The 230,686-nt window shown below is 63.1% G+C and carries 200 protein-coding genes (1 of these 200 cut by a window edge); 89 read left to right on the top strand and 111 right to left on the bottom strand.

Annotation, left to right across the window (positions count from 1 at the left end; genetic code table 11):
* A protein-coding gene (locus NCG91_RS16575; protein WP_099667023.1) for a porin crosses the window boundary here: on the bottom strand, window positions 1–204 show its beginning. The gene continues 858 nt to the left of window position 1, outside the view; 204 of the gene's 1,062 nt are visible here — the first part of the coding sequence; its start codon is at window positions 202–204; its stop codon lies beyond the left edge, outside the window.
* A gap of 214 nt (window positions 205–418) precedes the next feature.
* On the opposite strand from NCG91_RS16575, the gene NCG91_RS16570 reads away from it, so the two are divergent.
* The 4 genes from NCG91_RS16570 (at window position 419) to NCG91_RS16555 (ending at window position 3,874) form a co-directional block, all read left to right on the top strand.
* On the top strand, window positions 419–1,141 hold the full coding sequence (locus NCG91_RS16570; protein ID WP_251350454.1) for a response regulator: 723 nt from the start codon (window positions 419–421) through the stop codon (window positions 1,139–1,141).
* Between the two features lie 23 nt (window positions 1,142–1,164).
* Window positions 1,165–2,643 carry a sensor histidine kinase gene (locus NCG91_RS16565; RefSeq protein ID WP_251350528.1) on the top strand — a complete coding sequence of 493 codons (1,479 nt, stop codon included), beginning with the start codon at window positions 1,165–1,167 and terminating at the stop codon, window positions 2,641–2,643.
* Between the two features lie 168 nt (window positions 2,644–2,811).
* Window positions 2,812–3,366 (top strand): outer membrane beta-barrel protein, encoded by a 555-nt coding sequence (locus tag NCG91_RS16560; RefSeq protein WP_251350453.1) that lies wholly within the window; start codon window positions 2,812–2,814, stop codon window positions 3,364–3,366.
* A 142-nt stretch (window positions 3,367–3,508) separates the two neighbouring features.
* Window positions 3,509–3,874, top strand: a complete 366-nt coding sequence (locus NCG91_RS16555) for a ribonuclease E inhibitor RraB (protein ID WP_077407485.1) — start codon at window positions 3,509–3,511, stop codon at window positions 3,872–3,874.
* A gap of 63 nt (window positions 3,875–3,937) precedes the next feature.
* Here NCG91_RS16555 and NCG91_RS16550 read toward each other — a convergent pair whose 3' ends face one another.
* Both NCG91_RS16550 and NCG91_RS16545 read right to left on the bottom strand, forming a co-directional pair.
* Window positions 3,938–5,260, bottom strand: coding sequence for a homoserine dehydrogenase (locus NCG91_RS16550; protein WP_251350452.1), 1,323 nt, complete (start codon window positions 5,258–5,260; stop codon window positions 3,938–3,940).
* A 72-nt stretch (window positions 5,261–5,332) separates the two neighbouring features.
* Window positions 5,333–6,562 carry a pyridoxal phosphate-dependent aminotransferase gene (locus NCG91_RS16545; RefSeq protein WP_152256881.1) on the bottom strand — a complete coding sequence of 410 codons (1,230 nt, stop codon included), beginning with the start codon at window positions 6,560–6,562 and terminating at the stop codon, window positions 5,333–5,335.
* 423 nt (window positions 6,563–6,985) lie between these two features.
* Between NCG91_RS16545 and NCG91_RS16540 the strand changes: the two genes are divergently transcribed.
* The 13 genes from NCG91_RS16540 (at window position 6,986) to NCG91_RS16480 (ending at window position 19,884) form a co-directional block, all read left to right on the top strand.
* Window positions 6,986–7,378 (top strand): Mth938-like domain-containing protein, encoded by a 393-nt coding sequence (locus NCG91_RS16540; protein ID WP_099667017.1) that lies wholly within the window; start codon window positions 6,986–6,988, stop codon window positions 7,376–7,378.
* Window positions 7,375–9,048, top strand: a complete 1,674-nt coding sequence (locus NCG91_RS16535) for a glycosyltransferase family 39 protein (protein WP_251350451.1) — start codon at window positions 7,375–7,377, stop codon at window positions 9,046–9,048. Before NCG91_RS16540 ends, NCG91_RS16535 begins: the two co-directional genes overlap by 4 nt.
* Window positions 9,049–9,256: 208 nt before the next feature.
* Entirely contained in the window at window positions 9,257–10,393 is a 1,137-nt protein-coding gene (locus NCG91_RS16530) for a DegT/DnrJ/EryC1/StrS family aminotransferase (protein WP_251350450.1), read from the top strand.
* Between the two features lie 11 nt (window positions 10,394–10,404).
* The gene (locus tag NCG91_RS16525) at window positions 10,405–11,400 is read left to right on the top strand and encodes a glycosyltransferase (RefSeq protein WP_251350449.1); all 996 of its coding nucleotides are present in this window, start codon (window positions 10,405–10,407) and stop codon (window positions 11,398–11,400) included.
* On the top strand, window positions 11,400–12,317 hold the full coding sequence (locus tag NCG91_RS16520; RefSeq protein ID WP_251350448.1) for a formyltransferase: 918 nt from the start codon (window positions 11,400–11,402) through the stop codon (window positions 12,315–12,317). The genes NCG91_RS16525 and NCG91_RS16520 overlap by 1 nt, the downstream gene beginning before the upstream one ends.
* A gap of 21 nt (window positions 12,318–12,338) precedes the next feature.
* Window positions 12,339–13,391 (top strand): bifunctional UDP-4-keto-pentose/UDP-xylose synthase, encoded by a 1,053-nt coding sequence (locus NCG91_RS16515; protein WP_070290550.1) that lies wholly within the window; start codon window positions 12,339–12,341, stop codon window positions 13,389–13,391.
* Window positions 13,391–14,350, top strand: coding sequence for a polysaccharide deacetylase family protein (locus tag NCG91_RS16510; RefSeq protein ID WP_251350447.1), 960 nt, complete (start codon window positions 13,391–13,393; stop codon window positions 14,348–14,350). The genes NCG91_RS16515 and NCG91_RS16510 overlap by 1 nt, the downstream gene beginning before the upstream one ends.
* A 74-nt stretch (window positions 14,351–14,424) precedes the next feature.
* On the top strand, window positions 14,425–14,895 hold the full coding sequence (locus NCG91_RS16505; RefSeq protein ID WP_034785468.1) for a peroxiredoxin: 471 nt from the start codon (window positions 14,425–14,427) through the stop codon (window positions 14,893–14,895).
* A 289-nt stretch (window positions 14,896–15,184) separates the two neighbouring features.
* On the top strand, window positions 15,185–16,990 hold the full coding sequence (locus NCG91_RS16500; protein WP_099667012.1) for a PhoH family protein: 1,806 nt from the start codon (window positions 15,185–15,187) through the stop codon (window positions 16,988–16,990).
* Between the two features lie 138 nt (window positions 16,991–17,128).
* Window positions 17,129–17,812, top strand: coding sequence for a site-2 protease family protein (locus NCG91_RS16495; protein ID WP_354004620.1), 684 nt, complete (start codon window positions 17,129–17,131; stop codon window positions 17,810–17,812).
* 35 nt (window positions 17,813–17,847) lie between these two features.
* Window positions 17,848–18,390 carry a membrane protein insertion efficiency factor YidD gene (gene yidD / locus NCG91_RS16490; RefSeq protein ID WP_251350445.1) on the top strand — a complete coding sequence of 181 codons (543 nt, stop codon included), beginning with the start codon at window positions 17,848–17,850 and terminating at the stop codon, window positions 18,388–18,390.
* Between the two features lie 268 nt (window positions 18,391–18,658).
* The gene (locus NCG91_RS16485; protein ID WP_251350444.1) at window positions 18,659–19,600 is read left to right on the top strand and encodes a bestrophin family protein; all 942 of its coding nucleotides are present in this window, start codon (window positions 18,659–18,661) and stop codon (window positions 19,598–19,600) included.
* Window positions 19,601–19,683: 83 nt separating this feature from the next.
* Window positions 19,684–19,884, top strand: coding sequence for a heavy-metal-associated domain-containing protein (locus NCG91_RS16480; RefSeq protein WP_077407505.1), 201 nt, complete (start codon window positions 19,684–19,686; stop codon window positions 19,882–19,884).
* 44 nt (window positions 19,885–19,928) lie between these two features.
* Here the strand turns inward: NCG91_RS16480 and NCG91_RS16475 are convergent, their stop codons facing one another.
* From NCG91_RS16475 to NCG91_RS16440, 8 genes are all read right to left on the bottom strand, one after another.
* The gene (locus NCG91_RS16475; protein ID WP_251350443.1) at window positions 19,929–20,657 is read right to left on the bottom strand and encodes a glutathione S-transferase; all 729 of its coding nucleotides are present in this window, start codon (window positions 20,655–20,657) and stop codon (window positions 19,929–19,931) included.
* A gap of 21 nt (window positions 20,658–20,678) precedes the next feature.
* Entirely contained in the window at window positions 20,679–21,098 is a 420-nt protein-coding gene (gene cueR, locus NCG91_RS16470; protein ID WP_099667007.1) for a Cu(I)-responsive transcriptional regulator, read from the bottom strand.
* Window positions 21,099–21,100: 2 nt separating this feature from the next.
* On the bottom strand, window positions 21,101–23,545 hold the full coding sequence (locus NCG91_RS16465; RefSeq protein ID WP_285817153.1) for a heavy metal translocating P-type ATPase: 2,445 nt from the start codon (window positions 23,543–23,545) through the stop codon (window positions 21,101–21,103).
* A gap of 105 nt (window positions 23,546–23,650) precedes the next feature.
* Window positions 23,651–24,406, bottom strand: a complete 756-nt coding sequence (locus NCG91_RS16460) for a FecR family protein (RefSeq protein ID WP_251350442.1) — start codon at window positions 24,404–24,406, stop codon at window positions 23,651–23,653.
* A complete protein-coding gene (locus NCG91_RS16455) occupies window positions 24,375–30,275 on the bottom strand; it encodes a YDG domain-containing protein (protein WP_251350441.1) in 5,901 nt (1,966 codons plus the stop codon). Before NCG91_RS16455 ends, NCG91_RS16460 begins: the two co-directional genes overlap by 32 nt.
* A 16-nt stretch (window positions 30,276–30,291) precedes the next feature.
* Window positions 30,292–31,902 (bottom strand): ShlB/FhaC/HecB family hemolysin secretion/activation protein, encoded by a 1,611-nt coding sequence (locus tag NCG91_RS16450; protein WP_251350440.1) that lies wholly within the window; start codon window positions 31,900–31,902, stop codon window positions 30,292–30,294.
* A 210-nt stretch (window positions 31,903–32,112) separates the two neighbouring features.
* Complete coding sequence (locus NCG91_RS16445) at window positions 32,113–34,317, bottom strand: CHASE2 domain-containing protein (RefSeq protein WP_251350524.1); 2,205 nt, start codon at window positions 34,315–34,317, stop codon at window positions 32,113–32,115.
* A gap of 47 nt (window positions 34,318–34,364) precedes the next feature.
* Window positions 34,365–35,987 carry a GAF and HD-GYP domain-containing protein gene (locus tag NCG91_RS16440; RefSeq protein ID WP_251350439.1) on the bottom strand — a complete coding sequence of 541 codons (1,623 nt, stop codon included), beginning with the start codon at window positions 35,985–35,987 and terminating at the stop codon, window positions 34,365–34,367.
* Between the two features lie 199 nt (window positions 35,988–36,186).
* Here NCG91_RS16440 and NCG91_RS16435 point away from each other — a divergent pair, with 199 nt between their 5' ends.
* Window positions 36,187–37,083 carry an MBL fold metallo-hydrolase gene (locus NCG91_RS16435; RefSeq protein WP_251350438.1) on the top strand — a complete coding sequence of 299 codons (897 nt, stop codon included), beginning with the start codon at window positions 36,187–36,189 and terminating at the stop codon, window positions 37,081–37,083.
* Window positions 37,084–37,129: 46 nt separating this feature from the next.
* Here the strand turns inward: NCG91_RS16435 and NCG91_RS16430 are convergent, their stop codons facing one another.
* The 7 genes from NCG91_RS16430 to rpsF form a co-directional block, all read right to left on the bottom strand.
* A complete protein-coding gene (locus tag NCG91_RS16430; RefSeq protein WP_034783457.1) occupies window positions 37,130–38,140 on the bottom strand; it encodes an inorganic phosphate transporter in 1,011 nt (336 codons plus the stop codon).
* Between the two features lie 42 nt (window positions 38,141–38,182).
* Window positions 38,183–38,809 (bottom strand): DUF47 domain-containing protein, encoded by a 627-nt coding sequence (locus tag NCG91_RS16425; RefSeq protein WP_010400015.1) that lies wholly within the window; start codon window positions 38,807–38,809, stop codon window positions 38,183–38,185.
* A gap of 94 nt (window positions 38,810–38,903) precedes the next feature.
* Window positions 38,904–40,289, bottom strand: a complete 1,386-nt coding sequence (locus NCG91_RS16420; RefSeq protein WP_034750488.1) for a replicative DNA helicase — start codon at window positions 40,287–40,289, stop codon at window positions 38,904–38,906.
* Window positions 40,290–40,424: 135 nt separating this feature from the next.
* Window positions 40,425–40,880 (bottom strand): 50S ribosomal protein L9, encoded by a 456-nt coding sequence (rplI, locus tag NCG91_RS16415; protein ID WP_034783456.1) that lies wholly within the window; start codon window positions 40,878–40,880, stop codon window positions 40,425–40,427.
* Between the two features lie 27 nt (window positions 40,881–40,907).
* Window positions 40,908–41,198 (bottom strand): 30S ribosomal protein S18, encoded by a 291-nt coding sequence (gene rpsR / locus NCG91_RS16410; protein WP_010400024.1) that lies wholly within the window; start codon window positions 41,196–41,198, stop codon window positions 40,908–40,910.
* A 25-nt stretch (window positions 41,199–41,223) separates the two neighbouring features.
* Window positions 41,224–41,523 carry a primosomal replication protein N gene (priB, locus tag NCG91_RS16405; protein ID WP_034783455.1) on the bottom strand — a complete coding sequence of 100 codons (300 nt, stop codon included), beginning with the start codon at window positions 41,521–41,523 and terminating at the stop codon, window positions 41,224–41,226.
* A gap of 20 nt (window positions 41,524–41,543) precedes the next feature.
* Window positions 41,544–41,933, bottom strand: a complete 390-nt coding sequence (rpsF, locus tag NCG91_RS16400; RefSeq protein WP_034750499.1) for a 30S ribosomal protein S6 — start codon at window positions 41,931–41,933, stop codon at window positions 41,544–41,546.
* Between the two features lie 275 nt (window positions 41,934–42,208).
* Here rpsF and lexA point away from each other — a divergent pair, with 275 nt between their 5' ends.
* Window positions 42,209–42,844 carry a transcriptional repressor LexA gene (gene lexA, locus NCG91_RS16395; RefSeq protein ID WP_034783454.1) on the top strand — a complete coding sequence of 212 codons (636 nt, stop codon included), beginning with the start codon at window positions 42,209–42,211 and terminating at the stop codon, window positions 42,842–42,844.
* 71 nt (window positions 42,845–42,915) lie between these two features.
* Here lexA and NCG91_RS16390 read toward each other — a convergent pair whose 3' ends face one another.
* From NCG91_RS16390 to NCG91_RS16300, 19 genes are all read right to left on the bottom strand, one after another.
* Window positions 42,916–43,689: a tetratricopeptide repeat protein gene (locus NCG91_RS16390; RefSeq protein WP_251350437.1), complete on the bottom strand. Its 774-nt coding sequence runs from the start codon at window positions 43,687–43,689 to the stop codon at window positions 42,916–42,918.
* Window positions 43,690–43,768: 79 nt separating this feature from the next.
* Complete coding sequence (locus NCG91_RS16385; protein WP_251350436.1) at window positions 43,769–45,013, bottom strand: cystathionine gamma-synthase family protein; 1,245 nt, start codon at window positions 45,011–45,013, stop codon at window positions 43,769–43,771.
* Window positions 45,014–45,056: 43 nt separating this feature from the next.
* Entirely contained in the window at window positions 45,057–46,580 is a 1,524-nt protein-coding gene (purF, locus tag NCG91_RS16380) for an amidophosphoribosyltransferase (RefSeq protein WP_034783451.1), read from the bottom strand.
* Window positions 46,581–46,619: 39 nt separating this feature from the next.
* The gene (locus NCG91_RS16375; RefSeq protein WP_251350435.1) at window positions 46,620–47,108 is read right to left on the bottom strand and encodes a CvpA family protein; all 489 of its coding nucleotides are present in this window, start codon (window positions 47,106–47,108) and stop codon (window positions 46,620–46,622) included.
* Window positions 47,109–47,128: 20 nt separating this feature from the next.
* A complete protein-coding gene (locus NCG91_RS16370; protein ID WP_251350434.1) occupies window positions 47,129–48,112 on the bottom strand; it encodes an SPOR domain-containing protein in 984 nt (327 codons plus the stop codon).
* 24 nt (window positions 48,113–48,136) lie between these two features.
* Entirely contained in the window at window positions 48,137–49,435 is a 1,299-nt protein-coding gene (gene folC, locus NCG91_RS16365; protein ID WP_251350433.1) for a bifunctional tetrahydrofolate synthase/dihydrofolate synthase, read from the bottom strand.
* 101 nt (window positions 49,436–49,536) lie between these two features.
* The gene (gene accD / locus NCG91_RS16360) at window positions 49,537–50,409 is read right to left on the bottom strand and encodes an acetyl-CoA carboxylase, carboxyltransferase subunit beta (RefSeq protein WP_010400390.1); all 873 of its coding nucleotides are present in this window, start codon (window positions 50,407–50,409) and stop codon (window positions 49,537–49,539) included.
* 197 nt (window positions 50,410–50,606) lie between these two features.
* Window positions 50,607–51,404: a tryptophan synthase subunit alpha gene (gene trpA / locus NCG91_RS16355; protein WP_251350432.1), complete on the bottom strand. Its 798-nt coding sequence runs from the start codon at window positions 51,402–51,404 to the stop codon at window positions 50,607–50,609.
* 94 nt (window positions 51,405–51,498) lie between these two features.
* A complete protein-coding gene (gene trpB / locus NCG91_RS16350; RefSeq protein ID WP_251350431.1) occupies window positions 51,499–52,749 on the bottom strand; it encodes a tryptophan synthase subunit beta in 1,251 nt (416 codons plus the stop codon).
* Window positions 52,742–53,425, bottom strand: coding sequence for a phosphoribosylanthranilate isomerase (locus tag NCG91_RS16345; protein ID WP_099666996.1), 684 nt, complete (start codon window positions 53,423–53,425; stop codon window positions 52,742–52,744). Before NCG91_RS16345 ends, trpB begins: the two co-directional genes overlap by 8 nt.
* A 22-nt stretch (window positions 53,426–53,447) precedes the next feature.
* The gene (truA, locus tag NCG91_RS16340) at window positions 53,448–54,278 is read right to left on the bottom strand and encodes a tRNA pseudouridine(38-40) synthase TruA (RefSeq protein WP_180278715.1); all 831 of its coding nucleotides are present in this window, start codon (window positions 54,276–54,278) and stop codon (window positions 53,448–53,450) included.
* Between the two features lie 146 nt (window positions 54,279–54,424).
* Window positions 54,425–56,932: a motility hub landmark protein FimV gene (locus NCG91_RS16335; RefSeq protein ID WP_285817152.1), complete on the bottom strand. Its 2,508-nt coding sequence runs from the start codon at window positions 56,930–56,932 to the stop codon at window positions 54,425–54,427.
* A 250-nt stretch (window positions 56,933–57,182) separates the two neighbouring features.
* On the bottom strand, window positions 57,183–58,310 hold the full coding sequence (asd, locus tag NCG91_RS16330) for an aspartate-semialdehyde dehydrogenase (RefSeq protein ID WP_251350429.1): 1,128 nt from the start codon (window positions 58,308–58,310) through the stop codon (window positions 57,183–57,185).
* A 45-nt stretch (window positions 58,311–58,355) separates the two neighbouring features.
* On the bottom strand, window positions 58,356–59,426 hold the full coding sequence (gene leuB, locus NCG91_RS16325) for a 3-isopropylmalate dehydrogenase (RefSeq protein WP_251350428.1): 1,071 nt from the start codon (window positions 59,424–59,426) through the stop codon (window positions 58,356–58,358).
* 11 nt (window positions 59,427–59,437) lie between these two features.
* The gene (leuD, locus tag NCG91_RS16320; RefSeq protein WP_251350427.1) at window positions 59,438–60,085 is read right to left on the bottom strand and encodes a 3-isopropylmalate dehydratase small subunit; all 648 of its coding nucleotides are present in this window, start codon (window positions 60,083–60,085) and stop codon (window positions 59,438–59,440) included.
* A gap of 51 nt (window positions 60,086–60,136) precedes the next feature.
* The gene (locus NCG91_RS16315) at window positions 60,137–60,259 is read right to left on the bottom strand and encodes an entericidin A/B family lipoprotein (RefSeq protein WP_010400408.1); all 123 of its coding nucleotides are present in this window, start codon (window positions 60,257–60,259) and stop codon (window positions 60,137–60,139) included.
* 122 nt (window positions 60,260–60,381) lie between these two features.
* A complete protein-coding gene (gene leuC, locus NCG91_RS16310) occupies window positions 60,382–61,785 on the bottom strand; it encodes a 3-isopropylmalate dehydratase large subunit (protein WP_251350426.1) in 1,404 nt (467 codons plus the stop codon).
* A 279-nt stretch (window positions 61,786–62,064) separates the two neighbouring features.
* Window positions 62,065–63,954: a chemotaxis protein CheA gene (locus NCG91_RS16305; protein WP_251350425.1), complete on the bottom strand. Its 1,890-nt coding sequence runs from the start codon at window positions 63,952–63,954 to the stop codon at window positions 62,065–62,067.
* Window positions 63,954–64,820 (bottom strand): protein phosphatase CheZ, encoded by an 867-nt coding sequence (locus NCG91_RS16300; RefSeq protein ID WP_251350424.1) that lies wholly within the window; start codon window positions 64,818–64,820, stop codon window positions 63,954–63,956. The genes NCG91_RS16305 and NCG91_RS16300 overlap by 1 nt, the downstream gene beginning before the upstream one ends.
* A 466-nt stretch (window positions 64,821–65,286) precedes the next feature.
* Here NCG91_RS16300 and NCG91_RS16295 point away from each other — a divergent pair, with 466 nt between their 5' ends.
* The 6 genes from NCG91_RS16295 (at window position 65,287) to NCG91_RS16270 (ending at window position 69,822) form a co-directional block, all read left to right on the top strand.
* Entirely contained in the window at window positions 65,287–65,754 is a 468-nt protein-coding gene (locus tag NCG91_RS16295; RefSeq protein ID WP_099666987.1) for a universal stress protein, read from the top strand.
* A gap of 154 nt (window positions 65,755–65,908) precedes the next feature.
* A complete protein-coding gene (locus NCG91_RS16290; protein WP_034783426.1) occupies window positions 65,909–66,553 on the top strand; it encodes a response regulator in 645 nt (214 codons plus the stop codon).
* A gap of 339 nt (window positions 66,554–66,892) precedes the next feature.
* A complete protein-coding gene (locus tag NCG91_RS16285; RefSeq protein WP_035821063.1) occupies window positions 66,893–67,699 on the top strand; it encodes a Crp/Fnr family transcriptional regulator in 807 nt (268 codons plus the stop codon).
* A 248-nt stretch (window positions 67,700–67,947) separates the two neighbouring features.
* A complete protein-coding gene (hemP, locus tag NCG91_RS16280) occupies window positions 67,948–68,145 on the top strand; it encodes a hemin uptake protein HemP (protein ID WP_034750559.1) in 198 nt (65 codons plus the stop codon).
* Window positions 68,146–68,230: 85 nt separating this feature from the next.
* Complete coding sequence (locus NCG91_RS16275) at window positions 68,231–68,557, top strand: hypothetical protein (protein ID WP_251350423.1); 327 nt, start codon at window positions 68,231–68,233, stop codon at window positions 68,555–68,557.
* A gap of 38 nt (window positions 68,558–68,595) precedes the next feature.
* The gene (locus tag NCG91_RS16270; protein WP_251350422.1) at window positions 68,596–69,822 is read left to right on the top strand and encodes a DUF2325 domain-containing protein; all 1,227 of its coding nucleotides are present in this window, start codon (window positions 68,596–68,598) and stop codon (window positions 69,820–69,822) included.
* Between the two features lie 13 nt (window positions 69,823–69,835).
* On the opposite strand, the gene NCG91_RS16265 is transcribed toward NCG91_RS16270, so the two are convergent.
* From NCG91_RS16265 to NCG91_RS16240, 6 genes are all read right to left on the bottom strand, one after another.
* Window positions 69,836–70,387: a glutathione peroxidase gene (locus NCG91_RS16265; protein ID WP_251350421.1), complete on the bottom strand. Its 552-nt coding sequence runs from the start codon at window positions 70,385–70,387 to the stop codon at window positions 69,836–69,838.
* Window positions 70,388–70,459: 72 nt separating this feature from the next.
* Window positions 70,460–71,824 (bottom strand): sulfite reductase subunit alpha, encoded by a 1,365-nt coding sequence (locus tag NCG91_RS16260; RefSeq protein WP_251350420.1) that lies wholly within the window; start codon window positions 71,822–71,824, stop codon window positions 70,460–70,462.
* Between the two features lie 12 nt (window positions 71,825–71,836).
* Window positions 71,837–72,868: an FAD:protein FMN transferase gene (locus NCG91_RS16255; protein ID WP_251350419.1), complete on the bottom strand. Its 1,032-nt coding sequence runs from the start codon at window positions 72,866–72,868 to the stop codon at window positions 71,837–71,839.
* Window positions 72,869–72,898: 30 nt separating this feature from the next.
* Window positions 72,899–73,723, bottom strand: coding sequence for a DUF4198 domain-containing protein (locus tag NCG91_RS16250; RefSeq protein WP_099666981.1), 825 nt, complete (start codon window positions 73,721–73,723; stop codon window positions 72,899–72,901).
* 10 nt (window positions 73,724–73,733) lie between these two features.
* Window positions 73,734–74,249: a DUF2271 domain-containing protein gene (locus NCG91_RS16245; RefSeq protein WP_077407565.1), complete on the bottom strand. Its 516-nt coding sequence runs from the start codon at window positions 74,247–74,249 to the stop codon at window positions 73,734–73,736.
* A 33-nt stretch (window positions 74,250–74,282) separates the two neighbouring features.
* A complete protein-coding gene (locus NCG91_RS16240; RefSeq protein WP_251350418.1) occupies window positions 74,283–74,936 on the bottom strand; it encodes a PepSY-associated TM helix domain-containing protein in 654 nt (217 codons plus the stop codon).
* A gap of 273 nt (window positions 74,937–75,209) precedes the next feature.
* Here NCG91_RS16240 and NCG91_RS16235 point away from each other — a divergent pair, with 273 nt between their 5' ends.
* The gene (locus NCG91_RS16235) at window positions 75,210–75,707 is read left to right on the top strand and encodes a pyridoxamine 5'-phosphate oxidase family protein (RefSeq protein ID WP_251350417.1); all 498 of its coding nucleotides are present in this window, start codon (window positions 75,210–75,212) and stop codon (window positions 75,705–75,707) included.
* A 134-nt stretch (window positions 75,708–75,841) separates the two neighbouring features.
* Here the strand turns inward: NCG91_RS16235 and NCG91_RS16230 are convergent, their stop codons facing one another.
* From NCG91_RS16230 to NCG91_RS16195, 8 genes are all read right to left on the bottom strand, one after another.
* Entirely contained in the window at window positions 75,842–76,105 is a 264-nt protein-coding gene (locus tag NCG91_RS16230) for a hypothetical protein (RefSeq protein ID WP_077407571.1), read from the bottom strand.
* A 200-nt stretch (window positions 76,106–76,305) separates the two neighbouring features.
* Window positions 76,306–76,680, bottom strand: a complete 375-nt coding sequence (locus tag NCG91_RS16225; RefSeq protein WP_251350416.1) for a KGG domain-containing protein — start codon at window positions 76,678–76,680, stop codon at window positions 76,306–76,308.
* Between the two features lie 313 nt (window positions 76,681–76,993).
* Entirely contained in the window at window positions 76,994–77,392 is a 399-nt protein-coding gene (locus NCG91_RS16220; RefSeq protein ID WP_251350415.1) for an MAPEG family protein, read from the bottom strand.
* Window positions 77,393–77,441: 49 nt separating this feature from the next.
* Window positions 77,442–80,846 carry a hybrid sensor histidine kinase/response regulator gene (locus NCG91_RS16215; protein ID WP_251350414.1) on the bottom strand — a complete coding sequence of 1,135 codons (3,405 nt, stop codon included), beginning with the start codon at window positions 80,844–80,846 and terminating at the stop codon, window positions 77,442–77,444.
* Window positions 80,843–81,967, bottom strand: a complete 1,125-nt coding sequence (locus tag NCG91_RS16210; RefSeq protein WP_251350413.1) for a hybrid sensor histidine kinase/response regulator — start codon at window positions 81,965–81,967, stop codon at window positions 80,843–80,845. The genes NCG91_RS16215 and NCG91_RS16210 overlap by 4 nt, the downstream gene beginning before the upstream one ends.
* A 106-nt stretch (window positions 81,968–82,073) precedes the next feature.
* Window positions 82,074–82,682, bottom strand: coding sequence for a chemotaxis protein CheB (locus tag NCG91_RS16205; RefSeq protein WP_099666975.1), 609 nt, complete (start codon window positions 82,680–82,682; stop codon window positions 82,074–82,076).
* A 1-nt stretch (window position 82,683) separates the two neighbouring features.
* Window positions 82,684–83,517, bottom strand: a complete 834-nt coding sequence (locus NCG91_RS16200) for a CheR family methyltransferase (RefSeq protein WP_034783398.1) — start codon at window positions 83,515–83,517, stop codon at window positions 82,684–82,686.
* 130 nt (window positions 83,518–83,647) lie between these two features.
* Window positions 83,648–84,634, bottom strand: coding sequence for an aldo/keto reductase (locus NCG91_RS16195; RefSeq protein WP_251350412.1), 987 nt, complete (start codon window positions 84,632–84,634; stop codon window positions 83,648–83,650).
* Window positions 84,635–84,723: 89 nt separating this feature from the next.
* On the opposite strand from NCG91_RS16195, the gene NCG91_RS16190 reads away from it, so the two are divergent.
* Window positions 84,724–85,614 carry a LysR family transcriptional regulator gene (locus NCG91_RS16190; RefSeq protein ID WP_251350411.1) on the top strand — a complete coding sequence of 297 codons (891 nt, stop codon included), beginning with the start codon at window positions 84,724–84,726 and terminating at the stop codon, window positions 85,612–85,614.
* A 68-nt stretch (window positions 85,615–85,682) separates the two neighbouring features.
* Complete coding sequence (locus NCG91_RS16185) at window positions 85,683–86,192, top strand: GAF domain-containing protein (protein WP_435526494.1); 510 nt, start codon at window positions 85,683–85,685, stop codon at window positions 86,190–86,192.
* Here NCG91_RS16185 and NCG91_RS16180 read toward each other — a convergent pair whose 3' ends face one another.
* Complete coding sequence (locus tag NCG91_RS16180; protein WP_251350410.1) at window positions 86,193–86,789, bottom strand: O-methyltransferase; 597 nt, start codon at window positions 86,787–86,789, stop codon at window positions 86,193–86,195.
* A gap of 38 nt (window positions 86,790–86,827) precedes the next feature.
* Window positions 86,828–87,718, bottom strand: coding sequence for a DMT family transporter (locus NCG91_RS16175; protein ID WP_251350409.1), 891 nt, complete (start codon window positions 87,716–87,718; stop codon window positions 86,828–86,830).
* Between the two features lie 107 nt (window positions 87,719–87,825).
* On the opposite strand from NCG91_RS16175, the gene NCG91_RS16170 reads away from it, so the two are divergent.
* Together NCG91_RS16170 and NCG91_RS16165 are read left to right on the top strand one after the other, a co-directional pair.
* Complete coding sequence (locus tag NCG91_RS16170; protein WP_251350408.1) at window positions 87,826–88,605, top strand: AraC family transcriptional regulator; 780 nt, start codon at window positions 87,826–87,828, stop codon at window positions 88,603–88,605.
* 79 nt (window positions 88,606–88,684) lie between these two features.
* On the top strand, window positions 88,685–91,147 hold the full coding sequence (locus NCG91_RS16165) for a hypothetical protein (protein ID WP_251350407.1): 2,463 nt from the start codon (window positions 88,685–88,687) through the stop codon (window positions 91,145–91,147).
* On the opposite strand, the gene NCG91_RS16160 is transcribed toward NCG91_RS16165, so the two are convergent.
* The 4 genes from NCG91_RS16160 to NCG91_RS16145 all read right to left on the bottom strand — a co-directional run bounded on the left by NCG91_RS16160 (window position 91,144) and on the right by NCG91_RS16145 (window position 93,811).
* Entirely contained in the window at window positions 91,144–91,791 is a 648-nt protein-coding gene (locus NCG91_RS16160) for an FABP family protein (RefSeq protein ID WP_251350406.1), read from the bottom strand. The two genes, NCG91_RS16165 and NCG91_RS16160, sit on opposite strands and share 4 nt — an antisense overlap.
* A 78-nt stretch (window positions 91,792–91,869) precedes the next feature.
* On the bottom strand, window positions 91,870–92,394 hold the full coding sequence (locus NCG91_RS16155; RefSeq protein ID WP_251350405.1) for a hypothetical protein: 525 nt from the start codon (window positions 92,392–92,394) through the stop codon (window positions 91,870–91,872).
* 2 nt (window positions 92,395–92,396) lie between these two features.
* Complete coding sequence (gene map / locus NCG91_RS16150; protein ID WP_251350404.1) at window positions 92,397–93,200, bottom strand: type I methionyl aminopeptidase; 804 nt, start codon at window positions 93,198–93,200, stop codon at window positions 92,397–92,399.
* A 14-nt stretch (window positions 93,201–93,214) separates the two neighbouring features.
* Window positions 93,215–93,811 carry a TetR/AcrR family transcriptional regulator gene (locus NCG91_RS16145; protein ID WP_034783384.1) on the bottom strand — a complete coding sequence of 199 codons (597 nt, stop codon included), beginning with the start codon at window positions 93,809–93,811 and terminating at the stop codon, window positions 93,215–93,217.
* 123 nt (window positions 93,812–93,934) lie between these two features.
* Between NCG91_RS16145 and NCG91_RS16140 the strand changes: the two genes are divergently transcribed.
* Complete coding sequence (locus NCG91_RS16140; protein WP_251350403.1) at window positions 93,935–95,449, top strand: AMP nucleosidase; 1,515 nt, start codon at window positions 93,935–93,937, stop codon at window positions 95,447–95,449.
* Window positions 95,450–95,493: 44 nt separating this feature from the next.
* Here NCG91_RS16140 and NCG91_RS16135 read toward each other — a convergent pair whose 3' ends face one another.
* Window positions 95,494–95,964: a cyanophycin metabolism-associated DUF1854 family protein gene (locus NCG91_RS16135; RefSeq protein WP_099666965.1), complete on the bottom strand. Its 471-nt coding sequence runs from the start codon at window positions 95,962–95,964 to the stop codon at window positions 95,494–95,496.
* Window positions 95,965–95,966: 2 nt separating this feature from the next.
* Complete coding sequence (locus NCG91_RS16130; protein WP_251350402.1) at window positions 95,967–98,237, bottom strand: cyanophycin metabolism-associated ABC transporter; 2,271 nt, start codon at window positions 98,235–98,237, stop codon at window positions 95,967–95,969.
* Between the two features lie 512 nt (window positions 98,238–98,749).
* Between NCG91_RS16130 and NCG91_RS16125 the strand changes: the two genes are divergently transcribed.
* The 7 genes from NCG91_RS16125 to NCG91_RS16095 all read left to right on the top strand — a co-directional run bounded on the left by NCG91_RS16125 (window position 98,750) and on the right by NCG91_RS16095 (window position 112,769).
* Window positions 98,750–100,927, top strand: coding sequence for a cyanophycin synthetase (locus tag NCG91_RS16125; protein WP_251350401.1), 2,178 nt, complete (start codon window positions 98,750–98,752; stop codon window positions 100,925–100,927).
* Window positions 100,928–101,004: 77 nt separating this feature from the next.
* Window positions 101,005–103,575 (top strand): cyanophycin synthetase, encoded by a 2,571-nt coding sequence (gene cphA / locus NCG91_RS16120; protein WP_251350400.1) that lies wholly within the window; start codon window positions 101,005–101,007, stop codon window positions 103,573–103,575.
* A 192-nt stretch (window positions 103,576–103,767) separates the two neighbouring features.
* Window positions 103,768–106,914, top strand: a complete 3,147-nt coding sequence (locus NCG91_RS16115; RefSeq protein WP_251350399.1) for an EAL domain-containing protein — start codon at window positions 103,768–103,770, stop codon at window positions 106,912–106,914.
* A gap of 227 nt (window positions 106,915–107,141) precedes the next feature.
* Window positions 107,142–109,802: a TonB-dependent receptor gene (locus NCG91_RS16110; RefSeq protein WP_251350398.1), complete on the top strand. Its 2,661-nt coding sequence runs from the start codon at window positions 107,142–107,144 to the stop codon at window positions 109,800–109,802.
* A gap of 335 nt (window positions 109,803–110,137) precedes the next feature.
* Window positions 110,138–110,422 carry a hypothetical protein gene (locus NCG91_RS16105; protein ID WP_077407612.1) on the top strand — a complete coding sequence of 95 codons (285 nt, stop codon included), beginning with the start codon at window positions 110,138–110,140 and terminating at the stop codon, window positions 110,420–110,422.
* A gap of 44 nt (window positions 110,423–110,466) precedes the next feature.
* Window positions 110,467–111,363 carry a MurR/RpiR family transcriptional regulator gene (locus NCG91_RS16100; protein WP_251350397.1) on the top strand — a complete coding sequence of 299 codons (897 nt, stop codon included), beginning with the start codon at window positions 110,467–110,469 and terminating at the stop codon, window positions 111,361–111,363.
* An 83-nt stretch (window positions 111,364–111,446) separates the two neighbouring features.
* Window positions 111,447–112,769, top strand: a complete 1,323-nt coding sequence (locus tag NCG91_RS16095) for an aspartate aminotransferase family protein (RefSeq protein ID WP_251350396.1) — start codon at window positions 111,447–111,449, stop codon at window positions 112,767–112,769.
* On the opposite strand, the gene NCG91_RS16090 is transcribed toward NCG91_RS16095, so the two are convergent.
* The 6 genes from NCG91_RS16090 to tssF form a co-directional block, all read right to left on the bottom strand.
* Window positions 112,766–113,029: a PAAR domain-containing protein gene (locus tag NCG91_RS16090; protein ID WP_251350395.1), complete on the bottom strand. Its 264-nt coding sequence runs from the start codon at window positions 113,027–113,029 to the stop codon at window positions 112,766–112,768. The genes NCG91_RS16095 and NCG91_RS16090 overlap by 4 nt on opposite strands.
* Before the next feature lie 28 nt (window positions 113,030–113,057).
* Window positions 113,058–114,401, bottom strand: a complete 1,344-nt coding sequence (locus NCG91_RS16085; RefSeq protein ID WP_251350394.1) for a hypothetical protein — start codon at window positions 114,399–114,401, stop codon at window positions 113,058–113,060.
* Window positions 114,402–114,473: 72 nt separating this feature from the next.
* Entirely contained in the window at window positions 114,474–116,720 is a 2,247-nt protein-coding gene (locus NCG91_RS16080) for a T6SS effector phospholipase Tle3 domain-containing protein (RefSeq protein WP_251350393.1), read from the bottom strand.
* A 22-nt stretch (window positions 116,721–116,742) separates the two neighbouring features.
* Window positions 116,743–119,487, bottom strand: a complete 2,745-nt coding sequence (locus NCG91_RS16075) for a type VI secretion system Vgr family protein (protein ID WP_251350392.1) — start codon at window positions 119,485–119,487, stop codon at window positions 116,743–116,745.
* A 48-nt stretch (window positions 119,488–119,535) separates the two neighbouring features.
* Entirely contained in the window at window positions 119,536–120,564 is a 1,029-nt protein-coding gene (gene tssG, locus NCG91_RS16070; protein ID WP_251350391.1) for a type VI secretion system baseplate subunit TssG, read from the bottom strand.
* On the bottom strand, window positions 120,525–122,357 hold the full coding sequence (tssF, locus tag NCG91_RS16065) for a type VI secretion system baseplate subunit TssF (RefSeq protein ID WP_251350390.1): 1,833 nt from the start codon (window positions 122,355–122,357) through the stop codon (window positions 120,525–120,527). Before tssF ends, tssG begins: the two co-directional genes overlap by 40 nt.
* Window positions 122,358–122,653: 296 nt before the next feature.
* Between tssF and NCG91_RS16060 the strand changes: the two genes are divergently transcribed.
* The 4 genes from NCG91_RS16060 (at window position 122,654) to NCG91_RS16045 (ending at window position 129,421) form a co-directional block, all read left to right on the top strand.
* Complete coding sequence (locus NCG91_RS16060) at window positions 122,654–124,894, top strand: serine/threonine-protein kinase (protein WP_285817151.1); 2,241 nt, start codon at window positions 122,654–122,656, stop codon at window positions 124,892–124,894.
* Window positions 124,891–125,448 (top strand): hypothetical protein, encoded by a 558-nt coding sequence (locus NCG91_RS16055; protein WP_251350388.1) that lies wholly within the window; start codon window positions 124,891–124,893, stop codon window positions 125,446–125,448. The genes NCG91_RS16060 and NCG91_RS16055 overlap by 4 nt, the downstream gene beginning before the upstream one ends.
* A 245-nt stretch (window positions 125,449–125,693) precedes the next feature.
* Window positions 125,694–128,387: a DNA mismatch repair protein MutS gene (mutS, locus tag NCG91_RS16050; protein ID WP_251350387.1), complete on the top strand. Its 2,694-nt coding sequence runs from the start codon at window positions 125,694–125,696 to the stop codon at window positions 128,385–128,387.
* Window positions 128,384–129,421 carry a hypothetical protein gene (locus NCG91_RS16045; RefSeq protein ID WP_251350386.1) on the top strand — a complete coding sequence of 346 codons (1,038 nt, stop codon included), beginning with the start codon at window positions 128,384–128,386 and terminating at the stop codon, window positions 129,419–129,421. The genes mutS and NCG91_RS16045 overlap by 4 nt, the downstream gene beginning before the upstream one ends.
* Window positions 129,422–129,606: 185 nt before the next feature.
* Here the strand turns inward: NCG91_RS16045 and NCG91_RS16040 are convergent, their stop codons facing one another.
* Window positions 129,607–130,152: an FKBP-type peptidyl-prolyl cis-trans isomerase gene (locus tag NCG91_RS16040; protein WP_152250192.1), complete on the bottom strand. Its 546-nt coding sequence runs from the start codon at window positions 130,150–130,152 to the stop codon at window positions 129,607–129,609.
* Between the two features lie 93 nt (window positions 130,153–130,245).
* Between NCG91_RS16040 and NCG91_RS16035 the strand changes: the two genes are divergently transcribed.
* Window positions 130,246–131,367 (top strand): ribosomal protein uL16 3-hydroxylase, encoded by a 1,122-nt coding sequence (locus NCG91_RS16035; protein ID WP_251350385.1) that lies wholly within the window; start codon window positions 130,246–130,248, stop codon window positions 131,365–131,367.
* 353 nt (window positions 131,368–131,720) lie between these two features.
* Window positions 131,721–131,975 (top strand): hypothetical protein, encoded by a 255-nt coding sequence (locus tag NCG91_RS16030; RefSeq protein ID WP_034783358.1) that lies wholly within the window; start codon window positions 131,721–131,723, stop codon window positions 131,973–131,975.
* A 171-nt stretch (window positions 131,976–132,146) separates the two neighbouring features.
* On the opposite strand, the gene bamC is transcribed toward NCG91_RS16030, so the two are convergent.
* From bamC to NCG91_RS15990, 8 genes are all read right to left on the bottom strand, one after another.
* Window positions 132,147–133,340, bottom strand: coding sequence for an NlpB/DapX family lipoprotein (bamC, locus tag NCG91_RS16025; protein WP_251350384.1), 1,194 nt, complete (start codon window positions 133,338–133,340; stop codon window positions 132,147–132,149).
* Between the two features lie 80 nt (window positions 133,341–133,420).
* Window positions 133,421–134,299 carry a 4-hydroxy-tetrahydrodipicolinate synthase gene (dapA, locus tag NCG91_RS16020; RefSeq protein WP_099666950.1) on the bottom strand — a complete coding sequence of 293 codons (879 nt, stop codon included), beginning with the start codon at window positions 134,297–134,299 and terminating at the stop codon, window positions 133,421–133,423.
* A gap of 84 nt (window positions 134,300–134,383) precedes the next feature.
* Window positions 134,384–134,956, bottom strand: coding sequence for a class I SAM-dependent methyltransferase (locus NCG91_RS16015; protein WP_099666949.1), 573 nt, complete (start codon window positions 134,954–134,956; stop codon window positions 134,384–134,386).
* A 42-nt stretch (window positions 134,957–134,998) separates the two neighbouring features.
* Window positions 134,999–135,676 (bottom strand): site-2 protease family protein, encoded by a 678-nt coding sequence (locus NCG91_RS16010; RefSeq protein WP_251350383.1) that lies wholly within the window; start codon window positions 135,674–135,676, stop codon window positions 134,999–135,001.
* Between the two features lie 94 nt (window positions 135,677–135,770).
* Window positions 135,771–136,394, bottom strand: a complete 624-nt coding sequence (locus NCG91_RS16005) for an L-threonylcarbamoyladenylate synthase (protein ID WP_077407642.1) — start codon at window positions 136,392–136,394, stop codon at window positions 135,771–135,773.
* Window positions 136,395–136,432: 38 nt separating this feature from the next.
* Window positions 136,433–137,317, bottom strand: coding sequence for a protease HtpX (gene htpX, locus NCG91_RS16000; RefSeq protein ID WP_035821167.1), 885 nt, complete (start codon window positions 137,315–137,317; stop codon window positions 136,433–136,435).
* A 92-nt stretch (window positions 137,318–137,409) separates the two neighbouring features.
* Window positions 137,410–138,243, bottom strand: a complete 834-nt coding sequence (locus NCG91_RS15995; RefSeq protein WP_077407646.1) for a 3',5'-nucleoside bisphosphate phosphatase — start codon at window positions 138,241–138,243, stop codon at window positions 137,410–137,412.
* A 90-nt stretch (window positions 138,244–138,333) separates the two neighbouring features.
* Entirely contained in the window at window positions 138,334–139,209 is an 876-nt protein-coding gene (locus NCG91_RS15990; RefSeq protein ID WP_251350382.1) for an alpha/beta fold hydrolase, read from the bottom strand.
* Between the two features lie 206 nt (window positions 139,210–139,415).
* Between NCG91_RS15990 and NCG91_RS15985 the strand changes: the two genes are divergently transcribed.
* The 5 genes from NCG91_RS15985 to NCG91_RS15965 all read left to right on the top strand — a co-directional run bounded on the left by NCG91_RS15985 (window position 139,416) and on the right by NCG91_RS15965 (window position 145,035).
* A complete protein-coding gene (locus tag NCG91_RS15985) occupies window positions 139,416–139,940 on the top strand; it encodes a gamma carbonic anhydrase family protein (RefSeq protein WP_070260363.1) in 525 nt (174 codons plus the stop codon).
* A 4-nt stretch (window positions 139,941–139,944) separates the two neighbouring features.
* On the top strand, window positions 139,945–140,925 hold the full coding sequence (gene hslO / locus NCG91_RS15980; protein WP_099666943.1) for an Hsp33 family molecular chaperone HslO: 981 nt from the start codon (window positions 139,945–139,947) through the stop codon (window positions 140,923–140,925).
* 143 nt (window positions 140,926–141,068) lie between these two features.
* On the top strand, window positions 141,069–143,474 hold the full coding sequence (locus tag NCG91_RS15975) for a TonB-dependent receptor (RefSeq protein ID WP_251350381.1): 2,406 nt from the start codon (window positions 141,069–141,071) through the stop codon (window positions 143,472–143,474).
* Complete coding sequence (locus NCG91_RS15970) at window positions 143,474–144,604, top strand: glycerophosphodiester phosphodiesterase (protein WP_251350380.1); 1,131 nt, start codon at window positions 143,474–143,476, stop codon at window positions 144,602–144,604. The genes NCG91_RS15975 and NCG91_RS15970 overlap by 1 nt, the downstream gene beginning before the upstream one ends.
* A gap of 152 nt (window positions 144,605–144,756) precedes the next feature.
* Window positions 144,757–145,035, top strand: a complete 279-nt coding sequence (locus NCG91_RS15965) for a hypothetical protein (RefSeq protein WP_099666941.1) — start codon at window positions 144,757–144,759, stop codon at window positions 145,033–145,035.
* Window positions 145,036–145,359: 324 nt separating this feature from the next.
* On the opposite strand, the gene ftsB is transcribed toward NCG91_RS15965, so the two are convergent.
* The 3 genes from ftsB to pyrG form a co-directional block, all read right to left on the bottom strand.
* The gene (gene ftsB, locus NCG91_RS15960; RefSeq protein ID WP_035821182.1) at window positions 145,360–145,683 is read right to left on the bottom strand and encodes a cell division protein FtsB; all 324 of its coding nucleotides are present in this window, start codon (window positions 145,681–145,683) and stop codon (window positions 145,360–145,362) included.
* A gap of 62 nt (window positions 145,684–145,745) precedes the next feature.
* Window positions 145,746–147,029: a phosphopyruvate hydratase gene (gene eno / locus NCG91_RS15955; protein WP_034750709.1), complete on the bottom strand. Its 1,284-nt coding sequence runs from the start codon at window positions 147,027–147,029 to the stop codon at window positions 145,746–145,748.
* A gap of 141 nt (window positions 147,030–147,170) precedes the next feature.
* Complete coding sequence (gene pyrG, locus NCG91_RS15950) at window positions 147,171–148,823, bottom strand: CTP synthase (protein ID WP_099666940.1); 1,653 nt, start codon at window positions 148,821–148,823, stop codon at window positions 147,171–147,173.
* Window positions 148,824–149,070: 247 nt separating this feature from the next.
* Between pyrG and NCG91_RS15945 the strand changes: the two genes are divergently transcribed.
* Window positions 149,071–149,478 carry a PRC-barrel domain-containing protein gene (locus NCG91_RS15945; RefSeq protein WP_251350379.1) on the top strand — a complete coding sequence of 136 codons (408 nt, stop codon included), beginning with the start codon at window positions 149,071–149,073 and terminating at the stop codon, window positions 149,476–149,478.
* A gap of 31 nt (window positions 149,479–149,509) precedes the next feature.
* Here the strand turns inward: NCG91_RS15945 and NCG91_RS15940 are convergent, their stop codons facing one another.
* The 5 genes from NCG91_RS15940 to NCG91_RS15920 all read right to left on the bottom strand — a co-directional run bounded on the left by NCG91_RS15940 (window position 149,510) and on the right by NCG91_RS15920 (window position 154,833).
* Complete coding sequence (locus NCG91_RS15940) at window positions 149,510–151,768, bottom strand: TonB-dependent receptor domain-containing protein (RefSeq protein WP_251350378.1); 2,259 nt, start codon at window positions 151,766–151,768, stop codon at window positions 149,510–149,512.
* Window positions 151,769–151,806: 38 nt separating this feature from the next.
* Complete coding sequence (locus NCG91_RS15935; RefSeq protein WP_251350377.1) at window positions 151,807–152,586, bottom strand: TonB family protein; 780 nt, start codon at window positions 152,584–152,586, stop codon at window positions 151,807–151,809.
* Entirely contained in the window at window positions 152,583–153,008 is a 426-nt protein-coding gene (gene exbD, locus NCG91_RS15930; protein ID WP_251350376.1) for a TonB system transport protein ExbD, read from the bottom strand. Before exbD ends, NCG91_RS15935 begins: the two co-directional genes overlap by 4 nt.
* A 3-nt stretch (window positions 153,009–153,011) precedes the next feature.
* Window positions 153,012–153,773, bottom strand: a complete 762-nt coding sequence (gene exbB / locus NCG91_RS15925; RefSeq protein WP_251350375.1) for a tonB-system energizer ExbB — start codon at window positions 153,771–153,773, stop codon at window positions 153,012–153,014.
* A gap of 142 nt (window positions 153,774–153,915) precedes the next feature.
* Window positions 153,916–154,833 carry a ChaN family lipoprotein gene (locus tag NCG91_RS15920; RefSeq protein ID WP_251350374.1) on the bottom strand — a complete coding sequence of 306 codons (918 nt, stop codon included), beginning with the start codon at window positions 154,831–154,833 and terminating at the stop codon, window positions 153,916–153,918.
* Between the two features lie 199 nt (window positions 154,834–155,032).
* Between NCG91_RS15920 and NCG91_RS15915 the strand changes: the two genes are divergently transcribed.
* Complete coding sequence (locus NCG91_RS15915) at window positions 155,033–156,442, top strand: FAD-binding oxidoreductase (RefSeq protein WP_435526493.1); 1,410 nt, start codon at window positions 155,033–155,035, stop codon at window positions 156,440–156,442.
* Window positions 156,443–156,521: 79 nt separating this feature from the next.
* On the opposite strand, the gene NCG91_RS15910 is transcribed toward NCG91_RS15915, so the two are convergent.
* Window positions 156,522–156,995 carry a GNAT family N-acetyltransferase gene (locus tag NCG91_RS15910; RefSeq protein WP_251350373.1) on the bottom strand — a complete coding sequence of 158 codons (474 nt, stop codon included), beginning with the start codon at window positions 156,993–156,995 and terminating at the stop codon, window positions 156,522–156,524.
* 39 nt (window positions 156,996–157,034) lie between these two features.
* Complete coding sequence (locus NCG91_RS15905) at window positions 157,035–160,175, bottom strand: error-prone DNA polymerase (RefSeq protein ID WP_251350372.1); 3,141 nt, start codon at window positions 160,173–160,175, stop codon at window positions 157,035–157,037.
* Between the two features lie 97 nt (window positions 160,176–160,272).
* Between NCG91_RS15905 and NCG91_RS15900 the strand changes: the two genes are divergently transcribed.
* Together NCG91_RS15900 and NCG91_RS15895 are read left to right on the top strand one after the other, a co-directional pair.
* Window positions 160,273–161,067 carry a PhzF family phenazine biosynthesis protein gene (locus tag NCG91_RS15900; RefSeq protein WP_251350371.1) on the top strand — a complete coding sequence of 265 codons (795 nt, stop codon included), beginning with the start codon at window positions 160,273–160,275 and terminating at the stop codon, window positions 161,065–161,067.
* A 177-nt stretch (window positions 161,068–161,244) separates the two neighbouring features.
* On the top strand, window positions 161,245–163,647 hold the full coding sequence (locus tag NCG91_RS15895) for a TonB-dependent receptor plug domain-containing protein (RefSeq protein WP_251350370.1): 2,403 nt from the start codon (window positions 161,245–161,247) through the stop codon (window positions 163,645–163,647).
* A 58-nt stretch (window positions 163,648–163,705) separates the two neighbouring features.
* On the opposite strand, the gene NCG91_RS15890 is transcribed toward NCG91_RS15895, so the two are convergent.
* Both NCG91_RS15890 and NCG91_RS15885 read right to left on the bottom strand, forming a co-directional pair.
* On the bottom strand, window positions 163,706–164,101 hold the full coding sequence (locus tag NCG91_RS15890; protein ID WP_251350369.1) for a VOC family protein: 396 nt from the start codon (window positions 164,099–164,101) through the stop codon (window positions 163,706–163,708).
* 398 nt (window positions 164,102–164,499) lie between these two features.
* Complete coding sequence (locus NCG91_RS15885) at window positions 164,500–165,033, bottom strand: histidine phosphatase family protein (protein WP_251350368.1); 534 nt, start codon at window positions 165,031–165,033, stop codon at window positions 164,500–164,502.
* Between the two features lie 196 nt (window positions 165,034–165,229).
* Here NCG91_RS15885 and NCG91_RS15880 point away from each other — a divergent pair, with 196 nt between their 5' ends.
* The gene (locus tag NCG91_RS15880) at window positions 165,230–167,431 is read left to right on the top strand and encodes an OsmC domain/YcaO domain-containing protein (protein WP_251350367.1); all 2,202 of its coding nucleotides are present in this window, start codon (window positions 165,230–165,232) and stop codon (window positions 167,429–167,431) included.
* Window positions 167,432–167,832: 401 nt separating this feature from the next.
* Window positions 167,833–168,816 (top strand): eCIS core domain-containing protein, encoded by a 984-nt coding sequence (locus tag NCG91_RS15875; protein WP_251350366.1) that lies wholly within the window; start codon window positions 167,833–167,835, stop codon window positions 168,814–168,816.
* 51 nt (window positions 168,817–168,867) lie between these two features.
* On the opposite strand, the gene coaD is transcribed toward NCG91_RS15875, so the two are convergent.
* The 5 genes from coaD to NCG91_RS15850 all read right to left on the bottom strand — a co-directional run bounded on the left by coaD (window position 168,868) and on the right by NCG91_RS15850 (window position 174,404).
* Window positions 168,868–170,013, bottom strand: a complete 1,146-nt coding sequence (gene coaD / locus NCG91_RS15870; RefSeq protein ID WP_251350365.1) for a pantetheine-phosphate adenylyltransferase — start codon at window positions 170,011–170,013, stop codon at window positions 168,868–168,870.
* A gap of 96 nt (window positions 170,014–170,109) precedes the next feature.
* Window positions 170,110–171,441: an ATP-binding protein gene (locus NCG91_RS15865; protein WP_070291769.1), complete on the bottom strand. Its 1,332-nt coding sequence runs from the start codon at window positions 171,439–171,441 to the stop codon at window positions 170,110–170,112.
* A gap of 2 nt (window positions 171,442–171,443) precedes the next feature.
* Window positions 171,444–172,103, bottom strand: coding sequence for a response regulator (locus NCG91_RS15860; protein ID WP_034783312.1), 660 nt, complete (start codon window positions 172,101–172,103; stop codon window positions 171,444–171,446).
* 51 nt (window positions 172,104–172,154) lie between these two features.
* The gene (locus NCG91_RS15855) at window positions 172,155–173,669 is read right to left on the bottom strand and encodes a Do family serine endopeptidase (RefSeq protein ID WP_251350364.1); all 1,515 of its coding nucleotides are present in this window, start codon (window positions 173,667–173,669) and stop codon (window positions 172,155–172,157) included.
* Window positions 173,670–173,942: 273 nt separating this feature from the next.
* On the bottom strand, window positions 173,943–174,404 hold the full coding sequence (locus NCG91_RS15850; RefSeq protein ID WP_099666924.1) for an Hsp20 family protein: 462 nt from the start codon (window positions 174,402–174,404) through the stop codon (window positions 173,943–173,945).
* A gap of 221 nt (window positions 174,405–174,625) precedes the next feature.
* On the opposite strand from NCG91_RS15850, the gene NCG91_RS15845 reads away from it, so the two are divergent.
* Window positions 174,626–174,976, top strand: coding sequence for a hypothetical protein (locus NCG91_RS15845; protein ID WP_099668403.1), 351 nt, complete (start codon window positions 174,626–174,628; stop codon window positions 174,974–174,976).
* Window positions 174,977–175,174: 198 nt separating this feature from the next.
* Here the strand turns inward: NCG91_RS15845 and NCG91_RS15840 are convergent, their stop codons facing one another.
* The 4 genes from NCG91_RS15840 to imuA all read right to left on the bottom strand — a co-directional run bounded on the left by NCG91_RS15840 (window position 175,175) and on the right by imuA (window position 178,929).
* The gene (locus NCG91_RS15840) at window positions 175,175–175,933 is read right to left on the bottom strand and encodes an alpha/beta hydrolase family protein (protein ID WP_251350363.1); all 759 of its coding nucleotides are present in this window, start codon (window positions 175,931–175,933) and stop codon (window positions 175,175–175,177) included.
* A gap of 84 nt (window positions 175,934–176,017) precedes the next feature.
* On the bottom strand, window positions 176,018–176,722 hold the full coding sequence (locus NCG91_RS15835; RefSeq protein WP_251350362.1) for a glutathione S-transferase N-terminal domain-containing protein: 705 nt from the start codon (window positions 176,720–176,722) through the stop codon (window positions 176,018–176,020).
* A 79-nt stretch (window positions 176,723–176,801) separates the two neighbouring features.
* Window positions 176,802–178,289: a Y-family DNA polymerase gene (locus NCG91_RS15830; RefSeq protein WP_251350361.1), complete on the bottom strand. Its 1,488-nt coding sequence runs from the start codon at window positions 178,287–178,289 to the stop codon at window positions 176,802–176,804.
* On the bottom strand, window positions 178,219–178,929 hold the full coding sequence (gene imuA, locus NCG91_RS15825; protein WP_251350360.1) for a translesion DNA synthesis-associated protein ImuA: 711 nt from the start codon (window positions 178,927–178,929) through the stop codon (window positions 178,219–178,221). Before imuA ends, NCG91_RS15830 begins: the two co-directional genes overlap by 71 nt.
* Before the next feature lie 205 nt (window positions 178,930–179,134).
* On the opposite strand from imuA, the gene NCG91_RS15820 reads away from it, so the two are divergent.
* Window positions 179,135–180,400, top strand: a complete 1,266-nt coding sequence (locus NCG91_RS15820; RefSeq protein WP_251350359.1) for a putative Na+/H+ antiporter — start codon at window positions 179,135–179,137, stop codon at window positions 180,398–180,400.
* Window positions 180,401–180,466: 66 nt separating this feature from the next.
* On the opposite strand, the gene NCG91_RS15815 is transcribed toward NCG91_RS15820, so the two are convergent.
* The 3 genes from NCG91_RS15815 to NCG91_RS15805 form a co-directional block, all read right to left on the bottom strand.
* The gene (locus NCG91_RS15815; protein WP_251350358.1) at window positions 180,467–182,506 is read right to left on the bottom strand and encodes a GNAT family N-acetyltransferase; all 2,040 of its coding nucleotides are present in this window, start codon (window positions 182,504–182,506) and stop codon (window positions 180,467–180,469) included.
* Window positions 182,507–182,589: 83 nt separating this feature from the next.
* Entirely contained in the window at window positions 182,590–183,804 is a 1,215-nt protein-coding gene (locus NCG91_RS15810) for an MFS transporter (protein ID WP_251350357.1), read from the bottom strand.
* Between the two features lie 305 nt (window positions 183,805–184,109).
* Window positions 184,110–185,306, bottom strand: a complete 1,197-nt coding sequence (locus NCG91_RS15805) for an extracellular catalytic domain type 1 short-chain-length polyhydroxyalkanoate depolymerase (protein ID WP_251350356.1) — start codon at window positions 185,304–185,306, stop codon at window positions 184,110–184,112.
* Between the two features lie 239 nt (window positions 185,307–185,545).
* Here NCG91_RS15805 and NCG91_RS15800 point away from each other — a divergent pair, with 239 nt between their 5' ends.
* On the top strand, window positions 185,546–186,136 hold the full coding sequence (locus NCG91_RS15800; protein WP_099666915.1) for a PRC-barrel domain-containing protein: 591 nt from the start codon (window positions 185,546–185,548) through the stop codon (window positions 186,134–186,136).
* A gap of 243 nt (window positions 186,137–186,379) precedes the next feature.
* On the opposite strand, the gene hrpA is transcribed toward NCG91_RS15800, so the two are convergent.
* A complete protein-coding gene (gene hrpA / locus NCG91_RS15795; RefSeq protein WP_435526492.1) occupies window positions 186,380–190,492 on the bottom strand; it encodes an ATP-dependent RNA helicase HrpA in 4,113 nt (1,370 codons plus the stop codon).
* 170 nt (window positions 190,493–190,662) lie between these two features.
* Between hrpA and argA the strand changes: the two genes are divergently transcribed.
* Window positions 190,663–191,973, top strand: a complete 1,311-nt coding sequence (argA, locus tag NCG91_RS15790; RefSeq protein WP_046685875.1) for an amino-acid N-acetyltransferase — start codon at window positions 190,663–190,665, stop codon at window positions 191,971–191,973.
* A 61-nt stretch (window positions 191,974–192,034) separates the two neighbouring features.
* Here the strand turns inward: argA and kdsA are convergent, their stop codons facing one another.
* Entirely contained in the window at window positions 192,035–192,880 is an 846-nt protein-coding gene (gene kdsA, locus NCG91_RS15785) for a 3-deoxy-8-phosphooctulonate synthase (protein ID WP_034750794.1), read from the bottom strand.
* Window positions 192,881–193,099: 219 nt separating this feature from the next.
* Between kdsA and NCG91_RS15780 the strand changes: the two genes are divergently transcribed.
* Window positions 193,100–193,372, top strand: a complete 273-nt coding sequence (locus NCG91_RS15780) for an oxidative damage protection protein (protein WP_251350354.1) — start codon at window positions 193,100–193,102, stop codon at window positions 193,370–193,372.
* A 122-nt stretch (window positions 193,373–193,494) separates the two neighbouring features.
* Entirely contained in the window at window positions 193,495–194,064 is a 570-nt protein-coding gene (locus NCG91_RS15775; protein ID WP_354004624.1) for a DUF6622 family protein, read from the top strand.
* Between the two features lie 32 nt (window positions 194,065–194,096).
* Here NCG91_RS15775 and rpiA read toward each other — a convergent pair whose 3' ends face one another.
* Complete coding sequence (rpiA, locus tag NCG91_RS15770; RefSeq protein WP_077407708.1) at window positions 194,097–194,774, bottom strand: ribose-5-phosphate isomerase RpiA; 678 nt, start codon at window positions 194,772–194,774, stop codon at window positions 194,097–194,099.
* Window positions 194,775–194,980: 206 nt separating this feature from the next.
* On the opposite strand from rpiA, the gene NCG91_RS15765 reads away from it, so the two are divergent.
* From NCG91_RS15765 to NCG91_RS15655, 23 genes are all read left to right on the top strand, one after another.
* Window positions 194,981–195,349, top strand: coding sequence for a response regulator (locus NCG91_RS15765; RefSeq protein ID WP_077407710.1), 369 nt, complete (start codon window positions 194,981–194,983; stop codon window positions 195,347–195,349).
* A 2-nt stretch (window positions 195,350–195,351) separates the two neighbouring features.
* Complete coding sequence (locus NCG91_RS15760) at window positions 195,352–195,978, top strand: chemotaxis protein CheC (protein ID WP_034786994.1); 627 nt, start codon at window positions 195,352–195,354, stop codon at window positions 195,976–195,978.
* A 5-nt stretch (window positions 195,979–195,983) separates the two neighbouring features.
* Complete coding sequence (locus NCG91_RS15755) at window positions 195,984–196,955, top strand: sensor domain-containing diguanylate cyclase (RefSeq protein WP_251350352.1); 972 nt, start codon at window positions 195,984–195,986, stop codon at window positions 196,953–196,955.
* A 150-nt stretch (window positions 196,956–197,105) separates the two neighbouring features.
* Complete coding sequence (locus NCG91_RS28105) at window positions 197,106–198,773, top strand: sensor histidine kinase (protein WP_180278712.1); 1,668 nt, start codon at window positions 197,106–197,108, stop codon at window positions 198,771–198,773.
* Window positions 198,770–199,471, top strand: a complete 702-nt coding sequence (locus tag NCG91_RS15745; protein ID WP_251350351.1) for a response regulator — start codon at window positions 198,770–198,772, stop codon at window positions 199,469–199,471. Before NCG91_RS28105 ends, NCG91_RS15745 begins: the two co-directional genes overlap by 4 nt.
* A gap of 251 nt (window positions 199,472–199,722) precedes the next feature.
* Window positions 199,723–199,869 carry a hypothetical protein gene (locus tag NCG91_RS15740; protein WP_158300249.1) on the top strand — a complete coding sequence of 49 codons (147 nt, stop codon included), beginning with the start codon at window positions 199,723–199,725 and terminating at the stop codon, window positions 199,867–199,869.
* A gap of 70 nt (window positions 199,870–199,939) precedes the next feature.
* Window positions 199,940–200,122 carry a Flp family type IVb pilin gene (locus tag NCG91_RS15735; RefSeq protein ID WP_035821247.1) on the top strand — a complete coding sequence of 61 codons (183 nt, stop codon included), beginning with the start codon at window positions 199,940–199,942 and terminating at the stop codon, window positions 200,120–200,122.
* Window positions 200,123–200,216: 94 nt separating this feature from the next.
* Window positions 200,217–200,390, top strand: coding sequence for a Flp family type IVb pilin (locus tag NCG91_RS15730; RefSeq protein WP_077407717.1), 174 nt, complete (start codon window positions 200,217–200,219; stop codon window positions 200,388–200,390).
* Entirely contained in the window at window positions 200,387–201,457 is a 1,071-nt protein-coding gene (locus NCG91_RS15725) for a phosphatase PAP2 family protein (protein WP_251350350.1), read from the top strand. The genes NCG91_RS15730 and NCG91_RS15725 overlap by 4 nt, the downstream gene beginning before the upstream one ends.
* Window positions 201,454–202,041, top strand: a complete 588-nt coding sequence (locus NCG91_RS15720) for a prepilin peptidase (RefSeq protein WP_251350349.1) — start codon at window positions 201,454–201,456, stop codon at window positions 202,039–202,041. The genes NCG91_RS15725 and NCG91_RS15720 overlap by 4 nt, the downstream gene beginning before the upstream one ends.
* Before the next feature lie 40 nt (window positions 202,042–202,081).
* Window positions 202,082–202,702 carry a methyltransferase family protein gene (locus tag NCG91_RS15715; RefSeq protein ID WP_251350348.1) on the top strand — a complete coding sequence of 207 codons (621 nt, stop codon included), beginning with the start codon at window positions 202,082–202,084 and terminating at the stop codon, window positions 202,700–202,702.
* A 33-nt stretch (window positions 202,703–202,735) separates the two neighbouring features.
* Window positions 202,736–204,082 (top strand): DUF8689 domain-containing protein, encoded by a 1,347-nt coding sequence (locus tag NCG91_RS15710; RefSeq protein WP_180278711.1) that lies wholly within the window; start codon window positions 202,736–202,738, stop codon window positions 204,080–204,082.
* Window positions 204,079–204,927, top strand: a complete 849-nt coding sequence (cpaB, locus tag NCG91_RS15705) for a Flp pilus assembly protein CpaB (protein ID WP_099666909.1) — start codon at window positions 204,079–204,081, stop codon at window positions 204,925–204,927. Before NCG91_RS15710 ends, cpaB begins: the two co-directional genes overlap by 4 nt.
* 22 nt (window positions 204,928–204,949) lie before the next feature.
* Entirely contained in the window at window positions 204,950–206,536 is a 1,587-nt protein-coding gene (locus NCG91_RS15700; protein WP_251350347.1) for a type II and III secretion system protein family protein, read from the top strand.
* 9 nt (window positions 206,537–206,545) lie between these two features.
* Entirely contained in the window at window positions 206,546–206,824 is a 279-nt protein-coding gene (locus tag NCG91_RS15695) for a pilus assembly protein (protein ID WP_099666907.1), read from the top strand.
* A gap of 46 nt (window positions 206,825–206,870) precedes the next feature.
* Complete coding sequence (locus NCG91_RS15690) at window positions 206,871–208,418, top strand: pilus assembly protein TadG-related protein (RefSeq protein ID WP_251350346.1); 1,548 nt, start codon at window positions 206,871–206,873, stop codon at window positions 208,416–208,418.
* Between the two features lie 7 nt (window positions 208,419–208,425).
* Complete coding sequence (locus NCG91_RS15685; RefSeq protein WP_099666905.1) at window positions 208,426–208,893, top strand: TadE/TadG family type IV pilus assembly protein; 468 nt, start codon at window positions 208,426–208,428, stop codon at window positions 208,891–208,893.
* Between the two features lie 10 nt (window positions 208,894–208,903).
* Window positions 208,904–209,422: a TadE/TadG family type IV pilus assembly protein gene (locus NCG91_RS15680; RefSeq protein ID WP_099666904.1), complete on the top strand. Its 519-nt coding sequence runs from the start codon at window positions 208,904–208,906 to the stop codon at window positions 209,420–209,422.
* A 22-nt stretch (window positions 209,423–209,444) separates the two neighbouring features.
* The gene (locus NCG91_RS15675; RefSeq protein WP_251350345.1) at window positions 209,445–210,596 is read left to right on the top strand and encodes a CpaE/TadZ family protein; all 1,152 of its coding nucleotides are present in this window, start codon (window positions 209,445–209,447) and stop codon (window positions 210,594–210,596) included.
* 45 nt (window positions 210,597–210,641) lie between these two features.
* Window positions 210,642–212,009, top strand: coding sequence for a TadA family conjugal transfer-associated ATPase (locus NCG91_RS15670; protein ID WP_099379045.1), 1,368 nt, complete (start codon window positions 210,642–210,644; stop codon window positions 212,007–212,009).
* Window positions 212,010–212,019: 10 nt separating this feature from the next.
* Window positions 212,020–212,994, top strand: a complete 975-nt coding sequence (locus NCG91_RS15665) for a type II secretion system F family protein (RefSeq protein WP_099666902.1) — start codon at window positions 212,020–212,022, stop codon at window positions 212,992–212,994.
* A gap of 19 nt (window positions 212,995–213,013) precedes the next feature.
* Window positions 213,014–213,964, top strand: coding sequence for a type II secretion system F family protein (locus NCG91_RS15660; protein WP_099666901.1), 951 nt, complete (start codon window positions 213,014–213,016; stop codon window positions 213,962–213,964).
* 13 nt (window positions 213,965–213,977) lie between these two features.
* Window positions 213,978–215,000 carry a LytR C-terminal domain-containing protein gene (locus tag NCG91_RS15655; protein ID WP_099666900.1) on the top strand — a complete coding sequence of 341 codons (1,023 nt, stop codon included), beginning with the start codon at window positions 213,978–213,980 and terminating at the stop codon, window positions 214,998–215,000.
* Between the two features lie 8 nt (window positions 215,001–215,008).
* Here NCG91_RS15655 and NCG91_RS15650 read toward each other — a convergent pair whose 3' ends face one another.
* The 3 genes from NCG91_RS15650 to edd form a co-directional block, all read right to left on the bottom strand.
* Complete coding sequence (locus NCG91_RS15650; RefSeq protein ID WP_251350344.1) at window positions 215,009–215,521, bottom strand: Rhs element Vgr protein; 513 nt, start codon at window positions 215,519–215,521, stop codon at window positions 215,009–215,011.
* 187 nt (window positions 215,522–215,708) lie between these two features.
* Window positions 215,709–216,338 (bottom strand): bifunctional 4-hydroxy-2-oxoglutarate aldolase/2-dehydro-3-deoxy-phosphogluconate aldolase, encoded by a 630-nt coding sequence (eda, locus tag NCG91_RS15645; RefSeq protein ID WP_035821279.1) that lies wholly within the window; start codon window positions 216,336–216,338, stop codon window positions 215,709–215,711.
* A 3-nt stretch (window positions 216,339–216,341) separates the two neighbouring features.
* Entirely contained in the window at window positions 216,342–218,255 is a 1,914-nt protein-coding gene (gene edd, locus NCG91_RS15640; protein WP_251350343.1) for a phosphogluconate dehydratase, read from the bottom strand.
* 336 nt (window positions 218,256–218,591) lie between these two features.
* On the opposite strand from edd, the gene pgi reads away from it, so the two are divergent.
* On the top strand, window positions 218,592–220,256 hold the full coding sequence (gene pgi, locus NCG91_RS15635) for a glucose-6-phosphate isomerase (RefSeq protein ID WP_251350342.1): 1,665 nt from the start codon (window positions 218,592–218,594) through the stop codon (window positions 220,254–220,256).
* 14 nt (window positions 220,257–220,270) lie between these two features.
* Window positions 220,271–221,167: an SMP-30/gluconolactonase/LRE family protein gene (locus NCG91_RS15630; protein WP_251350341.1), complete on the top strand. Its 897-nt coding sequence runs from the start codon at window positions 220,271–220,273 to the stop codon at window positions 221,165–221,167.
* Window positions 221,168–221,238: 71 nt separating this feature from the next.
* On the opposite strand, the gene NCG91_RS15625 is transcribed toward NCG91_RS15630, so the two are convergent.
* A complete protein-coding gene (locus NCG91_RS15625) occupies window positions 221,239–222,192 on the bottom strand; it encodes a chemotaxis protein (RefSeq protein WP_070281275.1) in 954 nt (317 codons plus the stop codon).
* A 171-nt stretch (window positions 222,193–222,363) separates the two neighbouring features.
* Here NCG91_RS15625 and NCG91_RS15620 point away from each other — a divergent pair, with 171 nt between their 5' ends.
* The 3 genes from NCG91_RS15620 (at window position 222,364) to NCG91_RS15610 (ending at window position 225,212) form a co-directional block, all read left to right on the top strand.
* Window positions 222,364–222,657, top strand: a complete 294-nt coding sequence (locus tag NCG91_RS15620; protein ID WP_251350340.1) for a hypothetical protein — start codon at window positions 222,364–222,366, stop codon at window positions 222,655–222,657.
* A 96-nt stretch (window positions 222,658–222,753) separates the two neighbouring features.
* Window positions 222,754–224,226: a glucose-6-phosphate dehydrogenase gene (gene zwf, locus NCG91_RS15615; RefSeq protein ID WP_034750861.1), complete on the top strand. Its 1,473-nt coding sequence runs from the start codon at window positions 222,754–222,756 to the stop codon at window positions 224,224–224,226.
* A gap of 131 nt (window positions 224,227–224,357) precedes the next feature.
* Window positions 224,358–225,212: an SIS domain-containing protein gene (locus NCG91_RS15610; RefSeq protein ID WP_034750862.1), complete on the top strand. Its 855-nt coding sequence runs from the start codon at window positions 224,358–224,360 to the stop codon at window positions 225,210–225,212.
* 51 nt (window positions 225,213–225,263) lie between these two features.
* Here NCG91_RS15610 and NCG91_RS15605 read toward each other — a convergent pair whose 3' ends face one another.
* The 6 genes from NCG91_RS15605 to NCG91_RS15580 form a co-directional block, all read right to left on the bottom strand.
* Window positions 225,264–225,716: a DUF3304 domain-containing protein gene (locus tag NCG91_RS15605; RefSeq protein ID WP_099666894.1), complete on the bottom strand. Its 453-nt coding sequence runs from the start codon at window positions 225,714–225,716 to the stop codon at window positions 225,264–225,266.
* Window positions 225,717–225,862: 146 nt separating this feature from the next.
* The gene (locus NCG91_RS15600; RefSeq protein WP_251350339.1) at window positions 225,863–226,315 is read right to left on the bottom strand and encodes a DUF3304 domain-containing protein; all 453 of its coding nucleotides are present in this window, start codon (window positions 226,313–226,315) and stop codon (window positions 225,863–225,865) included.
* 38 nt (window positions 226,316–226,353) lie between these two features.
* Window positions 226,354–228,606, bottom strand: a complete 2,253-nt coding sequence (locus tag NCG91_RS15595) for a phospholipase effector Tle1 domain-containing protein (protein ID WP_251350338.1) — start codon at window positions 228,604–228,606, stop codon at window positions 226,354–226,356.
* Window positions 228,530–228,985 (bottom strand): DUF3304 domain-containing protein, encoded by a 456-nt coding sequence (locus NCG91_RS15590; protein WP_251350337.1) that lies wholly within the window; start codon window positions 228,983–228,985, stop codon window positions 228,530–228,532. Before NCG91_RS15590 ends, NCG91_RS15595 begins: the two co-directional genes overlap by 77 nt.
* A 146-nt stretch (window positions 228,986–229,131) precedes the next feature.
* Window positions 229,132–229,587, bottom strand: a complete 456-nt coding sequence (locus NCG91_RS15585; protein WP_180278710.1) for a DUF3304 domain-containing protein — start codon at window positions 229,585–229,587, stop codon at window positions 229,132–229,134.
* 40 nt (window positions 229,588–229,627) lie between these two features.
* A complete protein-coding gene (locus tag NCG91_RS15580; RefSeq protein ID WP_251350336.1) occupies window positions 229,628–230,557 on the bottom strand; it encodes a DUF4123 domain-containing protein in 930 nt (309 codons plus the stop codon).
* Window positions 230,558–230,686 lie beyond the last annotated feature (129 nt).

Genomic DNA, 230,686 nt, shown 5'->3' with positions numbered 1-230,686 from the left:
TTCGCTGCCCAGGATGCCCCAGCGCGAGGTGTTCATGCCACCCGAGCTCACTTGCGTCATCGAGCTCTTGTTCGGACCGGCGTTGCTGGTGGTGCTGACGCCGGCGTCCAGGCGGCCGTACAGCGTGACGTTCGATTGTGCCTGGGCGCTGCCAGCGGCGGCCAGGACAGCCAGTGCGGCCAGCGAATATGCGGTCTTCTTCATGTAGAGTATCTCCCTTAGATATAGTTATTAGTGATATGCCTGATCAATTTCATGAATCAGGATCACACTATATGAGCGCGATCCTTTCAATTCGCTTTCAGACTGACAGGTGTCGCCAGCCAGCCACAAAGGGGACAAACATATTCATTGCCGCCCCTGTCGGCGCGGCGCCGGCAGGCTTACACTGCATCCATTTCAACGAATGGCGGAGACCATGCGCATATTATTAGTGGAAGACCATCTGGAGCTGTCGCACTGGCTGGCAAAGGCCCTGCGCGACGCGCACCTGACGGTGGAGACCGCCCACAACGGCGCCGATGCCGACGCCCTGCTGCACACGCAGGAATACTCGCTGGTGCTGCTCGACCTGACCCTGCCGAAGATGGACGGCCTGGACGTGCTGCGCCGCCTGCGCGCGCGCGGCGGCACGCGCGGCAAGACTCCCGTCATGATACTCACGGCGCGTGGAGGCCTGGATGAAAAAGTGCAGGGCCTGAACCTGGGCGCCGACGACTACATGGCCAAGCCGTTCGAGCTGGCCGAACTGGAAGCGCGCGTGAAAGCCCTGCTGCGCCGCAGCCAGGGCAACGAAGCCCTCGTGCATGCGTGCGGTGCCCTCAGTTTCGACACCGTCACGCGCATGTTCAGCTATGCCGGCGCCCCGTTTCCCCTGACGCCGCGCGAACACGCGGTGCTCGAAGCGCTGATCACGCGCTCGGGACGCGCCGTGTCGAAGGAAAAACTGTTCGACGAAGTCTTTGCGCTGGCCGACGACGCCAACCTGGACGCCATCGAACTGTATATCCACCGCGTGCGCAAGAAGCTGGAAAGCGGCGTGGAAAGCGGCTCGCCCGACGGCGCCGTCATCACCACCCTGCGCGGCATCGGCTACCTGCTGCAGCCGCGCAGCGCCATGGCGCCGGCCGCGCCGAAATGACCGTGCGCGCCCCACGCCCACCCATGCTCGAACGCTTGCGCCGGCGCTGGGCGCAGGGCCGGCCGCTGGGCAGCCTGCGCAGCCAGCTGCTGCGCTGGCTGCTCATCCCCCTGGTGATGCTGGTGCTGCTCGATGCCGTCTTTGTCTACCGCAACGCGCTCGACGCGGCCGACATGGCCTACGACCGCTCCTTGCTGGCGTCGACGCGGGCGCTGGCCGAGCGCGTCTCCATCGTGGGCGGCAAGGTGGTGGCCGAAGTGCCCTACGTGGCGCTCGACAGCTTCGAAACCGACACCCTGGGCCGCATCTACTACAAGGTGACGGGCATCAATGGCGAACTGGTGTCGGGCTATGGCGACTTGCCGCCCGTGCCGAAAAACGTGCCGCGCTCACAGAATTATCCCGCCCTGGTGCGCTTCTACCACGCCGACTACCACGGCAAGCCGATCCGCATTGCCGCCCTGCTGCAACCCGTGTACGACGACTCGATGCGCGGCATCGCCCTGATCCAGGTGGCCGAAACGCTGGACGCGCGGCGCGGCCTGTCGAACCAGATCCTGTTCGATACCCTGAGCTGGCAGGCGGCGATGATACTGGTGATGGGCGCCCTCGTGTGGTTTGCCGTGCGCCTGGTGCTACGCCCGCTGATGCGCTTGAAAACGGAGGTCGAGACGCGCACCCTGTCCGACCTGTCCGACGTCGACCCCACACTGGTGCACAAGGAAATGCGCCCTCTGGTGAGCGCCATGAACGGCTCCATGTCGCGCCTGCAGCAGCTGATCGCCAGCCAGCGCCGCTTCATCGCCGACGCCTCGCACCAGTTGCGCACGCCGCTGACGGTGCTGAAAACCCAGGCCGAACTGGCCATGCGCGAATGCGACCGCCAGGCGGGCGGGCCGCCGGACATCGCCGCCCTGCGCGACATCGTGCGCTCGATCGCCGCCACCACCGATTCGACCGTGCTGCTGGCCAACCGGCTCCTGACCCTGGCGCGCATCGAGCATGGCGGCGACAGCCTGGCGATGGACACCGTCCCCTTGCGCGACGTGGCGCAGCAGGTGGGACTGGAAATGGCCATGGCCGCCGTCGGCAGGCAAATCGACCTGTCTCTGGAAGCGCCCGACGAAGCGCCCGTGCATGGCCAGGCCCTGCTGCTGCATGAACTGGTGGCCAACCTGGTCGACAACGCCCTGCGCTACACGCCGCAGGGCGGCAGCGTGATCCTGCGCGTGCGCGCGGCGCAAACGGGGAACGGCCACGAACACGGCGCCGTGCTGGAGGTGGAAGACAGCGGCAAGGGCATCCCGCCGGCCGAGCGCGAACGCGTATTCACGCCGTTCTACCGCGTCGGCACGGCGCTCGAGAGCAATCCTGGCGGCGCGGGGCTAGGTTTGGCCATCGTGCGCGACATCGCCGCCCTGCACGGCGCGCGCCTGGAACTGGCGACGGCGGAAAATGGCCACGGATTGAAAGTCAGCGTGCATTTCGGCGTGGCCGCATGATAGCCTGCATAGATAGTCATTCGACACGAAGCGTTGCCCAAAAACAACACGTAGCTTATTTCTAATATTTTTTAAATAATTGCCTTACATAAACATATTCATCCCTATACAATTCGGCTCCCATTAAGCGGCGAGACAGTCTCTCCGCATTAATTACCTAGGATCAATATGAAAAAGCAATTGTTTGCAGCAGTCGTAGGCGCCGCCCTGGCATTCCCATTGTTCGCTCAAGCTGAAGGTTTCTATGCTGGCGCCAACGTCGGCCGTTCGGAATTGAAACTGTCGGGTGACACCCCTTCGGTCAAGAAAAGCAATACCGGCTACAAAGCCTACGCAGGCTACGACCTCACGCAAAACTTCGGCGCGGAAGCCGGCTACGTCGACTTTGGCAAACTGACGACAACCTTCGACGGCGATAAACTGGACGTGAAAAGCCACGCATTCTACGTTGCCGCCACCGGCACCCTGCCACTGAACGAACAGTTCTCGCTGTTCGCCAAGGCTGGCGTATCGCAAAACCGCACCAAAGTCAGTGTCGTTGGTGAGAACGTTAACGACTCGACCAACAAGACCTCCGCCATCTTTGGCATCGGTGCCGCTTACCACTTCGACAAAAAACTGTCGCTGGTTGCGGAATACGAAAACTTCGGCAAGGTAGCAAACGGCGATGGTGCCAAGCTGAAAGCCGACCTGCTGTCGATCGGCCTGCGCTACAAGTTCTGATTCGCGCTCGCGCGCATCAGCATCCAGCCGTTGTAACGGCTGATAAGAAACCGGCTGCACAGCCGGTTTTTTTATGGGCGCATGGCGCGCCACGGGCGCCGATGTTAAGATCTCGCCCTGAAATTGACTGAAAGATTCCGCCATGATGACCAAAGAAGACGTAAGCGAACTGTTCGCCAACATCGCCGAGAACGCGCCCTGGGACCTGTCCCAGCCGCTGCTGTGGGGCTATTACTTCACCAACCCCACTTCCGAACCGCTGGAGCAGGCCGCCACCGTGCTGGCGCTGCAGGGCTACCGCCCGGTGGAACTGTACCAGCCGGAACTCGACGATCCGGCGGCGCCACCCGTGTGGGTGCTGCACGTGGAAAAGGCCGAAGTGCATGGCGTCGACAGCCTGCACGCGCGCAATGGCGAACTGATGGCGTTTGCCCAGGAAAACCAGCTGGCCAGCTATGACGGCATGGACGTGGGACCCGTCGGCGCTCCCGACGTACCGCAGCATTAAGACAGTCATCGGATGAAAAAACGGCGCCCGCGGGCGCCGTTTTGCATGGATCGCTAAAAACGCTCAGCTGAGGTTTTCCAGGCGGATCTTGGTGACCGTGCCCACCACGCTATTTAATGCTTCCATCTTCTCGATGGCGGCCGTGACATTCTTTTCCTGCGTCTGGTGCGTCAGCATGATGATGTCCGTATGCGTCTCGCCTTCGGCCGGCTCTTTTTGCAGCATGGCGTCGATCGAGATGCTGCGTTCGGCCAGGATGCGCGTCAGGTCGGCCAGCACGCCCGGCTGGTCGGCCACGTGCATGCGCAGGTAGTAGCTGGTGGTGATTTCCGACATCGGCAAGATGGCGATATCGGTCATCGCGTTCGGCTGGAACGCCAGGTGCGGCACGCGGTGTTCCGGGTCGGCCGTGGCCAGGCGGGTGATGTCAACCAGGTCGGCGATCACCGACGACGCGGTCGGCTCGGCGCCCGCGCCGCGGCCCGAGTACAGGCTGGCGCCGACGGCGTCGCCATGCACCAGCACCGCGTTCATGGCGCCTTCCACGTTGGCGATCAGGCGCTTGGCCGGGATCAGGGTCGGATGCACGCGCAGCTCGATGCCCTCCACGCCGTTGACGGTGGCGCGCTTGGTGATGCCCAGCAGCTTGATGCGGTAGCCCAGCTGCTCGGCGTAGCGGATGTCGACGGCATTGAGGTTGCTGATGCCTTCCACGTAGGCCTTGTCGAACTGCACCGGGATGCCGAAGGCGATGGCCGACATGATGGTGGCCTTGTGCGCGGCGTCGACGCCTTCAATGTCGAAGGTGGGGTCGGCTTCCGCGTAGCCCAGTTCCTGCGCCTGTTTCAGCACGGTGGCGAAATCGAGGCCCTTGTCGCGCATCTCGGACAGGATGAAATTGGTGGTGCCGTTGATGATGCCGGCGATCCATTCGATGCGGTTGGCCGTCAAGCCTTCGCGCAGCGCCTTGATGATGGGGATGCCGCCGGCGACGGCCGCTTCGAAGGCCACCATCACGCCCTTGTCCTGGGCGGCGGCGAAGATTTCATTGCCGTGCACGGCCAGCAGGGCCTTGTTGGCCGTGACCACGTGCTTGCCGTTGGCAATCGCCTGCATCACCAGGGTCTTCGACAGGTCGTAGCCGCCGATCAGTTCGACGACGATGTCGATCTCGGGATCGTTAACGATCAGGTAAGGGTCATTGACGACCTTGCAGCCGCCGGCGACGAGCGCTTCGGCGCGCGCCACGTCGCGCACGGCGACGGCGACGACTTCAATGCCGCGGCCCGCGCGGCGCTTGATTTCTTCCTGGTTGCGTTTCAGGACGCTGAACGTGCCGTAACCGACATTGCCCAGGCCCAGCAGGCCGATCTTGATGGATTTCATAGTGTGCTTGACTGCTCATAAGTGGCGCCCCCTTGGGCGGCGCCAGGTTGATCGGTATTGCTACTGTCTGGCTCAGCCCCGGCTATGGCGCTTGCGGTAACCTTCGAGGAAGCGCGCAATGCGACCCATGGCCTCGGTCAGGTCATCGGAGTTGGGCAGGAAGACGACGCGGAAATGGTCGGGCGCGATCCAGTTGAAGCCCGTGCCCTGCACGATCAGGACCTTCGCTTCGGCCAGTAATTCATAGGCAAACTGCTGGTCGTCGGCGATCGGGTAGATCTCCGGGTCCAGGCGCGGGAACATGTACAGCGCGGCCTTTGGCTTGACACAGGTGACGCCCGGAATATCGGTCAGCAGCTTGTGCGCCAGGTCGCGCTGTTTCAACAGGCGCCCGCCGGGCCCCACCAGGTCTTGTATGCTCTGGTAGCCGCCTAACGCCGTCTGGATGGCAAACTGCCCCGGCGCGTTGGCGCATAGCCGCATCGAGGCCAGCATGTTGAGGCCCTCGATATAATCTTTTGCGTGGCGCTTTTCGCCCGAGACCACCATCCAGCCGGAACGGTAGCCGCAGGAGCGGTAATTCTTCGACAAGCCGTTCATGGTGATGAACAGCACGTCGTCGGCCAGCGAGGCGATCGACACGTGCTCGGCTTCGTCGTACAGCACCTTGTCGTAGATCTCGTCGGCGAAAATGATCAGTTGGTGCTGGCGCGCCAGTTCGACGATCTGCAGCAGCACGGAAACCGGGTACAGCGCGCCCGTGGGATTGTTCGGGTTGATGACGACGATAGCCTTGGTGTGCGGCGTGATCTTGCGGCGCATGTCCTCGATGTCGGGATACCACTCGTTCTGCTCGTCGCACACATAATGCACGGGATTGCCGCCCGACAGGCTGACGGCGGCCGTCCACAGCGGGTAATCGGGCGCCGGCACCAGCACTTCGTCGCCGCTGTTGAGCAGGGCGTTCATCGACATGACGATCAGTTCGGAAGCGCCATTGCCCAAATAAATGTCATCGATGGTCACGCCGGCGATGTTCTTGCCCTGCGTATAGTGCATGACGGCTTTGCGCGGCGCGAACATGCCCTTCGAATCCGTATAGCCGGCGGCATTTTGCAGGTTGAGCATCATGTCGCGCACGATCTCGTCCGGCGGATCGAAGCCGAATACGGCCAGGTTGCCGATATTGAGCTTGGTGATCTTGTGGCCTTCTTCTTCCATTTGCCTGGATTTTTCCAGGACCGGGCCGCGGATGTCATAGCAGACATCCGCCAATTTATTCGATTTCTGAATCGGTCGCAAAATAAATCCCTGTCGTGATGCGGCGCGGTAAGCAGAACTTGCAGCATGATAGCCGCGCCAGAACTATGAACCCGTGAAACTGCGATGCGAAAGACTGCAAGGCGAAAACAACCATTCTCGCCGAAAACAGGCCATTTTATCAAATTAAACATGGCCAACCCGGCATTTGACGCCGATTCTGCCACGCCGGCGCCTCCGGACGGCAATCGGGCACGCGCCATCTTCATCTTCCCTTAATCTGGCAGCATTACCATGGCGCAAGCAGGCAGTCCCTCTGTGGCGCCGAAGATTGCAATTTGGAAAGGATATTGCTTTTCAGTCGCTCTTTTCTGTCATTTATGGCATGCTTACGCCCTTGGCCGCGGCACGCAGTTTGGCCGCGCGCGCACCGATCAACCGACACGACCAGCCCCCGATATCGCCATGAAACTCCATGCCAGCAGCACCCAACAATACCAGACTGTCACCGGCTATGACGAAAACGGCGTGGAGATCAATGCCCAGCCCTACAACTACAGCCTGATCGTCATGCCGGAAATGCCTCCGCGGGCGTGGGAAGTGGACAGTTTCGAGCAACTGAACGAGGCGCATTTCGCGCAGATCCTGGCCGATGCGCCCGACGTGGTCATCCTCGGCACGGGCGAACGCCAGCGTTTCGTGCATCCGAAGCTGACGGCCGCGCTGACCATGCGCCGCATCGGCGTCGAATGCATGGATAGCCAGGCTGCCTGCCGCACCTACAATATCCTCATGGGCGAAGGCCGCAAGGTCACGCTGGCCCTGATCCTGGCCCCGGCCGCAGGCACGCCCGCATGAAAATCAATGTCAACGAACTGCACTCGTCGCGGGTGCTGATGTGGTCCCTGCTGGGCATCTTCATCGTCGTCACCCTGTATGCGCTGGGCGTGCGCACCCTGGTACCGCCCGACGAGGGCCGCTACGCCGAGATGGCGCGCGAAATGTTCGTCACGGGCGACTGGATCACCACGCGCCTGAACGGCATCAAGTACTTTGAAAAGCCGCCGCTGCAAACCTGGATGAATGCGCTGACCTTCGCCGCCTTCGGCCTGGGCGAATGGCAGGCGCGCCTGTGGACTGGCCTGTGCGGCATCATCGGCGTATGCATGACGGCTTACGCGGGCAAGAAAGTGTTCGGCCCGCGCGTGGGCCTGTATGCGGGCCTGGTGCTGGCGTCGAGCCTGTTCTGGCTCGCTTCCGGCCAGATCAATTCGCTGGACATGGGCCTGTCGGGCATGATGACCCTCACCCTGGGCAGCCTGCTGATCGCCCAGCGCGACGACGCCACGGAAATCGAGCGGCGCAACTGGATGCTGGCCTGCTGGGCCGCCATGGCGCTGGCCGTGCTGGCCAAGGGCTTGATCGGCATCGTGCTGCCGGGCGCCGTGCTGGTGCTGTATTCGCTGTGCGCGCGCGACTGGCGCATCTGGACGCGGCTGCACCTGGTCAAGGGCTTGCTGCTGTTCTTTGCCATCGCCACGCCGTGGTTCGTGCTGGTCGCCCTGCGCAATCCGGAACAACCGCATTTCTTCTTCATCCACGAGCATTTCCAGCGCTTCCTGATGAAGGGCCACAAGCGCGAAGGCGCCTGGTATTACTTCCTGGTGCTGCTCATTCCCGGCATCCTGCCATGGATAGGCGTGCTGCCGCAAAGCCTGGCCGCCGCCTTCAAGCGCCAGGAAGGCGCCTTCCAGCCCCGCTTGATGCTGCTCGTCTGGGCCGTCTTCATTTTCTTCTTCTTCAGCTATTCGACTTCGAAGCTGCCTGGCTACATCGTGCCCATCTTCCCGGCGCTGGCCCTGCTGGTGGCGCTGTACCTGGAATCGGCCTCGCGCCGCCAGCGCCTGTTCGCCGCCGGCCTGCTGTGCGTGCTGGGCGCGGCCATCCTGATCGGCGGACCGATCGCCTTCAGCAAGGCCAGCGCGCGCGACGCGGAAGCCCTGGTCGCGCTGAAGGGCTACCAGCCATGGCTGATGGCGGCCGGCTTCTTCGCCCTGGCCGGCGGCGCCCTGGCCTTGCTGCATGCGCGCCAGTTGCGCCGCGACATGACGGTGCTGACCATCGCCGGCGCCGGCTTCCTGGCCACGCACTGCATCCTGGCCGGCTCCGAACTGTATGGCCAGAACCGCGCAGGCACCGACATGCTGCCGCAGATCCAGGCCGAACTGACAGCCGATACCAAGCTCTATTCGGTCGGCATCTACGAACAATCGCTGACGTATTACCTGCAGCGGCCCGTGATCCTCGTCGATTACTGGGATGAGTTTACGTTTGGCCTGAAACAGCAGCCCGAACTGTCCATCCCGAACATCGAGCCTTTCATCACGCAATGGACGAACGATGCCAATGCCGGCGTGCACGACATGGCGATTATCAGCCTGTACCGTTACAAGGAATTGCAGGGCCGTGGCGTGCCCATGCGTGTGATTGCCGAAGATGCGCGCCGCATGGTCGTTGCTAACAAGTAAATATTTAAAGGGGCGCGAGGCAGCACGGATCGCGCCCCCCCCGGCCAGCTTGCCCCGCCCCCGCATCAGCAGGATTTTTCACCGCTGAAGGGCTGCGCCGCCATACTGACGATATAAAATAGCCATGCCTGCCGGCGCCTTTTGACGGCACTGGCAGCCTCGGCGATGCCGATACCCTGACACAATACAGATCCAAGAACTGCGCCCCATGACCTCTACCCTGCCCTTTTTGCCCTTTTCCAAACCCACCATCGATGAAGCGACCATCGCCGCCGTCGGCGAAGTGCTGCGCTCGGGCTGGATCACCAGCGGCCCGAAAGTGCAGGCTTTCGAAGCCCAGCTGTCCGAGTATTTCGGCGGGCGCCCCGTGCGCACCTTCAATTCGGGCACGTGCACCATGGAAATCGCGCTGCGCATCGCTGGCATCGGCCCCGGCGACGAAGTCATCACCACGCCCGTGTCGTGGGTCGCGACGGCCAACGTCATCATCGAAGTGGGCGCCACGCCAGTGTTCGCCGACATCGATCCCGTTACGCGGAATATCGACCTCGACAAACTGGAAGCGGTCATCACCCCGCGTACCAAGGCCATCATCCCCGTCTACCTGTCCGGCCTGCCCGTCGATATGGACCGCCTATACGCGATTGCTGAAAAGTACAACTTAAGGGTCGTGGAAGACGCGGCGCAAGCGTTCGGTTCCACCTGGAAAGGCAAGCGCATCGGCGCGTTTGGCGACTTCGTCTCGTTCAGCTTCCAGGCCAACAAGAACATCACCACGGGCGAAGGCGGCTGCCTCGTCCTCAACAACCTGGAAGAAGCGAAACTGGCCGAGAAATACCGGCTGCAGGGCGTGACGCGCAGCGGCGTCGACGGCATCGACGTCGATGTGCTGGGCGGCAAGTACAACATGAGCGACATCATGGCCGCCATCGGCCTGGGCCAGTTTGCCAATATCGAGGCGATCACGGCCCACCGCCGCGCGCTGGCACGCCACTATTTCGCGCAGTTCGGCAGCGATTTCGAAGCGCTGAGCGGCGCCCAGCTGCCCGTGCAGGACTTTGAAAACAGCAACTGGCATTTGTTCCAGATCATCCTGCCCGACAATGGCCCCGGCACGCGCGCCGCCTTCATGCAGCAAATGGCGCAGCAAAACGTGGGAACGGGCTATCATTACGCACCGATCCACCTGTTTACCATGTACCGCGAACGCGGCTTTACCGAGGGCATGTTCCCCGTCTCGGAAAAGATCGGCCGCCTGACCGTGACCTTGCCGATGTTCTACGCCATGACGACACAGGACGTGGAACGCGCCGTCGCCACCGTCAAATCCATTCTCATCAAATGAGCAGCGCGCCGATGAAACCTGAACTGTCCATTATCATTCCGATCTACAACGAACAGGATGGCCTGGCCAGCCTGTTCGCCCGCCTGTATCCGGCCCTCGATGCCCTCCAGACGAGCTACGAGATCATCTTCATCAACGATGGCAGCCGCGACAATTCGGTACCCATCCTGGCGGAACAATTCCGTCAGCGCCCGGACGTCACGCGCGTAATCTTGTTCAACGGCAATTATGGCCAGCACATGGCCATCCTGGCTGGTTTTGAAGCCTCGCGCGGACAGATCATGATCACGCTCGACGCCGACCTGCAGAATCCGCCCGAGGAAATCGGCAACCTGGTGGCGAAGATGCGCGAAGGCTACGATTATGTGGGCTCAATCCGGCGCAAGCGGCAAGATTCCGCCTGGCGCACGCTGGCCTCGAAGATGATGAACCGCCTGCGCGAAAAAATCACGAATATCAAGATCACAGACCAGGGCAACATGCTGCGCGCGTATGGCCGCAACGTGATCGACCTCGTCAACCAATGCGCCGAAGTCAATACCTTCGTGCCGGCACTGGCCTACACCTTTGCCCGCAAGCCGACGGAAATCATCGTCGAACACGAGGAGCGGGCGGCCGGCGAATCGAAATACTCGCTGTACAGCCTGATCCGCCTCAATTTCGACCTGGTCACGGGCTTTTCGCTGATTCCCCTGCAAATCTTTTCCATGCTGGGCATGGCGCTGTCGCTGGGCTCGGCATTGCTGGTGGTCTTCCTGCTGGTACGCCGCTTCCTGCTGGGCGCGGAAGCCGAGGGCGTATTCACCCTGTTCGCCATCGCCTTCTTCTTCATGGGCGTGATCCTGTTCGGCATCGGCCTGGTGGGCGAATACGTGGGACGCATCTTCCAGCAAGTGCGCGCCCGTCCCCGCTACGTGGTGCAAACCATCTTGCAGGACGGCATGACACAGGCGGAAGCCGAGGCGCCATCGTACGTGCGCCTGGAAAAGCGCCAGGTGGGCCGCTGATGGGCGCCCCGCGCGCCGTCGTCTTCGGCTACCACAATGTGGGCGTGCGCTGCATCAAGGTGCTGCTGGCCGGCGGCGTCGACATCGCCCTCGTCGTCACGCACGAAGACAGCCCCACGGAAAACCTGTGGTTCGAATCCGTCGCCAGCCTGTGCCAGGCGGAAGGCATCCCGTACATCACGCCATCGGACGCCCGCGCGCCCGAGTTGCTGGCGCAGGTGCAGGCGGCAACACCGGACATGCTGTTCAGTTTTTACTACCGCCACATGTTGCCGGCTAGCATCTTGGAAGTCGCGCCCGCCTACAATATGCACGGCTCGCTGCTGCCGGCGTTCCGCGGCCGCGCGCCCGTCAACTGGGCCGTGCTGCATGGCGCCCCGCAAACGGGTGCCACCCTGCATGAAATGACGGTCAAGCCCGATGCCGGCGCCATCGTCGCGCAAACGGCCGTGCCCATCCTGCCCGACGATACGGCCTTCGAAGTCTTCGGCAAGGTCACCGTGGCGGCGGAACAAACCCTATGGAACGTGCTGCCGGCCTTGCTGGACGGCACGGCGCCGCGCCAGCTCAACGATTTGCGCCAGGGCGGCTACTTTGGCGGCCGCAAGCCCGAAGATGGCAGGATAGACTGGAAGTTACCCGCGCAGCAGGTTTACAACCTGCACCGTGCCGTCGCGCCCCCCTATCCCGGCGCCTTCACCGAAGTCAATGATGTCATTTACATTATCGAAAAAGCCCGTTTGAGCAAGCTTTCCGCAGGAAGTTTGCCACCGGGCTTGGCGGTAGTGGATAATTGCATCTTTGGCGTCTGCGGAGACGGCCGCATGCTGGCCATTTCCGCGCTGAGGGCTGCCGGGGAGCCGATTTCGGCTCAACAATTGCAAGCAAGTCTGACCACCCGCGTCAGCACACACTGATTTAACTCAAGAGAATCTCACATGAAAAAAGTCCTCATCTTAGGCGTCAACGGCTTCATCGGCCACCACCTGTCCAAGCGCATCCTGGAAACCACCGACTGGCATGTCTACGGCATGGACATGAACACGGACCGCATCACGGAATTGCTGGAAGATGACAACTACAAGTCGCGCATGCACTTCTTCGAAGGCGACATCACGATCAACAAGGAATGGGTCGAATACCACGTCAAGAAATGCGACGTCATCCTGCCCCTGGTCGCCATCGCCACGCCATCAACCTACGTCAAGCAGCCGCTGCGCGTCTTCGAACTGGACTTCGAAGCCAACCTGCCGATCGTGCGCTCGGCCGCCAAGTACGGCAAGCACCTGGTCTTCCCGTCGACCTCGGAAGTGTATGGCATGTGCCATGACGAGGAATTCGACCCGGAAAACTCGGAACTGATCTGCGGCCCGATCAACAAGCCGCGCTGGATCTATTCGAACGCCAAGCAGCTGATGGACCGCGTAATCTGGGGCTACGGCATGGAAGGCTTGAACTTCACCCTGTTCCGTCCGTTCAACTGGATCGGCGCCGGCCTGGACTCGATCCACACGCCAAAAGAAGGTTCCTCGCGCGTGGTGACGCAATTCTTCGGCCACATCGTGCGCGGCGAGAACATCTCGCTGGTCGATGGCGGCGCGCAGAAACGCGCGTTCACCTACATCGACGACGGCATCGATGCGCTGATCCGCATCATCGCCAACAAGAACGGCATCGCCAGCGGCAAGATCTACAACATTGGCAATCCGACCAATAACTATTCGATCCGCGACCTGGCCGGCATGATGCTGACCCTGGCCGCCGAATACCCGGAATACGCCGAAGGCGCGAAACACGTGAAAATCGTGGAAACGACCTCGGGTGCCTACTACGGCGCCGGCTACCAGGACGTGCAAAACCGCGTGCCGAAAATCACGAATACCTGCGAAGAGCTGGGCTGGGCGCCGACCACCACCATGGCCGATTCCCTGCGCAACATTTTCGACGCCTACCGCAGCCAGGTAGCCCAAGCCAAAGCACTGATGGATTAATGTTGAGCAAGCCGTTCCTGACCCTGAAAATCGACGTCGATACCTATCGCGGCACCCGTGAAGGCATGGGCAATCTGGTGCGCATGCTGGCCGCGCACCAGGCCAAGGCCACCTTTCTGTTCTCGCTGGGCCCCGACCACACGGGCTGGGCCCTGCGGCGCGCCTTGAAACCCGGCTTTTTCAGCAAGGTATCGCGCACCTCGGTGGTCGAGCACTACGGCTTGAAAACATTGATGTACGGCACTTTGCTGCCGGGACCCGATATCGGCAAGCAATGCGCGGCGCAATTGCGCGCCGTGCGCGATGCCGGTTTCGAGTGCGGCATCCACACCTGGGATCACACCCTGTGGCAAGACAACGTGGCCAAGCGCAACGCCGCCTGGACCATCAACATGATGCGCAAGGCCGCCAACCGCTACGAACAAGTGTTTGGAACAAAGCCGCACACGCACGGCGCGGCCGGCTGGCAAATGAATGTCAGCGCCTTTGTCGAACACGACACGGCCGGCTACCGCTTTGCCTCCGATGGCCGCGCCATGCTCGACGCGCGCGGCGCCATGGTGCATCCAAGCAATGGCCCGCACCGCGTGCGCAACGGCAACACGATCCTGCAATGCGTGCAATTGCCCACCACCCTGCCCACCCTGGATGAATTGCTGGGCTGCGAAATCGATGGCAAACTGATCACGACCGGCAATGTTGCGGCGCATATCCTGTCATTGACGGCCGACAATCCGCGCGATCACGTATATACCTTGCATGCGGAACTTGAAGGACAGAAACTCGCCCCCATTTTCGAACAACTGCTGGCTGGCTGGAAAGCCCAGGGCTACCAGTTCGCCTCGATGGGCGATTATTATGAAAAGATAAAAAATACGGACTTGCCCGTTTGTCCCGTCACCTGGGATGAGTTGCCAGGCCGTTCGGGACGCCTGATTGTGCAGGGCAAAGCGGCCTGAATGCTGTATTGTTGCACCTGGATGCGTTGCCAGATTAAAAACAGCGCTGATGATCACCGTTCAGGAGAGAACCTGTGGCTGATAGCCAATCCCTCGTTAGCATACCCGACTTTAGCGCCGCGATGACCAGCGGCAAGACCTTTCAATTGCTGGGCCGCCCGGCCAAGGCCACGGTGCTGTTTTTCTATCCGAAGGACAACACCCCTGGTTGCACCACGGAAAACATCGCCTTTCGCGATGCGTATTCGCAATTCGTCGCCGCCGGCGTGGAAATCTACGGCATCAGCCGCGATTCCCTGCGTTCGCACGAAAGCTTCAAAGCCAAGCTGGAGCTGCCATTCGAGCTCATTTCCGACCCGGACGAAGCCGTTTGCCTGCTGTTTAACGTCATGAAGATGAAACAGATGTACGGCAAGACGGTCCGTGGCGTCGAGCGCAGTACGTTTGTGATTGACGCCCAGGGCCGATTGGTGAAAGAATGGAGAGGCGTGAAGGTCGCAACTCACGTGGAAGAAGTGCTGGAATTCGTAGCGCATCTGAATTGATCGTCCATTTTGATCCAATGCGCGTTGCCGGCTTCCAGCGAGCTTAGTTCAACCGCAGTTCAGTTCACGGTACCTATCGCCATTTTGAGTCAACGAAGCGCCTCCATCCACTCCGCCAGGCGGGCCTGCAGCCCGCCGATGGCGTCCATGACCGGCCATGCTGCCGGCCTTCCGGCAGTTACTCGTCCTGTAGCATTGTTGTTCCCCCCGCATCCACCCATGAGAAGTGCCGCCAGAAGCTGGCTGCCCATGGGCGATTCATTCCAGAAATTTTTTGATTGAGATCCTGATGCCACTGCCAAAATTACCGAGCAAGCCAGCCACCATCCTGGCCACCCAAGATTATCCAACCGCAGGCGCAGCGCGCCCGGCCACCAAAACCCCGGCAGCCAAGAAAGTGGCTGCACCGATCATTGAAGCGGCGATCGCCGAAGTTGCCAAGCCAGTCCGCAATGCGGCCACGAAGATCAAGCAAGTGGCGGCCCTGATGGTCGCCAAGCCAGTACAGGCGCCCGCACCGGCGCCAGTGGCCGCAGCCCCTGCTCCTGCCGCGAAAACCAAGCCGGCAGCCAAGGGCAAGGTCACGCCGCTGAAATCCGTCAAGCAAGTCGAGCAGCCACATCCGGCCAAGCACAAGGCGGTCGAAGTCCAGCTCAAGTCGTCCGCCAGCCGCGCCGCCGACCAGCGCGGCATCAGCAAGCTGTTCGTGCTCGACACGAACGTGCTGATGCACGATCCATCGTCGCTGTTCCGCTTCGAGGAACACGATGTGTACCTGCCGATGATGACCCTGGAAGAGCTGGACAACCATAAAAAGGGCATGACGGAAGTGGCGCGCAATGCGCGCCAGGTCTCCCGCACCCTGGACGCCCTGATCAGCAACACGGATGACGACGCCATCGAGCACGGCATCCTGCTGTCCAAGCTGGGCAACAAGGATGCCAAGGGCCGTCTGTTCTTCCAGACGCGCCTGCAAAGCGCCGACTTGCCGGCTGGCTTGCCAGTAGGCAAGGCCGACAACCAGATCCTGGCCGTCGTGCGCTCGCTCGAGTCGGAACAGGATGGCCGCCCCGTCGTGCTGGTGTCGAAGGACATCAACATGCGCATCAAGGCGCGCGCCCTGGGCTTGCCAGCCGAAGATTACTTCAACGACCATGTGCTGGAAGACACGGACTTGCTGTACTCGGGCATCGTGCAATTGCCGGACGACTTCTGGAACAAGCACGGCAAGGACATGGAATCGTGGCAGGAAAGCAAGAACGGCTACAGCTCCACCTTCTACCGCGTGACGGGCCCGTTCATTCCATCGTTGCTGGTCAACCAGTTCATCTACCTGGAACCGAAAAACGGCGAAACGCCGTTCTATGGCCAGGTGAAACAGATCAACGGCAAGACGGCCGTGCTGCAAACCCTGCGCGACTTCAGCCACACGAAGAACAATGTATGGGGCGTGACGGCGCGCAACCGCGAGCAGAATTTCGCGCTGAACTTGCTGATGAATCCAGAATGCGACTTCGTCACCCTGCTGGGCCAGGCCGGCACCGGCAAGACCCTGCTGGCCCTGGCCGCCGGCCTGGCGCAGGTGCTGGAAACCAAACTCTACAATGAAATCATCGTGACCCGCGTGACGGTGCCGGTGGGCGAAGACATCGGTTTTCTGCCAGGCACGGAAGAGGAAAAGATGTCGCCATGGATGGGCGCCTTCGACGACAACCTGGAAGTGCTGAACAAGTCCGACTCCGATGGCGGCGAATGGGGCCGTGCGGCAACGCAAGACCTGATCCGCTCGCGCATCAAGATCAAGTCGCTCAACTTCATGCGCGGCCGCACCTTCGTCAACAAGTTCCTCATCATTGATGAAGCGCAAAACTTGACGCCGAAACAAGTCAAGACCCTCGTCACGCGCGCCGGTCCCGGCACGAAGATCCTGTGCCTGGGCAACATCGCGCAGATCGACACGCCGTACCTGACGGAAGGCTCGAGCGGCCTGACCTACGTGGTCGACCGCTTCAAGGGCTGGACCCACAGCGGCCACGTCACCCTGGCGCGCGGCGAGCGTTCGCGCCTGGCCGACCACGCCAGCGAAGTGCTGTAAGTTCCAGCGGGCGGCGCAAGCTGCCCGGTCATTCGAAAGCCCCGGCTGCAGCGATGCAGGCGGGGCTTTTTTCATGTGCGCGACTTTTCCCTGCGACATGTTCTAATACCGCTCCATTCCACCAGGACACCTCACCCGATGCATCCCGCCCTGCAGTTGCTGCTCTGCTTCATCTTTTTCATGTTCCTCCACATTTCCATCATGGCCCTGTGCGCTCGCGCCTTGGGCATCAGCATGCGCCAAATCAGTTATGGCGTGGGACCGACCCTGCTGGCCTGGGGAAAAGTCCACATCAAGCTGCTGCCCCTGGCCGGCAACGTGGTGCTGAAAGATACGCGCGAGGAAACGCTGTACGACGACGATCCCTGCCGCGATGCCTACAACTTCCAGCCGCTGTGGAAACAGGTGCTGCTGCCCCTGAGCGGCGTGGCGGTGCTGCTGGCCGTGGCGCTCTGGCTCATGGGGCCACAAGGCTGGGAGCGCTTTGTCGCGGCCTTCGGACAAATCGTCCATGGCGCGCTGGCGCCGTTGTCAACGGCGCAGGAATTGCTGGGTGATGGCGAAACCTTTGCTCGCACGCACGGCTTTGCGCTGGTGTTCGCCCTGTTCTCGTTGAAACTGTGCGCCTTCAACCTGCTGCCGTTTGCCGGCTTGAACGGGGGACAGGCGCTGCTGGCCATCGCCCGAGGTGGACGACCTTTTGTGGCGTGGGAAGAGACGGCGGCAAAATGGCTGTTGCTGCCGGGTCTGGCGATCTTGCTGGCGTGGCTGGTGGCGTTCGGCTGGCATGGCTGGCATGGCTGGAAAAGCATGGGGATGTAGTGCGCTGGCGCTATTCTTTTTTGCAGACCTGTCGTATGCTCGCACCACTATCCCATCCAATAAACGCGACTGGCCAAGGAGAGCGCATTTTCTCATTCGACACCTGCGGCACGCAGCTGGCCCTGTGGGCGATCGGTGCCTACCAGCGCTATCTGTCGCCCTATAAAGGGTTTTCCTGCGCCTACCGCGTGCTCACGGGGCGCGACAGCTGTTCCGCGTATGGCCACAGGGTCATCGCCCGCCATGGCTTGCGGCCGGGACTTTCCCTGCTGCGGCGCCGCTTGCACAGCTGCAGCGCACACCACCGCCTGCACCAGGCCCAGTCCCAGACCCAGCACGCCAGGGGCCGCAGTGCGCGCCATCGGGCGCAGGCAGGGTATTGCGATCTGCCTGTCCCCGATTGCGGCGACTGTGCCTGCGACTGCGCCGATATCGCCAACCTGGCCGATTGCACATGGCCAGGCCGCAGCAAGAACCCGAAGTGGTTCCGCAACGACTATGCAGCCAGTGCAGCATTGAAACGACAGCAAGAGGAACACCGCAAGAAGCTGCGGCAAGGGCGGGATGCGGGCAACTGAGATTCACACATTCACTTACAAATGAAATATTCATTCATGAAATGAATAATATCCATTATCACTGTGAATTGGCAGGAAGCGGGACGGCGGCCTATACTCATGCCGTCTCCCCTACACTGCGTCCCATGCACACCCAGCTCAGCCCGCACACACTGCGGGCTTTTTGTTCCCGGCATTTGCCACTCTGCCATTCCACACAATGGTTTTTCAATAACAAGAACAGGGCACGGCTTTCACCGCCAGCCCAGCGCCCGACAGGGAGCCCATCATGATCGTGCGCGAGCGTCCTTCGGCGCTGCGGTTGTTCCTCGTGGTGCGCGGCTCCGTCCTGCCGCGCATCCGCACCACGCTCATCGTCAATACCCTGATCGCCACCCTCGTCACGTGGTGCCACGGCACCTTGTTCGACCACAAGGTCATCCTTACCACCATCCCGTTTACCCTGATCGGCTTGCCGCTGGCCATCTTCCTGGGCTTTCGCAACACGGCCGCCTATGACCGCTACTGGGAAGCACGCAAGCTTTGGGGCGAACTGGTCTTGCGCAGCCGGAATTTCTCGCGCCAGTGTCAGACGATGATACGCGGCGACATCCCGGCCCACGCCAGGCTGGGCCTGGAGGACGTGCGCGTGCGCATGATTTACCGCACCATCGCCTTTTGCCACGCGCTGCGCCACCAGCTGCGCGACACGCGCGGACCGGCCGACTTGCAGCCGCTGCTGCGCCCGGCAGAATGGGAAGCGGCTTGCCAGGCCACGAACCCGTCCGACTACCTGATGCTGCAGATGGGTCACGACCTGGCCGATTGCATCGCGCAGGGCCGCATCGACAGCATCCTCGCCACGCAGATCGATAACACGGTCTCGGCCATGGTAGCGGCCGGCGCCTCGTGCGAGCGCATCCGCAGCACGCCGATTCCCTTCTCGTATTCGCTGCTGCTGCACCGCACGGCCTACCTGTACTGTTTCCTGCTGCCCTTCGGCCTCGTCGATTCGCTCGGTTTCATGACGCCGTTCGTCGTCGCCATCGTCGCCTACACCTTCTTTGGCCTCGATGCCCTGGGCGACGAGATCGAGGAACCGTTCGGCGAAGATGCCAACGATTTACCGCTGTCTGCCATGTGCCGCGCCATCGAAATCAGCTTGCGCGAATCCGTGCAGGATGAGAACGTGCCGCAGCCCATGCAAGCTGTCGATTTCCTGCTGAATTGATCCACATGCCAGCTTTCCCCTTGACCTTACCATCGGGGGAAGGATTACAGTGGCAGCACTTAATCATTCAAGGAGTGCTTGCCATGTATCAGTTACAAGTTGAAAACATGAGCTGCGGCCATTGCGTCGGCTCGGTCACGAAAGCGGTGCAAGGCGTCGATCCGCAAGCCCAGGTGCAGATCGACCTGGCCAGCAAGCGCGTCACGGTGGAGTCACCGGCCGAACTGGGCGCCATCAGCGCGGCCATCGTGGAGGCGGGCTACCCCGTTACCAGCGCGCAATAAACAGCAAGGACACGACAGCCGGCCAATGCGCCGGCTGTTTTTGTTTACCCGTCCAGTTCAGGGTAATGGCGGAAGATGCCTTCTTCATTGAACGGGATCCTGCGCTTCGACTTCAGGTAACGGGCGATATTCGGCCTCGCCGCCACGGTGTCATGCAACTCAGACAAGGCAGGATATCCGGGCGCCAGGCGCGCCATGGCTTGCGGAAACGCATAGTGCAAGCCGGCCAGCATCTGGAACAGCGACAGGTCGCCATACGTGAGTCTTGCACCCACCAGATACTGGCCGCGGCTGCGATTATTCAGCAGGACCTGGGTGAAATAATCGAGGAATTTGGGCAAGCGTGTTGCGCGGAAATCCGCACTGCGCAGCATGGCCGCCTGCTTTTGCTCTTCGTAATATTGATTCATCGACAGCGGATGGTGCGTGTCGTGCACTTCCGTCAGCCAGTCGGCCATCGTCAGTTGCAACTGGTTCAGCCACAAACGGCCGCTTTCCGCGCGCGGCGCCAGACCCAGGCGCCGGCCCAGGTAGAACAGGATATTCGGCGTCTGGCCGATCAGCAAGTCGCCGTCGCGCAGCACGGGCGGCGCGTAGGCGGCCTGGGGCGTGCTGTCGCCATCGAGGCAGGCCAGCATCGCGGGCACGCCCTGCCCCTTGTGTTCGGGCAAGCGGGCGATGTCGCGGTACTCGGCGCCCGCCTCTTCCAGCGCCAGGCGGATGAATTCTCCGCGTCCCTGTATCGTGGACCAGTAGTACAGTTCATAGACCATACACACCTCCGTTGATTTACATCAATGGCAACATGGTTTCGCTTCCGGGTCGCCGGCCAGTCCCAGGCTTTGCAGGATGGGACAATCGGGCTTGTCGTCGCCATGGCACGATTGCGCCAGGTGGGCCAGGGTATCGCGCATTTCCGTCAGTTCGGCGATGCGCTGATTCAAGTCCGCCACGTGGGCCAGGGCGATGCCTTTCACGTCCGCGCTGGCGCGCTGGTCGTTTTGCCACAGCGACAGCAGTTCGCGGATCTGTTCCAGCGAAAAACCCAGGCCCCGCGCGCGTTTGATGAAACGCAAGGCGTGCAAATCATTCGGCGTGTAGATGCGGTAACCGGCGTCACTGCGCGCGCTGGGTTTTAGTAAGGTAATGCTTTCGTAATAGCGTATCATTTTTGCCGATACGCCCGTCTCGCTTGCCGCCTGGCCGATATTCATCCTTATTGCTCCTTGGTATGCACGCTACCTGTATGACTGCGGGCTTTCCAGCGGCGCAGCAACAGGGCATTGCTGATCACGCTGACGGAACTGAAGGCCATCGCCGCGCCCGCCACCATGGGGTTGAGCAAGCCGAAGGCGGCCAGCGGAATGCCGATCAGGTTATAAATGAAGGCCCAGAACAGATTTTGCCGTATCTTGCTGTAGGTGCGGCGCGAGATATCGATGGCGTCCGCCACCAGGGCCGGATCGCCGCGCATCAGCGTGATGCCAGCCGCATGCATGGCCACGTCCGTGCCTGTCGACATGGCGATGCCCACGTCGGCGGCCGCCAGTGCGGGCGCATCGTTGATGCCGTCGCCTACCATGGCCACCTTCGCCCCTTCGCCTTTCAGCGCGACAATTTTAGCGGTTTTATCGGCCGGCAGCATTTTTGCCGCCACCGTATCGATGCCCAGCAGCTTGCCGACGGCGTCCGCGCTGCCCTGGTTATCTCCCGTCAACATCACCGTGCGGATGCCCAGGCTGTGCAGATGGGCAATGGCCGCCTGCGCGTTCGGCTTGACCTGGTCGGAAAAGGCGAACAGGCCCAGCAATTGCGTGCCCGCAGCCAGCCACGAAATTGTGTTGCCCGTGGCTTCCAGGGACAATGCCTGTTCCGCCAGCGGCGTCATGTCTACATGCAACTCCTGCATCAGCCGCGTGCTGCCCAGTTTCAGTTCCAGGCCATCGACCTGGGCCGCCAGGCCGCGCCCCGGCAAGGCCGACAGGCCCGTGGCTGGCAAGGGTTCGAGGTGGCGCGCGGCCGCCGCATCCAGCACGGCCGTCGCCAGGCTGTGCTCGCTGCCGCGCTGGATGCTGGCCGCCAGTTGCAGCAGCCGGGCATCGTCGATGCCATGCGCATGCAGGGCCGCCAGCGCAGGTTTACCCACCGTCAGGGTGCCCGTCTTGTCGAACACGACGGTATTGACGGCGTGCGCCACTTCCAGCGCTTCCGCATCCTTGATCAGGATGCCGTAACGGGCAGCGACGCCCGTGCCGGCCATGATGGCCGTCGGCGTGGCCAGGCCCAGCGCGCACGGGCAGGCGATCACCAGCACGGCCACGGCATTGATGATGGCGTTTTCCAGCTCGCCCGTGGCGAACCACCAGCCCAGCATGGTCAGCAGCGCCAGCACCAGCACCACGGGAACAAAGATGGCGCTGACCTTGTCCACCAGGTGCTGGATCGGCGCCTTGGCCGCCTGCGCATCTTCCACCAGGCGGATGATGCGCGACAAAGTCGTCTCGCCGCCCACGGCTTGCGTGCGCACCAGCAACAAGCCATCGGCATTGATGGCGCCGCCCGTGACCTTGTCGCCCGGATGCTTATCGACCGGCAAGCTTTCGCCCGTGATCAGGGATTCGTTGATCTGGCTGGCGCCTTCCACCACCACGCCATCGACGGCTACCCGCTCGCCGGGACGGATGACCACCAGGTCGCCCACTTTGACTTGTTCCACGGGCAAGTCGATTTCCACGCCGTCGCGGCGCACGCGCGCCGATTCCGGACGCAGGACTTGCAGCGCGCGAATGGCCGAGGCCGTCTGGCGCTTGGCGCGGCTTTCCAGCCATTTGCCCAGCAGCACCAGGGTGATGACGACGGCCGACGCTTCGAAATACAGGTGCGGCAGCATCTCGCCCGCCGTCAGCCACTGGTAGACGGATAAGCCATACGCGGCGCTCGTGCCCAGCGCCACCAGCAGATCCATATTGCCGCTGCCGGCGCGGGCAGCCTTCCAGCCCGCCCTGTAGAAGCGCGCGCCAAAATAGAATTGCACAGGTGTCGCCAGCGCGAATTGCAGAGCGCCGGGCAGCATCAGATGGATGCCGGCCCATTCGAGCAGCATGGGCAGCATCAGGGGGAAAGCCAGCACGGCCGCGAACGCCACTTTCAAGCCGTCACGGTTCGGCGCGGCAAGGGGCGCGCTGGCCTGGCTGGCGGCGGGCACGGTGGCTTCATAGCCGGCCTTGTCGATGGCGGCGATCAGGGTGGCCGCATCGGCCTCGCCCGTCACCTTGATGCGCGCGCTTTCCGTGGCCAGGTTGACGCTGGCGGCCAGCACGCCCGACACCTTCAGCAAGGCTTTTTCCACCCTGCCCACGCAAGAGGCGCACGTCATGCCGGCGACGTTCAGGTCGATTTCGCGCTGCGCCACGCTGTAGCCAGCCTTTTCCACGGCCGCCTGCAAGGTGACCAGGGGAATCGGCGTGTCAGACGTGACCTTGGCCACTTCGGTGGCCAGGTTGACGCTGGCCTGGGTCACGCCGGGCACGGCGGCCAGGGCCTTTTCCACGCGGCCCACGCACGAGGCGCAGCTCATGCCTTCGATGGCCAGCGCCTGCGCATGCGCGGCGGAGGGAGGAGGAGTACTGGAATTGGCGGGAGCGAGTGCGGCCTGGTGCATGGCAGATCCTGTACGAAAGAGTAACGAATACGGACAGGATCTGCTATCCCATGATGGGAAGGTCAAGCCCTATTTGCACGGTGTGCCGGGCTTGTTTGACGACGCTTAGCGCACGACGCAGTCGATTGCGGCCGGCTTGCTGCCGCCTGCCGCGCTGCCCGGGCCCGATGACGACGATGAAAAGACCGGCGGCGGCGTGAACGGGATGCCGGGATTGACAGGCAGCATCACGGGCGGCTGCTTGAAGCTGGGCGTAAAACCAAATTGCCCGGCGGCAAAATTCTGCGTCCCGGCAGGATTGGTCACGTGAATCAAGCCATCGAGCACCTGGACATACAGGCCCGGCGCCCTCGCCCCCCCGCCTGGTGTCGGCACCGTTGGCACCGCCTGCGCCGAGGCCGGCACATAGGTGGCGACAAACGTCGTGCCGCGGATGCCGATGGTGGCGGCCGGCGTCTTCATCTCGAAGCGCTCCTTGTTGCGCTTGCCCAGCAAGCCCGTGACGGAACGCAAGCCGCCCTTGAGCAGGCTGAAGATGGCGTGGTCGCCGTCAGGCTGCTCGGCCGTGTAGCTGAATTGCTCGATCACGAAACTGGTATTCGGTTTCAGGGTGATTTCGCTATTGTCGATCAGCTTGATCAAGGCATAGGTTTCCTTTTCCGTCAGCAAGGTGTCCCCCTGCTCGACTTCGGACTTGATGGCCAGGATTTTCATCTTGCCATCCGCCTTCTTGGCCATCAGCGGACCGCTCAACTGCATCACCGTACCCGCCACCTGGCCAGCCCAGGCGTGCGCGCCCACGCACATCAGGGCCAGCCACAGCAAGGCCTTAATTGCAGTACATTTTTTTTGCGGCATCATCGTATTTGTATCCTGTGGGTTTATCTGTGGCATCGGCAACATCCTTGCTGTCTTTCTTCTTGTCATCATCCTTGGCTGGCGATGCAGAAGCGAGCGGGGCGTTGGCACGGTCGGCCTGCTTGATGATACGCAAGGCTTCATCGATGGCGGCGCTGGCGCTGGCATCGATGGCGGGCTTGTCGACGGTCGTGGCAGGCAAGAAGATGGCGTCCGCCATGTTCACCGCGCCATTCGGCGCCAGCAAGCTGACGTTGGCGCGCTGGCGGTTGATGCGCACGCCCGAGTCGCCCGTGATGCTGCCCGCTTTCGCCAGCACGCTCATGCTGGCCGCAGCCGGTAAGGCGAAGCTTGCCGTGTCCGCAAAGCGCACATTGCCCCCCGCGCTGGCGCTGAAATTGCCGCCGCCGAGAACCTGGGCATTGCCCTCGATACGAATGTCGCCGCCAGCCGCCAGGCTGATGTCGCGCGCCGCTGCCAGCTGCGCGCCATTGCCCAGCAGCACATCCGTGCTGGCATTGAGCGCAATGTCCTTGCCCTCGATCTTGCCGTTGACGGTGACGGGGCTGTGCGCCGTCACGCTGACGTTGCCGCCATTCGCATTGATGTTGCCGGCCATGACGCCGCCCGTGTTATCGATGGCAATGTTGCCCGCGCCCGTGACCAAGGTTCCCAGGACCAGGGTGCCCGGCGCCGAGGTATTGTTCAGCGCAATGCCGCCCCCTGCGCTATTGCTGGCGGCAAAACTGCCTACCTGGTTGCCCGCATGGCCCAGCACGATGCCATCGCGCGCCTGCGCAGCCAGGCTGCCGGCAAGCAAGGCACCATCCTGGCCGATGGCGCCGTTCAGGGCGCTCAGTTTCACCTCGTTGGCCGCCAGGCTGGCGAAGCGCACATCTCCCGCCGCTTGCGTGATGGCCAGCTGGCCCGCCAGCCGGATGGCGCCGGCCGTCTGATTAAAACTGTTGGCGACGAGCAAGTTACCGTTGCCGCTAAGCATGCCGCCGCCTTGCGCATAACGGTCCGCCGACAGGCTGCCGTTCAGCAGCAAGCTGCCGCCGTTGATTTCCAGGCCGGCCAGGCCGCCCAGCACGGAGAGGTCCAGCGCGCTGTCACCGAGCGTCAGGCTGCCGCCCGTCAACAGCAAGCCCGTCGCCGAATGCAGTTTTTTCAAGATGGTGCTGCCGGCCGCCGCGCTGTAGGTGACGATGCCCTTGCTGTTGCTGAAGTCGACAGCCAGCACGTTCGCGCCTTCCGGCACCACGCCACCGTCCCAGTTGGCGGCGTCGCTCCACAAGCCGCTGCCGCTGCCGACCCAGGTTGACAATTGTTTTTGCGCAATCGTTGCCTGCGCCGTGCCGCCCGTCGTTTCCAGTGTGTAATTGCCCGCATCGGCGCCCGCCAGGCGGAAGCCGCTGGCTGTCACCAGCTTGCCCGCACCCGCGTTCTTGTCGGCAAAGCTGCCGCTGCCGCCCACCACGCTGACCACATCCTGGCCCAGCACGCCGTTCGCCGACGCGCTGACGGCCGCATTCGTGGTGCCGTCATACACCTTGCCGGCCGCGCTCAGGCTGGCCAGGGTCAGGCTGGCGGGCGTAATGCTGGCCAGCAAGCCTGTCGGCAAGACGATAAAATAATTGCCCGCATCGGCGCCCGTCAGCGCCGCGCCACTGAGCTCCACCGCCTTGGCCGCGCCCACGTTCTTGTCCGCAAAGTTGGCCAATGCCGAGGCCGTCAAACTGTCGCCGGCGAGACGGTCATCGCCCAGGACCAGGCTGGCGCCCGTCGTGCCATCGTAGACCTTGTTACCCACCACGCCGGACAGGTTCAGCGCACGTGCGCCGATGTCGGCCGTCGTGCTGCCCGCATTTCCATTGAGCACATAGTTGCCCGCATCGGCGCCCGTCAGGTGACCCGTCGCCACCTGGTAATCGACCACCTTGCCTGTACCGGCATTCTTGTCGCGGAAGCTGCCCAGCAAGCCGGCCATGCCGACCTGGTCGCCCGCCACCAGGCCTTCGAAATAGCCATTCAGTGCCGCTTGCAGCGTGCCATCGTAGACGCGGCTTTGCGCGCCCGAGACGCCATAATTCAGGATGCGCGCCGTGATGGCCGCCGTGCCGTCCGCCGTTGTCGCGGCCAGGCTGTAGTTGCCCAGCTCATTGCCGTCCAGGGTCAGGCCGCTGGCGTGCACGGCCTTGCTGCCGCCCGCGTTCTTGTCGAGGAAGGCGGCGCTGCCGCTGATGCTGATATTGTCGCCCGTTACCACATTGCCCAGCACGAAGGTGGCGCCGTCATAGCCAAGGTTGCCGTCATACACCTTGCCATTGCCGCCGATGCCGACCGTCAGGATGCGCGGCGTGATGGCATAGGTGGTCGTGCCGCCCAGGGTGATGTCGTACTTGGTCGACCACAGCCCCGTCAAGCCGTAGTTACCCACATTGCGCGCGTTGCTGCCGTAACCGAGGCTGCCATTCACGCCGGCATCGCCGTCGAGCAGTCCCACGTAACCTATCGTGCCCAGGAAGGCGGCCAGCTGGCCATCGTAGACCTTGCCACTGGCATTGTCCGTGACATTCACTTGCAGCGGTTTCAGGAGCGCCTTCAGCATCGGCGTCGTATAGCCATCGTAGATGCGCCAGACGCTGCTGAAATTGAAATCGTTGAAGCTGCCCTGCTGCTGCATCTGCGCCGTGGTGCGGCCACTGGCGCCGCCCTGGTCCATCAGGATGCCGGCCGTCTCATAGTTCCAGAAACCGAACGCGATGCCCGCGCCCACATCGGCGCGACCCACCAGCCCGCCCACCGTACCGCCCGCAAAGCCGCTGCCGGCCACGGCGCCGCTGCTGTAGACGTGGCTGGCGCTGCTGCCCGCCACGCTCCAGCCGATCAGCCCGCCCAAGTTTGCGCGGGGCACCGCCTGGTCGCCATCGGCCGACACGCCGACGGCGCCGGTGGCGTAGGCGTCGCTGATGCTGCCGCCATTGCGTCCCGCCAGGCCACCGATATTGGCCGCGCCGCGGGCCGCGCCCGTGGCGTAGGACTGCGAAATGGCGCCGTCATTGTTCCCCACCAGGCCGCCGACCTTGTCGCGCGCTCCCGTCACGTCGCCCGTGGCGTAGGCGGCATCGATACTGGCGCCGGCCAGGTTTGCCCCCACCAGCCCGCCAATGCTGCCGCCATTGGCCGCATTGATGCCCGCGACGTTGCCGCTGGCGCTGGCATTGCGCAGCGTGCCGCCGTTGCTGCCGACCAGACCGCCGACGGCGCTGGCGCCGCTGACCGCGGTGCTGCTGCGCACGCTGTCCAGCGTCCCGCCGATATTCAGGCCGACCAGCGCGCCGACATTGTTCACCCCCGCCACGCTGCCATTTTGCAGGGCCAGGTTGCGTACCGTCCCCCCCTGCACCTTGCCGAACAGGCCCACGCCGGAGCTGACGGTCGGGTTCAGGGCATTGATGTACAGGCCATTGATGGCAAGACCGCCGCCGTCGAACATGCCCGCATACCCTGCGCCATCGCCGCCGGCGATGGGTGCAAAACCGGCGCCCTGGTTCCAGCTGGTCGTGCCGCTGGCGTCGATATTGCCCATCAACCGATAGTTGTTGCCCAGCCCCAGGCTGCCGATGCCTTGCAAGCCGTAGATATCGACGATCTGGTAAGGCGCGGCCGTGCTGCCGTCGCCGCCGCTCACGCGCAGGAAGCTGGCGCCCGGCGCGATGGCGAAGCGGCTGGCGGAGAAAGCGGCCAGGCCGGACGCATTTTGCGTCCACGCGCCGCCGTCGAGGGCAAACAGGCCGCCGACCGTGACGGCGCCCGTGGCCGTGATGGGGGAAGCTGAATTGAGGCGCAGGTCGCCCGCCAGATTGATCGCATTCGAGATGCGCATGCCGCCCGTGTTGCTGCCGTCGCCGATGGTCAGCGAGGATGCCGAGATGCCGGCCAGTTCGGCCGCATCCAGGCCCAGGGCGCCGCCGGACTTGCTGCCCAGGTCGATGAGGCGCGAGCTGCTCAGGGGCTTGATCGCCACGCTGGCGCGCCCGCCGGTGCCGCCGAAATCCAGAGTGCCGCCGATGCTGATGCTGTCGGCCTGCAAGGTCACCGTCTGGCCGCCGATGCCGCTGCCGGCCAGACGCGCGCCGCCGCCCGTCAGGTTGATTTCGCCGCCCGCGAAATTGGCGCGCAGGGACAGGTTGCCGTTGCCGACGCTGACCACGCCGCTGCCCGCCACGCTGGCGCCGGACAGCGACACGCTGCCGCCGTTCGTCGTGATCGGCGCGTTCAGGTGGATATTCGCGCTGGAACCATACGCGGCGCCGCTGCTGGCGTCGTTGGCCGACAAGGTCACATTGCCGCCGTTGGTGCTGATGGCCGCATACACATTGATCGTCTCGCCCGCCGTGGCGCTCAGGCCGATGCCGGGATGGAGCATATTGACGGCGCTGCTGAAATTGATGCGGTGCTGGGCCTGCAAGGTCACGTTGCTGTTGGCGTTGGAAATCACGTCGGCGCCGATGCTGGTGCTGCTGGAGGGCGGACCTTCGGCAAACTCGTCCACGTCACCGAGGCTGCCGCCGCCGCCCTGCACCACATCGATATCGTAGGGGTCGAGCAGCCAGGTACCGCGCTTGCCGCGGCGTGCGCTCGTATCGACGCGGATGCCGCCCACGGCCAGGGAATGGCCCGAGGTTTCCACGAAGCCGCCGTCGCCGCCTTGCGCGCCGCCGCGCGCGGAAATGCTGCCGTGCACCTGCGCCGATTCATTGCCCCAGGCGATGACCTTGCCGCCGTTGCCGCTGTCGATGGCATCGGCCTTGACGCTGGCGTCCTTGCCGACGAGCACCTGCCGCGCATTCTGCACGGCCGCGTTCTTGCCCTGGTAGTCGCCGCCCAGCAGGACCGTGCCGCCGCCCGTGGCGCCGCTGGCGTCGATTGCCGCATTGCCCAGCAAACCCACTTGCTCGCCCAGCACCTGGATGTCGCCGCCTTTACCTGCCGCGCCCGTGGCGCTGGTGACGCTGCCCCCTTCGAGCAGCACCTTGCCGCTGGCCTTGAGCACGATCCTGCCGTTGTCGCCGACGACGGCGCTGTTCGCGCTAAGCACGCCGCGCTGGCTGACCAGCGCGCCGGCCATGCCGATGCTGCCGCCCTGGGCGATGATCTGGCCCAGGTTCAGCGCCTGGTCGGTGGGCGCCGACACCAGCACGCGCAATTGCGGATTGCCGGGGTCGGCCAGCTGCACGCTGCGCCCGGCCGCCAGGATCACTTCGCCGTTCGGCGCCGTGATGAGACCCGTGTTTTCCACGTTCGGCGCGATCAGCAGCACTTGTCCGCCCTTGCCCGCGTTGATGGTGCCCGCATTGCCGACGGCACCGGCCACGCCGCCCGCCGTGAACTGGCGCTTGCCGGCCAGGAAATCCTCGTTCGTCATGCCCAGGCTGGACGCCACCAGTCCATTCACGTCCACTTTCGCGCCCTGACCGAAGACGATGCCGTTCGGATTGATCAGGAACACCTTGCCGTTCGATTCGAGCGCGCCCAGGATCTTGCTGGGGTCTTGTCCCGTGATGCGGTTGAGTACTGCGCTATTGCCGTTTTGCTGGATGAAGCGCGTGATTTCACCGGCATGGATGGAAAAACTCTGCCAGTTGATGATGGTGTTGGGCGTGTTCGTGATCGAGAACACATTGCCCTGCTGGTTGAACGTCGCCTGTCCATGGACCACCTGCGGCAAGGCGGGGTTGGCCTGCGCCGCGCCGAAGCAGCCGGCCAGCAGCAGCGCCAGCGCCGTGCGGCGCAGGGGTAGCGCACAAGGTGGAGCAAATGATGGCGTCAGGATGAAAACGGAGGCGTGCTGGGCGTGGTTTTGCATGGTGTTCATCCTGATACTAGTAGGCCAAGGCGAGGCGGAAATGCAGGCGGTTGGCGCCCCGCTGTCCCGTGTCGCCGCCATTGACGACATGGGCGTAATCGAGTTGCAGATTGGCATAGCGGCTCAGCAGCAAACGCAGGCCGAGTCCGCCGCTGGCTATGCCTTGCGAAGCGCTTTCGCCGGGCAGCGCATGGTTGCGGCGCAGCCAGGCCGTGTCATAGAAGGCCAGCGCGCGGCATTGGTAACCGAGCGCCTGGCCGCACCAGTTCGGCGTGTACAGTTCCAGGTTCAGGCTGGCGCCCGAGTCATTCGACACCTCGCGCTCGGCAAAGCCGCGCACGGACGCGGCGCCGCCGGCGCCGAACTGCTCGCCCGGCACCAGCGCGTCCGGCGTGACTTGCGCATTGACGAGCGCGCGCCATTGCCAGTCGCCGGCCAGCACGCGTCCCGAGCTGGCGCTCAGGCGCACCGTGTTGTAGGCGGCCTTGGCATGCGCGCGCACCCGGTCGAAATCGGCTTGCGCGCCATGCTTGCCGCCAGGAATGTTATGCGCGAACGTGACGGCCACGCTGGTCTCGCCCGTGGGCAAGGTCCAGGCGCCGATGTAGCTGACGCTGAGCGGGTGCACGGTGACGTCGGCGCCCAGCTCCATGCCGAACAGTTGCACGCTGTTGCGATACGCCTTGTAATCGATGCCGTACACGAGCTTGGGTTCGAAATCGCCGCTGCGGGCAAAATTCTGGTTATAGCGGATGCCGGCCATGCTGCCCTGGCCGCTGACGGCCAGGTCGAAGATGCCGGCCGAGACGCTGCCCGAATCGACGTTCGAATAGCTGGCGAAAAAATCCATCGAGTCGCCCAGCGCGTACAGCGGCAAGTGGTAGCCGGCGCCATACACGCCCACCTTGTCCGGCTTTTCCAGGCTGCTCGTGTATTGCAGGCTGGCCACATGGTCGCGGCCGAACAGGTTGGCATGCTGCAGCACCACGCCCACGTGCGTCTTGCCCGTTTGCGCATTGCCCGTATTGTCCACGTTGAGCATGGCTTTCCAGGGCTGCTCATCGGCCACCGTGACGATGGCGTCGATGGCGCCCGCCGGCTCGTCGGCCTGCAGGCGCACTTCGATCTTGCGCGCCGGATTTTCGTTGGCCAGCTTCAGGCTTTGCGACAAGGCCGGCAAGTTCGGCGTCTCGCCTTCGCGCAGGGACGGCAAGGCGCGCCGCACGTTGGTCTCGTCGACATGCGTGTTGCCGCTGATGGCGAGCTTGCCCAGCGGCGTTTGCAGCACACTCAGGCGCACCACGCCCCGTTCCAGTTCCTGTTCCGGCAGTTGCACCTGGACGGCGCTGTAACCGCGCTCGCGGTAAGCCGCCTCCAGCGCCTCGACGGCGCGCGCGATGTCGGAAAAATCGCGCTGCACTCCCGTAAAGGGCGCCAGCAAGGCTTGCACCTGCGCCGACGTGAGCAGGGTATTGCCCTGGACGTCGAAGCGGCGGATCTCGAAGCGCGGCACGCCATCTTCCTGCAGGGCAGGAGCAGCGTCATCCATGGAAACGGCAGCGCCGGCGGCGCCGACGGCGAACAGCAGCGCGGAACCCGCAAGCAGGTGCACCAAACGATATGTCATGTGAAGGATTTCTTGTGTAACCGGACAAGCGCGCGGCCCGCAGGCGCCAGCGTGTCCGGCAATGGATTGAAGACAAATTTTAGACGGCTTTTTGTTTCCAGTCAGAAATTTCTAACATTTCTCCCTGATTTTTATCGCAACGCAACAAACAGTGCGCGCACAGTGATAAAAATGCCGCAATAACGGGCATTTTCCGGCGCGCCGGCAGCCTTATTTACTGTGCAATTCTGTCACGCCATCCCAGTCGGCTGGCGGCGGCAGGCTGCGATAGCGCTCCAGGCGCGCCGCGTACAGCCGGTACAAGCCGTCATCGGGAAAGTCCGCCTGCAAGCGGGCCAGCTGCGCTCCAGCCGCCGCCCAGTCGCGCGCGCGCAACAAGGCCAGCACCGCGTGCCAGCGTTCCAGCTGCGCCAGTTCCGCGGCCGTAGCATCAGCCAGCAGGCCGCGCGGCTCGAAGATGACCACCGCTTCCTGCTTGCCCTGCACTCTGACCCGATCCAGCTCGCGGTACAGGAATGCGGCGGCGGCCGCGCGCGTGGCCTCGCCCACCACGATGCCCACGCCATACAGCTTGCTGGCGCCTTCCAGGCGCGCGGCCAGGTTGACGCTGTCGCCCATGACGGTATAGGCGCGGCGGATGCGCGAACCCATGTCGCCCACATGCATGGGCCCCGTATTGAGGCCGATGCCGATGCGCAGCGCCGGCCAGCCGTGTGCGCAAAACTGCTGGTTCAGCCGCGCCGCGCTGCCCTGCATCAGCAGGGCGCTGGCCACGGCCCGGCTGGCGTGATCGGCAAAGGCGACGGGCGCGCCCCAGAACGCCATCACGGCGTCGCCGATGTATTTGTCGAGGGTGCCGCCATGGCTGTCGCGGATATCTTCCGACATGGCCGTCAGGTATTCGTTGATGTATTCGCGCAGCGCGGCCGGCGCCAGCTGCTCGGAAATGGCCGTGAAACCGCGCACGTCGGCAAACAGCACCGTCAATTCGCGGTTCTCGCCCTCCATGGTGTAGCGCTGCGGATCGTCGGCCATTTCGGCGACCAGTTCGGGCGCCACATATTCGCCGAAACGGGCCACCAGCGCTCGTCCCTTGCGCACCTCGAAAAAATAGCCCCACGCCAGGTTGGCGATGAACAGCGCGACGATCAGCAACAGCAGCACGGCGCCGCCCAGCACCAGGTCGTGCACGGCGTACAGGTACAGATTGATGGCGATGACGGCCGCCAGCGCGCCCACGGTCGCCAGCATCACGCCGGCCGGCGGCAGCACGGCCAAGGCGCCCGCCAGCAGCAGGCCAAACAGCACGATCTGCACCAGTTCGAATGCCAGCGCATAGTCGGGCCGTGCCTTGAAGCGCCCGTCGAGCATGGACTTGATCAGGTTGGCGTGCACTTCCACCCCCGGATACTCGGCATTCACGGGCGTGGCACGGATATCGTTCAAGCCGGGCGCCGTGGTCCCCACCAGCACGAGGGCGCCCTTGAGCAGCGCGGGCGGCACCGTGCCGGCCAGCACGTCGGACGCCGACACGTAACGGAAGGCGCCGCCATCGGGGCCGCCCGCGCCGCGGTACTGCACCGTAGTGGTCAAGGCTTCGCCCACGGGGATCGCCAGCGCGCCGCGCGGCGTAAACAACATGATGTGTTCGAGTCCGCCGCTGGCCAGTTCGCGCGCCGACAGGGTATCGGCCGTGCCCGTGAAACGGGGGGCGATGGCGCGCGCCTGCAGGTAGACGGCCACCGTGGCCAGCGACAGCGACGGATAGTAGCCGTCGCCGATGCGCTGCAACAGGGTCGAGGAGCGCACCACGCCATCGGCATCGGTCAGCGCCGTGAAGATGCCGGCGCCCTGCGCGGCCGCCTGCAGGGGCGCGATATTGGCTTCGTAGCCGCGCGCCACGTAGGCCGTGACGCTGCGCCCGTTCAAATCGGCAACGGTAAAAGCCGGCTTGGGCAGCACGCCCTTTCTTTGCTGCTCCGACACGCTGTAGCCCAGCACCACGGGCTGGCCGCGCATGGCCTCGGCGAACAGGCCATCGTAATCCATCGCCAGGCGCAGTTTTTCCAGCTGCGCCGGCAAGCCGGCCACGCCCGCCAGTTCGCCCCGCGCCAGGCCCTGCAGCACGGCGTAGCCGGAACTGGTGTCCGCTTCGGGAAACGAGATATCGAAGCCCAGCGCGGCCACGCCGTAATGGCCGGTGAGCTGGCGCACCAGGCGCGCCTGGATGTCGCGGCTCCAGGGGAAACGGCCCACCCGGGCCAGGCTTTGCTCGTCGATGTCGACGATGACGATGCGGAGGTCCAGCTGCGGCGCATCAAGACGCATGCGCCAGTCGCCCAGCATGGCGTCCAGCCGCGCGACAGTGTCGTTGCCGGCCACGCACAGGACGGCTGCCGCCAAGGTCAGCAGCATGCCCAGCAGCGACCGCGCCCCATGCTTGCGCAAGGCCAGCGACAGCTTCAAGGGGTATAGCCCGGAATGGCCGCCTCGTCGACGGCATCGATCTGGCTCGGATGCATGTGCTTTTCAGCGAAGGTCAGATAGACCTTGCTGCGGATGAAAACGTCGAACAGCTCCGGGTCGATATGGCCGTTCAGGCTGAAGTTGCCAAGGATGCGCAGGGATTCGGACAGCGGCTTGCCCTTTTTATAGGGCCGGTCGCGCGCAGTCAGCGCCTCGAAAATGTCGGCAATCGCCATCAGCCGCGCCGGCACCGACATCTGCTCTTTCGTCAGCCCGCGCGGATAGCCCTTGCCATCCATGCGCTCGTGGTGGCCGCCCGCGTATTCCGGCACCTTCTGCAGGTGCTTGGGCCACGGCAGCGCTTCGAGCATGCGGATCGACACGCTGATATGGTTGTTGACGATGGCCCGCTCGGTCGCCGTCAGGGTGCCGGCGCGGATGGTCAGGTTTTCCGTTTCGTCGGCGTCGAGGAAATCGCGCAGTTCGCCGTCGGCCGCGCGCCAGCGGCGCCGGGCGATCTGCCGCACTCTTTCCTGGTCGGCCTGCGCCATGCTTTCGCCGCCGATGTTGACGCGCCGGATGAAGTCGCGCTCGTCGCGCAGCGCCGCCTGCTCCTGTGCCAGCGCGCGGGCGATGACCTCCTTTTGCTGCGGCAGTGCCGCCTGCTGGCGCAGGGCCGCGATCTCGGCGTCGCGCAGCAGCACTTCGTAGCGCGTGTCGATCAGGGCGATGCGATCAAAAATGGTTTCCAGCTTGGTGGCCTTGTCGACCACGTGCACGGGTGTGGTGATCTTGCCGCAGTCATGCAGCAGCCCGGCCAGCCACAGCTGCTTGCGCTCGTTGTCGCTGAGCCGGAAATCAGCCAGCGGCCCCGTTTGCGTGGCGTGCGCGGCGTCGGCCAGCAGCATCGTCAGCTCGGGCACGAACTGGCAGTGGCGGCCCGTGTACGGCGACTTTTCATCGATGCCGATATTGATCAGGGTAACGAGCGATTCGAGCAGCTCTTCCAGCTGCGAAATGAGCAGCTGATTCGTCAGCGCCACGCCCGCCTGCGCGGCCAGCGCCTCGATGAAGCGCTGGTCGGTGGAGGAAAAGGCGCGCACCTGGCCCGTCTCGCCATCCTTGGCATTGACCAGCTGCAGTACGCCGATCAGGTCGCCCTCGTGGTCGCTCATGGGCACCGTCAGGATCGATTGCGTGTGGTAGCCGTGGTGGCGGTCGAAGTCGCGCATGCCGGAAAAATTGAAGCCCTCGTCGCGGTACACGTCGGCGATGTTCACGCTGCGGCGCAGGTTCGCCGCATACGCGGCCACCGACGCCAGGTTCGGCTGGCCGGCAGTGTCGAACAGGGGCACGCCAGGCAAGCCCATGTCGGCGCCCTGCGCGATGCCCAGGCTGTCGTTGACGCTGATATCGAACGCCAATTGGCGCCCCCCGGCCATGGGCCGGTACAGGGTGGCGCCGTCGGCGCCGCTCATGCTTTTTGCCAGCAGCACGATGCGCTGCAACAGCGCGCCGATATCGTGCCCTTCGCCGCCCAGGCCATGGCCAAGCGCGACACTGAGTTCGGTCAATTGCTCCAGTCTGTGGGCGATTTTCTCAGGGTGCAACTGAGGCATGTTGGTGGCAATCAGGTAATGGGCAAGCAAAAAAAGGGGAAGTCGGCAAGCGCCAGTGTAACGGCCACCCTGCGCACTGTACATTACTTAGTTGCAACAAAATGAAATAACTTGCCGTATTGCAACACACATAAATGTTGCCGCCAATCTCATTAATTAGAATAGAATCAACAATAATTACACCGTAACAAGGTACTGAATGAAATTCACGTTCAGGGGCGTGCGCGGCTCCATCCCCTCCCCCGGCCCGCGCACGGCGCGCTATGGCGGCAACACCACGTGCATCGAAGTACGCACCGACAACGATAGCCTGATCATCCTCGATGCGGGCAGTGGCATCTTTGCGCTGGCGCAGCAACTGCCGCCGGGCGAGCCCGTCGACGCGCACGTCTTCATCACGCACAGCCACTGGGACCACATCCACGGCCTGCCCATGTTTTCGCCCCTGTTCGTGGCAGGCAACCGCATGCGCCTGCATGGCGCCTTTGACGCCATCAGCGGGCGCGGCATCGAGCACGTGATGGCGGTGCAGCTGCAAGGCAGCTATTTTCCTGTCAGCGAAGCGGCCATGGCGGCCAGCATCGAGTACCGCACCCTGGCGCCCGGCGAAGCCGTCGAGGTGGGGGGCGCGCGCGTGCGCGGCGCGGAAATGAACCACCCAGTCGTCAATCTCGGCTACCGCATCGACTGCGGCGGCGCCGCGCTGTTTTTCAGCGGCGACCATGAACCGTTCTACAACCTGCATCCGCCCGGCCATGCCGAGCACGCGGCCTGCGCGGCGCGCAATGCGCAGCGCCAGGCCGGCATCGATGCGCTGGTCGCCGGCGTCGATGCGCTGATCATGGATTGCTCGTACACGCGCGAGGAATACCCGGGCAAGCAGGGCTGGGGCCACGGCACCTTCGACGCCGCCTTCGACCTCGCCCTGCGCTGCGGCGCGCGGCGCCTGTACTGCACCCACCACGAACCGACGCGCAGCGACGAGCAGCTCGAAGCCGTGTTTGCCGACGTGATGGGGCGCTACAGCAGCCGCCTCAATGGCCTGCAAGTGTTCCTCGCCTACGAAGGGCTGACGGTGGAACTGGCCGGCGCATAAAAAAAGGGAGCCGCGAGGCTCCCTTTTTACTGGCGTTGGCTATCCATTACATGATGTGGTGGCCAATCCACCACGCGACTGCTGCGACGAAGGCCGACGCGGGAATCGTGAAGATCCAGGCCCAGACGATATTGCCCGCCACGCCCCAGCGTACGGCCGACATTTTTTGCGACGAGCCGACGCCGACGATGGCGCCCGTGATGGTGTGCGTGGTCGACACGGGAATGCCCAGCGCCGTCGAGACGAACAGGGTGATCGCGCCGCCCGTTTCGGCGCAGAAGCCGCCGACCGGTTTCAACTTGGTGATCTTCTGACCCATGGTCTTGACGATGCGCCAGCCACCGAACAGGGTGCCGAAGCTGATGGCCGTGTAGCACGAGATGATGACCCACATCGGCGGCATGGCATCGGCCGCGCTCGAGTAACCGGCGGCGATCAGCAGCATCCAGATGATGCCGATGGTTTTTTGCGCATCGTTGCCGCCGTGGCCCAGGCTGTAGGCGGCCGCCGATACCAGTTGCAGGCGGCGGAACCACTTGTCGACCTTGCGCGGCGTCGAACGCACGAAGATCCACGACACGAGCAGCATCATGATGGAACCGAACACAAAGCCCAGCACCGGTGCGATCACGATGAAGGCCACCGTTTTCCACAGGCCGGCCGCGACCAGCGCGCCCGTGCCGGACTTGGCGACGGCGGCGCCCACCAGGCCGCCGATCAGCGCGTGCGAGGACGACGAAGGAATCCCGTAGTACCAGGTAAACAAATTCCAGAAGATGGCGCCCATCAGCGCGCCGAAGATCACGTACTGGTCGATCACCGCCGGGTCGATGGTTCCCTTTCCCACCGTGGCGGCCACGGTCAGCTGGTGGAACACGAAGATGGCGACGAAGTTGAACGTGGCGGCCATGGCAACCGCGGTCTGCGGTTTCAATACGCCCGTCGAGACCACCGTGGCGATCGCGTTGGCGGCATCGTGGAAGCCGTTCATGAAGTCAAACAGCAGTGCGAGGACGATCAACAGGCCTAGCACGTAGATGCTGATTTGTATGGTCATTGTAGTTTCTTTTCTGATTCTGGTTCAGGACAGGCCCAACGCTTACGCGTTTTCGACGATGATGCCTTCGATAATATTGGACACATCTTCGCAACGGTCGGTCACGGTTTCCAGAATTTCGTAGATCGCTTTCAGCTTGATCAGGTTGCGCACGTCCGGCTCGTCGCGGAACAGCTTGGACATGGCGGCGCGCATCACGTGGTCGGCGTCCGATTCCAGGCGGTCGATCTCTTCGCAGATGGCGACGATCTTGCGCGAGTTATCCATGTTGTGCAGCATGGCGACGGCGTCGCGCACTTTTTCGGTACAGGCCAGTACCAGTTCGGCCAGGCGCTTGGCTTCCGGCGTGACGGCCTTCAGGTCGTACAGCGAGACGGTTTGCGCCGCATCTTCCAGCAGGTCGAGGATGTCGTCCTGGCGCGTGATCAGCTGATGGATGTCATCGCGGTCGATCGGCGTGATGAAGGTCTTGTGCAGCATTTCCACGGTGGCGTAGGTGACTTTGTCCGCCTGTTTCTCGATGCTTTCGATCGCATGCACGCGGTTTTCCAGGTCATCGAAATTGGTCATCAGGCCGAGCATCTCTTTGGCGCCCTTGACGCACAATTCCGCGTGCTGGTTAAACAATTCAAAAAACTTGCCCTCAGTGGGCATCAAGCGTCCAAACATGTCATTCTCCGTTAAGCATTGAGTCGTGTTATTTACTACAGAAAGCCGCCCCTTTTGATGAAGGGGCGGCCAATGGAATATCAGTGCTGCTGTGTTAGTCGCCTTGGTAAAGCGCCAGGCCACCACTGTAATTGCCAAATTTGGTGTACTGCCCCATGAAGGTGAGGCGGATGCTGCCGATTGGACCGTTACGTTGTTTACCGATGATGATTTCGGCCGTTCCCTTGTCCGGCGAGTCGGGGTTATACACCTCGTCGCGGTAAATGAACAGGATCACGTCGGCATCCTGCTCAATAGCACCCGATTCGCGCAAGTCGGACATGACAGGACGTTTGTTCGGGCGTTGCTCCAGCGAGCGGTTCAGCTGGGACAGCGCAATCACGGGGCAACCGAGTTCTTTCGCCAGGCCTTTCAAGCCCCGTGAAATCTCGGAAATCTCCGTGGCCCGGTTGTCGCCCGGCGTATTGGCCGACATCAGCTGCAAGTAATCGACGATGATCAGGCCCAGCTTGCCGCATTGACGCGACAGGCGGCGCGAGCGGGCGCGCAACTCGATGGAATTCAAGGCCGGCGTTTCATCGATGTACAACTGCGCGTCGTTCATCTTCTGGATCGCATTCGTCAGGCGCGGCCAGTCTTCGTCGTTCAGGCGGCCCGTGCGCAGGCGGTGCTGGTCGAGCTGTCCGACGGAGCCCAGCATACGCATGGCCAGCTGGGCGCCGCCCATCTCCATCGAGAACACGGCCACGGGCAAGCCGCTGTCGATGGCCACGTTTTCGCCGATGTTGACGGAAAACGCCGTCTTGCCCATCGATGGACGGCCCGCCACGATCACCAGGTCGCCCGGCTGCAGACCCGAGGTCATGCGGTCGAGGTCGATGAAACCGGTGGGCACGCCCGTGATTTCACTCTGGTTGTCGCGGCTGTACAGTTCGTCGATGCGTTCGACCACCTGCGTCAGCAGGGGCTGGATGGCGGTCCAGCCCTGGGCGCCGCGCGCGCCTTCTTCGGCGATGGCGAAAATCTTCGATTCGGCCTCGTCAAGCATCTGCTTGACTTCCTTGCCCTGCGGGCTGAAGGCCGTGCCGGAGATGTCGTCGGCGACGGTAATGAGTTTACGCAGCACGCCGCGGTCGCGCACGATCTCGGCGTAGCGCCGGATGTTCGCGGCCGATGGCGTGTTTTGCGCCATGGCGTTCAGGTAAGCGAGTCCGCCCACATCATCGGCCTTGCCGAGCTGGGTCAGGGTTTCAAAAACAGTAATGACATCGGCTGGCTTGGAAGCGTTAACCATCTTGACGATTTGCTCGAAGATGATGCGATGGTCATAGCGATAGAAATCCTCCGCATGCATGAAGTCGGCGATGCGGTCATATGCGGCATTGTCGCGCAGCAGACCACCGATAACGGATTGTTCTGCTTCGATCGAATGCGGCGGAATACGGAGGGAATCCAGTTGCGGATCAGAGGGGGCGTTCATGGCGCGAATTATACCCGCTTCGGCGTGCTGGCAAAAATAAAGGGCTGAAATTGAGCGAAAAAAAGGCCACAAAAAAGCCGGGCGAACCCGGCTTTTCATAGTGCGGCAACGCTTGCGGGCCAGGCCCGCAGACGATTACGCGTTCGCGTCTGGAACGACAGCGATAACAACTTCCACAACCACGTCGGTATGCAGAGCAACCGAAACGTTGTGCTCGCCAACGATCTTCAGCGGGCCGGTAGGCATACGGATTTGTGCTTTTTCAACAGCAAAACCTTGCTTGGTCAGCGCTTCAGCGATGTCGAAGTTGGTGACGGAACCGAACAGACGGCCATCAACACCAGCTTTTTGAGCAACTTGAACGGTCAGGCCGCTCAGTTTTTCGCCCTGGGCTTGCGATGCGGCCAGTTTAGCGGCAGCAGCTTTTTCCAGTTCGGCGCGCTTGACTTCGAATTCAGCCACAGCGGTTGCCGTAGCACGACGTGCCAGGCGTTGCGGGATCAGGAAGTTACGTGCGTAACCGTCTTTGACTTTGACGACTTCGCCGAGGTTACCGACGTTAACAACTTTTTCTAACAGAATGATTTGCATAGTTCTTCTCCAGGAATATCTGACCGATTAAGCGTGGTGCAGATCGGTGTATGGCAGCAGCGCGAGGAAGCGAGCGCGCTTGATTGCGGTGTCAACTTGGCGCTGGTAGTGCGCTTTGGTACCGGTCAGGCGTGCTGGCATGATCTTGCCGTTTTCTTGGACGAAGTCTTTCAGCGTGTCGACGTCTTTGTAGTCGACTTGCTCAACGTGAGCTGCGGTGAAGCGGCAGAACTTCTTGCGTTTGAACAACGGGTTTTGCTGTTTGCGTTTTTCTTTAAGCTTGAGCTTATTTTTGTCGAACTTTTTACCGAATGCCATGTCAGGCTCCTGTATCTAAAATGCGCTAGTCAGAATTGACTGCACTAAAATCAATGATGTGAAACACCAAACTCTTGCTGTTGCGGCTCTTTCTGGCCAGGAAACCCGTGAACTGATACACCCCGCCCAAGCTTGCCTGGCTGAACCGGCCGGAGATTTCGCCAGCGGCTAGCGCGGCAACATCAAACTCGGTCAAACGGGCAATTCCTGCTTCCATCTGCTGCGAACTGTGTTGCAATACTGCATTCACAATCGGCAACCCTGCCGGGGTATAGCGCAATATTTCGCGCTCGGCAATGATGGCGGTTACTTGTAGCTGGTTCAGCGCACGATCCTGGTCAAAAATTAAGCTGCTGCTGCGGCTGGAGCGGCTGCTGGTGCTTCGGTGCGGTGGCTTTTGGCCGCGTCTTCGCGTTGTACCGATTTCATCATCGGCGAAGGAGCTGTTTCAGCTTTCTTCATTTTAACGGTCAGGTGACGCAACACGGCATCATTGAATTTGAATGCTGTTTCCAACTCGACCAGGGTCTCGTTGTCGCATTCGATGTTCAGGCAGATGTAGTGTGCTTTAGGCAGCTTTTGGATCGAGTAAGCCATTTGACGGCGGCCCCAATCTTCCACGCGGTGAACCGAACCGCCGCGGGTGGTTACGCTGGCTTTGTAGCGTTCGATCATCGCGGGCACTTGCTCGCTTTGGTCCGGATGGACGATAAAGACTATTTCATAATGACGCATGCAAACTCCTTCAGGTCGGATTGATAATCGCCCACCCCGGCGTCAAGACGGGTGTGGGAAGGTCAGCCGAAGATTATAACCGCCTTTTGCAAACGTTTCAATCATTCCTTCCACATGGGCCCGAAAAGCCCGCGCGCCACCGTGCTTTCCGTCCATGGACAAGTATTTCTTGCGAAATTCGCCCAAAACACGGAAATCCCCTTGCATAGTGAACGATACTGTACAAAAATACAGACTGTTCATATAGACAGCATTTTAGTATGCACCCACCGCTCATGATCAAGCTGACAGCACGACAAGAACAAATCCTGAACCTGATCAAGGACGCGATTGAAAACACGGGCTTTCCTCCCACCCGTGCCGAAATCGCCAATGAACTGGGTTTCAAATCGGCCAACGCGGCCGAAGAGCATTTGCAGGCCCTGGCCCGCAAGGGCGCGATCGAGATTTCTCCCGGCACCTCGCGCGGCATCCGCCTGATCGGCGCCGCCGCCGAAGCGCTGCCATCGAAGGTGCCGGCAGCGCTGCTGATGTCGCTGCCGCTGATCGGCCGGGTAGCGGCCGGTTCGCCCATCCTGGCGCAGGAAAACCTGGAAGCGAGCTACAACGTCGATCCGGCCCTGTTTTCGGCCAAGCCTGACTTCCTGCTGAAGGTGCGCGGCTGGTCCATGCGCGACGCCGGCATCATGGATGGCGATTTATTGGCCGTCAAGAAAGTCGACAGCGCCAAGAATGGCCAGATCGTCGTGGCCCGCATCGGCGACGAAGTCACCGTCAAGCGCTACAAGAAGACGGGTTCCGTCATCGAATTGCTGCCGGAAAATCCGGACTTCAAGGTGATTACCGTGTCGCCGGAAGATGAGTTTGCATTGGAAGGTTTGGCCGTCGGACTCATGCGCAGTTGGCATTAAGAGGGAAAGCGCTTGCAGCATACCTGCGAGCGCTTAATTCCCATCCAATTGAGCACATCGGCAAGACTGACTTATTTGCTTGGCAAAGGACTGGTCACCCATTGCGGCGTGTTCGCGGTACGTGAGCGATTCAATTCACTCATTTCATTTTCTGTCTGAATTTTTTTATTCTCCGCCAAGAGATACGCCTCTGTTTTGGAGTGCCACTCATCGCGCTGCGCCAAGATATTTTTTGCCAGCTCACGCCCTTCGGCACTCACCCGCGCATAGGCTGCATCCATGCGCAGCTTGGCCTTTTCAAATTCCTGCTCATTCATCAACGATTCAATATCAGAAGGAATGGCTTTGCCAGGCGGCAAAGAAGCATTCAAATTACTGACAAAGCTGTTATAGCACGCCATCCAGGCATCAACACTATCGGCCACATCTCTGATTTGACGCTTGGTTTGGGAGAATGCAGGAATCACCGGGGTAACGCACTTGACCTTACTCAAGGCAACATCCTCGCCAGCATATGAGTTGACATAGTAATCAATGTCACCTTTTCGCGCGACACGGTTAGCCATAAGGGCAAGCGCGGCTTCGGCATTCTTGTTGCCCGCCTTGGATGCCTGCCCAAACCATTGTCCGGCTTGCGCGGCATCGACAGCCACTCCTTCACCATACAAATACATCTCGCCCAAATGAAATTGAGCCTCGGCATTCCCAGCCTGAGCCAGTTTCTTGTACAAATCCAAGGCTTGCGGGTAAGCCTTGGATTGCAGGAATTTATTCGCATCCGTCAGGTCATCAGCATAGACAGCGCAAGAAAACAATAAAAAAACACTAAATACAATTTTTTTCATTCCCACTCTCCGATTGAGAAAAAGACACATATGCTTTAATTACACTTAAATGTAATCTTTTTCTCAAAAAAGTGAAACCTTATTCTTCTTCCAATGCGTGCTTGAAGTCTTCCAGCAGATCCACCTCATCCTCGATACCCACCGACACACGGATCAGCGACTCGGCGATGCCCATGCTGGCGCGCCGCTCGGCACCCATCTCATAGAAAATCGTGTGGGCGACGGGAATGACGAGGGTGCGCGTGTCGCCAAGGTTACTGGCGGGAATGGCAAGATTGAGACGATTAAGGAAATCGAAGCAGTCGATGCCATCTTTCAATTCAAAGCTGAACAGCGAGCCATAGCTGCGGAACAAGTCCGTCGCCAGCGCGTGCTGCGGGTGCGACGCCAGGCCCGGGTAATGCACGGCCGCCACTCTCGGGTCCGCCTCCAGCATGGTGGCCAGCGCCAGCGCGTTCGAACAGGTGCGGTCCATGCGCAAGGCCATGGTTTCCGCGCCGACAGCGATATGGTGCGCCGCTTCCGGTCCCAGGGACGCGCCGAAATCGCGCAAGGCCTTGGCGCGGATTTGCGCGATGCCCCACTGCGCGGGCGCCGCCTTCTTGTAATTCTCGAAAATGTTCGGATACTGCGTCCAGTCGAACACGCCCGTATCCGTCAAGCTGCCGCCCAGCGCATTGCCGTGGCCGCCGATGGATTTCGTCAAGGCATTGACCACCAGGCCCGCGCCCACGGCTTTCGGACGGAACAGGTATGGCGTCGTCATCGTATTGTCGACGATGTACAGGATGCCCTTCTCGCGGCACAAGTCACCGATCTTCTTCAGGTCGGCGATCTGCGTGCGCGGATTGGCAATAGTTTCCACGAAAACAATCCGCGTGGCCGGCGTGATGGCGGCCGCCACATTGGCCACGTCGGTGGCGTCGACGAACGACACGGCGATGCCCTGCCCCGTCACCGTTTGCCACAGGCTGTTGGTGTTGCCAAACAAAAAGGCCGACGACACGACATGGTCGCCCGCGCGCAGCAAGGATTGCACCACGGCGCCGATGGCGCCCATGCCGGTGGCGAAGCACAGGGTCGCCACGCCGTCTTCCATCTTGTTGACCTTGTCTTCCAGCGCGGAAACGGTCGGGTTGCCCTGGCGGCCATAGCGGAAACCCGGCTCCTTGCCCTGGAACACGGAAGCGAGCTGGCGCGCATCGGCGTAACCAAAGGCAACGGAAGTGTGCACGGGCTTGTGCAGGGAGCCATGTTCGATGCCCTTGCGGCGGTCGTTATGCAGGATGGTGGTGGTAAAGCCGTAGTTTTTTTTATCGTTCATGATCGCGGAGAAAAAAATGCCCGGCATCGGCCGGGCAGCTTACTTATGCTTCTGTTGTCGCCAGGTTCAGGTTCAGCTGGGAACGCGGCGTATCTTCGGGCGCTGCCGCCTTCGGATGGTGGCGCGCATATTCCAGGCGGTCCAGGTATTCCTGCGACACGTCGCCCGTCACGTACACGCCATCGAAGCACGAAGCCTCGAAGTTGGTCAGGGCCGGGTTGACGTCGGCGATGGCCTGTTTCAGCGCGCCGATATCCTGGTACACGAGGTAGTCGGCCGTGATTTCGCGGCACACTTCTTCCGTCGTGCGGCCGTAGGCGATCAGTTCGTCGCGCGTCGGCATGTCGATGCCGTACACGTTCGGGTAGATCACCGGTGGTGCGGCCGAAGCGAAGATGACCTTCGTCGCGCCCGCTTCGCGCGCCATCTGCACGATTTCACGGCTGGTGGTGCCGCGCACGATGGAATCGTCGACCAGCAGCACCACTTTATCCTTGAATTCGGACGGGATCGCGTTGAGCTTCTGGCGCACGGATTTCTTGCGCGCCGCCTGGCCCGGCATGATGAAGGTGCGGCCGATGTAGCGGTTCTTGATGAAGCCTTCGCGGTACTCGATGTTCAGCGCCATGGCCAGCTGGATGGCGGCCGGACGCGAGGAATCGGGAATCGGCATGACCACGTCGATATGTACGCCAGGCAATTCAGCGCGGATCTTTTCGGCCAGGTACTCGCCCATTTTCAGGCGCGTGGCGTACACGGAGGCGCCGTCGATGACGGAATCGGGACGGGCCAGGTAGACGAACTCGAATACGCACGGGTTCAGGCTGGCATTGTCGGCGCACTGGGCGCTGTGCAATTGCTTGTCAGCATCGATGAAGACGGCTTCGCCGGGACCGATATCGCGCACGAAGCGGAAGCCCATGCCTTCCAGGGCCACGGATTCGGAAGCGATCAGGTATTCGGGACCTTGCTCCGTTTCATTGATGCCCAGGCACAGCGGACGGATGCCGTGCGGGTCGCGGAAGGCCAGCAAGCCCACGCCGGCGATTTGCGCCACGGCGGCGTAGCCGCCCTTGACGCGGCGGTTCAGCACGGTGACAGCCTTGAAGATGGCTTCCGGGTCCAGGTTCAGGCCCGTCGTCGCTTCCTGGATTTCATGCGCCAGCACGTTGAGCAGCACTTCCGAATCGGAATCGGTATTGATGTGGCGGCGGTCGTTCTTGAACATTTCCAGCTTCAACTGTTCCCAGTTGGTCAGGTTGCCATTGTGCGCCAAGGTGATGCCGAACGGCGCATTCACATAGAACGGTTGTGCTTCCTCTTCGCTCGACGAACCGGCCGTCGGGTAGCGGCAATGGCCGATGCCCGTCGTGCCTTGCAGCGAACGCATGTTGCGCGTACGGAAGACGTCACGCACGAGGCCATTGGCCTTGTGCATGGAAAACATACTGCTGTGATTGGTCGCAATCCCTGCCGCGTCCTGACCGCGATGTTGCAGGAGCAACAATGCATCATAGAGCAATTGATTGACAGGTTGATGGGAAACGACGCCGACGATGCCACACATGGTGTGCTCCTAAACTGTGCTACTGATTTTAAAAAAAATTCAAAATTTCACATGCTGCGCGTAAGCGGCAGGCAGATAAGGCTTGATGGCGCGCGCGCCCTGTTCCGCGAGCGGGCTGAGCTGCGCGTTTTTCCAGAATGGCTGCTGCGGTATGGACGTCATGCCACACAAGATGACGGCGGTCAGCACGATCACAAGGCCCCGCGCCACGCCGAACAGGCTGCCCAGAGTGCGGTCGGCCAGGCTCAGTCCCGTCACCTTGACCAGCGCGTCGACCGTCATGGACAGCAATCCCATCAAAATGCGCACACCGATGAACAGCACCACGAAGGCCAGCAACAATCGGATGGCTTCGCCCGGCACGGCTTCCGGCAGGAATTTCGCCAACGTGGCGCCATAGGCATTGGCAATGACAAAAGCCACGACCCAGCTGACCAATGACAGTATTTCCTTGACCAGGCCGCGCATCATGCTGATCAGCACGGACGTCACCAGCACGAACAGCACCAGGTAATCGAAGATCGTCACGCCCGTTCAGCCTTGCAACATCACGCCGGTACCAGGCTGCCGCCCAGGCCCAGCTTTTGCAGCTTGGCGCGGGTCTTTTCGGCGTCTTCGCGGCTGCCGAACGGTCCCACGCGCACGCGGATGCGTTCGCCCGCCGGGCTGGAGACTTTCTGCGTGTACGACTTGATGCCCGCTTCGCGCAGCTTGTCCTGCAATTCGTCAACCTTGTCCTGCGTCGCCAGCGCCGCCACCTGCACCACGAACTTGCCGCTGCCGGCGTCGTGCGCCTTGTCCTGCACCTTCTCTTGCGGCTTGTCCTGCGGCTTGCCTTCCAGGATGGCCAGCGCGCGCGCGGCATCGTCGGCCGATTGCGCCGGCTTGGCAGGCTTAGTCTCAGGCTTGGCTTCCGGTTTTACTTCATGCTTGGGCTCAGGCTTGGACTCGTGTTTCGGCTCGGCCTTGGGTTCCGGCTTGGTTTCGTGCTTCGGTTCCGGTTTTGGCTCCACCTTGACCGGCTTGGGCTCGGGTTTCGGTTCCACGTAGGCTGGCTTGACCGGCGCAGGCTGGACGGCGGCCAGCACGGGTGCCGGTGCAGGCGTCGGCTTGGCCGCAGGCGGCAGCGGCGCGTCGACGATCTCCTCGGACTGGTCCAGGCCATTCGATGCGGCCCGGACCGGAACGGCCGGCACGGGCGCCGGTGCAGGCGCTACGGCCTTTTCCTTCGACGGAATATCGATGGCGATATCGTTGAACGGCGCCTTCGGCTCGGAGTCGAGCAGCATCGGCAAGCCGACAGCTACGCCCAGGGCCAGGGCAATGGCCCCGACCAGGCGGCGGCGTGCGCGCTTTTTTTCAGGCAAGACCGGATCCGGCGCTTCCTTGCCGCCACGGCGCGATCCGCCGCCACCGGAGGTGTTGGCGGCGCGTTTGCGGGTCGGCGACTGTGCTTCGCCAGGGACATAAAAGCCGCTGTCTTCGCCAGAGGATTCTTGCTTGTTTTTAAACAGTTTCGAGAACAAGCCCATGCGTGATTTTCAGTCGAGTGCGTTTCAGTGAAGTGAGGATTTTCGGGCCTTCATCACGCCGGCAACGGTGAGGAAAGAACCAAAGACCACAATTCTATCATTCTCACCGGCCCGGCTCATTGCATTTGCAAAAGCTTGTGCCGGATCATCGAAAATAGATACAGTATGCTCGCTGCTGTCGGGCTTATCTTCCAACATGATTTGCACCTTGGCGGCCAGCTCGGACGCCGTGGCCGCGCGCGGCGAAGGCAAGCCCGTCAGGCACCAGTGGTCGACGTGTTCGCTCATCGCGGCCAATACGCCATCGATATCCTTGTCCAGCATGGAGCCGAACACGGCATAGGTGTACGGGTGGAAACCCATATTGCCCAGGTTCTGGTTCAGCGCCGACGCCGCATGGGGGTTATGCGCTACATCAAGGATCACGCTGGGGCGGCCAGGCAAGACCTGGAAGCGGCCCGGCAGCTCCACCGTCACGAGGCCCGTGCGCACTTCCTGCGCGCCCACGGGCAGTTTCAGCTTCAGCACTTCCAGCGCGGCCAGCACGGCCGTCGCGTTGAGGATCTGGTTGGCGCCACGCAAGCTCGGATACGCGAGCGAATTGCGGCGCTGCTCGCGCCCGCCGTAGTTCCACTGCTGCTTGTCGCCCGAATAGTTGAAATCGCGGCCCATCAGCCACAGGTCGGCGCCGATGGCCTCGGCATGGTCGATCAGCGACTGGGGCGGTACGGGGTCGCTGCAGATGGCTGCCTTGCCTGGGCGGAAGATGCCCGCCTTTTCAAAGCCGATCGCTTCGCGCGTATCGCCCAGGTAATCCGTGTGGTCGATATCGACGCTGGTGACGATGGCCACGTCCGCATCGATCACGTTGACGGCGTCGAGGCGCCCGCCCAGACCCACTTCCAGGATGGCCACGTCCAGCTTGGCCTGCGACAGCAGGTGCAGGATGGCCAGGGTGGTGAATTCGAAATACGTGAGCGGCGTGTCGCCCCGCACGGCCTCGACGGCATTGAAGCTGGCGACGATCTGTTCGTCGCTGGCCATCTCGCCCAGCACGCGGGCGCGCTCGTTAAAATCGAGAAAGTGCGGCTTGATGTACAGCCCCACTTTGTAGCCGGCACGCAACAGCACGGATTCCAGCATGGCGCAGGTGGAGCCCTTGCCATTCGTGCCCGCCACCATGATCACGGGGCAAGTAAACGCCAGCTGCATGCGCGCCTTGACGGCTTGCACGCGGTCCAGGCCCATATTGATCTGGGTTTCCGAATGGCGGGTTTCCAGCATGGCGAGCCAGTCCGGCAAGGTGGTGGGGAGCTTGTGCATGGGAGACTTCTTGATGAGGAGACAGTGCGCGAGGCGCGGAGATGGTGTGGCGTGGCAACCGGGCGTGTCCTGCGGACGCCGCCCGGCCTGTTACGTTGGCGTTACGCCAAGACTTCGACGGCCTGGTTTTGCAACAAGGCCAGCAGACGGGCGATTTCTTCGCGCATCTTGCGGCGGTCGACGATCATGTCGACGGCGCCCTTGGTGACGAGGAACTCGGCGCGCTGGAAGCCTTCCGGCAGTTTTTCGCGCACGGTGTTTTCAATCACGCGGGGGCCGGCAAAGCCGATCAGCGCTTTCGGTTCAGCAATGACCACGTCGCCCATGAAGGCGAACGAGGCGGACACGCCGCCCATGGTCGGGTCGGTCAGCACGCTGATGAATGGCAATTTCTTTTCCGACAGCTTGGTCAGCATGGCCGTGGTTTTCGCCATCTGCATCAGGGACAGCAAGCCTTCCTGCATGCGCGCGCCACCGGTGGCGGTGATGCAAATGAACGGCACTTTCTGTTCCAGCGCGATTTGCGCGCCGCGCACGAAGCGCTCGCCCACGACGGAGCCCATGGAGCCGCCCATGAATTCGAATTCGAAGCACGCCACGACAACCGGCAGGCTCATGATGGCGCCGCCCATGACGACCATCGCATCCGTCTCGCCCGTCGCTTCCATGGCGGATTTCAGGCGGTCCGGGTATTTCTTGCTATCCTTGAACTTCAAGGTATCGACAGGCAGGATTTCCTGGCCGATTTCATAGCGGCCGCCAGCGTCGAGCAGGCTGTCGAGGCGCTCACGCGCCCGGATGCGCATGTGGTGATCGCATTTCGGGCACACGTGCAAATTCGATTCCAGGTCCGTACGGTACAGCACGGCTTCGCACGACGGGCATTTGACCCACAGGCCTTCCGGCATGGTCTTGCGCGCGGCAGCATCAGAACGCTGTATGCGCGGTGGCAGCAGTTTTTCCAACCAACTCATATTTTCTCCTTGGGCCCTTGTAGGGGTAGCGTCGGTGGACGCCCCCGGCAGACGGTAAACGGCGACGTCCCGCAGGGCGCCACCAAAAATTTTATCTATTGCACAATAACAGGCAAATCAGTGGCCGAAGTGTAGCCGTTTATCGCCGGGCTGTCGAACTTTGCCGCCAACGCATATTGCGTAAACGGCAAGCTTGCTCAGGCGTCCAGTGCGGCGCGGATGCCTGCCGTAAAGCTGCGCACGGCGTCGACGGCGCCGCCTTCCGGGGCATTTTCAATCTCCTGGATGATGCGGCTGCCGATCACGACGGCATCGGCCACCTTGGCAACGGCCTTGGCCGTGGCCCCATCGCGGATGCCGAAGCCCACGCCGATAGGCAATTTTACATGCTGGCGGATGGCCGCGAGGCGCTCTGCCACCTGTTCCGTATCAATGTTGCCGGCACCCGTGACGCCCTTCAGCGACACATAATAGCTGAAGCCGCCGCCAACCTTGGCCACTTGCGCGATGCGCTCTTCGGTCGAGGTAGGCGCCAGCAGGAAGATCAGGTCCAGGCCCGCCGCGCGCATGGCGGCCGCGAATTCCTCGCACTCTTCCGGCGGATAGTCGACGACGATGGCGCCGTCCGCGCCGGCCGCTTGCGCTGCATCAATAAATGCGGCGCTGCCGATGCGCTCGATGGGATTCGCATAGCCCATCAGCACCACGGGCGTCGTCTGGTTCGTTTCGCGGAACTGGCGCACATAGCCGAACACGTCGTGGATGCCGACATTGAATTTCAAGGCCCGTTCGCAGGCACGCTGGATGACGGGGCCTTCGGCCATGGGGTCGGAAAACGGCACGCCCAGTTCCAGCACGTCGGCGCCGCCCTCGACGAGCGCGTGCATCAGGGGCACGGTGGCGTCGGGGCCGGGGTCGCCGGCGGTAATGAAGGTGACCAGGGCGGTCTTGTTGTTGGATTTTAAGTTGGCAAAGGTGGCGGAGATACGGGACATGATGAGCTTTCTTAATGATGGATAGATGGAATGATTTCAACCCAAAGCAAAGGCTGGGGTCAGACCCGGCGGGTCTGACCCCGTTGACACGCTGTTAGTTGAAATTGAGTCCCATGCGTTCCGCCACGGTATGCATGTCCTTGTCGCCGCGGCCCGACAGGTTGGCCAGTACAATTTTATCTTTCGGCAAGGTGGCCGCCAGTTTGGCCGCGTAGGCCAGCGCATGCGACGATTCCAGGGCCGGGATGATGCCTTCGATATGGCAACAATCGTGGAACGCCTGCAGCGCTTCCTCATCCGTGATCGACACATACTGCGCGCGGCCCGAATCTTTCAGCCACGCATGTTCCGGGCCTACGCCGGGATAGTCGAGGCCGGCCGAGACGGAATGCGTCTCGATGATCTGGCCGTTTTCATCCTGCAGCAGGTAGGTGCGGTTGCCGTGCAGCACGCCCGGGAAACCGGCCGTCAGCGAGGCCGAGTGCTTGCCCGTGTCCAGGCCTTCGCCGGCCGCTTCCACGCCGATCAGTTTCACGTCTTTCTGGTCGATATACGGGTAAAAGATGCCCATGGCGTTCGAGCCGCCGCCGATGCAGGCCAGCACGTAGTCGGGCTGACGGCCCGTCATTTCCGGCATCTGCACCAGGCATTCCTCGCCGATCACGGACTGGAAGTCGCGCACCATCATCGGATACGGATGGGGGCCGGCCACGGTGCCGATGATATAAAAGGTGTTTTCGATATTCGTGACCCAGTCGCGCATGGCTTCGTTCAGCGCATCCTTGAGGGTCTTGGAGCCGGATTCGACGGGCACGACGGTGGCGCCCAGCAATTTCATGCGGTACACATTCTGCGCCTGGCGCTTGACGTCTTCGCTGCCCATGTAGACCACGCATTCGAGGCCGAAGCGGGCGCAGATGGTGGCCGTGGCCACGCCATGCTGGCCCGCGCCCGTCTCGGCGATGATGCGCGGCTTGCCCATGCGCTTGGCCAGCAGGGCCTGGCCGATGACGTTATTGATCTTGTGCGCGCCCGTGTGGTTCAAGTCTTCGCGCTTGAAGTAGATTTGCGCGCCGCCGGCCATCTCGGACCAGCGCTTGGCGTGGTAGATCGGCGACGGACGGCCGACGAAATGCTTCAGCTCGTAGCGGAATTCTTCGAGGAATTCGGGATCGACGCTGTAGCGGGCGTAGGCTTCCTTCAGCTCGGCCAGCGCATGCGTGAGCGTTTCGGCAACGAAGGAACCGCCGTACGGGCCGAAGTGGCCGCGCGGGTCGGGAAACGGGTAATCGGCGGCGTGGAACAATGCGGCGGCTGCGCCGGGCGCGGTGGTGTGGTCATTCATGGTTGTTTCCTCTGGCAATGATGGCATCGGCATCCTGCACCGCGGCGATAAACGCGCGGACACGGGACGCGTCCTTGATGCCCTTGGACGCTTCGACACCACTGCTGATGTCGACGGCGTAAGGGCGCACGCGCACCACTGCGTCAGTCGCGTTTTGTACGCTCAAGCCACCACTTAAAACGACCCGAGGCGCGAGTTCTTTTGGAATGAGGGACCAATCAAATACCTTTCCTGCACCACCGTAGGCATCCACATAGGTATCGAGCAAGAGACTCGAAAACAAGGGACTGGCGGCGCGATAGCGCTGTTCGTATTCTAGCAAATCTTCAAAGGAGGTGTCGGGTTTGACGCGGAACACTTGCGTAAACGGCGTATTCACGGCGCCAGCCAGCGCCGCGCTGTGTTCGGGCGTCTCATCGCCATGAAATTGCAGCAGGGACAATGGCGCCACGGCCTTTGTCGCCTGCACTTCTTCCAGCGTGGCATTGACGAACAGGCCCACTGTCGTCACGTACGGCGGCATGGCGGCGATCAGGCTGGCTGCCTGCTGCGGCGTGACGTAACGGGGGCTTTTCGGATAAAACACGAAGCCGATGGCGTCGGCGCCCGCCGCCACGACGGCCTGGATGTCTTCGGCGCGGGTCAGGCCGCAGATCTTGATGCGTGTGCGAGGCATGGCTATCCTTTATTGATGCAGATCAAAACCAGGGCAAGGCGCTGCTGCTGTCTTGCGGCAAGGCCCATTTCGGATCGTAATCGATCTGCGCCAGGTACAGGCCGTCCGGCATGAAGGTGGGCGCAGCCGCATGACGGTCACGGCTTTCAAGCAAGTGCCCGAGCCAGTCCGGTTTTTCGCGTCCCGTGCCGATGTAGACGAGCGAACCGACCAGGTTGCGCACCATGTGGTGCAGGAAGGCATTGGCCGTAATCGTAAAAATCACGCAATCGCCGCGCCGCTCGATGCGGATGTCATGCATCAGCTTGACAGGCGACTTGGCCTGGCATTGCGCGGCACGGAAGGCCGTGAAATCGTGCCAGCCCAGCAGCGGCTGCACGGCCTGGCGCATCAGTTCCACGTCCAGCGGACGGAAAAAGAAACCGGCACGGCCTTCCACCAGCGGCGAACGGGTAGCGTTGTTGTACAACACATAATGATAGGTGCGTGCGCGCGCGCTGAAACGGGCGTGGAAGAAGTCATTGACCGTCGGATCGCCTTCGAGTTCCTTGGCCCAGCGCACGGCGATGGATTTCGGCAGGAAGGCGTTGACGCCGCGCACCCACGAGTGCACGTCGCGGTTCAATTCCGTATCGAAATGCACGACTTGCTCGAGCGCATGCACGCCCGTATCCGTGCGGCCGGCGCAGGTGGTGGCCAGGCGCACGCGGGCAAACTGTTCCAGCGCGTTTTCCAGCTGGTCCTGCACCGTCTGCCCGTCTTCCTGCTTCTGGTATCCGTGCCAGGCCGTGCCGTCGTATTGCAGGCCGAGGACGATACGCTTCAATGGCGTTGCTGTCGTAATATTTTGCATCGAAGCATTATACCGGCGCAAAGGCGGCCCCGCCTTCCGGCCACACAAGCGCCTGAGACGGCGTTCAGGGCAAGGCGCGCGGTCGAAGACAGTACGAATAGTACGGCGAGACCGTGCAACGCAGCCATGGACGTCGTATCAGGTGCTTAGCTCAGCAAAGCTCTCATGGTATTCGCTTTCTTCACCTGCTCTTCGCTGCCGCCCTTGATGACTTCATCGATCAGCTCGCGCGCGCCTTCCTTGTCGCCGATTTCCTGGTAAGCGATCGCCAGGTCCAGCTTGGTATCCATTTCCATGTGGATGGCCGACAGCGGGTCGTCGACGCCCACGCTGGCCGTCTTGCCATCGTTGAGGTCCAGGTCGATGCCGGACAGGTCGAATTCCTGCGCCGGCGGTATGGCTTCCGGCAAGGTGGCGGGCGTTTGCGCATCGTCAAACAGGCTATCGATGGAAGGCTCGGCCGCCGCCACCGGCGCGGCAGCGGGCGCGACAGGCTCGTCAAGGTCGAAATGGGCCAGGTCGACATCCTTCAGCGGATCAGGCAACGGCGTCAAGCCGGCACCCACGCCGTTCACGGGACCGGCTGGCGGCTCCAGGTCCAGGCCGAAATCCATGCTGGCGTCATAGTGCACATCGTGCGCATCCTGCGCGGCAGAAACAGGCTTGCTGTCCGGCCCCGGCATGACGATCGGGTCGCTGGTGGAAACGGGTTCGAAATCGAGGCTGTCGAGGTCGAAATCGAGCGGATCGCGCGCATCGCGGGCCGCCACGGAAGACACCGGTTCGGCCGGAGCCAGGTCGGCCAGCGGCGCAGGAGTAGACAAATCGTCAGGCAAGTCCATGCTCTGGCCATGCAAGTCGTCGCCGGCAGCCTTGCTCAGGCTGACGACGGCGTCGTCTTCCGTATCGCCATACAGGGGATTAGCAGGGTCGAGCGCCAGGCCCAGCGCGGCCGCCTGCGGCCACTCTTCGCCCTGGCCGCGCGTCAGGCTGTACAGCTCGCTGGCCTGGTCTTCAAACGCGCGCACGTCGTTGCGGGCCGAATAGATTTCCAGCAACTTCAAGCGGGCGGCATGGCGCTCGGGGTGGATGCGCAAGGCTTCCTTGAGGATATCTTCCGCCTGGCCATCGCGGCCGTAGGCGATATACACGTCCGCTTCGGCGACGGGGTCCGTTTCATTCGCGTCGAGCATGCTGGCGCCCGCTGCAGCGGCCACGCCGGCAGCGGCGGCGCCCGTGCCGAACAGGTGGTTGCTCGCTTCGGATTGCTGATCTTCCGGCGCCAGGCCGGCCGGCGGCGCCACTGGCGCTTCCGGCTCGAACACGGGGGCGATATCTTCGGCGGGCGGCGGCGTCTCCTTGCGGCGGCGCGCGATCACCAGCGCGGCCACGGCGGCCAGCAACGCGGCCAGACCGATGCCGATGGCGCCCAGGTGGTCGCTGATCTTGTCGGCGAAGGTCGGTTCCAGCGGCGATGGCTTTTTCACCAGCGGCACCGGTTTTGCCTTCGGCACGGGCGGCTGGGCTTCGGCAGGTGCGCTGGCGACGGCGCTGGCAACGGCGCTGGCCGATACGCTTGCCGCTGCGCTGGCAGCGGCCTCGGCCGGCTTGGCGGGCGCCGGGGCGCTCTTGTCGACCATGGCCTTGCTCTTGACCGCCATCAACTTTTCCAGGTCGCTGACGTTCTTTTCCAGTTCCTTGACGCGGGCGGCCGCTTCATCGACCTGCTTCGCCTTGGCGATCTTGTCTTCTTCGCTGGCGACGGCGCTCTTGCCGGCCGACTTGGCCGCCGGCTCCGCTTTCGACAGCTTCAGCTTGTCTTGCGACTCGCTCACGGCCGTCGGTTTTTCCTGCACCTTGGTCGGGCCGATCTTGCCGGCCGTGCTTTGCGTCGCTTGCGCGGCCTTGGCCGGCTTGCTTTGCGACACCTGGCCTGCCAGCTTGTTGCGGTAGGCGTCGAAATCGATGGCGTGCGCCGTCACGATGCCCTTCGCTTCGGCCGCGCCGGTAGCACGCACGGTGTCCGCACCCGGCACGGCCAGGATGCGCCCGGCCTGCATGCGGTTCATGTTCTCGCCCTTGAAGGCGTCGGGATTGGCGCGGTACAGGGCGACGAGCATCATGTCGAGCGACACGCCCGATGGCTTCAGTTCGCTGGCGATGCGGCTCAGGGTGTCGCCCGCCTTGACCTTGTATTCGCCTGCCGCCTTTTTCGCGGCTGGTGGCGCAGCATCGGCGGCGGCAGCGGCCGGCTTGGCCTTGCCAGGCTCGACTGGCGCCGTCACTTGCGCGCCGCGCGTCTGGCGCGCTTCGGGCGTGTCGAGCACGAACGCATATTCGCGCACCTGGCGGCCGCTCTTGCTGCTCAGCTCCAGCAGCAGGTCGACCATGGGTTCGGCCACCGGTTGCGCCGAGCTGATGCGGATGAAGGACTTGCCGTTGCGGTTTTCCACGGCAAACGTCAAGGCGTTCAGGGCGGGATTGAATTCCACGTTGGCCTGGCGGTAGGCGTCCGGCGGCGCCAGCTTGGCCAGCAGGCTCGAAGCCTCGCCTGGCTTGACGGCCGATAATTCGACCTCGGCGCGCAGCGGCTGGCCGGCGGCGGACAGCACCGTGATCTTGCCCAGCTCGGCTGCGGATACCGCCGGTGACAATAACACCGCACAGGCGACAGCGCTGCTGAGTGTTTTAATGGCAAGGGAGGCGACCCGGGGACGAGTGTGTACAGGCATAGTTGGCGGCATCTTAGTTGACATGGGAAAACTGTTACTTTTCCAGAGGTATCAACATATCATCATGCCCAGAGCTATGCAAGCTCCGCATGGTTGAGCCTTGACGGGCTCAGGACGAAAAAAAAGCCGGGAAAACAGCCCCGGCTTGATCTGGATCAGCAATTAATTGCCGTTATGCGTCCAACAAAATACGCAGCATGCGGCGCAGCGGCTCGGCCGCGCCCCACAGCAATTGGTCGCCCACGGTGAACGCGGACAGGTATTCGCCGCCCATGCTCATCTTGCGCACGCGGCCGACGGGAATCGTCAGGCTGCCCGTGACGGCGGCCGGCGACAGGTCGCGCACGGACGCTTCGCGCGTATTCGGAACCAGCTTGACCCATTGATTATTGCTGGCGATGATGTCGTTGATTTCATCGAGCGGCACGTCTTTCTTCAGCTTGATGGTCAAGGCTTGCGAATGGCAGCGCATGGCGCCGATGCGCACGCACAGGCCGTCGACCGGGATTTCCTTCGTGCCAAAGTCCACGCCGCGGCCCAGGATCTTGTTGGTTTCCGCGCCGGCCTTCCACTCTTCCTTCGACTGGCCGTTGCCCAGGTCCTTGTCGATCCACGGGATCAGGTTGCCGGCCAGCGGCGCGCCGAATTGCTTGATTTCATCCGGGGAGTAGCCGTGCTGGGTGGCCAGCACCTGGCGGTCGATTTCCAGGATGGCGGAAGCGGGGTTGTCCAGCAGCGCCTTGACGGAACCGTTGATGGTGCCGAATTGCGTCAGCAGTTCGCGCATGTGCTGCGCGCCGCCGCCCGATGCCGCCTGGTACGTCATCGACGTCATCCAGTCGATCAGGTCGTGCTGGAACAGGCCGCCCAGGCCCATCATCATGCACGACACGGTGCAATTGCCGCCGATGTAGTTCTTGACGCCCTTGCCCAGCGCATCCTTGATGACGTGCAGGTTGACGGGATCGAGCACGATGACGGCGTCCTTTTCCATGCGCAAGGTCGAGGCCGCATCGATCCAGTAGCCATTCCAGCCCGCTGCGCGCAGCTGCGGGAAGACAGCGCTCGTGTAGTCGCCGCCCTGGCAGGAAATGATGATGTCGCACTTGGACAGTTCGGCGATGTTGTTGGCATCCTTGAGGATGGTTTCATTCTTCGCCATGGCCGGCGCCGCGCCGCCCGTGTTCGAGGTGGTGAAAAACACCGGTTCGATGTGGGCGAAATCGCCCTCTTCCTGCATGCGCTGCATCAGGACCGAACCGACCATACCGCGCCAACCTACCAAGCCAACTAATTTCATTACCATTCCTCAAGATGAGACGGCGACTGCCGTCATTAGACTATTTTATCCCAGTGCTTTTACAACTGCATCACCCATGGCCTCGGTACCGACCAAAGTCGTGCCCGCTTCGTGGATGTCGGCCGTGCGCAAGCCCTGCGCCAGCACCTGCTTCACGGCTGCCTCGATGCGGTTTGCCTGCTCTTCGCGGTTCAGCGAATAACGCAACATCATGGCGGCCGACAAGATCGTCGCCAGCGGATTGGCGATGCCCTTGCCCGCGATATCGGGCGCCGAACCGTGCGACGGCTCGTACAAGCCCTTGTTGTTGGCGTCCAGCGAGGCCGACGGCAGCATGCCGATCGAACCCGTCAACATGGCGGCCGCGTCCGACAAGATGTCGCCGAACATGTTGCCGGTCACCATGACGTCGAATTTCTTCGGCGCCCGCACCAGTTGCATGGCCGCGTTATCGACATACATATGATCGAGCGCAACATCCGGATATTCCTTGTGCACGTCGATGACGATGTCTTTCCAGAACTGGAACGTTTCCAGCACGTTCGCCTTGTCCACGCTGGTGAGGCGCTTGTCGCGCTTTTGCGCCGCCTGGAAAGCCACGTGGGCGATGCGGCGGATTTCGCCTTCCGCATAGCGCATGGTGTCGAATCCTTCGCGCTGGCCCTTGAACGGGCCGTCCGGGCACTCGCGCACGCCGCGGGGCTGGCCGAAATAAATGTCGCCCGTCAATTCGCGGATGATCAAAATGTCCAGGCCGGACACCACTTCCGGCTTCAGGGTCGAGGCGCCCGCCAGTTCCGGATACAGAATGGCCGGACGCAGGTTGGCGAACAGGCCCAGGTTCTTGCGCAAGCCCAAAATCGCCTGCTCGGGACGGAACTGGCGCTCCAGATTATCGTACTGGTAGTCGCCCACGGCGCCAAACAGCACGGCATCGGCCGCCTTGGCCAGCGCCAGCGTGCCTTCCGGCAAGGGGTGGCCATGGGCCGCATAGCCGGCGCCGCCCACGGGCGCGCTTTCCAGCTCGAACGATTCGCCCAGCACATTCAAGACCTTGACGGCTTGCGCGACGATTTCAGGACCGATGCCGTCGCCGGGTAAGATTGCAATTTTCATATTTTTATCGATTAGATGACGTTGGCGAGCCAGGGCTGATTGTTCAAATGACGCTCTTCGAAGGCGCGGATATCGTCCGCGTGGCGCAGGGTCAGGCCGATATCGTCGAGCCCATTCATCAGGCAATATTTGCGGAAGGCGTCGATCTCGAACGGGTACGATACGGAACCATTGCTGGTGCGCACGCATTGCTGTTCCAGGTCCACCACCAGCTTGAAGCCGGGGAAGGCCTTGACTTCATTGAACAGGTGCTCGACCTGGCTTTCCGACAGCACGATGGGCAGCAAGCCGTTCTTGTAGCAATTATTGAAGAAAATGTCGGCGAACGAGGGCGCGATAATGGCGCGGAAACCATATTGATCGAGCGCCCACGGCGCGTGTTCGCGCGAGGAACCGCAGCCGAAATTCTTGCGCGTGAGCAAGATCGAGGCACCCTGGTAGCGCGGCTCGTTGAGCACGAACTCCGGGTTCAGCGGGCGGCGGCTATTGTCCTGGCCCGGTTCGCCATGGTCGAGGTAGCGCCATTCGTCGAACAGGTTGGGGCCGAAGCCGCTGCGGTGGATCGATTTCAAGAATTGCTTCGGGATAATCGCGTCGGTGTCGACGTTGGCACGGTCCAGCGGGGCGACCAGGCCTTCGTAAATCGTAAATTTATCCATGCTGTTTCTACTCGGTAAGACGCGCGGCGCAGGGCGCCGGCACGTCGCGGTTTATTTTCCGCCGGCGCCAGTGACAACCTGGCCGACTTTCTGCACATCGCGGCCGATGCCGGAGACGGTGTTGCAGCCAGACAAGATGACGGTGGCGATGAGGAGGGCGAAGAGTTTTTTCATGATGATCTCGTTTGTTTCAGGGAAATGAATGGCGCTAGTGTAAACCAGCAGCTGAAAGCTGGGGTCAGACCCGGCGGGTCTGACCCCGGAATTTGGCTGCGTTACCACGCAGTTCCCCTAATTCATCGCAAGCCCCGCACGTCGACAAAATGGCCGGCGATACCTGCCGCGGCCGCCATCGCGGGCGACACCAGGTGGGTACGCCCGCCCTGCCCTTGCCGGCCTTCGAAGTTGCGGTTCGACGTGGACGCGCAGCGCTCGCCCGGCTCCAGACGGTCCGCATTCATGGCCAGGCACATGGAACAGCCCGGCTCGCGCCATTCGAAACCGGCATCCTTGAAGATACGGTCGAGTCCCTCGCGTTCCGCCTGATCCTTGACCAGGCCGGAACCGGGCACCACCAGCGCCAGGGTGACGTTCGAGGCGCGGTACTTGCCGCGCACCACGGCCGCTGCCGCGCGCAAATCCTCGATGCGCGAATTGGTGCAGGAACCGATGAAGACCTTGTCGATGCGGATGTCTTCGATGGCCGTGTTCGGCTTGAGGTTCATGTAGACGAGCGCCTTTTCCATCGCATCGCGCTTGACGCTGTCTTTTTCCAGGTCGGGGTCCGGCACGCGGCCATCGACGCCGATCACCATCTCGGGCGACGTGCCCCAGGTCACCTGCGGCACGATGTCTTGCGCGTTCAGGGTGACGACGAGGTCAAAGCGGGCGCCCGGGTCGGAATGCAGGGTGCGCCAATAGGCCACGGCGCGTTCCCAGTGCGGACCGGCCGGCGAAAACGGGCGGCCCTTGACGTAATTGATGGTGGTGTCGTCCACGCCGATGATGCCGGCGCGCGCGCCCGCCTCGATGGCCATGTTGCACACCGTCATGCGGCCTTCCATCGACAGGGCGCGGATGGCCGAGCCGCCGAACTCGATACAGTAGCCCGTGCCGCCGGCCGTGCCGATCTTGCCGATGATGGCCAGCACGATATCTTTCGCCGTCACGCCGGCCGGCAAGGCGCCGTCGACCTGCACCAGCATGGATTTGGATTTCTTTTGCAACAAGGTTTGCGTGGCCAGCACATGTTCCACTTCGGACGTGCCGATGCCGTGCGCCAGCGCGCCGAACGCGCCGTGCGTGGACGTGTGCGAATCGCCGCAGACGACCGTCATGCCGGGCAGGGTCGCGCCCTGCTCGGGGCCGATCACATGCACGATACCCTGACGCTTGTCGTTCATGTTGAAGTAGGTCAAGCCATAGTGCCGGGCGTTCTTGTCCAGGGTTTCCACCTGCAGGCGCGAGACCGGGTCGGCAATGCCGTCGACGCGGCTGGTGGTGGGCACGTTATGGTCGGCCACGGCCAGGTTGGCGGAAATGCGCCACGGCTGGCGGCCCGCCACGCTGAGGCCATCGAAGGCTTGCGGGCTGGTGACTTCGTGCAGCAGGTGCCGGTCGATGTACAGAATTGTCGTGCCATCATCTTCGGCCCGAACAACGTGGGATTCCCAAAGTTTGTCGTAAAGCGTCTTCATCATGATTTATGCAGCGTTGCCACAGCCTGTGTTTAAGTGATCTGTCTACTGATCGGAGGGATCGGCAATGATTATGCCATATATTGTGCAATGCAGAACCAAAAGCCGCCCCAGCGTGGGATGGGCGATACAAAATTTGGCGCGCTTTGCGGATATGACGAAAAAATTGCTGATACGAAAATCCGCCAAAATGCCGGCGGGGCGAATAAAAATCGAAAAAAGCCGAAAAAAAAGCCCGCTGCAGAGGTCTGCAGCGGGCTGGATGTGAACTGGCCTGTGTTGTTAGGCAGCCATGCGCACACTTCCCCTGCAACCATCCATCAGGAAAGATAGGCCCACGACTAGCACCAGCTCGCCCTCGGCCGAGCGGGCCGTGCCCGTGATGCCTTCCACGGTGATGGCCGTCATCGGCTTGATCACGAGGTCGGCCGTGCCATCGACGGCTTCCACGGCGAGAATGTACGGCTGTGGCGCAGCGACAACAATGCCGACGCGTTCGCTGCACGATTCGTAGCCCAGCGAACCGGCCAGCGACCGCACGGGCAATGGACGGCCCTGGTCTTTCAGCACGGGCGCGCCGCCCACTTCCATGAAGGTTTCCGGCAATTCGACGACGCGCTGCACTACGGCCATCGGCAACGCCAGCGCGGCGCCCGAGGTCGACACGAGCATGGTCGGCACGATCGACAGTTCGATCGGCAGGCGGATGGCGAACTTCGTTCCCTTGCCCAGCGCCGATTCGATGTGGATGGCGCCGCGGTTTTTCTCCACGGCCGTTTTCACCACATCCATGCCCACGCCGCGCCCTGAGACGCTGGAGGCGACTTCCTTGGTCGAGAAGCCCGGCAGGAATACCAGCTGGAAGCATTCGTCGTTGCTCAATTGCGCGTTTTCGCTGATCAAGCCCTTTTGCTGGGCCTTGCTGCGCAGGAAGGCCGGGTCCATGCCCTTGCCGTCATCCTGCAGCACGATCATGACACTGTTGGCTTCCTGCCATGCCTTCAGTGAAATATACGATTTGGCGGGCTTGCCGGCAGCCAGGCGCGCTTCCGGTGATTCGACGCCATGGTCGAGCGAGTTGCGCAGCATGTGCACGAGCGGATCGTACAGGCTGTCGACCACCACGCGGTCGACTTCCGTCTCCGCGCCTTCGATGGTCAGTTCGACATCCTTGCCCAGATCCTTGGCCAGTTCGCGCACCAGGCGCGGGAATTTCTGGAACAGGCGGCCGACGGGCTGCATGCGCGTGGCCAGGGTGGCCCGCTGCAGTTCCGTCGAGTAACGCGAAGCGCGTTCCAGGGTTTCCGCCAGGGTCGCCATCAAGGTGGCGGCCTGGCCTTCGAATTTGAATTGCAGCAAGCGCTCAAGCAGCACGGCAGCCTGGTTGGCGGCCTGCACGGATTCGCCGGCCACTTCCAGCAAGGCGTCGAGCTTGACGGCGTCGACGCGGATGCTGTCTTCCTTGACGGGCGCGGCATGGCGCACTTCCGGGCGCTCTTCGCGGCGTTCGGCGCCATCCCAGGCCTTGGCGGCCGGTTTGGCGGCGGCAGCAGCGGCAGGCGCGGCGGCCACGACGGCAGGCGCAGCGGCGACGGCAGACACCGGTGCGGCAGCCACGCGGCTGGCCTCGGGCACGACGGCGTTATACATGCCTTCCCAGTCCAGGCCATCGGCGCTGGCAGTGGCCACGACAGCGGCAGGCGCGGCCGCAAGCACTTCAGCGACCTCGGCAACAGGCGCGGCCGCTTCCGCCGCCACGGCGGCGGCAGGCGCAGGCGCGTCCATGCCCTTGCCTTCGATGGCGTTCGTCAGGATGTGTTCCAGCTCTTCCGGCATGGCCGGCAAGCTTTCCGGCGCGGCGCCATTTGCCAGCTCCGTCAGCTGGTCGGCCACGAAACCGGACGCTTGCAGCGCCGCCTCGATGGCGATCGGCGTCACGGGCGCGGCGCCCGTGCGCAAGGCGTCGAACAGGTTTTCCGTCAGGTGGCAGGCCGCCACCAGCGCAGGCAGGCCCATGAAACCGGCGCCACCCTTGATGGTGTGGAAGGAACGAAACACGGCATTCAGTGTTTCCTTGTTGTCAGGATCACGCTCGAGGCGCAATAAGTGCTCTTCAACATTAACCGCAAGATCCATCGCCTCAACGACGAAATCCTTGAGCATATCGTCCATTAGAATCCCAAATCCGCAAGAAGGTCGTCTACATTATCCTGGTCCAGCGCCACCGACGGCACGGACGGGCCCTGCATCAGCGGCACCGGCTTTTGCGCCAGTTTTTCGCGCACCTCGGCCGGCGCGTTGTCGCGCAGCAGCTGAGCCAGCTCGTTTTCCACCGTCTTGGTGATGTTGACCACTTTTTTGATCAACTGGCCCGTGATGTCCTGGAAGTCCTGGGCCATCATGATTTCCAGCAAGCGTGCTTTCTCCGCTTCCGTCGCTTCGGCAACGGCTTGCGCGAACTGGCGCGAATCGCCGGCCAGGGCCTTGAATTCTTCCAGGCTCAGCTTGCCGTCGAACAGCGCCGTCCAGCGGCCGTCCATGTCCTTGGCTTTCTTCGACAGCACGTCCTGCGCCGGCATGCCTTCATCGAGCGTGTTCAAGACCTTGTTGGCAGCCTGTTCCGTCAGGGTGGCGACATATTCCAGGCGGTCCTGGGCGTCGACGATCTGCGACGACGCTTCCGTCAACGCCTTGTCGTAGCCCAGTTCGCGCAGCGAATCGTGCAGCAGGCGCACGATGCCGCCCAGGCGCTCGAACATCGGCTTGTCGGACTGGTCGACCGGGTCGGCCGCTTCGCCAGGCGCGTCGGCGCCGGCCACGGGGGCCGCTTCCGCTGCGGCTGGCGCGGCAGCCACCGGCGCCGCTGCGGCTGCCGGTACGGCGGCGCTGGCCGACACGGAGTCGAACAGCGCGTCAAAATCGTCATCCGCGATCACGGCGGGAGCGGGCGCGGCGGCAGGTGCCGGCGTGGCTGCGGCCGCGCTTTGCGCGGATACTTCATCGAATAATGCATCGAAATCATCAGCGGCGTTGGTCATATCCCTGCTTCTCCATAATTTGTCAAAATTCCGCCTGAACTGTGCGTTTTACAGACTGATACCCACAATTTCTCGATTAAGATGATTTGAGGCAATACCGCTGCGATGGTGCGAGTGTAGCAGGGCGCCGCCCTGTTGGTAAATCTCAAAACGCGCTTCCTGGTGCAAAGCGGGTCCGCAAGAGCTTTTCCGCCAGGAAATAAGTGTTCCTGCTGTTGTATTTTGAAATACTACCATTGGCGTGCGTGCAAGACCACGCGCGACACAAGAAATCCTGCTCTCAAGCGCCTGCGCAACGGCGCCAGGCGGACCCTGCCGCAGCTAAACACGATCTTTCTGCCAATGTTGTCTATACTGAAGGTGCAGTAGTATTGATAATTATCAAGTCTTTACATGAATACAATGCTGCCGCCACGTCTACAATGAGAGGCGTTGCGCGCGCTGAGTCACTGCCAAAGGACCTGCCATGTATAAGAAAATTCTGATCGCCACGGACGGCTCCACCGTCTCCAACTTGACGGCCTGTGCCGGCGTTGCCTTTGCCGAACAAATGCACGCCGACATCCTTGCCGTGTATGTGGCGCCCGAGTACCAGTACCCGGTGTACATCGAAATCATTCCGCCGAGCTATCCCAGCGAAGAGGAATACCGCGTCGCCATGCGCAAGGCGGGCGCCGACCACTGGCAACCCGTGCTCGACGCGGCTGCCAAGCGGGGCTTGCAAGCGACGGGATTGACGGCCTTTTCCGACAGCCCCGCCCTGAAAATCGTGGAAGTGGCGCAATTGCAGCAATGCGACCTGATTTTCATGGGTTCGCATGGCCGCAGCGGCTGGGGTCAGCTGCTGCTGGGCAGCGTGACCAACAAGGTGCTGTCGCACTCGAAATTGCCCGTGTTGGTACATAGGCTGATCAAGGAACCCCCGACAAAATAAGGGGTCACATGGCCACGGGGGCCGTCGCACCGGCACAGCTCAAGAAAAGGCACAGTGCGGCCGCTTCGGTTAAAATGACAACGTTTCTCGTTTCTCAACATTTGATTGTCCGGTGACGGACAGAGCAGATTACACGCCACCAGATTGCCCGCCTATGATACGTATTGTGATTGCCGACGACCACACCATCATGCGTGAAGGATTGAAGCGCATCCTTGACGGCGCGCCGGATATCGACATCGTGGGTGAAGCCATCGACGGTTTTGAAGTACTCAACCATGTGCGCCAGGGCGGCTTCGACCTGTTGCTGCTCGACCTGTCGATGCCGGGCCGCAGCGGCGTCGACCTGATCCGGCAAATCCGCAGCGAGGCGCCCAAGCTGTCCATCCTGATCCTCACCATGCACGAGGAAGAGCAGTATGCGGTGCGCGCCATCCGCGCCGGCGCGCAAGGCTATCTGACCAAGGAAAGCGCGGGCACCCAGCTCGTGGGCGCCATCCACAAGGTGGCGTCGGGACGTCCCTACATCAGCGCCGAGGTGGCGGAGCAGCTCGTGCTCAACATCATGATGCCGAATGAAAGCTTGCTGCATAAACAGTTGTCGGACCGCGAATTCGAAGTCTTTTCCCTGCTGGTGGCAGGCAAGTCGATCACGGAAATTGCCAACAACCTGCATCTGAGCGTCAAGACGGTGAGCACGCACAAGACGCGCATCATGCAAAAGATGGGCATGAGTTCGCTGTCTGAAATGGTCCAGTATGCCGTGGCGCACCGCCTGCTCTCCCCCTTCAAGACCTAATACGGCGGCGCGCGCCCGCGCGTCGACTGTAGGAACAATCCTACTTCATCTACCACAGCTCCTACTGCCATATTCAGCCACTGCTGATATTAATTGCATACGCTTGTTGGCATACTGAAACCAGTAATCAAGTTGCTGGAAAGTTATTTCATCACACAGCAAGTCTTCAGCGAATTGAGCATTACCTGCCCGAACGCGCGCCGCCGGCCCACGCCTGCCCGCCGTCCCGTGCACCCCGTCATTCAACTCTGAACTACCTGTCACCAGGAGATGAACATGCTGTCCACGCAAATGCCCGACACCCGCGCCGCCTCACCATCGCTGGCCCCCTCCGCTCCGATGGAAGCGGGACGCCAGCGCCAGGGCCGGCTCTGGTCGAACCTGAAGGAGGTGTGCGACCTGCTGCATATCTCCAGCGCCTGCACCATCGCCGCCGACGAACTGCTGTTCCAGCACGTGCAATTCAAGACGGGCCAGCGCGTGCATACGATCGGCCAGCCGTTCGACACCCTGTACATCGTCAATTCGGGCTTCCTGAAAACCGTGCTCATCGATGAGTTCGGCAATGAGCAGGTGCTCAGCTTTCCCATGAAGGGCGACATGCTGGGCGTCGACGGCATCCACTCGCGCCACTATTCCTCGGAAGCGGTGGCCCTGTCCGACTGCGACCTGATCCTGCTGCCGTTCAAGAAACTCACGGCGCTGGGCCGTGTCCACCTGGAACTGGAAAATGTCATGTACGGCGTGATGAGCCGCGAACTGGTGCGCGAGCAAGCCATGATCGGCATGCTGGGCGCCCTCAGCGCCGAAGCCCGCGTGGCGCGCTTCCTCGTCTCGCTGGCCGACCGCTTTGCGCAGATGGGCTACTCGAGCAAGCTGTTCAACCTGCGCATGACGCGCCACGAAATCGGCAGCTACCTGGGCCTGACCCTGGAAACGGTCAGCCGCACCTTGTCCGCCTTCAATGAAATCGGCCTGATCACGGTTGACCAGCGCACCATCGGCATCAAGGATCCGGACGCCCTGAAAACCCTGCGCCGCCTGCCGCCGTCGCGTTCGCGCGCCAAGCAGCTGGCCGCCGCCAAGCTCAAGGCCGATACCACCGCGGCCGCCAGCGCCTCGGCGCAATTGCTGGCCACCATCTAGCTTCATCCCGATTTCCTCAAGCTTGGCACAGGCTTGACCCGGCCAAGGCGCACTGCCTTGCCGGGTCTTTTTTGCTGCCGCCCCCTTCCGCGCCGCGCCAGCGGCCGCCTTTGCGCAGCACTCGCTCCCACGCTGCCATCCCACCGTAAAAAAGCGCGGATTCCGCACAAATAAGCCTTGCTTTTCGGGCCACATTCAACAATAATGCAAATACGAATCATTCTCAACTGAGACAAAGAAAGCCCAACATGCAAAGCTCAAAACCAGCCTTGATCCAGGATGCCGCTACCGCCCACGTCCGTCCTCCCGTCAGCATGGCCCAGCCGGCGCGCCGCATCACCAGCGAAGCGCTGCTGCAGCAGGGCCGCGAAGTGGAGATTGAGCACAGCGGCAAGATCTATCGCCTGCGCGTCACCCAATTGAACAAGCTGATCCTGACTGCCTGAAGCAGCACGGCAGCCAGTCACCACACTCGCCAGCCAGTCGCGCCCCGTGCGCGCAGCCAGCCAAACCACCGCACAGGAGTGTTTGATGGCGAACGACCGACCTTCCCCGATGTTTCCTCCTCCGCAAGGCCAACAGCCTGAACTGCTGCTGTCGGCCGTGCTGCACCTGATGTCGCACTACCATGCGGGCAGTCCCTGCGAGAAACTGGCGGGTGTCATCGAACGCCATCTGCAAGTGCTGTCAAACTCGCCCGGCCTGGGTCCCGTGCTGCAAGCGACCTGCCAGCAACTGTCGCAGCAATGGGCTGCCCTCGTGGCGCTGCACCGGCCCGCGCCACCCAGGACCAGCTGGCTTGAGCGCCTGGCACGCATGCTGAGCGCCAAGCGCCCCGCCTCGCCCCTGCCGCAATAATTTCGTTTCCATCCCCCATCGCCCAACAGGATATCGCCATGTGTGACAAAGACCAGTCCCTGCCCGTCATCAGCAATTGTTCCAGCGGCGGGGCCGAACCGGCCGCGCTCGCTTCACGCCGCCGCCGGCTGTGGGAACTGTCGCATACCTGTCATTGCCCGCTGGTCGGCGTGGGCTTGCCCCTGGGATACTTGCGCAAGCTGGTGGGCAAGATGACGGGCGGGCGCGTGCTGGCCGACGACTACGAAGTGCACGTGGGCGCCGTGACGGAGTGCGGCGCGCGCAACCGCCTGTCCGAAGCGCTGCAAAAGGAACTCGAACGCCGCTACGCCCCCGTGATCCTGCGTTTTCGCGGCGCCAAGACGACGGAGCAAGTGGCCGAACTGTGGCGCACGGCCGTCGCCAACGGCGACGTGTCGGGCGCTTTCTGGGCAGGCCTGACGCACCCGCGCTGCGACGCCGAGCTGGAAGAGCAGATGTGCAGAGACTTGCACATGATCCAGCACCAGGCCGGCGCCTGCGTGCGCGCCGACATGGGCAAGTTTACGGCCTTGCAGGAAGAAAATGCGCGCCTGACGCACGAACTGGCCAAGCTGCAACAGCGCAGCCAGGCCGCACTGATGGAAAAAACGGGCGAACTGGAACGCCAGGAAGCCGTGCTGCTGCGCACGCGTGCCGATGCGATCGGCAAGGATAGCGTGATCGACGGCTTGCGCGCGGAACTGGCGCAATTGCAGGCGGCCATCCCGGCGCTGGAATCGCGCACGCGCCTGGTCGAGCGCCTGGCGCAAATGGATGAGCGCGAAAAGGAATTGCGCCAGCAAATCGCGGATTTGAAGCAAGCCCAGCCTCGTCCGGGCACGGCCGTGCCGCCACCGGCGCCGAAGCTGGAAGTGCCGACGGGCGGCAAGCTGAAAATGCCGATCCGCCTCGTCGATCAAAGCGTCCTGTGCGTGGGCGGGCGCAGCGGCAATGTCGCCACCTACCGCGCCCTGATCGAGCGGGTCGGCGCGCAATTCGCCCACCACGACGGCGGCCTGGAAGACAATGCCAACCTGCTCGATTCGAGCCTGGCGGCGGCCGACCTGGTGATTTGCCAGACGGGCTGCATCAGCCACAGCGCCTACTGGCGCGTGAAGGATTATTGCAAGCGCACGGGCAAGCGCTGCGTCTTCATCGACAACCCCAGCATCTCGAGCCTGGCGCGCGGCTTGCAGGAAGTCAGTGGCGAGATGGAGCCGGCCGCGCTGGACGCCGCCGACTGAGCCAGGCCTAAACCTAGGCCTGCAACTCGCGCGCGATCGCTTCGCGCAAGAGCGCATCATCGACCGTGGTGTCGGGCGCGAAACGCCCCACCACCTTGCCGTCCTTGCTGATCAAAAACTTCTCGAAATTCCACAGCACGTCGCCGGGCTGCTCCTGCGTGATGCCGTAGCCGGCCAGCTTGGCGCGGAAATCGCTGCCCGGCTTTTCCTGCGCCCGCGGCTGCTCCTGCACCAGGCGCTGGTACAGCGGATGCTGGCCCGGCCCCTTGACGACGATCTTTTCAAACATGGGAAATTGCACGCCGAAGGTACCGCGGCAGAAATCGGCGATCTCGGCATTGCTGCCCGGCTCCTGCGCGCCGAATTCATTCGCGGGAAAACCGGCCACCACCAGGCCCTCGGCCTGCTTGTCGGTGTAGAGCTTTTCCAGTCCTTCGTACTGCGGCGTCAAGCCGCAGGCGGAGGCGACATTGACCACCAGCACGACCTTGCCGCGATAGGCGTCCAGGCTCGTGGGTTCGCCATTGATGCGGCGCAAGGGAATGTCGTAAATACTGTCGCTCATGATGTGTCTCCTCGGCGGATAAAACAATCATGATAGCCGTGTGTGCGCGAACGCGCTGGCGGCGTCAAAAACTCAGTAGACGTCGCGCCGGTAGCGCCCTTCCGCTGCCAGCGCGTCGAGCGCGGGCCGTCCCAGCATCTCCTGCAGGGCCTGGTCGACGCCGCCCGCCATGCCGGCCAGGCTGCCGCAAATGTAGATGGCCGCGCCCTGCTGCAGCCACAATTTGATTTCATCGGCATTGCCGCGCAAGCGGTCCTGCACGTAGGTCCGCTCCGCTTGGTCACGCGAAAACGCCAGGTCCAGGCGCGGCAAGTCGCCGCTGGCATGCCAGTGCTCAATTTCCTCGCGATAATGGAAATCATGGGCCGCATTGCGTTCGCCAAAGATCAGCCAATTGCGCCGCTGCCCTGCCAGCACGCGGCTTTTCAAATGGCCGCGCAAGCCGGCGATGCCGCTGCCGTTGCCAATTAAAATCAGGGGACGCTGGGCATTGTCTTCCAGGCGGAAACGCCGGTGCTGGCGCAAGCGCAGTTGCACCGCGTTACCGACAGCGGCCTGCGCCGTGAGCCAGCCCGAGGCCAGGCCCAGGCTGCCGTCGGGATGCACATGCTGGCGCACCAGCAAGTGCACGCCGCCGTCGTGCGGAATCGAGGCGATCGAATATTCGCGCGGTTGCGCAGGATCAAGCGGCGCGGCCACCTGCACCAGGTCGCCCGACTGCCAGTCAGGCAGGCTGCCCGCCAAGGGCGCCAGTTCCACGTGATAGATGGGGCCGCCGGCGCTGCCCGGATTGAGCAACTGCCGACGCATCAGGCGCCAGTCGCCGAATGCGGGCGCGCTCCAGTCCGGCGCGTCGCTGGTGCCGGCCAGGTGGCTCAGGTGCTGGAACCATTGCTCGATGGTGGCGCTGGCGCTGCGGTCGACTTCGATGCGCTCGAACAGGCGCGAGGCGCCCTGCTCCGCCAGCCAGGCATCGAGCGCGCGGCCGAAGCCGCAGAACTGGCCATAGCTGCGGTCGCCCAGGGCCAGCACGGCGTAGTGCAATTGCGGCAGCGCCAGCTCTCCCGTCATCAAACGGCCCATGAAGGCGGCCGCATTGTCGGGCGCATCGCCTTCGCCATACGTGCTAACCAAAAACAAGGCCCGTTCCGCTTGTTGCAGATCAATGGCCGTGAGGTCGGCCAGCGCGCACAGGCGCACGGGAATGCCGGCCAGTTGCAGGCTCTGCGCCGTTTGCGTGGCCAGTTCCTCGGCATTGCCCGTCTGGCTCGCATACGCCACCAGCCAGGCGGGACTGTTGGCCAGCGCCGCCTTCGCGGCGTCGGACGCGCGGCGCCTGGCGCGCGCACGCAGCCAGGGCGCCAGGCACACGCCCGCATAACTGAGGGACAGGGCGGCCAGCAAGGCCAGCCGCGTCGTATCGTGCGTAAAAATCATGGAATCAATCGTTCATTCGTCGAGCATGGCCAGCATGTGGCTGCTCAGCGTTTCATGGTAGCCATCGCCGTCGCGCTGCAGGAAGCGCGCGGCCAGGCCCTGCTCTTCGGCCAGCGCCATGCCGGCTTCCGGACCCAGCACCGTCAAGGCCGTCGACCAGGCATCGGCCGCCATGCATTCGGCGTGCACGACGGTGACGGAAGCGAGTTGATTGGCGATCGGCATGCCGCTGCGCGGATCGATGGTGTGCGAGAAACGCACCGTGCCATCCTCGAAGAAACGCCGGTAATCGCCCGACGTCGCCACGGACAAGCCGTGCAGCGCCAGCAGCATTTCCGGCGGATACTGCGCATTATCGGCGGCGCCATCGACTTGCTCCAGCATCACCCACCACGGCTGGCCGTCGGGCTTGCTGCCGGCGCCGCGCAGCTCGCCACCCACTTCGACCAGGTAATGATGGATGCCCTGGCTGTCCAGGTAGCGGGCCAGGCGGTCCACGCCATAGCCCTTGGCCACGGCGGACAAGTCCAGCTGCAAGCCGCCCGGCTGGCGCGCGCGGCGGGCCGGCAAGTCCAGTTCCAGGCGGCGGCGCTGGCGCTGCGCCAGCAGCAGCGCCACGGTATCGTCTTTCGGCGGCAGGAAGCCGGGCTCGTCGTAGCGGTTGCGGGGGCCGAAGCCCCACAGGTTGACGAGGGTACCGGCACACGGGTCATACGCGCCGCCGGACGCCTGCGACACGTGCATGGCAAAGCCCAGCACCTCGCAAAAGGCGGCGGGCAGGCTGTGCCAGCTGCCGGGCTCGGCACGGTTGAAGCGGCCCAGGTCCGAGTCCTCGTCCCAGTGGCTCATTTGCGCTACAACAAGATCCAGCTGCTGCTGCAAGCCCTGCTGCAGGTCGGCGCTGCCCGCGCGTCCCGGCATGGCGGACTCCAGCAAGCGCACCGACCAGCTGGTGCCCATCGACAGGCCGCGCAAGTCCCGGATCGCGGCGCCGGGCGGCGCGACCTGATCGGAAATATGCTGCGGCAGCAGGACCCGGCGCATCGGCGCTCTCGCTCGCGAAGATGCCGCCGCTTACTGCGGCAGCACTTCCACGGAAGCCGCGTAGGTGGCGCGGCGCTCCGGCATCACGGGCGGCTGACCGGCCACGGCTGGCGCGGCCGCTGGCCAGGTGCTGCTCAGGTAATACATGCCGGCGGCCGGCACGGTGAACGTGATCTCGCCCTTGGCATCCGTGCTCTGGCGGATTTCACCGAGCACGCCACGATAGCGCACGCCGCCTGGCACCAGGCTGAACGCCTGGTTCGCCGCCGGCTTGCCGTCGATCAAGAAACGCCAGGTGGCTTTCTCGCCCGCGCGCAAGTCGTTCGGGTGCGTCACCGGCACGAATTCCAGGCCCACGCCCGTCGGCTTGAACACTTCCGTGCTGGTTTCGCCATTGCTGAAGAAAGTTTCCAGGCGCGCTGCCGTGCGCGTGATTTTCACGTCTTTCGCGTCGGCCGGCACGTCTTTCTTGAAGGTTTCCTCGTTGCCGCGGAAACGCTTCTGCTCACCGTTCACGGTGTAGCTGCCCATCACGTTTTGCGACACGATGGCCGCCTTGTACGTGCCCGGCTTTTCCATTTTCACGTCGAAGACGCTGCGCAAACGGCCCGTCAGCGTATTTGCTGGCGCGACTTTCGCGCCGTCCGGGCCGATGACTTGCAGCGCGTCCAGGCGCAGCGGCTGGTGGTCGATCTCGAACAGGCCGTCGGAAACGGCGGCATCCACCGTCACCCAGGCGTCCTTGCTTTCCACCATCGTGCTCGATGGCACCATCCAGCCGCGGTGGGCGTGGGCGTTCATGGCCAGGCCAGCCAGGGCCAGGGCGATCAGGGGTTTGTTGAATTGCTTGAACATGGGGTGCGCCTTATGGTTTGAGTTGGACGACGACATTACCGAGTTCTTCCTTGCCTTTGGCAGGCACGGACTGGGCCGATTTCAGCGGCCACTGGAACGGCACGCGCACCAGTTCGCGTCCGCCCGCTTCGCGCGCCGCTTCCACCACCACCTGGTATTCGCCGGCCGGCAACTTGTCGAGCAAGGCCTTGGCGCCTGGGAAGGTCAAGGTATGTTCGCCTGGCGCACGCGTGGCGCCGCTGACGCCGTCAACCGGCATGGCCAGGTCGCGGCCGCTCTTGCGCCACCATTGGCGCATGTCCTTCAGCCACTTCTCGCCGACCTTGTCTTTCTTTTTCACGTCATACAGCACGGCCAGGTTGCCAACCACCTTCTGGTCCGCCGTTTCCAGCCATGCCGCCACGTAGGGACGGTGGTATTCCGCCACGTTCAATTGCGGGAGTTCAAGCTTGAGGGACAGGTCGGCCGCCATCGCCGACGTACCGATCAGGGGAAGGCCAAGCGCCAGGGTGTAGCGTAATTTCATGGTGTGCCTGTAAAAAAGTAAGAGTAAAAACGATCAGTGAATAAACAGCAAGGCGATCGCGCAGGGTATCAAGATACCGAGGCCAACCATCGGCCAGGTAAATGGCCGGTTGGCCGCGTGGAACTTCAAAATCAATAAGCCCGTCAGGCAAAACACGATGCAGGCGCCGGCAAAGATGTCGATGAACCAACTCCACGCCACGCCCGTGTTGCGGCCCTTGTGGACATCGTTGAGCCAGGACACCCAGCCCCGGTCCGTCAATTCGTATTCGGCGGCCCCGTCTTCCAGGCCGATGCGCACCCAGGCGTCGCCACCCGCCCTGGGCAGCGGCAGGTAGACTTCGTCGATCGACCATTCGGCGGGACGGCCGCCCGCATTGAGCGACCACTGCTGCTTGAGCCAGGCTTCGGCGTCGGCCGGCATGGGCGCATTGGCGCCATCGTGCTTGGCGGCATACGCGGCCAGTTGCGTGACGAGGGGTGCCGGCAACGCCGCCTTCTGGCGCGTGACCGCCGGCTTGGCTTCGATCTGGCCGGCGTGGTTCAAGGTGATGCCGGTAATGGCGAACAGAAACATGCCCAGCAGGCAAAGCGCTGAGCTGATCCAGTGCCATTGATGCAAGTTCTTCAGCCAGACGGCGCGGCTGGCGTTGTTCTTGGCCTTGTCTGCTGCGCCCGCATTACCCATCGAGCGCTCCCGGCAAGGAGCGGGCCAGGTGGCGCGACAAGTCAGTGTGCTTCATTCCCATCCTTCAATCAAAGTTCATGCCTCATTTTCAAACAAATGATAATGATTATCATTTATTAAGTCAATACATCGGGCGCCCCGCCGGGCCAGCGTTTTGTAACAGCTTTGAAACATGGCGCGAGGCAGGCAGTCGCCACTACGTAAGCTGCCGTACAGAGCCGCCTGCCGCGCCCGCCTATGCTGTTGTTCAGGACAACCATCAAGGGAGCACCCATGCAAGCATATTCCAGCGAACAACTGGCCAGCATCGCGGCCAGGATCAAGGACGTCAAATTCGGCATGCTGACCACCAGCGATGACATGCGCACCCTCACCAGCCGGCCACTGACGCAGCAGCAGGTGGACAGCGAAGGGCACATCTGGTTCTTTGTCTCGGACGAGGCCGCCTACACGCGCGACTTGCTGAACAATCCGCAAGTCAACGTCAGCTTTGCCGATACGGGCGACAGCCTGTATGTGTCCGTCTGCGGTCACGCGCAGTTGCTGAAGGACCGCGCCAAGGCGGAAGAATTGTGGAACCCGCTGCTAAAAGCCTGGTTCCCGGGCGGTGTCGACGATCCGAAGCTGTCGCTGATCAAGGTAACGATACAGTCAGCCGAATACTGGGATAGCAGCGCCAGCAAGATGATGCAATTCTATGAAATGGCCAAGGCCGCCATCACGGGCGAACAGCCAAAGGATCTGGGCGAACACGGACGGGTCGACCTGTAGCCGGGTCGCCAGTCTCCCCCCCGGCGGCAAGCAGGCGACATTGTCCGCGCGCAAGGGGAAACGGCCAGCCGCCGTGCGCGAACACGCCAGGCGGCTGGCCTTGCGGAAATTGTCAGACAGTCAGGAAGGGAAGCTCAGACGCCCGTGCTGCCCGTGGTGTCTGGCGCATCGTCGGCGCTCTGCCGGCTTTGCCCTGCGGAGCCGGACTGGTGATGCGGCAAGCGGTCGGCGCGCCGCACTTCGCCGATGGAAAACAGATCGTCGCCGATATCGAGGCCTTGCTCGCTATCGACCAGTACAAAGTTTTCGGCCGAGTCGGCCGTGCTTTGCTTGCTGCCCGCCGTGGATGGCGTGCCGCCCTGGCTATTGCCCGGTTGCGGCGTATTCGCGTTGCCCATTATCTTCTCCCTGATCATCAATGCGAGTTGACTGCGCGGCGATTGCCAGGCGATTGCACCTTGCCAGCGCAGCTATTTCATCATAGTCCATGCCTGCTGCATTGCATCAAAATTTTGCGGCGACCGGACAGATGCGGCCATGGCCAGCGGCGTGCCTGCCGCTGGCCATGGTCACCGCTACCGCTCATTACCACTTGCTGCTACTTGTTGCGCGACCCCGCGGAACCCGAACCCGACCCCGCGCCGCCGCTTTGCTTGTTGCCACTGTCTCGGTTGCCCTCCTGGTTCATGCCGGCATTGTCGCGCGTGCCGCTGGAGCTGGAGGCGCTTTGCCGGCTGGCATCGTTCTTGTGGCTTTGGCTGCCTGCGCGGCGCGCCTCTTCCGACGTGAATTCATGCGCCGTGCCCTTTTCATGCGCTGCACGTCCCCCTTCGCTGGCGATTTCGCGCTGCTGGGCGGGGTCCATGGAAGCGAAACCCCGTTTGCTGGTATCGCTTTGCTTGTTGCCGCTGCCGCTGCTACTGCTGCTACTGGTTTTACTACCTTGCTGTTTATTGTCGCTCGATGTGGCCATGATGATCTCCTTGATCGATAGAATCAGAAACAGTGCAAACCATGCAATTCTTTCCCCTCGCATGGCAAGGGAACCGTCATCTTAGTGCGCGCATGGGGTGCAAGAAATAGGAGGATGCCAAGAGCGCATGTAGGATGAGTCCCGCCCGTGGTGGCGCAGTTACTTTCAGTTTTCCACCAAAAGTACCAGACACTCAGCAGTTAGCGAGGCAGCGCACGCGGCCAGCCGCCGGGGGCGGCCGGAGAACGGCGGCATCGGAACTTGCCGCGCATCGCCTCCGACACGCGGCCGCGGGACGCCAGCGGCGGGGAATTCAGGAAGCGAAAAGGATGGCCCAGAACAGCATCAGCAAACCGGCAATCGATACGCACCACACGAGCGTGCGCACGACGGGCACGCCAAACGCATACAGGGGCAAGTACAGCGCGCGCGCGGCCAGGTACAGGGCGGCGCCATACAGGGTCAGCGCGCTTTCCTGCGCCGTCACGTGGGCGATCAGCACGGCGGCGGCGAACAGGGGCAGGGTTTCGAACAGGTTCGCCTGGGCCCGCTGCAAGCGGCCCGTGATCTTGCCCACGGGCGGGCCTTCGCCGTCGCGCGCGCTCACGTTATACGCCGTGCCCGTCTCGCGCGTGCGAAACAGTGCGGGCAGCAGAATTTGCACCAGCGCCAGCACGAGGGTACAGGCCAGCATCGTCAGTTCAGGAGTCATGCCTTACCTCTGCAGGGTGGGACAGGCTGGCCGTGCCGGCGCATGCCCGTCAGGGTTGGTCGAGTGCCGCTTGCAACTCCATCAAATCATACGGCTTGCGCAAGACGCTGGCGGAAAAGCCCAGCTCATCCATCGATTCCTTGCCATAGCCGGTGGAAAAGATGATGCGCATGTCCGGTTTATCGCGCAGCACCATGCGTGCCAGCGCGATGCCGGACATGCCGGGCAGGCTGACATCCGTAAACAGGATATCGAAGTCTTGCTCGTTGAGCAACTCCCACGCCGCTTCGCCATCGGACACGCCGCTGACCGTGTGGCCCAGCATGCCCACCAGCTCGCACACCATCAGCTGGGAATCGAGATTGTCTTCCACCACGAGTATCTTCATCGAAGTCGGCATGTCCCCCTGCGGCACCAAGGCATGGCCCGTCAAGTCCAGCCCCGGCGTGCCGCCTCCCAGCACGCTGGCCGCCGTGCTGCCGCTTGCCAGCGTGCCGGCCACGGGCGCGCCGGACCGTTCGAACTGGCGCGCGCGCATTTGCTGCTGGCGGTTGGCCAGCACATGGCGCAGCTTGCGCGCCAACTCTTCGCGCCGGTATGGCTTGCTGAGCAATTCCACCCCCGCATCGAGCCGGCCTTCGTGCACGATGACATCCTGCGCGTAGCCGGAGGTAAACAAGACGGCGATATCGGGCTGTAACTCGCGCGCCTGGCGCGCCATCTCCGTGCTGCTGACGGGACCGGGCATGATCACGTCCGTAAACAGCACATCGATCTGCGCACCGCTGTGCAGCACGGCCAGCGCGCTTTCGCCATCCTCGGCCTTGAGCACCTTGTAACCGAGCGCGCCCAGCATATCGACCACGGTGGTGCGCACGCCCACGTCGTCTTCCACCACCAGCACCGTTTCCGTGCCGCCCGTGACGACGCCGCTCAACTCCAGTTCCTCGTCCGCTTCGGCCATCAGGGATCGGGGCAAATAGATTTTGACTCCCGTGCCCACGCCAGGTTCACTGTAGATGCGGATATGGCCGCGACTTTGCGTGACAAAGCCGTACGCCATCGACAAGCCCAGGCCCGTGCCCGCGCCTTCCGGCTTGGTGGTGAAGAACGGTTCGAAGGCGCGCTGCAGCACGGGGCCGCTCATGCCGCGGCCCGTATCGGTCACCGACAGCATCACGTACTGGCCCGCCGGCACGTCGACCAGGTTGTGCACATACTGTTCGTCGAGCACGACGTTGCCCAGTTCGATGGTCAGCTTGCCCACGCCATCCATGGCGTCGCGCGCATTGATGGCCAGGTTGAGGATGACGTTCTCGATCTGGCTGCGGTCGACCAGGGTATTCCACAGTCCGCCGCCGCCCACCAGCACGATGTCGATCGCTTCGCCCAGGGCGCGCCGCAGCAGCGCATCCATATTGCGCACCACGCGCGTCAGGTCGGCCACCACCGGTTGCAAGGGCTGGCGCCGTGCAAACGCCAGCAGGTGCGACGACAGCTTGGCGCCCCGCTCGACGGCGGCAATCGCCGTGTCCAGGCGCTGGCGCATGAGGCCATCCGTGCCCGCCAGGTGCTGCAGCAAATGCAAATTGCCGGAAATGATTTGCAGCACATTATTGAAATCGTGCGCGATGCCGCCCGTCAACTGGCCCACGGCTTCCATCTTTTGCGCCTGGCGCAAGGCGTCTTCGGCCTTGGTGCGCTCATTCACTTCCTGTTCGACCCGGTGTTCCAGCGTTTCGTTCAATTCATGCAGCGCTTTTTCCACGCGGCGCCGGTCCGTGATGTCCGTCTTGACGGCGATCAAGGAACGCGTATGACCCTGCTCATCGACCAGGCGGCTGACATTGCTCGACACCCATACTTGCGAGCCATCTGGCTTCAGGTAGCGCTTTTCCAGCGAGAACGATTCGCCCGTTTCCACCAGGCGCTGGAACAGCACGCCGTTGCCAGGCACGTCCGCCGGATGCATGATGTCGTTCATATTCAGGCTCAGCAGTTCTTCGGCGGAACGGCCCAGCATGCGGCACAGGGCGCCGTTGACACGCTGGAAACGGCCATCGAGGCCCAGCTCGGACAAGCCCACGGAAGCCTGGCCGAAAATGGCCGCCATGCGCTCCTGGCTGGCATTGAGTTCATCCTCGATCTGGCGCCGCTCCGTCACGTCGAACGACACGCCCACGTAGCGGCGCTGGCCCGGCACGCGGCCGGCCACCACCTCGCCCTGGCGCGCGATCCAGCGCAGCGCGCCATCGGCGGGACGGCGGATGCGGTATTCCACGTATTCGAGGGGATTGGGCGCCAGATCCAGCTTGCTCGGTCCGACCTTTTGCTGATCGCGCGCATCGACCAGGCTCACCAGCAGGCGCTCCGTCACTTCCGTCTCGTCGGCAATGCCCCACAGGCGGCGGAAGGTGGGCGACACCAGCATCGCACCCGTCTCGGGAAACCATTCAAAGGTGCCGATGCCGCCCGCCTGCTGGGCCAGGCGCAACCGCTCCTCGCCTTCCATGCGCTCGGTGACGTCGATGCCTTCGACGAGAATGCCCGTGACCGCGCCCTCGTCATCCTTGATGGGCTGGTAGACGAAATCGATGTGGCGCTGGCCCGTCTGCCCGTCCGCCGTCTGCAAATCCACTTTGACCTGGCGCCCCTCGTAAGGTTCGCCCGTGCGGTAGACCTGGTCGAGCAGCGCGATGAAACCTTGCGCCTTGACTTCGGGCAAGGCCACTTCGACTGTCTTGCCCAGCAGCTCAAGTTCGGGGCGTCCCACCAGGCGCAGATAATGTTCATTCGCCAATTCGAACACGTGCTGCGGCCCGCGCAACATGGCCATGAAGCTGGGCGCCTGCTGGAACAGGGCGCGCAGCAGCGCGCGTTCCTCGCCCAGGCGGCGGTTGGCCGCGCGCACGGCCTCGCTCTCGGCTTGCAAGGTGGTGTTGAGCTCGCCCAGTTCAGCCGTGGCCAGCTTCAGCTGGCGCCCCTCCTCCATGCGCGCCGTCAATTCCAGCGCCGTGCACAGCACGCCATCGACCTGGCCGCCAACGCCATGCACGGGCGTATAAAACAGGTCGAAACAGACATCCGCGTGCTGTCCGCCGCGCAACAGCGGCAGGCAGCACTCGCGGTGCACCTGCGTCTCGCCGCGCAATCCCGCGTCGAGGATGCGCGCGTTCCAATCCCAGATTTCGGGCCAGACGGCCGGCACCGTGCCGCCCAGCGCCGCCGGATGGCGCGCCCCGGCGATCTGGATGTAGTCGTCGTTATAAATCATCACATGCTGCGGGCCCCACATCAGCACCATCGCCATCGGCGAATTGAGGACGATGTCGACGCTGGTGCGCAAATTGGCGGGCCAGCCATCGAGGGCGCCCAGGCCGGTGGCGGACCAGTCGCGCTGGCGCACCAGTTCGCCCATATTGCCGCCGCCGCGCGGCCAGGCTGGCGCGCTCATGTGGCCAATCCCGCTTGCACGCGCACCTGGCACTGGCGCGGGATGCGCACCGTCGCCAGCGTGCCCTGCGCGTCCGTCGAACTGAGCTCGACCGTGCCGCCATGGGCCTTGACGAACATGTTCACCGTGTACAAGCCCAGCCCCAGGCCCTGCCCCGTCCTGCGCTTTTCGCCTGCCTGCTGGAACGGCTCGAACAGGGTCGGCAGCAAGGCGGCGGGAATGACGCCGCGATTGGCGATGCGCAATTCAATGCTGTCGGCGTCGCGTCCGTCCAGGGTCAGCTGCACCGGCGCGCCCGCCTCGCCATGCGTGAGGGCGTTGCATAGCAAATTCGAGATGACTTGCGACAGCAAGCCCGCGTCGCATTGCCCGTGCAACTCGCCAACACTGCTGAGTTCGACAAGGGGCGCCTGGCCGGCCGTCTCGAATTCCTCGACGATGGCACGCGCCAGCGCCAGGTAATCGTGCGTGCTGCTGCGCAACTCCATCGTGCCGGAACGGATGCGCGCCAGGTCCAGCAACTGGTCGACCATGCGCGCCATGCGCTTGGCGCTGCTTTCGATGCGCTGCGCCGTGACGATCACCTTCGGGTGGTCGCTCATCATCGGCAACAGCATGGCGCCGTTCATCACCACCGACAGGGGCGTGCGCAAGTCGTGGCCCAGCACGGCCGTGAACAGTTCATTCAGGTGCAAGGCATGCTTGAGTTCGTCGAGCTGGGCCGACAACTCGCGCTTCTGCTGGTACAGCTGGACCAGCACGGCCACCTTGCTTTGCAAGGCTTTCACGTCGATGGGCTTGTACAGGAAATCGACGGCGCCTGCCTCGTAGCCACGGAAACTGTAGCTCGGTTCGCGCGACGCGGCCGTGAGAAAAATCAAGGGAATGCTGCGCGTGCGCTCGCTGCCGCGTATCAGCTCTGCCAGCTCGAAACCATCCATCTGCGGCATCTGCACGTCGATGAGGGCCAGCGCCACGTCATGCGTCAACAGCAATTCCAGCGCCTCGGCGCCCGAGCCGGCCTTCAGGATGACAATACCGGGCCGCGCCAGCACGGCTTCGGCGGCGACCAGGTTTTGCGCGATGTCGTCAACGACGAGGATATGGATAGGGGCGGTCACGGAATCATCTTCAGGCATCGCAACGGCAAGATGCCATCGTGTTTCGATATGGACATAAACATTGTTTCAATTCTCACATATATTACACGCACTACACCATTCCCATTCACTTGTGTTCACCATCGCCGAGCAAGGCCAGGCTGGCAGCCATCTGCGGCAAATCGAGCACGCGGTCGGCGCCAGCCCGCTTGAGCGCAGCGGCCGGCATGATGCCACAACTGGCCAGCTGCGGGTCTTGCACCCAGGCACTACCACCCAGCTGCCGCACGCGCGCCAGGCCCGCCGCGCCGTCGGCCGAGGCGCCCGTCAGGATGATGGCCAGCATGGCGCGCCGGTAGGCGTATGCGGCTGTTTCCAGCAAGACATCGATGGACGGGCGCGAAAAATACACGGGCGCTTCTTGCGACAGGGAAAAGCTGCCATCGGGTTCGACTTGCAAATGGTAATCGGGCGGCGCGAAATACACGGTGCCGCCCTGCAAGGGTTCCTTGTCCTGCGCTTCGCGCAAGGGCAGCTGGCAACGTTCCGCATACAACTGCGGCAACTGGCTCGAACGGCCCGGCGCCAGGTGCAGCACCACGACCACGGCCGCGCGGCAGGTGGCGGGCAAGGCGCGCAGCACGATGCCCAGCGCTTCCACGCCGCCGGCCGAGGCACCGATGGCGATCAGGCGCAGGCCGGCGGGCGGCGGCGCGACGTCGCAGGTCGGCAACATGTCAGGCACGCTGGAAGATGCGCTCAGCCGGGCTCAGCTCATTGAAGCTGGCCGCATGGCGGCTGAAATGCAGGCTTTCCTTCATGCCCAGGCCCAGGAAGCCCCGGTTCACCAGCGCTTCGTGGAACAGGCCCAGGCTGCGGTCTTGCAAGTCTTTATTGAAATAGATCATGACGTTACGGCAGGAAACCATGTGCACCTCCGAAAACACGCTGTCCGTCGCCAGGCTGTGGTCGGCGAAGACGAACTGGCGCCGCAAGCGCCGCTCAAAGATGGCGCCCTTGTAGGCGGCCGTGTAATAGTCGGACAGCGAGCGCTTGCCGCCCGCCAACTGGTAATTCTCGCTGAACTGGGCGATGCGCTCGATCGGATAGATGCCCGCTTCGGCGGCGGCCAGTGCTTCCACGTTGATGTCGGTCGCGTAAATCATGCTACGTTCAAGCAAGCCTTCCTCTTCCAGCAAGATGGCCAGCGACCACACCTCTTCGCCGCTGCTGCAGCCGGCCACCCAGATCTTGATGGACGGATAGGTGTGCAGGATGGGCACGACTTTTTCGCGCAAGGCGCGGAAATACGCGGGATCGCGGAACATCTCGCTCACTTGCACCGTGAAAAACTGCAGCATCTGCGCGAACATGGCCGGCTCGTGCAAGATGCGGTCCTGCAATTGCGACAGGCTGGCGCAGCCGAAGCGCTCCATGGCCTGGCGCATGCGCCGGCGCAGCGACGCCACCGAATAATCGCGGAAATCGTGCTGATATCTCAACAAGATTCCCTCAAGCAACAATTTCAGTTCTATATCGAAAATATCGTCATCTAACAACATCCACCTCATCGGATACCTGACCGTTGAACACGGTGCAACACACACCATGCAGTCACTGCCAAATGCTAGCAGATCGCCGGCGATTATCCCGCAAGGAAAGTGTCAGTTAGGTACGCTGGCGTACACTGCGCCATCTTTTTCAGGCATCCACGCCCTTCATGCCTTCCTCCGTATAACGCGCGCCCGCCGCCATGCCCAAGGGAAAGGCGGCATTCATCGCCGCCAGTTCCGCGCCGTCCAGCCGCACGGCCAGCGCGCCCAGGTTGTCGTGCAAATACGCGATGCGCTTGGTGCCGGGGATGGGAATGAGGTCGTCGCCTTGTGCCAGCAGCCAGGCCAGCGCCAGCTGGGCCGGCGTGCAGCCTTTTGCGCGCGCGAGGTTCTTCACCTGCGCGACGATGGCCTGGTTGCGCGCCAGGTTGTCGGATGAAAAACGGGGATTGAACTGGCGAAAATCCCCCGCGTCGAGGCTGGCAGCATCGGCGATGGCGCCCGTCAGGAAACCGCGCCCCAGCGGGCTGTAGGCAAAGAAGCTGGCGCCCACGTCGCGGCAGGCGGCCAGCACGCCCTGCTCCGGTTCGCGCGTCCACAGCGAGTATTCGCTCTGCACGGCCGCCACGGGGCAAAGCGCCGCCGCGCGCCGCAAGGTGGCGGCGCTCACTTCGCACAGACCCACGGCGCGGATCTTGCCCTCTTGCCGCAGCTGCGCCAGCGCGCCCATCGATTCCTCCAGCGGCGTCTCCAGGTTCAGGCGGTGCAGGTAGAACAGGTCGATGGCGTCCACGCCCAGGCGCGCCAGCGACGCTTCGCACGCCTGGCGGATGGTGGCGGGGGAATTGTCGACGCGGCGCGCATAGCTGCCGGCCTCGCGCGCCAGGCCGCACTTGGTGGCGACCAGGGCCTGGCCGCGATGGTTGCCCAGAAATCGTCCCAGCAATTGCTCGTTGTGGCCAAAGCCGTAGGCGTCGGCCGTGTCGAACAGGGTCACGCCCGCCGCCAGGGCCGCTTCCAGGGTGGCCAGCGATTGCGCCTCGTCCGTGGCGCCATAAAATTCCGACATGCCCATGCAGCCCAGGCCCAGTGCCGAGCTGGTCAAGCCGCTATTGCCGATGCGTCGTTGTTGCATGCTGCTCTCCTCACGTGTTGACTCGATGCAGCCAGTCTAGGCCGTGCCGGCCGGCGGGGGAATGCGCGATTTCGTGATACCTTTCTGGTATGAGAGCCCTCGATACCCATGCCTTGACCCTGTTTTGCGCCGTCGCCCGCTGCCTGAACTTCCGCCAGGCGGCGGAGCAATTGCACATGACCCAGCCGCCCCTGTCGCGCGCCATCAAGACGCTGGAAGAGCGGCTGGGCGCGCGATTGTTCGAGCGCGACACGCAGGGCGTGGCCTTGACGCAGGCAGGGCATACCTTGCTGCCGCAGGCGCTGCACATCCTCAATTTGCTTGATATTGCGCAAACGTCGCTGCGGCAAGACAGCGCGCCCGCGCGCCTGCGCCTGGGCTTGACCAGTTCCGTGGCGGCCGGCCTGTTCCGGCCCTTGCTGGCGGCGCTGGAAGGGCAACTGGGCAGTATCTGCCTGGAACTGACGTCCGCCCCCTCGCCGCGCCTGGTGGCCGGCGTGCGCAAGGGCCAGCTCGATGCGGCCCTGCTGGCCTTGCCCAGCGCCACCTTCGAGCTGGCCGTGCAGCCGCTGGCGCGCCAACCCATGATGCTGGCCCTGCCCGCCGGGCACCGGCTGGCGAAAAAGCGCAAGCTCAGCCTGTTTGACATCGCCCAGGAATCCGTCTACTGGTTCGAACGGGCGCGCCAGCCCGCCTTCTTCGACCATTGCCAGCAGGTATTTCGCCGGCATGGTTTCGCGCCGATTTTCCTGCGCGAAGCGCCCGACCACCATGTGCTGCTCGGCGACGTGGCGGCCGGCAAGGGCATGGCGCTGCTGGCCGACTCGTTCCGCGCGCTGCGCCTGGCTGGCGTGGCCTACCGGCCATTGGTGGAAGGCGAGGAATTGGCGGCCGGCATCGGCCTGGCCTGGCGGGAAGAGCACGGCCATGCGGCCCTGCCCCTGCTGCGCCAGCTGGCGCAAGAACATTTGAAAAAGTGAAGGCCGCGCACGGATGCGCCAGACGCGCTACCATGGCGCCTTCCCCATTTTTCAGCGCCACCACGACCATGACGTTTACCATCAGCGACGCCGCCTACGGCACCGATACCCCCGCAGCCAAGCACGCCATGTATGCGGATCTGCGCTCGCAACTGCAAGGCTTGCTGGCCGGCGAGAGCGATTTCATCGCCAATACGGCCAACTTCAGTTCGCTGGTCTTCAATACGATGCCGGGTCTCAACTGGGCCGGCTTTTACTTCCTGAAAGGCGAGGAACTGGTGCTGGGTCCATTCCAGGGCAAGCCAGCCTGCATCCGCATCAAGAAGGGCCGCGGCGTGTGCGGCACCACGGTGGTCGAAGGCAAGTCCATCGTCGTGCAGGATGTGCACGCGTTTCCTGGCCACATCGCCTGCGACGTCAATTCCCGCTCGGAACTGGTGGTGCCCGTGTTTGCGCAGGGTCAAATCATCGGCGTGTTCGACCTCGACAGCCCCTTGCCCGGCCGCTTCGACGACGTCGACGCGCAAGGCGTCGAATCGCTGGTGCGCGTGCTGGAAGAAACTATCGTCGCCGAATAATCAGTTGCCCGCCTTGACGGCGATGAATTCGCCCTTGCCGACCGTCGCCAGGCATGCCATGTAGCGGCTGTCGGCGCGGATGGCGTCGACAAAGCCGGCCATGTCCGCGTAGTGTGAACTGGCGTTGTCGACCACCAGCACGCCGCCGGCCGCCAGCACGCGGTCCAGCTGCGGCCACCAGGACTCATATTGCTGGCGCGCGGAATCGAGGAAGATGAAATCGTAGGCACCGTCAGCCGCATCGCGCAGCACGTCGCCCGCGTCCGCCAGCAACTGACCAATCACGCCTTGCAGTTGCGCGCGCACAAAGTTGGCATGCGCCATGTCGAACTTGTCCTGCGCCTTTTCCACCGTCACCACGCTGCCGCCCAGCGGCTGTACCGCACGCGCCAGCCACAGGGTGGAATAGCCGTTCGAGGTGCCGATTTCCAGCACCCGCCGCGCACCGCGCGCGTGCACCAGCACGGCCAGCAATTCGCCCGTGTCGCGCGTGATATTGAGCATGCGGCTGGCACGCTCCGTATGCGCCGCATCATTGGTGTTACCGAATGCTTCGAGTTCGCTTAACAGGGTATCGAGGGTATCGATGCTGTGCATGCCGCCTCCTTGTGCAAAACATCAGCATAGCAAAAATACTACGCTTGTACGCGCTTCAATGGGCGTTTCAGGTACTGCACCATCACCACGCCCAGCAGGGTCACGCCGCCGCCGATCACATCGTAGCTGTGCAGGGTTTCACCGAGGAACAGCATGGCGATGATCACCGTGAACACGGGCAGCAGATTCATCAAGGTCGTGGCGCGGCTCGGGCCCAGCTTGGCCAGGCCGTGCATCCACAAGAACGGCGCGATGATGGATGCGGGGATGCCGGCAAACAGCACCAACGGCAAGCCGGGACCGGTGACGGGCGGCGCCGACTGGCTCAGGTAATACACGAACAGCACGGGCACGGCGCACCACACCTGGATCAGCAGGGAGTGCCAGTTGTTCAGGGGAATCTTCCAGCGCTTGAGCAGCACGCCATAGCCCGCATACGACAGGCACGCCAGCAGCATCAGGGCATCGCCCACGGCCGCGCCATGGGCGATCAGGGCGGCCGGGTCGCCATGGCTGAGCAAGTAGCCGAGTCCCAGCAAGGACACGAAGCCGCCAAACACGCCGCCCACGGTGGGTGCCTCTTTCAACAGCAAGACGGACAGGCCCACGGCCAGCAGCGGCATCAGCGATGCGAGGATGCCCATATTGGTGGCGGTCGTCGTTTGCGCCGCGATGTACGCGAGGCACTGGTACATGACCATGCCCAACATGCCCAGCACAAACAGTTTCCCAAGATATGGTTTCACCACGGCCCGCTGCTTCCACACTGGACGCGCGAACACCAGCGCCAGCAGCACGCCGGCCAGCAGCCAGCGGTAGAACGAGATGGCGGCCGGATCGATCACGCCCACGGCCATCTTGCTGACGATGGTATTGATGGCCCAGATCAGCACGGCGATCACGGGAAACAGATAATGCTTGGCTTTCATGCAGGAACTCCACTATTCAACGAGCACCATTTTCGCATGGTCCGATTCCATGGATATAATGCATATCGGACAAACGATGCAAAGAACAGGACAAAACAGGAGATCCGATGGCCAGCAACCAGCACTTTCCCGCCGTTTCCGACGCCCTGCCCTATCCCGTGTACTTTCGCCTCGACGATTACCACGCGCACCAGCAATTCGATTACCAGAGCCATCCGTGGGGCCAGCTCACGTATTGCTCCACGGGCGTGATGGAAATCATGGTGGCGGGACAGCGCTACCTGTCGCCGCCCCAGTACGCCGTGTGGATACCGCCCGACACCTTGCACGACGGCTATATCCGCCAGGATGTCGTGTTTCACTCCGCCTACATCGACGCCAGCCTGTGCGCGCAGTTGCCGGCGCAGCCGTGCGCGCTGGTATTGAGTCCCCTGCTCAAGGCGATCCTCGGCGACTTTGCCGAACGGGGCGTCACCACGCCCGCCACGGCCGCCGACCAGCGCCTGGCGCAAGTACTGGTTGATCAATTGCAGCTGGCGCCGTGCAGCCGCAACTATTTGCCCGGCAGCGACGAACCCGTCATCGCGGCGCTGCTGGCCGCCCTGCAGCTTGATCCCGGCAGTAACCGCTCACTGGCCGAGTGGGCCGCGCAATTGCATGTGACCGAGCGCACGCTGGCCCGGCGTTGCCAGCGCGAACTGGGCATGCCGTTCGGCGAATGGCGCCAGCGCCAGCGCTTCCTGGCCGCCCTGCCCCTGCTGGAACAGGGAGCAACCGTGCAGGCGATCGCGCTGGAACTGGGCTACAGCACGGCCTCGGCCTTCATCGCCATGTTTCGCCGTCAAGGCGGCGGCACGCCGGACCAGTTCCGCCGCGGCCTGCGCTGAAAAAGGGGCCAGGGGTAGCCGCCTTGTCATATGGGGATGCTAAAATTCAAACATCTTTCCAGAGAGCAAAAGGACGCGCATGAACCCCAGCACCGACACGGCCACCGATACCCAAGGCAGCGAGGACATGCCCCAGGCATCAGCAACGGCCGTGACGGCGCCAGCGCCCATCAAGCTCGACAAGGAAGACGTGCCCACCGTGCTGGGCAAGCTGCGCACTCTGGTGCAGGACAAGACGCGCTTCGAGCCGCACGACATCACGCCGCTGGCCGAGGAAGACGTGCTGCAGGATTTTTCCCTGCAAGCCAATTACGCGCTCGAGGCGCGCTTCGAGCAGCGCGTCATCAATGGCTATTTCGCGCCGGCGGGCAATGACTGCCGCTGTGGCTCGCACGAAGTGGGAGCACTCGCTCACGCGCAGGAAAAGGAGCGGCTGCGCCGCGCGGCGGGCAAGCTCGACAATGCCTTGCGCCAGGCGGGCCAGGCCTACAACGGCGTCGAGGCGGGCGTCTACCTGCCGCACGCCGTCAAGTACTGGCACCTCGATACCTGCAGCAACTGTTCCGGCAAAGGTCGCATCGGCTGCCACACCTGTTATGGCGCGACGACGGAAACGTGCTGGAACTGCCACGGCGGGCGCACCGTCAGCTGCGACGCCTATGGCTGCTACGGCAGCGGCAAGGTGTCGTGCTCGTATTGCAGCGGCAGCGGCACGGTGTCCGAGCAAGTCACCGATTACGTCACGGTGCAAGTGCCCACTACCACCTACAGCAACGGCAGCTCGCACACCAGCTACCACAGCGAAACGCGCACGCAATACCGCACCGAATATCGCTCTTGCTACCATTGCAGCTTCGGCAAGGTCAGCTGCAACACGTGCCACGGTTCCGGCAACATCAATTGCGGCACCTGCCGCGCCAGCGGCAAGGTCACGTGCCGCACGTGCAGCGGCGTGGGCGACTTGCGCTGCAACCCCTGCGACGGTTCCGGCAAGGTGGGCAAGGCGGCCTGGGTCGATGTGCACGTGGCGCCCGGCTACAGCGTCAGCCTGCCCAAGCAGGCGCCGGACGACGCGCGCCGCATCCGCGACAAGGAGAGCGTGCACTCACTGGCAGCCATCTCCAGCAGCCTGGCCCTGGCGAAAGTGAGCATTTACAATGAAGACCAGCCGCAGGAAGTCGACGCCCTGTATGGCGGCAAGCTGCGCATCGTGCGCCTGGACGCATCGTGCAACGCGGAAAAACATCACCTGGTGGCGTACGGCACGGACTTGCGCTGGCTGACGCTGGACGACATCGTGGAAAAGCTGCTGCGCGGCGATCTCAAGGCGCTCAGCGATGCGCTGGCCGGCAGCGCCGACGACGGCCTGTTCTCGGCCCACGTGCAAGGTTTATTGACGCCGCTGCGCGACGTGGCCGCCTCGGAACTGAATGCGGACGTGATCGAGTCCGTCCTCAGCGGCGACGCGGACCACGCCCACGTCGACGTCGTTTCCGCCGACTATGCGCAGAACGTGCGCACCTGCGTGCTGGGCGCCCTGCGCCAGGTCTACACGCGGCTGGCCAAGCAGTTCTGGTGGAAAAGCGCGCTGGCCGCGCTGGCCGCCGCCATCGCCGCCTGGTTCTTCGCCGGGCGCGGCATGGCGGCGCTGGCCGGCCTGCTTGTCACGGGCGCCGGCTACTGGCTGTTCAACCGCAAGGTCAAGGCAGTGCTGAGCGAGGCGCTGGGCGGCGAACGGCAGGCCGAACGGGCCATGGGCATCGCCGGCAAGGGCCGCCGCAACCAGCTGGCGCAAGTGCTGATCCTCGCCCCCGCCAGCCTGGCCGTGCTGGCCGCCAGCTATGGCTTGCCCGTGCGCGTGCGCCCGGTTTCCGCGCCGCCGCAAACGGCCATGGCGTCGGCGCCCGTCGCGCCCCATGCGCCGGCCGCCGTGCCGCAGGACGCGAGCAGCGCCAAGGCCGTCAAGCTGTATGAAAATGGCGACAAGGCGCAGGCGCTGGCCATGCTGGAAAGCCTGGTCGGCAAGGGCGACGCCGGCGCGTATGGCCTGTATGGCTGGATGCTGCTGATGGGCGAAGGCAAGCCAGGCCCAATCACCGCGCCAACGGCGCAGCAGCGCGAAGCGCGCCAGGTGGCCGCCAAGCCCCTGATCGGCAAGGGCCTGGTGAAGAACGACAGCTATGCGCTGACGGCGAAGGGCGTGATGCTGGCGGAAGGCTGGCAGGAACCGCGCAACATGGCGCGCGGCCTGGACCTGCTGAAACAGGCCGCGAACAAGGGCAATGCGCAAGCCATGCACTTATTGGGCCTGTACCACGTGCGCGGCTACCAGATTCCCGTCAACCACAAGGAAGCGCGCAAATGGTTCACCTTGGCCGCCGACAAGGGCAGCGCGGGCGACATCTACAACCTGGGCCTGATGGACTGGGAAGGCGCGGGCTTGAAACGCCCGGACCGCGCCAGCGCCATGCAGCGCTGGAAGATCGCCGCCGCCATGGGCGAGGAGCGCGCGGTCAAGGCGGTGGCGCAAGGAAAACCTTAGGCGGCTGCCGCCAGCGCCTGCAGGGCCATCGGGTTCGGCGTCGGCTCGCCGACTTTCGTCAGCAGGTTGCGGTCCGTGTGGTGGAACGGCTCGTCCTTGCCGCGGATCAACATGACCGTGTCCTCGTCGTAGCCCCAGGTGCCATCGGCGTGGATATCGACCTTGATGCGGTATTCGACGGTGGTGAATGCGTGTTCGAGGAAGGGGTTCGAGCAGATGCCGTAGGCCGTCGAATCGCGCTTGGCCACCAGTTCGAAACTGGTGGCGTCCGCCGTCGTCGTGCCGGACGCCATGGCGATCTGTCCGCGCGGGATGGCCAGGGTCTGGATCACGGCGCCCGTGGCCGGCTCCCACAGCCAGTAGCCAACCTGCTCATGATACGTTTTGACCTGGTCCGGCTTGGTGATGTGGATGTAGTAGCGCAGGCCGTAGAACAGTTGCGGGCCGTTGGTGACGGGGTCGATCGGTTGCAGCTCGATGCGCTCGACGAAGGCCTGCTTGCGCGGGCCATCGGCCTTCGGCTTGACGTCAAGGCCGCGCGTGCCCGTCCAGATGCCGGCCATGCCGGTCAGGGGGCCCAGATTGTTCAGGGTATGCACGTCGGCGGACGGCTCGGTGTAGATATCTTCGGGAAAATCGCTCATGCGGAAGTCTTCAAAATGGGGCAACAGTGCTTGCCGCCATTGTAAGACGCGCGCCCGCCGGCGGCAAAGCGCCAGCCGTCAGGGAAACTGCGTAGTGTGGCGCTCGATGAACAGCAGGGCCGCGGCAGCCAGCGCGGGGCGCCGCGATTCAAACACGTCTGCATCGCGGGCTTGCAGCAGGTTGGCGGCCACCTCGGGCAAGTCCAGTGCACCGCCGATGAACGCCGCCACCGCATCGATATTCGCGTACAGGGCGCTGTCGAAGCCTTCCCAGTCCACGTAAGCCAGCCACTCGGCCAGCATCACCACGCCGGCGACGGGCGGCGCCAGGGCCGCGATGCGCTCCAGGCGCAGCACGCTGTCGCTGCGGATATCTTCGTGCTGCAGCACGGCCAGCGCCACGTGCTGCAGCGCGTCTTCCGGATCGCGCCGGTACTTGTTCAGCAGGCGCTGCGTGAGCGTAAAACGTTCGATGTCGATGCCGCGCAGCGCGGCCGCCACGTCGTCGTCATGCAGCGCCAGGTGGCGCGCCGCGCAAGCGACATCCACGCCCGCTTTCGCGGCGACGATATCGGTGAGCTGCCGCCGGCGCGCGTCATCCATGCTTACACCAGCGGGTCGGTCGAGCCGGTCAGGGTGAAAATCTCGAAACCCGTTTCCGTCACGGCCAGCGAGTGCTCGAACTGCGCCGACAGCGAACGGTCTTTCGTCACCGTCGTCCATTTGTCGGGCAAGACCTTGACCTGGTAGCTGCCCACGTTGAGCATCGGTTCGATCGTGAAGATCATGCCCGGTTCCAGCACGATGCCCGTGCCGGCGCGGCCATAGTGCAGCACTTGCGGCGTGTCGTGGAAGACCTGGCCCACGCCATGGCCGCAGAAGTCGCGCACGGAGGAAAAGCCCTGCGCCTTGGCCACCGCCTCGATGGCGGCGCCCACGTCGCCCAGGGTGGCGCCTGGACGCACGGTGCGGATGCCGGCCATCATGGCCTCATACGCCGTGTTGACGAGGCGGTTGGCCAGGATGGAGACGGCGCCCACCTTGAAGGTGCGGCTGGTGTCGCCGAACCAGCCGTTGAATTTTGGCGTCACGTCGATATTGAGGATGTCGCCCACTTTCAGGATCTTGGTCTCGGACGGGATGCCGTGCGTGACCACGTGATTGACGGAGATGCAGCTGGCGTGCTTGTAGCCGTGGTAATCGATGGTGCCGGGGATGGCGCCGGCGGCGCGCATGAATTCCTCGCACAGGGCGTCAAGCTTGGCCGTCGAGACGCCCGGTTTCACGAAGGGCGCGATGTAGTCGAGCGTGTCGGCGGCGATGCCGCCGGCCGCGCGCATGCCGATGAAGCCTTCTTCGTCGTGCAGGGGGATTTTCTTGCCGTGTTCAAGCTGGGTGGAATAGCGCATGGTTTTCTTCTTGGTTAGTGTGTGGTGTGGGCGGCCCAGCCGCGCACGGCGTCGTGCGAGGCGCGCAGCATGGCGTCGACGCTGGCGGGGATCGGCCGCTCCTGGGTCAGGTAAGGCTTGACGACGGCCACGGGGGCGTCGATCAGCACGAATTTGAGCAGCATGTGATCCAGGTCAAGCTCCGTGGTGGCGGGCATGGCTTCGGCGCAGCGGACAAAGCAGGCATCGAGTGCCGCCTGCTCCTCTTCGACGGCGGCCAGCAATTCCTCGCTGAGGCCACTGCTGAAATCGGGGCTGTCCGCGCATTGCAGCAGGAAGCGCGCATACACGGGCTTGCGCCGGCACCAGTCCAGCAAGCCGTGCACGCCGGCCCACGTATCGCCGCCCAGCCAGCGGCTGGCCACTTCCTCGCGGAAGTCGCTTTTCACGCGCAGCCAGGCGCGCGCCAGGATGGCGTTGCGCGAATCGAAGCGGTGATACACGGAGCCGATGGGCGCACCGGCCTTCACGGCGATGGCGGCCATCGAGACGGCGCCCACGCCGCACTGGGCGGCGACGGCAATCGCGCTGTCGATGAAGTTGTTTTCGTTGAATTTGGCTAGTCTGACCATTCAAATAGAATACAGATTCTATTTGAATCCGTCAAGCGGCCCCGTTCGCTGAAAAACGCGTCCAACGCGACTTGCCTTGCTGCCTTACAATGGTATGCACGAACCGCTACAAGGAGAATCCGCTTGCTTACGCCCCCCTTCATCGCCTCCTCCCGCTTCGATGATCCACGCCTGGCTTTGGCCCAAGTGCAAGCCATTTACCGCAGCAGCATCGAACACTTGCGCGATGCGCTGCAGCGCTTTGTCGCCGGCGAAGACATGCACGAGCGCGTGCGCGCCTGCTACCCCTTCGTGCGCATCCAGACGGACACCGTGGCGCGCGCCGACTCGCCGCTGGCCTACGGCTTCGTCGCCGGCCCCGGCGTGTTCGAGACCACCCTGACGCGCCCCGACCTGTTCGGCGACTATTACCTCGACCAGTTCACGCTGCTGCTGAAAAACCATAACAGCGGCCAGAAGGTGCACCTGGAAGTGGGCGTGAGCGCCCAGCCCATCCCCGTGCATTTCTCGTTCGCCGAGCATGACCATATCGAAGGCAATATGGATGCGGGCCGCCGCCTGGCCATGCGCGACCTGTTCGACCTGCCCGACCTGTCGGCCATGGACGACGGCATCGCCAACGGCACGCACGAACCGGCGCATGGCGAAGCGCAGCCGCTGTCGCTGTTCACGGGGCCGCGCGTGGATTACTCGCTGCAGCGCCTGCGCCACTACAGCGGCACCTCGCCGCAGCATTTCCAGAATTTCGTCCTGTTTACCAATTACCAGTTCTACATCGACGAATTCATCCGCCTGGGCCACGCCCTGATGGACCGCGCGCCCGACGCCGCCGCGCCCTCGGACGACGACGGCTACATCGCCTTCGTCGAACCGGGCAACGTGGTCACGCGCCGGGTGGGACAGACGGTGGAAAGCGAGGATGCGCTGGGCGCCGCCCCGCCGCGCCTGCCGCAGATGCCCGCCTACCACCTGCTGCGCGCGGACGGCAGCGGCATCACCATGGTCAATATCGGCGTGGGACCGGCGAATGCGAAGACAATCACCGACCATATCGCCGTGCTGCGCCCGCACGCCTGGCTGATGCTGGGCCATTGCGCCGGCCTGCGCACCACGCAAAGCCTGGGCGACTACGTGCTGGCGCATGCGTACGTGCGCGAAGACCATGTGCTCGACGAAGACTTGCCGCTGTGGGTACCGATCCCGCCCCTGGCGGAAATCCAGCAGGCGCTGCAAACGGCGGTGGCGGAAATCACCCAGCTGACAGGGCATGATCTGAAACACATCATGCGCACGGGGACCGTGGCCAGCACGGACAACCGCAACTGGGAACTGCTGCCGCAGCGTACGCCGGAGCGCCGTTTCAGCCAGAGCCGCGCCATCGCGCTGGACATGGAAAGCGCGACGATCGCCGCCAACGGCTTCCGCTTCCGCGTCCCGTACGGCACCCTGCTGTGCGTGAGCGACAAGCCGCTGCACGGCGAAATCAAGCTGCCCGGCATGGCCAACCACTTCTACCGCGAACGCGTCGACCAGCACCTGCGCATCGGTATCCGCGCCGTGGAACTGCTGCGCCGCCAGGGCGTGGACCGGCTGCATAGCCGCAAATTGCGCAGCTTTGCGGAAGTGGCCTTCCAATAAAAAAAACGGCGCCTTCAAGGCGCCGTTTTTTATTGTTGCATCGCTTACAGGAAGCGGTCGAGGATCTTGCGCGTCGTCTTGTCGATATTGAACATGTCGCGGATCAAAAAGTGAATGCCGTGGTTATCGGCGATCAAGAGCGACGCGGCGCCGATGCGGCGGATGTCTTCCTCGCCCTTCAGCACGAACTGCGTCTCGCCCCGGTCCGTGTCGACGTACCAGGTGCACGGCGTGGCGAAACTGGAGACGCTTTTCACGCGCGCGATTTCGGGCATGAATTCGCGCCCTTCCAGCTCTTCCTGCAGCAGGCTGCGCGCCGGCTCGGGCAAGGTGTCGACATGGTCGATCCACGCCACTTCCTTGCCATTGCCCAGCACCAGCGAAATGCCTTCGTCGGGCGACTGGATGGGAAAGGCGCGCACGGGCGCCACGCCTTCAAAGACCTGGCCGTCCGCGTCCGTCATCACCAGCTTGCCGAAGGTGTCGCGGTGTAATGTAAAAGTTGTACTGGCCATGCTTATTCCTTGTCATCCAGGGCGAGTTCGTTGTTGCGCGCCTGTGCTTCGTAGAGGCGGAAATAGGCGCCCTCTTTCGCCATCAATTCATCGTGGCTGCCCACTTCGACGACCTGGCCGCGGTCCAGCACCACCAGGCGGTCGGCGCGGTGCAGGGTCGACAGCCTGTGCGCGATGGCGATCGTCGTGCGGCCCTGCACCAGGTTGTCCAGCGCCTTCTGGATTTCTTTTTCCGTTTCCGAGTCCACCGACGATGTCGCTTCATCCATGATCAGGATGCGCGGGTCGATCAGCAGCGCGCGGGCGATGGAGATGCGCTGGCGTTCGCCGCCGGACAGGCCCTGGCCACGCTCGCCCACCATCGAATCGTAGCCTTGCGGCAGGCGCAGGATGAATTCGTGCGCATGCGCGGCGCGCGCGGCGGCGATGATTTCCTGGCGCGTCGCGTGCGGCTTGCCGTAGGCGATATTTTCCGCGATGGTGCCGAAGAACAGGAACGGCTCCTGCAATACCAGGCCGATATTGCGGCGGTAGTCGGACACGGCGAACGAGCGGATATCGACGCCGTCGAGCAAAATCGCGCCTTCCGACACGTCGTAGAAACGGCAGATCAGGTTGACCAGGGTGCTCTTGCCCGAACCGCTGTGGCCCACCAGGCCGATCATCTCGCCCGCCTTGATGTTCAGGGTGATGCCGCGGTTGACGGCGCGGTTGCCATAACGGAAACCGACTTCGCGCAAATCGATGCGTCCTTCGATCTTGTCCAGTTTGACGGGCTGCGCCGGTTCCGGCACGCTCGACACGTGGTCGAGGATGTCGAAGATGCGCTTGGCGGCCGATGCCGATTTCTGCGTCACGGAAACGATGCGGCTCATGGAATCGAGTCGGCCATAGAAACGCGTGCTGTAGGCGATGAAGGCGGTCAGCACGCCGACGGTGATTTCGCCGCGCGACAGCTGCCAGATGCCGAAGCACCAGATGACCAGCAAGCCCATCTCCGTCAGGAAGGACACGGTGGGCGAGAACAGCGACCAGACCTTGTTCAACTTGTCGTTGACGGCCAGGTTATGCGCGTTGGCGTCGCGGAAGCGGGCCGCTTCGCGTTTTTCCTGCGCAAACGCCTTGACCACGCGGATGCCGGGAATCGTATCGGCCAGCACGTTGGTCACTTCGCTCCACACGCGGTCGATCTTTTCAAAGCCCGTGCGCAGGCGGTCGCGCACCAGGTGGATCATCCAGGCGATGAAGGGCAATGGCGCCAGCGTCATGATGGCCAGCCACGGATTCATCGACCACAAAATGACACCGGTCATGATAATCATCAACACGTCGGACGCGAAGTCGAGCAAATGCAGCGACAGGAAGACGCAGATGCGGTCGCTGCCGCTGCCGATGCGCGCCATCAGATCGCCCGTGCGCTTGCCGCCAAAGAATTCCAGCGACAGTTTCATCAGATGTTCATACGTGGCCGAGCGCAAATCGGCGCCCATGCGTTCGGACACCAGGGCCAGCACATACGTCTTGCCCCAGCCCAGCAGCCAGGCCAGCAGGGCCGAACCGAGCAAGCCGCTCATGTAGTACACCACCAGCCACGGGTCGATATGCTTGCCGTTCTGATACGGGATCAGCACATTGTCCATCAGCGGCGCCGTCAGATAGGGCGGAATCATGTGCGCAGCCGTACTCAGCAGCATCAGCAGGAAGCCCAGGGCCAGCTGGCCACGGTAGGGATGGGCGAAGCGCCACAGGCGGAACAGGGTCCAGGTCGACGGCGGCGTGTACAGCACCTTGGCGCAGATCGGGCATTCCTCCTGCTCCGGCTCCAGCGGGGCCTTGCAGCTAGGACACACTTCCTGCTCCGCTTCCAGCACGGGCTGGCCCGTCAGGTGGCTGTCGAGGCGCTCGACGAACTGTTCCAGCACGCGGATGGCGTGCAGGTTCTGGCCCAAAGTGAAGCGCCACGAAGCCAGGCGGCCGTGGTCGTCGAACAGTTCCAGGTGGCCGACACCGGCGTGGTCATGGTGCGTCAGGCGCAATCCAGGACGGAAAGACCAGCTTTTCCAGGCGGTATCGCCCGGCGAACGGGCCAGTAAACGCTTCTCGGTGACAACAATTATGCCTTTTGTGAAACGTAATCGCGCATCGAGGTCAACCTCAACGCTACTTAAAACGTTCTCCCCTGGAGAAAGGTTGCTCTCGACTTCCGCCAGCCAGTGTTCAGGCAGCGAGGTGAGGGGAATAGTTGTTGCAGGAACACTCAGTTCAGTTGTCATCGTAAAGCATACTCCGGCTCGAGGCCAAGCCCTTCAGGGCGGGATTTGGGGGATGGGGCAGACGCCCGATCAATGTTTGTGTACTGCGCGATGGCGAGGTGGATGCACCAGTGGCAATTTCCTGTATTGTATCGAATGGATGCCTGCCGGTAAGGAATGATGGCAAAACGGCGCAAAAAAAATGCGCGGCTGTCGCAGGAAGCGCCAGGCAGGCGCGGCGCTTTTGCAACGCGGCCGCGATACGGAGCAAGTATACAACAGCCCGCTGTTGCGCAAATGCTCCAGCTTAGCCCAGAGTCGGTATCTTTATAACAAGTACGGCAACAATTAGTAACAATTAGAATGACAACACCAGCAGAATACGAGAAGCAAACGCGACAAGAGGCCTCTAAAAGTGGCACACTGCGCATACCCGGGATAAAGAACCAAGCACGAGCCTGAAAAGACTCTGTAGAGCCAACATAAAGTATCTGGCGCCCAGACGCCTGGCTTGTTATCAAGAAACCACTTACATGATCAAGAAGAAGAACATCGAATTTGCCCGCGTCACCCACTTGCGCGGCCCCAACATCTGGACTTACCGCCCGGTGATTGAAGCCTGGGTCGACATCGGCGAACTGGAAGACTATCCATCCAATACCCTGCCCGGCCTGTACGAACGCCTGGTGGCGTGGCTGCCCGGCATGATCGAGCACCGCTGCGGCGTGGGCGAACGGGGCGGCTTTTTCGAGCGCCTGCGCGAAGGCACGTGGTCGGCCCACATCCTCGAACACGTGGTGCTGGAGCTGCAAAACCTGGCAGGCATGCGCACGGGCTTCGGCCAGACGCGCTCGACCAGCCAGCGCGGCGTCTACAAGATGGCCTTCCGCACGCGCGAGGAGCACGTGGGCCGCGCCGCCCTGGCCGCCGCGCGCGAACTGCTGATGGCCGCCATCAACGATGAAGCCTACGACCTGGAAGCGGCCCTGGCGCCCCTGCGAGACATGGTCGATTCGCGCTGCCTGGGCCCGAGCACGGCCAGCATCGTCGATGCCGCCACAGAGCGCCGCATCCCTTCCTTGCGCCTGAACGACGGCAACCTGGTGCAGCTGGGCCACGGCGCCGCGCAGCGCCGCATCTGGACGGCCGAAACGGACCGCACCAGCGCGATTGCCGAAGGCATCGCCAGCGACAAGGATCTGACCAAATTCCTGCTCAAATCGTGCGGCGTGCGCGTCCCCGAGGGCAGCCTGGTGCGCAGTGCCGAAGCGGCCTGGGAAGAAGCGCAGGACATCGGCGTGCCCGTCGTCGTCAAGCCGTATGACGGCAACCATGGCCGCGGCGTGTCGCTCAACCTGATGACGGAAGCGGACGTGAAGGCAGCCTACGACCTGGCCGCGCGCAAGGGCGACAGCTCGGCCGTGCTGGTGGAAAGCTTCATCACGGGCGATGAACACCGTCTGCTCGTCGTCGGCAACAAGCTGATCGCGGCCGCCAAGGGCGAATCGCTGTGGGTCGACGGCGACGGCGTTTCCACCGTGCTGGAACTGGTGAACACGCAGATCAATACCGACCCGCGCCGCGGCGAAGGCGAAGATTTCCCATTGGGTACCGTCAAGCCGCACGAATCGGGCGAAATCGTGCTGGAACTGCAGCGCCAGGGCATGACCGCCCTGTCCGTGCCGCAGGCGGGCCAGAAAGTGCTGATCCAGCCGAACGGCAACGTGGCCATCGACGTCACGGACGACGTGCACCCGTCCGTCGTGCATGCGGCCCTGCTGGCCGCGCGCGTGGTTGGCCTGGATATCGCCGGCATCGACCTGGTCACCACGGACATCACGCGTCCGCTGGAAGAGCAGCGAGGCGCCATCATCGAAGTCAATGCCAGCCCCGGCCTGCTGGCGCACATCAAGCCGGGAGTGGGTCAGCCCCGCCCTGTCGGCGCGGCCATCGTCGACCACCTGTTCGCCGCCGAGGAAACGGGCCGCATTCCGCTGATCGGCGTGACGGGCACGCGCGGCGCCAGCCTGATCGTGCGCATGCTGTGCAAGCTGCTCAACCTGTCGGGCCTGCACACGGGCGCCGTCTGCAGCGAAGGCATGTACCTGGACCAGCGCCGCGTCGTCAGCAGCGATTGCGTGAACTGGGACGCGGGCCAGCGCCTGCTGCTCAACCGCACCGTGCAGACGGCCCTGTTCGAAAGCAATCCGCGCATGATCCTGGCCGAAGGCCTGGCCTACGACAAGTGCCAGATCGGCGTCGTCACGGACATGGGCAGCCTCGATAGCGTCAAGGATTTCGACGTGCTGGACGAAGCGGGCCTGTACAAGGCCGTGCGCAGCCAGGTCGACGTGGTGGTGCCGACGGGCGTGGCCGTGCTCAACGCCGCCAACGCGCACGTACTGGAACTGGCCGAGCTGTGCGACGGCAGCGTGATCCTGTATGCGCAGGACGGCAGCCTGGTCGCCATCGCGGCGCAACTGGCCACCGGCCGGCGCGCCGTATTCGTGCGCGGCAACCACATCGTGCTGGCCGAAGGCGGCATCGAAACGGTCTTGCTGTGCCTGGACCTGCTGAAACCGGCCACGGCCGGCAATGTCGACAGCGTGCTGGCCGTGGCGGCCGCCGCCTGGGCCCTGAACCTGCCCGTCGACCTCATTTGCGCGGGCCTGCGCACCTTCGACGCGGCCCCCGGCTGCATCGGGAACTGACAGCACAGGCAAAGCAGCACTCAAGCCCGGCCACGATGGCCGGGCCCACAAGAACACAACAGGATTACGGTTTAATTATGGAAGTATCTCGCGTACGGGCCTTGCGGGGCCCTAACCTCTGGAGCCACGACACCGCCGTGGAAGCCATTGTTTCCTGCACCACGCAGGAACTCGACATCGCCCAGCTGCCCGGCTTCGAAGCCCGCCTGCGCGCGCTCTTCCCGCAACTGAGCCCGCTGCAACCGCTGGGCAACTACAACGCCGCGCCGATGGCGCAGGTGCTGGAACTGGCGGCGCTGGGCCTGCAGGCGCAAGCCGGCTGCCCCGTCACCTTCAGCCGCACCACGCCGACCCTGGAAACGGGCATCTTCCAGGTCGTCGTCGAATATTCGGAAGAAGCCGTCGGCCGCCTGGCCCTGGAACTGGCGCAGCAGCTGTGCCAGGCCGCCCTGGCCGATGCGCCGTTCGACCTGGCCGGCGCCCTGCACCAGCTGCAGGAACTCGATGAAGACGTGCGCCTGGGCCCCTCGACGGGCGCCATCGTCAACGCCGCCGTGGCCCGCAACATCCCGTTCCGCCGCCTGACCGAAGGCAGCCTGGTGACGTTCGGCTGGGGCAGCAAGCAGCGCAAGATCCAGGCCGCCGAAATGGACGGCACCAGCGCCATCGCGGAAGCCATCGCGCAAGACAAGGAACTGACGAAAAAACTGCTCGATTCTGCCGGCGTGCCGGTGCCGCACGGCCGTGTCGCCATCGACGCGGACGACGCCTGGGCCGCCGCCTGCGAGATCGGGCTGCCCGTCGTCGTCAAGCCGAAGGATGGCAACCAGGGCAAGGGCGTCACCGTCAACGTCACCACGCGCGAACAGCTGACGGCCGGCTTCCTCGCGGCGCAGGAATTCCGCGACGATATCCTCGTCGAGCGCTACCTGCCGGGCCACGATTTCCGCTTGCTCGTCATCGGCAACAAGATGGTGGCGGCCGCCCGCCGCGACCCGCCGCAAGTGGTGGGCGACGGTCAGCACACGGTGCGCGAACTGGTCGACCAGGTCAACCTGGACCCGCGCCGCGGCAGCGGCCACGCCACCTCGCTGACGAAAATCCGCTTCGACGACATCGCCCTGGCCAGCCTTGCCAAGCAGGGCTACGTGGCCGAATCCGTGCCGCCCGTGGGCCAGCGCGTGATCTTGCGCAATAACGCCAACCTGTCGACGGGCGGCTCGGCCACCGACGTCACCGTCGACGTGCACCCGGAAGTGGCGGCGCGCGCCGTCGCGGCCGCGCACATGGTGGGCCTGGACATCTGCGGCGTGGACGTCGTCTCCGAAAGCATTTTGAAACCGCTGGAAGAGCAGAACGCCGGCATCGTGGAAGTGAACGCCGCACCGGGCCTGCGCATGCACCTGGCGCCGTCGTTCGGCAAGCCGCGTCCCGTGGGCGAGGCCATCATCGCCGCCATGTTCGCCGAAGGCGACGATGGCCGTATTCCCGTGGTCGCCGTCACCGGCACCAACGGCAAGACCACCACTGTGCGCCTGATCGCCCACCTGCTGACGGCTTCCGGCCTGCGCACGGGCATGACGAACACGGATGGCGTGTACATCGAAGGACGCCAGATCGACAGCGGCGACTGCAGCGGCCCGCGCAGCGCGCGCAACGTGCTGCTGCACCCGGACGTGGACGCCGCCGTGTTCGAGACGGCGCGCGGCGGCATGCTGCGCGAAGGCCTGGCCTTCGACCGCTGCCAGGTCGCCGTGGTGACGAATATCGGCGCGGGCGACCACCTGGGCCTGAACTACATCACCACCGTGGAAGACCTCGCGGTCCTGAAACGCGTGATCGTGCAAAACGTGTCCGACAGCGGCGTGGCCGTGCTGAACGCCACCGACCCTGCCGTGGCGCGCATGGCCAAGAATTGCAGTGGCACGGTGACCTTCTTCGCCGCCGACAAGACGCATCCCGTGATGGCCACGCACCGCGCGCAAGGCAACCGCGTGGTGTACGTGGAAGACGGCAAGCTGGTCGCGGCGCAAGGCAACGAGCGCCACGAAATCGCCCTGTCGCAAGTGCCGATCACGCGCAACGGCGCCATCGGCTTCCAGGTCGACAACGTCATGGCGTCGCTGGCCGCCGCCTGGGCCGTGGGCCTGGACTGGAAAACCATCGCGCTGGGCCTGAAAACCTTCGCCAATGAAGCCGACAACGCACCGGGCCGCTTCAACGTCTTCGATTATCGTGGAGCCACCCTGATCGCCGACTACGGCCACAATCCGGACGCCATCCTGGCGCTGGTGCAGGCCGTGGAAAGCATGCCGGCCAAGCGCCGCTCGGTGGTCATCAGCGGCGCCGGCGACCGCCGCGACGAAGACATCCGCCAGCAGACGGAAATCCTCGGCGCCGCGTTTGACGACGTGCTGCTGTACCAGGACCAGTGCCAGCGCGGCCGCGCCGACGGCGAAGTGGTGGCATTGCTGCGCCAGGGCCTGGACGGCGCCAAGCGCACCAGCCATATCGATGAAATCAACGGCGAATTCGTCGCCATCGACAAGGCCCTGGCGCGCCTCGGTGAAGGCGATTTGTGTCTGATCCTGATCGACCAGGTGGAAGAAGCGCTGGCGCACATTGCCAAGCGCGTCGCCGAAGCCTGAGCGCTGTAACAGTGCACACAAGGGCGGCCTGCGGGCCGCCCTTTTTTTATCGTCCGCCGTCTCCCGCCGCGCACCTGCATGGTGCAAAAGTCCCCTTGCAAGCTTGTAAATTCAGGCATGAAAATTGCTCATAAGAAAACATAAATGGGCTGACGAGAAGGTGGGGCACGCATGGTGGGCAGAATCTCGCGCATGATCGGGAAATTGACGGTGGGGCGCAAACTGGCGCTGATCTATTTGCTCGACCTGTCCGCCGTCATCTTCATTTCCGGCATCCTCATCAACGAAAAATACATCGCCATCGATTTCTCGCGCAAGGAGATGGCGGGCAATGACTATATCGCCACGATCCGCGATGCACTGCTGCCCCTGGCGCGCAGCACGGCGCAGCCGGACGCGCAGGCAGCGGCCGTGGAGCAGGCCGAAAGCCGCTTCGGCGCCGGCATGCGCAGCGCCGAACTGAATGCGCAATTTGCCGCCCTGCTGCGCCAGGCCGGCGAAACTCCCGCCGCGCCGGACGACGGCATCGCGCCCTCGCCCGCCTTCGTGGCCGGGCGCGCACTGCTCACGCGCGTGGGCAACCAATCGAACCTGATCCTCGACCCGGACCTGGACAGCTACTACACGATGTCGCTGGTGATCCTGCGCTTCCCCGAACTGCTGGAAGTGATCAACAGCACGCGCGCCCTGGCACTGCAACTGGCGACGGCCGAAGGCGCGCAGCGCCAGCGCCTGCAGACCCAGTTCCTGATCCTGGAGGGACGCATGGACGCCACCATGGCCGGCATCGGCAGCGACTACACGGAGGCGTTCGCGGCCAGCACGCCGCTGCTGCGCCAGCACCTGGATGGCTCGCGCGCGGCCCTACGGCAAGCCGTGGCGCAGTTACGCGCCAGTACCCAGGCGCTGGCCGGCGCGCAAGCCAACCCCGCAGGCACGCAGGAACTGCTGCGCCGCGATGCGGTGGCCGCCGCGGCCCTGCAGCGTGCCTGGCGCGCGGCGGAAGGCCAATTGCACCGTCTGATCCAGCTGCGCGTGGACGGCTTCTTCACGCGCATGTGGCTGCACCTGGGCACGGCCGTGCTGCTGCTGGTGATGATACTGGGCCTGGTGTTTTTCGTCGCGCGCCAGATCGCCCTGCCCATCCGCCGCCTGGCGCGCGTGGCGCAGGAAGTGCGCGAAACGGGCGACCATAGCCTGCGCGCCATCTGGGACAGCGAGGATGAAACGGGCCGCCTGGTCCGCGCCTTCAATACCATGCTGCAGCAGCTCGACTTCCAGCGCATGGCGCAGCAGGAGCTGGTGGCGCGCGCCAGCGCGGCCGATGCGCAGCGCCAGCTGGTCGACGCCATTCCCATCCCGCTGATGGTCACCTCGATCCCGCATCACCAGGTGCTGCACGCGAACCAGGCCGCGCACGCGTGGCAGGGCGGCCTGGAACTGGACCCGTGGGTGGGCGGCATGCATCCGCAAGCCCGTTCGCGCTTCTTCCAGCGCTTGAGCGACCTGGGCGCCGTCGATGAATTCGAGGTGTGCTGGAGCGGCGGCGGCACGCCCACGTGGGCCTTGATTTCCGCGCGCCTGATCGACTACCAGGGCCAGCGCGCCGTGCTGTCGACCTTCACGCCGATCAACAAGATGAAGCTGATGGAGTCGCGCCTGGAACTGTGGGCCAAGGTATTCGAGGCATCGGCCGAAAGCCTGATCGTGATGGACGCCGGCATGCGCATCATCACCGTCAACCAGGCCTTCCGCCGCCATTCGCTGTACGACATGGTGGAGCTGATCGGCAAGCGCCCGGCCTTCCTGCTCGCGCCGGAGAACCCGCCCGAGCAGCTCGACAGCCTGCGCCAGACCCTGGCGCGGCGCGGTTACTGGCAGGGCGAAATCCGGGTGCAGCGCAAGTCGCTGGAAAGCTATCCCGCCTGGCTGGTGATGAACGCCGTGCGCGACCTCGACGGCGTCACCACGCATTTCATCGCCAGCTCGCTCGACATCAGCGAACGCAAGGCCAGCGAGCGGCAGATCGAGCACATGGCCCACCACGATGCGCTGACGGGACTGGCGAACCGCCACGTGTCGAAAGTGCGCCTGGCGGCCGCCATCGCGCAGGCGCGCCGCAGCGGCGAAAAGGTGGGCGTGCTGTTCGTCGACCTGGACCGCTTCAAGCACGTCAACGACGCGCTGGGCCACCACGTGGGCGACGCGCTGCTGCAATCGGTCTCAAAGCGCCTGCTGCAGCTGGTGCGCGAAGGCGATACCGTCAGCCGCCTGGGCGGCGATGAATTCGTCGTCATCCTCAACGGCGTCGGCGACGCCGCATCCATCGCCGCCCTGCTCGACACGCGGCTGATACCGGCCATGCGCGAGCCGCACCAGGTGGAAGGCAACGAGCTGTATGTCTCGTGCAGCGTGGGCGTGGCCATCTACCCGGACCACGGCGGCGACATGGATACCCTGATGCGCCACGCCGATGCGGCCATGTACCAGGCCAAGAGCGGCGGGCGCGATCACGCGCGCATGTTCACGCCGCAGATGCAGGAACAGCAGCTGCAGCAGCTGCACCTGGAAAGCGATCTGCGCCACGCCATCGAGCGGCAGGAACTGGTGCTGTACTACCAGCCGCGCATCGATGCGAAAAGCAGCCGCCTGAATGGCGTGGAAAGCCTGATCCGCTGGCTGCACCCGCAGCACGGCCTGATCGCGCCCGACAGCTTCATTCCCGCCGCCGAGGAATCGGGCCTGATCGTCGCCATCGGCGCGTGGGTCATCCGCGAGGCGTGCCGCCAGCAGCTGGCCTGGCGCGAGGCGGACGCGGGCGACATCGCCGTGTCGATCAACCTGTCGGCCATCCAACTGAAAAGCGGCGGCCTGGTGGCCACCTTGCGCGAGGTGCTGCGCGAGTTTCCCGTCACGCCGGGACAGATCGAATTCGAACTGACGGAATCGATCCTGATGGACAACGTGGACGACACCATCGCCACCCTGCACGCCATCAAGGCGCTGGGTTTCGCGCTGTCGATCGACGATTTCGGCACCGGCTATTCGAGCCTGAACTACCTGTGCCGCTTCCCGCTCGACAAGCTGAAAATCGACATGAGCTTCGTGCAGGACATCCACGGCTCGCCGCAAAACCTGGCGGTGACGAAAACCATCATCGGCCTTGGCCATACCCTCGGCTTGACGGTGACCGCCGAGGGCGTGGAAAGCGCGGCCGATGCGGACGTGCTGCGCCACGCCGGCTGCGATGAATTACAGGGCTACTATTTTGCCCGCCCCATGCCGCAGGCGCACTTCATGGCCTGGCTGGCGCACAGCGCCGCGCCCTGCGCCGCCTGACACTTGCTGTGGAGCGTCCGCAACGCGCCCGCGTGAGGTGCGACAACGCGCGGCGCGCCGCCAGGGCGCATGAATGCAGCAGGGATACCGGAATTGGTATTGACATCGCAAAAGAAGTCATTTGTGGGGCAAAGTCATTCCCACCTACCATGTTTCTGAGCAAGTTCCAGCTCTGGCGGCGACTGCCGCGGCGTTCTCAACATAACTAAAATACAGGTGGAGACAAGATGAAGCAATCGATGGCAACGGGCACCCGCACGCCCAAGCAAAACACACGGCTGACCTTGAAGGCCACGGTGGCCGCCCTGGCCGGCGCCGGCCTGCTGAGCAGCGCGTCCGTCTGGGCGCAACAGGCGCCCGCCGTGGAAACGGTAGCAACGGTGGAAACGGCAACACCGGCGCCAGCCGACAATGCCGGCATCGCCGTCGTCGCCGTCACGGGCGTGCGCAAGGCGGCACAGAGCGCGCAAACGATCAAGAAGAACAACGACCAGGTGGTCGACTCCATCGTCGCCGATGAAATCGGCAAATTCCCCGACAAGAACGTGGCCGAAATCCTCGGCCGCGTGACAGGCGTGCAAATCCGCCGCGAAGGCGGCGAAGCGGGTTCCGTCATCATTCGCGGCCTGCCCGGCGTGGTGACCCTGCTCAACGGCCGTGAAATGTTCACCTCCGTGGGCCGCAGCCTGTACCTGGCCGACATCCCGACGGCCATGCTGCAGCGCGTGGACGTGTACAAATCGCAGGGCGCGGACATGGTCGAAGGCGGCACGGCCGGCGTGGTCGACGTGCGCACCAACCGCCCGTTCGATTTCAAGGGCTTCACGGCATCGGGCAACGTGCGCACCGAGCACCGCGACAAGTCCGGCTCGACGGATCCGAACGTCAGCGGCATGGTCTCGAACCGCTGGAAGACCGCATACGGCGAATTCGGCGCCCTGCTCGGCCTGTCCTACCAGCGCAGCAAATACTATGACGAGACGATCTGGAACGCCGAACCCGTCAAGCGCCCCGACGCGGGCAACATCACGGGTCCCGATTCCGTCGGCATGATCCCCACCGTGGGCGACCGCAAGCGCTACGCGGCGAACGCCGCCTTCCAGTGGCGCCCGAACTCGCAGGTGGAAGTGTATGCGGAAGGCATGTCGACCCTGATCAAGCACGCGTTCGACAGCCAGTTCTTCGTCGGTTCGCTGCCCTGGGGCCAGAATCCGGACATCACCCTGATCCCCGGCACCAATCAGGCGGCCACGGTGGGCAAGATCGACGGCCCCTGGTCGCCGTTCACGCTCGGTTCGACCCAGGCGCGGCGCGACCGCTCGATCGGCTCGCAAGGCGCCATCGGCGCGCGCTGGGACATCACGCCGCAGCTGCGCGCCACGACGGAACTGGCGCGCACGGTCAGCAACTTCGAGCGCGAATTTCCCATCCTCGACTTCCTCGCCCATCCGACCAGCGTGATCGGCAGCACGAACGTCAACGGCGGCGCGCAAATCAGCTACCCCGGCTACAACATGCTGGACCCGAAGAACTACACGCTGCTCGGCTTCTACGATAACCACAGCCACGACGAAGGCAGCTCGACCGACTGGCGCGGCGACGTCACCTACGACATGGACAGCACGGGCTTCTTCCGTGAATTCTCGGGCGGCGTGCGCCTGGCCAAGCGCAAGGCCGAATCGATCCGCGAAAAGAACGTGCAAGGGGGACTGACGTCGATCATGACTGCGGACGCCCTGCCCGGCCTGGCATGCACCTCGCACAAGAACACGGGCAACTTCGGCCTGCAAAGCTGGCTCACGCCGTGCCGCGACTACATGCTCAACAACACGGACACCTTGCGCCAGTTATTTACGGGCAGCAGCGAACGCAGCCCGGACGATCCGATGACCCACTTCAAGGATGTGGAAAAAACCAATGCCGTCTACGGCAAGGCGCGCATCGGCTTTGATCTGGCGCAAGTGCCGGTCGATGGCACCGTGGGCGTGCGCGTGGTGCAGACCAAGCAGGACTTGCAAGGCAATTCTTCGCAAGACGGCATCGTCACGCCCGTGCGCGTGAAAACGTCCGATACGGACGTGCTGCCCAGCCTGACCCTGAAAGCCATGCTGCGCCAGGACCTGGTCGCCCGCCTGACGGCCGGCAAGGCGGTGCAGCGCCCGAACTTCGCCGACTTCAACCCCGGCGTGACCCTGGGCAAGAGCCTGGAAATGGTGCGTCCGACGGGCAGCGGCGGCAATCCCGACCTCAAACCCGTGGAAGGCAAGAACCTCGATGCGGCGCTGGAATGGTATTTCGCGCAGACGGGTTCCGTCACGGCCACCGTATTCCGCCACAATTTCAAGAATTACATCCTGTCCGGTTCGGCCAAGGAAACGTATGACGGCATCGAGTACGACATCACGCGTCCGCGCAACACCTCGAAGGGCCATCTGCAAGGCGTGGAAATGGCTTACCAGCAGTTCTACGACAAGTTGCCAGGCTGGATGAGCGGCCTGGGCCTGCAGGCGAACGCCACCTATATGACGGGCGAGCTGGAAGAATTGAATGGCAGCGCGCATCCGTTCACGGGCATGTCGAGATGGTCGGCCAATATCGTCGGCCTGTACGAACAGGGACCGTGGTCGGCGCGCCTGGCCTACAGCTGGCGCGACAAGTACGTCGACGACTACAACTACCGCGGCAAGGGCATCCACCTGACCGTGGCGCCCACCAAGACCCTGGACGCGTCGGTCTCGTACAAGCTCAACCCGAATACCACGGTGACGCTGGACGCGAACAACCTGCTCGACTCGACCTACCGCGACTATCACGACACGCCGGACTATGTGCGCGATGTGCGGCGCTATGACAAGGTTGTAGGCCTGTCTTTGCGCTGGAGCTACTAAAAACGCCCAGGGCGTTGTTGCCGCGCCTCGCCGTACTGTGCGTACTGTCTTCGGCGCGGCGCCTAGCCCTGGACGTTTTTAGCACCGGCAGTAACGCCTGACCAAACTGGCTGCGCGGCGCGCTTTGCGGCCGGCGATGGTTTTGTCAGGCGTCGAAACGTCGTTGAAATACATATTTTTTCTTCCTTCGAGGGTTTTCAGCGCCAGCCGGCAACGGTTGGCGTTTTTTTTGCCTTGTGGAATCTATCCGACAGTGGAATTGATTTGGCGCAAAGTGGTGGCGCCGGGGCGCTTTTATGCTGGCAGCTTGACTAGCGAACCCGGCGGGGGACAGCATGCGCAACGCACGGCCCATCGACACACAGTTATTCCAACCCGACATCCCGGTACGGCTCGACATGCGCACGGCGGCGCTGGTCGAGCATGCACTGGCCTTGCAGGAAATGGCCGGCACGGGCGCCGCCGCCCTGTTCCTGCACTGCCACGACGTGCCGCTGCCCACCGCCCTGCGCGTACTGACGACGGGACCGCGCCGCAAACCGGCCGGGCCGCACCTGTTTGCCCGCCTGCGTCCACGCACGGCCGCCCGGGTGCAAGGCGCGCCGCTACCGGCGCGCTGACGAATCCTGTACCATCGCCGCAACCTATCAACTGAGGCACGGCGATGCAGGCAGCGACACCCCACGATTCCTATGCGGCACTGATGGACCTGATCAAGGCGCGCCATGCGCAGCTGAGCCCGCAATTCCAGGCCGGCGCCCGCTACCTGGCCGACCACCCGGACGAAGTGGCCGTCTCGTCGATGCGCAGCATCGCCGCGCGCGCGCAGGTGCAATCGGCCGCCCTCGTGCGCCTGGCGCAGCAGCTGGGCTTTGCCGGCTGGCCGGAACTCAAGGCCATCTTCGTCGAACGCCTGCGCGCGGGACCAGGCGGCTACGCGGCAAAAGCCGGCGCGCTGGCCGGCAAAGAGGGAAAAGAGCGCGACCTGGTCACCGAAGTGTTCACGGTGCAGCAGCGCAACCTGGCCGCCACGGAAAGCACCAACCACGCGGCCCTGGATGCGGCCGCCAATCTGCTGCAGGCGGCGCCCCGCGTACACGTGGCCGGCTTTCGCGCCGCCCACCCGATCGCCTATACCCTGCACTACCTGTACCGGCTGCTGCGCCCCAGCGTGCAGCTGCTGAGCGGCCAGGGCGGCACCCTGGAAATGGACTTGCGCGCCCTGCAGGCGGGCGAAGCCGTCGTCGTCATCAGCTTCGCGCCGTATTCGAGCGAAGCGCTGCTGGTGGCGCAGGCGGCGCGCCAGGCCGGCTGCCGGGTGGTCGCCATCAGCGACAGCGCCATGTCGCCGCTGGCCCTGCAGGCCGACGCCAGCATCGTCATCGCCGTCGACAGCCCCTCGTTCTTCCCCTCCATCGTGGCCGGCGTCGCGGCCGTGGAAAGCCTGGTGGAACTGCTGGTGGCGCGCGCGGGGCCCGATGCCGTCACGGCCATCGGCGCGGCGGAACAGCAATTGCGGGCGCTGGGCGCCTACGCAAAAACATCAAACGATGTAAATTAAAGATAAATACATCAAACGTTGCAATATGACGTGGCGCATCCTATAATCGGCCATCTCCCCCTTGCCGATAAGAAAGCGATGCCATGAGCCATGTCTTCCACCGCAGCTTGACCGCCAGCTATCCCGTCGCCATCGGCGGCGACGGCCCTTACCTGATCGATGCGGACGGCAAGCGCTACCTCGATGCCTGCGGCGGCGCGGCCGTCTCCTGCCTCGGCCATTCGGATGCGGCCGTGATCGCCGCCGTGCAACGGCAGGTTGCCACGATGGCCTACGCGCACAGCTCTTTCTTTACCACCGAGCCGATGGAGCAGCTGGCCGATTTCCTCGTCGCCCGCGCCCCTGCCGGCATCGACAGCGTGTATTTCGTCTCGGGCGGTTCGGAAGCGGTGGAAAGCGCGCTGAAAATGGCGCGCCAGTATTTCGTCGAACGGGGCCAGCCGCAGCGCCGCCACGTCATCGCGCGCCGCCAGAGCTATCACGGCAACACCCTGGGCGCGCTGGCCACGGGCGGCAACGCTTGGCGGCGCCAGCAGTTCGAGCCGCTGCTGATCGACGTCACCCACGTTTCTCCGTGCTACGCCTGGCGCGACCAGGCAGCCCATGAAACGGACGGCGACTACGTGGCGCGCCTGGGCCAGGAGCTGGAAGAGCATATCGCCGCGCTGGGCGCGGACAAGGTCATGGCCTTCATCGCCGAACCCGTCGTCGGCGCCACGGCCGGCGCCCTGCCCGCCGTGGCCGGCTACTTCCAGCGCATGCGCGCCATTTGCCAGCGCCACGGCATCCTCCTGATCCTCGACGAAGTCATGTGCGGCATGGGGCGCACGGGCAGCCTGTTCGCCTGCGAGCAGGAAGGCGTCACGGCCGACCTGATCTGCATCGCCAAGGGCCTGGGCGCCGGCTACCAGCCCATCGGCGCCGTGATGGTGTCGCAGGACATCCGCGACACGATTCGCGCCGGCACGGGTTTCTTCCAGCACGGCCACACCTACATCGGCCACGCCACGGCCTGCGCCGCCGCGCTGGCCGTGCAGCGGCAGATCGAGGAACGCGGTTTGCTGGCCAATGTGCGCGCCATGGGCGCCTTGCTGCAAGAGCGGCTGCATGCGCGTTTCGACGGCCATGCGCACGTGGGCGACATCCGCGGCCGCGGCCTGTTCCTGGGCCTGGAACTGGTGCAGGACCGCACCAGCAAGCAGCCGTTCGACCCGGCCCGCCGCCTGCACGCGCGCATCAAGGCGTACGCCATGCAGAACGGGCTGATGTGCTATCCCATGGGCGGCACCATCGACGGCCTGCACGGCGACCACATCCTGCTGGCGCCGCCCTACATCATCGACGCCAGCCATGTCGACGAGATCGTCGACAAGCTGGGCACGGCCATCGACACCAGCGTGGCCTAAGCGCGCCCGCTGTCGCCCACGGTGGACATCAGGCTGGCGCCGCAGCTGGTCTTGTGACCGTCGAACGCCACGGGCACGCCGTCGATCAGCACCTGCGGATCGCCCTCGGCGATCACGCAGCGCACGTGGCCCTTGATCGGGCAGACGCAAGAATCGCCCTTGCGCGCCACGGCCACGCCCAGCACGGTACTCTTCGGCGATGCGCCCACCACCTTGCCGCCATGGCTGGTGGGGTCGTTCAAGCGGATCACGCCACGCATGCTCTTCTCCCCGGATGTATCAAGCGTCTCATTGCGAAAACCCCTGGTAATACTCGGGTGCATCGTGGCGCAAGCCCCACCACGGCAAATACGCATGGTTGCCGCCACGCGCGCGGAACCACGGCTTGTCGGGCCGGATCGGCCGCGCGACGGCGGGCGGCGCCACCACCAGCGCCACGGGCGCCGACAGGTCGCTGGTGCCGGCCACCAGCACTGGCTTGCCAAAGTGATGCGCATAGGCAATGCCCAGCGCCACGTTCGTCAAGGCCGTGCCCGCGCCCGTTTCGCCCAGCACGGCAGTCAGATTGAAGCTTTGCTTGAGAAGGTCGAATTCCGGCAATTGCAGAGTGAGCGTCTGCGCCAGCGCACCGAGCCGTGCTGAAGAGTCCTGGTGTGTATTCCCCGCATCATGGATCAGATAGCCAATCTCCGTATCTTGCCGGTTGGCCTTCGCGGCGGCCTCTTCGATGGCAGCCGTCCACGCCTGCACCAGGCGCGGCGGTTCGCCCTTTTTGACGTCAAAATCCGCCGCCTGTTTCGTACTCGGATAGCCGAGCCACGCCAGCGGCGCCCGCTCCGTTTTAAAATCGGGACCCGCCAGCACCAGCAGCACCAGGTTTTCGTTGATCTGCCGGTCCAGGGGCCGGCTGGGCGCATCCCAGTTCATGGCCCAGACGGTTTCTTTCGGGTGGCTTTGCAAGTAGTCGAGCGCGGCGGAAAGTGAAGTAAAGCCGGCGTTGGGGCCGCCCATGGTGACGCGGACGTCGGGTGGGGTGGAGCGGGTCCAAAGGGTGGGAGAGTGGACGTTGCCGATGCTGAAAGTATCAGCAACATATTCCCGGACGAAGTTGGCTGCTTCCACTGGGTCGAGCTTGCCTTTAGGTAGCGCATACTCAATGTGAATGCCTGCAAGCTCGCGCCAGCGCGATTTATTTTCAGCAGAGTGAACGTTGTAGAAGTACTCTGGGTCGGAGTAATAAACACTGTGCATTAAGTCAAACATCTTCTCGACATACTTCTCATAATAACCATCAAATGTCTCTGATCCATTATTTCCAACAGCAATAGAAGCAATACTTTGCAGCCGGGTATATTTCTCGGGTTTTTCCCTGACCATATCGTCGTTCGGATTTGGTTGCACTAGCCCTAAAATCCACAGCAACTGCCATTGCGTCGGATAGTCCTTCCGCTGCAAGGGATTCAGCCATTGCAAGCCAACTACTTGAGCCATGTATGGCTGCTGACTAACCTCAGGTACAGCGCTAACAGTACTGCTCAAGGTAGCTGGCGACGAACGCAAATGTGAACAAGCGGCCAGCAGGAATACGACCAGGAATCCCAGGGACACATAAAGAAAAATAGTTTTGAACATGCTCAATACTCCATCTATAAAAAGGCTGTTGCAGAAGGATCTGCTCTATACAAACCGTTAAATCGCATGACATCAATCGTGAGCCAGTTCTCCAGACGTAGGCCGGGAATCCCGCGCAGGGTTTTCACGCTTGTCGATTATTTTTTCAGGGAGACTGGCTTCCTGCATTTCTTTTACCCACACCGAGGCAGTCACCTTGTTACGTGTCGCTTTGGCAAAGTACTCTTTAAAAACTTTTGCAGGATTATCCTTGTCCAACCCCTCCAACAACCTCCAATCCGCCGCCACCCGCAACTTGCGCAACTGCTCAGCCTTGATGCGGCACACGCCCACCGCCACGTCATACGCAAGCGCCCACTCCGCGTGCATGGGGTTGGTCAGGATGGAGGAATGGTCGGTGGCGTAGGCGCCCGCCTGGCTGGACATCATTTCGCCGATGCGCGTGCTGCGCCATTGCTGGTAGTCGGCGTCTGGCGTGGCGTTGGGCATTTCCTGCTGCACTTTTTTGCCCGCAGGACTTTTCCCTTCCCGTACAGCCTGGGCGCGTATCACCGCGCGCTGCTCGAATCGCAGGCGCGCCTCGTCGTCGGCCGTGCCCTTCGCGCTGTCCACGCGTTTGGCCTCGTCTTTTCCCGCCTGCCCCTGCAGGCCGCCGGGCGGGATGGCATGATCGGCAAGACAATCGTCGCCGGCAGCGCGCTGCTTGCCCGCCTGGCGCGATTCGCCGGGCGGATCATAGCCTTCGTCGAATTCCTCGCTGGTCTGGCCAAAGCGCAGGGACTGCGGCGTGAAGGGCTGCAATAAGTCGGGCGCGTTCAGTTCGATTTTCCAATCCTTGTGGGGCGAGGCATTGCAGGGGCTGCGGGCCAGGCCCGTGACCACGATGAACAGGGGCGCAAACCCGACAGTCAGGATGGTGGACAAGCGGCTCTCCTGGCTGGCCTCGACGCCCTGCTTGACGGAATAAGACGCATATTTCTGTGCCGGAAACCAGAAATCGTTGCCGCCCGGCGCAGGCTTGCGCCAGTGATCGGTCCAGTAGTGATAGCTGCCTTGCTTGCCCACCTCGAAACCCTGGGCAAACACGCGCTGCACGCACACGCCTGCCGCGTCGGTGGCGGCCAGCTCGCCGCCGTCCTTGCTGTCCCTGGCCAGCGAGCCCGACAGGCCGCGCCAGCCGATGCCCTCGATGGCCACGGACGACACCACCACGTCGTGCGGATTGCAATAGATGGTCACCCGGCCATACGATGACTTCTTGCCGCCGCGCGCGGCGCCGGCAATCCCGTATCGTTCACGGTCTTTGGCGGCGGAAAAACCGTGCTGCAGGTTGGCCATGCAGCGGTCGATTTCCTCGTCTGTCTGCAGTTCGCCCAGGGTGGCGCGCTGGCGGATGATGGCAAAGAAGTTTTTCAAGGTATCCAGGCGCGCCTGCACCGTCACCCGGCCCGTGCTGCCATCCGCCGCGCGCAGATTGCCGGCTACCCAGTTCTCGGCGCTATTGCGTTTCGCCAAACTGTACGGCGAATTGCAGATGACATAGTTATCGGCCACGCAAGGAACGCCATCCACCTTGGGCAGGCGGGCGCCGAGAAAGGCGGCTGCCATCGCCACCATCGTGCCCTGGCTGTGGCATACGATGGTGACCGGCACGTCGGCCTGCTGCTGGCGGATGGCTTCGACCAGCCTGGCCAGGCGATAGGCGGCCAGCACGAAATACGGGCGCGGCGGGCAACTGTACACTTGCCGCTCCGAAAAGGGATTCATGTGCTGGATCTTGTTCCACAAAAACAAATCCTCGCTCAGCCCCTCCTTCCACAGGTCGGCCAGCGCGCTGCAGCCATTGGCAAATGGGCCGCCGCCCCAGTAATCCTGTTCGTTCAGGTAGATGCCCTTGCCGTATTTCTGCAGTTCTTCGCCGGAAGCCTTGTAGCCCCAGCGAAAGCGGAGCACGGGAGAAAACGTGCCGGCATCGCGGATCAGGGTATCGGCCGACATCTCCGGATGGAGAAAGCCTTCCGCCGTGATCTCGGCGCCATAATTGACCGCCTTCAGTTCGCCGCCTTCCACGCCACGGTGCTGCAGGTGATGACAGGAACGCTTGAGGCGCTCGTTGAGGCCGTTGCACAGGCCTTCTTCCGCGGCCGCGTACCACTCGCCGTCGGAATTGACGCCGTGCACGAAGATGATGATGCCGGGCAGCGGCAACTGTTGCAGCGTGTCCCGGTCGCTGCTCTGGAAATTGGCGTTGCAGGAAAACTGGCCGAGGATATCGATTTTGGGATCGTCGCACAACGGCGGGTGGGGATCGAACTGCATGGCGTGTCTCCGATGTCGGGGTTCAGGAACGGCGGCGGAAGAAGAATCCCTTCAGCCGCTGCAGGTGGTCGGTCGCCACCTTCGGCCCGCGCCCATCGGCATCGCTGACGCCCGTCAACGGGCTGTCGCCTTCGCGCTCGATGTGCACTTCCACGCCTTCGACGGGCAAGCCGTCGGTGGGACGCAGCAAGCGCGGCACGCGGCCCAAGTCGCCTTCGCCGAAGGTGGGCAGTTCGCCTTTCATGCTGGCCGGACCGCTCCAGTGGTGGCCGTCGGTCTTCACCATCAACGCGCCCGGCCCGCCCAGCTCCACGGCGCCACCGGACAGTTTCAGGTAGGCGCCGCCCGCCGTCATGAAGGTGATTTCGTCCTGCGCCACGCCGACCAGGCGCGTGCCCGCCGTCAGGCGGATGTCCTTGGCGGCGTCCGCCTGCAGCAAGTCGTGCTGGCTTTGCAGCAAGAACTTGCCGAAGTGGGCCACCTGCACGATGCCATCCTGGTGCGCGAACAGGGAAATACCCTTGCCCGCGTTGACGTTGCAGCGCTGGGCCGCGCTCAGCTGCAGATGCTGCTGTGCCACCAGGTCGATATTCGCGCCCGCATTGCCGGCGATGGTCCTGGGCGTGCTCAGCGCCACGCCCTCGGGCGCTGCGATGCTGACGGCGGGCTGGTCGGCGGCAATGGCGGCCCCCAGCGCCTTGCTACCGGCCGCGTCCAGCGCCAGCGCCTGGTGCTGGACGGCAAACTCGCCCAGGGACGTGAACAATGCCAGGCATTCCTTCATCACGGCGGCATGCTCGCTGCTGTCGAGCTGCTTGCCGCTGGCGCCCAGCTGTTTCCAGGCCGAAATCAGCAGCGAGCGGGCCGTGCGCACGCTGCCGCTGGCGTCGCTGCGCAATTCAAAGCCGTCGCCGCGCTGCCGCCCTGCGCCGTCGCTGCGCGGCTCGGTCAGGTAGCCGAGGTTCAGTTGCGTGGCCGCCTGGTCGCTGGCCAGCTGTGCGCTGATCTGCGACGGCGTGTCGTCAAAACACAGCTGATTGCCGCGCCCGCCCCGCACTTCGCGGCTGCGCATGCCGGACAGGTAGCGGTTGCCGGGCAAGGCGCCGCGCGCACTCAAGCCCGGCGGCGCGCCCACGGCGTTGTACAGCTGGCCGACGATGATGGGCCGGTCCGGGTCGCCGCCGAGAAAATCGATCAGCACTTCCGCGCCGATGCGCGGCAAGGTCAGCGTGCCGCATTGCCTGCCGTTGCCCGGTCCATTGCCCGTCCAGCTCGATGCCACGCGCACCCAGGCCGAATCGCGCTCCGTATCGGACGCGCCGCTGCCGTTGGCATGTGCATGGTCCGGCGCGCGCGTGGCGCCAAAACGCACCTTGACCCGTCCCAGCGCATCGCAATGCACCTCTTCGCCGGCAGGCCCCACGACCAGCGCGCTTTGCAGGCGCACGACGGGAAAATCGCTGCGCGGGTCAAAGGCAGGGACGATGGCAATGCCACGCCGCACGCAAGTAAAACGGTTGCGGTAACGCAAGACCGCCCGGCCATCGGCACCCGCCCCTTGCGGCTGGCCAGCGTCACACTGCCAGCCGCTCTGCGCAAACAGGCGCTCGACACGGGCATCCAGGCCTGTCGGCAAGTTATTGCTGGCCGCCACGCTCAAGGCCGTGATGACGAAACTGCGCTCGGCCACCGGGTGGCTGTCGATGTCCGCATGCCCTTCCAGGCTGAACCACTGGCCCGCGCAAAAGTCGCGCACGCAGCCTTCTCCCTGGAAACACTTGCTGTCCAAATCGTGACGCGCCATCGCCAGCTGGCCCAGTTGCCGCAAGTCGTCATTGCTGGCGGCGGCCAGCGGCGGCTCCACGATATAGTCGTCGAGACTGGCTGCGAGGCGATTGCCATTGCTGCCCTGATCCACGCCGCCCTGCGACCGCGTTGCCATAAACTGCGGGCTGTGCGGGTGACCATCGTCCCAGCTGTAGCGCTCGGACTTTCCCGGCTGCAAGCGGCGCACGGCGCTCCAGGCCGTCACGGCATCCCTTTCCTCGGTGGCGTCATCGCGGTGATAGCGCACCGTGCCGGCCACGTTGTGCGCCAGACGGCTGGCGTCGTCGAACAGCAACAGGGTATGCACGGGCGTGGTGGCGGCGTTCGAACTGGCCGGCGCTCCCGCCTGGAAGCACCAGGCGATGCCGCGGCGCCGGAGCAGGCGGCGGATAAAGGCGGCATCGGATTCATTGTGCTGCATCGTGAATTCGCGCGCGGGCAAGCTGCGCGCCGCCAGCGCCCCGTCAATGGCGAGATCCAGGCTGGCCGCGAGCAAGCTATTGCCCTGTCGCCACTCATCAAACAGAAGCTGCACGATCTGCAATTCATGCTTGTTGCGGAACACGCGCGTATTGATGCGTTTCTCCATCAAGGCCAGGCCGTCGCGCAGCACCAGCTGATAGGTGGCCAGGCCGCCATCGCTCTGCCCCGCGCACGCTTCGGCGACGATGCCGCACACCTTGCGTAGCTGTCCCTGGTCGTTCACGATCTGTAGCTCGGCCGGCACGGCGATGAACTGCTTCAGCGGCAGCTGTGCCTCCGTGGCCACGCACAGGATGCGGTATTCCAGACCGCCGCAGATGGCCTCGCTGCCGCTGATGCGCTGCGGCAGCAAGACATCGTCATTGACGCCCTGCGGGTAGGCGAGGCGCAGCCGCAAGGCGCGATTGCCTGCAGTCAAGACCTTGTCCACGGCCAGCCATTGCGCGAAGTCTTCCATGGTTTTCTTCCTTCCAACAGTTAGCGGAGTCCATCATTCACGGCGGTCTCAGGCGGAGCCATCAAATCGCAGGTCGTAATGCATGTCATCACGGTCACGGGCCGACAACTTGCCGGCCAGAAAGGCATCCTCCGCCAGGCAGGCGCCCCTGCCCAGGACGCAGCCACGCACGTCTTCGCGCCGCAAGACCAGGCGGATCTCGAAGCTCACGCCAGGCAAGCCGAACAGCGCCAGCATCTGGCGCAGGGCCAGCGCGCCTGGCCGGCCGGGCAAGAAATCCTCGTAGGCGCGGCGGCTTAGCGGCCCCAGCACCAGGCGCACGCGCAAGTCGGCGCGCCGGCAGCGTTCGCCCAGCATGGCCCCCTGCCCCAGCCGGGCATGGGCGGCGGCCAGCAAGGTGCGCTCCTGCGCTGCGCGCCGGAACCAGGCGCCGACAAAACGCTGCAAGCGCACGGGCACGCCGAAATACTCGGCCAGCACCGCCTGCATCGCGTCGGCCGACACGGGCCGGTGGCGCAGCAAGGCCGCGTAATGGGCCAGCACGTGCGCAGGCAAGCCATCTTCCTGCCTGGCCACCTCGGCAGGCCAGGCGCCCGCCAACGCCAGTTGCAGGGGAAGGAATTCGCCGCCGTCGGCGTCCTGCTGGCATTCGATGCGATATCGGGCCCAGGCCTGGTAAAACAGGGTCAGCGCCCGGTGCGACAGCGCATCGAGCCAGTCGCGGGGAGCACCATCGCCCGTCTGCCGCTCATGGCGGACCAGCGTTTCCGTGTAATGCAGCGGCAAGCTGCCATGCACGCCCAAAAAACCCAGCATGGCCGCCTGCACATGCACCTGCGTCTCGCCGTCCGCCTGCGGCTCCAGCCACAGTTGTTCGATTTCCCCTGGAGCAAACGACAGCGAGGCACTGCCATGCAGGCGCAGGCAATCGCGAAACACTTGCTCCTGTGAAATGCCTTGCTGCATCATCCAGGCACACAACAAACGCACGGCCTGAAAGAAACCGGTGCCGGACGGATCGGCCAGCAGGCGCGCGACTACGCCAGCGTCTGGTTTCCATTGCGTGGCAGGCAGCACAGCAACTCCTTTCCATTCTTCTGCGACAAGACGATCAGGCGGGTAAACGAACCCAGGTGCACGTACAGCCCGAGAAAGCGTTCGATGACCTGGGCAAACGCATGCAAGCCGCTGCCGACAAAGGCTTCCTCGTCGACGGACAGCAGGACGTCGATGCCGAAGACCAGGCTGCCACCCGCCTCGTCGTGCAGCCAGGTGCTGGCGGCGCGCTGGCGCAGTCCGGTCATGCCCGCGATCTGGCGCGCGGCGCTGGCCGAACCGGGCAAGTTGTACAACTCGAGTATCTGCTTGAAGAGCGGCAAGCCCTGCTCGCTCAGCGACTGATGATTCAGGGACAATTGCGCGATCAGCCGCCAGTGCGACGCCGCACCCGCAGGGAAGCGACAGGGCGCGCCGGGCTTGCGCAGCAGACGCACCGGCAAGGCGCTGGCCGCGCCGTCATGGTGCAAGTCGCCCGCGGCATGGCCGAACACCAGGCGGCTGGGCAAGTCGCGGTTGCTGCAGGTGAGCATGATGGACACCGTTTGCGTCGTGTCGTGCAGCGGCTGCATGGCGCCGTCGACAAAGGAGATGCGCATGTCGTAGCCGGGATGGCTCAACGCCATGTCCTCGTCGCGCCGCGTCACCCAATAACGCCCCTGGCGCCCGCCCGCCTCGCCATGGCGCATCGAATAAAACGGGTGAAACGTGTCCAGCGCGGCGCCTTGCTCCGTTTCACCGAGAACCTGCACACTGTCGACGCTGTGGATGTCGTAGCAATGCGCCTGCCTGACCGAGGGCAGCAGCACATAATCGGCGCTCGCGTGCGTCAGGCGGATGGGATTGGCGGCCTGGCGGAACAGGTTGACGACGGGCGTGCACCCCGGCACCAGATGCCTTGCGGACAGGGGCCGCAAGATGCGCGCGATATCCGCGTCAGCCTGCACGTCGGCCAGCAGCAAGTGCACGGTGCAACGCCGGCAGGCCGGCGGCAACAATGGGCGCAGCGCGGCCAGGTCAAGGTCGACGAAATTGAATTTATCGGGAAAGGCAAACCATTCGCCCAGCAGAAGGTAAGCGGGATGCGAGGCGGCCCTGGCCGGTATCAATGCGTCCTCGGCGGCAAAGCCGACCGGATGCACAGGCACCGCATCCAGCGGCTGCCACGCGCCATCGACTTCCACATAGGCGCGGCGGGCGCGCAGGAACAGGCTGTCGCGCAGGGTGGCGCAGAACGCAGGTTCGCCGTCGAGGAACAGGCGCAGCATCGGCAGCGCCAGCCCGTCCAGCGTGGACGTGGCGCCCGTCGCTTCGAGCGTGATGCTGATCGCCGCCCCGAGATCCGGCGTCAGGCGCACCGCGGGCGGCGCCGCCACGATGGATTGGAAGCGCACGTCGGACAGGCGCAGCGGCGCCACGGCGACATCGTAGGTGGTGGTGAACTTGCAGGTGACGCCCTGATGCTCGGCAGCATGCATGACCGTGCCGCGCGCAATGGTGGCCAGCTCCGTCACCGTCGCCGCATCGTTATCGATGCGCGCAATGGCGCAGGCGGGAAACGGGCGCAAATAATGGGGGAAGTTCACTTCCAGCAAGGTTTCGCTGAAGGCGCCGAAGCCGTCGGCCAGGCGCTTGGCCGTGCGCGCGTTGAACATGGCAAACGCCTGCAGCATGCGCGCCAGGTGCGGGTCGCCCATGTCGCCGCCCAAGATGCCCAGCGCGCCGGCGATGGCCGGATAGCGTCGGGCAAACGCCTGATTGTGCGCATGCAAGGTGCCCAGTTCGCGCTCGTAGTATTGCAGCAACTCGTCCATGCCCGCCCCCATCGCCTGATCGGCACATGCCGGTATAGCCCCGTCTGCATTATTGATGAAGCGGGAGGGAAGAAAATTGAGTTTGAACAAGATTGCGCGCATGCGTCAGCAAGGAGTGCCTTCCTGGCGCAGGTAAAGCAGCTTTTGTTCACTCCTTGTCAATATTAATTGACTTATTCGAAACAATCGTTTTAAATCAGGAAGTTACTCAAAATCAATCATCTTGAGCATTCCAACATCGCATTGACCCTCTCGATGCTGGATGCCCACGTTGATGCACTCTGAAGCCAAGGTATATGGAACTGCTCGACTCCCTGCGTCAGACCCCGCCGCAAGACGACACGATCAGCGGGCACTATGAAGTGCGCCGCTTGCTGGGCGAAGGCGGTTTCGGCCATGTATTCGAAGCCTGGGATGCCAAGCTGTGCCGTAGCGTGGCGCTGAAGCGCCTGAAACCGCAAGCCGACGTGCTGCATCCGGAAAAACTCATCAATGAAGCGCGCCTGGCCGCTTCGCTCAAGCATGCCGCCTTCGTGCGCATCTTCGCCATCGAGGGCCAGGGCACGAGCCAATCCATCGTCATGGAACTGGTCGAAGGCCAGACCCTGGGGCAGTTCATGCACAGCGGCAAGGCCGACTTGCAGGGGGCGCTCGACATCGCCTACCAGATCGCCGACGCCATGGACGAGGCGCACGCCATGGACCTGGTCCACGGCGACCTGAAACCGTCTAACCTGATGCTGGAGGCGGACGGCAAGGTGCGCATCCTCGACTTCGGCCTGGCGCGCCACATCGACCCGCAAGCCACGCAAACGACCACCCTGTGCGACTTGCAGGGCACCATCGCCTACATGGCGCCCGAACGCCTGATGGGCCGCCTGCCCGACACGCGCGGCGACGTGTATGCCTTGGGCGCCATGCTGTACGAAATGCTGGCCGGCCAGCGCCACTTCGCCCACCTGAACGGCCTGGCCCTGGCCGCCGCTCACATGCAGGCGACGGAACCATGGCCCGACCTGCCCGACTCCGTCCCGCCCGCCATCAACGCCCTCGTGCGCGCGATGACGGCGCACGACCCGGCCGAACGGCCGCGCACCATGCGCGACGTGCGCGAGGCGATCGGGGCGCAGCGCGGGGAGCCGCCCACCCTGGCCACGCCCCTTGCCGACGAGATACCCGCGAAGGAAGAACCCCCCGCCAGCGTCTCCATCCGCCTGCCCCTGCCCCGCAAGCGCACGCTTAAATGGGGCGCGGGCGTGGCGCTGCTGGCCGTACTGGCGGGATGGCAGCTGCCCAATATCCTTCCTGCCGTCAAATCGTTCGTCACGGGCGAAAAAGCGCCCGCGCCGTATTCGGAAATGGCCAGCATGGCGGCGGGGATGGAAGCGTTGCGGGTGTTTGATAGAGAAGACGCGCAGACACAGGCCATTGAACATTTCAGCACTGTACTTAAACATAATCCAGAGCATGCTGCGGCAAATGCTGGCCTGTCGCTGGTTTTCACACTGCGCTATTTAGGCAGCAACCGGGATGAAACCTGGCTGCAACGCGCGGACGTCGCTGCGAAACAGGCATTGACTACAGACGACCAATTAGCTTTGGCCCATGTGGCGCAAGCCTGGGCTATTGAACATCATGGCGACCGTCGGCAAGCAATGCAGGAAATTACTACGGCACTGAATCTGGACCCAAACAATCCGCTGGGCATGTACGGCAAGGCACGCCTGCTCATCTACGCACAAAAATTTGATCAAGCCAGGGATGTGCTTGACAAGGCCATCGCCCTGTATCCCCGTGATCGCCTTTTTATTTCGATGTTGGGCAGGATGAATTACAACCAGGGCAATTACGCGGAAGCTGAAAAACTCTTTCGGAAAGCCATACAAATGGATCCGCAGGTGGCCAATGCGTATGCCCAGCTTAGCGCTACGCTTGAACGCCTGAATCGCGGCAATGAAGCCCTGCAAGTCCTGCAGCAAGGATTGCAGGTGCATCCCGACTGGGAACTGTATACCAACCTAGGGAATGCCCTGTTTAACAAGGGCGACTATCTGGGAGCAGTCCAGTCCTTTAAAAATGCCGTCTCAGAAAACAAAGGGAACCCTGGTAACTACCTGCTATGGGCAAATCTGGCGGACGCCCAACGCTGGGTGCCTGGTCAGATAGAACTGTCGCGCGATTCCTACCGCCGTGCCATCACTTTGATCAAAGTCATGCTGCAACACTCTCCGGACGACCCCAAGGTCAACTCCCGGCTGGCATTGTATGCAGCCTATGCGGGCTTGCGAGACGATGCGCTATGGCATGTAACGCAAGCCATCCGGCTAGCGCCCACATTGCCCGATATCCATTTCAGGGCGGCGCTGACCTATGAGCTGTTAGGCAAGCGCAACGAAGCGATGGCGGCTTTGAAACAGGCGATGGAGCGCGGCTACCCCATCAACCTGATCGAATCGGCACCTGATCTGTTGACACTACGGCGAGATGCTCGCTACCAACAATTTCTCATCAACCTGGAAAGAGACAATAAAAAATGACGCCTGTAAGCCCCTGGATGAAGTTATCCGTGCATTTTGATGCAGACCAAATCACCAACCAGCTTGACTATGCGTTTACTTCTTGTGACGGCAGCGCGGACCCACGCCATGGCCCCTACATGGGAGGAGTGCACTTCCAGCAAGGCCAGCACGTCTACCTGGAAGTCAACTGCTGTGGCACAAAGGCAAGTGGCTTTACCTCCTTCCAAATAGTCGATTGCTGCCTGATCAGCGTACCCCAGTTGACCCAGATCGGCCCCGACGTACCCACCCGCTATTCGCTGCCTTCGCCCTTCCTGCAAGCCGCCGGCGCCGCCTATCAGCTGCCCCTGGATTTTGAATCTCATGTATTGCCGCCTGATCCAGCCCTGCCCGATCTGCGCCGCATCCGCCAGGAATGGAAACACAACCTTGACGTGGGTCAGAGCAAGGGCCGCTGGGAACTTTCGTTCGTACTGACCGTGCGCATTATTCGAGGTGAGCAAGACTTGCCGGAATTGCGCGTCTTCAGTTTTGATCCGGAAGCATCTGTGGGTGGGAACGTCGAGACGTAATCCTTACACCATCAACAGATACTTTTCAACCAACAGTTAGTACTACCGGATATCCAAGCCGCGCCACCTCCATCGGCGCGGCTTTTTCACATCCGCACGCAATACGCCGCCCCGCCCGCCGAAAGCGGTAAAATGACGGCCTTGAACCCAAGCTCCGCCCTCTGGCGCGGCCTGGCACGCACACAGCACCACCCACAGCCCGGCAGGCATGCGTTTCCTGCCGCCGGACCAACGACAAAGAACACATGACCACCGTCCCCAAAGAAATCAACGCCGCCGCGGCAAAGAAGAATTCCGCTGAAAAGCTTACGCCAATGATGCAACAATATCTTGGTATTAAAGAAAACCACCCGACGATGCTGGTTTTCTACCGCATGGGCGATTTCTACGAGCTGTTTTTCGAGGACGCGGAAAAAGCCTCGCGCCTGCTGGGCATTACCCTGACGGCGCGCGGCGTGGCCAGCGGCAACCCCATCAAGATGTGCGGCGTGCCGTTTCATTCGCTCGATGGTTACCTGGCCAAGCTGGTCAAGCTGGGCGAGTCGGTGGCCATCTGCGAACAGATCGGCGATCCGGCCACCAGCAAGGGCCCCGTCGAGCGCAAGGTCATGCGCGTCGTCACGCCCGGCACCCTGACGGATGCGGACTTGCTGCCTGAAAAGGCCGAGCGCCCGCTGCTGGCCATGTGCAGCATCACGCAGCGCAAGACGGTCACCACGGGCCTGGCCTGGCTGTCGCTGGCCAGCGGTGCCTTGAAGCTGATGGAGTTTTCCGGCGACAGCGCCACCGTGGCCGTGCGCCTGCAGCAGGAACTGGAACGCATCGTGCCGGCCGAAATCTTGAGCGGCGACAACGGCAACCTGTTCGACGACTATGCAGGCACGCACATCAACCGCGTGCCGGACTGGCATTTCGACGTGGTGGGCGGCCACAAGGCCCTGCTCGACCAATTGGGCGTGGCGACCCTGACGGGCTTTGGCGCCGATGGCCTCGGCGCCGCGTTCGGCGCGGCCGGCGCGCTGCTGCGCTATGCGCAATCGACGCAGGGTCGCGGCTTGCAGCACGTGCGCTCTTTGATCACGGAAACGGAAAGCGAATTCATCGGCCTGGATGCGGCCACGCGCCGCAACCTGGAATTGACGGAAACCATCCGCGGCCAGGAATCGCCGACCTTGTTCTCCTTGCTGGATCATTGCCGCACGGCCATGGGTTCGCGCATGCTGCGCCACTGGCTGCACCATGCGCGGCGCGACCAGAACGTGGCCCGCGCGCGCCATGAAGCGATCGCCGCGCTGGCGCAAAGCGAAGCGGCCGGTCCGCTCGCCGCCACCTTGGCGCAAGTGCCCGACATCGAACGCATCACCACGCGCATCGCCCTGCTGTCGGCCCGTCCGCGCGACCTGGCCGCCCTGCGCGACGGCTTGCTGCAACTGCCGGCCCTGCGCGGCGACGTGGTCCGTTGTTATGGTCCCGGCCAGGGCGGCGAAAGCGGTTTGCTGGCCGCCATCCACGGAGCGCTAGCCACGCCGACCGCCTGCCTGGACTTGCTGGTGCGCGCCGTGGCGCAGGAACCGGCCGCCATGGTGCGCGACGGCGGCGTCTTTGCCACCGGTTTCGACGCGGAACTCGATGAATTGCGCGCGCTGTCGGAAAACGCGGGCCATTTCCTGCTCGACCTGGAAACACGCGAACGCGCGCGCACGGGCATCGCCAACCTGCGCGTCGAATACAACAAGGTGCATGGCTTCTACATCGAAGTCACGCACGGCCAGACGGACAAGGTGCCGGACGACTACCGCCGCCGCCAAACCCTGAAAAACGCCGAGCGCTACATCACGCCCGAACTGAAAGTGTTCGAAGACAAGGCCCTGTCGGCGCAAGACAAGGCGCTGGTGCGCGAAAAGATGCTGTACGACCTGCTGCTGGCCGAACTGGCGCCGCACATCGGCACCCTGCAGACGATTGCGCAAGGCCTGGCCCAGCTCGACACCCTGAATGCGCTGACGGAACATGCGCAGCAGCACAACTGGGCCGCGCCGCAACTGGTCGAGGAACCGTGCATCAACATCGTCGAAGGCCGCCACCCCGTGGTGGAAAAGCAGATCGAACGCTTCATCGCCAACGATTGCCGCTTCGTCAACGAGCGCCGGCTGCTCTTGATCACCGGCCCGAACATGGGCGGTAAATCGACCTTCATGCGCCAGGTGGCCTTGATCACCCTGCTGGCCTACGTGGGCAGCTACGTGCCGGCCGCGTCCGCCACCATCGGCCCCATCGACCGCATCTTCACGCGCATCGGCGCCACCGACGACCTGGCGGGCGGACGCTCGACCTTCATGGTGGAAATGACGGAATCGGCCGCCATCCTGAACGGCGCCACCGAGCATTCCTTGGTGCTGATGGATGAAGTGGGCCGCGGCACCTCCACCTTCGACGGCCTGGCCCTGGCGTGGGCCATCGCGCGCCATTTGATCGACACCAGCCGTAGTTTCACCCTGTTTGCCACACATTACTTTGAGCTGACGCAATTGCCAGACAGTCATCCGAGCGCCGCCAACGTGCATTTGTCCGCCGTCGAGCACAAGGACAGCATCGTCTTCCTGCACGCCGTGCAAGCCGGTCCCGCCTCGCAAAGCTATGGCTTGCAGGTGGCGCAACTGGCCGGCGTGCCGCAGCCCGTGATCAAGGCGGCGCGCAAGCACCTGGCGCGCCTGGAAGCGCAGGCGCTCGACGCCACGCCGCAACGCGACCTGTTCGCGCTGCCCTCCGCCGATCCGTATGCGCAAGAGGAAGAAGAGGAAGCGGCGGCGCCGCTGGCCGCGCTGAACGCGGCGCAGCAAGCCTTGCTCGACGCCATCGCCGACCTCGATCCCGATGCGCTCACGCCGCGCGACGCACTGGAACAGCTGTACCAGCTGAAACGGCTGGCCGCCGCATGACCTGCCGGCGCAGCTCGATACGCCTGCTGGCCGCCGGCTTGCTGGCTGCCAGCCTGCCATGGCAAGCGGCGCTGGCCGTCCCGGGCGACCAGGCCGGCTTCGAGTTTGCCGTACTGGGCCATTCCTTCAACGCGGGGCCGGACGACGGCCCCCTGAAAAAAGCCATCGCCGACACCAGCGCCTTCAATGCCTCCTTCGTCGTGGCCACCGGCATCAAGGCCGCCAGCGAATCGTGCAGCGACAAGCTGTATGGCCAGCGCAAGGACTTGCTCGACGCCAGCGGCCCGCCGCTGATCGTCTCGCTGTCGGCCAGCGACTGGGCCAACTGCCGCAATTCGCGCGGCAGGGTCAACGCCATCGAACGCCTGAACCGCTTGCGCGACGTGTATTTCGCCGATGACCAGAGCCTGGGCCAGCACAAGCTGACCCTGTCGCGGCTGTCATCGACGGCGAAATTCCGCAGCTATGCGGAAAATGCCCATTGGGAATATGGCGGCGTATTGTTTGCCACCGTGAATCTGCCCGCGAATAACAACCATTTCCTGCCGGAAGCGGGACGCAACAGCGAATTCGAAGACCGCCTGGTCGCCAACCGTTCCTGGCTGCAGCGATTGTTCGCCATGGCGCAGCGCAAGCAACTCGACGGCATCGTGCTGTTTTCCGATGGCGACGCGGGCGTGCTCGATGAAGACGACAATTCGCTGCTGCCCAGCTTCAGTTCGAAACAGGATGGCTTTGCCGGACCGCGCAAGCAGATCCGCACCCTGGCCAAGAAGTTCAGCGGCAAGGTGTTATTGGTCGATACGCAGCGCGATGGCGACGCGGATGGCAAGGAGGGGAAAAGTAAAAAGGCCGCAGCCAGGGCAGGCGGGCCGAAAATCAGCTGGAAAGGCAACCTGGGCCACGTCAGCATCGACAACGACTGGTCCGCCATCGCCGTCCGGCCCGGCAAGACCCCATTCTTTGAGGTGCGTCAACGCGCTACCCGCCCATCGGCGCAGGCGCGCGCCAAGGCGTCGACGCTGCGCCGATAAAATAAAGGCCGGCACGCAGCCAGCCTTTATCTATCCAACAACAGGCGTCACGACCAACAAACGTCACGACGCCTGAGAAAACCGTCGCGAGCAGCGGCGCGGCGTGGCCGAGAAGCGCAACCGTACTCTAGTACGGTGAGCATCGCCGGCCGCAAAGCGCGCCGCGCAGCAGGTTTGCTCAGGTGTTAGTGAATAGGGTGGGTACGGAAGTGATCGCCGTCTTCGCCTTCATCATCTTCATCGCCATGGTCATGGCCGTGTGCGCCATGCACGTGGCCATGGGCAATTTCTTCTTCGGTGGCTTCGCGCACGTCGGCGACGGTCAGCGAGAAGCGCAGCGCGATGCCGGCCAGTGGATGGTTGCCGTCCAGCACGACTTTGTCGTCGGCGATATCGGTGACCGTGAAGATCATCGCTTCTTCATCCGGCGAATCGCTTTCCGGCATGCCTTCGAACTGCATGCCCACTTCCAGCGGCTCAGGCAGGCGATTGCGCGGCTCGACCTTCACCAGGGCTGGATCGTATTCACCGAAAGCATCATCCGGTTCGATCTGGATCGTGTTGGAATAGCCAACTTCCTTGCCGTCGAGCTCTTCTTCGATCTTCGGCAAGGTGTTTTCATAATCACCGTGCAGGTAGACCATCGGCTGACGGCCGTCTTCGATCAGATTGTCTTGCGCGTCTGACAGTTTGTAGTTGACAGTCACGACCGTATTTTTGGCAATCTTCATTATGCTTCCTTTCATTGTATAAGCTGGCAAATTATACCTTCACGCCGCCAACGGCAGGCGCATTCCTGCATTTCCGGTTGTTATAATGGGCGCATGAAAACATTAACTCTCCTCGGCGATATCACGCCGGCGCAATTCCTGCGCGACTACTGGCATAAAAAACCCTTGTTGATCCGTCAAGCCGTGCCTGGCTTCAAGGCGCTGTTCGATTTCAAGGCCCTGGCCGAGCTGGCTACCCTCGATCACGTCGAATCGCGCCTGGTCAGCCATGCGGATGGCCACTGGAACATGCAGCAAGGCCCTTTGACCAGCCTGCCCTCGCTGAAACAGAAGGAATGGACCCTGCTGGTGCAGGGCGCCAACCTGCACAGCGCCAAGGCCGACGCCCTGCTGCGCCAGTTCCGCTTCCTGCCGGACGCGCGCCTGGACGACCTGATGGTCAGCTTCGCCACCGATGGCGGCGGCGTGGGCCCGCATTTCGATTCCTATGACGTATTCCTGCTGCAAGGCCAGGGCAAGCGCCACTGGCGCATCGGCGCACAGAAAGACCTGAGCCTGATCGACGGCTTGCCGCTGAAAATCCTCAGCAACTTCACGCCCGATGAAGAATTCACGCTGGAACCGGGCGACATGCTGTATCTGCCGCCCCACTACGCGCACGACGGCGTGGCCATCGGCGATTGCCAGACGTATTCGATCGGCTTCCGCTCGCCCACGTTCCAGGAGCTGGGCGAAGCGTTCCTGCAATTCATGGCCGACTCGATCGACTTGCCGGGCATTTACAGCGATCCGGACTTGAAAGCGTCGGGCAAACCGGCGGAAATCCCCCGTGAAATGCTCAGCACCATCGCGGAAGAAATGAACAAGGTGCGCTTCACGGAAGAAGACGTGACCATTTTCCTGGGCGAACACCTGTCGGAACCGAAGCACAATGTATTTTTCACGCCGCTGTCCAAGCCGCTGACGGTAGGCCGCTTCGCGGACGCCGCACAGAAAAAGGGTGTCGTGTTGTCGCGCAAGACCCTGATGCTGTATCGTGGCAAGAATGTCTTCATCAATGGCGAATCGTTTGCCATTGGCAAGGCCGATAAAGCGGCCCTGGAAACCCTGGCCAACGAACGCGCCCTCGATGGCGCCGCCGTGGCCCAGGCTTCCGATGACGTGATGGATGCGTTATATACGTGGTATCAGGATGGCTGGCTCGAACTGGCTTGAATGGGGGCGGCGTAGCAAAGTGGTATTACAGTAGGTAAAATAACAGCATCTGCGTTAGCGCAATGAAACATATTATTTTTATATCGTTTTGTCGCGCTTTCGCAAATCGCTTACACTTGCTTGCAATTTGCTTCGGCAAATATTGCGATATCACAAAATAGTTGCGAATTTGCCTCTTGCTCCTATTGCGACGCACCAAAAATCGCTATAATATTCGGTTAGGAAGTTTCCGTTGTCTGGCAGGCACCACCTGGTACGAAAAGCCTTCGAAGACGACCTAACGAGCGATAATTACCGGTAATTATTCATCGCAACAATATTGATTTATTTTTTGAAATAATTAAGGAAAACAAATGAAAAAATCCCTGCTGATCGCCTCCCTGATGGTTGTTGCTCTGGCTGCTTGCAGCAAAAAAGAAGAAGCTCCTGCACCAGCACCAGTAGTTGAAACCCCAGCACCAGCACCAGCAGTTGAAGCTGCTCCAGCTGCTGCTGCTGACGCTGCTGCTTCGGCCGCTACCGACGCTGCTGCTGCTGCTTCGGCTGCCGCTTCGGCCGCTACCGACGCTGCTTCGGCTGCTTCGGCTGCTGCATCGGCTGCTAAGTAATTTAGCACCCTGCACTAAAGAAAGCCGACCCTCGGGTCGGCTTTTTTGCGTCCGGCGTTTTATCCGCAGGATATAAGGCCGGACGCAGGCAATAAAAAAGGCTGCGCCGGTTTCCCGGATCAGCCTTTTTTATTGCGCGGCAGGTTGTGATACCCGCCGCAAATGCACCGCTTACTTCAACTGCTCGTTCAGCAAGCCCAGGATCTTCTCGGCCACTGGCGAGACATCGGGCTGGCCTTCGTTGCTGAGAATGCTGACCAGGCTGGTCGAGCCATTGCCGGCCTTGACCAGGACGCGGTAGCGCTGCGCTTCCTTGTCCTTGTCGGACGACGAACCCCAGCTGAACAGTTTCGAGAAGAAACCATCCTTTTTGACCGCGTCCGGATCGACGTAACGCACGAAATACGTGCCTTGCGTGCGGTCGCGGTCTTCCACGGTGAAGCCGACGCGGTCCAGCGCCAGGCCGACACGGCGCCAGGCGCGGTCGAAACCTTCATCGACTTCGATGGCGCGCGCCGGCGTGGCGGCGTCGCCCACCAGCTTGGCGTGCAGCGGCTGCACGATGGCGCCATCAACGGCTGTCTTCGCTTGTGCTTCATCGCTGGCCGCGCCCAGGCGCGTCATCAGCTTGGCCAGGAATTGCGCCTCCAGGCCCGGATCGTTGGGACGCGCGGTCCAGGTGGTGGTTTCCTTGTCGCGGCCCGTGACGACCTCTTCCACGCCACGGTGGCTGATGTAGATCTCGGTCGAACCATCGGCCAGGCGCTCCACGCGGGTGCGGAACTTGTCTTTTTCACCAGTCGAGTACATCGAATCGAAGGCCTTGCCGATGGTGTTGCGGATAAAGTCCTGCGGCAGCTTGGCGCGGTTTTCGTTCCATTCGGTTTCCATGATGCCAGCCGTAGGCTGGTCGATGGCGACGGTAAAGCCCGAATCTTCCCAGAATTGCTTGAGTTGCGGCCACAGCACTTCAGGCGACTGCTTGACGACCAGCCAGCGCTGGTTGCCCGCGCGCTCGACCTTCACGCCACCGGCCGTGACGGGCACGACACCCACCACGCCGTCGGCGCCCACGATGACGGGCGTGCCGGCCGTGGCGTTGCGCTGCGCGTTGTAGCCGGAAGCCGTGGCCACGCCGTTTTTCGAATCCGGCAAGGAATAACGGTTGTCCTGCTGCAATTGCGTCAGGTCAGGCGGCACGTCCAGGGTGCTGGCTTTCTTGACCGACTTGTAGTCGACCTTGTCGCCGCCGACTACCGAACTGATCATGCCACAGCCCGCGAGGCTGGCTGCGACGGCGCCGATGACGATGCCGCGGACGGCGATGGTGGCAGGCGCCGGTTTGGTTTTCTTGCAATTAGTCATGTCGTAACTGGATAAGAAGCTAAGTAGCAGCTGGAATCAGGAAAGGTCCGGGCTGGTCAAGCCCGGGCTTGAAGTTCGGCTTAAGACAGGATGCCAGCGTCGCGCAAGGCATCGCGCACGGTGGCATGGCAATTTTCAGCCAGCGGCACCAGTGGCAAGCGTATGCCGGCTGGCATCAGGCCCATTTCGGCCAGCGCCCATTTGACGGGCACCGGGTTGGGCTCGACAAACAATTTCTGGTGCAAAGGGAACACTTTGTTATTGATGGCAATCGCCGTGGCGCGCTCGCCGGCCATGGCTGCCACGCACAGTTCGTGCATGGCGCGTGGCGCAACGTTGGCCGTCACGGAAATGTTGCCGTGGCCGCCGCAGAACATCAGCGCCATGGCCGTCGGATCGTCGCCCGAGTACACGGCGAAGTCCGCTGGAACCAGGCGCAGCAGGTCGATGCCGCGGCCGATATTGCCGGTCGCATCTTTCACGCCGACGATATTCGGGATGGCGGACAGGCGCACGATGGTCTCGTTGCTCATGTCGGCAACCGTACGGCCAGGCACGTTGTACAGGATGACGGGAATGTCGACGGCTTCGGCGATGGCCTTGAAGTGCTGGTACATGCCTTCCTGGGTAGGACGGTTGTAGTACGGCACCACTTGCAAGACAGCATCGGCGCCCGCTTCTTTCGCGTAGCGCGTCAGTTTGATGGCCTCGGCCGTGGAGTTGCCTCCGGCGCCGGCGATGATAGGAATGCGTCCCTTGGCATGTTCGACGGTCAACTGGATCAGTTCGCAGTGTTCTTCCACGCTGACTGTTGCCGATTCGCCCGTCGTGCCAACGATGACGATGCCGTCCGTACCCTCGGCGATATGCCAGTCGATCAGCTTGCGCAGACCTGGAAAGTCCAGACTGCCGTCTGCGTGCATCGGGGTGACGATTGCTACAATGCTGCCCTTGATCATAGTAAGTTTATAGCGCCGATAAATAAAACAACGATTGTAGCGGATAGCTCGCGCCTGTGGTGCATTCTGACATAGTATGGCCGCTCAAAACGTCGGCAGCAGGGCTGCCAACCGTGGAAAATCCGGCCGGACGGCGCAAATTCGTTGCACCAGAGCAGCTTTTGGCTGTTCCACGCGCCCATCCTCATACGCTACCACACGCAAGCCGTGCTGCACCGCCCAGGTCAGCATTTCGCCTTCCTTCAGCAGGAATTTCGGATTCGACGGCTTGCCGAACTGCTCATTGCCCTCGGCAAACGTTTCATACAGCAACACGCCATCGGGCGCCAGGCTGGCCACCATGGCTTCCAGCAGCGGCCGGTGCAGATAATTGGTGACGACGATGCCGGCAAAGCGGCCGGGAGCGAAAGGCCACACGGCGCCCGGCGCTTCCAGGTCCACCAGCGAAGTGGTGATGCCCGTGCCAGCCGCCTTTTCCAGCATTTCCGGATCATGGTCGAGCGCGATCACGGGGTGGCCCAGGCTTACCAGGTGGCGCGCGTGGCGGCCTGCGCCGCAGGCCAGGTCCAGCACCTCGCCGCCCGGGATCAGGGGCGCCCAGCGGCGCAGCCAGCCGGAAATCGCTTCGGTTTCTAATATTGGTTCAGTTACTTGCATCGGTACTTCCATCAATTATGTGCGTACATCCAGTTGCGGGCATCAAGTCAATATCGCCGTCAGGGGCGTGACCAGGGTGACAAAAATGCCGATGACAAATTCGATCGCCGCCAGCAAGGCGCGGTTCAAGATGCCCGTGTACATCAGCAGCACCAGGGCGCCGAAGACATACAGGCTGTAGCGCTCGATGCTGGCGTAAGGGCGCGCCAGCTGCATCGGCAGCAAGCCCGTCATGATGCGTCCGCCATCGAGGGGCGGCACGGGAATCAGGTTAAAGACGAACATGGCCGCATTCACGCTGACGCCGGCGCCCGCCATCTTGCGGAAAAACATGCCCATTTCCGTCGGCGGCAAGACGCTGAGCACGACGAAGGCGATCATCCAGCCCAGGCCCATGACGAAATTGGCGCCAGGCCCGGCAAACGCCACCCAGGCCATCTGCTTCTTCGGATTGCGCAGGCGGCTGAAATCGACGGGCACCGGCTTGGCATAGCCGAACGGCACCTGGATCGTGAAATACAGCATCAAGGGCAGCAAGATCGTGCCGAAAGGGTCGATATGCCGCACGGGATTGAGGCTCAGCCTGCCCTCGTTCGAGGCCGTGGGATCGCCGAAATAGCGGGCCGCGTAGCCGTGCGCCGCCTCATGCAGGGAAATGGCAAACAGCACCGGCACCAGGTAGACCGCAACGGTCTGGACTATCGTATTGAAATCGCTCATGACCGCGATTCTACCAGAGCAGTCCCGGCCCCTTTCTTACGTTGTCATTAAGAACAGATGAAGAACTGCGCCGCAACGGCCGCGCCATGCCCCTCTACAAGCCCAGCACGGCCGGGTCGCCCCGTCCCACGCGCACCACTTCCGGCTCCGGCCCCGTCAGATCGATCACGGTGCTGGGGCCATGCGCGCAGACGCCGCCGTCGACGATCAGGTCGACCAGCTTTTCCAGCCGTTCGCGGATCGTGTCGGCATCCGTCAGGCTGTCTTCGTCGCCCGGCAAGGTCAATGTCGCGCCCAGCAGCGGCTGCCCCAGCTCTTCCAGCAGGCATTGCACGATGCGGTGCTGCGGCACGCGCAGGCCGATGGTCTTGCGCGAAGGATGGCTGAGGCGGCGCGGCACTTCCTTCGTCGCTTCCAGAATGAAGGTGTAGGCGCCCGGCGTTGCCGCCTTGAGCAGGCGGAACTGGCGGTTGTCCACGCGGGCATACACGCCCAGTTCGCTCAAGTCGCGGCACAGCAAGGTTAAATGGTGCTTTTCATCCACGCCACGGATGCGGCGCAGGCGCTCGACGGCGCCCTTGTCGTCGAGCTGGCACACCAGCGCGTAGCAGGAATCGGTGGGCAAGGCCACCACGCCGCCGGACTGGATGATCTGCGCCGCCTGCTTGATCAGGCGCAATTGCGGATTGTCGGGGTGAATATGAAAAAATTGACTCATGTGTCAGCGTTCTGGCGAACCAGCTTGTTAAGTTAGCATTATTGTACGCCGCGCAGCGCGGCGATGCGTTGTTCCAGCGGCGGATGGGTGGCGAACAGCGCGCCCCAGCCGCCATTGCCGCCGCTGATGCCCAGCGCCTGCATCGATTGCGGCAACTCGCCCGGCGGCACGCCGCCCAGGCGGGCCAGCGCATGCATCATCGGCGTGGGGCTGCCCAGCAGCTTGGCCGAACCGGCGTCGGCGCGGAATTCGCGCTGGCGCGAGAACCAGGCCACGATGATGGAAGCGAGCAAGCCGAAGATCACTTCGCACACCATCACGGTCACAAAGTAACCGATGCCGCGTCCGCCGCCTTCGCGGTTGTTATTTTTCAACAGGACATTGTCGACAAAGAAACCTACCACGCGGGCCATGAAGACGACGAAGGTATTCACCACGCCCTGGATCAGGGTCAAGGTGACCATGTCGCCATTCGCCACGTGGGCGATCTCGTGGCCCAGCACGGCTTCCACTTCATCGCGGTTCATGCTTTGCAGCAAGCCCGTGGACACGGCCACCAGCGCCGAATTTTTGAAGGCGCCCGTGGCGAACGCATTCGCGTCGCCTTCGTACACGGCCACTTCCGGCATGCCGATGCCGGCCCGCTCGGACAGCGCGCGTACGGTATTGACCAGCCACAACTCCGTCGACGACGTCGGATTGTCGATCACGCGCGCACCCGTGCTCCACTTGGCCATGGGTTTGCTGATCAACAGCGAAAAGATCGAGCCCGTGAAGCCCACCACCAGCGAAAACACGAGCAGGCTGCCCAGGTTCAGGGTACTGCCGCGCGCCGGATTGCCCACGCCCAGCAAACTGAGCACGAGCGACAGCACCAGCATCACGGCCAGGTTGGTTGCAATAAACAGGACGATACGTTTCATGGGCGATGGCTCCGGAAAACAAGAATGACTAAAAGATAAGTATGCAGTCGCGACTTTTCAAGCCCGCGCGGCAGGCGCAGGCCAGCCGCGCCCTAGAACCAGTCGTGCCAAATCGGGGTGACGTTGGCTGGCAATGGCGGCAACATGGCAAAATCCACGCGCGACTCGCCCGGCGCATGGAAATCCGTGCCGCGCGAGGCGAGGAAGCCGTAGGCGTTGGCCAGCTGCGCGTATTCCGGATACTGGTCCGGGCTGTGGCTGCCCGTGACGACCTCGATGGCCACGCCGCCGAGTTGCTTGAATTCATCGAACAGCACGCCTTGCGCCATGTCGCTGAAGCGGTAGCGGCCCGGATGGGCGATGACGGCCACGCCGCCCGCGCCGCGGATCCAGCCGACCGCTTCAGCCAGGGTGGCCCAGCGGTGCTCGACGTAGCCCGGCTTGCCTTCCGACAGGTATTTCTTGAACACGTCGGGAATGTTCGCGCATTTGCCCGTTTCCACGATGTAGCGGGCAAAGTGCGTGCGCGACATCAGGTCCGGGTTGCCGACGAATTTCAAGGCCCCTTCATAGGCGTCGGGGATGCCGGCCAGGTCCAGCTGGCGGGCGATTTCGCGGCCCCGCGCGTCGCGGCCCGAACGCGTGCGGTGCAAGCCCTGCACGAGACCCGGATTGTTTTCATCGACTTGCAAGCCGACGATGTGCACGGTTTCGCCGGCCCACGTAATGGAAATTTCCACGCCGGCCACGAAGCGCATGCCCAGGTCCAGCGCGGCCGTGCGCGCGGCGGCGACGCCGGACACTTCATCGTGGTCCGTCAGCGCCCACACGTCCACGCCCGCCTTGCGCGCGTAAGCGGCCACGGCGGCCGGTGACAGCACGCCGTCGGAGATATTCGAATGACAATGCAGGTCGACTTTAAGCATGTGAAAACAATACCCTGCACGGGCTCAGCATGGAAGAAGTTTTCATTGTACGCTGCTTGGCCAATCGCGCTGCAGCGTTCCCGACACACATCAGGCCAAAAACGCTTCCACCAGGCGCGCCAGTGCCTGCGGTTGATCATGATGCAGCATGTGGCCCGCATCCGCCATCATCTCGCAGCGCACATCCTTGATGCAGGCCAAACGCCGGTCGATTTCGATGCGCGCCTGTTCCTTTGGCCCCATCCATTGCCACATATTCGTGTCATCGGCCTCCACCCACAGCACGGGCGCCGTGATGCGGCGCCAGCACGCCATCACTTCTTCCACCTGGTACAGGATGGGATTGACCCGCTTGTGCTGCGGGTCGCCCAGGATGTCCCACTCGCCCGCCTCGTTGCGCGCCGACCAGTGTTCGGCCAGGAAAGCGGCGCGCTCGTCCGGCAGGCGCGGATTGGTCTTTTGCAGGCGCTCGGCCACGGCGCGCTGCGAAGGATAGCTGCGCATGGCGGGCGGCTCGCGCAATTCGTCCAGCCACTTGGCGTAGCGGCCCGGCGCCTGCTCCGGCTGCGTTGCCATCATGCCGAAGCCTTCCAGGTTGATGAAGCGGCTGATGCGCTCCGGGCGCACGCCCGCGTACAGGCCGGCCACGTTGGCGCCCATGCTGTGGCCCAGCAGGTTGACGGGCGCATCCGGCGAATAATGCAGCAGCATGGCGTCCAGGTCCGCCAGGTAGTCGGGGAACCAGTAGGTGTCCGATTGCGTGTAGTCGCTCAGGCCAAAGCCGCGCCAGTCGGGCGCGATCACGTGCCAGTCGCCCTGCAACTCGTCGACGACGAACTGGAACGAGGCGGCCACGTCCATCCAGCCGTGCACCATGAACAGGATGGGCGCGCCTTCGCGGCCCCAATGGCGCACATGCGTACGGGCGCCGCGGATGTTGATGAATTCGGAACGGGAAAGTTTCATGGGTTTCATCGGATGCCTGCCTTGAAAGTGGCGCAGATGGCGCCACATGCTGTGTCTGTAGATAGGGCGCACATAAAAGTACGACCGTTCGATAATTATACCGGATTAGCGGCCGGCGCTCGGACTTGCCCTGCAACAGCGTAAAATAGCGCAAAACTTCCGCGTCCGGCCGTGCCCGGCGCTTCCACCACCGCCACAGGCTAACGATGACACTCTACCAATTGGGCGCCGATGCGCCGCTGATTGATGCTTCCGCTTTTGTTGCCGACACGGCCAACGTGATCGGCAAGGTGACCCTGGAAGCGAATACGTCCGTATGGTTCGGCGCCACGATCCGCGGCGACAACGAACGCATCACCGTGGGCGCCAACAGCAATGTGCAGGAAGGCGCCGTGCTGCACACGGACCCGGGCTACCCGCTGGACATCGGCCGGAACGTGACCATCGGCCACCAGGCGATGCTGCATGGCTGCACGATCGGCGATGGCGCCCTGGTCGGCATACAGGCCGTGATCCTGAACGGCGCGAAGATCGGCAAGAACTGCCTGGTCGGCGCGGGTGCGCTGGTCACGGAAGGCAAGGAATTTCCCGACAATATGCTGATCATCGGCTCACCGGCGAAAGCCGTGCGTGCCCTGACGGCAGACGATATCACCAGGCTACAAGGCAACGCCGTGAACTATGTGCAACGCGGCCAGCTATTTAATACGCAACTCAAGAAGATTGGATAAGAGAATGACGACTGAAACCACGGGCGCAATCAGCGCAGCCGTTAGCGGCCAGGATACCCTGCAAAAATTTATTTTCGACAACGCCGCCGTGCGCGGCCAGTTCATCGACGTTTCGACCACCTGGCAGGAAGTGGTGTCGCGCCACGCCTACCCGACGGCCGTGAAAAAAGTGCTGGGCGAAATGGTGGCTGCCGCCGCCCTGCTGTCGGCCAACCTGAAATTCAACGGTTCCATCATCATGCAAATCCATGGCGACGGTCCCGTGCGCCTGATGGTGGTCGAGTGCGACTCCGACCTGCGCCTGCGCGCCACGGCCAAGCTGGACCCGGACGCCACCATTCCCGACGTGGCCACCGTGCCGCAATTGCTCAACGCCACGGGCAAGGGCCGCTTCATCATCACCCTGGACCCGGCCGACAAGGTGCCGGGCCAGCAACCGTACCAGGGCATCGTGCCGCTGGACGGCGATGACATGGCCACCGTGATCGAAAACTACATGTTGCGCTCGGAACAGCTGGACACCCGCCTGTGGCTGGCCACGGACGACAGCGTCTCGCGCGGCCTGCTGCTGCAAAAGCTGCCCCACCATGGCGGCAAGGCCGAAGCGACGCCCGTATCGGAAGAAGATGCGCTGGACACGTGGAACCGCGCCGTGATGCTGGCGTCGACCCTGAAAGAGGCGGAAATCCTGTCGACGGACATCGATACCCTGATGCAGCGCCTGTTCTGGGAAGAGACGATCCGCGTCTTCGACCCGCTGCACCCGAGCTTCCATTGCACTTGCACGCGCGAAAAAGTGGGCAATATGCTCAAGATGCTGGGCGAGGAAGAAGTCAACAGCACCCTGGAAGAAGTGGGTCAGGTGGGCGTGAACTGCGATTTCTGCGGCCAGCACTATGAATTCGACAAGGTCGATTGCGCACAGCTGTTCATCACGGATGCGCCGGCCGAAGTCTTGATTCCCCCCGCGGCAAGTATTAACTAATTGTAATAATCCCCGCGCCGCCCCTCAGGCGGCGCAATTGTTTCTGCTGTCATCTTCCCGTCATCAGTTCGTCATCAGCCCGTCACGCGCCGCCGTTACGCTGCGCAGCTTGTATTACTTCCAATACTTTCCACAGGCTGATGATGAATACCCACTTGACGCTGGCCCTGCGCCGCCATTCCTTTCACGTGTTGCTGGGCGCTTGCGCCGCTGGCTTCTCCTTGCCGGCCCTGGCGCAAACGGCCGTCGCCGCCGCCGTGGCGTCCGCCGCCACCGACATGGCCGCCGTCCCCGCCGCCGACGACAATGCCCCGATGGCCACCGTGGAGATTTCCTCGCGCAAGACGCGCTCTTCCGTCGCCCTGAGCAAGAATGAAATCCAGAAAATCCTGCCCGGCACGAATCCGTTAAAGGCCCTGCAAACCTTGCCTGGCGTCAGCTTCCAGACGGCCGACCCATGGGGCAACAACGAGCAAAACCTGTCGCTGTTCGTGCATGGTTTTTCCGGCCAGCAACTGGGCTACACCATGGACGGCGTGCCGCTGGGCGACCAGCAATACGGCAACTACAACGGCCTGTCGCCGCAGCGCGCCGTGATCAGCGAAAACGTGCGCAGCGTCGTGCTGTCCTCGGGCGCGGGCGACCTGGCCACGGCCTCGACCAGCAACCTGGGCGGCACCATCGAAACCTATTCCAGCGACCCGCTGGCCACGCAGGGCGCCAGCGTGCAGCAAACGGTGGGCAGCCACCGCACGTCGCGCACGTTTGCCCGCTATGACACGGGCGCCTTCGGCGATGGCAGCAACGCCTATTTTTCCATCCTGCACCATGAAGCGCGCGCCTGGGACTTCGATGCGCGCCAGGGCGGCGACCAGTTCAACGCAAAATACGTCAACCGCAGCGAGGCGGGCAAGCTGACCCTGTTCTTCAATTACTCGGACAAGATCGAGCCGAACGAAGACAGCACCGTGCACGTGGCGGGCGAAACGAGCGCGCCATACACGCGCCCCTTCCTGTATCCGGACTTCAAGGCGGCCCTGAATTACCTGTCCCCGACGGGCGCCACGCCTGCCGCGGACGGCAACAATTACCGCAACTACTACAGCGATGCGCAGCGCACCGATTACCTGGCCTACGCCAAGTTCGACGCCAACTTGTCCGAAGGCATGACGTGGTCGAACCAGGTGTATTACCACAAGGATGACGGCGCGGGCGTGGTGGCCGGCCCCATCGGCGTGGCCGGCTTGCCGGGCCTGTTCAGCGTGTACTACCCGAAACAGAACCTGAAACAGGTGTTCGGCAACTCGGGCTACGCCGTGCGCACGACGGAATACGACATCAAGCGGGGCGGCTTCCTTTCCACCCTGCGCAAGGAAATCGGCAATCACCAGCTGGAAGCAGGCCTGTGGCTGGAACAGAACCGCTCGTCCGCCTACCGCCGCTGGTATGCGCTGGACGTCAACAACCCGACGTCGCCGTACGACCGCCCCAGCAATCCTTTGATCACGCAATACGGCAGCGAGATCGACAACAAGGTGGTGCAGCTGCACTTGCAGGATGAATGGCGCATCCGCCCCGATATCGCCCTGCAAGCCGGCTTCAAGTCCAGCCTGCAATTTGCCGATGGCCAGTTCCCCGTGCAGCCGGCCAAGGGCGCCATCGCCGGCGGCTCGACGGCCTTGCCGGTCGGCACCATCAACACGAAAAAATGGTTCTTGCCGCAAGTGGGCGCGCGCTGGGATTTCACGCCGCAAGACCAGCTGTACTTCAATATCCAGAAAAACATGCGCCAGTTCGTCACCTATGGCGGCGGCGGCGCGTCGCCCTGGAGCTTGTCGAGCCAGGCCGCGTTTGATTTGTTCAAGCGCGACGCCAAACCGGAAACGGCCCTCACCTATGAAGTGGGCGTGCGCGGCAGCCACCCATTGAGCCTGGGCGCCATCACGGCCATCGATGGCCAGGTCAACGTCTACCACGTCGATTTCAGCAACCGTTTGCTGCAGATCAGCCCAACGCCCGTGATTTCCTCCATCATTGGCGGCAACCCCGTGCTGGCCAACGTGGGCAGCGTGCGCACGGACGGCATCGATATCGCGGGCACCGTGCACTTCGGCAACAATTTCTCGTTCTACAATGCCCTGTCGTACAACCGCTCGCAGTACGCGGACAATTACAACAATGGCGCCGCGCTGGTCTTGACGGCGGGCAAGAACGTGCCGGGCTCGCCTGAATGGCTGAACAAGTTTGTTGCTTCCGCCACGTTTGGCGACATCGAAGTGCAACTGACGGGAGACTATGTGGGCAAGCGCTACGCGACGTACACCAACGATCTGTCCGTCCCCAGCTATTTCCTGATGGGCCTGGGCGTGTCGGGCAAGCTGCCGGCCATGGCCGGCTGGCTGAAAAACCCGCGCTGGCGCGTGAATGTGAGCAACCTGGCCAACCGCGAAGGCTCCTTGAACGTGGTGGTCGGCGCCGCCGACAAGACGTACAACACCTTCCCCATCGCCCCGCGCCAGGGCTTCCTCACCTTGACGGCGGACTTCTGATGCGTACGCCTATCCTTCCGCAACGGCATTTTTCGCGCCGCAGCTTCGTCCAGGCGGCCGTCGGCGGCCTGGCGCTGGCCGCCGCGCCCGGCTTTACCGCGGGCCTGCTGGAAACAAAGCCAAGCCGTCCGCTTGTCTTCGCCCACCGGGGCGCCAGCGCCCTGCGTCCCGAGCATACCTTGGCGTCCTACGCCAAGGCCATCCTCGACGGCGCCGACTACGTCGAGCCGGACCTGGTGGCCACGCGCGACGGCATTCTCGTGGCCCGCCACGAAAGCAACCTGATCGACACCACCGACGTGGCGCGCCGTCCCGAGTTTGCCAGCCGGCGCGGCAAGAAGATGGTCGACGGCGAATGGCACGAAGGCTGGTTCGTCGACGACTTCACGCTGGCGGAATTGAAAACCCTGCGCGCCATCGAACGGCTGCCGAAAGTACGCACCGGCAACACCTTGTACGATGGACAATTCCAGATCCCCACCTGGGAAGAAATCATCGATTTTGTTGCAGCGCAATCAGCCGCCAGCGGACGCATCATCGGCCTCGTGCCGGAGCTGAAAAGCTCCACGTATTTCCGCGATGCGGGCCTGGCGCTGGAAGACCGTTTCCTGTCGACCCTGCTGGCGCACGAGTACACGCGCCGCGCGCCCATCGAAATCCAGTCCTTCGAAGTGGCCAATTTGAAATACTTGCGCGAGAAGCTGGGACGGCGCGCCAACGTGCGCCTGATGCAATTGGTGGTGGGCGGCGATATCCGCCCGATGGACGTGGCCAAGGCGGGCGGCAAGCTGACGTTTGGCCAGATGACGACGCCGGCCGGCCTGCGCGACATCGCCGCCTACGCGGACGTGGTGGCGCCGCCAACGCGAGGAATCATCCCGCTGGGCGCCGACCAGCGCCTAGCCAAGCCCTCTTCCATCGTCGACGATGCGCACCAGGCGGGCTTGCTGCTGCACACGTGGACCTTCCGTCCGGAAAACCGCTTCCTGGCGGCCGACTTCCGCGACGGCAATGGCGAGAATGCGCGCAACGAAGCGGGATCCGTGGCGGAAATGCGGCGCTATATCGAGACGGGACTCGACGGTTTTTTCAGCGACGATCCGGGTTTGGGACGCATCGCCGCAGGATAAACATTTCGTAACAAATTCATTTTCAGGGCGTGGCCGATGGCTACGCCCTTATTATTCGTTTCTTGAATTTCTGAAATTGGAATTTGAAATTGGACGCATATCGCAAACTCCATTATTGTGCAATGCAACAACAGACCATTCATGGAGGGCATATGTCCACTTTTACCAACACCTACAGCAACGACAACGACAATTACTTCAGCAACCTGGGCCGCGCCACGCGCGCCTTCCTGGGCGCCCTGCTCGCTTCCAAGCCGTACAGCGAACTGGCACAGAAGGAAGTCATCGCCAGCAGCGTCAGCGATGAAGAACAGCGCTATGTGCGTCCAAGCAAGCGCGATTTCGCCCTGCTGAACTCGGAAGCCAACCGCTACGAAAAACTGATGCCGAATCTGGCCGCAGAACTGCGCTTCCTGGCGTCGCGCGGCTAAAAAAAGCCCGGGGCGGCGTTGCCCGCGCCTTGCCGTACGTTCGGCTGGGCGTCAGGCCCTGGACGTTTTTTACCTAACTAAATATTAACAAGGAAATTTTATGATGTTTCTCGAAACCGTACTGGTAAGTGTGGCCGTCGTGGTCACCGGCATCCATTTTTACCTGATCACGACCGGCAAGGCCCGTTTCTGATCAGCAAGCAGCAAGACAGCAGCACGCCGCGCCATGCGTGTGCAGCAGTACAAGGTAATAGGTACAAGGAAGTAAAGTGATATGTCAGCCTGGCAATCGGTCCAGGCTGGCAAGCGGGAAGTAGTACGGTCTTAATGTGGCGCCGCGGCGTCCACCGGTGTTTCCAGCAGTGGCGGGGTCTGGCCCTTGCGCACGATCTGCACGAAAATCTCATTCTGTTTGACCATGCCCAGCTCGTAGCGGGCACGCTCTTCGACGGCGCCCGTACCATCCTTCAGGTCGCGCACTTCGGATTCGAGCTTGGCGTTGCGCGCCTTCAATTCCATGTTCTTTTTATTGGCCACCGCCACTTGGGCTTCCATGTCGGCAACACGCAGCCAGCCGCCTTTACCCAGCCAGAGGGGAAATTGTATCAACAGCAGCAGGGCTGCCAGGGCGAGCGTAATGAGGCGCATGGGGCATTCAGTTAAAAAACCGGCCGGAACATCTCCGGCCGGCCAGTGGGTTTTACATCAGCTTACTTCAGATTATAGAACGCATCGCGGCCAGGGTAGCTGGCGATGTCGCCCAGGTCTTCCTCGATACGCAGCAGCTGGTTGTACTTGGCCATGCGGTCCGAACGCGACATCGAGCCCGTCTTGATCTGCAGGGCGTTCGTGGCAACGGCGATATCGGCGATGGTCGAGTCTTCCGTTTCGCCCGAGCGGTGCGAAATGACGGCCGTGTAGCCGGCGCGCTTGGCCATTTCGATGGCGGCGAAGGTTTCCGTCAAGGTGCCGATCTGGTTGATCTTGATCAAGATCGAGTTGGCGATGCCTTTCGAGATGCCTTCTTTCAGGATCTTGGTGTTGGTGACATACAGGTCGTCGCCGACCAGTTGCACTTTCTTGCCCAGTTCTGCCGTCAGAATCGCCCAGCCGTCCCAGTCGCCTTCGTGCATCGCGTCTTCGATCGAGATGATCGGGTACTTGTCGCACCAGGTCGCCAGCAGGTTGGTGAACTCGGTGGCCGTCAGGCTCAGGCCTTCGCCTTCCATTTCGTACTTGCCGTTCTTGTAGAACTCGGACGCGGCGCAATCGAGGCCGATGGCGATCTGCGTGCCTGGCTCGTAGCCCGCTTCTTCGATGGCCTGGATGATCAGCTTGATGGCTTCTTCATGGTTGGCCAGCGATGGCGCGAAACCGCCTTCGTCGCCCACGTTGGTGTTCAGGCCCTTCTTGTGCAGGATCTTTTTCAGCGTGTGGAATACTTCCGCGCCGTAGCGGACGGCTTCCTTGAACGACGGGGCGCCCACGGGAATGATCATGAATTCCTGGATGTCCAGGTTGTTGTCGGCGTGTGCGCCGCCGTTGATGACGTTCATCATCGGCACTGGCATCTGCATGGCGCCCGAACCGCCGAAATAGCGGTACAGCGGCAAACCCGCTTCTTCGGCGGCAGCCTTGGCGACAGCCATCGAGACGGCCAGGATGGCGTTGGCGCCCAGGCGCGATTTGTTTTCCGTGCCGTCCAGGTCGATCAGGGTACGGTCCAGGAAAGCCTGTTCATTGGCGTCCAGGCCCATGATGGCTTCGGAGATTTCGGTGTTGATGTTCTCGCATGCTTGCAGCACACCCTTGCCGAAGTAGCGCTTGGCGTCGCCATCGCGCAATTCCACGGCTTCGCGCGAACCGGTCGAGGCACCCGACGGTACGGCTGCACGGCCCATCACGCCCGATTCCAGCAACACATCGCATTCGACGGTCGGGTTACCGCGCGAGTCCAGGATTTCGCGGCCGATAATATCAACAATAGCACTCATGTCATTCTCCAAAGTTAAGCTTAACAGGGGGCTGCACACTGCGTTCTGATGCGCAATTGCACAAAGGGGGCAAAGAAACTCCCGGCGGGAACGATCTGGCCGGGAGCTGTCTTACGGGTAATACTGTCGCGATCGACCGCGTTATTCCGCAGCGGCGTTGGCTTCTTTGTGCGCCAGCGCTGCCTTGATGAACGACGTAAACAACGGATGGCCGGTGCGTGGCGTCGACTTGAACTCGGGATGGTATTGCACGCCCATATACCAAGGGTGGGAATTTTCACCCGTGCGCGGCAATTCCATGATTTCGCACAAATCTTCGCTCGGCGTGCGGGCCGACACGATCAGGCCAGCCGACTCGACACGGGCCAGGTAGTGATTATTGGCTTCGTAGCGATGACGGTGACGCTCGGTCACCACGCTGCCGTAGATCTCGGCGGCGAGGGTGCCCGGATTGACGGCGCAGGTCTGCGCGCCCAGGCGCATGGTACCGCCCAGGTCCGAGTTTTCATCGCGCAACTCGACTTTACCATCGTGGTTTTGCCACTCATTGATCAGTGCAACAACAGGTTGATCCGTATCAAGGTCGAACTCGGTCGAATTCGCGTTCGGCATGCCAGCCTTGTTGCGTGCGTATTCGATCAGGGCCACTTGCATGCCCAGGCAGATGCCCAGGTAAGGGATCTTGTTTTCACGGGCAAACTGGGCCGCCTTGATCTTGCCTTCCACGCCGCGCTTGCCGAAGCCGCCCGGTACCAGGATGGCGTCGTACTTGGCCAGGTTGTCGCAACCGGTCGTTTCGATTTCTTCCGAATCGATGTACTCGATGTTGACGCGGCTTTCCGTGTGGATGCCGGCGTGGCGCAGCGCTTCGATCAGCGACTTGTACGACTCGGTCAGCTCGACATACTTGCCGACCATGCCGACGGTCACTTCCGCCTTCGGGTGCTCCATCGTGTAGATCAGCTTGCTCCAGATCGACAGGTCGGCCGGCGCAGGATCGAGGTCCAGCGCGTCGCAGATGATCTTGTCGAGGCCCTGGTCGTGCAGCATTTGCGGCACTTTGTAGATGGTGTCGACGTCCCACACGGAAATGACGGCGTCTTCCTCGATGTTCGAGAACAGCGAGATTTTCGCGCGCTCGTCTTCCGGGATGGCGCGGTCGGCGCGGCACAGCAGCGCATTCGGCAAGATGCCGATTTCGCGCAGCTTTTGCACCGAGTGCTGGGTCGGCTTGGTTTTCAGTTCACCGGCCGAGGCGATGTAAGGCACCAGGGTCAGGTGGACGAAGGCCGTGTTCTTGCGGCCGGCGCGCAGGCTCAGCTGGCGTGCCGCTTCCAGGAATGGCAAGGATTCGATATCGCCGACGGTGCCGCCGATTTCGCACAGGGCCACGTCGTAGCCTTCGGCGCCACGGCGGATGTAATCCTGGATTTCATTGGTGATATGCGGAATCACCTGCACGGTCTTGCCCAGATATTCGCCCCGGCGTTCCTTGCGGATCACCGATTCATAGATCTGGCCAGTGGTGAAGTTATTCACCTTTTTCATGCGGGTGGAGATGAAGCGCTCGTAGTGACCGAGGTCGAGGTCGGTTTCGGCCCCGTCATCGGTGACGAATACTTCACCGTGTTGCATAGGGCTCATCGTGCCAGGATCGACGTTGATATACGGGTCGAGCTTGAGCATGGTGACTTTAAGGCCGCGCGATTCGAGGATCGCGGCGAGGGAGGCGGCGGCAATCCCTTTTCCAAGGGAAGACACAACGCCACCAGTGACGAAGACAAATTTGGTCATTGCAGATGGTGCCGAACGGCACGTGCGGGAAATTGAAATTATACACTAAAGCCCGCCTGCGTCGCTCCCCGCGCACGGAAATTTGCGCCAAATACCGACTATCCCTCCCCCTCCTGCTGTCTACGCGCAACAAAATTACCCAATAACAATAATTGAAATATTTCCAATTCCATATGTTGTGTGGGCGAGCGAACAGACCCTGCCGCGCTCCGGCGGCAGACTGGGATTTTTCAACAGGAGGTCCATCATGAGTTACGAAGAACGCGACGCCTACGGCATGTATGTCAACCGCGGCCACAAAGGCCCCGGCCCTGAACTGATGGGCGCCGACACCCTGATCGGCGACCATGTGCACAATGCCAAGGATGAACACCTGGGCGAAATCAAGGAAATCATGCTCGACATGCGCAGCGGCAAGATCGCCTACGCCGTCATGTCGCACGGCGGCGTCTTCACCATCGGCGAAAAGCTGTTCGCCGTGCCGTGGGAAGCGCTGCTGCTCGACACCGTCAACAAGCGCTTCACCCTCAACGTCGACAAGGAACGCATCGAAAACGCGCCCGGCTTCGACACGGATAACTGGCCGAACATGGCGGACAGCGCTTGGGCGACGTCGATCCATAGCTATTATGGAACGACGCCGCGCGAGTATTAATTAAGCCAAGGCAGCGGGGCTTGGGCCTGCTTTAAAAGCGGTACTCCAGCCCTGCCACATACGTCCTGCCCCGCGCCGTGCTCAGCGGCGTATTCTCTTGCGACTGCGACGGCATCGAGTTCAGGCGGTTCAGCGCTTCCGAGAAATCCTTGTTCATGGCGTTTTGCACGGACAGGCGCAGGAACAGGTTCTTGCTGACCTGGTAGCTCGCATACAGGTCGATCACGGCCGGGATCTTCGGATTGTCGGCCTTGAGCACTTCCCCTGTCGCTTCATCGGCGTCATTGTCCGGCGACAGGCGGCGGTTCGAGCCCGTGTGCTTGAGGATGGCGCCCACTTCCAGCTTGTTGTCCAGCAGGCGCGTGCCCACGTCGAGGTTGTAATACACGCTGGGTAGTTCGCTGATGTCGGCCGCGCCAAACCAGGCGCTGGCGATCGACGTGGGCTGGCGCGTCGTTTCGCGCGTGTACGACAGGCGCGCATACGCCGGCCCCAGGTGATATTGCGCTTCCAGTTCCCAGCCGCGCGAATACACGGGCGTGGCCGAGTTGATGTAGATATACATATTGGTCACGTATTCATCCACATTCTGCCAGTCCTTGGCGATCACTTCCGCGATATTGCACTTGCGCCCGCTGTCGCACACGAGGAAGGACTGGCTGGTGATATAGCCGTCGATCTTGCTCTTGAAATACAAGGCCTTGAAATTCAGCGCATCGTTCTTGCTCAGCAAGCCATGCAGGCTGGAATTGAAACCCAGCTGGTAGGTGCTGGCCCGCTCGCCCTTCAGGAAGGGGTTCATCGACGCCCCGCCGTCATTCGAGAAAAATACTTCCTGCGGATTCGGCCCGCGCATGGTGCGCTCGGCGCTGGCAAACGGCTGGAACCACGGCGTCACCTGCGCGGAAACGAGCAGCGAGGGATTGATGCCATGCTCCTTCAACGCAATATTGCTTGCCCCTTGCGGGAAGCACTGCACGCGCAAGTCGCAGGCGGGCTTGTGGCCCGTCAAATCAAAGTGCGTGTAGTTGAGGCCCGCATTGACTTGAACAATGCCGCGGTTGTATTGCAGGCCCGCATACAGGCTGTTGATCTTTTGCACGCCCTCTGGGCCGAACGTATTGTTTTCAATCGATTGCTGGTTCGCATCCGGGTTGTCCGGATCGTCGACCAGGCTTTCCACATGCTTGCTGTATTTATTGCGCATCAGCTTGCCGCCGATGGTCACCAGCGCATCGCCGCCAGCCAGCCTGAAGCTGCTGGTGTTATTGATGTCGACCGCGTCGGCGCGGTTGGCCGCATTCGTGTTGATGAAATTGGTCAGCGCCTCGGGCATGTATTTCTGGTTGCCGCGGCTGCTGCTGGCCACCACATTGAGGTCGATCAACTCGGAAAACGGCGTGTAGTGATATTTTACGTAGTAGTCATCGCTGTGGATGTCGCGGCGCGTAAACGTGCTGCGGTAATCGCGCGCCGACAGTTCCAGCGCATGGAAGTCACTCAATTTGAGGTCCAGCTTGAGCAATTGCGACTTGGGCTTTTGCTTGTAATAGCGGTTGTAGCCGAAACCGAATTCCTCGCTGTTGACGCCCTTCGCATTCTTGTAGTTGTTGCCGATCACGCTCGCACTGGTGGCGGCCATGAAGCCCACGCTGCCGCCATCGAAGGCGGGGTTTTTCATGGCCACGGCCAGCATGGCGCTGCGGCCCACGCCGTTATTACCGGTCCACATCTTCGTGCGCGCTCCTGTCTTTTCCCCGGCGAAGACGACGTCATCGACGCCGATGGTGCGGAAATTGGCGCTGCCGGCCAGCGCATTGACGCCGTCGCCGCCGACGACATTGCCACGCGACACATCCACGCCGATGATGAAATTCGGGTCGATCAGCGCGCCGAACTGGCTGCTGGGCACGCCGCCGTGCGACACGGACGACGGCGCGCTGCCATAGTAATTCTGGCTCACGCCATCGACCATCATGTTGACGCGCCCCAGGCCCGACAAGCCGCGGATGTTGACGCTGACGGCGCCCTGCGCCGGATCGATCTGGGTAAACGTGCCCGGCATGCTGCGCACGATCTGGTCGACGCTCTGCAAGCGCGTATCGGCCCCGCGCGCGCTGACGGCGCCCGGTTTTTCCAGCGCCTGCCGTTCCGCAGGCACCGTTTCACCCGATACATTCAGCGGCGAAAATTCCACCTTGCCGCTGTCTTGCGCCTGTTGCGCCCATGCCTGCTGCGCGAGCAAGGCCATGCAGATGCCCACGGCCTGCGTCATTGTCTTGATATGCATACACCCTCGATTTGTTATGTTATTGAAAAATTTAAAATTCAGCTGGCGTCGAGCTTGAACGACACGGGCAAGGTCACCGTCACCGTGCCCTGGCGCAATACGTTCCCGGGCGGCGCCGGCAGCGGCTGCGCGCGCTGCAGCACTTGCAAGGCTTCGCGGTCGAGCAGCACCGTGCCCGACGACGTGACCAGTTCGCTGGCCAGCAATTTGCCGTCGCGGTCCACCTGGAAGCGCACCCAGGCGGCGCCAGCCCGCTTGCGCTGGCGCGCATCGCCCGGATAGCGCTTGAAGTGCGCCAGGTGGCCAAGCACCTGGCTTTGCCAGCTGGCCGGCGCCGCGCTGGTCGATGGCGTGTCGCTGTTGAACGGCGCCGCCTGCGGACCGCGCACGGCGGCCGGCGCCGGCGTGGCGCTGCTGCTGGCCTGCGCGGGCACGGACGCTTCCTTCGCGGCATCCTTGCCCGGCTCCGCCGACGGACTGGCCGCCGCCTTTTCCTCTTTTTCCGCCGCGACGATCTCCGGCGCGGCGGCGCGCGCCAGCACCGGCAGCGCCTCTTGCTTGATTGCACTCTTTGGCGGCCGGGCGGCGCTGGACGCGGCCGACTGGCGCGCGCCCAGGGCGTGCGCCACCTGCGTCTCCGGCGACATCGCTTGCGCGGCAAACACCACCATCACGCTGGCCGCCGGATTGGCGGGCACCACGGTGACGGGCTGCCAGCCGGCCCACAGCAGCAGCGCCAGCGCAGCGGCCACCACCAGCGACGTGGCAATACCCCAGCTCAATAGGGGGCGCGGCGCCAGCCCGGACTGCGGACTCACCCGCCCTCCCGGCCGACCAGGCCCACTTTCAGGTAGCCGGCCTGGCGCAGGACATCCATCACGCCCAGCACATCTTCATACGCGGCTTGCTTGTCGGCCTGGAAAAACAGGGTGCGCTGGCGATCGCCGCCCGTTTGCGCGTCGAGCAGGCTGCCCAGCTGCTCGCGCGCCACGGGAGACTCGCCCAGGTACAGGCTGCGGTCCGCCTTCAGCGACACGAACAACGGTTTCTCGGGACGGGGTTCGGGCTTGGCCGTGGCGGCCGGCAAGTCGATTTTCAAGTCGACGGTGGCCAGCGGCGAAACGACCATGAAGATGATCAACAGCACCAGCATCACGTCGATGAAGGGCGTGACATTGATCTCGCTCAACTCCGGCATGTCGGCCGTGTCATCGTCCGGGGAGGGAAACAGGGAAGCCATGGCTCAGGCCTGCTGGCGCGTGTCGAGGTCGCGGCTCAGCATCAGCAGCACTTGCGCGGAAGCGGCGCGCAGCTGCGCCTTGTACTGGTTGATGCCACGGCTCAAGACGTTATAGATGACGACGGCGGGGATCGCCGCCACCAGGCCCAGGGCGGTGGCCAGCAAGGCTTCCGCGATGCCCGGCGCCACGGTGGCCAGATTCGTGCTCTGGCTGACGGCGATGCCGATAAAACTGTTCATGATGCCCCACACGGTGCCGAACAGGCCGACGAACGGCGCCACGGCGCCTATGCTGGCCAGCAAGCCGATGCCTTGCGTCATGGCGCGCACCTGCTGCGCAATGAACTGTTCCTGGCGAAAGCCGGCCCGCTCCTTCAGGGCCGCCGCTGGCGCGCTGGCGTGCGACAGACTCAGTTCTTGCTGTACATCAGCGAGCAACTGTTGCGCCAGCGAAATGGCGCCTGCGCCCTCCACTTTGACGGCCGCGTCCGGCAAGGAAGTGGCCGTCTTCAGCATGGCGACGGCATGCGCCGCCTCGCGCCGGGCTTGCAGCAAACTGGCGCCCTTCACCAGCAAGACCACCCAGGTGGCCAGCGCGGCGACCAGCAAACCGATGAGCACGCTTTTGACGACCTGGTCGGCGGCGAAAAACATGCCCAGCGGCGACATGTCATGGGGTAAGGCGGACGCTTGCGCGGTGGCATGCGACAGGGAAAGAACGACACCGCAGCTGACGGCTTTGATACGGAACAAGGGGATACGCATGAGAACTTTGACAGGTAACAGGCATGGCTGCGCCAACGGCGCGCACGCGCATGCAAAAAAAATCGGACGAACTACCTGGCTGCTATGGGGGAGCTTGCTGGGGGAGAGTGCCGGGCAGAACGCCCGGCGGCGATACAAGAAATTACTTGGCGCTGGCGACGGCGGGCGCAACAACCGGCGTGAACCAGACGAAATCCGCCTGCGGCGCCAGCACCGTGGCGCCCTGCTGTGCCAGGACCAGCACCAGCGGCGCCGGGCCGCCCGTCAAGTCCTGCACGTGCAGCGGCACGCCCAGGTCCTTGTGCGCATGATAGGCGCCGGCGATCAGCACGGCCGGCGCGGGCGCGGCCAGCAGGCGCTCGGCCATGCGGCGGTCGCGCTGCTGCTGCACCGACAGCATGGCGGCCAGGCGCGGCTCGTCGATCTGGTTGTCATGCATGACGCGGATGATGTCTTTCAGTTTCTCATGCACCTTGCCATCGTTGGCCAGGTTCGAATGCTTGCCCTGCACGGCTGGCTTGTCGATAAACAATTGCTTGATTTCGCTGCGGTCCAGGTTGGCCGACCAGACGGGATACGGCGCGCGCATCACGGTCATCACCAGGTCGCCATATTGCGCCCACTTCCAGCTGGGCTGCCAGGCCAGCAGCTCGGCCACGTGTTCGGGGCGCACGACGGGGTCCGTCCACAGCCACGGCTTGACCTTGTCCACCTTGGCTTGCTGGTCCGGGTTCAGCATTTCCAGCAACACGCTGCCTTGCGGACGCTGGCCCTGCAATTGCTGCAGCAGCCATTGCTCGATCTGGTGATGGCTGAGCTGGTCATGCTGCTCGCCGATGATCACGCGCGGCGCGGCGGCCAGCTGGGCCAGCAATTGTTCGGCGCTCACGCGCTGACCGCTGCGCAGGTCGACGATTTCGCCCAGTTGGCGCACGTCTTGCGCGGCGGACGCTGCGGCGGCGCCGGTGGCAGCGTCAGTCGCTGGCGCCACGCTGCTGCAGGAGCTCAGCGCCAGCACGCAGGCGGGCAGGACTGCGGAGAAGGACAGGGGGAATTTCATGGCATGGCCTTTCGGGGTCTGAGCTGCGGGTCAAACTGTTGCAAAATAGGTATAGGCGGGCATTCTAATAGAAATGATTCTCATTTACAACCAAAGCGCGGCAAACCATGCAGGTTTTTTTACAACTGGCAAAAAATCAATATGGTGCTTCGGTGAAATCCCCGGGTGCGGAGTAGAATAAAAAAAACGGAGGACTTGCGTGAATCAAACTGACCAGTTGGCGGTACTGAAAAAACCGCTGCCCGTATCCCTTGCTGCCGTACTTTCCCTGATCTTTGCCGACCGTTTTTCCATGACGCAAGCCATGCGCGCACACCATGGCCGCGACGAGTCGAGCTATCCCCCCATGCTGCCGGACGCCGTCATTTTCGCCCATTCCACCGAGGAAGTGGCGGCCGCCGTCAAGCTGTGCAGCGCGCACGACGTGCCCGTCATCGCCTACGGCAGCGGCACTTCGCTGGAAGGCCACGTGCTTGCCCTGCATGGCGGCGTGACGATTGATCTGTCGCAAATGAACCAAATGGTAGCCGTGCATAGTGAAGACTTGACGGCCACCGTGCAGGCGGGCGTGACGCGCAAGCAGCTGAACGAGGAGCTCCGCGACACGGGCCTGTTCTTCCCCATCGACCCGGGCGCCAATGCCTCGCTGGGCGGCATGGCCGCCACGCGCGCCTCGGGCACGAACGCCGTGCGCTACGGCACCATGCGCGAAAACGTGCTGGCCCTGACGATGGTGACGGCCGATGGCCGCATCATCAAGACGGGAACCAGGGCAAAGAAATCGTCGGCCGGCTACGACCTGACGCGCCTGTTCGTCGGCAGCGAAGGCACCCTGGGCATCATCACGGAAGTGACGGTGAAACTGTATCCGTTGCCGGAAGCGATCTCGGCGGCCGTGTGCTCGTTCCCCGGCACGGGCGAGGCCGTCAGCGCCGTGATCCAGACCATCCAGATGGGTATTCCCGTGGCGCGTGTCGAGTTTCTCGATGAAAACGGCGTCAAGGCCATCAACGCCTATGACAAGATGGCCTTGCCGGAAAAACCCTTGCTGCTGTTTGAATTCCACGGCACGCCGGCCAGCGTGGCTGAGCAGGCGCAGCTGGTGCAAGCCATCACGGCGGAACACGGCGCCAGCGATTTCGAGTGGGCCAGCCGCCCCGAAGACCGCTCGCGCCTGTGGGCCGCGCGCCATAACGCATACTTCGCCCTGCTGCAGATGCGCCCCGGCAGCCGCGCCATTTCCACCGATTGCTGCGTACCCATTTCGCGCCTGGCCGAATGCATCCTCGCCACCCAGGCCGATTGCGAAGCGCAAGGCCTCGTCTACGCCATCATCGGCCACGTGGGCGACGGCAACTTCCACGTGCAGATGCTGGTCGACCCGGACGATCCAAACGACATCGCGCGCGCGGAAAAGGTCAACAGCGACATGGTCACGCGCGCCATCGGCATGGATGGCACGTGCACGGGAGAACATGGCGTGGGCATGCACAAGATGGCCTTTCTCGTGGAAGAACATGGCGAAGGCGCCATCGACACCATGCGCGCCCTGAAACACGCGCTGGACCCGAAGAACATCATGAATCCGGGCAAGATCGTGCGCTGGTAAATAAGCGCCATAAGCCTGCAAGCAAAAACTGGGGTCAGACCCGCCGGGTCTGACCCCGGCCCTTGCCGTTGGGTTATTTTTACAACTCCATGCGCATCGGCACGAAGGCGATGCCGCCCGTCTCCACCTTCGGCCCCGTGGCGACAAAGCCCAGGCTTTCGTACAGGGGCAAGGCATAGGCCGAGGAATTGACGGTAAACGCCGTGACATTCCCCCTGGCCAAGGATGCATCGCGGGCCGCCTGCCACAGGCGGCGCGCCATGCCGCGCCGGTGCAACGCGCGCGGCACGAACATGTGAAACAGGTGCGTGTTGTCGCGCATGGCCACCACGCCGGCCAGTTCGCCATCGATGTGCGCCAGCTGGTAATGATAGTTGGATAGCGACAGGTAACTTTCAATGGCCGGCTGGCGGCAATGTTCGATGAACTTTTCCGCCCCCACACCATCGGGATGCAGGGTCAAAAAGGGCATCAGGTCGTCGATCAGGGCGACGATGGCGGGCGCGTCGGCGACCAGGGCGGGTCGCAATGTCGGTTCGGGCAAAGTAGTCATATGACAATCATGCCACCGCCTGGCCGACATTGACAAGCATCAACAGAAATCCCGGCTGCTGGTCCTCAAACGCCCCAGCAGATGCGACATGTCGACCAGGCGCTTGGCCACCAGGTTGCGCACCAGCCCCTCGCGCTGCCACACGCCGTACACGCCCAGCAGCGGCGCGCTCAGCACTTCGCGGCGCTGGCTTTCCACCAGGTCGGGCCAGACGATGATGTTGACCGTGCCCGTCTCGTCTTCCAGGGTCATGAAGATGACGCCCTTGGCCGTGCCCGGACGCTGGCGCACGGTGACGATGCCGCAGGCGCGCGCCAGCTGGCCATCCGTGTAGCTGGCCAGCGCGGATGCCGGCAGGAAACGCTGCTCCAGCAATTGCCTGCGCAGCAGCGCCAGCGGGTGGCGGCCCAGGGTCAGGCCTTGCGCGCGGTAGTCGCTGACGATGCTCTCGCCTTCCGTCGGCGCGGCCAGCACGGGCAAGTCTTCCTCTGGCGTGGTGACGCGCAGCAAATCCCTGTCGGGCACGGCGCCGGCCGCCTGCCACAGCGCCGCGCGCCGGTGCCCGGCCAGCGCGTGCAGCGCGTTGCCAGCAGCCAAGACCTGCAAGTCATGACGATCCAGGCCGCCACGCCGCGCCAGGTCGGCCACGTCGACGAAGGCGGCGATGGCGCGCGCATCCTCGATGCGCCGGGCCGCCTCGGCGCACATGCCGAACAGGCTGTTCAAGCCCAGGCGCACGGCGGGCGCGGGGCCCTGCCCTGTTTCCAATGCCGCTTCCCAGGCGCTGACGGTCACGTCGACGGGCAGCACTGGCACGCCATGCCGGCGCGCATCCTGCACCAGTTGCGAGGGGCTGTAAAAACCCATGGGCTGGCTGTTGAGCAAGGCGCACAGAAAGGCGGCCGGTTCGTGACATTTCAGCCAGGAACTGGCGTACGTCAGCAGCGCGAAACTGGCCGCGTGCGACTCGGGAAAACCGTATTCGCCAAAGCCTTCGATCTGGCTGAAGATGGCCTCGGCAAACTCCTTGCCGTAACCATTCTCCACCATGGCATTGACGATGCGGTCATGGTAATTGTTCATGCCGCCCTTGCGTTTCCAGGCCGCCATGGCCCGCCGCAACTGGTCCGCTTCGCCAGGCGTGAAACCGGCCGCGATGATGGCCACCTGCATTACTTGCTCCTGGAAAATGGGAATGCCCAGGGTGCGTCCCAGCGCCTTTTCCAGGCCCTTCGGATAATCGATTGGCTCCTTTTTCTGGCGCCGCTGCAGATACGGATGCACCATGCCGCCCTGGATGGGGCCGGGGCGCACGAGCGCCACCTCGATGACTAGGTCGTAGAATGCACGGGGACGCAAACGGGGCAGCATGCTCATCTGCGCGCGCGACTCGATCTGGAACACGCCGATGGTGTCGGCCTGGCACATCATGTCGTAGGTGGCCGGGTCTTCGGCAGGAATATCCTGCAGGCGGAGTGGCTCGCCGCGACGCGCACTCACCAGTTCCAGGGCGCGGCGCAGGGCCGACAGCATGCCCAGCGCCAGCACGTCGACCTTCATCAAACCCAGTTCTTCCAGGTCGTTCTTGTCCCACTCGATGACGCTGCGCTCGGCCATGGCCGCGTTTTCAATCGGCACCAGGCGCGACAACTTTCCTTGCGCAATCACAAAGCCGCCCGGATGCTGCGACAAATGGCGGGGAAAGCCCAGCAGCTGCTGCGCCAGGCCGGCCCACTGCTGCGACAATGCCGCTTCCGGGTCCAGCCCGCATTCGGCCAGGCGCTCCAGCAAATCGCGCTTGCCGTCGAACCAGCGGTGCGCCTTGGCCACTTTTTCCACGATGGCCAGGTCGATCCCCAGCGCCCGGCCGCTGTCGCGCAAGGCGCTTTTGGGCCGATAGCTGATCACCACGGCCGCCAGCGCGGCCCGCTCGCGCCCATATTTGCCGTAGATATATTGAATCACTTCTTCGCGCCGCTGGTGCTCGAAGTCGACGTCGATGTCGGGCGGCTCGTTGCGCTCGCGCGACATGAAACGCCCGACCAGCGAATTGCCGCGCGCCGGGTCCACTTCCGTAATGTGCAGGCAATAGCAGACGGCCGAATTGGCGGCCGACCCCCTGCCCTGGCACAGGATGTCTTGCGAGCGGGCAAAGCGCACGATGTCGTACACGGTCAAAAAGTAGGCTTCATACGACAGCTCCGCGATCAGTTCCAGCTCCTGTTCGAGCTGCTCCTGCACGTTGGCCGGTATGCCCAGCGGAAAACGGATGCGCGCACCCGCATACGTTTCTGCGCGCAGATACGTCGCCGGCGTGTGGCCGTGCGGCACCAGCTCGTCGGGATAGTCATAGCGCAAGCTGTCGAGAGAAAATGTGCACAGGTCCGCGATGCGCAGGGTTTCCGCCAGCGCCTGCGGCGGATACACATTGGCCAGGCGCAAGCGCGCGCGCAGATGCTGCTCCGCGTTTTGCGCCAGCGCATAGCCGCACTCGCCCACGGGCTTGCCCACGCGGATCGCGCACAGGGTGTCGAGCAGCGGCTTGCGCGAACGCACGTGCATGCACACATGGCCAACGGCCACCACGGACAAGCCCAGCGCCTGCGCCGCGTCCTGCACGGCGCTGCGGTGCGCGTCATCCTGCGCCCGCTGCAGCAGGTTCAAGCCTATCCAGCTTCGCTCGCCGCCAAAGGTGGATAGCATCCACGCCCCCTGCGCGCGCAGCGTCCCGGGCTGGGCCGGATAGCCAGGCAGCAAGATCATCAAACAGCCGGGCAGCCCTTGCAAATGGGCAAACTGCGCCGGCGGCGCGGCGAAATCGTCGGGCGTCAACAGATAGCGGCCCTTGGCCGCCCGCGTGCGCGCCATGGTGATCAGTTCCGACAGGTTGCCGTATCCGTCGGCATCGCGTACCAGCGCCAGCAGGGACGGCCCCGGGCTGCCGTCGGTCTGCGTCAAGTGAAAATGCGCGCCGATAATCAGGGGGAAACCGGCCCGCTTGGCCGTCGCATGGGCGCGCACGACACCCGCCAGCGAGCACTCGTCGGTAATGGCCAGCGCCCGGTAAGCAAGCTGGACAGAGCGCGCCACCAGCTCTTCCGCATGCGAGGCCCCATGCAGGAAGCTGAAATTACTCAGGCAGTACAACTCAGCATACTCGGGTAAGACTGCGCTCCCCATGATCTACCTCAATACTGTATATAAACACAGTATATTATACTCATCTGAAAACGCCCATCTCAGTTATGCTGAGGTTTTACCTTGCACAGTGCCCGCCATGATCGTCCACTCATTAAAATGTTTCGGCGCCGCCCCCGGTGGCGGCAATGCGGCGCTGGTCGTGGAAAACGACTACGCCAGCGAAACGCAGCGCCAGGCCTTTGCCCGCGAACGCCAGGTCAGCGCCTGCGTCTTCCTCGACCGGCAAGCGGACGGCGCGGAGGGATGCCTCGTGCTCGACTATTTTTATCCGCACACGCGCAGTCCCCTGTGCCTGCACGCCACCCTGGCGGCCGCGCATGTGCTGCTGGCGGCGCCCGGCGCACCGGCGGCGCTGACGATCACCACCGCCATGCGCGGACAGGCCTTGCAGCTGGTGCGCCGCGCGGAGGGATTGTTCATCGGCCTGGCGCCGCAGCCGGCGCCTGCCGTCCAGGTGGAAAAATATGTGCCGTCCGAGCTCATGGGCCAGCACATGCACTTGCTGTCGCCACCCGTGGTCGCGTCCGTCGGCAGCCCGAAGCTGCTGCTGGAAGTGGCCGACCGCACCACCCTGCGCGCGCTGCGGCCTAACCTGGAACTGATTGCCGACTGGAGCGCCTTGCACAAGGTCAACGGCTGCTATGCGTATTGCCACACGGGCGAGCACGAGTACGAAGGACGCAACTTCAATCACCTCGACCCGGCGCTGGAAGACAGCGCCACGGGCGTGGCGGCGGGCGCGCTGGCAGCGCACTTGCGGCAGTCGTTGCGCCTGCACCAGGGCCACGTGACGCAGCAACCCTGTCTGATCGAAGTGCAATACAGCACGCAAGCGATCTGGGTGGGCGGCATGGTGCAACGCAGCACCTGAATGGGGCATGCCGCACCAGCACAAGGCAAGCCAGGCAGTGGCCAAAAGATAATCAACCAGGAAACAACAGTTACAGCAAATTTGTAATAACAAAACAAAGTATCGCTGGTGGATGCTGAAAAGATGGCACTAGAATCAAGTCACGAATCTTGCTCATCAGCCACTTGGAGATACTGCGTGCCGACCCTCACCACCTTGCGTCAAGCCATCCTCATCAGCCTGTACGGCAGCGCCGCCCTGGCCGTTTTCAGTCCTGCCGCCATGGCCCAGAACACGGAAGCGGCCGCCACGAAAGGCCCCGTGCAAACGGTCAGCGTGGTCGGCTCGCGCCGGGTCGCCAGTTCCGCCACGGATACCATGGTGCCGGTCGATATCATTCCCATTTCCAAGGTGGCCGAGCAAGGCGGCCAGTTTGATCTGGCGCAATCGCTGCAATACATCTCGCCCTCGTTCAACTCCACGCGCCAGACGGGCGCCGACGGGGCCGACCTGATCGATTCAGCCGCCCTGCGCGGCCTCGGTTCCGACCAGACCCTCGTGCTGGTGAACGGCAAGCGGCGCCACACGACGGCGCTCGTCAACCTGTTCGGCGCGCGCAACCGCGGCAACACGGGCACGGACATGAATGCGATTCCCTTGCTGGCGATCAAGAACGTGCAAGTGCTGCGCGACGGCGCCGCCGCCCAGTACGGCTCGGACGCCATTGCCGGCGTGATCGACATCGAACTGAAGAAAAGCCTGGGCTGCGAAGCCGTGGCCGGCTACAGCCAGTATTCCGCAGGCGACGGCAAGAATTACATGACCTCCGCCTATTGCGGCATCGCGCTGGGCGACAAGGGTACCCTGGCCATCACGGGAGAATACCTGGACCGTGGCCGCTCGAACCGGGCCGATGCGGACAGCATGCGCATCATCGGCGACACCAAGTCCAAGAACAAGACCCTGTACGTGAATGGCGACTACGCCACCAGCCCCACGGGCAAGCTGTACTTCACGGCCGGCGCGCAAACGCGCGACGCGTCCAGCGCCGCATTCGGCCGGGGCGGCATCGGCAGCGACGACATTCCATCGCGCAATTCGGCCGCCATGTACCCGGATGGTTTCGTGCCTTTCATCAATGGCAAGATCGACGACCAGTACGCCACCATCGGCCACCGCAGCCAGATCGGCGAATGGCATGCTGATTTTTCGCAAACCTATGGCTACAACAAGATGCGCTACGACATCAGCAACACGCTGAATGCCTCCATCGCCAACCTCGACCTGATGAACGGCGGCAAGGGCGTCAGCCCCAGCCGTTTTGATGCGGGCGGCTTCTCGTTCCAGCAGCTGACCAGCAACGCCGATTTCAGCCGCTACTACGACACGGTGATGCGCGGCATGAACGTGGCCTTCGGCGCCGAATACCGCAGCGAGGAATACAAGATCATGGCCGGCGAACCGGGCTCCTACAACGACGCCGACGGCGTGGGCGTGGGCGGCAATGCGGGCAGCCAGGGCTTTCCCGGCTTCCAGCCCGGCGACGCCACCAAGGCCAAGCGCCACAGCATCGCCGCGTATGGCGACGTGGAACTGGACTGGACGGAGCGCCTGAAAACCCAGGCGGCCCTGCGCTATGAGAAATTCAGCGATTTCGGCTCCACCGTGACGGGCAAGCTGGCCGCCAGCTATAAAGTGGCGCCCAACGTGCTGCTGCGCGGTTCGGCCAGCACGGGTTTCCGCGCGCCATCGTTACAGCAAGTGTATTTCTCGTCCACCTTCACGGACTTCATCGGCGGCGTGCCCACGGACGTGGTGCTGGCGCCGAACGGCGGCGCCGTCGCCAACGCGGCCGGCATTCCGAAGTTGAAAGAGGAAAAATCCACCAGCTTTACCTTCGGCACCACCTGGACGCCGACGCAAGCCATTTCCGTGACGGCCGACTTGTACAACATCAAGATCAAGAACCGCATCGTGCTGTCGGGCCGCTTCAATGCCGACAACTACCCGGACCTGGCCGCGCGCCTGGCCCTCCTGGGCGTGGGCGAGGCGCAATTCTTCGTCAACTCCATCGACACGCGCACGCGCGGGCTGGACCTGACGGCGTCGCACAAGGGAGAATTGGCCGGCAACCGCCTGAACACCTTCCTGGCCTTGAATTTGAGCAAAACGGAAGTGACGAAGGTCAAGACGCCCGCCTCGCTGACGGGCTTTGAAGACGTGCTGCTGTCCGAGCGCGAACGCCTGTTCATCGAACAGGGCGGTCCGCGCGCGAAAGCCACCCTGGGCTTCGACTACATCACGGGCAAGCTGGAATCGGACTTGCGCATCATTTATTTTGGCCCGCAAACCCTGGGCACCTTCAGCGGCACGGCCGAAGGCGTGCCGAATGCCCGTTACGCGGCCAAGACGTCCGCCGACCTGAGCTTCACTTACAGCATCAGCAAGAACACCAAGCTGACCTTTGGCGGCAACAACATCTTCAACGTCAAGCCCACCACGCAAAACGCGGACGAGACGGACAACGGCTTCAAATACGACAGCGTGCAGTTCGGCCTGAACGGCGCCTCCTACTTCGGGCGGCTGTGGGTGAAGTTCTGATCACCGCGTCCGCATAAAAACAGCGGCTGCGCCAGCATGGGCAGCCGCTGTTTTTTAGTTAAGCCGAACAGTTCAGCATCCACTGCACCCCGAACTGGTCCGTCAATTTACCGTAATAATCGCCCCATACCTGGATGGCGAGCGGTGTCGTCACCACGCCTTGATACGCCAGCTTGTCAAAAAGCTGTTTCGTTAACTGCCTGTCATGCATTTGCAAAATATGTGCAGACCCGCGCATGGGCTCGGCATCGTCATTGTCAGAAGCAAAAAACAACACGCCTGGTCCTTCAAATCGGGCATGCATGATTTTCCCGCGCATGGCTTCATGACGGAGCGGCATGCCATCCACGCCAAAGCGCAAGACATCGCTTATCTTGCCCAGCCCGCATTGCGTGTAGAACGCCAAGGCTTGTTCGCAAGTGGTAGTAAAGAAAAGATAATTGGATAATTGCATCAGCTCATCCTTGCATCAAGTTAGGCAAAGCGAAATTGACGGAGCGGTCACCGGCAAGAGATTCAGATGCCGTCAACCGTCCAGCAGTGGCTGCAGGCAGCCCCCATGGAGGATAGCCAATTATCCATCCGGAAAACTCATGCATTGTCACGAAAACACCGGTGACCGCCGATGGATGCTGCCCCCACAGACATGGATATCGCGTCAACGCCCCTGCTGCTCCAGTTTTCGCACAAAGTCACTTTTCCGGCCATCCCACAGGCATTTCCGGCATCGGCCTGCCTCGAACACGTGCTCGCACCGTGGCAAGCCATAGATGATCGAGGCGCATTCCGGGCACAGGCTGGCCATGCCTTCGGCGTCGTCACGGTATCGGCTGCCGCATTCGTCACAAGTTTTCACAGCTCATACACTCCCATACTCCAGTACCGGCTGCCTTGCCTGTTGCGGGCAAGCCAACCCAAGGCCTGCAACTCCTTGCCGATCAATCGATTCATGATGCCATGCCCGACCAGCAGCACGGGCCCCCTGGCGGCGAGCGCAACCAGCCGCTCGGCGGCGGCCCTGGCGCGCCGCCGGGTTATCTGCAACGAGTCCGATCCGCGCGCATAACCGAACAACCAGAGCAGGCGAAAAATCGCTGCCCAGGCTTCAGCCGGCAGCCAAGGGGCCTTCCAGAGCGCAAAGGGCAACCCTGCTTCAGAGAACATCGCCTCTTGCATGAATGGCAAGTCGCCCAATGCCCTGGCCGATGAGCATGCCCTCGGTGCCGTGCTGGCCACGATGGTCGACGCGGAAAGCGCTGCCGCAGCGCACTGCGCAGGGATGCCACCTTCTTTGATGATCGATTGATTGTAGAGATTAATCCACTGTCCCATTTGCAGCGGCGCTATCCAGCGCCCTTTGGCGAGTCGGGGCTCGCCGTGTCTCATTAATGTTATTCGCATGTCCAGTCAGATCGCCTCGCACATTTATCCGTCCGCTTCATGGGGGAACCTGCCCCTTGCCTGCCCTGCCGGCCTGGTCTTGCGGCTCCCCGCCAGCACGGCCGCCGCGAACAATCTTTGCCCTGCGACGGAAAGCACGGATAATAGCGGCTAACTCATAAGCACAGTATTGGATTACCTCATGGAAATTAAAGTCAACTTTCTCGACAAGCTGCGTCTCGAAGCCAAGTTCGACGATTTTACGGTCATCGCCGACCAGCCCATCCGCTATAAAGGCGATGGTTCGGCGCCCGGCCCGTTCGATTACTTTTTGGCATCATCGGCACTGTGCGCGGCGTACTTCGTGAAGTTGTATTGTGATACGCGCAATATTTCCACTGAAAATATCCGCCTGTCGCAAAACAATATCGTCGATCCTGAAAACCGCTACCAGCAGATTTTCAAGATCCAGGTCGAGTTGCCGGCCGATATCTCGGACAAGGACCGCCAGGGCATCCTGCGCTCGATCGACCGTTGCACGGTAAAAAAAGTGGTGCAGGCGGGGCCGGAGTTCGTCATTGAAGAAGTGGAGAACCTGGACGCCGATGCCCAGGCCTTGCTGGCCCTGAATCCCGCCCCTGGCGCGAGCACCTATATCGTCGGCAAGGACTTGCCGCTGGAACAGACCATCGCCAATATGTCCAGCCTGCTGGCGGGCCTGGGCATCAAGATTGAAATCGCTTCGTGGCGCAACATCATTCCCAACGTGTGGTCGCTGCACATCCGCGATGCGCATTCGCCCATGTGTTTCACCAACGGCAAGGGCGCGACCAAGGAAAGCGCGCTGGCGTCGGCCCTGGGCGAATATATCGAACGCCTCAGCAACAACCATTTCTACGCCGGTTCGTTCTGGGGCGAAGACATCGCCAACGCGGATTTTGTCCATTACCCGAACGAGCGCTGGTTCAAGCCGGGCCGCAAGGATGCGCTGCCAAAAGAGATTCTCGACGCCTACTGCCGCGACATCTACGATGCCGATGGCGAGCTGCGCGGCTCGCACCTGATCGACACCAACTCCGGCAACGCGGAGCGCGGCATCTGCTCGCTGCCGTATGTGCGCCAGTCCGATGGCGAGACCGTGTATTTCCCATCGAACCTGATTGAAAACTTGTACGTCAGCAATGGCATGAGCGCCGGCAACACCCTCGTCGAAGCACAGGTGCAATGCTTGTCGGAAATTTTCGAACGAGCCGTCAAGCGCGAAATCATCGAAGGCGAGATCGCCCTGCCCGACGTGCCGCAGGAAGTGCTGGCGAAATATCCGGGCATCCTGGCCGGCATCGCCGGCCTGGAAGAACAGGGTTTCCCCGTGCTGGTGAAAGATGCGTCGCTGGGCGGCGTGTATCCGGTGATGTGCGTCACCCTGATGAACCCGCGCACGGGCGGCGTGTTTGCCTCGTTCGGCGCGCACCCGAGCCTGGAAGTGGCGCTGGAGCGCAGCCTGACGGAATTGCTGCAGGGCCGCAGTTTCGAAGGCCTCAACGACTTGCCGCAGCCGACGTTTGCCAGCGAAGCCGTCACCGAGCCGAACAATTTCGTCGAACACTTCATCGATTCCAGCGGCATCGTCTCGTGGCGCTTCTTCAGCGCCAAGGCCGATTACGATTTTGTCGAGTGGGATTTTTCCGGCCACGGCGAAAACTCGAATGCCGAGGAAGCGGCGACCCTGTTCGGCATCCTCGCCGGCATGGGCAAGGAAGTCTACACGGCCGAGTATGACCAGCTGGGCGCCACCGCCTGCCGCATCCTCGTGCCCGGTTATTCCGAGGTGTACCCGGTCGAGGATTTGATCTGGGACAATACCAACAAGGCGCTGCTGTTCCGCGCCGACATCCTGAACCTGCACCGCCTGGACGATGCCAGCCTGGAAGACTTGCTCGACCGCCTGGAAAACAGCGAGCTCGACGAGTACGGCGACATCGCCACCCTGATCGGCATCGAGTTTGACGAAAACACGGTGTGGGGCCAGCTGACGACGCTGGAATTGAAACTGCTGATACAGCTCGTCCTGCAGCAATTCGAGGAAGCGAAAGAGCTGGTGGAAACCTTCTTGCAGTACAACGACAACACGCTCGAGCGCAAACTGTTCTATCAAGCATTGAACGTGGTGCTGGAAGTGGAACTCGATGACGAGCTGGAGCTGGACGATTACGTCGTCAATTTCCGCCGCATGTTTGGCGACGCCCGCATGGATGCGGTGCTGGGCTCGGTGGACGGCAGCGTGCGTTTCTTCGGCCTGACCCCGACCAGCATGCAACTGGAAGGCCTCGACCGGCACCAGCGCCTGATCGACAGCTTCAAGAAATTGCACGCGGCGCGCGCCAAGGCAGCCACAGCCAGCTAAGGCGACGGGCCAGCGCCCATGCGCAGGAGTAACGCCTGGAACGCCTGTCAAAACCTACTGCGCGTCGGTTTGGCCAGGCGTTGCGGGTCCGGACACAGGTTCGCCCCGGCGCGATACCTGTGCCCGGGCGCGGTAGTTGCCGGATGACCGCCTGGTACGCGCTGGATACGCTGCAACATGCCGCGCAAATACGTATCGCCTATGTTTGCCGCATGAGCACGCTGTCCATGCGCTTCAAGCTGAAAGTTCCTGAGTGAATAGTCTGAATTGAGCTAGCGCAAAGCCTTCTTTGTTTCAGACGAAATAGCCTGCCGCGCACCGGAATCCGGCGTATCGTCATCGCTGTTGCCACCACCACGACATGCCAAAAACGGAGGGCAACCTGCATCGGGGGGGATCTCATGGCTACGCTATCGCGCGCAACCGCCGGCTGGCTGGTGCTGGCAGGCATATTATTCCATGGTACGGCGGCCACGGCCGGCTGCCCCGACTGTCAATACGAAGCATGCGCGCCACTTGTCGGATGTGTCTGCCTTCCTAAAAGTGGCTGCATTCTCCCTCCCGCCATCGATCCCGGCAAGGTGACTGAGCGTGGCAAGACAGATCCCATCGGCACCATTCTGAATCCGCTTGCCCCGCTCAATCCCACCGGTATCCCGACGACAGGCGACATCATCGAATTTGTCGTAAAAAATCCCGACACGGCAATACAGTTGATACAGAATCCAGGCCAGATTCCCTACACGCCGGTGGCAACGGCGATGGTATCGGCACGCAACGCCGTCGTCACCAGCGGCAATGCCAACAGCATGGCCCCAGAAATCAAGGCTTTCCTGCTGCGCTGGCATACCCCCGACCTGCTCGATTCCGTCCGCTGGACCAGCGAGTGGAGCGCTTTGCAAAACACGCTGCAGGCGGCGCAAATGCAATTTAACAGCAACACGCGCGCGATTACGGTCTTGAATGCCGTCATTTTTCGCAGCGATGACGATGCGCGCGATCCGGCACTATGGGCGCATGAAATGCTGCATGTCCAACAATACAAGAATTGGGGCGTAACGGGCTTTGCCAAGCAATGGGTGGATAACTCGTCCGATGGCGGTCCTGTCGAAGCACCCGCCTATGCCCGGGAAAACGAGGCCAGACTGCTGCTGTCGTCGCATGCCGGCAACCGCGCGTTGGGTGTCTCTGCATTTTACCCGCCCATACCGCAGAAACTGCCGTCAGGATGGATGCTGACAAGCTGCCAATGTTGGGGGTCGGTGAGTCCAGCAGCACAGACCGGCGCGCCCGTCTGCCAATCCGGCATCGCCATTCCCCGCGCGTGCGGACCTGCCGGCATCTGCGGCGACGGTGGCGCTCCCTGGCAAACCAGTTGTCTGTGATACCGAGCTCAAGGCCACCGGCAAGCCAGCGGCGCGGCATCATGCACGCAATCAACCGGCCAGCGCCGCGATTTCCTTCTGCATGTTTTCAATGGCCCGTTCGTTGTACTGGTTGGCAAAGTATGCATCGCCGAACAGCTGGCCCGCCTGCGCCTTGGCGCACAGATGCTGCAGGGCCAGGCCCCGCTGCTCGTTGAAGCGCACGGGGTCCACGTGCGCGTATTCGCGGCCGATGGCTTGCGTGTAGGCCTGGTACACCTCGTCATCCTGGCCCAGGATGGCCAGGTCGGCGCTGAGCATGGCGTCTTTCAGCGGATGGCTGATGCCCGGACCCTGGAAATGATCGGTGACGCGTATCAATTGCGCCACATCAAGGTTATCGCCCGCATCGAGGCCGCTGGCCAGCCACAGCTGGGCGCTCGCCTCTTCGCTCGAATACAGGGCATCGTCGTCGTGGCTGTAGACGGCGTCGTGGAACCAGAACGCTTTCTTGACCAGCGCGCTGTCGCGCTTGGGCGCATAGGTATTGTCGGCCCACACGCGGATTTCGGACAGGCCGTGCACCAGGTGGTCGAGGTTGTGATAGTGGCGGTCCGCGCCGCCATATGCCTGCGGCCCCGTCAGGTGGACGAACCAGTGATCCGCCAGCGCGATATCCGCTTGCGAGGCTGTCGCATAGTTCCACAGCGCTTCCCACTCCTTGCGCAGGCAGTCGAGTATCCACGCCTGATAGGCCGGGCCGGGGACGAATTTCTTCATGGTCCAGTTCCAGCCCACGGGGCCTTCCAGCGCCTTGACGAAGCTGGAGCTGACGGAGCCGAGGTCGCGCGGCGGCATGACGAAGATCGTCTTGGCGCCCTGCAGCACGTCCACATTCGTTTGCTGGATCAGGTTTTCATAGTCGAAATCGGCCGTCGTGCGGATGCCGCGGATCAGGTAGTCGCAGCCATGCTTTTTCGCCGCGCGCGCCGTGTAGTCGCCCTTGACGATGACCACCTGTACATTGTCCCAGCCGCACTCGCGCGCGCTCTGCTCGATGATGCGCTTGCGGTCTTCGGCGGGAAATTGCGGCTTCTTGGCGGGGTTTTGCGACAGGAACACGATCACCTCGTCGGCGAGCGAACGCGCTTCGCCGATCACCCACATATGGCCGTTGGTGATGGGGTCGAGGGTTCCTGAAAATCCGATCTTCTGCATGCTGCGCTCCGTGGTCTGGTTCTGCTTGTTTCGCAGACAATATAGGGCCACGGCGCGCGCGTCAATGCAACATGCCAAAGATCATGGTCAAAATGCTCATTTCACGGCTTGCGGGAATTCCACGCGCACGCACAGGCCGCCCAGGCGCTCGGATTTGTCCAGCACCAGGCGCGCGCCATGGCGTTCGGCGATGGCCTTGATGATGGCCAGCCCCAGGCCGCTGCCGTTGGCGTCCGTGCCGGGCACGCGGTAGAAGCGGCTGAAGACGCGCTCGCGCTCTTCGGGCGGGATGCCGGGGCCGCTGTCTTCCACCGATAACGTCACGCCGACGGGACTGGCGCGCAGGTCGATGTCGACCGTGCCGCCCTGCGGCGTGTACTTGATGGCGTTGTCGACCAGGTTGCGCAGCATGATGTTGAGCGCATCGGCCTGGCCCGCCACCTTGGCCGGGTCCATGTGATGCAGGCCCAGGTCGATCTTGCGCGCCTGCGCGATGCCGGCCATGTCGCCCAGCGCGCGCTTGACGACATCGTTCAAGTCCACCGCCTGCAGCTGGTCGCCGCTGGCAGCGCTCGCTTCCTGGCGCGCCAGCACCAGCAGCTGCTCGACCAGGCGCGTGGCCCGCTCGATGCCGGCGCTCACGCGGGAAATGGCCAGGCTGCGTTTTTCTTCCGATTCGGCCCGCTCCAGGCTCAATACCTGCAGTTTCAGGGCCGCCAGCGGCGTGCGCAATTCATGCGCGGCGTCGGCAACGAAATGCTGCTGCGCGTCGAACGCCGTCTTGACGCGCCCGAACAGCAGGTTCAGTTCATGCACGAGGGGGCGCACTTCGTCTGGCAAGCCCGCTTCCGAGACGGGAGACAGATCGTCCGCCTGGCGCGCCGCCACCTGCTTGCGCACGCGCGAGACGGGCGCCAGCGAACCGCTGACGACCCACCAGACGACCAGCATCAGAATAGGCGCCATCAGCGCGATGGGCCCCACCGTGCGCAGCGCCAGGCTGCCGGCCATGCGCTTGCGCACGGCCATATCCTGGGCGATCTGCACGGTCTGGGAACTGGTCTGCACGGAAAAGATGCGGTACGTCGTGCCGTTGGCTTTCACGTTGGAAAAGCCCAGCACGGCGCGCTGCGGCAATTCCGCGCGCGTGATCGAGCGGAACACCTGCACGCCGTCCGGCGTCCACACCTGCACCACCATGTCGTTGTTGACAGGGTCGGCCGGCAAGGCTTGCGCATGGTTGGCCAGCGGCGCGCCGGAGCGCAGCGACAGGGCCATCTGCTGCATGTGGTAATCGAAGATCTGGTCGGCGTCGTACAGGGCGCTGCGGTAGGCGATCGAAGCTTGCGCCAGGGCCGCCATGATGATGGCCGCCAGCAAAAACCACAGCAGGCGGCCGCGCAGCGAATGCGTCACCGTGACCTTCATCCTCATGCCTTGGGCACCATGTAGCCGAGGCCGCGCACGTTCTGGATCAAGTCGCTGCCCAGTTTCTTGCGCAAGCCATGGATATACACTTCCACGGCATTGCTGTTGACTTCATCCTTCCAGCTGTACAGCTTTTCTTCCAGCTGCGCGCGCGACAGCACGATGCCGGGGCGGGCGATCAAGGCTTCCAGCACGGCCCATTCGCGCGCCGACAGGTTGACCGGGTGGCCCTCGGCGATCACTTCGCGCGTCAGCGGATTGATGGAGACGCCCTGGTGTTCGAAGATCGGTTCCGGCCGCCCCGAGGCGCGCCGCAGCAGGGCGCGTATGCGCGCCAGCAATTCGTCGAGGTCATACGGCTTCAAGACGTAATCGTCGGCGCCCGCGTCGAGACCCGCGATGCGCTGCTCGATGGCGTCGCGCGCCGTGGCCACCAGCACGGGCGTGTCGAGCTTGCGCAAGCGCATCGAGCGCAGCACGTCGAGGCCATCCTTGCGGGGCAAGCCCAGGTCCAGCAGCACCAGGTCGTAGGTTTGCGTCTGCAGGGCCGTATCGGCCATGTCGCCATCCTTGACCCAATCCACCGCGTAATGCTCGGCGCGCAGCAAATCGAGCACCACCTCGCCGATCATCGTATCGTCTTCTACCAGCAATAAGCGCATGCCCTACTCCTTCATCTTGACTGTTTTATCGACCTTGCATCCTGCGCCAGATCAACCGAGGCGCACGGGAATGAAGATCTTATCGGGGCCGCGCTGTATCAGCAAGGCCACCGACTTGGCGGATTTTTCCACCACGTCGCGCACCTGCTCGACCGTGTTGACGGGACGGCCATTCACCGACAATAGCACGTCGCCCGGCTGCACTCCGGCATTCGCGGCGGCGCCGCCCGCGTCTTCCACCAGCAGGCCGGCGCTGATGCCCGCCTCGCGTTTTTCATCCGATTGTAACGGACGCAGGGCCAGGCCCAGCTTTACCTTGCCGGCGGCGCTGTCGCTCTTCGCCACTTCGGCCACCTTGTCGGCCGCATTGCCCAGGGTTGCCGTCAGGCTGACGATCTTGCCGTCACGCCAGACATCCATGTTGATCTTGTCGCCTGGCAAGGACGTACCCACCAGCGCCGGCAAGTCGGCCGAGCCGATGATGCGCTGGCCATTCACCTTGCGCACCACGTCGCCCGATTTCAGGCCTGCCTTGTCGGCCGGGCTGCCCCGCTCCACGTTGGCGACCAGCGCGCCTTCCGGCGTGGCCAGCTTGAACGAGTCGGCAAAGCCCTGATTCACTTCCTGCACCGTCACGCCCAGCTTGGCGTGGCTGGCCTTGCCCGTTGCAACGATCTGGTCCTTGATGCGGCCGGCCAGGTCGATGGGGATGGCGAACGACAAGCCCTGGAAGCCGCCCGTCTGGCTGTAGATCTGCGAATTGATGCCGACCACTTCGCCGCGCGTGTTGAACAGGGGACCGCCCGAGTTGCCGGGGTTCACCGCCACGTCCGTCTGGATGAACGGCACATTGCTGTCGTCCGGCAAGGAACGGCCCTTGGCGCTGACGACGCCAGCCGTCACCGTGCTGTCGAAGCCATAAGGAGAACCGATGGCCAGCACCCATTCGCCCACTTTCAGGTCGCTGGAATGGCCGAGCGGCACGATGGGCAGGTTGTTGGCGTCGATCTTCAGCACGGCGATATCGGTCTTCGGATCCGTGCCCAGCACCTTGGCGCGGAATTCGCGGCGGTCGTTCAGCTTGACGGTCACTTCGCGCGCATCGCGCACCACGTGGGCATTCGTCATGATGATGCCGTCGGGGCTGACGATGAAGCCGGAACCGAGGCCGTGCGTAGGCACGTCGCGGCCGCCGCGCTGCCCGCCTTGCGGCCCCTGGAAGCGGCGGAAGAATTCGAGGAAGGGGTCGTTGCCGAAGTCGTCATTGCCGGCCTGGGCCGATGGGTCGTACGCCACCTTGGTGCTGCCCGTGACGCTGATATTGACGACGGCCGGGCTGTTGCGCGCGGCGATCTGGCTAAAGTCGGGCAAGGCCACCAGCGGCGCGCTTGCTGCAGGCGCCACGGCGGCGGCCACGGGTGCGGCGGGAGTGCCTGCGGTGGCATTCGCGCCGGCATTGTTCTGATGCATCACCATGGCGCCACCGGCGCCCAGCACACCGATCGCGGCCAGCGCGGCTACGGTGCGTTTGATTTTCAGCGATGCGGTATTCGTTTGCTGTTCCATGAATTGCTCCTCATTCAATGAGATTTTGATGTATGCAATAGTGGGCCACGAGTCTTAGGCGGTGCTTAACATTTTTCCATTTGGAAACAGGCATTTGCGCCTTTAAGCGGGGTTTAATCTTGCGTGGCATGGGCAACCAATGGAAGCCCTGAATGCGGCCCGAACGGGCTCCGGACGTGACACTGGCCGGATCGACCGGCCAGTATTTTACTGCATGGGGAGGGAATATTCCCTCCCGCCGATGCCGGCGCGTGGCGCCGAAATCAGCTCAGCTCAGGCTGCCTGGCGCTGTTCCAGCGCGCTGACGGTGGCGCCAGTGGTGGTGCCGATCTCGATCTTGCGCGGCTTCAGCGCTTCCGGCACTTCGCGTACCAGGTCGATGGTCAGCATGCCGTTTTCAAACGTGGCGCCCGTCACCTTCACGTGGTTGGCCAGCTGGAAGCGCTGTTCGAAATCGCGGGCAGCGATGCCGCGGTGCAAGAACGTGCGCTCGACGCCATCTTTCTGCTTGCGGCCCGTGACGTGCAGGGAATCGCGTTCCGTGATGATGTCAATCTCTTCGCGCGAGAAGCCGGCCAATGCCATCACGATGCGGTACTTGTCTTCCGATACGAGTTCGATGTTATAGGGCGGGTAGCTGGGCTGCGCATCGGCGCGCTGTTCGTTGAGCAATTGTGCCAGGCGGTCGAAGCCGATGGCGGAACGGTACAGGGGAGCAAGGTCAAAAGTACGCATGATAAATATCCTTTTCATTAAAGCGATAAGAGGGGCGGACCTCACCATGAGCATCCGCCTGTTACCGATATACGGCCTGCCAACGCCCTTTCAAGGCCTTGAAATTGGCAAAAAACGCCCCAGACGGCAAAGAATTTGTAAGAAATTTTTACATGCCCCATCCAGAGATGGCTTGCATGACACCCCTCATGCAGGGTCAGCTTTTGGTGTATGCTGGCGGCATGAACAATGACACCGACATCCAGCTCAGCGGCCCCTTCAAGGCCACCGACGGCTCCGGCCGTGCCCACGACATCAAGGCCATCCGCATCTTCGACGAAGGCTACGGCATCATCGACGTCTACGTCGATTTCGCCGCCCCGCTCGAAGCGGGCGCCTGCAAGGACAAGACCCTGGTCGGCCACATCCTGGCCCGCCTGCGCAGCCTTGGCTACGTAGGCCCCGACTTCGGCCATGGCGACCTGGGCCTGCAAGACAAGAAACTGATCGTCCTGGAAGCACCTGAGGAATTTTCCGCCTTTGCCGTGAGCAAGGGCTGGAAGGATCTATCCGCCGAATTTGACGAAGACTGAGAACACCTGACCAAATCTACTGCGCGTCGCGCTTTGCGGCCGGCGATGCTCACCGTGCTTTAGCACGGCTGCGCTTCTCGGCCACAAATCACTGCCGCTCGCTACGATTTTGTCAGGTGTTGTAAAGTACCAATAGTATCCGCGCCGCGCCAGCTTCTGCTGCCGCGGCGTTTTTCATGGGCGACAGCTTAGTTCAGCTTAGTTCAGATAACGCGCGCTCCAGGCGGCGATGACGTTGGCGACATAGGCCGCGTCGTCGCGCCCCGTCAACAGATGGTCGGCATCGTCGAGTGAAACGAAGCTTTTCGGGTGCTTGGCGGCCGTAAAGATCTCCATCGCGTTCGACAGGCTGACCGTCGTGTCGTTCGGCGCATGCATCACCAGCAGGGCGCGGCGCAGGCCGGTGATGTGGGACTTGAGGCTGTGGCTGCCCGCGTCGTCGACGAATTGCTGGCGGATGCGGAAGGGCCGCCCTTCCAGCTGCACCAGCGCTTCGCCTTCGGCGGCGATTTGCTCCAGGTGCTCGCTGAACATGCGCGTCACGTACGCGGGCGTGCTGGGCGCGGCCAGGGTGGCGATGGCGGTGGCTTCCGGCACTTGCGACGCGGCGGCCAGCACGGCCGCGCCGCCCAGGCTATGGCCGATCAGCAATTGCGGCGCGGCATGTTTTGCCCGTAGGAAATCAGCGGCGGCGACCAGATCGTCCACGTTCGACGAGAAATTGGTGGCGGCGAACTCGCCTTCGCTGGCGCCCAGCCCCGTAAAATCGAAGCGCAAGACGGCGATGCCGTGTTCCGTGAGGCCTTGCGCGATGCGCCGCGCGGCCAGCACGTCCTTGCCGCAGGTAAAACAGTGGGCGAACAGCGCATAGGCGCGGATGGCGCCGTCGGGCGCATCGAGCCGCGCCGCCAGCACATGGCCATGCGCGCCGGGAAAATCTTGCCGGGTGGATTTCATTGTCTCAGATCAAAGCTGCCGCGCAGGGCGGCCGAAGGCGCATTGTAGCGCCGCCCGGCCGGCGCCGCTGGCGGCTGGCAAGCTTCAATCACGCTTGGGAATATCCACGCCCCTGGCAACGGCTGGCCTGGCCAGGAAGGCGTCCAGCGCGCGCTGCACGTTCGGGAAGTTGGCAAAGCCGACGAGGTCGCCCGCGCCATAGAATCCCACCAGGCAGCGCACCCACGGGAAGATGGCGATGTCGGCAATCGTGTACTGGCTCCCCATGATCCAGTCGCGGCCCTGCAGGCGCTGCTCGAGCACGCCCAGCAGGCGCTTCGCTTCGCCGATATAGCGTTCCAGCGGACGCTTGTCCTCGTAATCCTTGCCGGCGAATTTGTGGAAGAAGCCCACCTGGCCAAACATGGGGCCGATACCGCCCATCTGGAACATCAGCCATTGGATCGTTTCATAGCGCAAGCCCGCGTCCTGCGGGATGAACTTGCCCGTTTTCTCGGCCAGGTACAGCAGGATGGCGCCCGACTCGAACAGGGCCAGCGGCTTGCCATCGGGACCGTCCGGGTCGAGGATGGCGGGAATCTTGTTGTTCGGATTGAGGGACAGGAAGGCGGGCGACAGCTGGTCGTTTTGCTCGAAGCTGACCAGGTGCGGCTCGTACGCCAGGCCCAGCTCTTCCAGCAGGATGGAGACCTTGATGCCGTTCGGCGTCGGCAGCGAGTACAGCTGCAAGCGCTCGGGATGCCGGGCAGGCCATTTTTGGGTGATGGGGAAGTCGGAGAGTTGGGACATGAAAATCCTTTTGAGGTGTATGACGTGGCACAAGCAGGCAAGTATAGCCAAGCATGACAGTTTCAGCAGGACAACGCATTCAGCCAAACAAACCATGCAAAAACCAGCGCGGCGCGGCATCTTCTCCGCTGCCGGCGATGCGTTCGCGGTAGACCCAGTAATGGGCGTGATCGAGTCCTTCGGCAATGAAATAATCGCGCGCCTGCGACTGCCCCCACCAGCCCGCTTCAATGCGTTCGGCGACGGACACCATTTTCAACGGCGAGCCATAAAACGGCCGGTGTTCGCGCATCAGGAGGGCGATGGGCTGTGCCAGCAGCCAGCCGGGACGGGGCATGCCGGACAAGCCGGGCGGCAAGTCCGGCTGCGCGTTTTGTGCGCCTGGCCTGGCCGGCAGCGGCAGCCACTGGTTGGCCGCCTCGGGCCGGTAATCGGCGCGCGGCGCCGCCTGCAAGACATTCTCGGCGCCCAGGCGCGCCACCAGCAATTCCAGCAAGCGCTGGCGCTCCTGCGGCGTGCCGCCCGGCTCGGGGAACAGTGTGTCGCTGGGCGGCGCCATCGGCTGCACCTGCAGCGCTTCCAGGGTGAGGCCGATCACGGGCGCGTCCAGCACCAGCTGCGCCAGGCGTTCCTTGAGCAAGCGCAATAAATGCTCGGCGCGCCAGACGGCCTCGCCCAGGGCCAGGTCGATGACGGTGGGCGGGCGCGCCACCCTGCCCCGCTCGTGCGCCAGCAGCAATTGGATGCGTTCGACGGCGAATTGCCGCGCGCACAACCAGCCCGTCATTTGCTGCAGCAGACGGCGCGCGCCGAACAGCAGCGCTTCCGCGTGCTCCACGCGGTCGAACAGTTCCAGGCTGGCGCAAAACGTGGGCGGCGCTTCGAGCCACAGGTACAGTTCCGTGCCGTGGCCATGCGCATCGTCGAGCATGTCGAGCAAGGCCCCGCCGCAGCGGCGCTGCAAGCCGGGCCGCGGCAAGTGGCGCAACTGTCCCAGGGTGCGGCAGCCGATGCCGTCCAGCCATTCCAGCCAGGGGCGCGCGGGCGGCAGCAAGGCGCATGGCAAGCGGTCGAGACGGCGCACCAGGCTCTCCATGCCCAGCACGCGGCCCCGGCGCGTCCCGGCGCGCGCCAGCAGCCAGGCGCCGCGCGCCGTGGGGGCGCACGACAGCTGGGCCGTATAGCCCAGCGCGCGCAAGCTGGCCGCAATCTGCCGGCACAGGGCGCGCACGCCGCCGAACAGGCGCAGGCTGGCGCCCGCATCGACGAGCAGGGTCGCTTCCTCGCCCTGCGCCACCAGCGGCGAATATTGCAGCAGCGCCAGCGCCACCGCTTGCAGCGCCTGCGCCTCCCGTTCCAAAGAGCGCTCGTGCAGGCGCGCCTGCGGCGCCAGCATCAGCGCGCCCGCGCGGCGCATGCCCGGCCGGATGCCCGCCGCCCGCGCCAGCGGCGACACGGCCATCACTTGCTCCTGCTCCAGCACCACGCCGAGAAGGTCAGCCGACCAGCGCGGGCAAAACACTTCGAGCGGGAGCCGGGGCAGGTACAGGCCGATCCAGAGTCGCATGGCGTAGCAGTAATGAAGGAGGTTGCAGGGGCAGGAACAGGGGCGCGTCGCGCTGCGGTCCCCGGCGCTTGATGAAGCCGATCTCGATGCCGCCGGCGGCCGGGCGCACGGACAGGCGCAGCGGCGCCGGCGACGCATGCTGCGCGCCATGCAAGGGGCGCAGCATGCAGAACAGGGTGTTGCCGGACTGCGCGGCCAGGTGCAGGCGGCGCAGGCTGTCGGCGCGCACGTGCGGCTGCCAGAACAGCAAGGCGCCGCACGTGCCGCTGCGCAAGATGTTTTCCGCCGCCCACAGGGCATCCTTGCTGCCGGCACTCTTGAGCCACAGCAGTTGCGACGGGGCCAGCCCCTGCGCGGCCAGGGCCAGCGCCTGCGGCGGGTGGGGCGGCTGCAGCAGCACGATGGGCAAGCCCGGCAGCTGCGCCAGCGCGGGCGCCAGCAGCCGCACTTCGCCGCTGCCCGGCTGCTGCACCAGCAGATCGATGAGGCTGCCGCAGGGCCAGCCGCCGCCGGGCAGTTGCGCGGACAGGGCGGCAAAGCCCGTGTCCAGGCAGCGCGTGGCGCCCTGCCCCAGCTGCGATGCGCGCCACAAGGACGGGTGCAAGGCTTCCGGCGAGGCCATCAATTGGGAATGTTGCATAATTGAATATGAAGATAAATACTGTATTTATATACAGTACTATCCAGTCCCCCTTTTGGCAAGGCATATCTGCGCATCCCCATCCGGGGGCCGTCCCGCGACGTCCGAAAAACACCGTTTTTCACATCGATTGCTGTACCATAAGCACTCTCCTTACCGCTCGGCAATGCACCGGGCGGCTTCCTCCGTCCATAAGGAAACGCATTTGACCACCATCCAACTCATCAGCGCCATCGTCTTCGGCTTCGCGCTCATCCACACCTTCGCCGCCAAGTCGTTTGAAACATTATCGCGGCGCCATCCCCGCCATGCGGGCTTGCTGCACTTGCTGGGCGAAGTGGAAGTCGTGTTCGGCTTCTGGGCTTTCATTTTGATCATCATCATGGCCTTTGTCTCGGGCGGCGATGCGGCCATCGAGTATGCCGAGTCGCGCCATTACACGGAGCCGCTGTTCGTCTTTGTCGTCATGGTCGTGGCCGCCTCACGCCCCGTGCTCGACGCCGTGCAGCGCCTGTTGAAGGGCGTGGCGCGCGTGATGCCACTGCGCACGGAACTGGCCCTCGTCTGGCTGGGCCTGGCGCTCGTGCCCCTGACGGGCTCCCTGATCACGGAACCGGCCGCCATGACCCTGGCCGCGCTGATGCTGGCGCCGCAAATCTTCCGCCCGGGCATCCCTGAATGGCTGAAATACGGTGCGCTAGGCGTGCTCTTCGTCAACGTTTCCATCGGCGGCACCCTCACCTCGTACGCGGCGCCGCCCGTGCTGATGGTGGCCACCACGTGGAACTGGGACAGCGCCTACATGGCCACCCACTTCGGCTGGAAGGCCGCCATCGCCGTGCTGGTCAACGCCACGGGCGTGAGCATATTGCTGCGCAAATATCTGCACAGCAACACCTCCGACATCAAGCCGAAGGCCGGTGAAGTGGAAGCGCCGAAAGTGCCGCTGGCCGTCAGCCTGGTGCACATGATCGTGCTGGCCGGCGTCGTCACCCTGGCGCACCATCCGGTCCTGTTCATCGGCCTGTTCCTGTTCTTCCTCGGCTTCGTGCAGGCGTATGAGCGCTATCAAAGCCCGCTGATCCTCAAGGAAGGCTTGCTGGTCGGCTTCTTCCTGGGCGGCCTGGTGGTGCTGGGCGGCATGCAGCAATGGTGGCTGCAGCCCATCGTTTCGAGCCTGAAACCGCTGGCCCTGTTCTTCGGCGCCCTGGGCTTGACGGCGATTACCGACAATGCGGCCCTCACCTACCTCGGTTCGCTGATCGTCGGCATGACGGACGAAGCGAAATACATGCTGATGGCGGGCGCCGTGGCCGGCGGCGGCCTGACCGTCATCGCCAATGCGCCGAACCCGGCCGGCGTGGCCCTGCTGCGCCGCGGCTTCAAGGATGAATCGATCGGCGCCGTCGGCCTGCTGGCGGGCGCCCTGCTGCCGACGGCCGTGGCGGGCCTGGCCTTCCTGGCCCTGTAAGACACTACACGGGGCGGCTGCCGGCCGCCCCTGTTCTCCCTCGTTTTCCCTCCTCAGTTACCTTCCTCAGTTTCCTTCATACACAAGGAAATGCAGCCGGTCATAGAACAGGCTGTAGGCATAGTCGAACGTGCCCACGCTGCGAAAACCCTTGTGCAGATACACTTGCAGCGCTTCGCTCTTTTCCCACACCGTCAAGGTGATGCGCGCGCAGCCCTTGCGGCTGGACAGGTCGCGGATTTCGTGGAACATCTGCCTGAATAAACCCTGGCCCCGGTATTTTTCGTCGATGGCCAAGCTGCTGACGAAACAGTCGTCGGCGCGCGCATGCGCGAGCACGAAGGCGTCATACGCATCGTCGAGCGCCTTCATGTCATCGCGGTAATACGAAACGGCGCCGCAAGCCTGGAACTCGTCCATCGTCGCGGCCGTAAAGAAGCCGATGAAACGCCCGTCCTCGTCATGCAGGCCGTGGATGTGCGCCAGATACGGGTCGATGTTCTGCCGCCGCTGCAATTCGACGAACTGCAGATTGAGTTTATTGCCGAACGAACAGTATTCCAGGTAGCTGGTGGCAAACAGCAATTTGGCCATGCGGTTCTTCGCCTCGTCGCCCAGCAGTTCTCCCGGCACCAGCGTGAGCGGCGCATGCGACAGCAAGCCCGCCTGAGCCTGAACTTCGTCGCCGGACGGCGCGGCATCGCCGGCGGCCGGCATGCGGCTGCCGTGGCGGCCCACGGTGGGGCGCCAGAAATTGCCGGCGGCAATATGCTGCGAACGATGGGCCAGCAGGTAGCGGCAAAAAACGTCATTCACGCGGTCGAGCTGCGGATCGTCCGACAGCACCGAGTAATAGTGGAAATGCTCGATATCCGCCCGCAATTGGGCAGCATACGCCATGCGCGGCACTTCCTCGATATCGAACACGTCGACGATATTGGGCAAGATCAAAGGATCGTCGAGTTGCCAGCCGATTTCGTCGAGCCGCGCCACGCAGCGCGCATACGCGCGCCGTTCCTCGTCGCTCAAGGGGATGTGCATGTCGGTAATGATATCGTCCAGCAGGCGCATGCCGCGGATGCCACCCGCCACCGCTTCCCGCGCGCCGTCATACAGCACGCAATAGCGCTGGTAAAACTCGGCATGGCTGAGCAGTGTCACGCCCAGGTTTTTCTTCCATTCGGCATAAAACTGGCCAAACAGCCGCGCCTCGAATTGCGGGCAGGAACGGGGAATCTGCGCATCGATACCCGCATACGCGCGGTTCACATTGCGCTGGATCACACGCAGCGCCGCATCGTTCTTCTTGGCGATCAGCATGCCCGTTTCATCGAGAAACAAATTCATCCAGCTGACATGCCGGCGCTCTTCGCTGTCATCATCCTTGCGCTGGAAATAATCGGGCACTTCCGGCTTCATCAGGAAAATCGTCGCCGGATTGTGCGGGATCGTATCCACATCCATATACAGGCCGCCGTACTCGCACATGATGAGGATGCGGAAATAATCGGACAAGGTGGCGAAATAGCGCTGCGTATGCAGGGTATCGAGGATATCGAAGCGGGCCGGCGCGAAGTCCAGCGCCAGCGCGCGCAGCGAATTGATATGCAGGGTCGTGCCGCCGATGTCGTAGCGGCCTATCGTGTAGCGCCCGGCGCCGCCCGTGGGGCTGAAGCGTTCGTCATCGCGCAGCTGCTGCGCATCCCACACCCACAGGATGGAAACATACGGCGCGCCGCCGTTGCAGCGCACGTCGTCGAGCGCCGCGCCCCACTGCTGGATCGCCTCGCAGGCGATGGCCGGCAGGGGCCCGCCCATCCAGATGCGGTGCAGGTAGCACTCGTCCTCGCCGAGCGCGCGCGTGGGGATGCAGCTGAGCGAGGAACAGCTTGCCGCATTGAAATGGTTGAAGTTCAGGGCGACGAAGCTGCGCAGGGCCGCGATGCCCGCCTGGTGCTCCGCGGCCAATTGCTCCAGGTCGCTGCCAGCCGGCCTGACATCGGCCAGGGTGATGTAATCGAGTTTCAGCCGGTTGATGCGAAACTCGTATTCCAGGTTGAAAATCTTTGCTTGATCGTGTTTCGAGGCCAGGTCATCTATTTTCATGGGCACACCATTTTCCGCAGGAGAGTGTCAATAAACGTCGCAGGAGATAAAACAAGGTCGACAACATGCGCATCGTTGCGCCATCAGTGCCGGGCGAGCAGCACCTCGCTTTCCCGGCGTCCCGCCATGCCCCGTGTAAACAGCAGCAGGCAGGCCGTGATGACCACGATGACGGGGATATTCAGCAATGCATACGTTTCCAGCGCATAGCCGAAGCGCTGGCACAGCACGTTGTACAGCTGCAGCCAGGCGGACAGATAAATGCAGTACAGCAAGCTCATGGCGGCCGTCGTCAAGGTCATCGATTCCCTGCTGGCCGTGAGCGCGCTGCGGATCAGGGCGCCGTTGAACAGGCCGAAACCGACGGAATAGACAAACATGCAGGCCGCAAACACGTCGACGTGGTGGCGGCCCGCGCCGGCGCCCAGCATGCCGGCGGCCGCGATCAGCCCGCCCAGGCGCAACAGGGACACGAGGGGGAAATCCTGGCGCAGGCGCTGGATGGCGATGCTGCTGAGCACAAAGCCGGACAAGATCACGCATTGCAGGGCGATATACGTGGCGTAGGAGGCGCCCATTTCCTGCAGCACGAAGAGGGGCGAAAAGCCGATCCAGGCCGTCAGGGGCACGGTGGCCAGCCCGGCCGTGAACATGCCGAACATGAAGCGCCGATTGCTGAAAATAGCGCCATAGCTGCGCGCGATGGCGCCCAGGTCCAGCCGAGCGACCGGCGCCGGCGTGCGCGGCATGGTCTTGCACAGGCCCAGCAAGGACAGCAGCGCCAGCAGGCCGGAGAGGAAAAACACGTAGCGCCAGTCCAGCCGGCTGATGATGGCGCTGCCGAGGATGGGACCGGCCAGGGGCGCGAGGATGGTGGTGCTCGACAGGATGCTGCTCAGCTTGACGGCCGCCATGTCGTCGAACAGTTCATGGATCATGGCATAGCCGACAAAGATGAAGCAGCAGCCCATGCCCTGGATGAAACGCGCGACGAGAAATTGCTCGATCGAAGCGGTCAATGGCACGGCCAAGGTGGCCAGCAGGAACAAGGTATTGCCGGTCAACACGAGCTTGCGCTTGCCGATGGCGTCGGCCAGGGGCCCCAGGAATATCTGCAGGGAACTGCCGCCCAGCAGATACAGGCTCAGGGACAAGGGGACGAATTTCGCCTCCGCCTGGAACTCGCCGACGATGCCCAGCATGGCCGGCATGATCATGTCGTTCGACAGATAGATATTCAGTTCAAAGACGAGAAAAAACGCAAAAAACCACAGCAACTGCTTGGACTTGATGGACATGGCGCGTTCCGTAACGTGGGTGGCTGCCGTCAGTGCGTACCGGCTGTCGGGGCATGGGACGGCGGACACGACTTCACTGAAAACGTGTACCAATTGTATACCAATTAGTATTTTTAGCGCCTGTTTTTGTGATTTTTAAATACCGCAGCAATACCACTTAATGAAAAACCGTGCTGCTGCAGCATTGGAAATCGGCACTGAAAAGGGCGCGGCCAGCGTGCCGGCACGCGGCAGCGGCCCTGCGAGGAAGGGAAGAACGATGCGTACCAGTGCCTGCGCACCGTTGCGGCGCGCGGCACGGCGGCTTATCGGCGGCGGTGGCTGGCGAAGAAATCGAGCAGCATCTTGCTGGCGTCGGGCTTGGCCTTGTCGTTGAACGGCAGGCTGGCGTCGCCGCCGCTCCAGGCGTGCTCGAGGTGCTCGACCTGCGCCACGCGCAGCAACACCTGCTTGCCCACCTGATAATCGTGCAGCGCATACGCATGGGCCGGATTGCGCCCGCCCGCCGCGCCGCCAGGCAGGCGCTGCGCCGTCACCACGGTGTCAAACGGCAAGCGGTTGACGCGCACGCTCTGGCGCACCAGCTGCGTCTGGTTGATGGGCCGCACCACCTTGTCAGCCAGCCCTTGCAGCAGGATGGTGGGCAGGCGGGGAAACGCGGGCTGGCGCGCCAGCACTTCATCGATGGCCGCGTCGGCGCGGGCGGCCGCGCCATGCTGCATCACGCCCAGCGCGCCGATCAGGTTATGCCCGGCGCCAAACACGGGCCCGGAATGCAGGCCCAGCGCGGCGAACAGCTGCGGGTGGTTCAGGGCCACGATATGCGCCATGCCGGCGCCGGCGGAAATGCCGCAGATATAGATGCGCGCGCGGTCGATCGCATAGCGGGCCGCCACCTGCTCGATGGCGCCGACGATCAGGCGCACGTCGCCGCCGCCGTCCTGCGTCAGCTTGTCGTACCACTTCCAGCAGCGGCGCGCATGCGAGCGCAGCGATTGCTGCGGATACAGCACGGCATAGCCCTTGCGCTCGGCCAGGCGGTTCATGCGCGTGCCCTCGGCAAACTGCGTGGCGCTCTGCTCGCAGCCGTGCAGCATCACCAGCAGCGGCCGGCCCCGGCTGCGCATGGCGGCGCTCGGCGCCTTCTCGGGCAGGTACAGGAAATATGGCAGGCGCCGGCCCGGCAACTGCCCCAGTTCCGGCAACGGCGCATAGTGGGCGGCCAGCCACTTGCCCGGCGGGGGCGCCGTTCGCTTGCGCACGCGCGGTGGCGACAGGGGCGTGGCGAAGGGCGCCAGGGCGGGCAGCGCGTCGCTGGCGGGCCTGGCGCGCGGCTTGTGGCTCGCCTGCGTGGTCTTGGCCACGACCTTGCTGCGGGCTTTGGCCTTGGGCTTGGCCGGCACGGGGCCGAACAGCACCTTGGCCAGCTTGCTGGCCGTGCGCTGCTGCGCCTTACCGGCGCGCAGCAGCCCGCGCAGCCATTTGGTGGCGGGCTTTACCATGGCAAGCGGCGCGCATGGCGTGGTGGAGCGTACCGCAAGTTCATCCCACTGCATCGTTGCATCGTCAGCATGTGCGGCCTCCTCCGTAGAATGCATAGAGTACCGCAATTGTCTGACAACACCGTACGTTTGCACACGGATAAAAGTGCCGCTGGCACGATTGAGGCAGATCAAGCGCGACCTCGTGCGCATGCTTAATCTGGATGTTCGATCCGCACTTCACCAGAGGAGAGAACACCATGAGCTATCTGGACCGCGACATCCTGGGCATGTACCGCAACCACGACGGCCCGGGGCCGGCACTGATGGGGGCAGATACCCTGCTCGGCGACGATGTCTACAATCACAACGACGAGGAACTGGGTGACATCAAGGAAATCATGCTCGACATGCGCACGGGCCAGATCGCCTATGCCGTGCTGTCCTTCGGCGGCATCCTGGGCATGGGCGACAAGCTGTTTGCCGTGCCCTGGGAACGCCTGACCCTGGACACCGTCAACAAGCGCTTCCTGCTCAACGTGGACAAAGACCTGCTGAAAGACGCCCCCGGCTTCGACAAGAACAACTGGCCGGACATGGGCAGCGAAGCATGGAACCAGCAGATGGAAGCCTTCTATGGCAGCGGCACGCGCTACGGCAGCGGCGCCATGGCAGGCAGCCGCATGCCATCCGGCAGCGACCTGCGCGGCAGCGCCAGCCTGCAATCGGGCAGCGAAGGCAGCATGTCCGGCACCTCCATGAGCGGCAGCCGCGCCGGCACGGGCAGCAGCCAGGGCGACCTGGGCTCGCGTTCGGCGCTCGGCGATGACAAGATGGATAAGCGTAGTTGACGAGAAAGGTCTTAAGTAGCGCAGAGTACGCGGCGCTTCGCCTCGGCGGCTCTGCTAATCCGGCAGAAAACGCTTCAGAATTTAGCGAACAAGCGACTATAGCCGCCCATCGTTAGTGTCACGGTGCCTCTAGAAACCGTAGCGAGCAAGCTCAATATTGCGTTGAGTAGCGCAACCGTACTCTAGTACGGTGAGCAACGCCGACGCAATAGTGAGTTGCGCAGTAGGTTTATAGAGGTACTATCACCGCTGCATCGACTCCCATACCTTCTGCAGGCGCTTGGCCGAAACAGGCATCGGCGTGCGCAATTCCTGCGCGAACAGCGACACGCGCAGCTCTTCCAGCATCCAGCGGAAGTCGACCAGTTTCGGGTCCGTGTTCTTGCCAGCCTGGCGGTCCTTGGCCTGGCGCAAATACGGCGCGGCCGCCGATTGCCACTCGGCCATCAACTTGGTGTCGCGCGCAGGGTCGGCGCGCAGCTTTTCCAGGCGCACATTGATCGCTTTTAAGTAACGGGGGAAGTGCGCCAGCTGCGTGTACTCGTTTTCCGTCAGGAAACGCTTATGCACGAGTCCCTGCAGCTGCGACTGGATATCGGTGGCCGCCGCTGCAGGAATATTCTGCAGGCGCTTGGGCAAGCCGTGGAATTCCGTCAGCACCTGCGACAGCAAACGGGCGATTTCATTGACCAGCAAGACCAGGCGCGACTTGCCCTCCGCCTGGCGCTTGGCGAACGAGGCGGCGTCCAGCGGCAGCGGATCTTGCAGGCAAGCAATATCGAGCGCCTTGTTGATGATTTGCTCGCGCAACTCTTCCTGCGAACCAAGGGCCATGAATTGCATGCCCATCTGCTGCAGGCCGGGAATGCTTTTCTCGACGTACTTGATCTGTTCCTTCATTTGCAGCGCGAACAATCGGCGCAACCCCACCTTGTGCGTGCGGGCGGCCACGGTCGGATCGTCAAATACTTCCAGGTCGCAATGCGTGCCCTTGTCGACCAGCGCGGGGAAGCCGATCAGGGTCAGCTTGCCTTGCACGATTTCGAGCAACTCCGGCAATTCTCCAAAGGTCCAGCCCGTCAAGCCCATGTGCTGCGAGACGGTGGCATTGCCCGACGCCGGCGCCGCAGCGGCGGCTGCGCCCTTGGCCGGCGCGCCGCCCTTGCCTGGCGCCGCGTTGGCACCCTGCGCTTGCGCCTGCAGCCGCGACGCCACTTGCGCGCCCGCCACCTTGGCACCCGGCGTACCCGTGCCGGACACGCCCGACACTTCGGCCAGTTTCTGGAAACTCTGGCGCGCCTGGCCGCCGAATTCCGCTTGCAGGGTGGCCAGGTTGCGGCCCATGTCCAGCTGGCGGCCATGCTCGTCGATCACCTTGAAATTCATGAAGTGATGGGCAGGCAAAGTTTCCGGCTTGAAATCCGTCGTCAGCACATTGATCGTGATCTGCGTGCGGATGTCGAGGATGATGGCGTCTACAAGATCGCCGCGGCCGAACACGCCCGCTGCATGCACGCGCTCGCAGAACTTGGCCGCGTAATCGGGCAGCGGCACGCAGTGGCGGCGCAGCTTTTGCGGCAGCGATTTGAGCAGCAGATGCACTTTTTCCTTCAGCATGCCGGGCACCAGCCATTCGCAGCGTTCGCGCGGCAACTGGTTCAAGGCATACAGAGGTACCGACAACGTCACGCCATCGCGCACGCTGCCCGGCTCGAAGTGATACGTGAGGCCCATTTCCAGGCCCGTCACGGACATGGTTTTCGGGAACAGGTCGGTGGTCACGCCGGCCGCCTCGTGGCGCATCAGCTCTTCGCGGTTCAGGTACAGCAGCTTCGGATTCTCGCGTATGGCCTCTTTATGCCATTTCTCGAAACCGGCGCCATTGCACACGTCCGCCGGCAGCAATTTGTCGTAGAAGGCGGCGATCAGTTCATCGTCGACCAGCACGTCCAGGCGGCGCGATTTGTGCTCGAGGTTTTCGATGTCCTTGATCAGCTTGTGGTTGTGCGCAAAGAACGGCGCGCGCGTGTCGAAGTCGCCGCCCACGAGGGCGTCGCGGATGAAGATTTCGCGCGCTTCCGGCAAGTTGAAATTGCCGTAATTGATGCGGCGCTGGCTGTACACCACCAGGCCATACAGGGTCGCCCGTTCGGACGCCGTCACCTGCGCCGAGCGTTTTTCCCAGCGCGGCTCGCCCCACGATTTCTTCAGCAGGTGCTCGCCCACCTTTTCCAGCCATTCGGGCTGGATCTGCGCCACGCAGCGCGCGTACAAACGCGTCGTGTCGACCAGCTCGGCCGCCATGATCCACTTGCCCGGTTTTTTCAGCAGCGAGGAGCCGGGCCAGATATGGAACTTGATGCCGCGCGCGCCCAGGTAGCCCGCGCCCGGCTCGTCCTCGCCCTTGAAACCGATATTGCCCAGCAAGCCAGTCAGCAAGGCCATGTGCAGATTATCATAGGTGGCGGGTGCTTCGTTCAGGCGCCAGCCCTGTTCCTTGACGATGGTCAACAACTGCGAGTGCACGTCGCGCCATTCGCGCAAGCGCATCTGCGACAGGAAATTCGTGCGGCAATTGTCTTGCAGCTGGCGGTTGGTTTTCTTGTGCTCGATGGCCGATTCGAACCAGCGCCAGATTTTCAGATAGCTGAGGAATTCCGATTTTTCGTCGGCAAATTTCTTGTGCGCCTCGTCGGCCGCCTGCTGGTGCTCCATCGGGCGGTCGCGCGGGTCTTGCACGGACAGGGCCGAGGCGACGATCAGCACTTCCGTCAGGCAGGCGTTGTCGAGCGCGGCCAGGATCATGCGGCCCACGCGCGGGTCCAGCGGCAGCTTGGCCAGCTTGTTGCCCAGCGGCGTGAGTTTATTGACTTCATCGACGGCGCCCAGCTCCTGCAGCAGCTGATAGCCGTCGGCCACCGCGCGCGCCAGCGGCGGCTCGATGAAGGGGAAGGTTTCCACGTCCGTCAGGTGCAATGACTTCATGCGCAGGATAACGGCCGCCAGCGAGGAACGCAGGATTTCCGGCTCCGTGAATTTCGGGCGCAGCAGATAATCCTGCTCTTCGTACAGGCGGATGCAGACGCCGTCGGCCACGCGGCCGCAACGCCCGGCGCGCTGGTTGGCGGCCGACTGGGCGATCGGCTCGACCTGCAACTGCTCGACCTTGTTGCGGTAGCTGTAGCGCTTCACCCGCGCCAGGCCCGCGTCGACCACGTAGCGGATGCCGGGCACCGTCAGCGACGTTTCCGCCACGTTGGTGGCCAGCACGATGCGGCGCGCATTGCTGGTTTTAAATACGCGCTCCTGCTCTTCGGCCGACAGGCGGGCGAACAGGGGCAAAATTTCCACGTGCGGCGGGTGGTGCTTGCGCAGCGCTTCGGCGCAGTCGCGGATTTCGCGCTCGCCCGGCAAGAACACCAGCACGTCGCCCGAACCGATGCGGCACAGTTCTTCCACGCCATCGACGACGGCGTCCATCAAGTCGCGCTTTTCGCGCGCGGCAGCCGTCCTCTGCCCCGGCTTGTCGGCGCCGCTACTACCCGCGCCGGCACCCGGCATGGCCACTTGCTCCCGTTCCACGGGGCGGTAACGCACTTCCACCTGGTACAGACGGCCCGACACTTCGATCACGGGCGCCGGCTTTTCCGGCGTGCCGAAATGGCGTGCGAAGCGTTCCGCGTCGATGGTCGCCGAAGTGATGATGATCTTCAGATCGGGCCGGCGCGGCAGCAACTGCTTCAGGTAACCGAGCAGGAAGTCGATGTTCAGGCTGCGTTCGTGCGCTTCATCGATGATGATGGTGTCGTAATTTTTCAACAACGGGTCGGTCTGCGTCTCGGCCAGCAAGATACCGTCCGTCATCAGCTTGACGGATGCGCCCTTCGTCAAGGTGTCGGCAAAGCGCACCTTGAAACCCACGGTTTCGCCCAGCGGCGTGCCCAGTTCCTGCGCGATGCGCTTGGCAGTCGACGAGGCGGCGATGCGGCGCGGCTGCGTGTGGCCGATCAAGCCCTTCTGTCCGCGTCCCAGTTCCAGGCAAATCTTCGGCAATTGGGTCGTCTTGCCGGAACCCGTCTCGCCCGAGACGATGATCACCTGGTTTTCCGTCAAGGCCTTGGCGATTTCTTCGCGCCGGCCCGAGACGGGCAAGTCTTCCGGATACGTGATCGGTGGCAGCGGGTTGCGGAAAGCCTTTTCCACCTCGCGCGCGGCGCGGGCCGCATCGCGGGCTTCGCGGCTTTCCTGCCCCTCGCGCGGCGGGCGCGCGGCCTGGGGCTTGCCCTCTCCCGATCGCTGCTGCTGTTGCTGTTTCTGCTGTTCCGCGCGCGGCGCTTGCTGCCTTTGCTGGCTCACGGGCGGGCGCTGGCGGCCCTGCGCAGGCGTGGCCGCAGGCGCGGAAACATCCCCACTGGCGGGCACATTTGCAACGGTGGAAGGAGGGGAAGACTTATTGCTGGCTGAAGACATTGTTTTTTACAGGTATTTTAAGCGCGCACATCGCGCAGCGAATTATAATGCGCTTAATGGAAAACCCTACCCAATTCGTCCAATGGCTGCGCTCAGTCGCGCCCTACATCCACGCCTTTCGCGGCAAGACCTTCGTGGTCGCCTTCCCCGGTGAACTCGTCAGCGCCGGGGCGCTGCAGGTGCTGGCCCATGATTTGTCCCTGCTGCATGCGCTGGACATCAATGTCACCGTCGTCTACGGCTCGCGGCCGCAGGTGGCGGAACAACTGGCCTTGCGTAACGTCGAAGGCCGCTTCCACAACGGCGTGCGCATCACGGACATCGCCGCGCTGGAATGCGCGAAGGAAGCCGCCGGCGAGCTGCGCCTCGATATCGAGGCCGCGTTCAGCCAGGGCTTGCCGAACACGCCCATGTCGCATGCGGCCATCCGTATCATTTCCGGCAACTTCATCACGGCGCGCCCGCTGGGCGTGATCGATGGCGTGGATCTGGAACTGACGGGCATCACGCGCAAGGTCGACGCCGAAACCATCCATTCCATCCTCGGTTCGGACGGCCTGGTGCTGCTGTCGCCGCTGGGCTTTTCGCCGACGGGCGAAGCGTTCAACCTGACCATGGAAGACGTGGCCTGCAGCGCCGCCATCGCCCTGCACGCGGACAAGCTGATTTTCATCACGGAAACACCGATGATGGAAGACGCGACGGGCGTGGAAATCCGCGAACTGTCATCGCACCAGGCCGAAGCCGTGCTGATGGCGGGCTTCCTGCCCGACGCCACGGCGTTTTACCTGAAACATTGCGTCAAAGCATGCCACAACGGCGTCGAGCGCTCGCACATCGTGCCGTTCTCGATGGATGGTTCCGCCCTGCTGGAATTGTTTACCCATGATGGCGTGGGCACCATGATCAGCCATGAAAACCTGGAAAGCTTGCGCCAGGCCACCATCGAAGACGTGGGCGGCATCATCAAACTGATCGAGCCGCTGGAAGCGGACGGCACTTTGGTGAAGCGGGGCCGCGAGCTGATCGAGCGCGAAATCGATTATTTCTCCGTCATCGAGCATGATGGCGTGATCTTCGGCTGCGCCGCCCTGTACCCGTTCCCCGCGCAAAAGATGGCAGAAATGGCATGTTTGACGGTGAACCCGGAAGTGCAAGCTCAAGGCGATGGCGAGCGCATCCTGAAACACATGGAAAACCGCGCCCGCGCCGCCGGCCTGAACAAGCTGTTCGTGCTGACCACGCGCACTTCGCACTGGTTCAAGAAACGGGGCTTCGTGCCGGCCACGGTCGACGATTTGCCGAAGGACCGCCAGCATATGTATAACTGGCAACGTAAATCCCAGGTGCTGATCAAGACACTGTAAAACTGAAAAAGCCCGGCATGCCGGGCTTTTTCTTTACTGAAACACCTTTACTGAAACACCATTACTTGATGTTCAGCGGGGCAAACGACTTGACCAGGTCGTCCAGTGCCTTCAATTGCGCCAGGAACGGCTCCAGCTGGTCCAGCGGCAAGGCGCTGGGGCCGTCGCAGCGGGCGTTGTCCGGATCAGGGTGAGCTTCCAGGAACAGACCGGCGATGCCGACGGCCAGGCCGGCGCGGGCCAGGTCCGCCACTTGCTGGCGGCGGCCGCCCGAAGCGGCGCCGCCGGGGTCGCGCTGCTGCAGCGCATGCGTGACGTCGAAGATGATCGGCAAGTCGTCGCACGTCTTTTTCATGACGCCAAAGCCCAGCATGTCGACCACCAGGTTGTCGTAGCCGAGGCAGGTGCCGCGGTCGCAAAGGATCAGTTGATCGTTGCCCGCTTCCTTGAATTTCTCGACGATATTGGCCATCTGCCCAGGGCTGAGGAATTGCGGCTTCTTGATGTTGATCACTTTACCGGTTTTCGCCAGGGCCACGACGAGGTCCGTCTGGCGCGCGAGGAAGGCGGGCAATTGCAGCACGTCCACCACTTCGGCCACCTGCTGCGCCTGCCATGGTTCATGCACGTCGGTAATCACGGGCACGCCGAACGCCGCCTTCACGTCCTGGAAGATGCGCATGCCTTCTTCCAGGCCCGGACCGCGGTAGGAATGGATCGATGAACGGTTGGCCTTGTCGAAACTGGCCTTGAACACATATGGAATGCCCAGTTTTTGCGTGACGCGCACGTATTCTTCGCAAGCGCGCATGGCGAGATCGCGCGATTCGAGCACGTTGATGCCGCCAAACAGCGCAAAGCTGCCTGTATTGCTGACATCGATGCCATGGACTTTCACTGAGGTCATAGGGATTCCATATTGGTTAATTATTACTACTTGGTTGGAAGAGGCGCCGCCAGCGGCTGGCGCGATAAGGCATCTTACTAGCTAGGGCGGCGCAGATCAAATTTGATCCAGCGCAAGGGCGCGGCAAACGGCGTGTCGCCAGGCCGCGACGGCCCCGCGAGGGCAGGCGCAAAGTACCTTATAATCACGCTTTATCTCTACACTGATTCAGGAGCACAGATGGCCCGCACGATCCACTGCATCAAACTCAACAAGGAAGCCGAAGGACTGGATTTCCCGCCGTACCCGGGCGAACTGGGCAAGAAGATTTACGAATGCGTGTCGAAGGAAGCGTGGGCTGCCTGGCTCAAGCACCAGACCATGCTGGTCAATGAAAACCGCCTGAACCTGGCCGACGCGCGCGCCCGCAAATACCTGGCCACGCAGATGGAAAAGCATTTCTTCGGCGATGGCGCCGATGCGGCCATGGGTTACGTTCCACCTACGGAATAAGCTGTATCGCTTGCCCGTGACCACGTCACGGGCAGTGACGCCTTCGTTTCACGCCTTTCCCCGCCGTTTCACGGCACCGCCTCCCCGTTTCGTCGCAAGCCGCTCGCCGCCCACGCCGCCGGCTGGCACAGTACGTCCATCGACAACCTCACACCAAGGCGGACACCATGTTGCAGCAAATCTTCAGCCACACTCCCCTCTACGTCTGGGCCATCCTGGGCTTTCTCGTCTACCGCGGCGTGCTGGCCAGCCGCGCCCGCGAAGTGACCTTGCGCAAGCTGTGCATCATTCCCCTGGTCATGCTGGCCCTGTCGCTGAGCGGCGTACATGGCAGTTTCGGCTTGGCCGGCGTGGCGCCGTTCGCCTGGGTCGCCGGCGCGCTGGCCGGCGCGGCGCTGGCATGGTCGCTGACCAAGACAGACACCATCGTGGCCATTCCCGAACGGGGCAGCGTGCAGCGCCCCGGCAGCTGGGTACCCATGATCTTGATGATGAGCATTTTCTGCATGAAATATGCGGTCGCCGTGACCCTGGCCATCGCCCCCGCCTATGCCCATGCGAGCGGCTTCATCGTACCTGTCTGTCTCGCCTACGGCTGTTTCAGCGGCATCTTCCTCGGCGGCTTGCTGCGCACCGTGGCCGTGTACCGCCAGGCACACATGACAAGCGGCCCGCAAGGGGCCGCCGTTTAACACATCTATGCCGGCGAACGCCGGCTATCATCTTAGTACGCCAGGGTACGCACGCCTTCCGGCATGCCCAGCAGGCAAACGTTGGCGCCGCGCACGGCGAACAGGCCGACAGCGATGACGCCGACGATCTGGTTGATCTGCTGTTCCAGCGCCACCGGGTCGGCAATTTTCAAGCCCAGCACGTCGATGATCTCGCCGCCGTTATCCGTAATGAACGCTTCGGTAGTGCCTGCCTTCAGGCGCAGGCGGGGCGTGCCGCCCAGCGCGGCCAGCTGGCGCGACACGGCGGCGCGCGCCATCGGCACCACTTCCACCGGCAGCGGGAAGGCGCCCAGGGTTTCCACCAGCTTGGAGCCGTCGGCGATGCAGACGAACTGTTTGGATACGGAAGCAACGATCTTTTCACGCGTCAATGCCGCGCCGCCGCCCTTGATCATGGCGCCGCTGGCCGTGATTTCATCGGCGCCGTCGATGTAGACGGCGATCGACTCGACATCGTTCAAGTCGAAGACGGGAATGCCATGGCCGGCCAGGCGCGCGGCCGTCGCTTCGGACGACGCGACCGTGCCTTTGATGCTGTCCTTGATCTTGGCCAGTTCATCGATGAAGAAATTGGCGGTGGAACCGGTGCCGACGCCGATGATTTCACCTTTTACTACGTAGTCGATGGCGGCGCGGGCTACGGCTTGCTTCAATTCGTCTTGGGTCATGGCATTCAGGCTAAAGTGAGGAATGGCGCTATTTTAACGGATTGCCAGCCCGGCCAGCCGGCCATCATGACCGACAAGGCGCCGCGATACAACAGGCAAGCGCGAAAACCTTGCCCTAAGGCAATTGCGCGTCCATTTACACTCTATGCCCTTTAAAATATGCGAAAATGGCACGATTGACCGATATGACGTTTCAGGAATAGCACATGAATCACAGTAAACAGGTACTTGTTGTCGATGACAGCCGGGTTTCACGTTTGATGTCGCATCAGTTCATCCTCAGCAAACATGCCGACTGGCAAGTGATTGAGGCGGCGACGGGTGAGGAAGCCCTGGAAAAAGTCAAGACCGCCACCCCTGTGCTGATACTACTGGATGTCAACATGCCCGGCATGGGCGGCATCGCGGCGGCGGAACAATTGCGCGCGCTGTGTCCGCAGACGCACATCATTCTCGTCACGGCCAATGTGCAGAACGCCACCCGCAACCGCGCCAGCGAACTGGGCGTCGGCTTCATGGAAAAACCGATCACGGAAACGCGCATCCACCAGCTGATCGAATCACTGGGACTGTGAGCATGGTCAATCTTTCCGAACTCGAGAATGATGCCCTGGTAGAGATATTCAACATCGGGGTGGGCCATGCGGCGGCGGCCATGAGCGAGATCGTGAATGAAGAAGTCACCATGTCGGTGCCGTCGATCACCTTCCTGAACCGTGCCGACGCGGCCGCCTTGCTGGGCAGCAAGAAGGATGGCGAACGCATCTGCGGCGTCAGCCAGCATTACGATGGCGCTTTCGCCACCGAAGCCATCCTGATGTTTCCCGAGGACAAGAGCCTGGAAATCGTGCGCCTGATGGTGGGCGACGCCATGCCGCTGCAGGAACTGACGGAGATGGAACAGGAGGCGATGAGCGAGATCGGCAACATCATCCTCAACTCCTGCGTCGGCACCCTGGCCAACCTGTTCGACAGCGAACTGCATGGCTCGCTGCCCCTGTACCACGTGGGCACCAGTGCGGAAATCCTGTCCTCGTTCGGCGGCCAGGATGACGAAGCCGTCGTGCTGATGCTGCATATCGACTTCGTGCTGTCCAAGCACCAGATCCATGGCTATGTGGCCTTCGTGCTCGACCTGTCCGCCCTGCACGACCTGAAACAGCAGGTCAGCCGCTACCTGGCCAAGGTCCTGGGACAGGCGTGACGATCATGCCGGATGCATTGCATCGACTCGCCCTGCTCGAGAGCATACTCGGCGCCGTGAACCTGGGCGCCATCGTGCTCGATGAACAGCACCGCATCGTGCTGTGGAACAGCTGGATGGCGCGCCACTCGGCCCGCCAGGCCGACGCCGTGCTGGGCCAGGATTTCTTCGCCGTCTTCCCGGAAATGCGGCACAAGCGCATCGATTCGGCCATCACCCAGGCCCTGCGCGACAATTTCCAGTCGCTGCTGTCGCAAACCCTGCACAAGGCGCCGTTTGCGCTGTACACGCATGGCGCGGCCACGGGCGGCAACGACGCCGAGGAACGCATGCAGCAAGCCATCGCCGTCACACCGATCAATTTACCCGATTCGCCGCGCCACTGCCTGATCCAGATCAATGACGTCACCATCGCCGTGGGACGCGAAAAGCTGCTGCGCGAACAGACCATGGTCTTGCGCTCGCAAACCTTTTCCGACGGATTGACGGGCATCGCCAACCGCCGCCACTTCGACGTGGCGATCGAGAAGGAAGTGCGGCGCGCCATGCGCACCAGCAGCCCGCTGTCGCTGCTGATGATCGACATCGACCACTTCAAGGATTACAACGACCATTACGGCCACCAGCAGGGCGATGATTGCCTGATCCGCGTGGCAGCCGAGCTGGCCGCCATGCTGCAGCGCCCCACCGACTTGCTGGCCCGCTATGGCGGCGAAGAGTTTGCCGCCATCCTGCCCGATACGGACGCGGCGCAGGCGCTGCGCATGGCCGAGGCGATCCGCCAGCATGCGGCCGACCTGCGCATTCCGCATGCCAAGACGGGCAATGAGGTCAAGCACATCACGGTCAGCATCGGCATCGCCACGCAGTACCCGCAGCAGCCGCTGGCCATCTCCGCCCTGATCGGCGCCGCCGACCGCGCCCTGTACCAGGCCAAGGGCGCCGGGCGCAACCGCGTGATGGCGCAGTCGCTATAAAAAAAGCAACGCAGGGCAAAGGATTCCAGTAGACATCTTTACGGCGTGTGCGTAGACTCGTCACTGATTGCAGCAACAATAACAAGAATTTATCTGTGGTATCTATCCCTGCGCATGGCCCACCCATGCGGGACATGGCCAGGAGCGCTTGTGAATCTCGATCCTCCCCTCATATCCGGCTTGCCGGGTGCCGGCATGGATACGACCATGGTGAACGGCATGCGCCTGCTGCTGTCGAGCGCCACCTTGCTGACCCTGTTCATCGACCCCGAAAGCGCCGGCAAGCTGAGCAAGATCACCTGGCTGATCTTTTCCGCCTACACCATGCACAGCCTGCTGCTCTATTTGCTGACCCTGCTGGGCCTCAGCCTGCCGCAGGATATCTTGCTGTACTGGCTGGACGTGGCCTGGTATGCGCTGATCGTGTTTTCCACCAGCAGCCACAACAATTTATTCTTCCTGTTCTTTTTCTTTGCCATCCTGACCTCGTCGTTCCAGCGGGGCTTCGAGGAAGGTGCGCGCGTCACCCTGGCCTCGGCCGGCCTGTTTGCCGCCACCGCCCTGTTCGGCGAAACGGATGCGGAACTGTCGCGCCTGCTATTGCGCACCACCTTCCTGCTGGCGCTCGGCTACATGATCGCCTACTGGGGCGGCTCGGCCATCACCCAGCGCAGCCACCTGGCGCTGCTGCGCGATGTCAGCCAGCTGTCCAATCCGCGCTTCGGCGTCGACCAGACCATCACCTCGGTGCTGGAAAAAACCCGCAGTTATTTCAACGGCCGCAGTTGCCTGCTGATCATGCAGGACAAGGGCACGCGGGTCTGGTCCCTGCGCAGCGTGATTCATACGGGCACGGGCGTCGTGCATACGAGTTCGATCCTCAGCGACGATGCGGCCAGTCCCCTGCTCGCTTTCCCGTACGACAAGATCGCCCTGTACAACCAGCCCGCCGGCCGCTGGCTGCCATGGTCAGGCGGCGCGCGCATGCTCGAGCCCGACAGCGGGCGCTGGCTGCGGCACGACGACGCGGCAGGCGGCCGCCTGGCCGAACTGCTCGAAGCGCACGCCTTCATCAGCGCGCCGCTGCCCTTGCGCAATGGCAAGGGCCGCATCTTCATCGTGTCCGCCACCAGCATGAGCAAGACGGACGCCCTGTTTCTCAGCCATATCGGCGCGCAGGCGTTCCCCGTCATTGAAAACATCGATCTGCTCGACCGCCTGGCGTCGCAGGCGGCCTCGCGCGAGCGCGAAAAGATCGCGCGCGACTTGCATGACACGGCCGTGCAGCCGTATATCGGCTTGCGCCATGGCCTGGCCGCCCTGCGCAACGAAGCCACGCCGGGCAACCCGCTGCTGCCGGAGCTGGAAAAGCTGATCATCATGTCGGGCCAGGTGATCACCGACCTGCGCAGCTACGCGCGCACGTTCAAGAACGGGCAAGTGCAAAGCGAGCCGGAACTGCTGGTCGCGCTGCGCCGCCAGGCCACGCAGATCCGCGAATTCTATGGCATCGACATCGCCCTGCATATCGAAGGCGACCTGCACATCAACGACCGCCTGGCGGCCGAAGTGTTCCAGATCGTCAACGAAGGCATGAGCAATATCCGCAAGCATACGTCGGCGCGCCATGGCGCCGTCAAGCTGACCTGCGTGCAGGGCGCACTGCACATCAGCATCGACAACGAATGCGCCGCCGCGCACGTCCCCGACTTCCTGCCCGACTCGCTGGCCGAGCGCGCCGCCGCCCTGGGCGGCACCGCCCGCGTCACGCATGGCATGCTGGGCAACACCTCCGTGCAGATCGAGATCCCCATATGAATGACTTACGCCACATCCCTCCGGCCGGCCATGTCATCAGCGTCATGCTGGTGGACGATCACAAGACCATGCTGTGGGGCCTGGAGCGGCTGATCGGCGGCGAGCACTCGGGCATGCGCGTGGTCGCCACGGCGTCCGACAGCGCCGAGGCGCTGGAGCAGGCGAAGGCGCTGCAACCGGATGTGATCGTGCTGGACCTGGACCTGGGCGGCATCAGCTCGCTGGCCATCCTGCCCGCGCTGGCGCAGTGCGGCAGCACGCGCGTGCTGGTGCTGACGGCCAGCCACGACCAGGCCATCCTGGACCAGACGGTACTGAAAGGCGCGCGCGGCATCGTCAGCAAGGACGCGCCGGCGGAAATGGTCTTGAAAGCCATCGAAAAGGTGTACCAGGGCGAACTGTGGCTGGAACACGCGATGCTGGGACGCATGCTGACGCAGCTGACCCAGCCCGGCGGCGGGTCGGCGCAAGCCATCGCCGTCGCCAGCCTGACCCTCAAGGAAAGAAAGATCATCGCCGCGCTGGTGCACGGCAGCGGCACGCCGGCCAAGCTGCTGGCGGACCAGCTGTTCATCTCCGAACACACCTTGCGCAATCACCTGACGTCGATCTACCGCAAGCTGGGCGTGTACAACCGCCTGGAACTGTACGCCTACGCCACCAAGCACCAGCTGGGCCAATTGCCGCCCGGCGCCTGACGCCGCCCTCCTGCACGGCCACTGCACGGCCGCGCACGCCCTTCCCCGCCACCTCCCTGCGCCAGCCACCGGCTCGGCCTCCCTTCGCCCCTGCGCGCCAAACTCGACCATGACAATTGTCACGAAAAAAACAAGCAGTTCCTCCTCGCAATAAAAGGATGTTCTTCTGATGTAGATCAAGGTGCCGACTTCTATAGTGGATTTACCGGAGTGCAAATCACCGCGCGGCCCACCACAACACGGAGCACAGCATGCGCTTTGACAAGTTTCTTCCGACAGCCCTGATCACCTATTTACAGGGCAAGGAAAAGGCTGCGTTCTACCGCTATGCACTTGTGGCGGCCCTCATGGCGGTGGTCTGCATCATCGGACTGCTGGCACTGGGCGAAAGTCCATGAGTGCGCCAGGAAGCAACGCTGCCATGCCGTTTTACCCACCGCTGTACCTTAACCACCACCAGGAGTTGTCATGAACCTCATCAAAAACTTTATCCGCGAAGAAGATGGCGTCACCGCAATCGAGTATGGCCTGATCGCTGCCCTGATTGCCGTAGTGATCATCGCTGCCGTCACCATCGTCGGCACGCAGCTGAAAAAAACGTTCAGCACCATCGGCACCAAGCTCACCTCCGCCAATACCGCTGCCGCCTGAACACGGTACTCCGGGCTGGCACGTCGCCAGTCCGGTTACCGCCAGGTCAACGCCACAGGCAAGTTTCCCCCTGCTCACCTATCAGAGGCCCATCGTGAAAACTCTCTTCAGCCGTTTATCCGACGAGTCCGCCGTCACGGCGATCGAGTACGCGCTGCTGGCGGGCCTGATCGCGGCAGTGCTGGTGATCACTATCACCCTGCTCGGTGACCAGGTCAAGCTGCTGTTTGTCTACGTCAAGGACCAAGTGGTCCTGGCCCTGTCATGAATACCCTGCGCGCCTCGCTGCGCACCCACCGCGCCCTGCTGCTGATCGTGCTGCTGTATGCCGCCGCCGCGGCACTGCTGGCCGGCGGCCTGCCCAGCGCCTCGGACACCCTCAACGTACTGGCCGGCTTCCTCGTGGCCATCCTCACGGGCCCCGTCTTCATCCTGTGCGGCTACACCATCCATGTCATGGTGGTGAAACGCCCGCACCGCCTGTGCCACTATCTGTACCACGATCTGCGCCGCTACCTGAGCAACGAGCGCCTGCTGCACGCGCTGCCAGCCATGCTGCTGATCCCCATATTCGCCTCCAGCTTCACCGTCTTCAAGGCCGCCATCCCCCGCCTGCATCCGTACACCTGGGATGCCAGCCTGTCCGCCTGGGACATGGCGCTGCATGGCGGCAAGGCCCCATGGGAAAGGCTGCAGCCGCTGCTGGGCCACCCGCTCATCACGGGCCTGCTCAACTTCAGTTACCACTTCTGGTTCTTCCTGTTCTACGCCATCCTGTACTGGCTCATCCTCGATACCCGCCGGCCCCTGCTGCGCATGCAGTTCCTGCTCAGCTTTGCGCTGACCTGGATCGCCCTGGGCAGCATCCTGGCCGTGCTGTTTGCCTCGGTCGGCCCCTGCTACTACGGCCACCTGCACGCCAGCGACCCGTATGCGCCGCTGATGGCTTACCTGCATGACGCCAACCAGCACGTCCCCGTGTGGGCCCTGCAAGTGCAGGACATGCTGTGGCAAGGCTATCAAAGCAAGGGCACGAACGGCGAACTGGGCATCTCCGCCATGCCCAGCATGCATGTGGCCACGGCCGTGCTGATGGCGATCATGGGCTGGAAAGTGAGCCGCGCCGCCGGGCTCGCCCTGTCCGCCTTCGCCGTGCTGATCCTGCTCGGCTCCATCCACCTGGGCTGGCACTATGCGCTCGACGGTTATGTGGGTGCGGCCGGCGCGGCGCTGGTGTGGCACCTGGTAGGACGCATGCTGGGCAGCCAGGCCGCAGCCCCTGCCATGAACCTGGCCACGGCGCCCTGCCTGAGCAAGGGAGGACTGACATCATGAGCGCCCGCCTGCCCATGCTGCTGTGCCTGGCCGTGCTGGCCACCCTGCTCGCCGCCGCGCTGTGGCACGACCTGCGCACGCGCCGCATCCCCAATCTGCTGGTGCTGTGGGGCACGCTGGCGGGGCTGATCCTGAACAGCTTCGTGCCATCCGGCGCCGGCCTGTTCGACGCCTCCTTCGGCGGCCTGGGCCTGCTGCAGGCGCTGGCCGGCGCCGGCGCCGGACTGGCCCTGCTGCTGCCCATGTACCTGCTGCGCGCCCTCGGCGCCGGCGACGTCAAATTGATGGCCATGTGCGGCGCTTTCCTCGGTCCCGATGCGGTGCTGGAAGCGGCCCTGCTGACCTTCCTGTGCGGCGGCGTGCTGGCCTTGGCCGCCGCGCTGGCAGGCCGCCGCCTGCGCCTGGTGCTGCGCAACACCTATCACATGATGCTGGGCGCGCTGCTGCACAGCCTTGCCGGCGGCGCCGCCACGATCGCCGAGCCGCCGCCAGCCACCGGCAAGCTGGCCTACGCCTTCGCCATTGCCAGCGGCACCGCGCTGCAGGTGTTCCTGCAATACCACCATCTGTGGAGCCTGCGCTGAAACGCGCCGCTCCGACGACCAGCCACCACAGGACCCGACCATGCACACCCTCGCCACCCTCTGCCACTCGCGCCACGCCAGCCTGTTCACCAGCATCGCCATGGCTTGCCTGTGGACCTTCTTCGCCAGTGCCCACGTGGTGGGATTCCTGCAGGGCGGCGACTGGAGCTATTTGCTGTTCTGCGCCGCCGAAACCCTGGCCGCCCTGTTCTTCATCGTGCGCTCGGCCCCCGTCAGCGTCTCCACCGATGCGGGCGACTGGCTGCTGGCCATCGGCGCCACCTTCGCCCCCTTCCTGCTCTCGCCCGCCGACATGGCCATCTGGCCCGGCGCGCGCTACCTGCTGGCCCTCGGCAGCCTGCTGCAGATCGCCGGCCTGCTGTCGCTGAACCGCAGCTTCGGCCTGGTGGCGGCGCAGCGCGAAATCAAGACGGGCGGCGCCTACCGCGTGGTGCGCCATCCGCTGTATGCCAGCTACCTGATTTCCCTGAGCGGCTACCTGCTGGCCAATACCTCGCCCGTGAATGGCGTCGTGTACGTGCTGGCCATGCTGATGCTGGTGGCGCGTTTGCTGCGCGAAGAGCGCTTCCTGTCCACCGACGTGCGCTACCGCGTCTACATGCGGCAGGTGAAGTACCGCCTGCTGCCCTTCATTTTCTGATAACCGGCCACCCAAGCAAGAGGAGTAATTATCATGCCTGACACCTATCCAGAACGCAGCGACGGCGGCGGCATCGAGCCGGCGGCCAAGCGCGCGCCACGCACGGTCGAGGAAACGGGATTGCCCTTCCTGTTCCTGGTCGAACTGCTGGTCAAGATACTCTTCCTGCGCGGCCAGATCGGCCTGCCAGCCCTGTCGACGCACGTGAAACTGGGCGCCGGCGTACTCGAACCGCTGCTGACCTTCATGCGCGCCGAAAAGCTGTGCGAGGCACGCCGCAACGGCGGCAGCGGCACCGACGCCGACCTGTATTACCTGCTGGGCGACCAGGGCCGCCTGCGCGCCGCCGAATACATGCGCCGCAATGCCTACAGCGGTCCCGCCCCCGTCACCCTGGCCGACTACAGCAACCAGGTGCTGGCGCAAAGCGTGGCGGACATGCAGGTCACCCGCGACGACGTGCAGCGCGAATTTCGCGACGTGGTGGCCAGTTCGGCCGTGCTCGACCAGCTGGGCGCGGCCATGAATTCCGGGCGCGCCCTGTTCTTCCACGGCCCCGCCGGCAGCGGCAAGAGCTACCTGGCCGAGCGCCTGAACGGCCTGCTCAGCGGCGCCATCGCCCTGCCCCATGCCGTGATGGTCGACGGCGAAGTGCTGCCCTTCCTCGACCCCATGCTGCACACCCTGTCGCACGGCGGCTCCGTGCCGCCCGACCCGCGCTGGGTACGCGCCGAGCGTCCCGCCGTGCTGACGGGCGGCGAGCTGACGCTCGACATGCTGGACCTGCAATTCGACCAGGGTAACCGCCTGTACCAGGCGCCGCCGCACCTGAAGGCCAACAACGGCATCTTCATCATCGACGACCTGGGCCGCCAGCGCTGCTCGCCCGTGGAACTGATGAACCGCTGGATCGTGCCGATGGCGCGGCATATCGATTACCTGTCGCTGCACACGGGCTACAAATTCCCCGTGCCCTTCGACGTCATCGTCGTGTTCTCGTCGAACCTGGCGCCGCAGCACCTGGCCGACGACTCCTTCCTGCGCCGCATCGGCTACAAGATCCACGTGGGCCCCCTGAGCGCCTACCACTACCTGGCCGTGTTCCGCAGCACCTGCGCCCAGCTGGGCATCAATTTCGACGAAGCCTCCTACACCTACCTGCTGCACCTGCACAGCCAGTACCAGCGGCCCTTGCTGGCCTGCTATCCGCGCGACATCCTGGCGCAGGTGTGCGACCAGGCGCGCTATGAAGACCACGCGGCGCAGCTGAATCCGGAAGTGCTGCTATGGGCATGGAAAAACTATTTCGGCAGCGATGACGACCTTGCAAGCACACATAACGGACCGGCAGCGGTCCAGCACAAAGGGGAAGCAAAATGAGAAACGCACGCGCTCTGACGATGATGGCCATTGCGGTCATCCTGGCGTTCGCCGCGGTCATCGTGGCCGCGCGCTGGATCAATGCCCAAGCCTCGGGCAACATCAACAAGGTGGCCGTGGCCCAGGTCGACATCAGCCTGGGTGCGCGCCTCACGCCCGACATGGTCCGCATGGTGGACTGGCCATCGAACGCGCTGCCGCCGGGCGCCGTCAACGATCCGAAACTGCTGGAAACGCGCGTCACGCGCACCAGCATCCAGCACGGCGAACCGATCATGGAAGGCAAGCTGGCGCCTCCCGGCACGCAAGGCGGCCTGTCGGCCGTCGTCGCCGAGGGCAAGCGCGCCATGACCGTGCGCGTCAACGACGTGGTGGGCGTGGCCGGCTTCGCCCTGCCCGGCAACTTCGTCGACATCCTCGTCAACACCCAGGGCGAAGGGGCGCGCAAGACACCGGACCGCGATCCGAACATATCCAAGATCGTGCTCGAACGCATCCTCGTGCTGGCCATCGCCCAGGAATCGAGCCGCGACGACACCAAGCCCAAGGTGGTCAACGCCGTGACCCTGGAGCTGACGCCGGAGCAGGCGGAAAAACTCGACCTGGCGCGCAGCGTAGGCACCCTGTCGCTGGTGCTGCGCAACCAGGTCGAGGACAAGCCCGTCAACACGGAAGGCGCCACCAAGTCCAGTTTGCTCGATGAAAAAGTCGCCATGGCAGCCCCCGCCGCCATGGTGCAAGCCAAGCCGCTCCCCCGCCGCCGTCCTGCCGCAGCAGCTGCGCCACAGGCCGGTCCACGCGTCGATGTCATCAAGGGGCTGGAACGCAGCTCCCAACAATTCTAACCTGCACCAGAGGAGCCTAGCCATGAGTACATATCGCACAGCAAGCGGCATCCGGGGCCTGCGCCTGGCGCTTGCCATCGCCGCCATCGGCGCCCTGGCGCCCCGGGCGCACGCCGAGCCAGTCGCCGCCACGGCCGCCACCGCCGCCGCTGCCGAAACGGGCGCCGCCAGGAGCAGCCGGGCCGCCGTCCGTCCCAAGTCCACGCCGCCGCAAAGCGAATCGCGCGCCGGCCGCACCGAGATGGCGCCGCAAATGAGTCTGGCCGAAGGCAAATCGACCCTGGTACGCCTGCCGTTCGCCGCCAGCCGCATGTCCGTCGGCGATCCGCGCATCGCCGACGTGATCCTGCTCAACCCCACCGAGGTGTACCTGCTGGGGCGCTCCGTCGGCACCACCAACCTGATCCTGTGGAACAAGAGCAATGACGCCACCATCATCGACCTGGCCGTCGGCATCGACAGCAGCAGCCTGCAGGCACGCATGGCCGAGCTGCTGCCGAACGAAAAGATCCACGTCACGGTGGCGGGCGACACGCTGATCCTGTCGGGCATGGTCAGCGATGTCGTCAAGGCCGATCAGGCCCTGTCGCTGGCCAACGCCTATGTGCAGCGCAGCACCCGCAGCGGCGGCGCCACCTCCGGCGCGGCGCCGGCCGCAGGCGCCGCCGCTCCAGCCCCTGCGCCCGATGCGGGCATGCCGCGCGTGATCAACCTGCTGTCGATCGCCGCGCCGCAGCAGGTGATGCTGGAAGTGAAGGTGGCCGAGGTGTCGAAGGTGCTGGTCGACCAGCTGGGCGCCAGCCTGGGCATCAACAAGACCATCGGCAGCTGGTCGTATTCGCTGCTGTCCAGCCTGCTCAGCAACAATCCCAGCGGCTTGAGCGGCGCCAGCAAGAACAACTTCTTCAACCTCGACGCGCAAAAACGCGATGGCCTGATCAAGGTGCTGGCCGAACCGAACATCATGGCCATCAGCGGCCAGGAGGCGAGCTTCCTGGCCGGCGGCAAAATCTTCATCCCCGTCAGCCAGACCAACAATGGCGGCGTGCCCACCATCACCCTGGAAGAGAAGGAATTCGGCGTGGCCGTGAAATTCACGCCCACCGTGCTCGAAGGGGGACGCATCAACCTGAAGGTGGCGCCGGAAGTGTCGGACCTGAACAAGGACGGCATCGGCATCACCGCCACCGGCATCTCGGCCACCGCCGTCCTGCCTTCGTTTACGACGCGGCGCGCCACCACCACGGTGCAGCTGTTCGACGGCCAGAGCTTCGCCATCGGCGGCTTGATCAAGAACAACGTGACCAGCAATATCAAGGCCTTGCCAGGCCTGGGCGAAGTGCCCGTGCTGGGTGCCCTGTTCCGCAGCACGGACTTCCAGACGGACCGTTCGGAACTGGTCTTCATCATCACGCCGCACCTGGTCAAACCGCTGCCGGCCGACTACAAGCTGCCCACCGACGGCTACATCCAGCCGACGCGCGGCGACATGTTCATGCAGGGAAAAATGGAAGGCAGCGCCCCTGCGCCCGCCCCCGCAGCGCCAGCAGCCCCCATGCAGCCGCAAGCGGCCGCGCCCCAGCCTGCCGCCGGCTTCGACCTCAAATAGGAGAACACCATGAAAACCGCTCATTGCCTGCCTTGCGCCGCCCTGGTATGCCTGCTGGCCGGCTGCACCGCCACCACCACGCCCGTGCTCGATTCGCACTTCGGCGAATCGGTGGCCCTGCTCAAGGCCCAGCAGATCATGTATCCGGACGCCTACCGCAATACCAACCCCGTCAGCGGCATCGACGGCAAGGCCGGCGCCAGCGCCTACCAGCGCTACCAGAAATCGTTCGCGGCGCCGGACCCGCAACCGAATGTGTTCACCATCGGCGTGGGCGGACGCCAGTAGGCGCCGGTCCCGCGATGCACTTCCCCAAGGCCACCAGGAGACAGCCATGAACACCGCATTCCGCAGGCACGACAAGCAGCAGGGCGCGATCGCCATCGTGCTGGGGCTGACCCTGGTGGTGCTGTTTGCCATGGGCGGCCTGGTGCTGGATCTGGGCCACCTGTACATCGCCAAGACGGAGCTGCAGAACGGCGCCGACAGCTCGGCGCTGGCAGGCGCCGTGGAACTCGATCAAAGCGCCACCGGCATCGACAACGCGCAGACGAAAGCCATCGCCATCGCGCAAAAGAACCGCTACGATTTTTCCACCACCCTGACCATCACGGCCGCCAACATCAGCTTCGGCCCCAGCCCGGACGGGCCATGGTCGTCCGGCGCCAGCGCCCGTACCAGCCCCCAGGGCCAGACCTTCATCCGCGTCGACACGGGCAGCAAAACCTTCGCCACCTACCTGATGGGCATCGCCGGCATCGCCAGCACCAGCACCTCGGGCGTGGCGGTGGCAGGCCGCTTCGTCAACGACGTCACGCCGATCGGCGTGTGCGCCGTCGATCCGGCCAACAAGACGGCGCAATACACGTATCCGGCCGCACCGGCCGGCACGGGCCTGACGGAACTGCTGGAATTCGGCTTTCGCCGCGGCGTCACCTACAACCTGTTCGGTCTCAATCCGCTGGGCGGCTCGTCCGATCCCTACCTGATCAACCCCGTCGACGCGCCCCCTGGCGCCTGCGACGCGTCGCATGCCAGCGCCAATTCCACCGCGCCGTTCATGTGCACGGGCAGCAGCGCCGTCGTCAGCAGCGGCTCGGGCAAGGTCTACACGAACACGGGCTTGAGCGCCGGCAAGATCGCAGCCGCCCTCAATTCGCGCTTCGACGATTATTCCTCGCCTTCCGTGTGCGACCCCGCGACGGCGCCGCCCGATACCAACATCAAGGAGTATCCATGCAAGGGCGGCGGATCGCCCTGCGTCGCCAGCGCCGCCAACTCGCCGCCCACCGGCTGGATGGAACCGGGCGCCAGCACCTTGCCCAGCCAGCAATCGGTCAGCCTGTCCGGCAACAAGCCGAACTACCGCCTGTCGCCGGCCTTCACGACGCCCGTGACGGCGGCCCAGGCGCAGTTCGCCGGCTACGGCGTGCTGTGGTCCTACGGCCCCGCCTACCAAAGCAACGGCGCCACCCCGGCCAAGGCCGGCACGGCCTACAGCGTCGCGGACGCCAATGCCAATCCCATGTACAGCACGGCCAAGGCGAACTACTTCGACACGGCCAGCTACCCCGTCAGCCCCGGCGCAAGCTTTCCTGCCAGTACGCCGCCTTCGCCGTACAACCAGACCAGCGGCCCCACGTTCCAGGCGCCCTCGGCAGCCCATCCGGGCCGCAACAACCGGCGCATCCTCAACGTGGTGCTGGTCGACTGCCGTACGGCGCCCGTGGGACCGGCCTCGTGCGGCGCCATGGATGCGGTGGGCATCGGCAAATTCTTCATGACGATGAAGGCCGATTTCAGCGGCGGTGCGCGCCTCGACGTCGAGTTCGCGGGCCTGATCGAGCCCGTGCCGAATTCCGAAATCAAACTCTACAAGTGAGGCGGCCATGCGCATCCCCCTTTCCCCCCTCAGGCAGCGCGGCGGCGCCGCCGTCGAATTCGGCATCGTGCTGGCCCTGCTGGTCACCCTGCTGGCCGGTATCTTCGGCTTCGGCCGCGCCTTCTGGTACTACGACGCGCTGACCAAGGCCACGCGCGACGCGGCGCGCAACATGTCCGTCAAGGCCAAGGCGAGCATCTCCTCGCAGGGCGTGCCGGCGGCCAGGCAAACGGTGGTCGATGCGGCCGTCAGCGCCGGCATCAGCGGCTTCACCACGGCCAACGTGACGGTTACCTGCCTGGACGCGAGCTTCAACGACAGCAGCTGCACCGATGGCACGGCGCCGGGCGGCATCCGCGTCGAAGTCGTCAACTACACGCTGTCGGTGGGCCAGTACCTGCCCTTCGTCATCGGCGCGGCCAGCAGCTATGCCACGCCGCTGTCGCCGCGCACCACCATGCGCTACATGCTGTAAGGAGAACGCCATGCGCCACCGCCTTCCGCTTGCACCCCGGGCCGGCCGCCAGCACGGCGCCGCCGCCGTCGAATTCGCCCTGGTGGCGCTGCTGTTTTTCACCCTGCTGTTCGGCATCCTCGAATTTGGCCGCATGCTGTACCTGTACAACACGGTGCAGGAAGTGAGCCGCCGCGCCGCGCGCGAAGCCGTGGTGCGCTGGATCGACCAGACCGACGCCGTGAAGACGCTGGCCCTGTTCGGCGGCACGGCCCTGCCGGCCGCCCCGGAACTGACGGCCGCCAACATCACCATCAGCTACCTGAACAAGAGCGGCGCCGAAGTGACCTCGCCGCCCACCGATCCCGGCGACAACCTGTCGGCCTGCGGCGACAACACGCGCACGGCCAGCTGCATCGACAGCGTGCGCGTATCGATCGACAACGTCAGCTATACGCCGATGGTCAGCCTGTTCGGTTTTCTCAATATCGCCGTGCCCGCCTCGGTGGTGGTCATGCACGCCGAAAGCCTGGGCTTCCAGATCAACTGAACGCCTTTACCAGGAGTACCACGTGAATATCGTCATCGTCTCGAAAAATGAAGCCCAGCTCAAGCGGCTCACCCGCCTGCTGCGCGAACGCAGCGCGGCCGACCGCGTCGCGCTGCTGGCGAGCATACCGGATGTCTTCGACAACGGCGTCACGCCGGACTTGCTGCTGCTGGAGCAGGAGCAGACGGGCGAAGCGGAGCTGGAACAGCTGGAACTGCTGGGCGGGCGCCATCCGAACCTGGCCATCATCGTGCAATGTACGCAGCAAAGTCCGCAATTCCTGCTGCGCTCGATGCGCGCCGGCGTGCGCGAAGTGCTGCAGCCGGACGACGACGCAGCCCTGTGCGCCGCCTTGCGCCGCATCGAGGAAAAACTGCAAAAACAGGTCACGCGCAAGGGCCAGGTACTGGCCTTCGTCTCGTGCAAGGGCGGCAGCGGCGCCACCTTCATCGCCGCCAACCTCGGCTACGCGCTGGCCGCCGGCGAGCAGCGCAAGGTGGCGCTGTTCGACCTGAACCTGCAGTTCGGCGACGCCGCCCTGTTCGTCTCGGACCACAAGCCGGCCACCACCCTGTCGCAGCTGTCGCAGCAGATCGTGCGCCTCGACGCCTCGCTGCTCAGCGCCAGCATGATCCAGATCACGCCCGCCTACAGCATGCTGGCAGCCGCCGACGACCCCGCCCATGCGGCCGATGTCGAAGCCGACCATATCGACCGTCTGCTGACCCTGGCGCGCAGCCAGTACGACTACATCCTGCTCGACGTGGGACGCGGCCTCGACCCCGTCAGCGTGCGCGCGCTGGACCGGGCCGACCTGATCTTCCCCGTGCTGCAGGCAACGCTGCCCTATGTGCGCGACGGCAAGCGCCTGCTCGACGTGTTCCGCGGCCTGGGCTACCGCGAAGACAAGATCCGCCTGATCCTGAACCGCTATGCCAGCAGCGACAACATCCGCGTGGCCGACCTGGAAGCGGCGTACGGCAAGCATGTCTACAAATCCATCCCCAATCACTACGAGGCGGTGGCGGCCTCCGTCAGCCAGGGCGTGCCCATCCTCAAGCTGGCATCGCACAATCCCGTCTCGCGCGCCCTGCAGGAACTGGCCGCCAGCCTGGCCGGCGAAACCCCGCCCGCCGCGCAAGGCTGGGTTTCGCGGCTGCTGGCGCGCGCTTGATTCCCTACAGCGCGCCTGATACCCCCTATTTACCGGAGACCGACCATGACTGCCGAAAAACTCACCCTGCGGGACCGCCTGGGCTATGCCCAGGATGACGCCAGCCTGAATGACGATGCCGCGCACCAGGGCGCATCGAGCCAGAGCTACCAGCAACTCAAGCACCGCACCCACCAGGCGCTGCTCGACCGCGTCGACCTGGAGGGCATGCAGCGCCTGTCGCGCGAACAGATCCGCGAAGAGCTGAAAATCCTCGTCAGCGACGTGCTCACGGAAGACAATGTGGTGATCAACGAGCTGGAACGGCGCTCGCTGATCCGCGACATCCAGGATGAGGTGCTGGGCTTCGGCCCGCTCGAACCGCTGCTGGCCGATCCCGGCGTGTCCGATATCCTCGTCAACACCTACCGCCAGGTGTATGTCGAACGCCATGGCCGCCTGGAGCTGAGCGACGTCTGCTTCACCGACGACGCCCACCTGATGAAAATCATCGACAAGATCGTCTCGCGCGTGGGCCGGCGCATCGATGAATCGAGCCCCATGGTCGATGCGCGCCTGCCCGACGGTTCGCGCGTCAACGCCATCATCCCGCCGCTGGCCATCGACGGCCCCGTGATGTCGATCCGCCGCTTCTCGGCCCAGCCCCTGCGCCTGGCCGACCTGATGCTCAAGCACAGCCTGACGGAGGAAATGAGCACCACCCTGCAGGCACTGGGCAAGGCCAAGGTCAACATCCTGATCTCGGGCGGCACGGGCAGCGGCAAGACCACCATGCTCAATGCGATTTCCGGCTTCATCAGCACGGCCGAACGCATCGTCACCATCGAGGACGCGGCCGAACTGCAGATGCAGCAGCCGCACGTGGTGCGCCTGGAAACGCGGCCCGCGAACATCGAGGGCAAGGGCGAAGTGACGCAGCGGGCGCTGGTGCGCAACGCGCTGCGCATGCGTCCCGACCGCATCATCCTGGGCGAGGTGCGCGGCGCCGAGGCGCTCGACATGCTGGGCGCCATGAACACGGGCCACGAAGGCTCGATGGCCACCATCCACGCCAACACCCCGCGCGACGCGCTGACGCGGCTGGAAAACATGATCAGCATGGCCTCGGCGGGCCTGCCCGTGAAAGCCATGCGCCAGCAGATCAGTTCCGCCATCAGCGTGGTGGTGCAGGTGGCGCGCCTGACGGACGGCAAGCGCAAGATCATTTCGATCCAGGAAATCACGGGCATGGAAGGCGAGATGATCACCATGCAGGAAATCTTCACCTTCCGCCAGACGGGCATCGGCGAGGACGGCACGGTGCAGGGGCATTTCCATGCCAGCGGCGTGCGGCCGCATTTCCTGGAACGCCTGCGCGCCTTCGGCATCAGCCTGCCGGAAACCCTGTTCGATCCCGCCCGCCAGTACCATTAAGGGGAGCATCATGGACTATCTCTATTACGTATTCGCCATCCTCACCTTCATCGCCGTGGTGCTGCTGATCGAAGGACTGTACCTGGCGTGGAACACGTCGCGCGGCCCGGAAGCGGAACGGGTCGCGCGCCGCCTGCGCATCATGTCGGCCGGCGCGCATGGCGACGCGGGCAGTTCGATGATCAAGAAGCGCCTGCTGAGCGACACCCCGGCCCTGCAGCGCGTGCTGCTCAGCGTGCCCCGCGTGCATGCGCTCGACCGCCTGCTGGAACAGTCGGGCCTGAGCTGGAGCGTGGCCAGCTTCGCCGGCGTGATGCTGGCCTCGGCCGGCGCGGCGTTTTTGCTGCTCAGCTACTTCGCCGTGCCGTGGCTGCTGCGCCTGCCCCTGGTGGCCGGCGCGGCCCTGCTGCCGCTGCTGGTGGTCTTGCGCGCCAAGGCCAAGCGCCTGCAGCGCATCGAGCAGCAATTGCCCGATGCCCTGGACCTGATGGCGCGTGCCCTGCGCGCCGGCCACGCCTTTCCCACCGCCCTGAAAATGGTCGGCGATGAAATGAACGCGCCGCTGGCCGTGGAATTTCGCGCCACCTTCGACGAAGTCAATTTCGGCATCGCCATGCAGGATGCCCTGATGAACCTGGCCACGCGCGTGCCCAGCACGGACTTGCGCTACTTCGTCATCGCCGTGCTGATCCAGCGCGAAACGGGCGGCAACCTGGCCGAACTGCTCGACAGCATCAGCCGCATCATCCGCGAGCGCATCAAGCTGCTGGGACAGGTGCGCGTGCTGTCGGCCGAAGGCCGGCTGTCGGCCTGGATCCTGTCGCTGCTGCCCTTCGGCGCGGCGGCCATGATCCACCTGACCAATCCGCAGTTCCTGGAAATGCTGTTCGTCGACCCGGGCGGACGCAAGATGCTCGTCGGCGCCCTGCTGCTGATGGTGTGCGGCGTCCTGGTCATGCGCAGTATCATCCGCATCCGTGTCTGAGCCCGCAAGGAGAATCCTCATGAACCCCGTCCATTTCGCCTTCCTCGCCCTGCTCTTCATTGCCGTCTTCGGCACCGTGCTGGTGGCCATGCGCAGCTTTGCACCCGATCCCTTGCGCCAGCGCATGGACAACGCCACCGGCAAGAGCGCGGCGGCGCCTGGCGCCTCATCGGCGCCCAGCCCCTGGCTGGCGCGCATGGTGCGCCTGAGCGGCCCCCTGGCCAAACTGTCGCTTCCCGACCAGGGCTGGGAAGGCTCCGTGATGCGCCGGCGCTTCATGAATGCCGGCTTGCGCCAGGCGTCGGCGCCCATCCTGTTCTTTTCCGCCAAGACCATGCTGGCCATCGGCCTGCCCCTGCTGCTGTTCCTGGGACTGAGCGCCTCTGGCAGCCAGATGGCGGGCAAGGCATTGCTGTTCTGGCTGCTGATCGTCGCCGCCATCGGCTACTACCTGCCCAATATTGTCCTGGCGCAAATGATCAAGCGGCGCCAGCGCGATATCTTCGAAAGCTTTCCCGATGCGCTGGACTTGATGACGGTGTGCGTGGAAGCGGGCCTGGCCATGGATGCGGCGCTGGCCAGGGTAGCGTCCGAAATCGCGCTGAAAAGCACCGTGCTGGCCGAGGAGCTCCACCTGGTGATGCTGGAACTACGCGCCGGCAACACCAAGGAGCGGGCGCTGCGCAACCTGGCGCTGCGCACGGGCGTCGAGGATGTCGACGCGCTGGTGGCCATGCTGATCCAGGCCGAGCGCTTCGGCACCAGCATCGCCGCCTCGCTGCGCGTGCAGTCAGATCAGCTGCGCACCAAGCGCCGCCAGATGGCCGAGGAAGAAGCGGCGAAGATCGCCCTCAAGCTGCTGTTTCCGCTGATCTTTTTCATCTTCCCGTCGCTGCTGGTCGTCCTGATGGGACCAGCCTTCCTGCAAATTTACCGCGTACTCCTGCCCAGCATGGGCAGCGGCAACTGACCGGAGAACCGCCATGTCACAGCACACCACCCTGATGCTCATGCTCGCCTGCGCCGGCCTGCTGCCCGCCTGCGGCCACCTGCCCGGCCCGGCCAGCCAGGGCAGTCACGCTGCGCCGCCCCAGGCGCGCATCGATGACAGCGCCGCCACCCGCACCACAGCGTTCTGCAAGCTGGGCAAGCGCCTGCAGGAACTGGGCGATCAGCGCGCGGCGCTGGCGGCGTACCGCGAAGCCCTGCTGCTGACACCCGACTCGGCCGATGCGCGCAATGGCGCCGCCGTGCTGCACGCGCAGCTGGGCCAGCTGGAAACGGCCCGCACCATGCTGCAGGCGCTGGCACAGGAGGTGCCGACGGCCAGGACCTACAACAACCTCGGCTACGTGCTGTACCTGCAGGGAGAGTATGCCCAGGCGGCCAGCGTGCTGCGCCAGTCGCTGCAGCTCGACAACGGCCAGCAGCCGGCGCGCGCCAACCTGGACCTGGCCATTGCCGCGCTGGCGCGCAGCATCGGCACGGTCGATGTGGCCGATGCGGGCGATGCCGCCACGCAGTCCGTCGCGCCCGACCTGGCGCCAGCGGCGCCTGCCAGCCGTTTGCAATTGACGCAATTGCAGCCGAATATCTTCGCGCTGAGCTGGCGCGATGCTCCCGTGGCGGCGCGCGCCGCCTTGCCCGCCCCGGCAAAAACGGCGGCGCCGGCGGCGCCGCTGCCACGGCTGGAAGTCATCAACGGCAATGGCGAAACGGGGATGGCGGCGCGCATGCGCGGCATGCTGGGCGGCATGGGCATCAGCGTGCTGCGGCTGGGCAACCAGCGGCCATACGGCGTCCAGGCCAGCAGCATCGTCTACCGGCCCGGCCATGCGCAGGCGGCCGCCACCCTCGCCCTCGCCTTGGGCGGCATGCCGCAACTGCAAGCGTCTGATGACAGCGGCATCGGCACGGGCGCCGACCTGCGTTTATTGCTGGGCAAGGATGCGGCAGCCAGCCTGCGCGCGCCGGATGCGCGCCTGGCATCGAACACTGCACTGTGACTGCGGCGTCAGCGTGGCAGCAGGCGGCGGTCGGCGGGATCGAGCAGGAAGCCCTGCAGGATCTCCTGCAGTTGCGGCAGCTTCGCCACGTAGGCGGGGATGCCCAGCTGGCGCGCGCCGAAGTAGTGGGCGATGAGGTCGCCCTGCTGTTCCATGTTGAAGTCGGACAGGACGCCGCCCGCCTGCGCGTCGTAGCGGTAGGCGCGCTGCCCGATATAGCCGCCGCACAGCGCCAGCAACACGCCATGCAGCAGCACGCTGTAGCCGAGCTGGTATTGCCACACATGCACCATCTCGTGGATGAAGAACAGCTTGCCGCCATTGCCTTCGCGGGAAAAATCATCGCGGTACTGGACCGGCATGAAGTGCAGGCTGCCGCGCGGCGTCATCGCCGTGTTCTGGTCCTGCAAGCCGAATGGTAGAAAGGAGCCGCGCACGACGCGTACGCGCGCGTAGTCGATGGCGCCCTGGAAGACGCTGCGGGCCATGGCGGTTTCGCCGATGGTGAGGGGACGGCGCAAGACGCGCATAAGAAGAGGAGAAAAAGCGCGGCAGGCATGCAAGCATGCCGCATTATCAAAGCGTCAAGTTCCTGACAGAAGCGTAGCGAGCGGCAGCGATTTGTGGCCAAGAAGCGCAACCGTGCTGGAGCACGGTGAGCATCGCAGGCCGCAAAGCGCGACGCGCAGTAGCTTATGTCAGGTACGACTAAACCGAGCGCAGGCCGCTGGCTGCCTTGGCGATTTCCGTGATGCGGTCCCAGTTGCCGGCCGCGATCGCGTCTTTCGGCGTCAGCCACGAGCCGCCCACGCAGGCGACGTTCTTGCACGCCAGGAACTGCGATGCCGTCTCTTGCGAGATGCCGCCCGTCGGGCAGAACGTGATGTCCGGCAGCGGGCCGTAGATGGCGTTGAGCATGCCGATGCCGCCCGCCGGCACGGCCGGGAACAGTTTCAGCTGCTGGAAGCCGTTTTCGCGCGCCGCCATCACTTCACCGGGCGTCATCACGCCTGGCAGCAGGGGCAAGCCGCTGCTTTTCGCCGCCGCCACCAGCGCGGACGTCAGGCCTGGCGAGACGCCGAAGACGGCGCCCGCATCGCGTGCCTGCGCGAATTCCTCGGGACGGGTCAGGGTGCCCACGCCGACGATGGCGCCCGGCACTTCCGACATGGCGCGGATCGCTTCCAGGCCGTGCTTGGTGCGCAGGGTCACTTCCAGCACGCGGATGCCGCCCGCCACCAGCGCGCGCGCCAGCGGTACGGCGTGTTCAGGATCGTCGATCGCAATCACGGGGATCACGCTCGAGGTGCGCATAATTTCCAGTAGTGTCATGGTCATCTCTTATTTCCTAGCCAAAAAGTCTTCATCGGAACCCGGTACGGTATCACCGACATTGTCGGCGTCGTGCAAGGCGACGGTGGTGGGAATCGGCGACGGCAGGCCGAAGGTGGTAGCACCCTCTTCCGCCGCGCTGACGGTGGAACGGAACATGGAAAACAGCTCGCGGCCCATGCCGACGTGGTTCGGCGACAAATCGGCCGTGACCAGCGAACGGGCATGCCAGACGTCGGCCGGCACCAGCGCTTCGAGCACGCCCGTGAAGGCGTCGAGGCGGATGATGTCGCCGTCGCGCACCAGACCCAGCGGGCCGCCGGCGAGGATTTCAGGCGACACGTGGATGGCAGCCGGCACCTTGCCCGACGCGCCCGACATGCGGCCATCGGTGACCAGCGCCACGTGGCGGCCCGCATCCTGCAGGTTGGCCAGCGCCGGCGTCAGCGCATGCAATTCCGGCATGCCGTTGGCGCGCGGTCCCTGGAAGCGCAGCACGGCGACGAAGTCGCGGTCCAGCGATCCCGCCTTGTAGGCGGCCATGAAATCTTCCTGCGAATTGAACACCAGGGCCGGCGCTTCCACCGTGCGGTGCTGCGGCTTGACGGCCGACACCTTCATCACGGCGCGGCCCAGGTTACCCGCGACCAATACCATGCCGCCGTCCGGCGCGAACGGGTTCGAAGCCGGACGCAGCACATTTTCGTCGGCGCTGGCAGCCGGTGCATCTTTCCAGAAGACCTTGCCGTCTTCGCCCAGGAACGGCTCCATGCAGTGCGCGCGCAAGCCATGGCCCAGGATGGTGTTGACGTCTTCGTGCAGCAAGCCCGCGTCCAGCAGTTCGCGGATCAGGTAACCCGTGCCGCCGGCCGCGTGGAAATGGTTCACGTCGGCGTCGCCGTTCGGGTAGATGCGCGTGAGCATCGGCACGATGGCCGACAGTTCGTTGAAATCGTTCCAGTCGATGACGATGCCGGCCGCCTTGGCGATGGCCACCAGGTGCAAGGTATGGTTGGTCGAACCGCCCGTGGCCAGCAAGCCCACGACGGCGTTGACGATACATTTCTCGTCGACAATATGGCCGACTGGCAAGTAATTGGCGCTTTGCGCCGTGATGCCGGCGGCGCGCTGGGCGGCGGCGGCGGTCAGCGCATCGCGCAGCGGCGTGTTCGGCGTGATGAAGGCAGCGCCCGGCAAATGCAGGCCCATCACTTCCATCAGCATCTGGTTGCTGTTCGCCGTACCGTAGAAGGTACAGGTGCCGGCGCCGTGGTAGGCTTTCGACTCGCCTTCGAGCAAGTCTTCACGCGTGGCCTTGCCTTGCGCATACAGCTGGCGCACCTTGGCTTTTTCCTGGTTCGACAAACCGGAGGTCATCGGACCGGCCGGCACGAAGACGGCCGGCAAGTGGCCGAAGTGCAGCGCGCCGATCAGCAGGCCCGGCACGATCTTGTCGCACACGCCCAGGTACAGGGCCGAGTCGAACATATTGTGCGACAGCGCCACGGCCGTCGACATGGCGATGGTGTCGCGCGAAAACAGCGACAGTTCCATGCCCGGCTGGCCTTGCGTCACGCCATCGCACATGGCAGGCACGCCGCCGGCGAACTGGGCAACGGCGCCCACTTCGCGCACGGCTTGCTTGATAATCTGCGGGAAGCCTTCAAACGGCTGGTGCGCCGACAGCATGTCGTTGTACGAGGAAACGATCGCCACGGACGGCTTCTTGTATTCCTTCAGCGACAGCTTGTCGTTGGCGGGAAAGGCGGCAAAGCCGTGCGCCAGGTTGGTGCACGACAGGGCGCCGCGCTGCACGCCCTGGATGCGGGCGGCATCCAGATGCGCCAGGTAGGCGCCGCGCGATGGCCGGCTGCGCGCGATGATGCGCGCTGTTACGGATTCGACTACTGGATGCAGCGCCATATGGATTTCCTTAAAAATGAGTATTTCGTGAAATTTTACTACAAAACGACGAAGAAGAAGCACTCTTGCATGGGCCAACAACACAAATAAGCCACGGATTGCGGCGTATCAAAGCAAACCCGGGCAATATCGCGTATCAGCACCGGCCAACTCTTCTCTTGTATACCACTGGCGCAATCGCTAAAAAAAGCACAACAAAATCAGCTTCGCATCACAAACTGTAGTGAAATTACGTTTTTCTGATGTATTATTCTCACATCAACGCCGGATCCGCAGTTCGCCACCCCGAACGCGCCGCGCTCCTTTCAACCGAGACAAGCACCCAAGCCGACCGCCATGCGCCAGCCAGCACCTACTCCTGCCATCACCGCCACCGCCAGTTTCCAGTCCCTGCAAGCGCACAGCGCCAGCCTGCGCGACGTGCATCTGCGCCAGTTGTTCGCGGCCGACCCCGCGCGCTTTGCCAGCATGACGGTGGATGCGGCCGGCCTGCTGCTCGATTACTCGAAGAACCGGGTCGACGCCACCGCCATGGGCCTGCTGATGGACCTGGCCCGCGAGCGCGGCGTGGAAGCGCAGCGCGAAGCCATGTTCACTGGCGAGAAAATCAATCTTACCGAACATCGGGCCGTTCTGCATACCGCCTTGCGCGCGCCACGCGGCACCAAGCTGGTGGTCGATGGCCAGGATATCGATGCCGACGTGCAAGATGTGCTGCAACGCGTCAAGGCGTTTACGGACAAGGTGCGCAATGGCAGCTGGCTCGGCTACACGGGCAAGCCGATTTGCGACATCGTCAACATCGGCATCGGCGGCTCGGACCTGGGCCCGAAAATGGCGTGCCTGGCGCTGCGTTCCTACGCCAACCCGGGCCTGGAAATGCACTTTGTTTCCAACGTCGACGGGCACGACATGGAAGCGACCCTGTCCAGGGTCGATCCGGAAACGACGCTGTTCATCGTCGCCTCGAAAACTTTTGTTACGGCTGAAACCATGCTCAACGCCAACACGGCGCGCGCCTGGTTCCTGCTCGAAGGCGAAGAAAGCGACTTGGCCAAGCATTTTGTGGCCGTCTCGACCAACACGCAAGCCATCGTCGACTTCGGCATTTCGCCGGACAACATGTTCCCGTTCTGGGACTGGGTCGGCGGCCGCTATTCCGTCTGGTCGTCGATCGGCCTGGCCGTGGCGCTGTCCGTCGGCTTTGAATACTTCAGCGATTTCCTCGCCGGCGCGCATGCGATGGACCAGCACTTCCGCCAGGCCCCGCTGGAGCAGAACATGCCCGTGGTGCTGGCCATGGTGGGCTTCTGGAACCGCCAGTTCCTCGATTGCGGCTCCGTTTCCATTGCGCCTTACCACCAGGACTTGAGCCGCTTTGCTGCCTATCTGCAACAGTTGGACATGGAAAGCAACGGCAAGCGCGTCACCAAGGATGGCGTGCCCGTCGACGTACCGACCGGTCCCGTCATCTGGGGCGATTGCGGCACGAATGCCCAGCACGCGTATTTCCAGCTGCTGCACCAGGGCACCGACATCACGCCCATCGACTTCATCGCCGCCCTGCGCGCCACGCACGATTTGCCGGGCCATCACGACGCCCTGCTGGCGAACTGCTTCGCCCAGTCGGAAGCCTTCATGACGGGCAAGACGGGCGAGGAAGTGCGTCTTGACTTGCAGGCGCAAGGCTTGCCGGACAGCGAGATCGAAGCGCTGGTGCCGCACAAGACTTTCCCCGGCAACCGCCCCAGCAATACCATTTTGATGGACCAGCTGACCCCGACCACCCTGGGCGCCCTGATCGCGCTGTACGAACACAAGACCTTCGTGCAGGGCGTCTTGTGGAACGTCAACAGTTTTGATCAGTGGGGCGTGGAACTGGGCAAGGTGCTGGCCAAGAAAATCCAGGCCGAACTGACGGGTGAAGCCCGTCCCGACCATCACGACAGCTCGACCAATGGCTTGATTGCCCTGGCGAAAGCCGCCAAGGCGGCGTATTAACTTAATTGAGGTTTATGAACATTTACGAAATCAAAGTAGTCAGCGACAAAGCCATGCAAGTGGGCGAATGCCCGCTATGGCATGGCAAGGAAGCGGCCCTGTACTGGGTCGACATCGATGGCCGCGCCGTGCACCGCCTGCACCCCGCCAGCGGCAAGCATGAACAGTGGAGCATGCCGACGGAACCGTCTGCGCTGGCCATCAACGCGGGCGGCGGCCTGATCGTGGCCTTGCGCAGCGGCTTTGCCCACCTCGACACGAAGACGGGCAGCCTGGCGGAAATCGCCCCGGCGCCGTTCGACATGGCCACCACGCGCTTCAACGATGGCAAGGTCGACCCTGCCGGCCGCTTCTGGGTCGGCACGATTTTCGAGCCGCGCAGCGCCGATGCGGCAGAAATGTTCGTGCTGGAAAAGGGCAATGTGCGCAAGGTCTGGTCGGGCGGCATGACCGTATCGAACGGCCTGGGATTTTCCCCGGACAAGCGCACCATGTACCACTCGGATACCACCATGCACCGCATCGACCGCTTCGATTTCGACGCGGCGAGTGGAGCCATTTCCGCGCCGCAACCATTCCAGCGTTTTTCCACGGACAAGAAAGCCTTTGATTACGGCGGGCGCCCCGATGGCGCGGCCGTCGACAGCGAAGGCAATTACTGGTCGGCCATGTTTGAAGGCGGCAAGATCTTGCGCTTCGCCCCCGATGGCCATCTGCTGGGCGAAATCGCCGTGCCCGTGCGCTGCCCCACCATGGTGACATTCGGCGGCCCGGACCTGCGCACCCTGTACATCACCAGCGCCAGCCATAACCGCTCGGCAGAGGAAATTGCCAACCACCCTTTGAGCGGCCACGTGCTGTCCGTGCGCGTGGACGTGGCGGGACAGCCGGAACACCTGTATCAGGCGTAATCGTTTGCCCGCATAAAAAAAGCGCCGGACCCTCGCGGGTACCGGCGCTTTTTCACATGCGAGCGCGCAAATCAGCGCGCCAGCACTTTACGGATCGTCTCCGCCAGTTCAGCCGCCACAAACTTGGCGACATAACCATCCGCACCCACGCCCTTGACGTGGTCTTCGTTGGTAGAACCCGTCAGCGACGAGTGGATCACCACGGGGATGTTGGCGAAGCGGCCATCGTTCTTGATGTTGCGCGTCAGGGTAAAGCCATCCATTTCCGGCATTTCCAGGTCCGTCAGCACCAGCGCAACCTTGTCTTTCGCCGTCTTGCCTTCCGTGGCGGCCTGGGCCGAGATCGCCTGCAGGCGCTCCCACGCTTCCTTGCCCGTCTTGGTCATGATGAAAGGCACGCCCATCGCTTCGAGGCCCTTCTCGATCAGCGAACGGGCCAGCGAGGAATCGTCGGCCGCGAGGATCACGGCGCCGGCCGGCAAGCGCACTTGCGGGCCGATGCTGTTCTCGTCCACGTCCGGGTCACCCGACGGCAGCACGTTGCGCAGGATTTGTTCCACGTCAAGCACTTGGGCCAGACGCGTCTTGTCCGTGTCGCCATCGAGGCGCGCGATGCTGGTGACGAGGCCGCCGCCGACGCTCGATTCGGCCGACAGCACCTGATTCCATTCCAGGCGCACGATTTCATCGACCTCTTCCACGGCAAACGCCTGTGTCGAGCGGGCAAATTCGGTCACCATCAGGATCTTCAAGCCATTGCTCTTGCAGCCGACCGCCATCGGCAAGTCGATCACGGGCACGATCTGGCCACGGATGTTGACCACGCCCAACATGTGGGGGTGCGAACCGGCTACGGCCGTGATGGCCGGCATTTCCATGATTTCACGGACTTTGAACACATTGATGCCGAATAGTTCGCGGCTGGTCGAGTGATCACTAGTGCCCAGCTTGAACAGGAACAGTTCGAATTTGTTATTGCCTGTCAGGCTGGTGCGTTCATCGACATCTTGCTGCATTGAATTCATTGTGTCCCCTTGAGCCGTCTTGTAAAGTTAAGTCGCCTGCCCTGATGCTGCGGACAGTGCGGACTGCACGTCGCATGGACGTCGGATGGCGGGTTCGGGGCATGGCCGGCGCTAGCGGTGCAGTGTATATCGTACAATTTCTTACAACCAATAGTTGCTATCGATTCGAGCTTGAATTATACGGTTTTTTACTTTCTTCAAAGCTACTTTACGCTGCCAACAGCGATCCTGACAGTATTTCTTGATTTGCTTGTTGCTACAGCGCAAATGATGATGGAGGGAATCGAAAATTTCCCTGGCAACCATGGTTGCTTTGAAAAGCCAATGAAAAGCAGGACGCTGCGCCGGCGCCGGCGAACGGCATATAATGGCCATGCCGGCATCGCCGGCATGCATACCGGGCAAAATGGCGACGGCAGCGGATGGAATGTAGTAAAATTTCTTGCAATTGCCTGTTCTACGTAGTAAATTTACACCATCGATTATAGTAGCGACAGACTGGCACTTCCGGTCGGCTTCCTCCCCGCTCCGGCCCTTTTACTTTTGCGACGACACTCACTTATGGCACTTACCGATTTTGACCTGGTCCTGTTTGGCGGCAGCGGCGATTTAGCAATGCGCAAGTTGTTGCCTGCAATGTATGCGCGCGACGTCGCGAACGATTTGCCGCCGACGGCGCGCATCATCTGTGTGGGCCGCCAGGACAGCGGCCAGGATGCCTTCCTGAAAATGGTAGAGACCAACTCGCGTCCCCACATCAAGGCCAGCACCCTGAATGCCGCCACCTGGAGCAAATTCTGCGCGCGCATCGTGTATGTGTCGCTCAACGCCAGCGATGCGGCCACGTACGCGCCGCTGGTCGAAGCGCTGCGCGGCGATGCCGATCTGACGCGCGTGTACTACCTGGCGACGCCGCCGCATTTGTTCGCCCTCATCTGCGACAACCTGGAAGACAACGGCCTGGTGACGCCGAATTCGCGCGTGGTCCTGGAAAAGCCGCTGGGCCGCGATTTGGCCAGCGCCAAGCAGATCAATGCCGAAGTGGGCAAGGTCTTCCAGGAATCGCAGATTTACCGCATCGACCATTACCTGGGCAAGGAAACCGTGCAGAACTTGCTGGCCCTGCGCTTCGGCAACATCCTGTTCGAACCGCTGTGGCGCCGCGAATGGATTTCCGACGTGCAGATCACCATCGCCGAAAAGCTGGGCGTGGGCAACCGCATGGGTTACTACGACACCTCGGGCGCGCTGCGCGACATGCTGCAAAACCACCTGCTGCAACTGCTGTGCATCGTCGCCATGGAACCGCCGACCTCGATCGCGCCGGACGCCGTGCGCGATGAAAAACTGCAAGTGCTGCGCTCGCTGAAAAAATTCACGCCTACCACCCTGGCGCAGAACATCGTGCGCGGCCAGTACCGCGCCGGCCACGTCGATGGCGCCACCGTGCCGAGCTACCGCGACGAGCCGGACGCGCCGGAACACTCGCGCACCGAAACCTTCGTTGCGCTGAAGGCGGAAATCGACACCTGGCGCTGGGCCGGCGTGCCGTTCTACCTGCGCACGGGCAAGCGCATGGCTGACAGCCTGGCCGAGATCGTCGTGCGCTTCAAGCAGATTCCGCACTCGATCTTCAACCAGCCGACGTCCAGCTTCCAGCCGAACTGCCTGGTGATCCGCTTGCAGCCGGACGAAGGCTTGCGCATGAACCTGATGGCGAAAACCCCGGGCGACGGCATGCGCTTGAAACCGGCGGAACTGGAACTCGATTTCCGCGAATCGTTCAAGACCCCGCGCATGGACGCCTACGAGCGCCTGCTGCTCGACGTCCTGCGCGGCCAGCTGACCCTGTTCATGCGCGGCGACGAACTGGAAGCGGCCTGGGAATGGGTCGAGCCGATTCTCGACAACTGGGAACAGAACGACAGCGCGCCGATTCCCTACACGGCCGGCACCTGGGGCCCCGCGGCCGCCAGCGCCCTGATCGGCCGCGATGGCTTGCAGTGGCGTGAAGAGGCGCTTCCTGAAGACTAGTTTGGAAGCGCAAGGAGTCTGGCCTTGCAAGGCCAGACCGTTACGCAGGCGTGGAGCGGTGCTCCACGAATTCCCTGCTTCACCGTTGCCAGTCCCCGAGTTCCCGAAAACTAACCCAGAAGATTACCCTGATGCTGCTTGACTCCATCCGCACCCAGCTCGATTCGCTCTCCAAGTCGGAGAAGAAGGTCGCGCTGGCCGTGCTTGACCAGCCGAACCAGACGGTCAGCCAGAACATCACGGCGCTGGCGAAAAGCGCACAGGTGTCGGAACCGACCGTGGTGCGCTTTTGCCGCACCCTGGGCTACGACGGCTGGCATGAATTCAAGCTGAAGCTGGCGCAGGGTCTGGCCCTGGCCATGCCGGGCGCGAACGAGCAGCCGGCGCAGGACGACCTGGCGGCCGACCTGGTGAATAAAATCTGCAGCCGCTCGATCAACACCCTGCTCGACCTGCGCAACAACCTGAACCCGGAAGCGATCCAGCGCGCGCTCGACATCCTGTCGCGCGCCAGCAAGATCGAATTCTATGGCCAGGGCACGTCGGGCATCGTGGCGGCCGACGCGCAGCACAAGTTCTTCCGCTCGGGCGTGCCGACGGTGGCTTACAGCGACCCGAACATCCACAGCATCGCCGCAGCCCTGCTGCGCGGCGGCGACTGCCTGGTGGCGATCTCGCAGCGCGGCAACAGCCCCGCCCTGGTCCGCTCCGTGAAACTGGCGCGCCGCGGCGGCGCCGACGTCGTCGTGCTGGCCCCGTCCGGCACGCCGCTGGCCGACCTGGCGACCGTGCTGATCCCGATAGACCTGGTCTTCAACACCGACCCCTACACCCCGATTTCCGCCCGCCTGGCCTACCTGGTGGTGATCGACGTGCTGGCCGTGGGCCTGGCCCTGCAACGGGGGCCGGAGTTCCGCAAGAAGATGCAGAACGCGCAGAAGGCGCTGCAGGAATTCGACATGCAGTTCGACTCCTTCATCGGCTGATCCCCCCATCGGCTCCAGCCTCGCTGGAGCCTCTGCTTTGCGCGACAGGCATCAAGGCATATCAGCCGGTTTTCCGGAATGAAGAATAGGATGAATTTTACTATCGCCATCCACATTTGACACAACCACTCTCACCTCGTCATTTTCAAAAAAATGCATATAGATATCTCCTGGCCTATCATATTTTTCCACTTCCACCATTTTTTCTTTAATAATATGCTGTAGTCCATCCGGCATATCCCACCGCACCCGCACCATCATTCTGGGATACCACACTCTCGGGATAGAGGCGCAACAGATTTCTGCTCCTCCCGCCCCCCATCTCGCCATATCCGCGCCTCCGGCTCCATCCACCGACGCGGAGTAAATAAAATTCCCGGTATGGTTCACAATACCCACCTGCGCCGTCGCGGTAGGACTTGGGCGGGCTTCCTCGACCTGCCTGGCCTTGAGGGCACAGCCGCTCAGCAGCAGGGCAGTGCCAAGATAAATAATCCATTTCATAATTTTCACCTTGCAAAAAATGCCACGTGGTTTTTCTACTTCACTGCCACATACGGCAATAAAAATAGGGGACTGCCCACGCTTGAATGCCTCAAGAAAAAGTGATGGGAATCGGTCCAGAAAAGAAATTTTTATCGATCATCCTATCAAGGAAGATTGGCAGGCTTTCCAGAATGAAGAATAGGATGGTTTTTACTATCGCCGTCCACATTTGACACAACCACTCTCACCCCGTCATCGGGGAAGAAATGCATATAGATATCCCCGGGCTCATCGTATTTTTCCACTTCCACCATTTTTTCTTTGACAATATGCGTATGCTCTTCCGGCATATCCCACCGCACTAGAACCATCATCCCCGCATACCATACCCGCGGGATGGATGCGCAGCAAACCTCGGCTCCTCCCGCTCCCCATCTGGCCATATTGGCGCCTCCCGCCCCATCCACCGATGCGGAGTAAATATACTTCCCCGTATGGTTGACAATACCCACCTGCGCCGTCGCGGTAGCACTTGAGCCGGCATCCTCAACCTGCTTGGCCGTGAACGCACAGCCGCTCAGCAGCAAAGCAGTGCCAAGATAAATAATCCATTTCATGATTTTCCTTTCGGCTCCAGCCGCGCTGAACTCACGCCCTATGCGAGCGCCTCTGCTCGCGTTGCATAGCGCTGCTGCGCCAGGTAAATCTCTTCATCGGCTTTGGCTTGCGCAATATCCTGTGTTAAGTTTTCACTCCACACGAATTTTTCGGGTGTTTCTTCCGCCTGGATGCCGGCCGTCGGCATGCGTTGCAGTTCCTTCTCGTGCACGCTTTTCCGGAAAAAGCCGCTTTGCGGGTAGTAGCCACGGCGCAAGATATAGCCGCCACCCTCGCGACGCGTATAGGTTTGCGTGGTGATCACCGCACTGCGCATGTCGGCGCTGTCGGCATCCGTACGGATTGGGTAGGGGGTGCCGTACTGCGCTTCCTTGACCAGTGCGTCCTCTTCCGGCGTCAATGCTTCGCCATTCTTCTGTTTCAATTGCGCAACTTCGGTCTTTCGGCTCAGTTCATACGCGCGTTTATAAAAGCCTTCTTCAGGCGGTTTATCGGCGAACGAGGCGATCTTGGCCCGTTTATCGTATTCCGTCACTTCGCCCGCCATATAAAATCCGGCTAGAGAATCATGTACATAGTCGTCAAAAAAACGCATCACTTCGGGCGGCAGCGGTTTTGGGTGATCGAATATGTCGAGCGCCCAAGCTTCCCAGTCATCCAGCGGTGTATGATTTTGCGCGCGATAGTATTGCCAGTGATTGATGCGCGCAATATCCCGGGCGCTGAACGGTTTATCCTCATCGCCATGACGAAAGGCTTTGCGTGCGCGCAGCGCTTCCAGATCGCCTGCCAGCAAACGGTTGTAGGAACCCAGATCCTCCCGCTCTTGCGCGTTGGCCGCCTTGAAGCTGGCCGTGGCTTCCAGGGTCTTGACGCGCACGGCGCGCCAGCGGTAATACAGCTCCATATGCTTGCTCAGCAAGCCGCCTTGCTTGTTAAGCTCGGCGGTATAAGCTTCCCATGCCTTGGCAAGCTCTTGACTGACCTGGAAATCATCCTGATCGCGAAGTTCCAGTTTGCTGAACGGTATCAAGGGCACGCCCTTGAGGCGCGCCTCCTTGAACATATGCGCGAGCGGGATTTGCGACAACAAGGCTGCTTGTCCGCCACGCCCCTTTCCCTGCTCGCCCGGACCATAGCCGCCTCCCACGTCGGAGTGCACGCCAGGAAAATACACTTCCTCGATTTTCCCTTCCAAGCGTGTAACGGGGAAATTCATGCGCTGCTCATGCGTGGCAATGCAATGCAAGCCTGCCTGAACGCAGCGAGGCAGCGGCTTGAGCAATTCATTGGCCCAGGCCCAATGGCCATCGAACATCGCGCCAGGCGCGATCGTGGTTTTCGCGACAGACGCCGAGCTGCCCACGGTTGCCACCGTGTCGAAGACGCCAAGAAAATCGATGCTGACGGGGATGCCGGCAAACTCCTGCCCCTCACCTTTGCCCGGCGTGAGCAAATCGGCAAACAGCTGGCAGAATGCCACCGCCTCGGCGGCGCCCCGCGAAAAACCGAATACGGACAGGGTCAGCGATGGAATATGCGGTTTCGGCTGTGCCGCGATCGCGGCTTTTAACTTTTCGATATGCTCAGCGAACCAGTCCGAGTGTGTCATGAAGCGTTCCCTGCCAGTTAAGGGATGCGGTACCTTTTTGTGGCCTACGGCATTATCATAAGTACGTGCGAACTCGCCGGCTTGATCATCTTTATATAATGGATTTCCTTTTCCATCCATAATTGCATGCAATGAATTTATAACCTGCAACAGCCCCCATATAATGCGCGGCTGCCCCCCTTTGGCAAATGCCTTCCCTTCGTCCGATTCAGTCAACTCACCGATTTCCTTAAATGGCGTTCCCACGCCAGGAATATAATATCGAAAATAACCGGCACCCCGCTTATCAGATGGAAAACTCGAAAATAGCCGCGCCACATTGCTATGGCTGGCACTATTGGGGTCGACCACAACATTAGCTATAGGAATGGGCTTTTTTGTTCTTGGATCGAGCACACCTGTCCTAACCCCATTCCTATCGCGTTCCAGGTTATTATTGGTTCCATCAAAGAAAAGTCCAACCCTCACTGGAATACTACACGGCGCGCTATCTTTATTAGCACATGCCTCCTTGGCAATTTCGGATTGTTCTTTCGTCGACGGGTTTAGAAAGAAATCGACTGGAAACGGCGCGGAATGGGGGGTTTCACTGATCATGATATCAAGGAATATTGGCAGGTTTTCCGGAGTGAAGAATAGGATGAGTTTTTGCCCCCCCTCCAGAATTTGACACGACAACTCTCACCTCGTCATCGGGGAAGAAATGCATATAGATATCCCCTGGTTCATCGTATTTTTCCACTTCTACCATTTTTTCTTTGACAACATCGGTATGGCCTTCAGGCATATTCCAACGCACCCGGACTTTCATTCCCGGATACCACACACGAGGAATGGATGTGCAGCAAATATTGGCAAGCCCCGCCCCCCATCTGGCCATATTCCCCCCTCCCGCTCCATCCACCGATGCGGAATAAATATACTTCCCCGTATGGTTGACAATACCCACCTGCGCCGTCGCGGTAGGACTTGGATTGACGTCCTCAACCTGCCGGGCCTTGAAGGCGCAGCCGTTCAGCAGCAAGGCCGCACCAAGATAAATAATCCATTTCATCATTTGCACCTTATAAAAAATGCCACGCCATTTTTCATTTTACTGCCACACGTGACAATAGAAAACATAGAACTCCCACGCGTCGCAAATGGTTTAAGAAAAACCAGGAAAATGTGCAAGAGTGGAGTTTCATTAATCGAAATAAACCTCTAAGGATTGATATTTTCCGGTTTTCCATAGTGGCGTATCGGATGAGCAGTGCTATATCCGGGATAAATTGAAACCACAACCCGAACTTCATCGTCTGGAAAAAAATGGATATAAATACTTCCCGTTTCATCGTATTTTTCCACTTCCACCATTTTTTCTTTGATAACGTCGGTATGCCCTTCAGGCATATTCCAACGCACCAGGACTTTCATTCCCGGATACCACACTCTCGGGATAGAGGCGCAACAGATTTCTGCCCCCCCCGCCCCCCACCTGGCCATGTTGGCGCCTCCGGCCCCATCCACCGATGCGGAATAAATATATTTCCCCGTATGGTTGACAATACCCACCTGCGCTGTCGCGGTAGGACTTGGGCCGACTTGCTCAACCTGCCTGGTCTTGAGGGCGCAACCGCTCAGCAGCAAGGCGGTGCCAAGATAAATAATCCATTTCATGATTTTCCTTTTATAAAAGTGAGCAGTTGAGGGAACAAGGCTAGGCAGCCGAGCGCGCCTGCCAGAAATCGTCGGGCAGCGTGTCGAGTTCGGACAGGTAATTCGCACCTTGGCGCGTGCGCCGCAACAGGCTGGCCATCGCCGGATGCACGGTAAAATCATCGGCCAGCATCAAGGCCAGGGCGCTGAAATGCTGACGCTGGCCTGCCGCCTCGATGCCGCTGGCGCTTGCCACTAGTAAATGACGCGCCACGCGCGCGTGGCACTCGGCCGGGGTGCCGGAATGAAACAGGTCCGGCTGCACATCATGCAGATTGGCCAGGATGGCATCGGCTTCGGCGGTATCCACCAGGGCTGCGAAGGCGGCGTCGCTGAGCGGAAATTTGTCAAACTCCGCCGGAACGGGACTGGGCAGCGCCTCGCCCTGCCAACTGATCAGGGAACCATCGCGCCGCAGCGACCACCAGCGGTAGATGGGGCTCAGCAAATGCGCATATTGGGTTTGCGTCAAGGCCGCCAGCAAGGCCGGCAATGTGCGGCTATCGGCCCAGCGCACGGGCCATTCGACGGTGTCTGGCGTGATGGCAATCAAATAGGGGCGCAGATGCTGCTCCAGCCGGTCGATATCGAGCGTGCTGGCGATGATGCTGAGCATGGGCTTGCCCGCGCACAGCGAGAACAGGCGCTGCAGCCACTCGGCCTGCTCGCTGCTTGCCTGTGGCGCCGCCATTAAATGCGGTGCAGCACTCTTGAAGTTTTGCAGCGAGGTGTGCGCATACAGCGACTGGCGCCGCAAGCGGCTCGGGTAGCGCTTGGTGAAAAACTCCTCATCGCAGGCGCCGTCCAGCAGCGCCAGCAAGTGCAAGGGCTGGCCGCCGTTCGCCACCGCCGCTTCCTCACGCAAGGCTTGCAGTTGCTGCGCGATCTGCGCTGGAACCGCAGGGTCAGGAAGATCGATGGCAAAGTACATCAGGATTCCTTTTCTAGGCTGCCGTGGGCGCGACAAACGGGCTGCCGCTACGCAACGCCGCCAGCAGGCACGCCTTGCAGACGCTGGCAGGCAGCGCCGGCAACGGATAAGCGAGCCTTTCCGGCCCGA

The sequence above is a fragment of the Janthinobacterium kumbetense genome (assembly GCF_023703445.1).
GTDB classification, from domain to species: Bacteria; Pseudomonadota; Gammaproteobacteria; order Burkholderiales; family Burkholderiaceae_D; genus Janthinobacterium; species Janthinobacterium kumbetense.
Note: the sequence above shows the minus strand (reverse complement) of the source record. Positions and strands in the feature narration are given on the sequence as shown.

Coding starts and splice junctions, on each gene's coding strand:
- NCG91_RS16570 (WP_251350454.1), top strand. CDS start 419: ATGCGCATATTATTAGTGGAAGACCATCTGGAGCTGTCGCACTGGCTG.
- NCG91_RS16565 (WP_251350528.1), top strand. CDS start 1,165: ATGCTCGAACGCTTGCGCCGGCGCTGGGCGCAGGGCCGGCCGCTGGGC.
- NCG91_RS16560 (WP_251350453.1), top strand. CDS start 2,812: ATGAAAAAGCAATTGTTTGCAGCAGTCGTAGGCGCCGCCCTGGCATTC.
- NCG91_RS16555 (WP_077407485.1), top strand. CDS start 3,509: ATGATGACCAAAGAAGACGTAAGCGAACTGTTCGCCAACATCGCCGAG.
- NCG91_RS16550 (WP_251350452.1), bottom strand. CDS start 5,260: ATGAAATCCATCAAGATCGGCCTGCTGGGCCTGGGCAATGTCGGTTAC.
- NCG91_RS16540 (WP_099667017.1), top strand. CDS start 6,986: ATGAAACTCCATGCCAGCAGCACCCAACAATACCAGACTGTCACCGGC.
- NCG91_RS16535 (WP_251350451.1), top strand. CDS start 7,375: ATGAAAATCAATGTCAACGAACTGCACTCGTCGCGGGTGCTGATGTGG.
- NCG91_RS16530 (WP_251350450.1), top strand. CDS start 9,257: ATGACCTCTACCCTGCCCTTTTTGCCCTTTTCCAAACCCACCATCGAT.
- NCG91_RS16525 (WP_251350449.1), top strand. CDS start 10,405: ATGAAACCTGAACTGTCCATTATCATTCCGATCTACAACGAACAGGAT.
- NCG91_RS16520 (WP_251350448.1), top strand. CDS start 11,400: ATGGGCGCCCCGCGCGCCGTCGTCTTCGGCTACCACAATGTGGGCGTG.
- NCG91_RS16515 (WP_070290550.1), top strand. CDS start 12,339: ATGAAAAAAGTCCTCATCTTAGGCGTCAACGGCTTCATCGGCCACCAC.
- NCG91_RS16510 (WP_251350447.1), top strand. CDS start 13,391: ATGTTGAGCAAGCCGTTCCTGACCCTGAAAATCGACGTCGATACCTAT.
- NCG91_RS16500 (WP_099667012.1), top strand. CDS start 15,185: ATGCCACTGCCAAAATTACCGAGCAAGCCAGCCACCATCCTGGCCACC.
- NCG91_RS16495 (WP_354004620.1), top strand. CDS start 17,129: ATGCATCCCGCCCTGCAGTTGCTGCTCTGCTTCATCTTTTTCATGTTC.
- yidD (WP_251350445.1), top strand. CDS start 17,848: ATGCTCGCACCACTATCCCATCCAATAAACGCGACTGGCCAAGGAGAG.
- NCG91_RS16485 (WP_251350444.1), top strand. CDS start 18,659: ATGATCGTGCGCGAGCGTCCTTCGGCGCTGCGGTTGTTCCTCGTGGTG.
- NCG91_RS16480 (WP_077407505.1), top strand. CDS start 19,684: ATGTATCAGTTACAAGTTGAAAACATGAGCTGCGGCCATTGCGTCGGC.
- NCG91_RS16475 (WP_251350443.1), bottom strand. CDS start 20,657: ATGGTCTATGAACTGTACTACTGGTCCACGATACAGGGACGCGGAGAA.
- cueR (WP_099667007.1), bottom strand. CDS start 21,098: ATGAATATCGGCCAGGCGGCAAGCGAGACGGGCGTATCGGCAAAAATG.
- NCG91_RS16465 (WP_285817153.1), bottom strand. CDS start 23,545: ATGCACCAGGCCGCACTCGCTCCCGCCAATTCCAGTACTCCTCCTCCC.
- NCG91_RS16460 (WP_251350442.1), bottom strand. CDS start 24,406: ATGATGCCGCAAAAAAAATGTACTGCAATTAAGGCCTTGCTGTGGCTG.
- NCG91_RS16455 (WP_251350441.1), bottom strand. CDS start 30,275: ATGCAAAACCACGCCCAGCACGCCTCCGTTTTCATCCTGACGCCATCA.
- NCG91_RS16450 (WP_251350440.1), bottom strand. CDS start 31,902: ATGACATATCGTTTGGTGCACCTGCTTGCGGGTTCCGCGCTGCTGTTC.
- NCG91_RS16445 (WP_251350524.1), bottom strand. CDS start 34,317: ATGCTGCTGACCTTGGCGGCAGCCGTCCTGTGCGTGGCCGGCAACGAC.
- NCG91_RS16440 (WP_251350439.1), bottom strand. CDS start 35,987: ATGCCTCAGTTGCACCCTGAGAAAATCGCCCACAGACTGGAGCAATTG.
- NCG91_RS16435 (WP_251350438.1), top strand. CDS start 36,187: ATGAAATTCACGTTCAGGGGCGTGCGCGGCTCCATCCCCTCCCCCGGC.
- NCG91_RS16430 (WP_034783457.1), bottom strand. CDS start 38,140: ATGACCATACAAATCAGCATCTACGTGCTAGGCCTGTTGATCGTCCTC.
- NCG91_RS16425 (WP_010400015.1), bottom strand. CDS start 38,809: ATGTTTGGACGCTTGATGCCCACTGAGGGCAAGTTTTTTGAATTGTTT.
- NCG91_RS16420 (WP_034750488.1), bottom strand. CDS start 40,289: ATGAACGCCCCCTCTGATCCGCAACTGGATTCCCTCCGTATTCCGCCG.
- rplI (WP_034783456.1), bottom strand. CDS start 40,880: ATGCAAATCATTCTGTTAGAAAAAGTTGTTAACGTCGGTAACCTCGGC.
- rpsR (WP_010400024.1), bottom strand. CDS start 41,198: ATGGCATTCGGTAAAAAGTTCGACAAAAATAAGCTCAAGCTTAAAGAA.
- rpsF (WP_034750499.1), bottom strand. CDS start 41,933: ATGCGTCATTATGAAATAGTCTTTATCGTCCATCCGGACCAAAGCGAG.
- lexA (WP_034783454.1), top strand. CDS start 42,209: ATGATCAAGCTGACAGCACGACAAGAACAAATCCTGAACCTGATCAAG.
- NCG91_RS16390 (WP_251350437.1), bottom strand. CDS start 43,689: ATGAAAAAAATTGTATTTAGTGTTTTTTTATTGTTTTCTTGCGCTGTC.
- NCG91_RS16385 (WP_251350436.1), bottom strand. CDS start 45,013: ATGAACGATAAAAAAAACTACGGCTTTACCACCACCATCCTGCATAAC.
- purF (WP_034783451.1), bottom strand. CDS start 46,580: ATGTGTGGCATCGTCGGCGTCGTTTCCCATCAACCTGTCAATCAATTG.
- NCG91_RS16370 (WP_251350434.1), bottom strand. CDS start 48,112: ATGGGCTTGTTCTCGAAACTGTTTAAAAACAAGCAAGAATCCTCTGGC.
- folC (WP_251350433.1), bottom strand. CDS start 49,435: ATGCACAAGCTCCCCACCACCTTGCCGGACTGGCTCGCCATGCTGGAA.
- accD (WP_010400390.1), bottom strand. CDS start 50,409: ATGAGTTGGTTGGAAAAACTGCTGCCACCGCGCATACAGCGTTCTGAT.
- trpA (WP_251350432.1), bottom strand. CDS start 51,404: ATGTCCCGTATCTCCGCCACCTTTGCCAACTTAAAATCCAACAACAAG.
- trpB (WP_251350431.1), bottom strand. CDS start 52,749: ATGAATGACCACACCACCGCGCCCGGCGCAGCCGCCGCATTGTTCCAC.
- NCG91_RS16345 (WP_099666996.1), bottom strand. CDS start 53,425: ATGCCTCGCACACGCATCAAGATCTGCGGCCTGACCCGCGCCGAAGAC.
- truA (WP_180278715.1), bottom strand. CDS start 54,278: ATGCAAAATATTACGACAGCAACGCCATTGAAGCGTATCGTCCTCGGC.
- asd (WP_251350429.1), bottom strand. CDS start 58,310: ATGAAATTAGTTGGCTTGGTAGGTTGGCGCGGTATGGTCGGTTCGGTC.
- leuB (WP_251350428.1), bottom strand. CDS start 59,426: ATGAAAATTGCAATCTTACCCGGCGACGGCATCGGTCCTGAAATCGTC.
- leuD (WP_251350427.1), bottom strand. CDS start 60,085: ATGGATAAATTTACGATTTACGAAGGCCTGGTCGCCCCGCTGGACCGT.
- NCG91_RS16315 (WP_010400408.1), bottom strand. CDS start 60,259: ATGAAAAAACTCTTCGCCCTCCTCATCGCCACCGTCATCTTGTCTGGC.
- leuC (WP_251350426.1), bottom strand. CDS start 61,785: ATGATGAAGACGCTTTACGACAAACTTTGGGAATCCCACGTTGTTCGG.
- NCG91_RS16305 (WP_251350425.1), bottom strand. CDS start 63,954: ATGGACGATATGCTCAAGGATTTCGTCGTTGAGGCGATGGATCTTGCG.
- NCG91_RS16300 (WP_251350424.1), bottom strand. CDS start 64,820: ATGACCAACGCCGCTGATGATTTCGATGCATTATTCGATGAAGTATCC.
- NCG91_RS16295 (WP_099666987.1), top strand. CDS start 65,287: ATGTATAAGAAAATTCTGATCGCCACGGACGGCTCCACCGTCTCCAAC.
- NCG91_RS16290 (WP_034783426.1), top strand. CDS start 65,909: ATGATACGTATTGTGATTGCCGACGACCACACCATCATGCGTGAAGGA.
- NCG91_RS16285 (WP_035821063.1), top strand. CDS start 66,893: ATGGAAGCGGGACGCCAGCGCCAGGGCCGGCTCTGGTCGAACCTGAAG.
- hemP (WP_034750559.1), top strand. CDS start 67,948: ATGCAAAGCTCAAAACCAGCCTTGATCCAGGATGCCGCTACCGCCCAC.
- NCG91_RS16275 (WP_251350423.1), top strand. CDS start 68,231: ATGGCGAACGACCGACCTTCCCCGATGTTTCCTCCTCCGCAAGGCCAA.
- NCG91_RS16270 (WP_251350422.1), top strand. CDS start 68,596: ATGTGTGACAAAGACCAGTCCCTGCCCGTCATCAGCAATTGTTCCAGC.
- NCG91_RS16265 (WP_251350421.1), bottom strand. CDS start 70,387: ATGAGCGACAGTATTTACGACATTCCCTTGCGCCGCATCAATGGCGAA.
- NCG91_RS16260 (WP_251350420.1), bottom strand. CDS start 71,824: ATGATTTTTACGCACGATACGACGCGGCTGGCCTTGCTGGCCGCCCTG.
- NCG91_RS16255 (WP_251350419.1), bottom strand. CDS start 72,868: ATGCGCCGGGTCCTGCTGCCGCAGCATATTTCCGATCAGGTCGCGCCG.
- NCG91_RS16250 (WP_099666981.1), bottom strand. CDS start 73,723: ATGTTCAAGCAATTCAACAAACCCCTGATCGCCCTGGCCCTGGCTGGC.
- NCG91_RS16245 (WP_077407565.1), bottom strand. CDS start 74,249: ATGAAATTACGCTACACCCTGGCGCTTGGCCTTCCCCTGATCGGTACG.
- NCG91_RS16240 (WP_251350418.1), bottom strand. CDS start 74,936: ATGGGTAATGCGGGCGCAGCAGACAAGGCCAAGAACAACGCCAGCCGC.
- NCG91_RS16235 (WP_251350417.1), top strand. CDS start 75,210: ATGCAAGCATATTCCAGCGAACAACTGGCCAGCATCGCGGCCAGGATC.
- NCG91_RS16230 (WP_077407571.1), bottom strand. CDS start 76,105: ATGGGCAACGCGAATACGCCGCAACCGGGCAATAGCCAGGGCGGCACG.
- NCG91_RS16225 (WP_251350416.1), bottom strand. CDS start 76,680: ATGGCCACATCGAGCGACAATAAACAGCAAGGTAGTAAAACCAGTAGC.
- NCG91_RS16220 (WP_251350415.1), bottom strand. CDS start 77,392: ATGACTCCTGAACTGACGATGCTGGCCTGTACCCTCGTGCTGGCGCTG.
- NCG91_RS16215 (WP_251350414.1), bottom strand. CDS start 80,846: ATGAGCGCGCCAGCCTGGCCGCGCGGCGGCGGCAATATGGGCGAACTG.
- NCG91_RS16205 (WP_099666975.1), bottom strand. CDS start 82,682: ATGTTGCCGACCTGCGACGTCGCGCCGCCGCCCGCCGGCCTGCGCCTG.
- NCG91_RS16200 (WP_034783398.1), bottom strand. CDS start 83,517: ATGAGGTGGATGTTGTTAGATGACGATATTTTCGATATAGAACTGAAA.
- NCG91_RS16195 (WP_251350412.1), bottom strand. CDS start 84,634: ATGCAACAACGACGCATCGGCAATAGCGGCTTGACCAGCTCGGCACTG.
- NCG91_RS16190 (WP_251350411.1), top strand. CDS start 84,724: ATGAGAGCCCTCGATACCCATGCCTTGACCCTGTTTTGCGCCGTCGCC.
- NCG91_RS16185 (WP_435526494.1), top strand. CDS start 85,683: ATGACGTTTACCATCAGCGACGCCGCCTACGGCACCGATACCCCCGCA.
- NCG91_RS16180 (WP_251350410.1), bottom strand. CDS start 86,789: ATGCACAGCATCGATACCCTCGATACCCTGTTAAGCGAACTCGAAGCA.
- NCG91_RS16175 (WP_251350409.1), bottom strand. CDS start 87,718: ATGAAAGCCAAGCATTATCTGTTTCCCGTGATCGCCGTGCTGATCTGG.
- NCG91_RS16170 (WP_251350408.1), top strand. CDS start 87,826: ATGGCCAGCAACCAGCACTTTCCCGCCGTTTCCGACGCCCTGCCCTAT.
- NCG91_RS16165 (WP_251350407.1), top strand. CDS start 88,685: ATGAACCCCAGCACCGACACGGCCACCGATACCCAAGGCAGCGAGGAC.
- NCG91_RS16160 (WP_251350406.1), bottom strand. CDS start 91,791: ATGAGCGATTTTCCCGAAGATATCTACACCGAGCCGTCCGCCGACGTG.
- NCG91_RS16155 (WP_251350405.1), bottom strand. CDS start 92,394: ATGGATGACGCGCGCCGGCGGCAGCTCACCGATATCGTCGCCGCGAAA.
- map (WP_251350404.1), bottom strand. CDS start 93,200: ATGCGCTATTCCACCCAGCTTGAACACGGCAAGAAAATCCCCCTGCAC.
- NCG91_RS16145 (WP_034783384.1), bottom strand. CDS start 93,811: ATGGTCAGACTAGCCAAATTCAACGAAAACAACTTCATCGACAGCGCG.
- NCG91_RS16135 (WP_099666965.1), bottom strand. CDS start 95,964: ATGGCCAGTACAACTTTTACATTACACCGCGACACCTTCGGCAAGCTG.
- NCG91_RS16130 (WP_251350402.1), bottom strand. CDS start 98,237: ATGACAACTGAACTGAGTGTTCCTGCAACAACTATTCCCCTCACCTCG.
- NCG91_RS16125 (WP_251350401.1), top strand. CDS start 98,750: ATGATCAAGAAGAAGAACATCGAATTTGCCCGCGTCACCCACTTGCGC.
- cphA (WP_251350400.1), top strand. CDS start 101,005: ATGGAAGTATCTCGCGTACGGGCCTTGCGGGGCCCTAACCTCTGGAGC.
- NCG91_RS16115 (WP_251350399.1), top strand. CDS start 103,768: ATGATCGGGAAATTGACGGTGGGGCGCAAACTGGCGCTGATCTATTTG.
- NCG91_RS16110 (WP_251350398.1), top strand. CDS start 107,142: ATGAAGCAATCGATGGCAACGGGCACCCGCACGCCCAAGCAAAACACA.
- NCG91_RS16105 (WP_077407612.1), top strand. CDS start 110,138: ATGCGCAACGCACGGCCCATCGACACACAGTTATTCCAACCCGACATC.
- NCG91_RS16100 (WP_251350397.1), top strand. CDS start 110,467: ATGCAGGCAGCGACACCCCACGATTCCTATGCGGCACTGATGGACCTG.
- NCG91_RS16095 (WP_251350396.1), top strand. CDS start 111,447: ATGAGCCATGTCTTCCACCGCAGCTTGACCGCCAGCTATCCCGTCGCC.
- NCG91_RS16090 (WP_251350395.1), bottom strand. CDS start 113,029: ATGCGTGGCGTGATCCGCTTGAACGACCCCACCAGCCATGGCGGCAAG.
- NCG91_RS16085 (WP_251350394.1), bottom strand. CDS start 114,401: ATGTTCAAAACTATTTTTCTTTATGTGTCCCTGGGATTCCTGGTCGTA.
- NCG91_RS16080 (WP_251350393.1), bottom strand. CDS start 116,720: ATGCAGTTCGATCCCCACCCGCCGTTGTGCGACGATCCCAAAATCGAT.
- NCG91_RS16075 (WP_251350392.1), bottom strand. CDS start 119,487: ATGGAAGACTTCGCGCAATGGCTGGCCGTGGACAAGGTCTTGACTGCA.
- tssF (WP_251350390.1), bottom strand. CDS start 122,357: ATGGACGAGTTGCTGCAATACTACGAGCGCGAACTGGGCACCTTGCAT.
- NCG91_RS16060 (WP_285817151.1), top strand. CDS start 122,654: ATGGAACTGCTCGACTCCCTGCGTCAGACCCCGCCGCAAGACGACACG.
- NCG91_RS16055 (WP_251350388.1), top strand. CDS start 124,891: ATGACGCCTGTAAGCCCCTGGATGAAGTTATCCGTGCATTTTGATGCA.
- mutS (WP_251350387.1), top strand. CDS start 125,694: ATGACCACCGTCCCCAAAGAAATCAACGCCGCCGCGGCAAAGAAGAAT.
- NCG91_RS16045 (WP_251350386.1), top strand. CDS start 128,384: ATGACCTGCCGGCGCAGCTCGATACGCCTGCTGGCCGCCGGCTTGCTG.
- NCG91_RS16040 (WP_152250192.1), bottom strand. CDS start 130,152: ATGAAGATTGCCAAAAATACGGTCGTGACTGTCAACTACAAACTGTCA.
- NCG91_RS16035 (WP_251350385.1), top strand. CDS start 130,246: ATGAAAACATTAACTCTCCTCGGCGATATCACGCCGGCGCAATTCCTG.
- NCG91_RS16030 (WP_034783358.1), top strand. CDS start 131,721: ATGAAAAAATCCCTGCTGATCGCCTCCCTGATGGTTGTTGCTCTGGCT.
- bamC (WP_251350384.1), bottom strand. CDS start 133,340: ATGACTAATTGCAAGAAAACCAAACCGGCGCCTGCCACCATCGCCGTC.
- dapA (WP_099666950.1), bottom strand. CDS start 134,299: ATGATCAAGGGCAGCATTGTAGCAATCGTCACCCCGATGCACGCAGAC.
- NCG91_RS16015 (WP_099666949.1), bottom strand. CDS start 134,956: ATGCAAGTAACTGAACCAATATTAGAAACCGAAGCGATTTCCGGCTGG.
- NCG91_RS16010 (WP_251350383.1), bottom strand. CDS start 135,676: ATGAGCGATTTCAATACGATAGTCCAGACCGTTGCGGTCTACCTGGTG.
- NCG91_RS16005 (WP_077407642.1), bottom strand. CDS start 136,394: ATGAGTCAATTTTTTCATATTCACCCCGACAATCCGCAATTGCGCCTG.
- htpX (WP_035821167.1), bottom strand. CDS start 137,317: ATGAAACGTATCGTCCTGTTTATTGCAACCAACCTGGCCGTGATGCTG.
- NCG91_RS15995 (WP_077407646.1), bottom strand. CDS start 138,243: ATGCTTAAAGTCGACCTGCATTGTCATTCGAATATCTCCGACGGCGTG.
- NCG91_RS15990 (WP_251350382.1), bottom strand. CDS start 139,209: ATGAAACTTTCCCGTTCCGAATTCATCAACATCCGCGGCGCCCGTACG.
- NCG91_RS15985 (WP_070260363.1), top strand. CDS start 139,416: ATGACACTCTACCAATTGGGCGCCGATGCGCCGCTGATTGATGCTTCC.
- hslO (WP_099666943.1), top strand. CDS start 139,945: ATGACGACTGAAACCACGGGCGCAATCAGCGCAGCCGTTAGCGGCCAG.
- NCG91_RS15975 (WP_251350381.1), top strand. CDS start 141,069: ATGAATACCCACTTGACGCTGGCCCTGCGCCGCCATTCCTTTCACGTG.
- NCG91_RS15970 (WP_251350380.1), top strand. CDS start 143,474: ATGCGTACGCCTATCCTTCCGCAACGGCATTTTTCGCGCCGCAGCTTC.
- NCG91_RS15965 (WP_099666941.1), top strand. CDS start 144,757: ATGTCCACTTTTACCAACACCTACAGCAACGACAACGACAATTACTTC.
- ftsB (WP_035821182.1), bottom strand. CDS start 145,683: ATGCGCCTCATTACGCTCGCCCTGGCAGCCCTGCTGCTGTTGATACAA.
- eno (WP_034750709.1), bottom strand. CDS start 147,029: ATGAGTGCTATTGTTGATATTATCGGCCGCGAAATCCTGGACTCGCGC.
- pyrG (WP_099666940.1), bottom strand. CDS start 148,823: ATGACCAAATTTGTCTTCGTCACTGGTGGCGTTGTGTCTTCCCTTGGA.
- NCG91_RS15945 (WP_251350379.1), top strand. CDS start 149,071: ATGAGTTACGAAGAACGCGACGCCTACGGCATGTATGTCAACCGCGGC.
- NCG91_RS15940 (WP_251350378.1), bottom strand. CDS start 151,768: ATGCATATCAAGACAATGACGCAGGCCGTGGGCATCTGCATGGCCTTG.
- exbD (WP_251350376.1), bottom strand. CDS start 153,008: ATGGCTTCCCTGTTTCCCTCCCCGGACGATGACACGGCCGACATGCCG.
- exbB (WP_251350375.1), bottom strand. CDS start 153,773: ATGCGTATCCCCTTGTTCCGTATCAAAGCCGTCAGCTGCGGTGTCGTT.
- NCG91_RS15920 (WP_251350374.1), bottom strand. CDS start 154,833: ATGAAATTCCCCCTGTCCTTCTCCGCAGTCCTGCCCGCCTGCGTGCTG.
- NCG91_RS15910 (WP_251350373.1), bottom strand. CDS start 156,995: ATGACTACTTTGCCCGAACCGACATTGCGACCCGCCCTGGTCGCCGAC.
- NCG91_RS15905 (WP_251350372.1), bottom strand. CDS start 160,175: ATGGGGAGCGCAGTCTTACCCGAGTATGCTGAGTTGTACTGCCTGAGT.
- NCG91_RS15900 (WP_251350371.1), top strand. CDS start 160,273: ATGATCGTCCACTCATTAAAATGTTTCGGCGCCGCCCCCGGTGGCGGC.
- NCG91_RS15890 (WP_251350369.1), bottom strand. CDS start 164,101: ATGCAATTATCCAATTATCTTTTCTTTACTACCACTTGCGAACAAGCC.
- NCG91_RS15885 (WP_251350368.1), bottom strand. CDS start 165,033: ATGAGACACGGCGAGCCCCGACTCGCCAAAGGGCGCTGGATAGCGCCG.
- NCG91_RS15880 (WP_251350367.1), top strand. CDS start 165,230: ATGGAAATTAAAGTCAACTTTCTCGACAAGCTGCGTCTCGAAGCCAAG.
- NCG91_RS15875 (WP_251350366.1), top strand. CDS start 167,833: ATGGCTACGCTATCGCGCGCAACCGCCGGCTGGCTGGTGCTGGCAGGC.
- coaD (WP_251350365.1), bottom strand. CDS start 170,013: ATGCAGAAGATCGGATTTTCAGGAACCCTCGACCCCATCACCAACGGC.
- NCG91_RS15865 (WP_070291769.1), bottom strand. CDS start 171,441: ATGAAGGTCACGGTGACGCATTCGCTGCGCGGCCGCCTGCTGTGGTTT.
- NCG91_RS15860 (WP_034783312.1), bottom strand. CDS start 172,103: ATGCGCTTATTGCTGGTAGAAGACGATACGATGATCGGCGAGGTGGTG.
- NCG91_RS15855 (WP_251350364.1), bottom strand. CDS start 173,669: ATGGAACAGCAAACGAATACCGCATCGCTGAAAATCAAACGCACCGTA.
- NCG91_RS15850 (WP_099666924.1), bottom strand. CDS start 174,404: ATGCGTACTTTTGACCTTGCTCCCCTGTACCGTTCCGCCATCGGCTTC.
- NCG91_RS15845 (WP_099668403.1), top strand. CDS start 174,626: ATGAACAATGACACCGACATCCAGCTCAGCGGCCCCTTCAAGGCCACC.
- NCG91_RS15840 (WP_251350363.1), bottom strand. CDS start 175,933: ATGAAATCCACCCGGCAAGATTTTCCCGGCGCGCATGGCCATGTGCTG.
- NCG91_RS15835 (WP_251350362.1), bottom strand. CDS start 176,722: ATGTCCCAACTCTCCGACTTCCCCATCACCCAAAAATGGCCTGCCCGG.
- NCG91_RS15830 (WP_251350361.1), bottom strand. CDS start 178,289: ATGCGACTCTGGATCGGCCTGTACCTGCCCCGGCTCCCGCTCGAAGTG.
- imuA (WP_251350360.1), bottom strand. CDS start 178,929: ATGCAACATTCCCAATTGATGGCCTCGCCGGAAGCCTTGCACCCGTCC.
- NCG91_RS15815 (WP_251350358.1), bottom strand. CDS start 182,506: ATGAAAATAGATGACCTGGCCTCGAAACACGATCAAGCAAAGATTTTC.
- NCG91_RS15810 (WP_251350357.1), bottom strand. CDS start 183,804: ATGTCCATCAAGTCCAAGCAGTTGCTGTGGTTTTTTGCGTTTTTTCTC.
- NCG91_RS15805 (WP_251350356.1), bottom strand. CDS start 185,306: ATGGTAAAGCCCGCCACCAAATGGCTGCGCGGGCTGCTGCGCGCCGGT.
- NCG91_RS15800 (WP_099666915.1), top strand. CDS start 185,546: ATGAGCTATCTGGACCGCGACATCCTGGGCATGTACCGCAACCACGAC.
- argA (WP_046685875.1), top strand. CDS start 190,663: ATGGAAAACCCTACCCAATTCGTCCAATGGCTGCGCTCAGTCGCGCCC.
- kdsA (WP_034750794.1), bottom strand. CDS start 192,880: ATGACCTCAGTGAAAGTCCATGGCATCGATGTCAGCAATACAGGCAGC.
- NCG91_RS15780 (WP_251350354.1), top strand. CDS start 193,100: ATGGCCCGCACGATCCACTGCATCAAACTCAACAAGGAAGCCGAAGGA.
- rpiA (WP_077407708.1), bottom strand. CDS start 194,774: ATGACCCAAGACGAATTGAAGCAAGCCGTAGCCCGCGCCGCCATCGAC.
- NCG91_RS15765 (WP_077407710.1), top strand. CDS start 194,981: ATGAATCACAGTAAACAGGTACTTGTTGTCGATGACAGCCGGGTTTCA.
- NCG91_RS15760 (WP_034786994.1), top strand. CDS start 195,352: ATGGTCAATCTTTCCGAACTCGAGAATGATGCCCTGGTAGAGATATTC.
- NCG91_RS15755 (WP_251350352.1), top strand. CDS start 195,984: ATGCCGGATGCATTGCATCGACTCGCCCTGCTCGAGAGCATACTCGGC.
- NCG91_RS15745 (WP_251350351.1), top strand. CDS start 198,770: ATGAATGACTTACGCCACATCCCTCCGGCCGGCCATGTCATCAGCGTC.
- NCG91_RS15740 (WP_158300249.1), top strand. CDS start 199,723: ATGCGCTTTGACAAGTTTCTTCCGACAGCCCTGATCACCTATTTACAG.
- NCG91_RS15735 (WP_035821247.1), top strand. CDS start 199,940: ATGAACCTCATCAAAAACTTTATCCGCGAAGAAGATGGCGTCACCGCA.
- NCG91_RS15725 (WP_251350350.1), top strand. CDS start 200,387: ATGAATACCCTGCGCGCCTCGCTGCGCACCCACCGCGCCCTGCTGCTG.
- NCG91_RS15720 (WP_251350349.1), top strand. CDS start 201,454: ATGAGCGCCCGCCTGCCCATGCTGCTGTGCCTGGCCGTGCTGGCCACC.
- NCG91_RS15715 (WP_251350348.1), top strand. CDS start 202,082: ATGCACACCCTCGCCACCCTCTGCCACTCGCGCCACGCCAGCCTGTTC.
- NCG91_RS15710 (WP_180278711.1), top strand. CDS start 202,736: ATGCCTGACACCTATCCAGAACGCAGCGACGGCGGCGGCATCGAGCCG.
- cpaB (WP_099666909.1), top strand. CDS start 204,079: ATGAGAAACGCACGCGCTCTGACGATGATGGCCATTGCGGTCATCCTG.
- NCG91_RS15700 (WP_251350347.1), top strand. CDS start 204,950: ATGAGTACATATCGCACAGCAAGCGGCATCCGGGGCCTGCGCCTGGCG.
- NCG91_RS15695 (WP_099666907.1), top strand. CDS start 206,546: ATGAAAACCGCTCATTGCCTGCCTTGCGCCGCCCTGGTATGCCTGCTG.
- NCG91_RS15690 (WP_251350346.1), top strand. CDS start 206,871: ATGAACACCGCATTCCGCAGGCACGACAAGCAGCAGGGCGCGATCGCC.
- NCG91_RS15685 (WP_099666905.1), top strand. CDS start 208,426: ATGCGCATCCCCCTTTCCCCCCTCAGGCAGCGCGGCGGCGCCGCCGTC.
- NCG91_RS15680 (WP_099666904.1), top strand. CDS start 208,904: ATGCGCCACCGCCTTCCGCTTGCACCCCGGGCCGGCCGCCAGCACGGC.
- NCG91_RS15670 (WP_099379045.1), top strand. CDS start 210,642: ATGACTGCCGAAAAACTCACCCTGCGGGACCGCCTGGGCTATGCCCAG.
- NCG91_RS15665 (WP_099666902.1), top strand. CDS start 212,020: ATGGACTATCTCTATTACGTATTCGCCATCCTCACCTTCATCGCCGTG.
- NCG91_RS15660 (WP_099666901.1), top strand. CDS start 213,014: ATGAACCCCGTCCATTTCGCCTTCCTCGCCCTGCTCTTCATTGCCGTC.
- NCG91_RS15655 (WP_099666900.1), top strand. CDS start 213,978: ATGTCACAGCACACCACCCTGATGCTCATGCTCGCCTGCGCCGGCCTG.
- eda (WP_035821279.1), bottom strand. CDS start 216,338: ATGACCATGACACTACTGGAAATTATGCGCACCTCGAGCGTGATCCCC.
- edd (WP_251350343.1), bottom strand. CDS start 218,255: ATGGCGCTGCATCCAGTAGTCGAATCCGTAACAGCGCGCATCATCGCG.
- pgi (WP_251350342.1), top strand. CDS start 218,592: ATGCGCCAGCCAGCACCTACTCCTGCCATCACCGCCACCGCCAGTTTC.
- NCG91_RS15630 (WP_251350341.1), top strand. CDS start 220,271: ATGAACATTTACGAAATCAAAGTAGTCAGCGACAAAGCCATGCAAGTG.
- NCG91_RS15625 (WP_070281275.1), bottom strand. CDS start 222,192: ATGAATTCAATGCAGCAAGATGTCGATGAACGCACCAGCCTGACAGGC.
- zwf (WP_034750861.1), top strand. CDS start 222,754: ATGGCACTTACCGATTTTGACCTGGTCCTGTTTGGCGGCAGCGGCGAT.
- NCG91_RS15610 (WP_034750862.1), top strand. CDS start 224,358: ATGCTGCTTGACTCCATCCGCACCCAGCTCGATTCGCTCTCCAAGTCG.
- NCG91_RS15605 (WP_099666894.1), bottom strand. CDS start 225,716: ATGAAATGGATTATTTATCTTGGCACTGCCCTGCTGCTGAGCGGCTGT.
- NCG91_RS15600 (WP_251350339.1), bottom strand. CDS start 226,315: ATGAAATGGATTATTTATCTTGGCACTGCTTTGCTGCTGAGCGGCTGT.
- NCG91_RS15590 (WP_251350337.1), bottom strand. CDS start 228,985: ATGATGAAATGGATTATTTATCTTGGTGCGGCCTTGCTGCTGAACGGC.
- NCG91_RS15585 (WP_180278710.1), bottom strand. CDS start 229,587: ATGAAATGGATTATTTATCTTGGCACCGCCTTGCTGCTGAGCGGTTGC.
- NCG91_RS15580 (WP_251350336.1), bottom strand. CDS start 230,557: ATGTACTTTGCCATCGATCTTCCTGACCCTGCGGTTCCAGCGCAGATC.